Source organism: Allohoeflea poritis (assembly GCF_027889715.1).
GTDB lineage: Bacteria > Pseudomonadota > Alphaproteobacteria > Rhizobiales > Rhizobiaceae > Hoeflea_A > Hoeflea_A poritis.
On the sequence record NZ_JAPJZH010000012.1, the window covers coordinates 1 to 168,605 of the forward strand.

General features: G+C 60.9%; 161 protein-coding genes, 1 tRNA gene and 1 riboswitch. Of the genes, 75 read left to right on the forward strand and 87 right to left on the reverse strand.

Annotated elements, in window-relative coordinates; all coding sequences use genetic code 11:
• Positions 1-85 precede the first annotated feature (85 nt).
• Positions 86-162, reverse strand: a tRNA-Ile gene (locus OOZ53_RS18030).
• A gap of 132 nt (positions 163-294) precedes the next feature.
• Here OOZ53_RS18030 and OOZ53_RS18035 point away from each other — a divergent pair.
• Entirely contained in the window at positions 295-1,038 is a 744-nt protein-coding gene (locus OOZ53_RS18035) for an SIMPL domain-containing protein (protein WP_271091088.1), read from the forward strand.
• Between the two features lie 92 nt (positions 1,039-1,130).
• On the opposite strand, the gene OOZ53_RS18040 is transcribed toward OOZ53_RS18035, so the two are convergent.
• The 11 genes from OOZ53_RS18040 to OOZ53_RS18090 form a co-directional block, all read right to left on the reverse strand.
• Positions 1,131-1,475, reverse strand: a complete 345-nt coding sequence (locus OOZ53_RS18040; protein ID WP_271091089.1) for a hypothetical protein — start codon at positions 1,473-1,475, stop codon at positions 1,131-1,133.
• 245 nt (positions 1,476-1,720) lie between these two features.
• Positions 1,721-2,323 carry a GNAT family N-acetyltransferase gene (locus tag OOZ53_RS18045; RefSeq protein ID WP_271091090.1) on the reverse strand — a complete coding sequence of 201 codons (603 nt, stop codon included), beginning with the start codon at positions 2,321-2,323 and terminating at the stop codon, positions 1,721-1,723.
• Complete coding sequence (locus tag OOZ53_RS18050) at positions 2,316-2,759, reverse strand: ketosteroid isomerase-related protein (protein ID WP_271091091.1); 444 nt, start codon at positions 2,757-2,759, stop codon at positions 2,316-2,318. Before OOZ53_RS18050 ends, OOZ53_RS18045 begins: the two co-directional genes overlap by 8 nt.
• Before the next feature lie 544 nt (positions 2,760-3,303).
• Entirely contained in the window at positions 3,304-3,978 is a 675-nt protein-coding gene (locus OOZ53_RS18055; RefSeq protein ID WP_271091092.1) for a glutathione S-transferase, read from the reverse strand.
• Between the two features lie 19 nt (positions 3,979-3,997).
• Positions 3,998-6,493 carry a CoA transferase gene (locus OOZ53_RS18060; protein ID WP_271091093.1) on the reverse strand — a complete coding sequence of 832 codons (2,496 nt, stop codon included), beginning with the start codon at positions 6,491-6,493 and terminating at the stop codon, positions 3,998-4,000.
• Positions 6,494-6,647: 154 nt separating this feature from the next.
• On the reverse strand, positions 6,648-7,379 hold the full coding sequence (locus OOZ53_RS18065; RefSeq protein WP_271091094.1) for a hypothetical protein: 732 nt from the start codon (positions 7,377-7,379) through the stop codon (positions 6,648-6,650).
• 374 nt (positions 7,380-7,753) lie between these two features.
• On the reverse strand, positions 7,754-8,167 hold the full coding sequence (locus OOZ53_RS18070) for a secondary thiamine-phosphate synthase enzyme YjbQ (protein ID WP_271091095.1): 414 nt from the start codon (positions 8,165-8,167) through the stop codon (positions 7,754-7,756).
• Positions 8,168-8,199: 32 nt separating this feature from the next.
• Positions 8,200-10,233 carry an RNA polymerase sigma factor RpoD gene (gene rpoD / locus OOZ53_RS18075; protein ID WP_271091096.1) on the reverse strand — a complete coding sequence of 678 codons (2,034 nt, stop codon included), beginning with the start codon at positions 10,231-10,233 and terminating at the stop codon, positions 8,200-8,202.
• Between the two features lie 517 nt (positions 10,234-10,750).
• Positions 10,751-12,727: a DNA primase gene (dnaG, locus tag OOZ53_RS18080; RefSeq protein WP_271091097.1), complete on the reverse strand. Its 1,977-nt coding sequence runs from the start codon at positions 12,725-12,727 to the stop codon at positions 10,751-10,753.
• 195 nt (positions 12,728-12,922) lie between these two features.
• The gene (locus OOZ53_RS18085; RefSeq protein ID WP_271091098.1) at positions 12,923-13,630 is read right to left on the reverse strand and encodes a helix-turn-helix transcriptional regulator; all 708 of its coding nucleotides are present in this window, start codon (positions 13,628-13,630) and stop codon (positions 12,923-12,925) included.
• A 435-nt stretch (positions 13,631-14,065) separates the two neighbouring features.
• The gene (locus OOZ53_RS18090) at positions 14,066-14,521 is read right to left on the reverse strand and encodes a GatB/YqeY domain-containing protein (RefSeq protein ID WP_271091251.1); all 456 of its coding nucleotides are present in this window, start codon (positions 14,519-14,521) and stop codon (positions 14,066-14,068) included.
• A gap of 303 nt (positions 14,522-14,824) precedes the next feature.
• On the opposite strand from OOZ53_RS18090, the gene carA reads away from it, so the two are divergent.
• On the forward strand, positions 14,825-16,027 hold the full coding sequence (carA, locus tag OOZ53_RS18095) for a glutamine-hydrolyzing carbamoyl-phosphate synthase small subunit (RefSeq protein WP_271091099.1): 1,203 nt from the start codon (positions 14,825-14,827) through the stop codon (positions 16,025-16,027).
• Between the two features lie 3 nt (positions 16,028-16,030).
• On the opposite strand, the gene ypfJ is transcribed toward carA, so the two are convergent.
• Positions 16,031-16,942 (reverse strand): KPN_02809 family neutral zinc metallopeptidase, encoded by a 912-nt coding sequence (ypfJ, locus tag OOZ53_RS18100; protein WP_271091100.1) that lies wholly within the window; start codon positions 16,940-16,942, stop codon positions 16,031-16,033.
• Between the two features lie 157 nt (positions 16,943-17,099).
• On the opposite strand from ypfJ, the gene OOZ53_RS18105 reads away from it, so the two are divergent.
• Both OOZ53_RS18105 and carB read left to right on the forward strand, forming a co-directional pair.
• Positions 17,100-17,321, forward strand: a complete 222-nt coding sequence (locus tag OOZ53_RS18105) for a helix-turn-helix domain-containing protein (protein WP_271091101.1) — start codon at positions 17,100-17,102, stop codon at positions 17,319-17,321.
• A 181-nt stretch (positions 17,322-17,502) separates the two neighbouring features.
• Positions 17,503-20,991, forward strand: a complete 3,489-nt coding sequence (gene carB, locus OOZ53_RS18110) for a carbamoyl-phosphate synthase large subunit (protein ID WP_271091102.1) — start codon at positions 17,503-17,505, stop codon at positions 20,989-20,991.
• 13 nt (positions 20,992-21,004) lie between these two features.
• On the opposite strand, the gene OOZ53_RS18115 is transcribed toward carB, so the two are convergent.
• On the reverse strand, positions 21,005-22,048 hold the full coding sequence (locus tag OOZ53_RS18115) for a hypothetical protein (protein WP_271091103.1): 1,044 nt from the start codon (positions 22,046-22,048) through the stop codon (positions 21,005-21,007).
• 178 nt (positions 22,049-22,226) lie between these two features.
• Between OOZ53_RS18115 and OOZ53_RS18120 the strand changes: the two genes are divergently transcribed.
• From OOZ53_RS18120 to OOZ53_RS18135, 4 genes are all read left to right on the forward strand, one after another.
• Complete coding sequence (locus OOZ53_RS18120; protein WP_271091104.1) at positions 22,227-22,880, forward strand: hypothetical protein; 654 nt, start codon at positions 22,227-22,229, stop codon at positions 22,878-22,880.
• Positions 22,881-23,104: 224 nt separating this feature from the next.
• Complete coding sequence (greA, locus tag OOZ53_RS18125; RefSeq protein WP_271091105.1) at positions 23,105-23,581, forward strand: transcription elongation factor GreA; 477 nt, start codon at positions 23,105-23,107, stop codon at positions 23,579-23,581.
• A gap of 85 nt (positions 23,582-23,666) precedes the next feature.
• A complete protein-coding gene (locus OOZ53_RS18130; RefSeq protein ID WP_271091106.1) occupies positions 23,667-24,719 on the forward strand; it encodes a glycosyltransferase family 4 protein in 1,053 nt (350 codons plus the stop codon).
• 302 nt (positions 24,720-25,021) lie between these two features.
• The gene (locus OOZ53_RS18135) at positions 25,022-25,510 is read left to right on the forward strand and encodes a GFA family protein (RefSeq protein ID WP_271091252.1); all 489 of its coding nucleotides are present in this window, start codon (positions 25,022-25,024) and stop codon (positions 25,508-25,510) included.
• Between the two features lie 14 nt (positions 25,511-25,524).
• Here the strand turns inward: OOZ53_RS18135 and OOZ53_RS18140 are convergent, their stop codons facing one another.
• On the reverse strand, positions 25,525-26,016 hold the full coding sequence (locus OOZ53_RS18140; RefSeq protein ID WP_271091107.1) for an Lrp/AsnC family transcriptional regulator: 492 nt from the start codon (positions 26,014-26,016) through the stop codon (positions 25,525-25,527).
• Positions 26,017-26,256: 240 nt separating this feature from the next.
• On the opposite strand from OOZ53_RS18140, the gene trxB reads away from it, so the two are divergent.
• The 6 genes from trxB (at position 26,257) to OOZ53_RS18170 (ending at position 32,876) form a co-directional block, all read left to right on the forward strand.
• The gene (gene trxB, locus OOZ53_RS18145; RefSeq protein WP_271091108.1) at positions 26,257-27,222 is read left to right on the forward strand and encodes a thioredoxin-disulfide reductase; all 966 of its coding nucleotides are present in this window, start codon (positions 26,257-26,259) and stop codon (positions 27,220-27,222) included.
• 25 nt (positions 27,223-27,247) lie between these two features.
• Positions 27,248-28,144 (forward strand): LysR family transcriptional regulator, encoded by an 897-nt coding sequence (locus OOZ53_RS18150; protein ID WP_271091109.1) that lies wholly within the window; start codon positions 27,248-27,250, stop codon positions 28,142-28,144.
• Between the two features lie 92 nt (positions 28,145-28,236).
• A riboswitch (cobalamin riboswitch) is annotated at positions 28,237-28,449 on the forward strand.
• Positions 28,450-28,636: 187 nt separating this feature from the next.
• A complete protein-coding gene (locus tag OOZ53_RS18155; RefSeq protein ID WP_271091110.1) occupies positions 28,637-29,434 on the forward strand; it encodes an ABC transporter ATP-binding protein in 798 nt (265 codons plus the stop codon).
• Positions 29,435-29,449: 15 nt separating this feature from the next.
• A complete protein-coding gene (locus OOZ53_RS18160) occupies positions 29,450-30,397 on the forward strand; it encodes an ABC transporter substrate-binding protein (protein ID WP_271091111.1) in 948 nt (315 codons plus the stop codon).
• A 1-nt stretch (position 30,398) separates the two neighbouring features.
• Positions 30,399-31,406 carry a FecCD family ABC transporter permease gene (locus OOZ53_RS18165; protein ID WP_271091112.1) on the forward strand — a complete coding sequence of 336 codons (1,008 nt, stop codon included), beginning with the start codon at positions 30,399-30,401 and terminating at the stop codon, positions 31,404-31,406.
• 75 nt (positions 31,407-31,481) lie between these two features.
• Positions 31,482-32,876, forward strand: coding sequence for an adenylate/guanylate cyclase domain-containing protein (locus OOZ53_RS18170; protein WP_271091113.1), 1,395 nt, complete (start codon positions 31,482-31,484; stop codon positions 32,874-32,876).
• Positions 32,877-33,140: 264 nt separating this feature from the next.
• Here the strand turns inward: OOZ53_RS18170 and msrP are convergent, their stop codons facing one another.
• The 3 genes from msrP to OOZ53_RS18185 form a co-directional block, all read right to left on the reverse strand.
• On the reverse strand, positions 33,141-34,112 hold the full coding sequence (msrP, locus tag OOZ53_RS18175) for a protein-methionine-sulfoxide reductase catalytic subunit MsrP (protein ID WP_271091114.1): 972 nt from the start codon (positions 34,110-34,112) through the stop codon (positions 33,141-33,143).
• A 203-nt stretch (positions 34,113-34,315) separates the two neighbouring features.
• On the reverse strand, positions 34,316-34,627 hold the full coding sequence (locus OOZ53_RS18180) for a YciI family protein (RefSeq protein WP_271091115.1): 312 nt from the start codon (positions 34,625-34,627) through the stop codon (positions 34,316-34,318).
• Positions 34,628-34,747: 120 nt separating this feature from the next.
• Positions 34,748-35,950, reverse strand: a complete 1,203-nt coding sequence (locus OOZ53_RS18185) for a pyridoxal phosphate-dependent aminotransferase (protein WP_271091116.1) — start codon at positions 35,948-35,950, stop codon at positions 34,748-34,750.
• Positions 35,951-36,098: 148 nt separating this feature from the next.
• Here OOZ53_RS18185 and OOZ53_RS18190 point away from each other — a divergent pair, with 148 nt between their 5' ends.
• The 8 genes from OOZ53_RS18190 to OOZ53_RS18225 all read left to right on the forward strand — a co-directional run bounded on the left by OOZ53_RS18190 (position 36,099) and on the right by OOZ53_RS18225 (position 41,877).
• Complete coding sequence (locus tag OOZ53_RS18190) at positions 36,099-36,905, forward strand: EAL domain-containing protein (RefSeq protein ID WP_271091117.1); 807 nt, start codon at positions 36,099-36,101, stop codon at positions 36,903-36,905.
• 243 nt (positions 36,906-37,148) lie between these two features.
• Positions 37,149-37,406, forward strand: a complete 258-nt coding sequence (locus OOZ53_RS18195; protein WP_271091118.1) for a hypothetical protein — start codon at positions 37,149-37,151, stop codon at positions 37,404-37,406.
• A gap of 31 nt (positions 37,407-37,437) precedes the next feature.
• On the forward strand, positions 37,438-38,568 hold the full coding sequence (locus OOZ53_RS18200) for a PQQ-dependent sugar dehydrogenase (protein ID WP_271091119.1): 1,131 nt from the start codon (positions 37,438-37,440) through the stop codon (positions 38,566-38,568).
• A gap of 12 nt (positions 38,569-38,580) precedes the next feature.
• Positions 38,581-39,078 (forward strand): DUF1499 domain-containing protein, encoded by a 498-nt coding sequence (locus tag OOZ53_RS18205; RefSeq protein WP_271091120.1) that lies wholly within the window; start codon positions 38,581-38,583, stop codon positions 39,076-39,078.
• A 114-nt stretch (positions 39,079-39,192) separates the two neighbouring features.
• Positions 39,193-40,092, forward strand: coding sequence for a DMT family transporter (locus tag OOZ53_RS18210; protein ID WP_271091121.1), 900 nt, complete (start codon positions 39,193-39,195; stop codon positions 40,090-40,092).
• 421 nt (positions 40,093-40,513) lie between these two features.
• The gene (locus tag OOZ53_RS18215) at positions 40,514-40,729 is read left to right on the forward strand and encodes a cold-shock protein (RefSeq protein WP_271091122.1); all 216 of its coding nucleotides are present in this window, start codon (positions 40,514-40,516) and stop codon (positions 40,727-40,729) included.
• Between the two features lie 191 nt (positions 40,730-40,920).
• Positions 40,921-41,214 (forward strand): hypothetical protein, encoded by a 294-nt coding sequence (locus OOZ53_RS18220; protein ID WP_271091123.1) that lies wholly within the window; start codon positions 40,921-40,923, stop codon positions 41,212-41,214.
• A gap of 162 nt (positions 41,215-41,376) precedes the next feature.
• A complete protein-coding gene (locus OOZ53_RS18225) occupies positions 41,377-41,877 on the forward strand; it encodes a BA14K family protein (RefSeq protein WP_271091124.1) in 501 nt (166 codons plus the stop codon).
• 8 nt (positions 41,878-41,885) lie between these two features.
• Here the strand turns inward: OOZ53_RS18225 and OOZ53_RS18230 are convergent, their stop codons facing one another.
• From OOZ53_RS18230 to OOZ53_RS18240, 3 genes are all read right to left on the reverse strand, one after another.
• Complete coding sequence (locus OOZ53_RS18230; protein WP_271091125.1) at positions 41,886-42,416, reverse strand: hypothetical protein; 531 nt, start codon at positions 42,414-42,416, stop codon at positions 41,886-41,888.
• Between the two features lie 79 nt (positions 42,417-42,495).
• On the reverse strand, positions 42,496-43,143 hold the full coding sequence (locus tag OOZ53_RS18235) for an MBL fold metallo-hydrolase (protein WP_271091126.1): 648 nt from the start codon (positions 43,141-43,143) through the stop codon (positions 42,496-42,498).
• Between the two features lie 125 nt (positions 43,144-43,268).
• Complete coding sequence (locus tag OOZ53_RS18240; protein ID WP_271091127.1) at positions 43,269-44,156, reverse strand: branched-chain amino acid aminotransferase; 888 nt, start codon at positions 44,154-44,156, stop codon at positions 43,269-43,271.
• Positions 44,157-44,428: 272 nt separating this feature from the next.
• On the opposite strand from OOZ53_RS18240, the gene OOZ53_RS18245 reads away from it, so the two are divergent.
• The 3 genes from OOZ53_RS18245 (at position 44,429) to OOZ53_RS18255 (ending at position 47,153) form a co-directional block, all read left to right on the forward strand.
• Positions 44,429-44,857, forward strand: a complete 429-nt coding sequence (locus OOZ53_RS18245; protein WP_425499184.1) for a MarR family winged helix-turn-helix transcriptional regulator — start codon at positions 44,429-44,431, stop codon at positions 44,855-44,857.
• 37 nt (positions 44,858-44,894) lie between these two features.
• Complete coding sequence (locus OOZ53_RS18250) at positions 44,895-45,593, forward strand: response regulator (protein ID WP_271091129.1); 699 nt, start codon at positions 44,895-44,897, stop codon at positions 45,591-45,593.
• 177 nt (positions 45,594-45,770) lie between these two features.
• On the forward strand, positions 45,771-47,153 hold the full coding sequence (locus OOZ53_RS18255) for an ATP-binding protein (RefSeq protein ID WP_271091130.1): 1,383 nt from the start codon (positions 45,771-45,773) through the stop codon (positions 47,151-47,153).
• A 5-nt stretch (positions 47,154-47,158) separates the two neighbouring features.
• Here OOZ53_RS18255 and OOZ53_RS18260 read toward each other — a convergent pair whose 3' ends face one another.
• From OOZ53_RS18260 to OOZ53_RS18275, 4 genes are all read right to left on the reverse strand, one after another.
• A complete protein-coding gene (locus tag OOZ53_RS18260; protein ID WP_271091131.1) occupies positions 47,159-47,500 on the reverse strand; it encodes a tRNA-binding protein in 342 nt (113 codons plus the stop codon).
• 3 nt (positions 47,501-47,503) lie between these two features.
• Positions 47,504-48,319: a pyrroline-5-carboxylate reductase gene (proC, locus tag OOZ53_RS18265; protein WP_271091132.1), complete on the reverse strand. Its 816-nt coding sequence runs from the start codon at positions 48,317-48,319 to the stop codon at positions 47,504-47,506.
• A gap of 28 nt (positions 48,320-48,347) precedes the next feature.
• Positions 48,348-48,848: a type III secretion system chaperone family protein gene (locus tag OOZ53_RS18270; protein ID WP_271091133.1), complete on the reverse strand. Its 501-nt coding sequence runs from the start codon at positions 48,846-48,848 to the stop codon at positions 48,348-48,350.
• A 327-nt stretch (positions 48,849-49,175) separates the two neighbouring features.
• On the reverse strand, positions 49,176-49,490 hold the full coding sequence (locus OOZ53_RS18275; protein WP_271091134.1) for an accessory factor UbiK family protein: 315 nt from the start codon (positions 49,488-49,490) through the stop codon (positions 49,176-49,178).
• Between the two features lie 139 nt (positions 49,491-49,629).
• Here OOZ53_RS18275 and lgt point away from each other — a divergent pair, with 139 nt between their 5' ends.
• The 6 genes from lgt (at position 49,630) to OOZ53_RS18305 (ending at position 55,379) form a co-directional block, all read left to right on the forward strand.
• Positions 49,630-50,490, forward strand: coding sequence for a prolipoprotein diacylglyceryl transferase (gene lgt / locus OOZ53_RS18280; protein WP_271091135.1), 861 nt, complete (start codon positions 49,630-49,632; stop codon positions 50,488-50,490).
• Positions 50,487-51,599: a class I SAM-dependent methyltransferase gene (locus OOZ53_RS18285; protein WP_271091136.1), complete on the forward strand. Its 1,113-nt coding sequence runs from the start codon at positions 50,487-50,489 to the stop codon at positions 51,597-51,599. The genes lgt and OOZ53_RS18285 overlap by 4 nt, the downstream gene beginning before the upstream one ends.
• Before the next feature lie 78 nt (positions 51,600-51,677).
• Entirely contained in the window at positions 51,678-52,478 is an 801-nt protein-coding gene (gene pgeF / locus OOZ53_RS18290; protein ID WP_271091137.1) for a peptidoglycan editing factor PgeF, read from the forward strand.
• Position 52,479: 1 nt separating this feature from the next.
• Positions 52,480-53,631 carry a M24 family metallopeptidase gene (locus tag OOZ53_RS18295; RefSeq protein WP_425499180.1) on the forward strand — a complete coding sequence of 384 codons (1,152 nt, stop codon included), beginning with the start codon at positions 52,480-52,482 and terminating at the stop codon, positions 53,629-53,631.
• Between the two features lie 24 nt (positions 53,632-53,655).
• Positions 53,656-54,300, forward strand: coding sequence for a hypothetical protein (locus tag OOZ53_RS18300; RefSeq protein WP_271091138.1), 645 nt, complete (start codon positions 53,656-53,658; stop codon positions 54,298-54,300).
• 146 nt (positions 54,301-54,446) lie between these two features.
• Positions 54,447-55,379 (forward strand): ribose-phosphate pyrophosphokinase, encoded by a 933-nt coding sequence (locus OOZ53_RS18305; RefSeq protein ID WP_271091139.1) that lies wholly within the window; start codon positions 54,447-54,449, stop codon positions 55,377-55,379.
• A gap of 4 nt (positions 55,380-55,383) precedes the next feature.
• Here the strand turns inward: OOZ53_RS18305 and OOZ53_RS18310 are convergent, their stop codons facing one another.
• Positions 55,384-55,965 carry a TetR/AcrR family transcriptional regulator gene (locus OOZ53_RS18310; RefSeq protein ID WP_271091140.1) on the reverse strand — a complete coding sequence of 194 codons (582 nt, stop codon included), beginning with the start codon at positions 55,963-55,965 and terminating at the stop codon, positions 55,384-55,386.
• Between the two features lie 194 nt (positions 55,966-56,159).
• Here OOZ53_RS18310 and OOZ53_RS18315 point away from each other — a divergent pair, with 194 nt between their 5' ends.
• From OOZ53_RS18315 to OOZ53_RS18345, 7 genes are all read left to right on the forward strand, one after another.
• Complete coding sequence (locus OOZ53_RS18315) at positions 56,160-56,639, forward strand: YHS domain-containing (seleno)protein (protein ID WP_271091141.1); 480 nt, start codon at positions 56,160-56,162, stop codon at positions 56,637-56,639.
• A 236-nt stretch (positions 56,640-56,875) separates the two neighbouring features.
• A complete protein-coding gene (locus OOZ53_RS18320; protein WP_271091142.1) occupies positions 56,876-57,553 on the forward strand; it encodes a 50S ribosomal protein L25/general stress protein Ctc in 678 nt (225 codons plus the stop codon).
• A gap of 33 nt (positions 57,554-57,586) precedes the next feature.
• Positions 57,587-58,300: an aminoacyl-tRNA hydrolase gene (gene pth / locus OOZ53_RS18325; protein WP_271091143.1), complete on the forward strand. Its 714-nt coding sequence runs from the start codon at positions 57,587-57,589 to the stop codon at positions 58,298-58,300.
• Positions 58,301-58,303: 3 nt separating this feature from the next.
• A complete protein-coding gene (gene ychF / locus OOZ53_RS18330) occupies positions 58,304-59,407 on the forward strand; it encodes a redox-regulated ATPase YchF (protein WP_271091144.1) in 1,104 nt (367 codons plus the stop codon).
• A gap of 48 nt (positions 59,408-59,455) precedes the next feature.
• A complete protein-coding gene (locus OOZ53_RS18335) occupies positions 59,456-60,043 on the forward strand; it encodes a hypothetical protein (RefSeq protein WP_271091145.1) in 588 nt (195 codons plus the stop codon).
• Positions 60,044-60,081: 38 nt separating this feature from the next.
• Positions 60,082-60,564, forward strand: a complete 483-nt coding sequence (locus OOZ53_RS18340; protein WP_271091146.1) for a MaoC family dehydratase — start codon at positions 60,082-60,084, stop codon at positions 60,562-60,564.
• Positions 60,561-61,028 carry a MaoC family dehydratase gene (locus OOZ53_RS18345; RefSeq protein WP_271091147.1) on the forward strand — a complete coding sequence of 156 codons (468 nt, stop codon included), beginning with the start codon at positions 60,561-60,563 and terminating at the stop codon, positions 61,026-61,028. Before OOZ53_RS18340 ends, OOZ53_RS18345 begins: the two co-directional genes overlap by 4 nt.
• A 29-nt stretch (positions 61,029-61,057) precedes the next feature.
• On the opposite strand, the gene OOZ53_RS18350 is transcribed toward OOZ53_RS18345, so the two are convergent.
• From OOZ53_RS18350 to OOZ53_RS18405, 12 genes are all read right to left on the reverse strand, one after another.
• Positions 61,058-61,522 (reverse strand): DUF2867 domain-containing protein, encoded by a 465-nt coding sequence (locus tag OOZ53_RS18350; protein ID WP_271091148.1) that lies wholly within the window; start codon positions 61,520-61,522, stop codon positions 61,058-61,060.
• A gap of 104 nt (positions 61,523-61,626) precedes the next feature.
• Positions 61,627-62,688 carry a lipocalin-like domain-containing protein gene (locus OOZ53_RS18355; RefSeq protein ID WP_271091149.1) on the reverse strand — a complete coding sequence of 354 codons (1,062 nt, stop codon included), beginning with the start codon at positions 62,686-62,688 and terminating at the stop codon, positions 61,627-61,629.
• Positions 62,678-65,077 carry an FtsX-like permease family protein gene (locus OOZ53_RS18360; protein WP_271091150.1) on the reverse strand — a complete coding sequence of 800 codons (2,400 nt, stop codon included), beginning with the start codon at positions 65,075-65,077 and terminating at the stop codon, positions 62,678-62,680. The genes OOZ53_RS18355 and OOZ53_RS18360 overlap by 11 nt, the downstream gene beginning before the upstream one ends.
• Entirely contained in the window at positions 65,074-65,730 is a 657-nt protein-coding gene (locus OOZ53_RS18365) for an ABC transporter ATP-binding protein (RefSeq protein WP_271091151.1), read from the reverse strand. The genes OOZ53_RS18360 and OOZ53_RS18365 overlap by 4 nt, the downstream gene beginning before the upstream one ends.
• 89 nt (positions 65,731-65,819) lie before the next feature.
• Positions 65,820-66,383, reverse strand: coding sequence for an inner membrane-spanning protein YciB (locus OOZ53_RS18370; protein WP_271091152.1), 564 nt, complete (start codon positions 66,381-66,383; stop codon positions 65,820-65,822).
• A gap of 136 nt (positions 66,384-66,519) precedes the next feature.
• Positions 66,520-67,065, reverse strand: coding sequence for an adenine phosphoribosyltransferase (locus tag OOZ53_RS18375; RefSeq protein WP_271091153.1), 546 nt, complete (start codon positions 67,063-67,065; stop codon positions 66,520-66,522).
• 96 nt (positions 67,066-67,161) lie between these two features.
• Positions 67,162-67,998 carry a cytochrome c1 gene (locus OOZ53_RS18380; RefSeq protein ID WP_271091154.1) on the reverse strand — a complete coding sequence of 279 codons (837 nt, stop codon included), beginning with the start codon at positions 67,996-67,998 and terminating at the stop codon, positions 67,162-67,164.
• Between the two features lie 26 nt (positions 67,999-68,024).
• On the reverse strand, positions 68,025-69,320 hold the full coding sequence (locus tag OOZ53_RS18385) for a cytochrome b (RefSeq protein ID WP_271091155.1): 1,296 nt from the start codon (positions 69,318-69,320) through the stop codon (positions 68,025-68,027).
• Positions 69,321-69,335: 15 nt separating this feature from the next.
• A complete protein-coding gene (gene petA, locus OOZ53_RS18390) occupies positions 69,336-69,902 on the reverse strand; it encodes a ubiquinol-cytochrome c reductase iron-sulfur subunit (RefSeq protein ID WP_271091156.1) in 567 nt (188 codons plus the stop codon).
• Positions 69,903-70,096: 194 nt separating this feature from the next.
• On the reverse strand, positions 70,097-71,968 hold the full coding sequence (locus OOZ53_RS18395) for an ABC transporter ATP-binding protein (protein ID WP_271091157.1): 1,872 nt from the start codon (positions 71,966-71,968) through the stop codon (positions 70,097-70,099).
• A gap of 93 nt (positions 71,969-72,061) precedes the next feature.
• On the reverse strand, positions 72,062-74,380 hold the full coding sequence (locus tag OOZ53_RS18400) for a mechanosensitive ion channel family protein (protein ID WP_271091158.1): 2,319 nt from the start codon (positions 74,378-74,380) through the stop codon (positions 72,062-72,064).
• Positions 74,381-74,576: 196 nt separating this feature from the next.
• Positions 74,577-76,436 carry an ABC transporter ATP-binding protein gene (locus tag OOZ53_RS18405; RefSeq protein WP_271091159.1) on the reverse strand — a complete coding sequence of 620 codons (1,860 nt, stop codon included), beginning with the start codon at positions 76,434-76,436 and terminating at the stop codon, positions 74,577-74,579.
• Positions 76,437-76,905: 469 nt separating this feature from the next.
• Between OOZ53_RS18405 and OOZ53_RS18410 the strand changes: the two genes are divergently transcribed.
• Positions 76,906-77,370 (forward strand): tRNA (cytidine(34)-2'-O)-methyltransferase, encoded by a 465-nt coding sequence (locus OOZ53_RS18410; protein WP_271091160.1) that lies wholly within the window; start codon positions 76,906-76,908, stop codon positions 77,368-77,370.
• 96 nt (positions 77,371-77,466) lie between these two features.
• Here the strand turns inward: OOZ53_RS18410 and OOZ53_RS18415 are convergent, their stop codons facing one another.
• Positions 77,467-77,727, reverse strand: a complete 261-nt coding sequence (locus OOZ53_RS18415) for a hypothetical protein (protein WP_271091162.1) — start codon at positions 77,725-77,727, stop codon at positions 77,467-77,469.
• Positions 77,728-77,895: 168 nt separating this feature from the next.
• Between OOZ53_RS18415 and hemF the strand changes: the two genes are divergently transcribed.
• Complete coding sequence (gene hemF, locus OOZ53_RS18420; protein ID WP_271091164.1) at positions 77,896-78,807, forward strand: oxygen-dependent coproporphyrinogen oxidase; 912 nt, start codon at positions 77,896-77,898, stop codon at positions 78,805-78,807.
• A gap of 27 nt (positions 78,808-78,834) precedes the next feature.
• On the opposite strand, the gene OOZ53_RS18425 is transcribed toward hemF, so the two are convergent.
• The 3 genes from OOZ53_RS18425 to OOZ53_RS18435 all read right to left on the reverse strand — a co-directional run bounded on the left by OOZ53_RS18425 (position 78,835) and on the right by OOZ53_RS18435 (position 84,420).
• Positions 78,835-81,633, reverse strand: coding sequence for an EAL domain-containing protein (locus tag OOZ53_RS18425; RefSeq protein ID WP_271091165.1), 2,799 nt, complete (start codon positions 81,631-81,633; stop codon positions 78,835-78,837).
• Between the two features lie 35 nt (positions 81,634-81,668).
• Complete coding sequence (locus OOZ53_RS18430) at positions 81,669-82,514, reverse strand: FecR domain-containing protein (RefSeq protein ID WP_271091166.1); 846 nt, start codon at positions 82,512-82,514, stop codon at positions 81,669-81,671.
• Between the two features lie 100 nt (positions 82,515-82,614).
• Entirely contained in the window at positions 82,615-84,420 is a 1,806-nt protein-coding gene (locus tag OOZ53_RS18435) for an HTTM domain-containing protein (RefSeq protein ID WP_271091167.1), read from the reverse strand.
• Positions 84,421-84,631: 211 nt separating this feature from the next.
• On the opposite strand from OOZ53_RS18435, the gene OOZ53_RS18440 reads away from it, so the two are divergent.
• Positions 84,632-85,789, forward strand: coding sequence for an ABC transporter substrate-binding protein (locus tag OOZ53_RS18440; protein ID WP_271091168.1), 1,158 nt, complete (start codon positions 84,632-84,634; stop codon positions 85,787-85,789).
• Positions 85,790-85,813: 24 nt separating this feature from the next.
• Here OOZ53_RS18440 and OOZ53_RS18445 read toward each other — a convergent pair whose 3' ends face one another.
• A complete protein-coding gene (locus tag OOZ53_RS18445; RefSeq protein ID WP_271091169.1) occupies positions 85,814-86,362 on the reverse strand; it encodes a cysteine hydrolase family protein in 549 nt (182 codons plus the stop codon).
• 85 nt (positions 86,363-86,447) lie between these two features.
• On the opposite strand from OOZ53_RS18445, the gene OOZ53_RS18450 reads away from it, so the two are divergent.
• Positions 86,448-87,380 carry a GlxA family transcriptional regulator gene (locus OOZ53_RS18450; protein ID WP_271091170.1) on the forward strand — a complete coding sequence of 311 codons (933 nt, stop codon included), beginning with the start codon at positions 86,448-86,450 and terminating at the stop codon, positions 87,378-87,380.
• 192 nt (positions 87,381-87,572) lie between these two features.
• Here OOZ53_RS18450 and OOZ53_RS18455 read toward each other — a convergent pair whose 3' ends face one another.
• Entirely contained in the window at positions 87,573-90,380 is a 2,808-nt protein-coding gene (locus OOZ53_RS18455; RefSeq protein ID WP_271091171.1) for an EAL domain-containing protein, read from the reverse strand.
• Positions 90,381-90,416: 36 nt separating this feature from the next.
• Positions 90,417-91,223, reverse strand: a complete 807-nt coding sequence (locus tag OOZ53_RS18460; RefSeq protein WP_271091172.1) for a FecR domain-containing protein — start codon at positions 91,221-91,223, stop codon at positions 90,417-90,419.
• 459 nt (positions 91,224-91,682) lie between these two features.
• Here OOZ53_RS18460 and OOZ53_RS18465 point away from each other — a divergent pair, with 459 nt between their 5' ends.
• Positions 91,683-92,102, forward strand: coding sequence for a PaaI family thioesterase (locus OOZ53_RS18465; RefSeq protein WP_271091173.1), 420 nt, complete (start codon positions 91,683-91,685; stop codon positions 92,100-92,102).
• 40 nt (positions 92,103-92,142) lie between these two features.
• Here OOZ53_RS18465 and OOZ53_RS18470 read toward each other — a convergent pair whose 3' ends face one another.
• The 4 genes from OOZ53_RS18470 to OOZ53_RS18485 are packed head-to-tail and all read right to left on the reverse strand — an operon-like array spanning position 92,143 to position 95,301.
• Complete coding sequence (locus tag OOZ53_RS18470) at positions 92,143-92,805, reverse strand: DUF6348 family protein (protein ID WP_271091174.1); 663 nt, start codon at positions 92,803-92,805, stop codon at positions 92,143-92,145.
• The gene (locus OOZ53_RS18475; RefSeq protein WP_271091175.1) at positions 92,802-94,064 is read right to left on the reverse strand and encodes a CCA tRNA nucleotidyltransferase; all 1,263 of its coding nucleotides are present in this window, start codon (positions 94,062-94,064) and stop codon (positions 92,802-92,804) included. The genes OOZ53_RS18470 and OOZ53_RS18475 overlap by 4 nt, the downstream gene beginning before the upstream one ends.
• Positions 94,061-94,687 (reverse strand): CoA pyrophosphatase, encoded by a 627-nt coding sequence (locus OOZ53_RS18480; protein WP_425499185.1) that lies wholly within the window; start codon positions 94,685-94,687, stop codon positions 94,061-94,063. Before OOZ53_RS18480 ends, OOZ53_RS18475 begins: the two co-directional genes overlap by 4 nt.
• Before the next feature lie 2 nt (positions 94,688-94,689).
• Positions 94,690-95,301 carry a DUF1285 domain-containing protein gene (locus OOZ53_RS18485; protein WP_271091177.1) on the reverse strand — a complete coding sequence of 204 codons (612 nt, stop codon included), beginning with the start codon at positions 95,299-95,301 and terminating at the stop codon, positions 94,690-94,692.
• A 203-nt stretch (positions 95,302-95,504) separates the two neighbouring features.
• Here OOZ53_RS18485 and OOZ53_RS18490 point away from each other — a divergent pair, with 203 nt between their 5' ends.
• The 5 genes from OOZ53_RS18490 (at position 95,505) to OOZ53_RS18510 (ending at position 102,633) form a co-directional block, all read left to right on the forward strand.
• Positions 95,505-96,521: an AAA family ATPase gene (locus OOZ53_RS18490; RefSeq protein ID WP_271091178.1), complete on the forward strand. Its 1,017-nt coding sequence runs from the start codon at positions 95,505-95,507 to the stop codon at positions 96,519-96,521.
• 6 nt (positions 96,522-96,527) lie between these two features.
• Positions 96,528-97,448 carry a DUF58 domain-containing protein gene (locus OOZ53_RS18495; protein ID WP_271091179.1) on the forward strand — a complete coding sequence of 307 codons (921 nt, stop codon included), beginning with the start codon at positions 96,528-96,530 and terminating at the stop codon, positions 97,446-97,448.
• Complete coding sequence (locus OOZ53_RS18500; RefSeq protein ID WP_271091180.1) at positions 97,445-100,261, forward strand: DUF4159 domain-containing protein; 2,817 nt, start codon at positions 97,445-97,447, stop codon at positions 100,259-100,261. Before OOZ53_RS18495 ends, OOZ53_RS18500 begins: the two co-directional genes overlap by 4 nt.
• Positions 100,262-102,328: a hypothetical protein gene (locus OOZ53_RS18505; RefSeq protein WP_271091181.1), complete on the forward strand. Its 2,067-nt coding sequence runs from the start codon at positions 100,262-100,264 to the stop codon at positions 102,326-102,328.
• A 209-nt stretch (positions 102,329-102,537) separates the two neighbouring features.
• Complete coding sequence (locus tag OOZ53_RS18510; RefSeq protein WP_271091182.1) at positions 102,538-102,633, forward strand: SEC-C metal-binding domain-containing protein; 96 nt, start codon at positions 102,538-102,540, stop codon at positions 102,631-102,633.
• Positions 102,634-102,759: 126 nt separating this feature from the next.
• On the opposite strand, the gene OOZ53_RS18515 is transcribed toward OOZ53_RS18510, so the two are convergent.
• A complete protein-coding gene (locus tag OOZ53_RS18515) occupies positions 102,760-103,284 on the reverse strand; it encodes a GNAT family N-acetyltransferase (protein ID WP_271091183.1) in 525 nt (174 codons plus the stop codon).
• A gap of 232 nt (positions 103,285-103,516) precedes the next feature.
• Here OOZ53_RS18515 and OOZ53_RS18520 point away from each other — a divergent pair, with 232 nt between their 5' ends.
• A complete protein-coding gene (locus OOZ53_RS18520) occupies positions 103,517-104,500 on the forward strand; it encodes a glutathione S-transferase family protein (protein ID WP_271091184.1) in 984 nt (327 codons plus the stop codon).
• 6 nt (positions 104,501-104,506) lie between these two features.
• Here OOZ53_RS18520 and OOZ53_RS18525 read toward each other — a convergent pair whose 3' ends face one another.
• The gene (locus OOZ53_RS18525; protein ID WP_425499181.1) at positions 104,507-104,929 is read right to left on the reverse strand and encodes an NUDIX domain-containing protein; all 423 of its coding nucleotides are present in this window, start codon (positions 104,927-104,929) and stop codon (positions 104,507-104,509) included.
• Between the two features lie 123 nt (positions 104,930-105,052).
• Here OOZ53_RS18525 and OOZ53_RS18530 point away from each other — a divergent pair, with 123 nt between their 5' ends.
• On the forward strand, positions 105,053-105,952 hold the full coding sequence (locus tag OOZ53_RS18530) for a metallophosphoesterase family protein (protein WP_271091186.1): 900 nt from the start codon (positions 105,053-105,055) through the stop codon (positions 105,950-105,952).
• A gap of 16 nt (positions 105,953-105,968) precedes the next feature.
• Here OOZ53_RS18530 and OOZ53_RS18535 read toward each other — a convergent pair whose 3' ends face one another.
• The 7 genes from OOZ53_RS18535 to OOZ53_RS18565 all read right to left on the reverse strand — a co-directional run bounded on the left by OOZ53_RS18535 (position 105,969) and on the right by OOZ53_RS18565 (position 113,132).
• Entirely contained in the window at positions 105,969-106,583 is a 615-nt protein-coding gene (locus tag OOZ53_RS18535; RefSeq protein WP_271091187.1) for a hypothetical protein, read from the reverse strand.
• Positions 106,584-106,706: 123 nt separating this feature from the next.
• Positions 106,707-107,498, reverse strand: coding sequence for an alpha/beta fold hydrolase (locus OOZ53_RS18540; protein WP_271091188.1), 792 nt, complete (start codon positions 107,496-107,498; stop codon positions 106,707-106,709).
• Between the two features lie 38 nt (positions 107,499-107,536).
• Positions 107,537-109,255, reverse strand: a complete 1,719-nt coding sequence (gene leuA, locus OOZ53_RS18545; protein ID WP_271091189.1) for a 2-isopropylmalate synthase — start codon at positions 109,253-109,255, stop codon at positions 107,537-107,539.
• A 365-nt stretch (positions 109,256-109,620) separates the two neighbouring features.
• On the reverse strand, positions 109,621-109,911 hold the full coding sequence (locus OOZ53_RS18550; protein ID WP_271091190.1) for a type II toxin-antitoxin system RelE/ParE family toxin: 291 nt from the start codon (positions 109,909-109,911) through the stop codon (positions 109,621-109,623).
• Positions 109,904-110,164: a ribbon-helix-helix domain-containing protein gene (locus OOZ53_RS18555; protein ID WP_271091191.1), complete on the reverse strand. Its 261-nt coding sequence runs from the start codon at positions 110,162-110,164 to the stop codon at positions 109,904-109,906. Before OOZ53_RS18555 ends, OOZ53_RS18550 begins: the two co-directional genes overlap by 8 nt.
• An 89-nt stretch (positions 110,165-110,253) precedes the next feature.
• Positions 110,254-112,440, reverse strand: a complete 2,187-nt coding sequence (locus OOZ53_RS18560; protein ID WP_271091192.1) for an anthranilate synthase — start codon at positions 112,438-112,440, stop codon at positions 110,254-110,256.
• A 212-nt stretch (positions 112,441-112,652) separates the two neighbouring features.
• Positions 112,653-113,132 carry a MarR family winged helix-turn-helix transcriptional regulator gene (locus OOZ53_RS18565; protein WP_271091193.1) on the reverse strand — a complete coding sequence of 160 codons (480 nt, stop codon included), beginning with the start codon at positions 113,130-113,132 and terminating at the stop codon, positions 112,653-112,655.
• A gap of 155 nt (positions 113,133-113,287) precedes the next feature.
• On the opposite strand from OOZ53_RS18565, the gene OOZ53_RS18570 reads away from it, so the two are divergent.
• Together OOZ53_RS18570 and OOZ53_RS18575 are read left to right on the forward strand one after the other, a co-directional pair.
• A complete protein-coding gene (locus OOZ53_RS18570) occupies positions 113,288-113,605 on the forward strand; it encodes a hypothetical protein (protein ID WP_271091194.1) in 318 nt (105 codons plus the stop codon).
• Between the two features lie 134 nt (positions 113,606-113,739).
• On the forward strand, positions 113,740-114,903 hold the full coding sequence (locus OOZ53_RS18575) for an adenosylhomocysteinase (protein ID WP_271091195.1): 1,164 nt from the start codon (positions 113,740-113,742) through the stop codon (positions 114,901-114,903).
• 6 nt (positions 114,904-114,909) lie between these two features.
• Here the strand turns inward: OOZ53_RS18575 and OOZ53_RS18580 are convergent, their stop codons facing one another.
• A complete protein-coding gene (locus OOZ53_RS18580; protein ID WP_271091196.1) occupies positions 114,910-116,589 on the reverse strand; it encodes a formate--tetrahydrofolate ligase in 1,680 nt (559 codons plus the stop codon).
• A 184-nt stretch (positions 116,590-116,773) separates the two neighbouring features.
• Entirely contained in the window at positions 116,774-119,881 is a 3,108-nt protein-coding gene (putA, locus tag OOZ53_RS18585) for a bifunctional proline dehydrogenase/L-glutamate gamma-semialdehyde dehydrogenase PutA (RefSeq protein WP_271091197.1), read from the reverse strand.
• Between the two features lie 112 nt (positions 119,882-119,993).
• Between putA and OOZ53_RS18590 the strand changes: the two genes are divergently transcribed.
• Entirely contained in the window at positions 119,994-120,455 is a 462-nt protein-coding gene (locus OOZ53_RS18590) for an Lrp/AsnC ligand binding domain-containing protein (RefSeq protein WP_271091198.1), read from the forward strand.
• A gap of 9 nt (positions 120,456-120,464) precedes the next feature.
• Here OOZ53_RS18590 and OOZ53_RS18595 read toward each other — a convergent pair whose 3' ends face one another.
• The 10 genes from OOZ53_RS18595 to OOZ53_RS18640 all read right to left on the reverse strand — a co-directional run bounded on the left by OOZ53_RS18595 (position 120,465) and on the right by OOZ53_RS18640 (position 132,262).
• Positions 120,465-121,589 carry a DUF2333 family protein gene (locus OOZ53_RS18595; protein WP_271091199.1) on the reverse strand — a complete coding sequence of 375 codons (1,125 nt, stop codon included), beginning with the start codon at positions 121,587-121,589 and terminating at the stop codon, positions 120,465-120,467.
• Positions 121,582-122,883: a DUF6638 family protein gene (locus OOZ53_RS18600; protein ID WP_271091200.1), complete on the reverse strand. Its 1,302-nt coding sequence runs from the start codon at positions 122,881-122,883 to the stop codon at positions 121,582-121,584. Before OOZ53_RS18600 ends, OOZ53_RS18595 begins: the two co-directional genes overlap by 8 nt.
• Positions 122,883-124,799, reverse strand: a complete 1,917-nt coding sequence (locus OOZ53_RS18605; RefSeq protein WP_271091202.1) for an AAA family ATPase — start codon at positions 124,797-124,799, stop codon at positions 122,883-122,885. The genes OOZ53_RS18600 and OOZ53_RS18605 overlap by 1 nt, the downstream gene beginning before the upstream one ends.
• A 3-nt stretch (positions 124,800-124,802) precedes the next feature.
• Positions 124,803-125,945 carry a hypothetical protein gene (locus OOZ53_RS18610; protein ID WP_425499182.1) on the reverse strand — a complete coding sequence of 381 codons (1,143 nt, stop codon included), beginning with the start codon at positions 125,943-125,945 and terminating at the stop codon, positions 124,803-124,805.
• Entirely contained in the window at positions 125,945-127,033 is a 1,089-nt protein-coding gene (locus OOZ53_RS18615; RefSeq protein ID WP_271091205.1) for a coiled-coil domain-containing protein, read from the reverse strand. Before OOZ53_RS18615 ends, OOZ53_RS18610 begins: the two co-directional genes overlap by 1 nt.
• A 372-nt stretch (positions 127,034-127,405) precedes the next feature.
• Positions 127,406-127,795: a c-type cytochrome gene (locus OOZ53_RS18620; protein WP_271091206.1), complete on the reverse strand. Its 390-nt coding sequence runs from the start codon at positions 127,793-127,795 to the stop codon at positions 127,406-127,408.
• A 118-nt stretch (positions 127,796-127,913) separates the two neighbouring features.
• Complete coding sequence (locus OOZ53_RS18625) at positions 127,914-128,501, reverse strand: thymidine kinase (protein WP_271091207.1); 588 nt, start codon at positions 128,499-128,501, stop codon at positions 127,914-127,916.
• A 192-nt stretch (positions 128,502-128,693) separates the two neighbouring features.
• Positions 128,694-129,713 (reverse strand): TAXI family TRAP transporter solute-binding subunit, encoded by a 1,020-nt coding sequence (locus OOZ53_RS18630; RefSeq protein ID WP_271091208.1) that lies wholly within the window; start codon positions 129,711-129,713, stop codon positions 128,694-128,696.
• 34 nt (positions 129,714-129,747) lie between these two features.
• Positions 129,748-131,739 (reverse strand): TRAP transporter permease, encoded by a 1,992-nt coding sequence (locus OOZ53_RS18635; RefSeq protein ID WP_271091209.1) that lies wholly within the window; start codon positions 131,737-131,739, stop codon positions 129,748-129,750.
• 1 nt (position 131,740) lies between these two features.
• The gene (locus OOZ53_RS18640) at positions 131,741-132,262 is read right to left on the reverse strand and encodes a MarR family winged helix-turn-helix transcriptional regulator (RefSeq protein ID WP_271091210.1); all 522 of its coding nucleotides are present in this window, start codon (positions 132,260-132,262) and stop codon (positions 131,741-131,743) included.
• 127 nt (positions 132,263-132,389) lie between these two features.
• Here OOZ53_RS18640 and OOZ53_RS18645 point away from each other — a divergent pair, with 127 nt between their 5' ends.
• Complete coding sequence (locus OOZ53_RS18645; RefSeq protein ID WP_271091211.1) at positions 132,390-133,100, forward strand: alpha/beta hydrolase; 711 nt, start codon at positions 132,390-132,392, stop codon at positions 133,098-133,100.
• 258 nt (positions 133,101-133,358) lie between these two features.
• Positions 133,359-134,411 carry a hypothetical protein gene (locus OOZ53_RS18650; RefSeq protein WP_271091212.1) on the forward strand — a complete coding sequence of 351 codons (1,053 nt, stop codon included), beginning with the start codon at positions 133,359-133,361 and terminating at the stop codon, positions 134,409-134,411.
• A 66-nt stretch (positions 134,412-134,477) separates the two neighbouring features.
• Here OOZ53_RS18650 and betI read toward each other — a convergent pair whose 3' ends face one another.
• Positions 134,478-135,068: a choline-binding transcriptional repressor BetI gene (gene betI, locus OOZ53_RS18655; RefSeq protein ID WP_271091214.1), complete on the reverse strand. Its 591-nt coding sequence runs from the start codon at positions 135,066-135,068 to the stop codon at positions 134,478-134,480.
• Positions 135,069-135,257: 189 nt separating this feature from the next.
• Between betI and OOZ53_RS18660 the strand changes: the two genes are divergently transcribed.
• From OOZ53_RS18660 to OOZ53_RS18695, 8 genes are all read left to right on the forward strand, one after another.
• Entirely contained in the window at positions 135,258-136,202 is a 945-nt protein-coding gene (locus tag OOZ53_RS18660; RefSeq protein ID WP_425499183.1) for a choline ABC transporter substrate-binding protein, read from the forward strand.
• A 124-nt stretch (positions 136,203-136,326) separates the two neighbouring features.
• Positions 136,327-137,166: a choline ABC transporter permease subunit gene (gene choW / locus OOZ53_RS18665; protein ID WP_271091215.1), complete on the forward strand. Its 840-nt coding sequence runs from the start codon at positions 136,327-136,329 to the stop codon at positions 137,164-137,166.
• Positions 137,163-138,218, forward strand: coding sequence for a choline ABC transporter ATP-binding protein (gene choV / locus OOZ53_RS18670; RefSeq protein WP_271091216.1), 1,056 nt, complete (start codon positions 137,163-137,165; stop codon positions 138,216-138,218). Before choW ends, choV begins: the two co-directional genes overlap by 4 nt.
• A gap of 60 nt (positions 138,219-138,278) precedes the next feature.
• Positions 138,279-139,040, forward strand: a complete 762-nt coding sequence (locus OOZ53_RS18675; protein ID WP_271091217.1) for an SDR family NAD(P)-dependent oxidoreductase — start codon at positions 138,279-138,281, stop codon at positions 139,038-139,040.
• Between the two features lie 4 nt (positions 139,041-139,044).
• A complete protein-coding gene (locus OOZ53_RS18680) occupies positions 139,045-140,076 on the forward strand; it encodes a CaiB/BaiF CoA transferase family protein (protein WP_271091219.1) in 1,032 nt (343 codons plus the stop codon).
• 15 nt (positions 140,077-140,091) lie between these two features.
• Positions 140,092-140,853 (forward strand): HugZ family pyridoxamine 5'-phosphate oxidase, encoded by a 762-nt coding sequence (locus tag OOZ53_RS18685; RefSeq protein ID WP_271091220.1) that lies wholly within the window; start codon positions 140,092-140,094, stop codon positions 140,851-140,853.
• A 62-nt stretch (positions 140,854-140,915) separates the two neighbouring features.
• Positions 140,916-141,248, forward strand: coding sequence for an ArsR/SmtB family transcription factor (locus tag OOZ53_RS18690; protein WP_271091221.1), 333 nt, complete (start codon positions 140,916-140,918; stop codon positions 141,246-141,248).
• Positions 141,249-141,275: 27 nt separating this feature from the next.
• Complete coding sequence (locus OOZ53_RS18695) at positions 141,276-142,358, forward strand: NAD(P)/FAD-dependent oxidoreductase (protein WP_271091222.1); 1,083 nt, start codon at positions 141,276-141,278, stop codon at positions 142,356-142,358.
• Here OOZ53_RS18695 and OOZ53_RS18700 read toward each other — a convergent pair.
• Entirely contained in the window at positions 142,355-143,698 is a 1,344-nt protein-coding gene (locus OOZ53_RS18700) for an MFS transporter (protein WP_271091223.1), read from the reverse strand. The two genes, OOZ53_RS18695 and OOZ53_RS18700, sit on opposite strands and share 4 nt — an antisense overlap.
• A 116-nt stretch (positions 143,699-143,814) precedes the next feature.
• Here OOZ53_RS18700 and OOZ53_RS18705 point away from each other — a divergent pair, with 116 nt between their 5' ends.
• The gene (locus OOZ53_RS18705; protein WP_271091224.1) at positions 143,815-144,780 is read left to right on the forward strand and encodes a nucleoside hydrolase; all 966 of its coding nucleotides are present in this window, start codon (positions 143,815-143,817) and stop codon (positions 144,778-144,780) included.
• Positions 144,781-144,786: 6 nt separating this feature from the next.
• On the opposite strand, the gene OOZ53_RS18710 is transcribed toward OOZ53_RS18705, so the two are convergent.
• The 3 genes from OOZ53_RS18710 to OOZ53_RS18720 form a co-directional block, all read right to left on the reverse strand.
• Positions 144,787-145,581, reverse strand: coding sequence for an SDR family NAD(P)-dependent oxidoreductase (locus OOZ53_RS18710; RefSeq protein WP_271091225.1), 795 nt, complete (start codon positions 145,579-145,581; stop codon positions 144,787-144,789).
• 1 nt (position 145,582) lies between these two features.
• Positions 145,583-146,614: a phosphotransferase family protein gene (locus OOZ53_RS18715; RefSeq protein ID WP_271091226.1), complete on the reverse strand. Its 1,032-nt coding sequence runs from the start codon at positions 146,612-146,614 to the stop codon at positions 145,583-145,585.
• Positions 146,615-146,686: 72 nt separating this feature from the next.
• Positions 146,687-147,511 (reverse strand): SDR family oxidoreductase, encoded by an 825-nt coding sequence (locus OOZ53_RS18720; protein ID WP_271091227.1) that lies wholly within the window; start codon positions 147,509-147,511, stop codon positions 146,687-146,689.
• A gap of 193 nt (positions 147,512-147,704) precedes the next feature.
• On the opposite strand from OOZ53_RS18720, the gene OOZ53_RS18725 reads away from it, so the two are divergent.
• From OOZ53_RS18725 to OOZ53_RS18735, 3 genes are all read left to right on the forward strand, one after another.
• Positions 147,705-149,006, forward strand: a complete 1,302-nt coding sequence (locus OOZ53_RS18725) for an NAD(P)/FAD-dependent oxidoreductase (RefSeq protein ID WP_271091228.1) — start codon at positions 147,705-147,707, stop codon at positions 149,004-149,006.
• Positions 149,007-149,259: 253 nt separating this feature from the next.
• Positions 149,260-149,685 (forward strand): c-type cytochrome, encoded by a 426-nt coding sequence (locus OOZ53_RS18730; RefSeq protein WP_271091229.1) that lies wholly within the window; start codon positions 149,260-149,262, stop codon positions 149,683-149,685.
• Between the two features lie 10 nt (positions 149,686-149,695).
• Positions 149,696-150,157, forward strand: coding sequence for a c-type cytochrome (locus OOZ53_RS18735; RefSeq protein ID WP_271091230.1), 462 nt, complete (start codon positions 149,696-149,698; stop codon positions 150,155-150,157).
• 28 nt (positions 150,158-150,185) lie between these two features.
• On the opposite strand, the gene OOZ53_RS18740 is transcribed toward OOZ53_RS18735, so the two are convergent.
• Positions 150,186-150,683, reverse strand: coding sequence for a GNAT family N-acetyltransferase (locus OOZ53_RS18740; protein ID WP_271091231.1), 498 nt, complete (start codon positions 150,681-150,683; stop codon positions 150,186-150,188).
• Positions 150,684-150,938: 255 nt separating this feature from the next.
• Here OOZ53_RS18740 and OOZ53_RS18745 point away from each other — a divergent pair, with 255 nt between their 5' ends.
• Positions 150,939-151,940: an NAD(P)-dependent alcohol dehydrogenase gene (locus tag OOZ53_RS18745; protein ID WP_271091232.1), complete on the forward strand. Its 1,002-nt coding sequence runs from the start codon at positions 150,939-150,941 to the stop codon at positions 151,938-151,940.
• A gap of 33 nt (positions 151,941-151,973) precedes the next feature.
• On the opposite strand, the gene OOZ53_RS18750 is transcribed toward OOZ53_RS18745, so the two are convergent.
• The gene (locus OOZ53_RS18750; RefSeq protein WP_333780603.1) at positions 151,974-153,392 is read right to left on the reverse strand and encodes an acyltransferase family protein; all 1,419 of its coding nucleotides are present in this window, start codon (positions 153,390-153,392) and stop codon (positions 151,974-151,976) included.
• Between OOZ53_RS18750 and OOZ53_RS18755 the strand changes: the two genes are divergently transcribed.
• Positions 153,277-154,086: a LytTR family DNA-binding domain-containing protein gene (locus tag OOZ53_RS18755; protein ID WP_271091234.1), complete on the forward strand. Its 810-nt coding sequence runs from the start codon at positions 153,277-153,279 to the stop codon at positions 154,084-154,086. The genes OOZ53_RS18750 and OOZ53_RS18755 overlap by 116 nt on opposite strands.
• A gap of 123 nt (positions 154,087-154,209) precedes the next feature.
• On the opposite strand, the gene OOZ53_RS18760 is transcribed toward OOZ53_RS18755, so the two are convergent.
• Positions 154,210-154,389, reverse strand: a complete 180-nt coding sequence (locus OOZ53_RS18760) for a hypothetical protein (protein ID WP_271091235.1) — start codon at positions 154,387-154,389, stop codon at positions 154,210-154,212.
• A 260-nt stretch (positions 154,390-154,649) separates the two neighbouring features.
• On the opposite strand from OOZ53_RS18760, the gene OOZ53_RS18765 reads away from it, so the two are divergent.
• Positions 154,650-155,483, forward strand: coding sequence for an SAM-dependent methyltransferase (locus OOZ53_RS18765; protein WP_271091236.1), 834 nt, complete (start codon positions 154,650-154,652; stop codon positions 155,481-155,483).
• 144 nt (positions 155,484-155,627) lie between these two features.
• On the forward strand, positions 155,628-156,461 hold the full coding sequence (locus OOZ53_RS18770) for a class I SAM-dependent methyltransferase (RefSeq protein ID WP_271091237.1): 834 nt from the start codon (positions 155,628-155,630) through the stop codon (positions 156,459-156,461).
• 96 nt (positions 156,462-156,557) lie between these two features.
• Here OOZ53_RS18770 and OOZ53_RS18775 read toward each other — a convergent pair whose 3' ends face one another.
• The 3 genes from OOZ53_RS18775 to OOZ53_RS18785 form a co-directional block, all read right to left on the reverse strand.
• Positions 156,558-157,415, reverse strand: coding sequence for a sulfurtransferase (locus OOZ53_RS18775; RefSeq protein ID WP_271091238.1), 858 nt, complete (start codon positions 157,413-157,415; stop codon positions 156,558-156,560).
• Positions 157,416-157,436: 21 nt separating this feature from the next.
• A complete protein-coding gene (locus OOZ53_RS18780; RefSeq protein WP_271091239.1) occupies positions 157,437-157,568 on the reverse strand; it encodes a hypothetical protein in 132 nt (43 codons plus the stop codon).
• A 175-nt stretch (positions 157,569-157,743) separates the two neighbouring features.
• The gene (locus OOZ53_RS18785) at positions 157,744-158,034 is read right to left on the reverse strand and encodes a DUF1330 domain-containing protein (RefSeq protein ID WP_271091240.1); all 291 of its coding nucleotides are present in this window, start codon (positions 158,032-158,034) and stop codon (positions 157,744-157,746) included.
• Between the two features lie 109 nt (positions 158,035-158,143).
• Between OOZ53_RS18785 and OOZ53_RS18790 the strand changes: the two genes are divergently transcribed.
• Complete coding sequence (locus OOZ53_RS18790; protein ID WP_271091241.1) at positions 158,144-158,818, forward strand: winged helix-turn-helix transcriptional regulator; 675 nt, start codon at positions 158,144-158,146, stop codon at positions 158,816-158,818.
• Here OOZ53_RS18790 and OOZ53_RS18795 read toward each other — a convergent pair.
• Both OOZ53_RS18795 and OOZ53_RS18800 read right to left on the reverse strand, forming a co-directional pair.
• Positions 158,805-159,695, reverse strand: a complete 891-nt coding sequence (locus OOZ53_RS18795) for an MBL fold metallo-hydrolase (protein WP_271091242.1) — start codon at positions 159,693-159,695, stop codon at positions 158,805-158,807. The two genes, OOZ53_RS18790 and OOZ53_RS18795, sit on opposite strands and share 14 nt — an antisense overlap.
• Before the next feature lie 89 nt (positions 159,696-159,784).
• On the reverse strand, positions 159,785-160,525 hold the full coding sequence (locus OOZ53_RS18800) for a SpoIIAA family protein (protein ID WP_271091243.1): 741 nt from the start codon (positions 160,523-160,525) through the stop codon (positions 159,785-159,787).
• Between the two features lie 206 nt (positions 160,526-160,731).
• Here OOZ53_RS18800 and OOZ53_RS18805 point away from each other — a divergent pair, with 206 nt between their 5' ends.
• Positions 160,732-161,250 carry a hypothetical protein gene (locus OOZ53_RS18805; protein WP_271091244.1) on the forward strand — a complete coding sequence of 173 codons (519 nt, stop codon included), beginning with the start codon at positions 160,732-160,734 and terminating at the stop codon, positions 161,248-161,250.
• An 11-nt stretch (positions 161,251-161,261) separates the two neighbouring features.
• Here the strand turns inward: OOZ53_RS18805 and OOZ53_RS18810 are convergent, their stop codons facing one another.
• Positions 161,262-162,506 carry an MFS transporter gene (locus tag OOZ53_RS18810; protein WP_271091245.1) on the reverse strand — a complete coding sequence of 415 codons (1,245 nt, stop codon included), beginning with the start codon at positions 162,504-162,506 and terminating at the stop codon, positions 161,262-161,264.
• A 114-nt stretch (positions 162,507-162,620) separates the two neighbouring features.
• On the opposite strand from OOZ53_RS18810, the gene OOZ53_RS18815 reads away from it, so the two are divergent.
• Positions 162,621-163,874 (forward strand): ArsB/NhaD family transporter, encoded by a 1,254-nt coding sequence (locus OOZ53_RS18815; RefSeq protein WP_271091246.1) that lies wholly within the window; start codon positions 162,621-162,623, stop codon positions 163,872-163,874.
• A gap of 9 nt (positions 163,875-163,883) precedes the next feature.
• Here OOZ53_RS18815 and OOZ53_RS18820 read toward each other — a convergent pair whose 3' ends face one another.
• The gene (locus OOZ53_RS18820) at positions 163,884-164,768 is read right to left on the reverse strand and encodes a crotonase/enoyl-CoA hydratase family protein (RefSeq protein WP_271091247.1); all 885 of its coding nucleotides are present in this window, start codon (positions 164,766-164,768) and stop codon (positions 163,884-163,886) included.
• 158 nt (positions 164,769-164,926) lie between these two features.
• Between OOZ53_RS18820 and OOZ53_RS18825 the strand changes: the two genes are divergently transcribed.
• Positions 164,927-165,550 (forward strand): TetR/AcrR family transcriptional regulator, encoded by a 624-nt coding sequence (locus tag OOZ53_RS18825; RefSeq protein WP_271091248.1) that lies wholly within the window; start codon positions 164,927-164,929, stop codon positions 165,548-165,550.
• Positions 165,551-165,678: 128 nt separating this feature from the next.
• Here OOZ53_RS18825 and cydB read toward each other — a convergent pair whose 3' ends face one another.
• Both cydB and OOZ53_RS18835 read right to left on the reverse strand, forming a co-directional pair.
• Complete coding sequence (gene cydB, locus OOZ53_RS18830) at positions 165,679-166,677, reverse strand: cytochrome d ubiquinol oxidase subunit II (protein WP_271091249.1); 999 nt, start codon at positions 166,675-166,677, stop codon at positions 165,679-165,681.
• 2 nt (positions 166,678-166,679) lie between these two features.
• A complete protein-coding gene (locus OOZ53_RS18835) occupies positions 166,680-168,089 on the reverse strand; it encodes a cytochrome ubiquinol oxidase subunit I (protein ID WP_271091250.1) in 1,410 nt (469 codons plus the stop codon).
• Between the last annotated feature and the right edge of the window lie 516 nt (positions 168,090-168,605).

Consider the following 168,605-nt stretch of genomic DNA (forward strand, 5'->3'; position numbering starts at 1 on the left):
TCGACAACCCGTTCGGCACGAGGTTGTAACCCATGTCTCCGGTACAAACCGTTACCTATGTCTCCGGGTCGGACACAGCAAAAAATGGTGGGCCCGGAGGGACTCGAACCCCCAACCAAGCGGTTATGAGCCGCCGGCTCTAACCAATTGAGCTACAGGCCCCACCCGGCGCAAACCACTGGCGGGTTTGCGCGAACCGGACCCGCTTAAACCATTATCACAGCCGCGACAAGACATTGCCGCAATGGCTTCATAAGACTGAGCCGCCCGACCACTCTTATTTCGAGGTTTCCAATGATTTCGCGCCGCAGCCTTGCCTTCGCCCCTGCCCTCATCCTGGCTCTTGCCGTCCTGCCCCTGCCGGCGGCAGCCAGCGATTCCGATGCACCGAAACCCGGCATCGTCTCGGTCACCGGCGAGGGAACGGCCCGCCTCGTGCCCGACATGGCGGTGATGACGCTGACCGTCATGCGCCAGGAGAAAACCGCGCGCAGCGCGCTCGACGCCAACAATTCGGCAATGGCCGCCGTGCTTGCCGCCATGCGCGCCGACGGGATCGAGGAACGCGACCTGCAGACCTCCGGCTTTTCCATCGATCCGCAATATTTCTATCCCGACCGCAAGAACAACGAGCCGACGGAACCGGTCATCACCGGCTACCGTGTGATGAACACGCTGACCGTGCGCATCCGCGATCTCGACAAGCTCGGCGCCATTCTCGACAAGTCGGTGAGCCTCGGCGTCAACCAAGGCGGCCAGATCATGTTCACCAATGACGATCCGTCGGCGGCGATCACCGAAGCGCGCACTGCGGCCATGAAGGATGCCGTCTCCAAGGCGACCACGCTGGTCGAGGCCGGCGGCGCGGCGCTCGGCCGCATCACCGAGATCAGCGAGCAGCAGTTCCGACCGCAGCCGATGCCCGTGGCGCGCGCCGAGATGGCGCTGAAGGCAAGTTCGGACGCCGCCGTGCCGGTCGCATCGGGCGAGAACGCCTATCGCGTCAATGTGAATGTCAGTTTCGAGATCGATCAGTAGAAACAAAAAATCCCCGGCGGTGGCCTGTTCCTGCAGGCCGGTGCCGGGGATAGCCGCTGGCTGGTGGGTGGGCGACTGCCAGCGGAACAGGCTTACCGGTATGCAATCACCGGGCAGTGACGGCGGTTGGCGAAGACGATCTTGGTCTTGTAGCCGTGGCGCCAGCCGCGCACGACAACGCGCTTCGGGTTGCGGCGCACGATGCGCGGGTTCTTCACACCCATGCGCCAGGCTTTGTTGACGGCGCGGCGCGGCTTGCAGATGCCGCGGTGCGGGCGCGGTGCGGGGCCCCAGTAAGGTCCGGGTCCGTAGCCGGGCGTTCCGAAATAGATGCCGAAATCGATGTTGCCGGCTTCGGCGTTGCTCGGGGTGGCGGTGTTGGCTCCGACAGCGATCAGCGCTGTCAGCGCGGCGGCTTTGGCGATATTTGCGAACATTGTGCTCTCCATTCCATCGGTTTTGTCGATCGCTGTGTTTGCGATGATTAAACTTTAGTAATGTGAGCCTGAACGCCGCCGTAACCGGCCGTTCATCTGGCGTTCATGAGAGCAATTATTCTTAAATATTAAATATTTTCAGATACTTAAAAGAGTATTTTTCTTGAAAGGCCATTGAAAGCCGTCAATGTTCCGCCATCGCTGGAGCCGGTGCCAGTTCATGCTTGTGAGCAGATTTTCTCAACTCACGCGCCATCCGGCAGCGTGCGGGTCCAGAACTGCATGGGCTTGCGGGTCTCTTCCTCGTCGCCGATATCGCGCCAGGGGAAATCGCAGACAACGCCGTCCATCTTTTCATAGCCGCGGTTCCGCCAGAACCGGTCGAGCGGCACGTAGTCCGCCGGGCGCATCGGGTGGTCCTCGGGCCGGATCACGCCGCAAAAGACGATGCGGTTGAAGCCTTCCGCGCGCGCCGCCTTTTCGCGCTCCTCGAAAAAGCGCACGCCGATGCCGCGCCCGCGATAGTCGGGCAGCAGCACCGATTCGCCGAAATAGAAGAAATCATCCGCCCTCAGCCCCTTCTTCTCGAAGGGTTCGGCGAAATCGTCGAAATGATCGGCAAGCGGCGCCGCCGTTGCCGCCCCGACGAGACGGTCACCGTCATAGGCGCCGATGATGACAGCGCCCTTGGAGGCGGCGAACTTGGAAAGATATCTGCGCTCGTAATCGCGGTCGCCCTCATAGAGATAAGGCCATTCGTGAAAGACCGTGATGCGCAGGCCCGCCAGATCGTCAAGCGCCGCTTCCAGCGCTTCGCCCGTCAGGGTGCGGAAGGTGATCTCAGCCATCTTTTTCCACCTGTGCGATCCAGTCGCTCAGATTGTAGTATGTGGTCACGCGCGCGATCAGCCCGTCATCGACTTCGAAGAAGATGCCGGCCGGCAGGCTGTAGCGCTGGCCGTTCGCCTTCGGCAGGCCATCGGCGGTTTTCAGATATGTGCCGTGCACGGTGAATTCAGCCGCCGCGCGCGTGCCGTCCGCCGAAACCATCACGGCGATATCGCCGAGTGTCTCCGAGTAATGTTCGCTCATCATCGCGTTGAACCAGCGGAATTTCTCCCGCCCGATCTCGCGGCCGCCCTGGTTGATGTCGTGAACAACATCCTCTGAAAGCAGCGCCAGCATCGCTTCGTTGTCGCTCGCGTTGAAGGCGTCGAGATAGGATCGGATCAGCTTTTCGGTCGCTTCTTGCGGCACAGATCGCCCCTTCGATTTCGTTTGCATGCATCTGCATCTAACAGCGCGACGGGTAAATTCTAGTCGGCGTTGCGCTACTTCTCATTGACTTTGCGACAATGTTGCTTTCGGCAAAATTGAGAACAGATACGGCCAAACGGGCAGGCCTCACTATTGGCCTGCGTGAACTGGCACAAATCGAATCCAGCCAACCAAATTGGAGACGATCAGCAAACCTCCAAACATGAATACTGCTATCAGCCAATGAACAAAGGTTTTCATTCGCCGACCAGGGCCCGGAAACCATTTGAACCCTCGAAGCCAACCGAGAACAATGTCGAAAAACATCAATATGAAAAGGAAATGGCGGAAAAACAAATAGATAAACAGCACAATCAATATGATTTGTATATACGTGTTTTCCGGTATTATCTGAAACTTAGCTCCAGATGTCCTGCTCATTTTAAGGGACCTGCTCTCTTTCGTTGAACTGAAGTGATGCAGACAAGTATATGCAGCACTAATATCTGCGCACAATTTTTTATTGAAAAGTCAGCTGCAAACAACAATTATTTGGTGTTGTTCAATCGACTCAGGATGACTGCAGCGCGGCGATTTCATCCCCGAACACCGTCACCGGATCGCCCGCCTGCCATTTCGGATATTTGTCCATGATCGCGGCAAAGCGGTCCGACCGCTCGAAATCTCCCAGCCAGGCCTTCAGCGCCAGCCAGTCCTCGCCGTCGAACCAGGCGCGGTCGGCGTTGGCGAACTGGCGCACGAAGGGCAGGATCGCAAAGTCGGCGAGGCTTGGGCGGCTACCGAACAGCCAGCCCGTCTCGGCGAGACGTTCTTCGAACGCGATGAGTTCTGCCGCCGCCTTTCCACGCTCTTCCAGCCGGTCGTGGTCGGGATGGCGCGTATCGTATTTGTAGCGGTCGAGGCTCTGCTTGAACGGCCCGTCCATGTGTTCGATCAGCGCCAGCATGTCATCGAGCGATCCGGTTTCCGGGGAAAGCCAGCCTTCCGGATCGTTCCGTTCAAGCGCCCACAGCATGATGTCGAGGCTCTCATCGATAACGCCTCCATCGGGTTCCACCAGGGCCGGCACGGTCGCCGACGGCGAGGCTTCGAGGAATTCGGGCGCCTTGTCGCGCAGCACCACCTCGCGCAATTCGACCGCCGTGCCGCTGCTGCGCAGCGCCAGCCGGGCGCGCATCGCATAGGGGCAGCGGCGGAAACTGTAGAGGATCGGCAAGGACGTCATCGGAACCTGTGTGTATCTGTCATTCGGGCAGATATTTATCGCACCATTGCCGCGCAACAACACCCTCTTTGATCATCGCATCGATTTCATCGCCGCTGTAACCGAGACCGGAGAGGATCGCGTGCCCGTCGACGCCCGGCTTCGGCATCGGCCCCGGCACCGTGATCGCGGCTCTTTGCGGGCGGATCGCGTTGGGCGCGACGAGATCCACCCACCGCCCGCTCGGATGCCGGTCGTGGCGGATGAAGCCGAAAGTGCCTGATTTCAGATCGGCGGGCCCGGCGCTCTCACGGGCCAGATGCGCATCGCGCACCGCATGCATCTTGTCGAGGGCATGGCAGCCGATATCGGCCTTTCGGAGCTGACCGATCCAGTGCGCCACGGGCCGGCCCGCGAAGATCTCTTCCAACGTGGCCGCGCGCATCTGCGGCGAAGCCGAGCGGATTGCACCCAGCCCGTCGACGATTGCCAGCGCCTCGATGTCGTCCACGAACGCTGCAAGGAAAAACCAGCCATCTTCAGCAAGGTAGGCGCGGTAAAGCGGCCCCGCACCCTTGATCGTGCGACCGCTCGGCTCATCGAATGGCGGACGGCCTTCAAAATCGAACATGAAGGGCGCCTGGATAAGCTGGCCGGCGGCGCAGAGCGAGGCGCGGGCCACATCGCCCCTGCCCGTTCGCGCCCGCTGAAAGAGCGCGGCGGCGGCGGCCAGCGCACCGCAGAAACCGCCGAGTACATCGATCGTGCCGAAATGCGCATGCTCCTCCGGCGTGTCGAGCGATCCGCCGAAGCGCGCCATGACACCGGTCACCGCCTGGGCAAGATCGTCATAGCCCGGAAAATCGCTGTGCGGCCCGCGCATCGACCCGCCGTAACAGTCGAGTTGGCAAAGAATCACGCCCGGATGGGCTGCCTGCAGACGATCCGGGTCAAGGCCGAGGCGGGCGAGCTGTCTGTCCGTCGCATTGACGGTGACGATATCGGCCCAGCCGATAAGGCGGTCCAGCGCCTGCCGGCCCTTTTCGGATTTCAGATCCATCAGCAGGCTCTGTTTGCCGCGCCCGGCCTGCATGCCGAAGATGATCCCATTCCAGGGGTCCATGGTCGGCGTCACGGGATCGACGGAAATGACCTCCGCGCCGAAGCGCGCCAGTGTCGACGCAATGGTCGGCCCGGCAATGACATTGGTGAGGTCGAGGATCCTGATACCGTCCAGCCAGCCGCCACCGGCCGGTGCGGCCGCCGGCTCCGGTTTCGGCTCGGCGGCGATCTGCTCCGGCTCGGCAAGGCGGCGCGGGGCCTTTTTCGATGCTGTTTCCGCGTCGCCTGCAAGCCAGGCGAGATTGCCGAGCTGCCGCATAGGTCCATAGTCCGGATCGTCGACATCGATCAGCAGGCGCGCCTTTTGCGGATGTTCGGCGCTCAACCATTCCTGTGTCGTGCGCTGCGCGGCCGCCGGCGCACCGTTTTCGCCGAAGATCGTCTCCCATTCAAAGGACGGCCGGGCAAGGAACGCTTCCTTCATCAGCGACGAGACGCGGTCCGCCCAGGCCTGCGACAACGGATAGCTCGACAGTGAGCAGCCGTCCTCGCCCGGCCAATCGGCGACATCGTCATAGGCATAGTGACGCGGCAGGCCTTCCGCGACCAGCCGGTCCCAAAGGCCGAGAATCTTCAGGACACGCTCGGGATGCACCGAGTGGGAGGCGCTGACCACATAGATCTGCCGCCCGTCGGCGCACATATAGTTGCGGTAGAACGGGTCGAGCAGCTCCTGCAATTGCCCATAGGTCGCGTCCATTGGCAGGCCCTCGGCCCGCCGCCGCTCGATCTCTTTCTCGCGGTTCGACTTGTAGCGGTCCGGATAGTCCTCGACCTGCTGCGAATTGTAGGCAAGCCCCTCCATCAGGGCCGAAGCCAATGGCACTTCGATGACATCCCCGCCGCCGCCTTTCTCGCGCCGGCAAAGCGCCAGCACGACGGATGCCGCGCCCAGCACCGAGGCATAGGCGGAAGCGAGCGGCAGGGGCGAGAAACTGGGTTCGATCCCCATCAGGACGCGGTTGAGGCCCATGTCGGAATATTGGCCGCACGCAGCCGCGATCACCGCCTCCCAGGCGCGGATGCCGGCACGCTGCGGATCGGTGGACGCAAAACCCGGCAGCGACAGGTATATGAGATCGGAACGGTCGATCGTGTCGGCATCGAGCCCGAACCGCGCCATGACGCCCGGCCGGAAGTTCTCGATCACCACGTCAGCCGATGCGATCAGCCGCCGCGCTTCGGCAAGACCCGTTCCGGATTTCAGGTCAAGCGCGACACAGCTCTTGCCGCGATTGAGCATGGCGGCGGCCGGAGATTGCCACCGCGGCCCGCCCGGCGGGTCGACATGAATGACTTCGGCGCCGAGATCGGCGAGCATCATGGCCGCGGCGGGTCCGGCCATATATTGGCCGAAATCGATCACCCTGACACCCGCCAGCGGCCGGCCTTCGCTGTTACGCTGTTCCGTCATCGTCGCCCGATCCTCGCACGTGACGGGCAAGGATAGCGGCGAACCGCCGGCCGCGACGTTCCCATCGCGACATCCATGCGGCCTTCGTGCCGGTTCTATAAGAAAAAGACCCAACAGGACCCGTGCGAACCATCACCATCGATCTGGTGAAGATCTAATCATGGGACATGATTTTCGGATGCGTATGAACGCCTGCATAGGCTTCTTCAAGAAATTGAAGAGAAACGATCAAGAACGTGAGGCCCGCCTTGAGTCCACCTAGTGATTCGGACATGGCGGACTCATTCTCATTCATCCACATCTGCACATTGGGAACCGGAAGGCCAGCAACTTGCTCAGAATATCTATTCAGGTCGCACGTTTTCAGTGTCTTAGCATCAGACTTGACCTCGTCAAGCGCCCGATAACCAGCTCCATCCAGCATGTTCTGAACATCTTTCAGTTGACGCCTACCAACAAATTCCTCGATGTCGTTTGCGACAGACATGAGTTCTGCATTGATTTTTTTGGAACTACCGTTTGGCGACAGACCGGCGTCGATAAACCGACTAATCTCCAACGTTACAACTTCCAGCCTGACCAGAAGGGACTCTGCATCTTTCATCGAAGGATAGCAGGCTCGTTCGACTTTCAAGGCATCAGACCTAAGATTAAGATTTATAAGTTCTCGGTGCCGGTCCTCCGTCAATTCATCAGATTTTCGCATTTGCAGAATTGTTATAAATGCCACGAATATTGCCAGACTCCCGGCAAGCAGCGGTTGCCAGTTGTACAACCACCCTCCCACCTCACCAAAGGAGGTTGGAAACGAAGCACCCAAAAAAATGCCGGCGATAAGCGAAGTGGTGAAGTACGCTATCGCAAGAACGTTATTCACCTTGTTCATCGGGCCTTATCCTCACTTGCCTTGCGGTTGCAATCTACTAGCACGTATCGGGCACTCAAAAAAAAGCTCAGTTGGAGGAAAAAGCACGGACTAGCATGAACGGCGAAATGATGAAAATTCACGCCACCATTCATGTCTCCCGCAAGCAACTCGGCTTGGACGACGACACCCCACGCGATCTTCATGAGTTGAAACCGGTAAGAGGTTTCTTCTGAAAATGTCCCGGGACGATCATTTGAAAATCTTCGTAGCGACCGAACAACGCGGCTTCAAACGGTGTGCAGGCATGCACCGAGACGGAGCCGGGAAGCACATCTGCGAAATGCCGGCCGCAACGTTCCCATCGCGACATCCTTGCGGCTTTCGCGTCGGTCCTATCTAGAAATGTGGAAGACGACCTTGCGGCTGTGCGGCCTTCGCCGGTGCTCGAAGAGATAGATGCCCTGCCAGGTGCCGAGCAGCATGGCCGATCCGGCGACCGGGATCGACAGGCTCACTTGCGTGAGCGCCGCCTTGATATGCGCCGGCATGTCATCCGGCCCCTCGCTCGTGTGCCGCAGCCAGCCCATGTTCTCCGGCACGATGCGGGCGAAGAACTCATCAAGATCGCGCTGCACATCCGGATCGGCGTTCTCCTGGATGACCATCGAGCAGGATGTGTGGCGCACGAAGATGGTCAGGACACCGGTATCGATGCCGGCATCGGTGACAAAGCGCGCGGCCTCGCGCGTGAACTCGTAGAGCCCCTGCCCTTCGGTCCGGATTGTGATTTCGCTCTGCACGGTCAAACAAAAAGGCGGCCCCGCAGGCCGCCTTGTCTTTAGCTGTCGAGGAAGCTGCGCAGCTTGCGCGAGCGGCTCGGATGCTTGAGTTTGCGCAGCGCCTTGGCCTCGATCTGGCGGATACGTTCGCGGGTCACCGAGAACTGCTGGCCGACTTCCTCCAGCGTGTGGTCGGTGTTCATGCCGATGCCGAAGCGCATGCGCAGGACACGCTCCTCGCGCGGCGTGAGTGACGCGAGCACCCGTGTTGTCGTTTCACGCAGGTTTGCCTGGATCGCCGCGTCGATCGGCAGGATGGCGTTCTTGTCCTCGATGAAATCGCCGAGATGCGAATCCTCCTCGTCGCCCACCGGGGTTTCGAGGCTGATCGGCTCCTTGGCGATCTTCAGGACCTTGCGCACCTTTTCCAACGGCATGGCGAGTTTTTCAGACAGCTCTTCCGGCGTCGGCTCGCGGCCGATCTCGTGCAGCATCTGGCGTGAGGTCCGCACGATCTTGTTGATCGTCTCGATCATGTGGACCGGAATGCGGATGGTGCGGGCCTGGTCGGCGATCGAGCGGGTGATCGCCTGGCGGATCCACCAAGTGGCGTAGGTTGAGAACTTGTAGCCGCGGCGATATTCGAATTTGTCCACCGCCTTCATCAGGCCGATATTGCCTTCCTGGATGAGATCAAGGAACTGCAGGCCGCGATTGGTGTATTTCTTGGCGATCGAAATCACCAGGCGAAGGTTCGCCTCGACCATTTCCTTCTTGGCGACGCGCGCTTCGCGCTCGCCCTTCTGCACCATGTGGACGATGCGGCGGAATTCGGAGATCGAGATGCCGGTTTCGGTCGCCAGATTCTGGATCTCGCCGCGGATCGCCTTGATGGTTTCCTTCTCGACCTTCGAGAATTCCTTCCAGCCCTTGGCGGTGAGATTGGAGATCGATTTCATCCAGTTCGGATCGAGCTCGGCGCCCTGGTACTGCTGCAGGAAATCCTCGCGCTTGACGCCGTGGGATTCGGCCAGCCGCAGCAGCCGGCCCTCATTCTGCACCAACCGCTTGTTGATGTCGTAGAGCTGCTCGACAAGCGCATCGATGCGGTTCTGGTTGAGCGCCAGCGACTTGACGGCCGTGATCAGGTCTTCCTTGAGCTGCTTGTAGCGGCGCTCCTGCGCTGGCGACAGCGTGCCGGTCGCGGCAAGGCGCGCCTCGACCTGCTGGTCCTGCAGCTTGCGCAGCTTCTTGTAGGTATCGGCGATGACGTCGAAGGTCTCCATGACCTGCGGCCGCAGTTCGGCTTCCATGGCCGCCAGCGACAGGTTGGACTCGTCATCATCCTCGTCGTCATCTTCTTCGGTGCTGACGCCCTCACCACCGACATCGGTGATGTCGTCGGCAGCCCTTGCTTTCTTCGCCTTTTCCTTTTCTTCCGCCGCCTTGCGGTCGGCTTCGATCTTCTCGGGCGACTGGAATTGCGGAGCGGCCTTCGCTTCCGGACCCGAATAGGTGGTCTCCAGATCGATGATCTCGCGAAGCAGCGTCTCGCCTTCGTTCAGTTCGTCACGCCAGATGATGATGGCCTGGAAGGTTAGCGGGCTTTCGCACAGGCCCGCGATCATCGTCTCGCGGCCGGCCTCGATGCGCTTGGCGATGGCGATTTCGCCCTCGCGCGAAAGCAGTTCGACCGAACCCATCTCGCGCAGATACATGCGCACCGGATCGTCCGTGCGGTCCGTCGGCTCCTTCTTGCGCGTCGTTGCGACAGCAGTGCCGCCGGTCGTCGCGACCTCGGTCCCCGTGGATTCGCCCTCGCCGGATGCGGCGGCTTCCTCGGCTTCCTCTTCTTCCTCGACAACATTGATGCCCATGTCGGACAGCATGGCCATCGTGTCTTCGATCTGTTCGGACGTTACTTCTTCGGAGGGAAGGACGGCATTCAGCGCGTCCATCGTGACATAGCCGCGTTTCTTGGCGGCCTTGATCATTTTCTTGACAGCATTGTCCGAAAGGTCGAGGAGCGGTCCGTCGCCGGTTGTTTCGCGTTCTGCCTCGGCGTCTTCGTTTTCCTTGACTTTGGTTGCCATATATCCCGTCACTTTCCTTAGCACATCACCAATATGCGGGTTGAACCAGGCAATGCCGTCTCAACCGCCCTATCCGAATCAGTTATGAACCGAGTATAGGAGTGATGTTTAATTCCCGATTAACCATGGGTGGTGACTTCATCCTGCTCATGAGCCACGCCTGCCTCACCCGACCCGCTTTATCTGCGCCAGTGGACAACATCCCTAATTGCTTGACCAATGAAACTTCTCGCCACTCAAGGTGATTCCGTTAATTTTTCCATCCGTCAAGCTCGGAGGGGCAAAAAACCGGTTTTTTGGGGCAAATTCACCAAAAAACACGGCATTTGACCGCACACATCGCCTTGCCGGCGGAAGCAAAAACGACAGCCCGGAAAGCATGCGCACCCGCGGCTGGATCGATCGTGGCAGTTTCATCTTATTTCAGGAGCAAGCCCGTAGCGCCTGTCCGCATTCTGCCTGGCAGGATATTTAGGGGCCAAAGCAATCATTGCAAGGGCCGCCGCGACGGCCAATTCTATTTGCCGGCCGCGCCCCGCACACGTCCGGAAAGAACGCCGAATCCTTCGACGATCGCCTCCTGCCGTTCCAGCCTGTTATATTCCATCTGCACCGATTGCAGGGACTGCATCAGCTTCGGCACGGCCTCGCCGTCGCCGCTCTCGGTCGCCTCGGCGATATCGCGCTCCAACTCGTTTTTCTGCTGCTTGAGGGCGCGGCCGCGCTTGTAGAGCGCCAGCGCCTGGATGAAGCCTTCCCGCGCATCCTCGAACGCCGCTTCCTCCGAGGCGGTCCAGTCCCGCGTGTATCGGATCTGCTGCTTGAGCCGCGCGATGAAATCCTCATGACCGCCGCCGCTCAGATGCTGCAGCGCCGCCTCGCGGTCTGGACTGGCACCGCCGGCACAAAGATCAAGCAACTGCTCAAGGAGGATGGCGAGTTGCCGGTTCTCGAACTCGATAGCACTGACTTCGTCGAACTCGGCAATCAGCAGTTCCGGATGATTGATCACGGTCAGCGCCAGCATGCTTTCCCGCGGAGTCGGAAGCTCCGACTGACCGCGCACCATTGTCGAGCGCGCAAGCAGATTGGTCATCGCGATGCGGCGATCCGCCTTCGCCCCGCGGCCGGCAGCCTGCCTCCGGCGGTCGCCGCCCTGAAAACCGCCACCCTTTCCGTAAGTGCCGCCCGTTGGCCGGTTGCTGTCGAGAAACGCGGCGAGCCGGTCACGCATATCCTGCGCATAATGCCTGCGCACCGTTTCATCGCCAATCACCGCCGTCACCTTGCCAAACGCCGCCTCCAGCGCGGCTCTCTTCTCGGGCGTGTCGAAGACGCCCGATGCGGTCTCACGCATCCACACCATGTCGGCAAGCGGCCGAGCCGCCTTGAGCACCGCATCGAAGGGCGCACGGCCTTCCTCGCGCACCAGATCGTCCGGGTCCTTACCCTGTGGAAGCAGTGCAAAGCGCACGGAGCGGCCGGGGCGCAGCCCGGCAAGCGCGAGATCGACGGCGCGGTAGGCGGCGCGCGTTCCGGCATCATCGCCGTCGAAACACAGAACGGGTTCCGGGGTCGCGCGCCACAGCAGTTCGAGCTGATCTTCCGTCAGCGCCGTTCCGAGCGGCGCGACGGCATTCTCGATCCCGGCCTGGTGCAGCGCGATCACATCCATATAGCCTTCGACGGCGACGACCGTACCGGCTCCATCCGCGCCTTGCACGGCACGCCGCGCCCGGGCCAGATTGTAGAGCACCCGGCCCTTGTGAAAGAGCTCCGTCTCATTGGAATTGATGTATTTGGCCGGTATGTCCGCCGACATGGCCCGCCCGCCATAAGCGATCACCCGCTCACGCGCGCTCAGAATCGGAAACATGATCCGGTCGCGGAAACGGTCGTAGGAAACGGCGATATCGGGGCCATGGACGACCAGGCCGCAGGCTTCGATCTGCTGTTTCTCGGCGCCCTTGGAGGCCAGAAACTCCTTGAGGATGTTTCGCCCGTCCGGCGCGTAGCCGAGACGAAAGGTCTCGATGGTTCGTCCTGAAAGGCCGCGATCGCGCAGATAGGCGCGTGCCTTCGCGCCATCAGACGCCTGCAGCCGGTCCTGGAAGAAACGCGTGGCCATCTCCAGAACGTCGATCAGCGTCGCACGCTCCTTTTCCCGTTGCGCCGCCCTTGGATCGGGAGCGGGCAAAGCAACCCCGGCCATATCGGCGACATAGCGGACAGCCTCGGGAAACGAGAGCCCGTCGAGCTCCGTCAGGAAACGGAAGTGATCGCCGGATACACCGCAGCCGAAACAATGATACCGCCCCTTGCGATCCTCACAATGAAAACTCGGTGTCTTTTCGCCATGGAACGGGCAACAGGCCCACCAGTCACCGCGCGACACATTGGTTTTGCGCTTGTCCCACGCAACACGTTTGCCGATGACGTCCGATATCGGAACGCGATCGCGAAGCTCGTCAAGAAATGCACTGTCAAACCGCATCAATCTGTGCTCCGGCACCGCTCGACGAACCGTCGGCGAGCCACCTGGTCATTGCCGCAAGATATGCCCGGCACCGATCCAATCGTCGGAATCGGCGCAACCGGGTTATAGCGCGTACTCGCCGGCCGCACTATCCGCCCATCCTGCCATACCCGCTATTCACAGTCCGCAATACCCGGAACGGGAAAACCGAATCTAAATCCATCCCTTGCGGATGGATTTTGCCACCGCCTGTGTCCGGTTGACCGCGTCGAGCTTCTTCGTCGCACTGATGAGGTAGTGATTGACCGTGTGTTCAGACAGCGACAGGATCGTTGATATCTCGCTGCTGGTCTTGCCCGCCGCCGTCCAGCGCAGGCACTCCAGTTCCCGGTCGGAAAGCGGAGACGCCTCGTCTTCCCCGTGATGGGTCAGTCGGCTGAGCCGGTCGAAGATATGGATGCTGATCATGCTCAGCTCAAGCAGTTCGCGGTTTTCGAGCGGCGGCCGGTCGCCGGCAAATCCGACGGAACCGCGCAGGCTGCGGAAATCGTGCACGGGGAAATTGACGCCCCGTACGAACCCCTTTTCCCGGAACGCCTTCATGGCCGCGGCCAATGCTTCCGATATGTCATCGGTCAGCACATCGTCGATATGCCACACCACAGGGGTCACCTGGCGCCTGATTGCTGAAGCCACGGAACTCAGATTGATCACGTCAAGCCTGTCATAGGTCTTGATCATGTCCGGCGGCCAGTTGTTGATGATACTGTGGCTTGTAAAGCTTCCGGACGCATCGCCCGGAAGCGCCAGTACCGAGAAATAGCGCAGCCCGAAGCCCTCCGTCGTTTTGCGAAGAAACTTGAAAACATCAAAAGAGGTATTCAGCGCGCTGACATCCGCGTGGATATCATCGGTCAACATTTCAGAGGACATTTTTTCTAGACGTCAGCCTACCGCACAATTCTTCTTTTCAATCGCGGCCTGTGCCGCTTGTTGGCCTCACTCATCATTCGCCCAAGCCAACTTCCCACTTCACACACCATTTTCCATCATGTCGTACCGCCCGTTTTCATACGACCAACAAGCACCCACGGATCACATTCCGCATCATGGAGCAAGCGATTGTGCGTCGCAATTGCAGGAAAAATGCCCTGCGGCAGATTATTTTCAATCACGCGTGGTAATTAGCCGGAAAACACACTGAAAACGAACGGGTAATTCGTTGATCGCACGGAAGTTTCGCGACACGGTTGCAGCGAATCAATTCCGCACCGTCAGCGGTCACCGACGGTGCGGAAAGGTGGCTTTCCATATTGCAGCGCTTCCGGGGTGGACGCCCGAAAGCCGATGCCGGTCCTATTCGTGATGCAAAAGGCCCTTCACGACACCGGAGGCCTTTGAGAAATCCATTTGCCCGGCGAATCGGCTCTTGAGCGCATTCATGCATTTGCCCATGTCGCGCAGGCCGCTCGCGCCGGTTTCCTCGACCACTGCCTGACAGGCCTTGCGCACATCGTCGTCGGACAATTGCTGCGGCAGGAACGTGCGGATGATATCAACCTCCTCACGCTCCTGTTGGGCCAGTTCAAGCCGTGCCGCCTCTTCATAGATCTGCGCCGACTCCTCGCGCTGTTTGATCATCTTGCCGAGTATCTGCATGATGTCGTCGTCGCTGACAGGGTCCTTGCCGGCTCCCCTGTTTGCGATATCACGATCTTTCACGGCCGCTTGAATGAGCCTGATCGTAGACACGCGGCGTGTATCTTTCGCTTTCAGCGCTTCCCGAAGAGAGGAAGCAAACTTCTCACGCATTACAGTTGCTCCTGCATTTTTGCGGCGAACCATATTCGGTTCGCTTCGCCATTGCAAACAAAACTCAACGGTATAACTGTTTGATTTTGCTATATTTTAAAATCCGAAACCCCCGAGACCCTTTGCATTGACGCGTTAACGGGCCTCGTTTATGTTCCCACATCTGCATGGACAATCAAATACAGATTGAGCATCCGGGTCCAAATTTCTGGATGTTTTCGATCGCTAAAGTGGTGTGGGTGGGTGCTTTCGTCAAGTGCGCGTCCCATAGGCGGCCGAGGCAGGCCGGAGAAGAAGAAAACGATGACCAATACACCGGCCTGGAACAAATCCAAACCCACCGCCCTTCTGGTGCTTGCCGACGGAACCGTGATCGAGGGTCAAGGCGTCGGTGCGACGGGCGCCATCGAAGCCGAGGTGTGTTTCAACACGGCTTTGACGGGCTATCAGGAGATCCTCACCGATCCGTCCTATTCCGGTCAGATCGTGACCTTCACCTTCCCGCATATCGGCAATATCGGCGCAAATGGCGAGGATATCGAGGACCTCAATCCGGCGGCCCGCAACGGTGCCGTGGGAGCCATCTTCAAGGCGGATATCACGGACCCTTCCAATTTTCGCGCAAGCGACCATCTCGATGAATGGCTGAAATCGCGCGGCATCATCGCCATGTGCGGCATCGACACCCGCGCGCTGACGGTCTGGATCCGCGAGAACGGCATGCCCAACGCGGTGATTGCCCACGAGCCGGACGGACAATTCGACATCGAGGCCCTCAAGCAGCGCGCGAAGGCCTGGCACGGGCTGGTCGGCCTCGACCTGGCGATCGAAACCACCAGCGGCCAGTCATCGCGATGGGACGAAAAGCCCTGGGTGTGGAATGAAGGCTTCGGCCATAACGATGCCGGCGAAGGAGACATCCATATCGTCGCCGTCGACTTTGGCGTCAAGCGCAACATCCTTCGGCTGTTTTCGGGTCTCGGCTGCCGCGTCACCGTGGTTCCCGCATCGGCGACGGCCGAGGACATCCTTGCGCTCAATCCCGACGGCATCTTTCTGTCGAATGGTCCGGGCGACCCGGCGGCAACCGGAAAATACGCGGTCGGAACCATCCGCTCGCTGCTCGACAGCGGCATTCCTTTGTTCGGGATTTGCCTCGGCCATCAGATACTGGCGCTGGCGCTCGGCGCCCGCACGGTGAAAATGCACCAAGGCCATCATGGAGCCAATCACCCGGTGAAGGACCACACGACCGGCAAGGTCGAAATCGTGTCGATGAACCATGGCTTCGCCGTGGACAGCGCCTCGCTGCCGTCGGATGTCGAGGAAACCCATGTCTCCCTCTTCGACGGGTCGAATTGCGGCCTGCAGGTCAAGGGCAAGCCGGTCTTTTCGGTTCAGCATCACCCCGAGGCCTCACCCGGCCCGCAGGATTCCCACTACCTGTTCCGCCGTTTCATCAATCTCATTCGCCAGCGGCGCGGCGAGGAAGCCCTCGCCGAGTAGAGGCTACACCTCTCCGTCGAACGTGTCGCAATCGGCGGTCCGACCGCTGTCGAACCCGCGCGCGAACCAATTTGTTCGCTGCTCCGATGTGCCGTGATTGAAGCTCTCGGGCACCACGTAACCACGGGCGCGCAGCTGAATCGTATCGTCACCGACCTGATGCGCGACATTGAGCGCCTCTTCGATATCGCCCTTTTCCACCAGGCCTTTCTGCTGCGTATGGTGTGCCCAGATACCCGCGAAGCAGTCCGCCTGAAGTTCGACTCGCACAGACATCTGGTTTTCCTCGGACTTGCTCAGGCTCCTGCGTACGCGGTTGAATTCCGGCAGCACACCGATCAGGTTCTGCACGTGGTGACCCACCTCATGCGCAATGACATAGGCCTGCGCGAAATCACCGGCGGCACCGAAGCGATTGGCAAGTTCGTTGTAGAATGCAAGATCGATATAGATCTTCTGATCGCCGGGGCAGTAGAAGGGACCGGTCGCCGAGCTTGCCCGACCGCACGCTGAGCTTACCCGCCCCTCGAACAGAACAAGCGTCGGCTCGCTGTAGCGCACGCCGCTGGCGCTGAACAGCATGGCCCAGGTGTCCTCCGTCTCGGCAAGCACGGTTGCCACGAACTGGGTCATCTCGTCCTGCCGCTGCGGTGAAAGCTGTTCTCCACCAGAGGGCTCAACCCGTTCGATTGAAGGCGAGAGCCCGCCTTCACTCAAGAGGATGGCCGGATCGATGCCCAGATATTGCAGGACAAAATAGCCGACAACCAGCAATATGATGGCGGAAATTCCCCCGCCGGATTTGCCGCCAATCCGCCGCGATCCGCCGGGCAGCCGCACGTTTCCCGACCGACCGAAGGTGCGCCCGCGCCGGTCCTCGATGTTACTGCTTTGACGTCGCCCTTTCCATCGCATCGGGCTGCTCCTCGCAATTTTGAGAACGGTTGGCGGTTAACCTTTGCGGCAAGTTGCTTGCACAGCCACTAGCGTATTTGAATGTATGTCATAAATATACGATAAAACGCCGCAGGTTGCGGCAGTTTTGGCTTACAATCGTGATGGAATTACAACATTGAAACCGGAAGACTTCAGGCGTTGGCGTAAGGCACTGGGGTTAAATCAGAAAGACGCCGCCAAAGCGCTGGGACTGAAAAAGAGGGTCATCCAGTATTACGAGAAGGGCAAGCGGGACGGCCGTGCCGTCGAAATTCCCCTTTCCGTTGCCCTTGCCTGCTATGCGATTGCCAATGGCGTCCACAGCTACGATGCGTCGGATCTGACGACCGAGGCCTGACCTGCGGCGGCCGATCGGCAGCTCCTGTGAACGACTGCCGAAAAGGCATGAAAAACAACTTCGAGCGGGGTTTCCCTGCTCCGGCCTTTGTCCTATAAGCCGGCCTTAGCCTTGATCAGAATCCTGCATGGAATGCCCGCTACAGGAGCATCAGCCATGCCTGCCCGCCGGAAACGCCGCTATGCCAAAACGCACCGATATCAAGTCGATCCTCATTATCGGCGCCGGGCCGATCGTCATCGGCCAGGCCTGCGAGTTCGACTACTCCGGCACCCAGGCCTGCAAGGCGCTGAAGGAGGAAGGCTACCGGGTCATTCTGGTCAACTCCAACCCTGCCACCATCATGACCGACCCCGGCCTTGCCGACGCAACCTATGTCGAGCCGATCACGCCTGAGGTCGTCGCCAAGATCATCGCCAAGGAACGCCCGGATGCACTGTTGCCAACCATGGGCGGCCAGACCGCGCTGAACACGGCGCTGTCGCTGCGCCGCATGGGCGTACTCGAGCGCTATGACGTCGAGATGATCGGCGCCAAGCCCGAAGCGATCGACAAGGCCGAGGACCGGGCCCTGTTCCGCGAGGCCATGGCCGCCATCGGTCTCGAGACGCCGCGCTCCATGCTGGCGAATGCAACGGACGTCAAGGAGCTGGATCGCCGCGCCCATGACGCCAAACGCAACGAGATCAAGGAGAAGTTTTCAGGCGACGCGCTGGATACGGCGCTCGACGCACTGGAAACAGAGTGGCAACTCGGCGAGACCGACCGCAAGCAGCGCTACACCGCTCACGCGCTCGGCGTCGCGGCGCAGGCGCTTGACCGTGTCGGCCTGCCGGCGATCATCCGGCCGTCCTTCACGCTCGGCGGCACGGGCGGCGGCATCGCCTTCAACCGCTCCGAATATTTCGAGATCGTCGAAGCCGGCCTTGACGCCTCGCCGACCACGGAAGTGCTGGTCGAGGAATCGGTCCTTGGCTGGAAAGAGTTCGAGATGGAGGTCGTGCGCGACAAGGCCGACAACTGCATCATCATCTGCTCAATCGAGAACGTCGATCCGATGGGCGTTCATACCGGCGATTCAATCACCGTGGCGCCGGCGCTGACGCTGACCGACAAGGAATATCAGATCATGCGCAACGCCTCGATCGCGGTGTTGCGTGAGATTGGCGTCGAAACAGGCGGATCAAACGTCCAGTTCGCGGTCAATCCGGAGGACGGCCGTCTTGTCGTCATCGAGATGAACCCGCGCGTCTCGCGCTCCTCGGCATTGGCCTCGAAGGCCACCGGCTTTCCGATCGCCAAGGTCGCCGCGAAGCTTGCCGTCGGATACACGCTGGACGAGCTGGAAAACGACATCACCGGCGGCGCGACGCCGGCCTCGTTCGAGCCGTCCATCGATTATGTTGTCACCAAGATCCCGCGTTTTGCCTTCGAGAAATTTCCCGGCGCCAAGCCCCTGCTGACCACCTCGATGAAATCGGTCGGCGAAGTGATGGCGATCGGCCGGACCTTCGCCGAATCCATGCAAAAAGCACTGCGCGGCCTGGAGACCGGCTTGACCGGCCTTGACGAGATCGATATACCGGGTCTTGGCGAGGGCGACGACAAGAACGCCATCAAGGCGGCACTCGGCACACCGACACCGGACCGCCTGCGCATGGTCGCACAAGCCCTGCGACTCGGAACCAGCGCGGAATCGGTCTATGCGAGCTGCAAGATCGATCCCTGGTTCATTGCCCAGTTGAAAGCCATCGTCGACATGGAGGAGCGTGTCCGCGAACACGGGCTTCCCGATGACGCCGACAATCTGCGCATGCTCAAATCCATGGGCTTTTCCGACGCGAGGCTGGCCGGACTGACGGGCCAGCGCGAAGGCGACGTCGCGCAATTGCGGCAGACGCTGGATGTGCACCCTGTCTACAAGCGCATCGACACCTGCGCCGCGGAATTCGCCTCGCCGACCGCCTATATGTACTCGACCTATGAGGAGCCCTTCGCTGGAGCCTTGCGTTCGGAAGCCGAAGTCTCCGACAAGAAGAAAGTGGTGATCCTCGGCGGCGGGCCGAACCGGATCGGCCAGGGCATCGAGTTCGACTATTGCTGCTGTCACGCGGCATTCGCGCTCGACGATGCCGGGTACGAATCCATCATGATCAACTGCAATCCGGAGACGGTGTCGACCGACTACGACACCTCGGACCGACTCTATTTCGAGCCGCTGACCGCCGAGGACGTGCTGGAAGTCCTGCGCACGGAACAGCAGGACGGCACGCTGCACGGCGTCATCGTGCAGTTTGGCGGCCAGACCCCGCTCAAACTCGCCAATGCGCTCGGTCGTGCCGGCATACCCATTCTGGGCACGGATCCGGACGCCATCGATCTTGCCGAAGACCGCGACCGTTTCCAGAAGCTGCTGATCAAGCTGGACCTGCGCCAGCCGAAGAACGGCATCGCCCATTCGGTCGAACAGGCAAGGCTCGTCGCCACCGAGATCGGCTTTCCGCTGGTCGTGCGCCCCTCCTATGTGCTTGGCGGACGCGCCATGCAGATCATCCGTGAAGAGAACGGGCTCTCCAACTATCTGCTGGGAACCGTTCCCGAACTTGTTCCCGAGGATATCAAGGCCCGCTATCCGAACGACAAGACCGGACAGATCAATACGCTTCTCGGCACCAACCCGCTGCTTTTTGACAGCTATCTGACCAACGCCATCGAGGTCGATGTCGATTGCCTGTGCGATGGCGAGAACGTCTTCGTGTCCGGCATCATGGAGCATATCGAGGAAGCCGGCATCCACTCCGGCGACAGCGCCTGCTCGCTTCCGGTGCACTCGCTGACATCGGAGATGGTCGACGAGCTGGAACGCCAGACCAGCGAACTTGCCCGCGCGCTCAATGTCGGCGGGCTGATGAACGTGCAATTCGCCATCAAGGACGGCGACATCTACGTGCTGGAGGTCAATCCGCGCGCCTCGCGCACGGTGCCCTTCGTCGCCAAGACCATCGGCGCGCCGATCGCCAAGATCGCCGCGCGCATCATGGCCGGTGAAACGCTGGACGAAGCGATTGCCGCCTATGGCGACAAACCCGATCCGCGCCGCCTCCACCACATCGCGGTCAAGGAAGCCGTCTTCCCGTTCGCCCGCTTCCCGGGCGTCGACACGCTGCTCGGCCCAGAGATGAAATCGACCGGGGAGGTCATCGGGCTCGACACGGACTATGCGCTGGCATTCGCCAAATCGCAGCTTGGCGCGGGCGTCGAACTGCCGCGCGACGGAACCGTTTTCATCTCCGTGCGCGACGATGACAAGGAGCGCGTATTGCCAGCCGCCCGGGCATTGCGGGATAGCGGGTTCGGCATCATGGCGACCAGCGGCACCGCCCGTTTCCTGCAGGAAAACGGCATCGAGGCGAAGCGCATCAACAAGGTGCTGGAAGGCCGCCCGCATGTCGAGGACGCCATCCGCAACCGCGAAATCCAGCTGGTTATCAATACCACGGAAGGCGCCAAGGCGATGTCGGACTCCAAATCGCTGCGCCGCGCTGCCCTGATGCAGAAGATCCCCTATTACACGACAATGTCGGGCGCATTGTCAGCCTCCAAGGCCATAGCAGCGCTGACCGCCGGCAATCTCGAGGTCAAACCGCTGCAGGACTATTTCGCCGCCTAAGTCAGGCCGCCGATCACTGTTTGGGATCGTTCGGCGTCAGCACCGTTCCGACGGAGTGTTTCGCCAGTTCAGTTGCCCAGTACCAGCAGAAGCCGACCAATCCGGCGGCGCCACAGCAGAACGCCGCGAAACTCGTTACCTGACAAAACAGGTAGAGGCCCAGCAGCATGGCATATTTGAGGATCATCGCCGTTGCGCTGGCCACGACAATCGTGCCGATCGGAACGCCGATGGCCCAGCCGCCAAAGCCCTCGGGAAGATAGATGCCCCTTTGCCTGTCTCCGAACAACGGCCCGTAAAGGGCGAGGAAGCCGATCAATCCCGCGCCCAGCTGCAGGATGGCCCAGAAATAGCTGATACCGCCCGATGCCGTCAGCCGGGCCCACGTGTAGTAGATCGCAAATAGCGGTGCGCTGAGCACTTCGCCGACGCCGCGGCGGTCGTTCGACGGTGGTGAGCTGGACACCATTGGAAGCTCCGCCTGCAGCTCCAATGTCCGCTGAATTCCAGCCTCCCAGCCGGCGCATTCCCGTTCGAACTTTTCCTGGAATTCCCGTTGCGCGGCCTCGCATTGATCGTATGTCGGCGACCCGAGTTGATCGAGGCAGGACCGGCGGCTCAGACTCAGATTGCGGCAATAGTCGGCGTTGATTGCTGGCGAACTGTCGGAGACAGGCTCCGCGACACTTTGCTTCTTTGTCTGCTCGGCGACGGGCAGCAACCTGCATTGGTGCCCGCTTTTCCCGGTGGATTGACCGGGCTCGTCCTCCCTGGTGGCCGGTTGCAGCACCGGTACCTCGATGACCGGACCCCGTCCTGTCGATGCAAGCTCCAGAACATCGCTGAAATAATTTGTGGCAAGCGCAAGCGGCGCCATGGTGCTGACCGAGTTGAACCAGCCCTGCTGGAGCTCAAGCGCCGCATCATAGGTCGATTTGGTTGTCAGATATTCGAATGCGCGACCGATACCAAGCGATATGACGAACGCCGCAAGGAAAAAGAGCACCTTCCGCAGGAAGGAGCTTTTGCGCGGCGCGGCTTCTGGCTGATCCGACATCCTTTTCAGCTCCGGTTTCAACGCCATTGAACGGAACCGGACAATCCGGCTTCCCGTCACCCGGTTATGCATCGTAGTTTAGCAACAAAGACGAGAACGCGAAATCTGGTGCACAACGGCGCTGTTGGGCCCTATAAAAGGGAAACTGCGGCAGCAGCAAAGCAGCGGGACAAGATCCATGTATGAAGGGTTTCCCGGCGGCTTGAATCTATCGGCCGTCAACTGGAAGAAGAACGACGATCCGAACCTGCCGGGCGATGAGACCGTGTTCAGCCCGCAGGGTTTTCTGCTCGACGAACCAACGGTGGCATTTCCCTGGCGCGACAGCGCGCCGGACCGGTACTACGGTGCCCAGGAACCATCGGCCAATCCCATCCTGAACGCGCCCCTGCAGGAGCCGAGTGGCGGAACGATCTATTTCGAAACCACCGATGCCGGCAGGATTGAATCCGCGCTGGCTGCCATGGGGGTCAGGCTGGATTCCAAGGATTATGCCGCCTTCGCTGCAAGTTCCCCGAACCCCGTCGAGAGCCGTTATGTGGACCAGATCAAATTCGTTTGGCACGGCGCATTGCGTTCGCTGTTCAAGGTGGACGATGACAAGATTCCACCCGACCAAACGCTGACACTGAGGCAGGCGCTGACACAATTTGTCAAAGAGCAGGATGCCAAATGGAACGAGCCGGGCAGACCCTTCAGCACGCGATTGCGGGGCGCGGCTGGAGGCGACGGCGAGTGGGCAAAGGAAGCACTTGCTTTCGGCTTCCACGTCGAAAACAGCTTCTGGCAGATTTACAGGATCTGGAGCCGGGCCTGGCTGGTCACCAAGTAATTGTGCACGCAAAGCGTGCAAAACCCTCCAAACAGGCGCGCCTGCGGTTTGCATGCGCGGATTAACGGATTAACGAAAAAACTGGCAAATTCGTCACATTTGCTGCTATGTTTGCGTCATTGAGTTGTTGAGCGGTTCCGAACCCTCCGGTTCGGGAGCCGTTTTCTTTTGCGCTGTTGCACCGCCTCCCAGGTGCGAAAAGCGCCAAAAAGAAGGAGAAGGACATGGTTGAAAAAGTCCCCATGACCCAAAGTGGCTTTGGCAAGTTGACCGATGAATTGCGCTGGCGCCAGCAGGAAGAACGGCCGCGCATAATCGAGGCGATCGCGGAAGCGCGCGCCCATGGCGACCTGTCGGAAAATGCCGAATATCACGCCGCCAAGGAGGCGCAGAGCCACAATGAGGGCCGCATCGCCGAACTGGAAGACCTGACGGCCCGTGCCGAGGTCATCGATCTGACGAAGATGTCGGGCGATACCATCAAATTCGGGGCCACCGTCAAGCTCGTCGACGAGGACACGGACGAGGAAAAGACCTACCAGATCGTCGGCGACCAGGAAGCCGATGTCCGCGAAGGGCGTATTTCGCTGTCATCGCCGATTGCCCGCGCGCTCATCAGCAAACAGGTCGGCGACAGTATCGAGGTGAATGCTCCGGGCGGCGCAAAGGCCTACGAGATCCTCGAAGTGCGCTGGGGCTGAACGTAGGTTTTCCCGCTCAACGCCTGTGCTATGGGGTTTTCGCCGCAAGCGCCGTTTGCGGCGGACGCCGCGGGAGCTGCCGACCATGTCCGATCAACCGGAACTGATGGTAACCAACATGCACCGGAACTTCACCGGTGTGTCGGCGACCGCGGCTGCCGTCGCCCGCCAGCAGGCCACACGCTATGCCATGAGGATCGTCGGCCGTGCGCTCACCGGCTGCCCCGCCCCGGTGTCGGTTCGCCAGGCCTTTCGGCTTTCGCGCACGCCGGCCGACGGACGGCCCTTTGTGCTTTGGCATGTACGCCGCAACAATGAGATGCGGGCCGCAATTTGGGCACGCGACGTGCTCAAGCTGCCGGTCCGCACCGTCTTCACCTCGGCTGCCCAGCGGCGCCATTCGGCATTCCCGCGCTGGCTGATCGCACGAATGGATGCGGTGATCGCGACAACGCAGGAAGCGGCCGCCCTGGTGCCAAATGTCCATTCCGTGGTTCACCACGGTGTCGACACGGAGCGATTTCATCCGGCCGCCGACCGCGATGCGGCATGGCGCGACACGGGCTATCCGGGACGATTCGGCATTGCCACGATCGGACGCATCCGCCCCGAAAAGGGCACCGATGTCTTTGTCGATGCGATGATAAAGCTGTTGCCCGACTTCCCCGACGCCGCCGCTCTGGTCATCGGCAAGGCGACGCCGCAGCACCGTGGTTTTGCCGCCGAGCTGCGACAGCGGGTGGAAGCCGCAGGCCTTTCCCAACGCATCGTCTTCACTGGCGAACTCGCCGCCGATCACTTGCCGGCGCTGGTCAGGAGCCTGTCGCTTCTCATCGCACCGCCGCGTTACGAGGGATACGGAATGACGCCGCTGGAGGCGATGGCCAGTGCGGTTCCGATCGTCGCCAGCGACACCGGATTTTTTTCCGCCTTCATCGGTGAAGATCGCGCCGGAACGGTCGTACACGCCGCGGATGCGGACCGGGTTGCCTCAGCGGCACGCGACCTGATGCAAAATCCCATGGAACTGGCGCTCAAGGCCGGCAATGCGCGGCACCGCGCCGAAGAGCTGTTCGGAATCGGGAGCGAAGTCGAGGGCATCCACAAGGTCTATGAGGCTGTCTGGGGCGCCGGGTGAAGCAAGTCGGCCGTTGAGAATTGGGTTCAACTGTGCCTAGAGCGTGTCTGACTTAGATTGAAGCATTTGACCGTAGCGATTTTGGTCACTAGCCAGGCGGGTTGCGCGCCGTGGTGCCAACCCACCACAAGCGCGAGCCAACGACGCCAGGGGCCAAAATCGCCCGGCCCGATCATCTCTGAGTTTCAACACGATAGGCCTTTCAAGGGTGGGGAAAATCAAATGCTTTAATCTAAGCCAAACACGCTCTAATCTCCTCCTGATCGCAGTTAATTCGTTGCTGGAGATGCGGGATGTCAGGGATGCGGGGCGGATGCTTGTGCGGTGCGTTGAGGTACGAAGTTCATAACCAGCCGTCGCGGACGACCATTTGTCATTGCAAGTTTTGTCAGAGGGCAACCGGCGGCGCCTATCTGGTGGAGCCCATCTTCGATGCGTCGGAATTTTCGATGACCGAGGGCCGGCCCAAACAATACAAGCACATATCGGAAGGCAGCGGAAAGGACGTATACATACATTTTTGCGATACCTGCGGCACCAAGCTGTTCCTGACATTCGAACGTTTCGAAGGGATCGTGGGTCTCTACGGAGGCACATTGGACGATCCGAACTGGCTGGAAATCACGCCGCAGAATTCGAAACATATCTTTTTGGGCGTTGCGCAGAAGGGAACGATCATCCCGCCCCACGTAAACACCTTTGTGGAACACGCAACGAAAAACGACGGATCGCCGCTAGAACCGACAGTGTTCGATCAACCGCATGCCATTGGAAAAACTGATCCGCAATAACGGGGCTTTGGAATTCAGATATTCGGCAACCCGCCACCCAGATCGATCGGCCCCTCGTTCTTGACCTGCCTTATGGTAAGCATCGTGCGAACCGTGTCGACATTGTCGGCAGCCGTCAGTTCGTCGATGACGAAATCCTGGAAGGTCGCCAGATCCGTGGCAACGCAGTGCAGCAGGAAATCCGATTCGCCCGAGACCATCCACGACTGGCGCACGATCGGCCACTGCAGTGTCTTTTCGGCGAAGGCCCGCAGATTGACTTCCGATTGGAGTGTCAGGCCGATCATGCAGAAGGCGACCAGATCGTAACCGAGCGACGGCGCGTTCAGGGTGGCGCGATAGCCCTCGATAATGCCGGCTTCCTCCAGTTTGCGCAGCCGCCGCAGGCAGGGCGGCGCGGATATGCCGACCCGCTCGGACAGCTCGACATTGGTCATGCGCCCGTCATCTTGAAGTTCACGCAGGATCTTGAGATCGATCGCATCGAGTTCGGCGCGTATGGCCATGGCGTTGCCTCTCGTGATTCATAAAAGTGGCGAACCGCCATGATCTGATCAGTTGTTGCGCGCTGACGCAAGAATATTTCACCGCGCGGACGTGCATGACAGCTGTGTGAAAGCCGTGCCCTCCCCTTGCAACGCCCGCGCCCTACTTCGTACATTCGGCTAACATTGGTGCGGACCTTGCACATGGGGTGCCCGACCGCCTATCTAGGCCACACAATTTGAGCAACAGGGAAATCGATAATGACGATTCGCCATGCACGCGTCCTGATCATCGGCTCGGGACCCGCCGGTTACACAGCGGCCATCTATGCTTCGCGCGCCATGCTCGAGCCGGTCCTGATCGCCGGCATGGAACAGGGCGGTCAGCTCATGATCACGACGGACGTTGAGAACTATCCGGGCTATGCCGAGACCGTTCAGGGTCCCTGGATGATGGAGCAGATGCTCAAACAGGCCGAAAATGTCGGGGCCGACATCGTCAACGATCTCGTGACCGACGTGAATCTCGATGTCCGACCTTTCCATATCAAGACCGATTCCGGCCAGGAATACACGTGCGATTCATTGATCATCGCCACCGGCGCCCAGGCCAAGTGGCTAGGGATCGAATCGGAACAGACATTCATGGGCTTCGGCGTATCGGCCTGCGCCACCTGCGACGGTTTCTTCTACCGCAACAAGAAGGTTGTGGTCGTCGGCGGCGGCAACACGGCGGTCGAGGAAGCGCTGTATCTTTCGAATCTCGCCGAGCGGGTCACGCTGGTGCATCGCCGCGACGAGCTGCGCGCCGAAAAGATCCTGCAGAAGCGGCTGATGGCGAAGGACAATATCGACATCGTCTGGGACAGCCAGCTTGAGGAAATCACCGGCGAGACCACGACACCGCCATCGGTCACCGGCGTGCGCCTGAAGAACGTCAAGACCGGTGAGATCACCGCGCACGCGACGGACGGTGTTTTCATCGCCATCGGCCACGCGCCTTCCGTTGCGTTGTTTGAAGGCAAGCTCAAGCAGAAATCCAACGGTTATCTTTGGACGGCGCCCGATTCCACGGCAACGGATGTGGACGGTGTTTACGCTGCCGGCGACGTGACCGACGACATCTACCGGCAGGCGGTTACCGCCGCCGGGATGGGATGCATGGCCGCGCTCGAGGCCGAGAAGTTCCTCGCGGAGCTTGAACCGATGGCGGACGCCGCGGAATAACGGGGCGCCGAAAGGAAACAGCGACATGCCGCTCGACTGGGACAAACTGCGCATCTTCCACGCCGCGGCCGAGGCCGGATCCTTTACCCATGCGGCCGAGAAACTGCACCTGTCGCAATCGGCGATTTCCCGCCAGGTCAGTGCGCTGGAACAGGATATCGGCGTGCCGCTTTTCCACCGGCATGCCCGGGGCCTGATCCTGACGGAACAGGGCGAACTGCTTTACCGCACCGCCCATGATGTCCTGCTCAAGCTCGAGGCGGTGCGCGTGCGGCTGTCGGAAACAACCGACAAGCCGAGCGGCAAGCTGCGGGTCACGACGACGGTCGGCCTCGGCTCCGGCTGGCTCACCGACCGCATGCAGGAATTCATGGAGCTTTACCCGGACATCGAGGTGCAACTGCTTCTCGACAATGAGGAACTCGACGTGAGCATGCGGCACGCCGATTGCGCGATCCGCCTGCGCCAGCCGCAGCAGCCGGACCTGATCCAGCGCAAGCTGTTCACCGTGCACATGCATGTCTACGCCTCGCCCGCCTATCTCAACCGCTACGGCAAGCCGGAACATGTCAGCGATTTCGACGGGCACCGCATCATCACTTTCGGCGAGCCGGCGCCCAACTATCTGCTGGACGTCAACTGGCTCGAAGTGGCCGGACGCCCGGCCAGCAACCCGCGCTCGCCGCACCTGCAGATCAACAACATGCCGTCGATCAAGCGGGCCGCCCAGCTCGGCATAGGTCTTGCCATGCTGCCGGATTACATGGTCGGCCACGATGCGGGCCTCGTACAGCTCGACATCGATGCGGACGTTCCCTCCTTCTCCGGCTTTTTCTGCTATCCGGAAGAGCTGCGCGGCTCGGCAAAGCTCAAGGCTTTCCGCGATTTCCTCATCTCCAAGGCGCGCAACTGGAAATATTGAGGCCTTCGCCTGACCGCCCTGCCGGTCAGACCGCGCGGCAGCGACGTCCACATCGACCGCAGCAGATTTCAATTGCGAAGCGACCTGTCAGTTGCTAGATGAATCGCGATGGTTTCCCGAGCCGCATGCGCGGCGACGGAATGAGAAAGGGAACATGGTGCGGTGTAGCCATCAGGCGCCAACTCCATGACTGCCCCCGCAACTGTAGGCGGAGAGCGACGCTGAAAAGCCACTGGCATTTGCCGGGAAGGACAGCCGAGCATTGACCCGCAAGTCAGGAAACCTGCCATCAGAACTTCAACCGAACCGGGCGGGGTGTCCCGGAAGGAGGCTTTGATGACACGTTTCTTCGTGTTCAGGAACATTGCGATTCGCTTCCCGCTTCCCCGCTCTGACGGAGGCAGCGATGGCACGATCCGACGAAACAATTCGGCTTGTTGACGACGGACGCCCGCAAAGGTCCAGCCGGATCATTGCAGGGCTCTCAAGCTGATGCACGCTCCCGCCCCAGTGCTTGAGGTCAGCGGCCTCAGCCACCGTGCGCGCAACGGCGATGTGTTGATCGACGACATCTCCTTTGCCGTGTCGCGCGGAAGCATTCTCGCGATTGCCGGTCCGAACGGCGCCGGCAAATCGACCCTGCTGCGGCTGATCTCCGGCCTCGGTGAATTGCGGCCTGGCCAGGTTCGGCTCAACGGCAGGGACCTTTCAAGACTGCCGGCCCGCGAACGGGCAAAAGACGTTGCCTTTGTCGGTCAACTGGAAAGCCCCGATGGCAGGCTGCGGCTCGAGGACTACGTGGCCCTGGGACGGCTGCCGCTGCGCGGCGAACTTCCCGAACAGGATCACCGCGACGCCGTCGCGAATGCGCTGCGGGCAACGCAGATGGAGCGGTTTGCGGACGCACCTTTCGGCCGGCTGTCCGGCGGCGAACGGCAAAGGGCCCATATTGCGCGCGCCATCGCGCAAAACCCGAAGCTGCTGTTTCTGGATGAGCCCACCAATCACCTCGATCCCGACGCCAAGGGCAAGATCCTGTCGTTGATCGTCGGGCTCGGCATCACGGTTGTGCTGATCGTGCACGAGATCGCGCTGATTCCCGAATTCGCCACCCAGGTCGCCGTCCTCGAACAGACCCGGTTGCGGGCCTTTGGTTCGGCTGACGATGTCCTCACGCCACAGCTCATCCGCGACGTGTTCGGCGTCGAACTGATCCAGGTCCGGCATCCGAGCGAAGCAAGAACCCTGTCCGTCCTCGATATTCCGATTTCACGAAACACCAACCACTGAAAAAGAGAAAATGTCATGAAATCAGTCTTCCTTTCATTGGCTGCACTCTGCATCGCCCTTCCGGCGGCTGCGGATCCGGTGATCGTCGACAATTGCGGCGACAAGCTTACCTTCGAGACCACGCCGGGGCGGATCGTCGTGCACGACATGAACATGACCGACATGGCCTTTGCGCTGGGATTGCAGGACCGTATTGTCGGCCTGACAGGCATCACCGGCTGGTACAAGACGAGCCCGGATTTCGACAGCCTTCGCGGCGACATTCCGGAGTTGGCACCCAAATATCCGACGGTCGAGAACCTCGTCGCCGTCGATCCCGACCTGTTTTTCGCCGGCTGGTATTACGGCATGAAACCGGGCGGCGACGTGACGCCCGATACGCTGGAGCCCTTCGGGATCAAGACGCTCGTGCTTACGGAAAGCTGCATCCATCTCGACAAGAACCGCCCGGAAGCAAGCATGGAATTGCTGTTCGACGACGTGTTGCGCCTTGGCCGCATCATGGACGTTGAAGAGCGCGCCGGCAAACTGGTCGCCGATTGGCGCAAGGAGCTTTCGGATATCAAGGCGGATGTCGGCGATGCCGACAGCAAGCGGGTGTTTCTTCTTGACGGCCCGGCCGACGCGCCCTTCACGGCGGGGCGCTTTGCCATTCCCGATGCGATGATCGCCGCGGCCGGTGGCGAGAACGTCACCCATGACATGGACACGAGCTGGGGCCGCTCCTCCTGGGAGGCCGTTGCGGCGGCCGATCCGGAGTTCCTCATCCTGCTCGACTATCAGACCGGCAACGGGGCGGCCGACACATTCGCCTTCCTTCAGTCCCACCCGGTGATGTCCCAGACCAGGGCGGTGAAGAACGGCCAGTGGATCGGGCTGCGCTATGAGGAACTGACGCCGGGACCGGCCAATATCTCGGCCATCCGAAAGATCGCCGAAGCCATGCACCCGGAACGGTTCTGAAGTGTCGCGCTTCGCACTATGCATCTGCATAGGGGCGATCCTTCAGATCGCCCTGCTCCTTCTGTCGGTCGCTTACGGTTCGGCCGATATATCGTTGCAGGAGGTTACCGGGTCGATCCTTCGCGGCATCGGACTGCTCGGTGGCGAAGCCTCGCCGATGGACCGCATCGTCTTCGACCTCCGGCTGCCGCGAGCGCTGTTTTCCCTCCTGATCGGCGCGGGCCTCGGCGTCGTCGGCGTCGTGCTTCAGACGGCAACGCGCAACGATCTGGCCGATCCGTTCCTGTTCGGCCTTTCCTCGGGCGCCGCGACCGGAGCGGTGTTCGTCATAACCATTACCGGCGATGTGCTCGGTTTCTGGACCTTGCCGCTCGCCGCATTCAGCGGCGGCATGCTGGCGACGGCAATCGTGCTTGGACTGGTCGCCCGCCTGCGCACATCGGCGCCGGAGAAACTGATCCTGGCCGGGCTCGCCGTCTCGTTCCTTTTCTCGGCGCTGACCAATTTCCTGGTGTTTTCAGGCGACCACCGTGCCGCCCATTCCGTCATATTCTGGATGCTCGGCGGCCTCGGTCTCGCGCGCTGGAGCACCCTGCCCCTGGTTATTCTGGGCGCTGCGGCCATCATTGCCTTCACCATGCTTTCGCATCGCAAGCTTGACGCGCTTCTGGCCGGCGATGCGACGGCAAACAGCCTTGGCGTGCCGGTGACGGCTTTGCGCCGCTATGCATTCATAGCGGCGGCATTTGCAACGGCCATCTTTGTCTCGGTTTCCGGCGTGATCGGCTTTATCGGCCTGATGGTTCCGCATATCGCAAGGGCGCTGGTCGGTGCATTGCATCTGCGCCTGTCGATCGTCGCCGCCATCATAGGCGGTGCGCTTCTGACGGCCTCCGATCTGCTGGCGCGCGTGCTGCTCGCGCCGCAGGAACTTCCGGTCGGCGTCATCACGACATCATTGGGCGCCGTGTTCGTATTCACATTGCTGATGATGGAAAGGCCGCGTTAGGCCCAGCATCCGGTTCCTAAAGCGTCACGGCGCGGTTATCCTCGAAATCAGTTCCGTTTTTCAAGGAGTCTGATTTTGACAGACAGCCTTTCAGCATCTGCCTCCAACGGGGCAGCATCCGGCTCGGCAGACGAGACACCGGACACAAATGACGTCAGCAACAAATTCGCCGAAGCCGCGCTCGAACGCCACAAGCGCGAAGGGGTCGAACTTGCCGTCAAGGCCCGCTGGGTCGCAATGGCCGCCATCGCCATCATGCTTCCCATCGTCAATTTCGATCTTTCGGTCGTGTACTATGTCGTCTTTCTCATCGTCTTCAGCCTCATCGGATGGGTGCATCTTCGCGTCGCCCGGGTTGGCCGCTCGCGCGCGGAACTGCTTCTGATTTTCTGCGATCTGGCCCTGATGACAATTGTCGTGGTCGTTCCCAATCCGCTTTCCGACAATGACTGGCCGCAGGCGACGCAGTATCGCTTCGAGGGCTTCCTTTATTTCTACGTTCTGTTGGCCGGCGGCGCGCTCGCTTATTCCTGGCAGACCGTGCGCTGGATAGGGATGCTGACCGTTGGCCTGTGGCTCCTGGCGCTTGGTATCGCCTGGCTGTTGTCGAGCGAGAATGTCGCCATGTCCGATGCCGTGATCGCGGCATTTGCGCCGGATCTCGAACTCGCATCCTTCCTCAACCCGAACAACTATCTGGCCTATATCAGGGTGCAGGAGGTCGTCGTCTTCATGATCGTGGCCGTCACCCTGTCCATGGTGGTGCGCCGCTACGGCAATCTTCTCATGGGTCACGCGGCGCTTGAACGCGAACGGGCCAATCTCGCCCGCTACTTTTCGCCCAACGTCGTTGAGGAACTGTCCAACAATGACGAGCCGCTGAAGCAGATCCGCACGCAGGATGTCGCGGTCCTGTTCGTCGATATTGTCGGCTTCACGAATTACGCGGCCAGCAGGAGCTCCGAGGAGGTTATCGTGACGCTCAGGCAGTTCCATCAGCGCATGGAACAGGAAGTGTTCCGGCACAATGGCACGCTCGACAAATATCTCGGCGACGGGTTGATGGCGACATTCGGAACGCCCTTTGCCAGCGACAAGGACGCCTTCAATGCACTGCGTTGCGCGCGCGCCATGATCGCATCGGTCGCCGCCTGGAACAGGGAACGCGAGGCCGCCGGCGAACCGCCGGTCCGGGCAAGTTTCGGACTGCATTACGGACCCGCCGTCCTCGGAGACATCGGCGCCAACCGGCTGGAGTTCGCGGTCATCGGCAACACCGTCAATGTCGCAAGCCGTGTCGAGGCGCTGACGCGCGGACTGTCCGTCAAGCTCGCCGCCACGGACGAGTTGCTCAAGCGCGTTCAGAACGAGGTCAATGGCGAGGACAGGGCCGTCTCCGATCTGGTGCCGCACAGCGACGTGGCGATCCGGGGCCTCGACCACAAGATCACCGTCTGGACGCTTTCATGACGCGGCGGGAGATCGTGCAAGGCATCGACGTAACAAGGCCGGGATATCGGAACATCCAGCCTTGCACTGAGCGCATAGCTGCCATGCGCTGCACCATCTTGCATTTCGCACGTTAAGTAAACATATCTCCAGAAGCCGGTGAGTACGGATGGACTATTCCTCCCAGTACCATCTTCACCGGCTGTGTTCCCCTCTGGAGGTTTCGTTTTAAACCTTCTGATTCTACGGGCCTGAGAGCAATCTCGAGGCCCGTTTTTTTTTGCTCTACATAAAGAGTTTCTCGCCCTTCATGTCCTTGTAGAGATGTGCGACCTGCTCGCCATAGCCGTTGAACATCTGCGTCTGCACGTAAAGCCCCGTATGCAGCACACGCTCCTGTTTCTGGCTCCAGCGCGCATGCGGGACGCCCGGATTGACGTTTGCCCAGAATCCGTATTCGGCCGGACCGACCTCCTCCCAGAAGCTGACCGGACGGGTATCCGTAAAGCTGATGCGCTTGATCGACTTGATTGACTTGAAGCCGTATTTCCATGGCAGTGCCAGGCGGATCGGCGCCCCTAACTGCTTGGCCAGCGGCTTGCCGTAGGCACCGGTGACGAGGAATGCCAGATCGTTGCCGGCCTCCTCGATCGTTACGCCCTCCACGTAAGGCCAGGGATACCAGCGCTGCTTCTGGCCGGTCGCGACTTGAGGATCGAGAAACGTCTCGAACCGCACATATTTGGCCGAAGACAACGGCTTGGCGAGCGCGACGAGATCCGCAAGGGCAAATCCCGTCCAGGGCACCGTCATCGACCATGCCTCGACACAGCGGTGCCGGTAGAGCCGCTCCTCGAGCGGAATCTTGCGCACGAGGTCTTCGAAACCGATGGTCATGGGCTGCTCGACGAGCCCGTCGATCTCGATATCCCAGGGGCTGGTCCTGAGCGCCTGCGCTGCCTTCCAGATCTGCTTGTGCGAGCCGAATTCGTAGAAATTGTTGTAGGTCAGGTTGACATCTTCCGGCGTTATCTCCCGGTCGATCATGTAAGCTTCGTTGCGCTCGGCCGGATAAAGATCGGCGGTCGGGTCTTCCGCGGCAAAGCCCCTGCCCGGCCGCAACGCGACGGCTGTTGCCAGGCCGAGACCGGCCATGCCGAGGCCCTTGACGATCTGCCGCCGGTTGAAGAATACGTCCTCGGGCGTCGCCTGGCTTTCGCCGATCGCCCAGTCTTTTCGCTTGATGATGTGCGCCAATTCCTGTCCTCCACAAAGGCACGGAAGCATTCCCCGAAAACCGCTCCGTTCGTGCGCAGATCATATGTCCACTGCAAAGACCTACAACTCATACATATTCACAATCCAGTGTGCTCGCCCGGACACCGGCAAAGAAAAAGCCAGCGCTGCAGCCGGCTTTTTCTCTTTTCTTGGCCGCGCTGACGCCGCGGCGGCTTGTGGCCCTACATTTCCATCGCTTCGGCGACCTCGATGCTGCCGCCGCCCTCCAGGATGGGACATCCCTTGGCCATCTCCACCGCCGCATCGATATTGTCGGCGCTCACGATCGAATAGCCGGACAGCGGATTCGACCCGCCGCCATCGCTCACGCCTCCAGACGCAACCGTCTTCGATGCGCCAACCGGGGCGCCGCCATCGACAACGGCCGCACCGAGTGTCTCAAACCATGCATTCCACGCGGCCATGACCTTGGCGCCCTCTTCCGGGGACTCCGGGGGTTTGCCCCCATGATAGGCAAATACGAAATTCGGCATGCCATTTCCTCCCATCGTGCGATCATATTAACAAGGCAGTTATTTAACATAAAAGTTATATAACTGAGCTGTCAATGCGTCACAGCCTGCGCTGCCGACCGGCGACAGGGGGCCGTCCGTTTATGTGCAGGCAGCGCAGAAGCGCTGGATCCGGCGGCATGCCTCCTCAAGCAGAGCCTCGGATGTCGCATAGGAAATACGGAAGTTCGGTCCGAGCCCGAATGCCGATCCGTGCACGACGGCAACGCCTTCGGTTTCAAGCAGTTCGGTAACGAAATCCTCGTCCGTCTCGATCGTCTTTCCCGACGGAGCGGTCTTGCCGATCAGCCCGGCGCAGGAGGGATAGACATAGAACGCGCCTTCCGGCGTGGGACAGGAGATGCCGGCCGCCTGATTGAGCATCGAGACGACAAGATCGCGGCGGCCCTCGAAGATCTTCTTGTTCTTCGCAATGAAGTCCTGCGGTCCGCTCAACGCTTCGACAGCGGCCCACTGCGCGATCGAGTTCGTACCGGATGTCTGCTGTCCCTGGATCATGTCCATCGCCCTGATCAGTTCGATCGGCCCGCCCGCATAGCCGATGCGCCAGCCGGTCATGGCATAGGCCTTCGATACGCCGTTCATGGTCAGGGTACGGTCGTAGAGCTCCGGTTCGACCTGCGCCGGCGTCGTGAAGGTGAAATCGCCATAGGTGAGGTGCTCATACATGTCGTCCGTCAGCACCCACACATGTGCATGACGCAGCAGAACCTCGGTAATCGACCGCAATTCGTCTTCCGAATAGGCGGCCCCGGACGGGTTCGACGGCGAGTTGAAGATCAGCCATTTCGTCTTCGGCGTGATTGCCGCCTCCAGCGCCTCCGCTGTCAGCTTGAAGCCGTTCTCCAGCAGCGTTTCGGCATAAACCGACGTGCCGCCGCAAATGGCGACCATCTCCGGATAGCTCACCCAGTAGGGCGCGGGAATAATGACCTCGTCGCCCGCATTGAGCGTTGCCATCAGCGCGTTGAAGAGGATCTGCTTGCCGCCGGTCCCGACAATCACCTGTTCCGGCGCATAGTCGAGGCCGTTCTCGCGCTTGAACTTGTCCGAGATCGCCTGCCGCAATTGCGGTATGCCCGATACCGGCGTGTATTTCGTCTCGCCGCGGCGGATCGCATCGATCGCCGCATCCTTGATATTGTCGGGCGTATCGAAATCCGGCTCACCGGCACCCAGGCCGATGACATCGCGGCCCTTCGCTTTCAGTTCCCGGGCCTTTTGTGTGACTGCGATTGTGGCGGACGGCTTCACGCGTGACAGCGCATCGGCAAGAAATGCCATTTCGGACAACTCCGTTTGTGAAAATCGGCTGCGACCGGGACAAAATCCGGATCGTGTATAATCCTATGTCGAATCACAGCGAGAAGTTCAACCCGGCCGGCGCCGGCAATTGCGGTCCGGCGGTCCGGGGCAACGTCTGGGAGCCGGGATGGCCGGACACAACGATAGCGGCCGGATCCTGCCGGAGGCCAATGGCACGTGCACGGGATCCTTCGGACCGTTCGTGCTGAAAACGGCGCTTCAGCCGATCCTCGGCCGCGAAAGTTCGGGCATGCTCGTCTTGCGTGGCCTGGAGGGCCTCCTGCGCCTGTTCCTGAATGGCCGGCCGTTCGGCACGGCCGAGTTCCTGGCGCGTGTCGGGCAGAGCGAGCGCGTGGCGCTCGACGCGCTTTGCAGGCAGATACACCTGATCAACGCATCTGCCGAACCGAGCAGCGACGCGCTGTTGTTTCTCAATTTCGACCCCAGCATCTATGAGAGCAACCGGCAGATCGCCGCACAGGTCAGCCGCCTGCAGACCGATGTCGGCACCAACGGCTTTTCGCCCCGAAACATTGTTTGCGAAATGACCGAACAGCCCATCCTGTCCCCGGCCCGCATGCGCTATCTGACGGAAAGCCTGAGAGAAGGCGGCTTCAGGATCGCCGTCGATGATTTTGGCGCTGAATCGTCCGATTCGCGCCGGGTCGATCAGATTCGTCCGGAATTCATTAAGTTCGATGCTAAATGGGTGGCACGGCTCATGGAAAGCCCGAGCGGATTTGACACGCTGAAGGATGCAGTCGCGCGCTTCCGCCAGGGCGGCGCCGCCATCGTTATCGAAGGGCTTGAGCAGGATTTCCAGGTCGATCTCGCCTGGGGCGCGGGAGCCGATCTCGTGCAGGGCTACGCACTTGCGCGCCCGCAACTGACGCCGACGAATTTCTCCCGGCTTTTCCGCCGCGGCGCGGCCTGATATCGGGGTTCCGGGCCGACATTGCCACCTTATGGCGAACCAATGCCCGCCACACTTTAAACACGACAACTGTCCGTGTCTGCCAAATTTCCGTCGCCCTGACGTCCATTTCCCGCTGTTTCCTCGCGATACCGGCTGGACCGGCACCGGCGCGCCGCGGGCACCGCTGTCACCCCACCCCACGACCAGCGGCAACAGTTCGCGGCGCGCCACTTGACCCGAGATGCGGATCGGAGAAGGACCATGGAACTCGACGCTGATTATCTGGACCGGCGCAAGGATGCCTTGCGCGCACGCTGGAGGTTCAAACTGGCCGCACTTGCCGTCTGTGCCTGCGTCGCCATGCTGGGCGATCTTGTTGTCGAGGCCAGATCGCTCGACGACCCGGAGCCGGCCGGAAAGGCTCCGGTGACAGCCATTATCGCGCATGCTCCCGCTGACCATCAGACCGATCCGGCCTTTAAACGTACAGAATCGACCCTATCTTTTCGCCAACGATAGTCTCAAGCGAGATAGGACGAGGCAGAACGATATGCGCAAATCTGGTCTGGCCGTTTCCATGATTGCGGCATTGATATTTGCCGCACCGGCCGGCGCGGCGGATTCCTATGCGACGCAGAAGGTCGGTATCAATGTCGAGACCGTGGCAACCGGTCTGGAGCATCCCTGGGGTGTGGCGGTGCTGCCCGACGGTGCCTATCTCGTCACGGAACGGCCCGGCCGATTGCGACTGGTCGAGGACGGCAAGCTTTCCGCGCCGGTAGCCGGACTTCCGAAAATAGCCGCCGGAGGCCAGGGCGGCCTGCTCGACGTTGCATTGTCCAACGATTTCGGCAGGAGCGGCGTGATCTATTTCACCTATTCCGAACCTGGCCGGGGCGGCGCGGGCACCGCGCTGACGCGGGCAAAACTTGTGCGCGACGGATCGCAACCGCGGCTCGAGGATGTCACGGTGCTGTTTTCGATGGATCGCAAGTCACGCGGTGGCCGCCATTTCGGCTCGCGCATTGCGGTCGCCGATGACGGCAGCCTCTATTTCACGATCGGCGATCGCGGCGACGGCGACCGGGCGCAGGATCCGATGGATCATGCCGGCGCCGTGCTGCGCATCAACCCGGACGGCTCGATCCCCGCGGACAACCCTTATGCGGGCGCGGACAATGCCAAGCCCGAATTGTGGTCCAAGGGGCACCGCAATGCGCAGGGAATCGATTTCGACACCGCCACCAACACGCTCTACACCGTCGAGCACGGCGCGCGCGGCGGCGACGAGATCAACCGCCCGGAACCCGGTCTCAACTACGGCTGGCCGGTTATCTCCTACGGTCGGCACTATTCCGGCGGCAAGATCGGCATCGGCACCGAGGCCACCGGTTACCAGCAGCCGATCCACTATTGGGACCCGTCGATCGCGCCCGGCGGCATGGTCGTCTATCGCGGCGCCATGTTCCCCGAATGGGATGGCGATTTCCTGGTAACGGCCCTGAAGGACAGCATGCTGGTTCGCGTGGACCGCGACAAGGCCGGCGACATTGTGGGTGAGGAAAATCTGCTGCAGGACCGCTACGGGCGCATGCGCGACGTGATCACCGCCCCCGACGGTGCGCTTCTGGTCCTGACAGATGAGCCCGATGGCGCTATTTTGCGCATATCACGTCAGTAACCGGGGTCACCATTGAAAACACTGCTTGTTGCGGTCGCGGTTGTCGCGGCCATCATCCTGTGCGCCGCCATCGTCTTTTTTGCCTATGGGCGCGAGAAGACGTGGATGCGCCTCGCCGGTTCTCCGGACCGTGGCCGGCTCGATCTGGTTGAGATCAGGCGCAGCCCGACCGCCAATGACGCCCTCGCCTGCACGGCGCGCCTGCGTGACGATTGCGATTTCGAGGTTCCGGCGATCGACGCCGCGCCGGCGGACATTGCCGCACGGTTGGCCGGGCGCATCGAAGACGCCGACCCTCTCGCGCGGCGCGTCGATGATGGTGACGATCCCGCGCACCTGCGCTATGTCACCTACTCGCCGGCCATGCGGTTTCCGGATCTCATAAGCATTGAGCTGGTGCCCTTGGATGACGGCCGAACGGGTGTGATCGCCTATGCGCGCGCCCAACTCGGCCGCCTCGACTTCGGCGCCAACCTGGAACGGCTGAAGCTTTACCTGAAAGACCTGTAGCGCCGGCACGGCAGCGTTGCCTGACGGCCTCTTGCGACCGGAAAAATACGCTGATAGAGCAGGTCTTCGGATCCGGTCATCACACCCGGATTGCTTCTTTCAGGATTGTTTTCAATGAACCGCACAAAGGCGAATCTGCTTCTGTTGCTGGCCGGAGCCGTCTGGGGAATGGGTTTTGTGGCGCAGAGCACCGCCATGGAGGCCATCGGCCCCATGCTCTTCGTCAGCCTGCGGTTTGTGCTGGCGACACTGGCCGTCTTGCCCTTTGCGCTGCGCGAGACCCGAAAGGCTGAAAAGTCCCTTACCCGCTCCGACTGGACCGGATTTGTCTGGATCGGAATTGTGCTGTTCGCCGGCATGGCGTTTCAGCAGGTGGGCCTGTTGACGACCACCGTCACCAATGCCGGATTCCTGACCGGCCTTTATGTTGTTTTCGTCCCGCTACTGGTTGTCATCATCCTGCGCCAGCGGCCGCATCCCGTGATCTGGCCCGCCGCCCTGTTGGCCTTTGCCGGTATCTGGCTGCTCAGCGGCGGCGGCATGACCGCATTGAACCAGGGCGACATGCTGGTGATCGTCTGCGCCGTCTTCTGGGCCGCCCAGGTGATTCTTATCGGCATATACGGCACCCGGACTGGGCGGCCGCTGACAATGTCCGCGGTCCAGTTTGCCGTCTGCGCCGTCCTCGGCTTCCTCGCAGCGGTCGCATTCGAGCCGGTAAACTGGCAGGCCGTCATGGATGCAGCCCCTGAAATCGTCTATGCCGGCGTCTTTTCCAGCGGGCTCGCATTTTCGCTTCAAGCCATAGGACAGCGCTATACCACCTCCGCCCAGGCAGCGATCTTTCTGTCGTCGGAATCCCTTTTCGCTGCCCTGTTCGGTGCGCTGCTGCTGGGCGAACGCATTGCCGGCTTCGGTTATCTGGGATGCTTGTTTATATTTGCAGCAATACTTGCCGTAGAAATAATACCTGCAACCACAAGTAGGAGACGCGGCAAGGAGCGGACAACGTGACATTTAGCCGCCTATGCTCCGCCCGCGTCGTGCATGCGCATTAACCTGCGCTTTACCTTGATTTTACTTGGTTTTTTCCGCAGCAAGGGACAACGAATCGCCGCATTGCCGGTGCGCTTGTACAAGCCTGTGAGTTGCAATACGAAACCGTCACAAAACTTTTTCTTGCTTATTTGTTCCGGCTGGCTCACTGTGTGGCCCGTTCGGGCAATTTGCGAACATGGGAAAACCTACTGATAGCGATGCGGACCGGAGACGCATAAAAATCCGGGTGATCGAAACGCGTGCTGCAAAAGCATCAGGGATCACGATAAACAGGGACCTTTCCGCAATTTTCGAGAACTGCCTGCCCCACCCGCCTTGCGGGTGAAACCGAGGACGCGCGGGCGTGACGCCGGCGGACAACAGAGGACCTGACAGCATGGCCGAGACTGGCACTGTAAAGTTTTTCAATACCGACAAGGGCTTCGGCTTCATCAAGCCGGACACTGGTGAGTCGGATATTTTTGTACACATTTCGGCTCTGAAGGATTCGGGCCTTGAAACACTTCTGGAAAACCAGAAGGTCAGCTTCGAAACCGAACCGGATCGTCGCGGCAAGGGGCCCAAGGCCGTCAATCTGACGATCGTCGAATAGTCCGGCAAGGCCGGGGCGAACAGTGTTGTCCGGTCGGCGGCCGGGCGACACAATGGCAAAAGCAGTACATTAATTTTATTTAATAATTCAACGACTTCCATTCAGTTCACGTTCATCCGCCAGGCGATAGCTTCCGATCCAGACCGAGGGATTTCATGCCCTCGACCAAATCAGACACAGGATCGGATACGATGAACATCTTGACCAAAACAGCAGTGGCGACAGCGGCCGTAATCGCAACGGCCGTCGTTCCCGTGAGCAGCGCAATGGCTGCCGGAAAACCGGCACCTGTCAGCGGCAAGCACCATGTCCACAAGGGCGGCCCGGGCTACTACAAGAAAGGCCCCCGGGTGCACTATCCGCGCGGCCACTACAAGAAGCCGCCGGTGGTCGTCCACAAGGGCAAGAACAACGCGGCGGCGATGGGCCTGCTCGGCTTTGCCGCCGGTGCCATCATTGGCGGCGCACTGGCCAATGGCTCCTAAAAACAAACAGAAACTTTGCGACGGGCGCGCGGAGTAATCCGCAGCGCCCGTTTCCTTTTGCCGTCTTCGGTTCCGTTCAGCTTGCGTTCAGGCAGCGCCTCCTAGGTTGAGGCCAACATCACAACGCAACGCATTCGCAAGCCACCGAGAGGAACATGGAAGATGGGAAATCCGGTTAAAGTACTCGTCGCCACCCTTGCCGTCGCCGCCGTCGCGGCCGCTCCGCTGTCGCAGGCCTATGCGCACGACCGCGGCCGCCCGCATCATCATGGTGGCTGGAACGGCCACAAGCACAAGCACCACAAGCGCCATCGCAAACCGGTCATTGTAGAAAAGAACAATGATGACGCCCTGCTTCTCGGCGTTCTCGGCCTTGCCGCTGGTGCGATCATCGCCGGCGCAATCCTGAGCGAGCCGCCACGCCCGGCGCCGCAGCCGGACTACTACCCGCAACCGGACTATTATCCGCCGGCGCCCAACAACCATTCCTATTCGCCGAACTACTATCCGCCCGCGCCGTCTTCGGTGAACACGGCCGGAGCCATCGAACCGTGGACCGACGAATGGTACCGCTACTGCGCACGGCGCTACCGCTCATTCGATCCGACCACCGGAACGTTTCGCGGCTATGACGGCTACGACCATTTCTGCGTCGCGCGCTAGGGCCTGCCTTAGTCAATACCGAGAGCGCGAAGTTTCTTGGAAGCACGGGATGCGACGGACTTTCGCGCATCGGCACTCAAACGCTCCAGGTGCGGACGCAGCCAATTGAGCAGATCTGCGTCCGCGCCGGCCCATTTCGATAATGTTTCCATGCTGTTGTTGAGCACGATCCAGTCATCGTGATTCTCAAGATTCCGCTTCATGATCGCGAGCGCGGCGGACCGCTGCTTCTCGTCCATGTCCCCGGATAGCCGGTCGAAGAGCTGTGCCAATGTCCACTGCGCCGAGGCCTGGTCAAGCGCCCCGATCTCTTCGATGAAGCGGTCGATATAGGGAACGAGAAGGTCGTGCTTCTCCGCTTCGACCCGCTTCATGGCATTGGAGGTCCGAAGCCGAACGACTTCGTTGTTGCTCCGATAGCAACCGAAGAGCTCATCGAAACGACCTGTTTCGGAAAGCACCAGATCGACGACCTCGACGGTTCTCCCGAGTGAATTGGGATGCCCGCCGGTCAGCATGTCTTCAAAGGTCTCGGCCATTTCGTGGTTCGCCCGGTTGGCTGCAGTCCAACCGGTACCTTATGGCTCCTTGAAGGCCGCCGCTAGACCGCTTTTCGGCCTAGATCCCCTTGAGGAACGGATTGGTGAGACGCTCCTCGCCGATCCGCCCGCCCGGCCCGTGACCGCAAATGAAGCCGACATCATCGCCCAGGGGCAGGACCTTGTCGCGGATCGAGTCCAGCAATTGCTGATGATTGCCGCCCGGCAGATCCGTGCGGCCGATGGAGCCACGGAACAGAACATCGCCGACATGGGCAAACCCGGCATTCCTGTTGAAGAAGATAACATGGCCGGGTGCATGGCCGGGGCAGTGATAGACCTCGAATGCGTGCTCGCCGAAGGAGACCGTCTCGCCCTCCTCGAGCCACCGGTCAGGGGTCACATTGCGCACCGCATCTTCAACCCCGAACATCCGCGCCTGGTCTTCCAGGCCCTGCAGCAGATTAAGATCATCCTTGTGCGGCCCGACAATTTCGACACCGAGCGCGTCCTTCAGATCCATGGCGCCGCCCGCGTGGTCGATATGCCCGTGTGTCAGCCAGATCGCCTCGATCTCGATCCCGTTCTTTTCCAGGACCTCTTGAATCGCCGCCACATCACCGCCCGGGTCGACCACCACACCGCGCTTTGTGTCGCCGTCGAACAGAATCGTGCAATTTTGCTGAAATGCGGTAACCGGAACGATGCCGGCCTGGATCTGGCCCATGGTGGTTTTCCGTTGTTGGAGAAGTTGCTCAGGCTATTTGCCACGCGGCGCGCCGGAATTGCAAACAAAAGGGTGCGCGGCAAAGGCTGACGCGCACCCTGCAGAATTTCTAGAGCGTGTCTGGCTTAGGCAGCTTCGCGAACCGGCTGGACCGCCTTCGTGTAGTCGTTCACCAGATTGGTGGTGATTTCGCCGACCGTAAACGTGTAGGGGCCGATCTCGGATACCGGCGTCACCTCGGCCGCCGTTCCGGTCAGGAAGCATTCCTCGAATTCTTCCATCTCTTCCGGCATGATCGCCCGTTCGACGATCTCGTAGCCGCGTTTGCGGGCAAGATCGATGACGGTGCGCCGGGTGATGCCGTCCAGGAAGCAATCCGGCGTCGGCGTATGGATGACCCCGTCCTTGACGAAGAAGACATTCGCGCCCGTTGCCTCGGCCACGCGGCCGCGCCAGTCGAGCATCAGCGCATCGGCATAGCCCTTGCTCTCCGCCTCGTGCTTGGACAGCGTGCAGATCATGTAAAGGCCGGCCGCCTTGGATTCGCTCGGGATCGTTCTCGGGTCCGGGCGGCGATATTTGGCCATGTCGAGCCGGATACCCTTCAGCCGTTCCTCCGGCTTGAAATAGGACGGCCACTGCCAGATGGCGATGGCCAGGTTGATGCGGTTCTGCTGGGCGGATACGCCCATCATCTCGCTGCCGCGCCATGCGATCGGCCGCACATAGGCATCCTCGAAACCCTGGCGCTGCAGAAGCTCGTTGCAAGCGTCATCGATTTCCTCGACGCTGTAGGGAATCTCGAACCCCAGCAGTTCCGCCGATTTGTGCAACCGCTCGGTGTGCTCGCGCAGCTTGAAGATCTCGCCGCCATAGGCCCGTTCGCCCTCGAACACGGAACTCGCATAATGCAGGCCGTGCGACAACACGTGCAGCTTCGCATCCTTCCACGGAACGAACTCGCCATTGTACCAAATCTCGCCCTCAAGCTGATCGAAGGGGACCGATGCCATTGCGTTACCTCCAGCGCCTCGCGCTTCATTCGATATGTTATTCGCCGGGTATGAGAAAAGCCCGATAATATCCGGAATTGAGACGTTGGGCGCATATGCGCCGCGAAAACGCCAATACCGTGCCGATTAGGGGGTTTTACATCCTTGACGTGGAAAGAGGCTACCAATAGCATCAAATTATGTCAACAAGGCTGACATATTTGAAAGGGAAGAACGCAATGGCGTCCGAAAGGGCACGAAAATTACCCGATGCCGACACGATCACGGGCCCCATGTCGGAAAGCGACGGCATCGATTTCGATATCATCGAGATGCTGTATTTCGCCTATCGCGACTTCACCTCGGATCCCGATGCGATCCTGGCCCGTTTCGGCTTCGGGCGCGCGCATCACCGGGTCGTCCATTTCGTCAACCGGCAGCCTGGCATGACGGTTGCCGACCTGCTCGACACGCTCAAGATCACCAAGCAAAGTCTTGCCAGGGTTCTGAAACAACTGATCGATTCCGGCTATATCCATCAGGTCGAAGGCCCCAACGACCGCCGCCAACGGCGGCTTTACCCCACCCGCAAAGGCCGGGAACTGGCGCTGGAACTGGCACGGCCACAGTCTCGCCGCATAACCGAAGCACTAAGGGGTATTGATACACAGGGGCAAGAACTGATCAGACGGTTCCTCAAGGGAATGGTCAATCGGGATTGACGCCGATAGGCTTTGAAGAATTGCATAAGGAGGCGGCATGCAGGCTGAATTGCTTTCTGACAATGCTGCGCATCTGCTCGTCGTGGATGATGATACGCGCATTCGCGACCTGCTGAACCGGTATTTGAGCGACAAGGGTTTCCGGGTCACGACCGCCGCCGATGCCGCCGAGGCCCGGCGCAAGCTCAACGGGCTCGAATTCGACCTGCTTGTTGTCGATGTGATGATGCCGGGCGAGACCGGGGTTGCCTTGACCAAATGGCTGCGCGAACTGCGCGATGTGCCGATCCTCATGCTGACGGCGCTGGCCGAGATCAACAGCCGCCTCGAAGGGCTGGAGGCCGGTGCCGACGATTACCTCGCCAAACCCTTCGATCCGCGCGAGCTCGTGTTGCGGATCAACAATATCCTCAAGCGCGGCGGACCGCCGGAAATCCCGCAGATCGAGCAGATCGTTTTCGGCCCCTACACATTCGGTCTCGCGCGGCGCGAATTGAAGAAAGGCGCGGAAGTGGTGCGCCTGACCGACCGCGAACAGGAAATCATGGTTCAGTTCGCCCAGCGCCCGGGCGAGACGATCCCCAGGCACGAGCTGGTCGGCCAGGATATCGATATCGGCGAGCGCACCATCGACGTCCAGATCAACCGCTTGCGCCGCAAGATCGAGGAAGATCCCGCCAATCCCATGTGGCTGCAGACCGTGCGCGGCATCGGATACCGGTTGAGCGTCGAGTAGCGTCGTCGCCCTTTATTCTGCCAGGACGGATACGGGTTTTTTCCTGACCGGACGGGGATTTATCCTGCACGGATCGCTCTAAACGGGTCGAAATCCGCTTTCCCTGATATAAGATGGTTTCATCCGGACCTTCCGGCACCATTTACGGTGCGAAAGGACTGTTAACGGGAATGCCTGATGACGACCATTGACTCCATTCGGCGCGATCACGAGCGGTACCCGCCAAAGGGCTACCGGCGTTTCACACGCTGGTTCACGCGTCGCATTCCGACGGGTCTGTATGGCCGCACGCTGCTGATCATCATCCTGCCGATGGTCATCCTGCAGTCCGTGATCGCCTTCGTCTTCATGGAACGTCACTGGCAGACCGTGACCCAGAGGCTTTCGACGGCGGTCACCCGGGACATCGCCGCGATTATCGACGTCATCGAAACCTACCCCCAGGACGCGAATTACGACGAGATAACCCGGATGGCGCGGGACCGCCTTGAGCTTAACATTGCCATCGAGCCTGACGGCACTTTGCCGCCGCCGCGTTCCAAGCCTTTCTTTTCGATCCTGGATTCGATCCTCAGCGAGGAGATCACCCGTCAGGTAAAACGCCCGTTCTGGATCGACACGGTCGGCGATTCCAACCTGGTCGAGATCCGTATCCTGCTTGACGACAAGGTCTTGCGCATCTTTGCCCGCCGCAGTCAGGCCTATGCCTCCAACACGCATATTTTCCTTCTCTGGATGGTCGGAACGTCCCTGGTGCTGCTGATCATCGCGATCCTTTTCCTGCGCGGACAGATCCGCCCGATTCTCAGCCTGGCCGACGCGGCCGAAAGCTTCGGCAAGGGCCAGAAAATGCCGGAGGACTTCCGCCCGCGCGGTGCCGACGAGATCCGGCGGGCCGGCCTCGCCTTCATCCGCATGCGCGAGCGGATCGAGCGGCAGATCGAGCAGCGCACGGCGATGCTGACCGGCGTCAGCCACGACCTGCGCACCATCCTGACCCGCTTCCGGCTGCAACTCGCCCTTGTCGGTGACGAGGCCGAAACCACCCGTCTCAATGACGATATCGACGACATGCAGTCGATGCTGGAGGGCTATCTTTCATTCGCACGCGGCGAGGCCCAGGAGGATGTCGGTGAACTCGATCTAAACAGGCTTTTCGACAAGCTGAACGAGCACGCGCATGTACATGGCCGGAATCTGGCCTGCACGCTCAACGGACAACCGCTGATCAAGGTCCGGCCGAACGCCTTCTCGCGCCTTGTCATCAACCTTGTCTCGAATGCCTGCCGGCACGCACAGAACGTCACCGTCGAAGCGAATGTGCGCACCGGGTGGCTGACGGTGACGATTGACGATGACGGCCCCGGAATTCCGCCGGAACTGCGCGAGGATGTCTTCAAGCCGTTTTTCCGCCTCGACGAATCGCGCAACCAGGACAAGGGCGGCACGGGGCTCGGTCTTGCAATCGCACTCGACATCGCCCGCAGCCATGGCGGCGATATCTCACTCGCCGACAGCCCCATGGGCGGCCTGCGGGCCGTCGTACGGGTTCCCGCGTAGTAGATTCAGAAGAGTTTGCCGCCGTTCGGCACCGTCTTGTCGATGGCCGCAAGCACGACTTCGCCGTCCTCGTCGGGAAAGCCGAGCACCAGGACCTCCGACATCATCGGCCCGATCTGGCGTGGCGGGAAATTGACCACAGCAATCACCTGCCGGCCGACAAGATCCTGCGGCGCATAATGCTTCGTGATCTGTGCCGAAGACTTGCGCACGCCGATCTGCGGGCCGAAATCGACCTTCAGCCTGATCGCCGGTTTGCGGGCTTCCGGGAAAGGTTCAGCTTCGACAATGGTCCCGACCCTGATGTCGACCTTCTCGAAATCGGACCAGGCGATCTGCTCAGACATGGCTCACCCGTGTTCCGCCAGCTCATGGGCGCGTTTCTTCGCCGCCGCGATCGCCTCGTCAAACAGCGCCTGCAGCGCGTCATCGCGCATCAGCACATCGAGAGCCGCCGCCGTCGTGCCGCCCGGTGACGTCACGCTCTTTCGGAACGCGGCCGCATGGTCGGCCGACTGGTGCAGCAATTCGCCGGCGCCCGAGACGGTCGCGCGCGCCAGCCGCATCGCCATCGCGTCTTCAAGGCCCGCTTTTCGGCCGGCCTCGGCCATGCATTCGACAAGAAAAAAGACATAGGCCGGCCCGCTGCCGGAGAGCGCCGTTACCGCATCGATCTGATCTTCGGTCTCGACCCATTCAACCGGACCGGTCACCATCAGCAATTCGTTGGCAAATGAGCGCTGTTCGTCGCTGACCCTGTCATTGGCGACCGCCGCAGTAATCCCGCGGCCGATCATCGCAGCCATGTTGGGCATCGAGCGAACGATGGCGACATCGCCGAGATGACGGGCCATGGTCCCGATCGTCGTTCCCGCGGCGATGGAAATGCAAACCGTGTCCGGTCCGATCAGCGGCTTCAGGCCGGGAAGCACGGACCCCATCATTTGCGGTTTGACGGCCACAATCAAAGCGCCGGCGGTCACATCGCCCGGCACGGCAGGACAGTGGCGTATGCCCTCCGATTTCAAGAGTTCGGCCATCGCCGGAGCGGGTGACGGATCGACGACAATGATCGCGCCCGGTTCGGTGCCGGACGCGAGCCATCCGCGCATCATCGCACCACCCATGTTGCCGGCGCCCACAAGGACGACGGGACCGGATGTCATGATTTCGGACCTCGCTGGTCTGTTACTGTCAGGCCTCTCCGACGGTCTCGAAAAGGACCGTTTCGGTGGCGCTCTTGGCGTCCATACCTGACCAGATCACAAACTGAAAGGCCTGAAAATACAATTCGCAGGTTTCCAGCGCGCTCGACAACAGCACCTCGACCTGCTGGTTTGTCGGCTCGGCGCCGCCTGACAGGAGCAGCGATTGCCGGAAGATAATCACGTCCTCCTGCTGCCAGAAATCGAAGTGCCCCATCAGGATCTGCCCGTTGAGCAGATGCAGAAGCTTGACCACTTCGCTGACCCTGTTGTCAGGCACCTTGATATCGAATGCGCAGGCAAGATGGAGGGCCTCGAAATCCTCCATCCATGAAAAGGAAACGTGGTATTCCGACCAGCGCCCCTCAACGGTCATGGCGATTTCATCCTCGCCGGACCGCTCAAACGACCAGTCATTGTTGGCCGCCACGTACTCAATCATGTCAACAGGATTGAGTTCGCGCTCATATTCAAATTCCATAAGGCTCATGCCGCACCTTTTCTCCCCGAATCTCAATGTTCACAGGCGCAAAAAATCCTCGCCGCGCCCACGCTGAACCCGGAAGCAACTTACGCACACTACAAACTAGAACCGGACCGCCTGCCACTCGCCCACAAAGACAGTTAAGGCCCTCTTCGAATCATCATTTAAAATCAGTGTATAACGGCAGAGTCACAGCGCCACCCCTTAAATGCAGGGACATCGAAATCCGATGTGGATACGCGGTGAATCAATTCCCGAGCACCCGAGTCTAAGGGATTCTGGGAAAAGGTATTTTCCTCACAGAATTGTGGACGTGGCGATACGACAAAAAAATTACGAGGCCTTGCCGGCTCCGGTGCTTTTCTTCCGTGTCGCTTTCGGTTTCGCCCCGCCTTCGAGCTCCGCTACCCGTTTCTCCAGGGCGTCGATCCGTGCCGAAAGCGCATCGTTCTCGTCGCGCGCACGGGCCGCCATCTCCCGAACGGCCTCGAATTCCTCGCGCTGGACGACATCCATATTGTTGAGAACCCGTTCGGCTTGCGCGCGTAGCGCCGTCTCGACTTCGTCGCGCAGGCCCTGGGCGGCGCCCGCCGCATCCGTCATCAGCCTGGCGAAATCATCCAGAATTCGATTGGGGCCTGTGGTCATCTTGCTGCCTCGCTTTTGCTGGTAACGCACCATCCTTCGATATAGTGAGTTAAGGATTCGGACCGGACGACGCAACCCTTGACCATGGCGGCAGCCACCGGCATGGTCCGGCCCGTCCGCATAAAGATTTGGATTCGACATGGACCCCGTACTGGCCGCGCTGCCTTTCCCGAACATTGATCCGGTGCTGTTTTCCATCGGCCCACTCGCCGTGCACTGGTACGGGCTTGCCTATGTGGTGGGCATTCTCCTGGGCTGGCGCTACGCCCGCATCCTTGCCGGCACGAACCGGCTCTGGTTCGATGGCCGGCCGGCAATGCGGGTTTCGGATATTGACGATTTCCTGATCTGGGGAGCGGTCGGCATCGTGCTTGGCGGCCGGCTCGGCTACATTTTCTTCTATGATTTTGCCGCCTTCATGCACAATCCCTTGCGCATGTTCGAAATCTGGAAGGGCGGCATGTCGTTCCATGGCGGGCTTCTGGGCACCATCATCGCCATGATCTTTTTTGCCCGCAAACGCGGCATTTCAGTCTGGAGCCTGTTTGATGTCATTGCCGCCTCGGCCCCGATCGGACTTTTCCTCGGCCGTATCGCGAACTTCGTCAACGGGGAGCTGTGGGGACGCGTCAGCGACGTTCCCTGGGCGGTGATTTTCCCGACCGGAGGCCCCGAGCCGCGCCATCCCTCCCAGCTCTATGAAGCTTTGCTCGAAGGCCCGCTGCTTTTCTTCGCGCTCTATCTTCTAATTTTCCGTTTCGGCAAGCTCCAGCGGCCGCGCTATATCGGCGGCGCTTTTCTGCTCGGATACGGCGCCTGCCGCATCCTTGTCGAATTCTTCCGCGAACCGGACGCCCATATCGGCTACCTGCTCGGCGGCTGGCTGACCATGGGCATGGTCCTTTCGATTCCCATGCTGCTGATCGGCCTCGTCGCCATGGCCTATGCTAAACCGCCGACCCAGCCGGCGCCGGTCGGGGACAGCGGAAGCAGCCATTGACAACGCCGCTGGCAAAGAAACTGCGCCGCCTGATCGAAGCAACCGGGCCGATCAGCGTCGCCGACTATTTCTCGGCTTGCCTCGGCGATCCGGAATTCGGCTACTACCGCACGCGCGAGCCGTTCGGCGCCGCCGGCGATTTCATCACCGCGCCTGAGGTCAGCCAGCTTTTCGGCGAGATGATCGGCATTTTCCTGGTGTCGGCCTGGCAGGCCCACGGCAGGCCGGACACGGTCCGGCTCATTGAAATCGGGCCAGGACGCGGGACCCTGATGGCCGATGCCCAACGCGTTATCCAGAAGCTTGCGCCGGATTTCACCGAAACCGCGAGCGCGCATCTTGTCGAAACCAGCGAGAGACTGACGCAGATACAGCGGGAGACGCTTGCAAATGCGCCCATCGATTGCCGCTGGCATTCCACGCTGACGGATGTTCCGGAGGGCTTCACCCTGCTTTTCTGCAACGAACTCTTCGATGCATTGCCGATTCGCCAGTTCATCAACACGGATGCCGGCTTTCAGGAGCGGCTTGTGACTGTCGGCGATGACGGCACGCTTGCCTTTGGCGTCGGAACCGCAGCAATCGAACCCGATGCCCTGCCGGGTCCGGCCCGGCCCGGCGACATATTCGAGATCGCCCCCGCGCGCGAGGCCGTCATGGCCGAAATCGCCGCGCGGCTGCGACACTGCAGCGGAACGGCGCTTGTCGTGGATTACGGCCATCTGAAAAGCGGCTTTGGCGACACGCTGCAGGCGGTAAGGCGGCAGGCTTTCGCCGATGTCCTGGAGGCGCCGGGCGAGTGCGACCTGACCAGCCACGTGGATTTCGAGGCACTTGCCGCAGCAGCGGCGTCCGAGGGCGTCAAAATCTGGCCAGCCATGACCCAGGGCACTTTTTTGCTGGAACTCGGGTTGCTGCAGCGCGCCGGCGCCCTGGGTTCCGGCGCAAGCGCGGCAATGCAGGAAGAAATCCACAATTCGGTTGAGCGCCTGGCGGGCACCGGCCAGGGTCAGATGGGAAGCCTTTTCAAGGTCTTGTGCGTGAGCGGCAGCGACATTCCCCTTGCCCCGTTCGCACGCGGAACCGGCGCATCGGAAGGTCCGTCTTAAAAGCACTCCAATCCTGTGATTGACAGACAAGCCCAGTTTGATCACCATCCCGCCGGATGAAAAGCCGAGAGGCCAGCCATGCTCGACCGTGAGCGACCCGAACCGATCACCAGTCCGCTTCTGGACGAAAGCTGCGCCGGTACAGCCATCCGCCACGGGTTTTTCACGCGGCATGGCGGCGTATCCAGGGGCATCTATGAGGGGCTGAATGTCGGGCTGGGCTCGAACGATGAGCGCGCCCATGTGGTGGAAAACCGCACACGCGTCTGCAGTTGGTTCCCGCTGCCAGCGGAGAGGCTCGCAACGCCGCATCAGATCCATTCAACCGATGTCATCGTCGTCGATGAAAAATATGAGGGCGAACGTCCCAAAGCCGACGCGATGGTCACGGCGGCGCCCGGCATCATTGTCGGCGTCCTGACCGCCGATTGCGGTCCGATCCTGATGGCCGACCCGCAAGCGGGTGTCGTCGCCGCCGCCCATGCCGGATGGCGCGGCGCCCTTTACGGCATCATCGGCAATACGGTCGCAGCGATGGAAGCTTGCGGCGCTGCGCGCGAGCGCATCGTCGCCTCCATCGGCCCCAGCATAAGCGGCCCGAACTACGAGGTCGGCCCCGAATTCGTCGAACGGTTCGTAGCTGAGGACGCGCAGAACGTCGTGTACTTCACGCCGTCCGAACGCGACGGCCACAGCAATTTCGACCTGCAGTCCTATATACTTGCGCGCCTGGCCGAAGCCGGCGTAGCCGCGCAGTATAGCGGCCGCTGCACCTATGCCGATGAGGCGATGTTCTTTTCATACCGCCGCACCACACATCGCGGCGAGCCCGATTACGGGCGACAGATTTCAGCAATAAGCATTGTCGATGGAGGATAGGGTGACCCAGCATTTTGACATGGAAGAATTCCGCTGGCGAAAACGCCGCCTCATCGACGCCATGCAGGACAACGAGCTCGACGCCATGCTGCTCTTCGCCCAGGAGAGCATGTACTGGCTGACCGGCTACGATACGTTCGGATTCTGCTTCTTCCAGACATTGATCGTCACCTCCGACGGCTCGATGCGCCTGCTCACCCGCTCGGCTGATCTGCGACAGGCGCGCCACACCTCGATCATCGAGGACATCTCCGTGTGGACGGACCGTGCCAATGCGGATCCGACTATGGAGCTGAAGAACCTGCTCAACGACATGGACCTGCTCGGATGCCGCATCGGGGTCGAATATGATACGCACGGACTGACCGGAGCCAACTGCCGCAGGCTCGACAACCAACTGCAATCCTTCGCCGACCTGGTCGACGCATCGGGTGTTGTTTCAAGCCTGCGGCTCATCAAGAGCCCCGCCGAGATCGACTACATCAAGACTGCGGCCGGCCTTGCCGATGCGGCGCTGGACGCCGCCCTGCCGCTGATCAAGCCCGGCGCGGACGAAGCCGATATTCTTTCTGCCATGCAGGGCGCGGTCTTTTCCGGCGGCGGTGATTATCCCGGCAACGAGTTCATCATCGGTTCGGGCCGCGATGCGCTCCTGTGCCGATACAAATCCGGCCGGCGCAAGCTTGAAGAGAACGATCAGCTGACCCTGGAATGGGCCGGTGTCTTCGCCCGCTACCATGCCGCGATGATGCGCACCGTCATTGTCGGCAAGCCGAGCGAACGGCATCTCGAGCTCTACGACGTGTGCCGGGAGGCGCTTGAGGAAATCGAACAGGTTCTGCGTCCGGGTCACAATTTCGGCGATGTGTTCGCTACCCATGCAAAGGTCATGGAAGATCGCGGACTGACCCGCCACCGGCTGAATGCGTGCGGCTATTCGCTGGGCGCCCGCTTCACGCCGAGCTGGATGGAACGCGAGATGTTCTATTCCGGAAACGAACAAAACATCAGGGCGGATATGTCATTGTTTGTACATATGATTATTATGGACTCTGAATCCGGGACAGCCATGACGCTCGGACACACCTATTTGACCACCGATGACGACCCGGTTGCGCTTTCGGCCCACAACCTGGATCTGATCGTCAAATAGGCAGCCGTCGGAAGAGGTTGTAACTTGCGTAGGAAGACTGTTGTCACAATACTGGTCGCCCTGTTCGCGCTGCAGCTCGCGGGTTGCACGACGGCCCGGTTGACGGACGCCTCACTGCTGCGTCCCAATGCGGATGTCGGGACGCAGGACCCGCTGACATCGGTCAACCCCGACGACCCGGCTGAGCCCGTCGATCAGATCGGCTCCGATCAGCCGGCCATTCCGACGGAGCAGACGACAACCAACTCAACACCGGCGCGGTCCAGTTCCACGGCAAGTCTCGCGCCGCGCAACGGCGCATCGAACATCAGCTTCACACCGGTCATCGGCGCCCCGGTCAGCGCCGTGCGGCCGCTCTCGCGTCAGCTCGGTTCGGAAGCCCGCGCCCGCGGTCTGGTCATTCTCAATTCCGGTGACGGAAACAGCAATCACATCCTCAAGGGCTACTTTTCCGCCTTCACCGACGGCGACAAGACGACCGTCGCCTTTGTCTGGGACGTTCTCGATGGCGGTGGAAACCGCCTGCATCGTATTCGCGGCCAGGAAATCGCGCAGGGCACCGCCGCCGATCCCTGGAATGTCGTCCAGGATGCGACCATGGAAACGATCGCAGCCCGCACCATCGCCGAGTACATTGCCTGGCGCAGCCAGCCCGGTTCGGGTGGTTAGAGCGCAGGGCGGAAATATGGCACCTTGGCGACGGGGGAAGTGGCTGAATTCTGGGTAAAATCCACGAATGATCGGGATGAGACTTGCATTCGCGCGCGGGGCCGCTAAAACGCCGGCCATCGGGGTACCAGCATAGGCAGCGCGCCATGAAACTTTTTTCGGGCAATTCGAACAGGGTCCTCGCAGAAGCCATCTGCAATTATCTCAACATTCCGCTCGGCAATGCCACGGTCCGGCGCTTCGCCGACCAGGAGATTTTCGTCGAGATCAAGGAAAATGTACGCGGTGAGGACGTCTTCATCATCCAGTCGACCGCCTATCCGGCAAACGACCATCTGATGGAGCTTCTCATCATGACGGACGCGGCCCGGCGCGCCTCGGCAAGACGCATTACGGCGGTGCTGCCCTATTACGGCTATGCCCGTCAGGACCGCAAACCCGGCGCCCGCACGCCGATCTCGGCCAAGCTGGTGGCCAACCTGATCACCGAGGCCGGCGCCAACCGTGTGTTGACGCTTGATCTGCATGCCGGCCAGATCCAGGGTTTTTTCGACATTCCGACGGACAATCTCTTCGCGGTTCCCATCCTCGCCCGGGATATCAAGGAAACCTATGATGTCTCCAACATCATGGTCGTCTCGCCCGATACCGGCGGCGTCGTGCGTGCACGCGCTCTGGCCAAGCGGCTCGATTCCCTGCTGGCGATCGTCGACAAGCGCCGCGATCGGCCCGGCGAATCCGAAGTCATGAACGTTATCGGCGATGTGTCGGGAAAAGACTGCATTCTGATCGATGACATTGTCGATTCCGGCGGCACTTTGTGTAACGCGGCAGAAGCCCTGCTCGAAAACGGCGCGACAAGCGTCACCGCCTATATAACCCACGGTGTCCTGTCTGGCGGCGCGGTTGCCCGGGTTACCGCGTCAAAGCTCAAGGAACTGGTGATTACCGATTCCATCCAGCCCACGACTGCGGTCCAGAACGCCCACAATATCCGCGTCATCACCACGGCCAATCTGATCGGCGAGGCGATCAGCCGCACCGCATCGGAAGAATCGGTCTCCAGCCTGTTCGATTGATTGTTTAGAGTATCCGCCGGTTCAGCAACTCGCCCAGCAGGTTTTTCCAGTCGGCGTTTTGATCGCCCGTCTTGCTCATTGCCTGCGCACCGAGATAAAGCCGCGTGATAATGGCCGCCTTGCGATCCCGGGATTCCGTGTCGAACGGGTTTATGCCCGGAACATCGCCAAGTGCATTGTAGATCGCGGACTGAAGCCTGTTGGACATGGCGGCGGTCTTTTCCGCGACGGCGGAATCGTGCGGTCCCAGTTCCACCATCGCATTGCAGACGAAACAGCCGCGCGGAGCAACGCCTTCTCCGCACCCGGTCTGCTCGAAGAGCCGCAGGATCCGGGATGTACCGTCCCCTATGGAGCGGTCGCTCAACAGCGCGACCGCGGAACCGATGCAGGTGCGGTCATAGTGATCCAGCGCCGCCAGATAGGCCGAGTGCTTGTCTCCGAACGCCTTATAGAAGGATCCCCTGGAAACGCCCATCGCATGCAGCAGTTCCGGCAGGTTCGTTGCCGTATATCCCAGGCGCCAGAAAATCTGCATAGCGCCGTCGACAGCGGTGTCCATGTCGAATTCTCTTGGGCGGGCCATGGTTGCGCAGCTCTGCTCCTGCCAGTCGAAACAAGACGTTTCTATCAGTCATAAGAGCGCAGCACGATTTTTCAATCAAGTTTCGCTCACATTCATTTGTTTTGTACCAATTGGTTCCAAACTATACAACACATCTCAACCGGAGCTTTTCAGATCCGTTCCGGCCCTGAACCCGATGAACCGAGGAGACCGATATGTTCAAAGTCCTGAAGACAACCCTTGCAGGTGTCGCACTTTCCGCCGCACTTCTGACATCCGCACTGGCCGCAGGCGTAGATGTCAACGCAACGACCACCGGCCTTGCCTTGCGCGGCTATGACCCGGTCGCCTATTTCACCGCGGGCGCACCGACACCGGGCGATTTCCAGATCACCGCCGAGCACAACGGTGCCACCTACCGTTTCGCAAATGAAGAAAACAAGGCGCTCTTTGTCGCCAATCCGGATGCATACGCACCGGCCTATGGCGGCTATTGCGCCTTCGGCACCGCAATGGGCTTCAAGTTCGACGGCGATCCGCATCTGTGGCGCATTGTCGACAACAAGCTCTATCTGAACCTGGCGCCGGGCATCCAGGAACGCTGGGAAGCAGACCGCGCCAACCTGATCACCGCTGCCGATGAGCAGTGGGTTTCGATCTCGGAAAAAACTCCGGAAGAACTGCAGGCCGAATAAACCGGTCTGACCCGACCCCGTCCGCGGCGTTCCTCCCTCCGCCCGGACCCCTGCGAGCGGCGCCCTCCCCGGCGCCGCTTTGCGCTTGCATCGCACAAATCCCTCCGCTATATAGCGCGCGTCCGCGTAGACACCCTTGGAGGCAACGCGGCGGGGCGGCCACTGGCCGCTCGATGTTTTTACGGGCTTTGAACCGTCCGGGAAACACTCCAGATAGTACCTCGAAAGGACAAGCCATGAGCAATTATGAGCTCGTTGCCGAGGCGCGCGAACGGGTTGGTAAGGGGTCCGCCCGCGAACTTCGCCGCAACGGTAAGATTCCCGCCGTCATCTACGGTGGCAAGGAACCCCCTGTTTCCATCGCCCTTCCCTACAAGGAAGTGACGATGAAGATCCACGGCGGTGGATTTTTGACGACCATCGCGACCATCGATGTCGACGGCAAGAAGATCCAGGTTCTGCCCAAGGACTACCAGCTCGACCCGGTTCGCGATTTCACCATGCATGTGGATTTCCTGCGCATTTCCAAGGACACCGTGGTGACCGTTGAAGTGCCTGTTCAGTTCATCAACGAGGAAGAGTCGCCCGGCCTCAAGCGCGGCGGCGTTCTCAATGTCGTCCGTCACGCGGTCGAAGTTGTTTGCCCGGCCAACAACATTCCGGAGAACTTCATCGGCGACCTGACGGGTCTCGATCTCGGCGACGGTATCCACATATCCAACATCACCCTGCCGGATGATGTCGAGCTGACGATCACCGACCGCGACTTCACCATCGCGACGATTGCCGCGCCTGCCGGCCTCAAGAGCGAGGAAGAGGAGCAGGAAGGCGAAGAAGCCGTCGATGCAGCCGGCGAAGAGGCGGCCGAAGGCGGCGACGAAGACGCAGCCGAAGGAGGCGACGGGGAGGAATAGTCCCCGCCCGCCGCATTACGGAGACCGGTGCACATGCTGCTCGTTGCAGGCCTTGGCAATCCCGGCTCCCGCCATGCGGGCAATCGCCACAATATCGGATACATGGCGGCGGACGCGATTGCCCGCCGCCATTCCTTTTCGAACTGGTCGAAAAAGTTCCGCGGCGAGATCGCCGAGGGCCACATGGCCGGCGAGAAAGTGCTGCTGATCAAGCCGCAGACCTACATGAACCTTTCCGGCGAGAGCATCGGCGAGGCCATGCGGTTCTACAAGCTGGCACCCTCCGATCTCATCGTCATCTACGACGAACTGGACCTCGCGCCGGGCAAGGTGCGGATCAAGACCGGCGGCGGCCATGGCGGCCACAACGGCATCAGGTCCATCGACTCCCATTGCGGCAAGGACTATCGGCGCCTGCGTCTTGGCATCGGCCATCCCGGTCACAAGGAACGGGTCAACAGCCATGTGCTCGGCGACTTCGCCAAGGCCGACCGCGAGTGGGTCGAGACGCTGCTGGAGGCGGTTGCCGATAATTTCCCGATGCTGATCGAGGGCGATGATTCGGGCTTCCTCAACAAGATCGCTGTGGCGCTGGGCAACAGCGCCCCGGGCAACGGCAAGAAAAACGCAGACCCGCAAAAGGGCCAGTCGCATATTCGCGCCGCGCGGCCAAAAACAGCTCCCGAGCCACCGAAATCGGGACCCATGGCGGATATGCTGAAAAAACTGTTTGGAAACAAGGATTAAGCAATGGGTTTCAAGTGCGGCATCGTCGGCCTGCCCAATGTGGGCAAGTCCACCCTCTTCAACGCCCTGACCAAGACCGCTGCCGCGCAGGCCGCCAATTATCCGTTCTGCACGATCGAGCCCAACACGGGCGAAGTCGCCGTGCCCGACGCCCGGCTCGGCAAGATAGCCGAGATCGCCAAGTCAAAAGAGATCATTCCGACCCGTATATCCTTCGTCGACATCGCCGGCCTCGTGCGCGGCGCGTCGAAGGGCGAAGGTCTGGGCAACCAGTTTCTCGCCAATATCCGCGAAGTGGATGCGATCGTCCATGTGCTGCGTTGTTTCGAAGACGACGACATTACCCATGTCGAAGGCAAGATCGATCCGGTTGCCGACGCCGACACGATCGAGACGGAACTGATGCTGGCCGATCTTGAAAGCCTTGAGCGGCGAACCGAACAGACGCGCAAGCGCGCCACCGGCAGGGAAAAGGAAGCGCTGCTCATCCTTCCGATGATGGAAAAGGCCCTTGAACTGCTGCAGAACGGCAAGCCGGCGCGTCTGCTGCTTGACGGCATCGCGGCCGAGGACCTGCGTCTGCTCCAGTCGCTCAACCTTCTGACATCCAAGCCTGTCCTCTACGTCTGCAATGTCGACGAGGCGCATGCCGCAAGCGGCAATGAACAGACCGGGGCCGTCGCCGCGATGGCGGCCGGACAGAATGCGCAGACGGTCATCATCTCGGCGGAAATCGAGTCCCAGCTCGCGCAGTTGGAGGCCGAGGAAGCGGTCGAATTCCTGTCCGAGCTCGGACTTGAAGAAGCCGGTCTCGACCGGCTGATCCGCGCCGGCTATAAGCTCCTCGACCTGATCACCTTCTTTACCGCCGGCCCGAAGGAATCGCGCGCTTGGACCGTCAAGCGCGGTGCCAAGGCACCCCAGGCGGCCGGCGTGATCCACACCGACTTCGAGCGCGGCTTCATCCGCGCCCAGACCATTGCCTATGACGATTTCGTCGCCTTCAGCGGTGAGGTGGGCGCACGCGACGCCGGCAAGGCCCGCGACGAAGGCAAGGAATATGTCGTCCAGGACGGCGACGTCATGCTCTTCAAGTTCAACACCTAGAGCAGAGGCTGTTGCAACGGCACTCCCGCCATTGCACAGTTGCGCTCCATGAACACACAGACCCATGTGCTGCTGGCCGCCGCGATCCTGGCAAAGCCCGGCAAGCCGGCCCGCAACACGGCGGTCATTGTCGGCGCGCTCGTTCCGGACCTTGCCATATACACGCTGTTCATCTGGTCCAAAATCGCCGGCATACCCGAGCGCAGGGTCTGGTCGGAGCTTTATTACAATCCGCCCTGGTCGGACGCCGTAACCGTCGGCAATTCGGCGCCGCTCTACATCCTGATCCTGTTGATCGGTCTGCTCGCCTCGAAATGGTATCGTCCTGCGATTTTGCTGGCCGTATTCGCCATTGCCGCATTGCTTCACCTGGCCGCCGACCTGCCGGTGCATGTCGATGACGCCCATGCCCATCTGTGGCCGCTTTCGGACTGGCGCTTCCGCTCTCCGGTGTCCTATTGGAACCCGAACCATAACGGCGATATCTTCACGATCGTCGAGGCAGGCATCGGCATCGTGCTCAGCATTATCCTCTGGCGGCGCTTCCATGCCCTTTGGGTCCGCGCGCTTCTGGTGCTCGCCATTGTCGCCTATCTTGGCCCGCCGCTCTATTTCGGCCTGTTCGCGCAACTTTGAGGCTGACATTCGGGGCAGATCGCGGCATAAGGTCAACCATGAACAATCAGCAAGACCAAGAAAAGAAACTGGCCTTTGAGGACTTCAAGCCCGGAAGCCGGTTCGAACTCGGCCCCTACCCGGTCAGCGCCGAGGAGATCATAGCCTTTGCCAGCGAGTTCGACCCGCAACCCATGCATCTCGACGAGGCCGCCGGAAAGGCAAGCATCCTCGGCGGGCTCTCCGCCTCCGGCTGGCACACCTGCTCGATGATCATGCGCATGTTCATCGACGGCTATATCGGCAACTCGACCTCGCAGGGCGCACCGGGAGTCGATTCCTGCGAATGGAAACGGCCCGTGCTTGCCGGCGACACGCTTAGCGGAACCTCGACCGTCAAATCGGCGCGGCGCCTGCAGTCGCGTCCCGGCATCGGCGCCGTCGAATTTCGCCATGAGATCTGCAACCAGCGCGGCGAGCTTGTCTGCGCGTCGGAAAACACCGGGTTTTTTGCCTGCCGAAACGAGGGAGACCCCCAATGAGCGGTCTCGACGCCTTCGAGATCGGCCATCGCGCGGATCTCGGCACCTACACATTCACGCCCGAGGCCATCATCGCATTCGCCCGAAAATTCGATCCGCAGCCCTTCCATCTGGACGAGGAGGCCGCCCGGCACACGATGCTCGGCGCCCTTTGTGCTTCCGGCTGGCACACGACGGCGGTCTGGATGAAAAAGAACATCGAATACCGCGACCGCTGGCTGGCCGAGCTCGAAGCGAGCGGCAAACAGGCACCGGTCATGGGACCGTCGCCCGGTTTCCGGAACCTGAAATGGCTGAGACCCGTCTATGCCGGCGACACGATCCGCTATTTCAACACCTTCCTGTCGGCAAGGCAGCGCAAGACGAAGCCGGAATGGGGCATCGTCGAACTGAATTCCGAGGGTTTCAACCAGAATGGCGAACAGGTGATCGCCTTCGACAGCGCCGTGCTGGTGCGCATCTGAAAACAGGCCCCGGCAAAACCACCCTGCAGCTATGGCCTTGACGCAACGCGCGCCAGGGCATTGCGGGCAATCAGGATGTGAAACGGCATGATAACGGCCAGATAAAGCCGTCCGCCGATATTGTGCGGATGCGCCCAGGTTGCGAGCGACACCCGTCCGTTTTCGGAAAAGACCGAAACGCGGAAGTCGAGATGCTTGTCGTTGAACCCGGCAATCAGTTCCGATGCCGTTTCCGCCTCCACCGGGAACGGCCCGATCTTGTCGACCGCCGCCGGCCCGTCATTGGACAACCCGAAGGGCGCGGTCAACACGCGCCGCAAAAGAACCAGAAACCGCGCCCAACCCGGAAATGCCGTGATGATCTCAGCCGCCGGGCGCGGCGGCATCGGGGATTCGACGCTGTAACAGTCAAGAAAATCGCCATGCGCCATGCGGCCATGCAGGATGCTGCCGACCGGCAGGGCGGAAGCCGTGACCCTTGGTCTGTGTTCCATGGTTCCGGTTACCCTTGATCGCTTCAGGTGAGCAAACGGCTCGCCCTTTATCGAAATGGGATCGGACCCTTGACCGACAACGTGTCAAAACGACCCATCGCCCGTCATTCGTAGCCCGTCATTTCCAGATAACCTTGGCCGCGCCGGCTGCCCTCGGCGGTAACGGGGCCTTCCCAATAGGGAACAAGCGTCTCCATCCAGCTTTGCGGATTGATGGCCCTGACCGTGATATCGAGGTCACGCTCTGCGAGCTGCAATCGCCATTCGACCGGCACATCCCGGCCCGCGACCCGCCGCACACGCCCCGGCGTCATCTTCAAAACACCGTCGCCATAGGCTGTCGTTTTGCCGCCCGGTTCGATCCAGGTGGCCGATGTGTAGGCGTCCGTGCTGCGGCTGCGCAGCCGGAAGCCCATGAGCTTCGCGCCGTCGTCGAAATGCAGCGACAGCCAGTCCCAGCCGGTCTGGTCCGGATCGAGTGGTTGCGACGACCACTCGCGGTCGAGCCAGGCCCGGCCACTGACTGTGAACCGGCCGGACGGCAGGGTGATCGTGCCGGTGACCGTGTAGAAGGGCTGCGAATAATAATAGCTTGCCTGTCCGGAAGCCGATTTGACCGACAGGCCGTTGTCGCCGTGCAGCACCAGCGGTCCGGACGCGGTAAGCGCGATATCGTAAGAAAAATCCGGGCCACGGGCGAATACCCGAAGCGCCGAGAGCGAATCGTTACCCGGCGCTGCCAGGCTGGTCATCCGCCAGTCGTCGATCCAGGCCGAGAACGGAACAGCGGTCACCCCGGCCTGGCCGATTCCGCCGCGGGAAAAGCGCTCGGTTGAAAAATGATCCTCTCCGGTCGTTACGCCGGCATGCGCCATCCATGTCTGGGATGCGGACCAGCCCTTCCCTGCGGTGGGACGTAGCGCGGACCGGAAAAGGGTCCATTGCAGCCCGAAATCAGCGCCGTTTTCGTCTTTCAGATTGGCCGTCAGGTACCACCACTCGATGCGGAAGTCGGGATGCGGTCCGTGATCCTGCGGAAACACAAGTTCCCGCCCGGGTTCTGGCACCGAAAATCCCTCGGCATCCGTACCGAGGCCCGCAAAACCCTGCGCCCTCACGCCGCATGTCATGAGGAGAAACAGCAAGAGGAGAATTCTAACGCTCATGAACGAAGACCTTGAGAAAATTCGCCGGCTGGGTCCGCGCCAGTCGCCAGACCGGTATGGCGGCGGCAACGCCGGCCGCCAACACGGCCATTGCCAGAAGCTGGAACCACGCGGCGGGAAAGATATGCATCGGAAGACGCCAGCCGAACGCCTCGACATTGACAATGGCAAGAAGCACCCAGGCGAGAAGCAGCCCGACCGGCAACGCCAGGAGCCAGGTCAGAACCGCAAGCGCCAGCGTTCGCAGCATCTCAAGCCGTGCAAGCTCCGCGCGGGTCGTTCCGACGGCCCACACCGGAGCAAGCTGCATCAGACGCATCGAAGACAGCGTCAGCAGATTGGCAAAGATGGCGAAGGCGGCAATGCCAAGCGTGAATATGTTGAGCGCTCCCGTGACCAGGAAGGTGCGGTCGAAAATCTGGAGCGAGAACCGTTTCAGATCGGCCTGATTGAGTATATTGCCCGGCGGAAGACCGAACTCGTCGACAAGCGCCTCGGCCAGCGCCTGCGCGTCCCGCGGCGGCACACGCACGGCATGGCGCAGTTTCGCGATGTCGGGAAAGGACGCCATGAGCCGGTCATGCTGCACGATCATCTGCCCGGTCGGATTGCCGTAATCGGAATAGACCCCGACAATCTCCTCCGCCCAATCCGGCGTTATGGCAATGCGGTCGCCCAGCCGGTGGCCACCGCGCCTGTACATCTGCTCGTTGATCAATGCGCCCTCGCCCGCCGCCACCCTGTCCCAGACATCCTCAAGGCTTTCCAGCAGCGGCCAGTGGTCCCGGTAGGTCGCATGGTCGACGATGCCGTAGACGAAGACAGGTGCCCCGCCGATGTCGACCTCAAGACTTCGCATCGGCAACACCGCATCCGCCCGGCCGGCGAGGAACGACCGCAATTCCTCCGCCTGCGCCTCATTGTCTGCCGATACGTAGAGTTCCGAGGCAAGGCGCTGGTCCAGCCAGCCGGTGAACGTATACCGGAATGACGAGACCATGGTGCCGACGCCGATATTGGCGGCCAGCGCGAGCATCAGCGCCATGAGCGCCAGCGAAAGGTTGGGCACCTGCTGGCGCATATCGGCCCACACCCACTCGGCCATGACGGATCGGGATGCGCGCGCGCCCAGCGCGAGGACAAGGGACAGGAAAGCCGGCAGAAGCAGCGCGGCGCCGAGAAGCAGCGCACCCAGCGTCAAGAAGCCTGCCGTCAGACCGCGTCCGAACCAGGCCAGCAAAAGCGCGGCCAGCAAAAGCACCAGGCCGCCCAATGTGGTCCAGACCGTGTTCTTCCGGCTCGCCATTGCCCAGGCGCGCGGCTGGGCCGGGGCCAGGAGCGGCAGGCGCGCGATGCGCCACAGGCCCTGCCACACGGCGAGCAAAGCGCCGCCCAGCGCGATGGCCAGGCCGGTGAGAACCCAATCCGGCCGCAAGGTGAGTGTACCGGGGACGTTCGCGCCGTAGAGACCGGCGAGCGTCGCCGCGACGTCCGGCAGCAGCAGTGCGGCGATGCCATAGCCGAGCATGACGCCAAGCAGACCGGCAATCAGCGCCAGCAAAACGATCTCGGTGAGCAGAAGCAGAACGACCGCACGGTTGGGCATGCCGAGCGCACGCAATGTGCGGATGACCGCACGGCGCTGCTCGAAGGCAAGCCCGATTGTCGCGTGGACAATGAACAGGCCGACGGCGAAGGACAGGAAAGCAAAGGCCGTCAGGTTGAGGTGAAAACTGTCTGTCAGCCGGGCGATGTCGCCTTGCGCATCGGGCTGAACGCGCCTGAGGTCGGGCACGATTTGCGAAAGCGGCTCGAGCCCGCCAGGCTGTTCGGCCGCCAACAGCAGATAATCGAAATCGCGCCGCTCGAGCAGCGACCATGCGGTCGCGATGTCCGCCATCAGATCCCCCGGTGCGACCCGCAGCGATGTGCGCAGGTTAAGATCTGTATCACCGAGCGCCGCCACGGTATCGGGATGCGCAAGGACAAGGCCATCGCCGATGAAGGCAGCGATATCTTCATTGCCGGATAAGCCGATCGGCGCCGCGCCCCGCGGCAGCGTAAAGACATCGAAGCCCATCACCCGCACGCGGTTTTGCCCCAGCCTCAAATCTCCGGTGACAACCGGCGAGACCAGCCAGCCGGCGCGCCTGAGAGAAACGAAACGGTCAGCGGCAATCGGCCCGCCGCTGTCCGATTGCAGCTGTTCCAGCGTATCCTGCCCGAGAACGGCCGCGGCCCGGCTGTAACTCGACCGTGCCTCGCTGTTGATTGCCTGAACGCCCGTCCACAGGCCCGTCGCCAGCGCCAGGCCGCCGATCAGGGTCAGCAACTGCAGCGGCCGGTAGCGCCAGTGGGAAAGGAGAGCAGCGAAGCCGGCGGCAATCATTGCAACAGGCCGTGCGTCAGATGCAGCCGGCGGTGCAGAAGACCGGCCAGCTTGGTCGAATGCGTGACCAGGATGAAGCCGGCCTTCACATCGGATACAAGCTGCAGCATCAGCTCGATCACCACGTCGCCCGTATCCTCATCGAGATTGCCGGTCGGCTCGTCGGCGAGGATCAGATCGGGCTTGGCGGCAAGCGTGCGGCCGATCGCCACCCGCTGCTGCTGGCCGCCCGACAGTTGCTCCGGATAGCGGTTGAGACACGCGGCAAGGCCGAGCCGCTCGGTCAGTTCCGCATTCCAGTCCTCATCGAGCTTTCCGGCCAGCCGCGCGTGAAAGGCAAGGTTCTGGGCAACCGTCATCGAGGGAATGAGATTGAACTGCTGAAAAACCAGGCCGATCTTTCCGCGCCGCACGGCAGCGAGCTGCGCATCCGTCATGCCGGCCAGATCGGCGCCCGAAACCCTGATTTGACCGCCATCGGGCATGTCCAGTCCGGCGATCAGGTGCAGCAGCGTGCTTTTGCCGGAACCCGATTCGCCCGTCAGCGCCAGGTGCTGACCCGCATCCAGTTCGAAAGAAACGCCCTTGAGAACGCCGACCCTGCTTCCCTCGGTGTTGTAGGATTTTCTGACATCGCGCAGCGTGAGCAGCATGGCGGTTCCGGTGTTGATTCTGGATGTAAATATAAGGTCTTCGGCCCGGATGGAAATGCCCGGCAAGCCCGATCCGAATACACCGCCCTTCAGACCCGCAGCCCCAGCCGGTTGGATTCCGCCCGGATCCTCATCCGCGCCGAAAGCGTGAACTGATAACAGCCGAAAACAAGGATGCCGATCGTGGAGACAAGCTTGTATTGGGCCCAGACATCAACGGAAAAGCCCTGCCGGAAGATCTCGTTGAGAACCGCCAGCAGAACAAACAGAAGGCCCCATCGCAGCGAAAGGATCTGCCAGGCCTCATCGGTGATGGCAAAGACGCGTTCAAAGAGGAATTTCAGCACAGGAAACCCGAGCACGCGGCTTCCAAGGAGCAGGACCGCAAAAACGCCGTCGAGGATCGTATCGGAGACCTGAAAATAGGTGCTGTTGCCGGTCAGGATGCTCGGAACGGAAAAGAACAGGAAGAAGATCGTGCTGATAACCGCGAAGCGCGGCACCGCCCGTCCCAGCCCGTACGACAATGCAAGCAGGACAACCACCAGCAGGGTCATCGCCATCAGCCCGGCGGTAAAGCTGTAATAGTGCTGCACCACAAAAAACGCCAGAACCGGCGCCAGTTCTTCAATGGCGCTGAACAACCAGAGCATGCGCCTCCCACCGGTCAATCATTCACGCAGGACAATCCTGGAACGTCCGCCCGCAAGGCAGGCAGATAGGAACAATCGACTGGGCGGCAAGGGTGGTCGGAAACGACTTTATGGTGCCGACATCGGCGCCAGGCGGTTAATGCCCCTCGAACTCGACCAGCGTGCGCACCGTCACGCCGAGGTCCTCAAGCTTCTTGCGACCGCCGAGATCCGGCAGATCAATGACGAAACAGGCGGCGATAATGTCCGCTCCCATGCCACGCAGCAGCTTGACGGCGCCTTCGGCCGTACCGCCGGTGGCGATGAGATCGTCGACAAGGATCACCTTCTGGCCGCTGGTGATGGCATCCTTGTGCATTTCCATCTCGTCGACACCATATTCCAGGCTGTAGGTGACGTGAACCGTGTCATAGGGAAGCTTGCCCTTCTTGCGGATCGGCACGAAGCCGGCGGAGAGCTGATGGGCAACGGCGCCGCCGAGGATGAAACCGCGCGCCTCGATGCCGGCGATCTGATCGACTTTCATGCCCGCATAGGGATGCACCAGTTCGTCGACGGCCCGGCGAAACGCTTTTGCATTGCCGAGCAAAGTGGTGATATCGCGGAACAGGATGCCCGGTTTCGGATAGTCGGGAATCGTGCGGATGGAACCGAGCAGGGTTTCCTTCAATGTCTGGTCCATCGCCATCGTCCCGTCCCCCAACCCTCCGGTAGCGTCACACATGCAAAAGGCGGCTCAAGGCCGCCTTGGCAATTTCTATCCCTTATGGCGCTCAGGTCAATGCTCGACGCGAGACCAGACCGCTTTCTTGCTGAGGTAAAGCAGGCAGCTGAAGATCAGGATGAAGATCATGACCTTGAAGCCAAGCGACTTGCGCTCTTCCAGCTTCGGTTCGGCCGCCCACATAAGGAAGGCCGAAACGTCCTTGGCGTATTGGTCGACCGTTTCCGGCGCTCCATCGTCATAGGTGACGATTTCGTCGGAAAGCGGCGGCGCCATGGCCAGCGAAACGCCGTTGATGAAATACGGGTTGTAGTAGGTACCTTCCGTGATCTCCACGCCCTGCGGCGGATCCTGATAACCGGTCAGGAGCGAATAGAGATAGTCCGGTCCGCCCTCGGTATACATGGTGAAGATGTCGAAGACGAACTGCGGAAATCCGCGGGTCGCCGCGCGGGCTTTCGCCATCAGCGACAGGTCCGGCGGCGCGGCACCGTTATTGGCGTAGGCGGCGGCCTCGACATTGGGGAACGGGTTGGGGAAATAGTCCGCCAGAATGGCCGCCCGCTCGAACATTTCGCCCTCTTCGTTCGGCCCGTCCGTGACCTCGTATTCAGAAGCCAGCGTCTTCACCTGATCCTCGCTGTAGCCGAGTTCCGTGAAGTTGCGGAAGGCAATGCGGTCCAGCCCGTGGCAGGCGGCGCAGACCTCGATATAGACCTTCAGGCCGCGCTGCAGTTGGCCCTTGTCATAGAGGCCGAAAGGGCCGGAGAACGACCAGTCCTGTTCCCGCGGCGCCTTGGCGTATTCGCTGTCGCCAGCGGCCATGGCAACACCTGTGCCGAGGCCGGCGGCCATGGCGAGCGACAGAAGTGTCGAGACGAGTTTTTTCATCTTATCTGTACCTTTCTGACGCTTCATCAACCGCGGTCTTCCGGAGCGGCGGTTGCCGCTTCAGGCTTGCCGCCGCCGCTCTTTTCAAGCACCGAATCGGTGATCGAATTCGGCACCGGCCTTGTTTTCTCGACCAGGCCGAGCAACGGCAGGATCGGGAAGAAGAACAGGAAGTAATAGGCCGTGCCGATCTGTGCCATGACGACGTAGGTCCCTTCAGCAGGCTTGGATCCAAGCCATCCGAGGAAGACGCAGTTGGCGACAAACAGCCAGAAGAACATCTTGTACCACGGCCGGTAGACGGCCGAGCGCACCTTGGACGTATCGAGCCACGGCAACAGGAAGAGGATCAGGATCGACGCGAACATGGCAAGCACGCCGCCGAGTTTCGAATCGATCGGCCCGATGTTGAATGTGATGGCGCGCAGGATCGCGTAGAACGGCAGGTAATACCATTCTGGCACGATGTGGGCAGGCGTCACCAGCGGATTGGCCTCGACATAGTTGTCGGGGTGGCCGAGATAATTCGGCATGTAGAAGATGAAATAGGCAAAGACCAGCAGGAACACCATCGTGGCAAAGGCGTCCTTGATCGTCGCAAAGGGCGTGAACGGCACCGTATCCGTCTTCGATTTGACCTCGACGCCCGTGGGGTTCGTCTGCCCCGTTACGTGCAGCGCCCAGACATGCAGCACCACGACGCCGGCAATCATGAACGGCAGCAGATAGTGCAGCGAGAAGAACCGGTTGAGCGTCGGATTGTCCACCGCGAAGCCGCCGAGCAGCCACTGCTGGATCGGCTCGCCGACCAGCGGGAATGCGCTGAAGAAGCCGGTGATCACGGTCGCGCCCCAGAAGGACATCTGGCCCCAGGGAAGCACGTAGCCCATGAAGCCGGTCGCCATCATCAGCAGGTAGATGGTCACGCCGAGGATCCAAAGGATCTCGCGCGGCGCCTTGTAGGAGCCGTAATACATGCCGCGGAACATGTGGATGTAGACGGCAATGAAGAAGAACGACGCGCCGTTCTGGTGCATGTAGCGCAGCAGCCAGCCCGAATTCACGTCGCGCATGATGTTCTCGACGGAGCTGAAGGCACCAGCCGTCGACGATGCGTAATGCATTGCCAGAACAATGCCGGTAAGGATCTGCGCGACCAGCATCACCGACAGGATCGCGCCGAACGTATAGGCGTAGTTCAGGTTGCGCGGCGTCGGATAGGCGACGAAGGAATCATACACAAGCCGCGGCAGCGGCAACCGTGAATCGACCCATTTCTCAAAACCGGTTTTCGGTTCGTATGTTGAATGTCCACCACTCATGGATCAGTCCCCTGCTTAGCCGATCTTGATTCTTGTATCGGAGATGAATTCGAACGGCGGAATCGGAAGATTCTCCGGTGCGGGACCGCTGCGAATCCGGCCGGCGGTATCGTAGTGCGAACCGTGGCACGGGCAGAACCAGCCGCCAAAATCGCCGGCCTGGCCGAGCGGCACGCAGCCCAGATGGGTGCAGGAACCGATCATGACGATCCAGTTTTCGCGACCCTCTCCGGCCGACCGGTCGACATCGAGCGCCGGCGTATCGGGCGCGAGATTGGCGTTGCGCGCGGCCTGATCCTTGAGATCCTCAAGCGGCACGGCATTCGCTTCCTCGATTTCCTTTTGGGTGCGGTAGCGGATGAACACCGGCTTTCCGCGCCATTTGACCGTGATCGACATGCCTTCTTCGATGGCCGAGACGTCAACTTCGATGGTGGAAAGCGCCAGCGTTGTGGCGTCGGGCCGCATCTGGTCGATGAAAGGCCATGCCAGCGCGCCGGCTCCGATGACGCCGGTCATGCCGGTCGTCAGATAGAGAAAGTCGCGGCGTGTCGGCTCGGCAGTTGTATCGTGTTCGCTCACGGTAGTAACCATCCTCTGCGCATACTCATTGGCATGGGAAAGCCCGCCGCGTTTCCGCTACCCCTTACGCACGGCAGAGTCCCCTTATTTGGCCGGTTTCTAGGCTGCTTCTTAGAATATGTCCAGCCTGCTTGACCGACCAGAGGCACATTGCCGCAAGTTTTTGCCACAAGAGAGCAAGGGCGCGACCTGATTCACCGCTCCGCGACCATCGAATTGCTGATGAACCCGCCCGATTGGCGCGCCCACAGCCGGGCATAAAGGCCGTTGCGCATCAACAGCTCTTCATGGCTGCCATCTTCCACGATACGCCCCTCATGCATGACGATGAGGCGGTCCATCCGGGCGATTGTCGACAGCCTGTGGGCAATCGCGATGACCGTCTTGCCCTCCATCAGTTTGGTCAGGTTTTCCTGTATCGCCGCCTCGATTTCGGAATCGAGCGCCGATGTTGCCTCGTCGAGCACGAGAATCGGCGCGTTCTTGAGCATGACACGGGCAATGGCGATGCGCTGGCGCTGGCCGCCGGAGAGCTTGACGCCGCGTTCGCCAACATGCGCCTCGAGGCTGGCCCGGCCATTCTGGTCGCGCAGATCCTTGATGAAATGCCAGGCTTCCGCCCGCTCGGCTGCCTGTATGATCTCGTCCTCCTGTGCGCCGATGCGGCCGAGCATGATATTGTCGCGCACGGAACGGTGCATCAGCGAGGTGTCCTGCGTAACCACGCTGATATGGGCGCGCAGCGAGCTTTGCGTGACCGCCGCAATGTCCTGCCCGTCGATGGTGATCCGCCCCGATTCCAGATCGAAGAAACGCAGCAGCAGATTGACCAGCGTCGATTTCCCTGCCCCTGAAAGCCCGACGAGGCCGACTTTCTGGCCGGGTTCGACGGTCAGTGAAACATCGTCGATCACCGCGCTGCGGCCGCTATACCGGAAACTCACATTTTCAAAACATATGCGGCTTTGCGCCACATTGAGTTCGCCGGCGTCTGGCTTGTCCTGAAGCGTGATCGGCCTGTTGAGCATCTCCATCGAATTCTGGATCGTGCCGTAATTGCGCATCAGCCCGTTGAGCTGCGTCATCATGCGCCCCAGCAGCAGGCTCAGGCGCAGCACCAGCGAAAGGGTGAAGGCCACCGCGCCGACGCTGATCTGACCGCGCAGCCAAAGATCGATGGAGATATAGGCGATGGCGCAGATCATGATGCCCGAAAGCGCCGCCAGCGACACCCGCACACCGGTCAGATTGCGGGTGAACGGGATGACGGCAGCGATAAACTGGTCGAAACCTTCCTTGATGTAGCGGTCGTTTTCGTCGTCGCGCCCGAAGAGCTTCAGCGTCTGGATGTTCGAATAGCTGTCCACCAGCCGGCCGTTCAGCATCGAGGCCGCTTCCGCCGTGGTCTTGGACATATGCCTGATGCGCGGAACGAAATGGCGTGCGACCAGGGCGAAAGCCGCGATCCACAGGGCCACCACCGCGGCGAGCCGCCAGTCGAGCTGCGCCACCAGCAACAATGTCGTCACCGCATAAATGGCGATAAACCAGACAACCTGCAGCAGCGAGACCATGAAATCGCCCACCGCCTGGCCCGATTGCCAGACCTTGGTCACCACCCGGCCGGCAAAATCGTTCTGGAAGAAGGAAAGGCTCTGGCGCGCGATGCGGCTATAGGCCTGCCAGCGCACGAGATTGAAGAAGCCCGGCACCACTGTCTGCTCTTCGACGATGGTCACCAGCGGCGCAACGACGAACCGTCCGACAAGCACCACCGACAGCATGAAGAGGAGTTCCGGGCCGTGCTGCTCGCTCAGCCCTTCCCAGCCGGCTTGCGGATCGGCGCTCTCGAGAAGATCCACCAGCCGCCCGACAAAATAGAACAGCGCCACTTCCAGGAGCGCGACGGCGCCGCCCAGCGCCAGCATCACGACGAACGGCCATTTTGCCTGGCGAACGAACTGCCAGAGGAATCCGACCGCACCGCCGGACGGCTGCACCCAGCGCCGGTCGGCAAACGGATTGATCCAGCCCTCGAACAGTTGGAAGAGTCTGCGAACGATCATGGCCGGGAAAATAGTCCCGCGCCGGTTCGTCCACAATGGTTCAGTTTACCGAAGCAGGCCGGAGCCGGCGGGCAAAGGCCGGCTTGCGCGCAATCACGCCGGTTTTGCGCCGGCCTCGACCATCTCCTGTTCGACCTGTTCCTGGATTGCAGCCTGTGCCGCGGCGGCCGCGCCGCTTGCGCCGGCATTGTCCTGGCTCTCTTCCGCCTCCGGCATCTTGACGCGTACCTCGCGCCGCGCGAACTCGATACCGTTTTCGGCAAAGATCTTCTGCACACGTGCGTAGACATCCTTGCGGATCATCCATTGTTTGCCGGGCTTGGCCATGAACTTGCCGCGAACGATGATGCCGACATCGTTGACATCATAGACGCCCTGCGACTTGAAGGTCTGGATGATGTCCTCGGCATAGGGGGCCTCCATGATGTCCTTGCCGATCTGCTTGAACAGCTTCTTGACCTTGTTGACATCCGTATCGAACGGCACGGTGAACTTCAGCTTGACGATCACCCAGTCGCGCGAATTGTTCGTCACCTTGGGGATCTCGCCATAGGGAATGGTGTGAACCGGTCCCTGGTGGTGACGCAACTGCAGCGAACGGATCGAAATGCGCTCGACGGTGCCCACCGTTCCGTCGATCTCCAGATATTCGCCGACGCGGAAAGCGTCATCGAACAGGAAGAACAGGCCCGATACGATGTCGCGCACCAGCGTCTGCGCGCCGAAGCCGATCGCCAGGCCGACGATGCCGGCACCGGCCAGCAGCGGCGTGATGTCGATACCCATATTGCCGAGCGCAATCAGCACGGTGATGGTGATAATCGATACCTGCGCCGCAATCTTGACCAGCGGCAGCACCGTCGAAAGACGCGTACCGCCGACACCACCGCCCTCGCCGCCGCCCGGCTCCTCGGCCTCAAGGTCGAGGCCGGCCGCCGTTTGCTCGTCGGCCAGCTTGCGGTTGATCCAAAGCGTCACCACTTCCCAGACCAGGTAGCCGGCCGCCACGATGAACAGGATTTCGAACATGTTGGCGGCGATGCGCACGCCCAGCCCGGCGGTCGCCAGGTTTGAATAGTCGATGTGCCAGACATTGGCGATGGCAACAACGATGAAGGTCGCCAACAGAGCCCGTCCGATGCGCACATAGCTGCGTTTTGTCGATCTGTAGGCCGCCTCCGCCAGCGCCCCCTCGCCGCGCATCGGCGGCACGAGATGTTTGACCAGGCCGCGCACCATCGTGTCGAACACCGGGGCAAACAGCAAAATGCCGACCGTATAATAGCCCTGCCCGTCATCGATCAGATCGAAACGGCCGGCGGCAAGGATCATTTCCACCACCAGCCAGGTCAGCAGGACGGAAACAATAGCGAACCAGGGGTAAGCGAGGGCGACACCCCGTTCGAGCATGGTGGCTTCGTCATCACCGCCCAGGACGATGGACGAGAGGCCATGCCGCGCCCGGTAGAGCGTATAGCAAAGCCAGAGGATGGAAATGAGGAGCAACCAGAAGCCGAGGGCGGAATCGGTAAACGGAATTCCCTGCAATTCCTGAAATCCGATGATTACATTGGCCAAACCGATCAGCAGGATGATGCCCAATTGCTGCCGGAAGATGAATTTTGCCGTCCAGTCATCTGTCGTGACCAGCCGCAGATCGGGCCGTGTGGGCGCAAACAGAAACCGGGTGATGGCGATCGACAGGCGCGGCATGACGATAAGATTGGTCATCAGCAGCGGCAGCAACGGCCGGTCATTGACCGGTGCGAGCAATTCGATGACGGCGCGCGTGACGGCAAAAAAGACCAGCAGGCCCCCAAGCTCCAGAAGCAGTCGCTTTCCAAGCACTTCAAGCGTCTGAAGCAGGCCGTCGGGGGCCTGCATATCTTCGATCTGCCGGCGCCATTTCGAGGCCAGGCGCGTGACCACGTTTTCGGCAAGCAGGCCGATGACGATTGCAACCGCGAAATAGGCGGTCACCTTGAGCAAGCCGCTGCCGCCGCGTTCGTCCACATATTGCGTTCCGGCCTCGTGCAGGCGCGAAAGGATTTGCGGAATGCCGAACACGGCATCTTCCACCAGGCCAACGACGCCGAGCAGGGAGGAGCCGAGAAACTCCAGCGTTCCGGGCCCCTGCGCGCCACTCGCGCCTTCCTGCGCAGCAACCGCGTCCAGACGTTCAAGCAGCAATTGCCGCACCTGCTGATCGCTCAGAGTCGAGACAAGCTGGCGGATGGTTTCCGGGGTCAGATCCTTCGGAAGTGCGACCGGCACCGCACTGTCCGCCGCCTCGTCGGAGCTGCCGGACACGCCGGACAGGCTCACCTGGGCAGAGCCCGGCACAGAAATGGCGCCCAGCATGACAGCCATGGCAAGCAGCAAGGCCGTGAAATGATAAATCTTTGATTTCATACCGTTTGCGACAGCCGAGCCGCCGGCTCCAATCCGTTTCACCGGTCGCAAACATACCTGCAATCGGCACCCCGGCAAACCGCCAATGTCGTGTGAAAGGCCAAAGCCGCGGCCTGCAGCCGGATTTGCGTCATGATATCAGCCATCCCGGACAAAGATCCGGGATGGCTGGTTTTTTGGGCGCGAAACGGGCGTCCTATTCGGCGGCAGCGGCGTCTTTGTCTTGCGGATCGCTGTCGATGAACCCGCCCGACTGCCGCGACCACAGATCCGCGTAGAGACCCTTGGCGCGGACGAGTTCGGTATGGGTGCCGGTCTCGACGATATCGCCGGCATCGAGCACCACCAGCCGGTCCATCTCGGCGATGGTCGACAGGCGGTGTGCGATGGCGATCACTGTCTTGCCCTCCATCAGCGCGAACAGGTTCTCCTGGATGGCCGCCTCGACCTCCGAATCGAGCGCCGAGGTGGCTTCGTCCAGCACCAGGATCGGCGCGTCCTTGAGGAACACGCGCGCGATGGCGATGCGCTGGCGCTGGCCGCCGGACAGCTTGACCCCGCGCTCGCCCACATGGGCATCGAGGCCGGTTCGTCCCTTCTGGTCGACGAGCTCGGGAATGAAGTCCCAGGCATTGGCGCGTTTCGCCGCGTCAATGATCTCCTCGTCCGTCGCGTCCGGCTTGCTGTAACCGATATTGTCGCGGATCGACCGGTGCAGCAGCGAGGTATCCTGCGTGACGACGCCGATCTTGGCGCGCAGGCTGTCCTGCGTGACCTCCGAGACATCCTGGCCGTCGATCAGGATCTGCCCGGCCTCCAGATCGTAGAACCGCAACAGGACATTGGTCAGCGTCGTCTTGCCCGCGCCGGACCGGCCGACAAGACCGATCTTCTCGCCCGGCTCGATGGTCAGCGACAGATCGTTGATCACGCCGCCATCCTTGCCGTAATGGAAACGGATGTGCTCGAACGCGATCTTGCCCTTCGACGCCTGCAGATGCGTATCGGGCCGGGCATCGTTCACCTGGTGCGGCTTGGAAAGCATCGACATGCCATCGATGACAACGCCGATATTCTCGAACAACGCCGAGACTTCCCACATGATCCAGTGCGACATGCTCGACACCCGGAGCGCCAGCGCCATCGAGGCGGCGATGGCGCCGACCGAAACGCTGTCAGCCAACCAGAAATTGATCGACATCGTGGCCATGACGAACAGCAGCAACGCATTGTTGGTGTAGACGATGCCGTGGAACAGCGTCACAAGCCGCATCTGGCGGTGGACCGTGTCCAGAAAATCGGACATCGCCGCCCGCGCATAGCCTTCTTCGCGGCCCGCATGGGAGAACAGCTTGACGGTCGCGATGTTGGTGTAGCTGTCGACCACGCGGCCGGTCATCATCGAGCGGGCATCGGCCTGTTCGCGCGAGATGCGCTTCATGCGCGGCACGAAATACATCACCATGCCGATATAGATGGCGCTCCAAACGACCAGCGGAACGGCCAGCCGGATGTCCGTTGCCGCGACCATGATCAGCATGGTGATGAAGAACACCACCACGAAGACCAGCACGTCGAGCACCTTCATCACCGCTTCGCGCACCGCCAGCGAGGTCTGCATGACCCGTGTGGCGACCCGGCCGGCAAACTCGTCGGCGAAGAACGACAGGCTGTGACGCAGCAGGTAGCGGTGCATCTGCCAGCGCCCGATCATCGGATAGTTGCCGATCAACGTCTGGTGCATCACCAGCGACTGGGCCCACACGACCAGCGGCAGGCCGATCAGCACGAGGGCACCCATCCAGAACAGCCGGTTTCCCTCTTCGGCCAGGAAGGTTTCCCGTGACGAATGCGACAGCCAGTTGACGATATCGCCGAGGAACGCGAACAGGAACACCTCGCCCACCGCGATCAACGCGGTCAGGAACGACATCAGTGCGAGCCACGGCGCCGCTTCCTTGGAATAGTGCCAGCAAAAGGCCAGCATCTTCTGCGGCGGCTGCCCGGAAGGCGCTGAGGGATAGGGATTCAATTGTCTTTCAAACCAGCCAAACATGAGTCAGCCTCTTTGAAACTTGGGCAGTGAACGCTTTACGCAAGGGGTCTTTGGATTGACCCGAAAGCCTGGGCTTTCATATGGCGCGATTAAATTTCAAAGCGAACAGTCGCTGCCGAATGGGAATTGACCTGGCGGGGCGCAAGGGTGCACCTCGGATAGCTGGGTCAGCGATTGTTTGGGATTCGGTGTGCTTCTAAATCATGGAAGCACGCAACCGGACCGCAACATTGCCATCGCGCGGCATTCGCGCCGATGGAAGGAGATGTCGAAACTGATCTGTCAATGACCCCTCCTTGGTTGGAATTCGGTCCACGGTGCAACCCTTTATATCGATTCGACTCCGATTTCCACCGTCGATCTGGCGGCAAGGCATCCTGGGCGCTCCAACATCGACCGGTGTTGCAGATTGGCCACGCCGCCACAAAGCGCGTTTGCGTTTCCGGATCAGTCGCTTAAGAGATACGCGATGAAATACGATCTGCGAATAGCGCTGTTCCAGCCGGACATTCCCGGCAACACCGGAACCATACTGCGCATGGCGGCATGCCTGGGCCTTGCCGTCGATGTAATCGAGCCGGCCGGCTTTGACATGTCCGACCGCGCCCTGCGCCGCGCCGGCATGGACTACCTCGAACAGGCGGCGCTGACCCGCCACCGCGGCTGGAAGAGCTTTCTCGAGTGGCGGCAATCCGGGAACCGCCGGCTGATCCTGGCCTCCACCAAGGCGGATTTGTCCTACAGGCGTTTTTCATTCTCGCCCGGAGACATATTGTTGTTCGGGCGCGAGAGTTCCGGCGTACCGGATCATGTTCATGCTGAAGCCGACGCGCGGCTTCTCATTCCGATGGTCAAGGATCGCCGCTCCCTCAATCTCGCCGTGTCGGCCGCGCTCATTGCCGGCGAAGCGATCCGGCAGGTCGAAGGGCCCTAGATTTGGTCGTTCAACGGCTAGGCTGTGGAGACCATTTAACTTATGCGCCGGTTTGCCCGGATTTGCCCATGAGCGGCCCATTCGTCGTCGAATATGCTAGTCGGCGCTGGGCAGCCTGCGCATGGTGAATTCGATTTCATCATCCGGCAATTGGCGCCAGCTTTCCACCTCGGTCCAGTAAGCCGCCTTGGGCCAGGACCGGAACCATTCCTGCGCCTTGGCGCGCGCGTCGCGGCGCGGCAGTCGGAATGTTTCGCGAATGAACGAATCGCCGCCGGACGCGCCCCGTTCTCTCCGGCTTTTGCGGATTTGCCGGCGCAGCCCTTCCATGGGCGGGACTTTAGGAACCTGCTTCATAATCAGCACCCTATGCCCGATAATAAGGGGGAACCGGCCGCTTGGCGAGTCCATGCGTATGCAGAAATACACACGCTACACTAACTGTGTAATTTAGCCGCCACATCTATGGTGTCGGATGGTTGGACCTGCTAAGGAGAGCCGGGGACGAACTGGGGACATTTGTTGATGGAAAGGCCGAACCTTCCGCTCGGGCATCCGGCTGGGCTGGAAGAAAAAAAAGCGAAGGCACGTATCTGGTTCGAGACGCTTCGCGACGCCATATGTTCGACTTTCGAGCAGCTTGAGGACGAGGTGAGCGGGCCCTTGGCGGACGATCCGCCCGGCCGGTTTGTTCGCACGGACTGGCTGCGCGATGAGGGCCAGGGCGGCGGCGGCACCATGTCCATGATGAGCGGCCGCGTCTTCGAGAAAGTCGGCGTTCACACATCGACGGTTCACGGCGAATTTTCCTCCGAATTCCGCCAGCAGATCCCCGGCGCGGAGATCGATCCGCGTTTCTGGGCCTCCGGCATCTCGCTGATCGCCCATCCGGTCAATCCGAACGTGCCCGCGGTGCACATGAATACGCGCATGGTGGTCACATCGACGCAATGGTTCGGCGGCGGCGCCGATCTGACACCGGTGCTCGATCGCCGCCGCGTACAGGACGATCCGGACAGCCAGCTGTTCCACAAGGCCATGGAGGTCGCCTGCGCGCGCCACGAGGTGGCCGACTATCCGCGCTACAAGAAATGGTGCGACGACTATTTCTACCTCAAGCACCGGGACGAGCCGCGCGGCATCGGCGGCATCTTCTTCGACTGGTTGCGCACCCGCGACGCCAAGGGCGGCTGGGACGCCGATTTCGCCTTCGTCCAGGATGTCGGACGCGCCTTCGCGGTGGCCTATCCGAAGCTCGTGCGGCGCAATTTCAACATTCATTGGGACGAGGACGACCGCAACGAACAGCTGATCCGGCGCGGCCGGTATGTCGAGTTCAACCTGCTCTACGACCGCGGCACGATCTTCGGCCTCAAGACGGGCGGCAATGTCGAGTCGATCCTGTCATCCATGCCACCGGCCGTGCGCTGGCCTTAGGCTGAAAAATCGCATTGATGGAAAAGCTTATACGGCCGTCTTGAGGACGGAAGAGCCCTTTTCCACGAACCAGCTACGGATTTCGGCTGCTGTCTGCGGCTTGCCGAACAGATAGCCCTGGATCTTGTGGCACCCGATGCTGCGCACCAGTTGATACTGGTCTTCCGTCTCGACGCCTTCGCACAGGACTTCCATACCCAGCCCCTCGCCCAGCACCTGCGCCGCAAAGATCACCGATTGATCGCGCGACGACTGCGGCAGGCCGCGCATGAAGGTCTGGTCGACCTTGATCTTGTCGACCGGAAAGCTGGCGATATAGCCGAGCGACGAATAGCCGGTTCCGAAATCATCGAGGGCCAGCGACACCCCGAGCGCCTTCAGAGCCTCCAATTGGGAAAGCAGGTCCTCGGTCGCGGTAAGGAAACTCGACTCGGTCAGTTCAAGTTCAAGCCGGTGCGGCGGCAGGCCGCTCGCGGCCAGTGCTTCCCGGACGTCCTTGACAACCCCGCCGCGCAACAGCTGGGTCGGCGAAACATTGACCGATACGGTAACATCCTCGGGCCAGGCACAAGCATCCCTGCAAGCCTGGTTGAGGATCCAGCGCCCGAGCTGGACGATGATGCCGTTCGCCTCGGCGATCTCGATAAATTCGCCGGGAGAAATCGTCCCCAGCTCCGGATGCGTCCAGCGAAGCAGCGCCTCGGCGCCGGCCGGGCTGCCGTCTTTCGTGTGCACCTGCGGCTGGTAGGCGACCCAGAACTGTTTGCTGCCGTCCTTGACCGCGCTCTGCATTTCACGCTCGACGAGGCGTGCACGCTGTAGCTGCTGGGCGTGGTTCGGATCATAGTAGGCGATCCCGCCGCCGCCCTGTTTACGCGCCTTGTCCAGTGCCAGTTCGGCGTTGCTGATGAGGTCGTCAGCCGTCTGGGACGGCAGGTCCACCGCTTCCGACAGACCCGCGTAGAAATCGGCCGAGACCTGCATTCCGTTCAGATTGTAGGGTTTGCTCAGTTCCTGTATCACCGCGCCCGCGATATACCGCCCACCGGACTTGCTGAGTTCGGAAGCGTTGTGAAAGGCAAATGTATCGGCATCCAGGCGCGCCGCTTGCGACACCGGCAGGCCGATCTTGGTCAGCCGGTCCGCCACCGCCTTTAATAGCCCGTCCCCCGTCGAACGGCCGAGCGTGCTGTTGAGCGATTTGAATCGGTGAATATTGATCACCACGACGGTTACTTTGCGGCCGTCTTCGGCGACTGTTTCCAGGAACCGGTCGAGATATTCGACATATTCACGCCGGCGCATCGCGCCGGTCAGGTCGTCATATTTCGAAAGATATTCGAGTTTGTCGCGCTGCGCACGCTCGACGCTGACATCGCGGGCGGCGACCGACGCGATGATCGGACCGTTATCTTCCCCGTGCCCGGTTCCCGAAAGTTTCGACAGCGTGATCGTGTATTCAACGACCCGTCGACCCGTCTCCGCCCTGGCCGCGTGGAATTCCGCTTCGCCGGTCACGTGCCTGTCGCCGGTGTGGCCAAGCGTCATCCGCAGGTCGCGCGCCAGCGCTTGCGGAAGCGCGTCGATCACGTCCACCGCAGCGTTCTGTTCACCGTCGATATCGAACAATGCGCGGAAATTGTCGTTGATCTCCAGGATACGCCCATCACAATCCACGACGAGGAAGCCGTCGGCACTGTCCGCAAAGACCTGTCTGAGCACCCGCCGGGTGTTGAGGCTTTCAAGGCGCGAGATGCGCAGCAGGAGCGATATGATATTGAACTCACTCGCAACCGCGAGCAGGGAAAGCCCGACAATGGCGATATGCACCTGAACCGTCGCCAGCACTATAGCGGAATTCGTCTGAAGATAGACACCGACCGCTTCCGTCAGCAGGGAAAGCACCGCAAGTATGGTCAGCCGCACAACGATCCCGAACCGCGCCGTCAGAAGCGCTACGGCCAGGACAAGAAGAACCAGCGCCGCGTTCAGCCATTTGCCCGACGGCAACATAATGCGGTTCTGGAGCAGGGTTTCCGCCGCCAGCACCTGCAACAGCGGGCCTGAAATCAGCGTGTGAACCGGGACGGCGAATGTGTCCCTGAGTTCGATAGCATGCGCACCAACGATAATCGATTTATCGCGTAGCGCTCCTTCCGGCAAATTGCCGGACAGGAGGTCGGTCACGGAATAGGTCGGAACGCTTTGCGGATCGATCGAGAAATCGATCCCGAAATATCCGGTCTTCATCTCCGGAATGCCGGCCAGGATCGCCGCCGCCGACGGAATGATCTCGCCCTCTACGCTCGTTCCGTAAGCATACTGACGCACTGCACCGTCGGCATCCGGGCTGACCTGAACACTGGCAAGCCACGCATCGTTGCGGAACATTTCGTGAGGCAGCGAGCGGACAAGCCGGGCTGCACCGCTATCGGTAGCTGTACCGGGCTGGGCGAATGTCGGGAATACGACCGATCCGCCAGCTTCCTGCAAAGCCGAAAGCAGCCTTCTGTCTTCCACCGCCGTGGAGCGGCTGCTGAAGTCAATGTCGAAAAGGATATCGGCGACATCGTTCTCGACCAGCCTGCCGATCAGGTCGGCATGGACCGAGCGCGGCCAGGGCCATATGCCGATCCGGTTGAGGCTCTCGTGGTCGATGGCAATGAACGCAATGTCTCCGGATGCGTCTCGAGGTGCAAGCTCGGCACGCTTTGCGTCGACGCCATGCTGCAGACCGTCAAAGACGCCCAGTGTCTGGAGCCAGATCACGCCCAGACAAAGGATCGCCTGCGCGGCGATGCGCGCTATGTTCGGCGGGAGCTTCATTGCGACCGTCTACCGTTTGTCCCCGACACCCGCGATCAGCGGCCGTTGCCGTTTCCGTTGCCGTTTCCGTTGCCGTTCCCGTTCCCGTTTCCGTTTCCGTTTCCGTTTCCGTTTCCGTTGCCGTTCCCGTTTCCGTTCCCGTTGCCGTTGCCGTTGCCGTTCCCGTTGCCGTTGCCGTTCCCGTTGCCGTTGCCGTTACCGTTTCCGTTGCCGTTGCCGTTGCCGTTTGCATTGCCATTGGAATTGCCGTTTGCGTTCCCGACGGATGTCAAGCTGCCGAAAATAGCGGCCAGCACGGACTCATTGGTCTTTCCAACCGAAACTTCGGCGGTGGCCGCACTACCGACATTGGCGCTTTGGCCGGCGCCGACATCGACGGATTTACCGCCACTATTGGCCGTAACGCCGACAACGCCACGCTGAACCGAGACTTTTGCCGCCCGTTGATTGACATCCACCGTGAACCTTGTGCCCTTCACGACGGCGGCAAGAAAAGGCGTTTTGATCCGCACATGTTTTTCTTTGCGCGTCTCGACATCCAGCAGCAGGCTGCCGAACTGCTGACGCAGCAGGGTCTTTTGTCCGCCCTTGCCATGGCTGACCAGCGCGGCCAACGTATTCGGCTTGTAAAGGATCATCTCTTCGCCACGGCTGAGTTGCAGCCGGCCGCGACGGCCCGTGTGAATCCAGCTTGCTTCCGGAATACGCATGCCGCGTGTGATCGGATGCCAGTTTTTGCTGTCGACCGTATAGTAAGCCGGCTTGCTGACCCGCGAAGCGATCCAGTCTCCTGCAATGGCGTTCACAGCCAGGCCAAATATTAGCACGGCTGACAACAGCACAATCTTGCACAACTGGCGCATGCTCAGCGTATATGTCATGAAACTACCCCCTAAACTGGGGTGGATTATGCAATATCATTGCTAATAATGGATTGAATTTATTGATTTACATAATATTGCCGACTACCCATCTAGAGTATTAGCCGAGACAATCATGCAACCACACGTCCCGTTGCTCGACAACTCGGGGCACATCCGGCGGCGGCGTGAACTCTACATTGAACACAATGGAGAATGTCGCCAGTTGCGCGGTATCCGGATGGGCCGCTTTCCATGTCCGGCACAAATAGCGCGCATAGTTCAGTGCGAGGAATTGGTCGACCGGGTTGTAGGACTGGTCCTCGAGGTTGGACAGGAACTTGCGCCAGCGGTAATTACGGTAGACCGAAGAAACCACATCCGGTCTCGAAGTGTCCGCGTCACCCTCCAATTGGCGATAGACATCCACGACGGTCCCATCCGTCAATTTACCCTCGATGACAGGCCATGGACTTGTCAGCTCCGGATGCGGCGCGAACATTGTCCAGTACTGAAACAGCCCGAGGGCCTGCCGAACGATCACGAACCGGTCCGGCAAGGTCCAGTTCACGGCCGGCAGGGTTGCCACATTCTGGACCGTTATGAAGATAAGGAACACACCGGCGAGACCATTTGTCATCCAGCCGGCGCGTCGCGGGATCGTCCGCCAGGGCAGCAGGCGCTCCGAGATACGGGCCAGCCGCGCGCGGTTGGCCGCGATGCGATCATAGGATCGCTCACCCAGCCACACGACGGGCCGCACGCCCGTCGCGAAGGCAAGCGGCCGCAAGACCGGCGAGCCGCGCACGAGCTGCCGCATGGCGTTCCACTTCAGGAAACTGCCCTGGTCGCTGGTAACGACCCAGGAATTGTTTTTCTCGAGCAGCGGGCCGGCTGTCGGATCGTCCTGTGCCGGCCTGATGGGCGCATCGCCGAGGAACAGGAAGATGCGCAGGACCCTGCACGCCTTCAGGCAGAACGTGCAGTCCCGGTCGTACCAGATCGCCAGTGCCTGCATACGCCGCCGCGCCGCCCATTTTGCCAGTCCATCCCAGACCCAGCCGGGCAGGAAGGTCAGGTTCATGATGATCGAGATGACCGGGAAAAGCCCGATCTCCAGGCACATCATGAAACCCAGATGCATGGTGATGAAGGCGCACATGAGCACTATGCGCAGGCTTCGGTGAAAGAATGGCGAGAACATCAGGATCGGACCGATCAGTTCCAGCCAGTAGACATAATAGGTCAGCGCTTGCAGCAGCGGCTCGAACTGGCGAAACCACAGCCCGAAGGGCGTTACCATGTAGTCAAGGTTCAGCGCATAGTAGACGGCGGTGCCGTCCGGCATCCAGCGTGCATCCGACTTCAGGAGCGCGCTGAACAAATACATCGACATGCCCTGCACGAGCAGTGCCAGCGTTGCGGTCGAGAAATAGCGGTTGTTGACCTTGTCCGATGCCGGATCGAGTGCCGCATCCACCGAATAACGCGCGCCGAGTGGCAGAAACATCGCCCAGAAGGTCAGAAGCACCGCAAGATTGTCTTCGCCCGAAAGGATGAAAGTATTGCGGTTCTGCACCGAGATCAGCAGGATCCAGCTCGCTATGACGGCGAACCGCGTCTTCCATCCGATGATCATCATAAGCGCGGCGGCAGCGGCGACGGCGAAGAGAAAACCCTGGTAGAAGCTCGATCCGTTTGCCAGGTGCAGCGAATAGGAGCCGAGCGAAAGGTAATCCATCTGCACGGCGCGCGGCATGACGCCCAGATCGGAATAATGCGCCGTCAGATCCCGCAGTCTCAGGCAGATATCCGCCAGCAGATAGAAACCCAGCAATATGCGGAACAGGGCCAGGGTCCTGAGGTCAATGCCAAAAATCTGCCGAAAGCCGGCGGGCCGGGACCAGCCGCTTGTCGCATTACCCATCTGTCAAGTTGCCCCGTCCTGTCGGCCTGCGGAAACCGCCCCGTTTCGCATATGGTCTTTTGCGACAATGGCACATGGCCTTTGACCATTTGTTAACGCTGTTTGCCGGCTGGGAAAGCCAATGACGCCGTGGTCACAAGACTGACAAAGTGTCGCTGGACAACGCTGCGTTGTGATTTAGACTCCGGGTTGAAACCACGGAGGTTTGCCGATGCGCATTGCAGCTCTCACAGGCTTGTTCGTCGCCGCCGGTCTTTTGATCGCGGCGACATCCTCCGCAATGCAGGGACCGATCCGCTTCGGCGCCGTCTACAATCTGTCCGGCGACTGGGGCGCCTACGGCATTCCTTCCTCGCGCGGCGCGAAACTGCATGTCGAGCAGGTCAACGGCAAAGGCGGCGTTTTGAGCCGGCCGATCGAGCTGATCGTCAAGGATGCGGGCGGCACGCCGGAGGGCGCTGCCGCGGCCGCCACGGAAATCCTGGCTGAGGCACCGGATGTGCCTGCCCTTTTCGGCCTTTCGGGCAGCGACCAGGCACGCACGGCGGGCGAGGTCTCCGCACAGTCCAAACGTGTCTTCCTCACATCGGGCGCGACATCCCCGCAATTGCCGTTCCAGGTGCCGGGCTTTCTTTTTCTTGCCTGTTTCGGCGACAACGTACAGGCGGCTGCCGCTGCACAATATGCCTATGAGACGCTTGGCGCCCGCTCGGCCACGATACTATACGACGCCAGCCACACCTACACGCGTCTGTTGCAGGACTATTTCAGCAGCAGTTTCAAGGCGCATGGCGGGCAGATCGTCTCGGCCGTCAAATTCCAGGGCGCCGACAAATTCGCCAGCGCGATCACCCGCGCATCTGCGGCCGACATCATCTTTGTTGCGGCAGAGACTCCGGCCGACGCCTTCGCCTTCGCCAGGGCCGTGCGCGAGAACGGATTTGATCAGCCGATTTTCGGCGGCGACGGCTATGACGGTGATTCGGTCTGGAGCGCCGATCCTGCCCTCAAGGACATCTATTTCACCACCCACGCCTATTTTGCCGACGACAATCCGTCCCCCCGCGCCCAGGCATTCGCCAAGGCCTACGCCACCGCCCATGACGGCGCCGTTCCGGACAGTTTTGCCGGTCTGGGTTACGACGCGGCCGGTCTGCTGGTGGCGGCAATCGAGAAGGCCGGCTCTTCCGAGCCGGACAAATTGCTGGACGCGCTGGCGACGATCGAGAATTACCGGGGCGTGACCGGCACCATCAGCTATGTGGACGGCAGCCATGTGCCGCGAAAATCGGTGACGATCCTCAAGATTGCAGACGGCAGGCGCAACTTCATCGCCGCGTTCACGCCGACCGAGATCCCTGCCCCCTGAGACGTCCGGCAGGCCGGGATATTTCTAGTCGCCGAGAAAATCCCCAGTGGTGACGACCTTGGCATAGCTCATGGCAAGGGGTGCCATGAAGGCGGCATGCACCTGGCCGGCGTCCAGCGTAACGCCGCCGAAGGAGGCCTCCTTCGCGCCGCACGCATCCTCGACAACGGTCACGGCATAACCGAAGTCCGAGGCCGCGCGCGTCGTGGCGTCGATGCACATCTGGCTCATGGCGCCGCAAATGACGACGTCGGTGACACCCGCAGCATCCAGATCCTGTTTCAGGGACGTGTCCTGGAAGCTGTTGGCCTTGTGCTTAAGGATGACAGGCTCGCCAGGCTGCGGCGCGACGGAGCTGTGATGCTGTGCGCCTTCCGATCCCGGGCGGAAGAACGGTGCCTCATCGGACGGAATTTCGTGGCGGATATGGACGATCGTATCGCCATTGGCGCGGGCATCTTCCAGAAGCCGCGCCGCATTTTCCGCCGCCCGTTCCATCTTGTGGACCGGCCAGGCGCCGTCTTCGAAATAGTCGTTCTGAATGTCGACGAGGATGAGTGCTTTCTTGGACATCGGATTCTCCTTTGCAGCCTTTGTGCCGCAACGGGCGGCAAATGAACACTGGCGTAAATGACATTTGATATGCCATATTCGCCAAATGACCCAATTCTCTGACGATGCTTCCGTCGCTATCCTCGCCTATCCGGGCGTTCAGATGTCCGCGGTTCTCGGACTCGCCGACCTATTCATGATCGCCAGCGGCAACAGCAACCGCGCAGACGGGCCGGAACTGACGGTCACGCAACTGACCTTGCCGGCCAGTGCAAAAAGCAACGATTATGACGCGGTGATCCTGCCGCCAAATCTCACGGGCGCCCGGGGAGAGGACGCCACTGACATTCTCCGATGGCTGAGAAATCAGCATGCGACCGGCACCATCATGTGCTCCGTGTGTGCCGGCGCTTTCTGGCTCGGCCATGCCGGATTGCTTTCCGGACGTCCCGCAACCACCCACTGGGCCCTGGAGGGCGAATTCCGCGCAGCCTTCCCCGACGTTGAGCTCGCTGCCGAACATCTGCTCGTCGACGACAACGATATCGTCACGGCCGGCGGGCTGATGGCCTGGGTGGATCTTGGCCTTTTCGTCGTCAACCGGTTTCTTGGACCTCAGACCGTCTCGCAGACCGCGCGGCACCTGCTTGTCGATCCGGGCGGACGCGAACAGCGCAACTACCGCAGCTTCCGCCCGCCGCTCGGCCATGGCGATGCGCCGGTCCTGAAGGTGCAGCACTGGCTGGAGGCCCATTGCGAGACGGAGATTTCGGTCAAGGACATGGCCGCCCGCTCGCATCTGTCGCCACGCACCTTTCTGCGCCGTTTCAAGGCAGCCACCGGATACACGCCGATCGCCTATCTCCAGAACCTGCGGATCGAGAAAGCACGCGGTTTGCTCGAACGCACCCGCATCCCCGTCAATGAGATCGGCTGGCGCAGCGGCTATGCCGATCCGTCCGCCTTCGGCCGTCTCTTCCTCAAGGCAACCGGCCTGACACCGGGAGAGTATCGCGGCCGATTCGGAGTACAGAGTTAATAATTAACTGATTTATTGTTTATAATTAATAGAAAAAAGAGTAACTAGAGAGTCGACAGAACGCCAACCACGGCTACAGATGCAGAGTTGATATCCCTTGATGCATGCAGCGAGCCATGCCTGGCGCAGCCCGCCACATGCAACAGTGCACCAGGCCAGTCGCAAATCGTTCGTCTTATCTTGTCTTATGATTTAACCGGCATCCTTCAGAGCTGAGGCGCGCCGATCCGCGAACCATTGAAGAATGTCCACCGCAGTCATTGGCTCTCCGAACAGATATCCCTGCATCTTGTGACAGCCGATGCTGCGCACAAGCTGATACTGCTCTTCGGTCTCGACGCCCTCGCAAAGGACTTCTATGCCCAGCCCCTCACCCAGCACCTGCGCGGCGAAAATGACTGATTGGTCGCGGACCGATTGCGGCAGCCCCCGCATGAAGGTCTGGTCGACCTTGATCTTGTCGACCGGGAAGTTGGCGATATAGCCAAGCGATGAATAGCCGGTGCCGAAATCATCGAGCGCCAGCGACACGCCGAGGGCCTTCAGTTCCTCAAGCTGGGACAGAAGTTCATTCGTCACCGTAAGGAAGTTGGATTCGGTTATCTCCAATTCCAGCCGATGCGGCAGGAGGCCGCTGGAGGCAAGCGCGGCGCGGACATCGTCGACAACGCCGCCGCGCAACAGCTGTGTCGGCGAAACATTAACCGCCACCGTAACCTCTTCAGGCCAGGCCCGCGCATCCTGGCAAGCGCGGTTGAGCACCCAGCGCCCGAGTTGGACAATAAGGCCGGTGGCCTCGGCGACATCGACGAACTCTCCGGGCGAGATAAGCCCCATTTCCGGATGCATCCAGCGCAGAAGCGCCTCCGCGCCGGCGGGGCTGCGGTCTCTCGTGTACACCTGCGGCTGGTAAGCTAAATGGAACTGATCGATCCCGCCTTTGACGGCGATCTGCATTTCCCGCTCAATGAGCCGCGCGCGCTGCAGTTGCTGCGCATGGTTCGAGTCGTAATAGGCAACGCCGCCGCCGCCCTGGATGCGGGCCGCATCCAGCGCGAGTTCCGCGTTGCAGACGAGGTTCTCGATCGGTCGGGACTGCGGGCCCACCGCCTCAGCGAGGCCCACATAGAAATCAGCCGAAACCTGCATACCGTCCAGGTCGTATGGCTTGCTCAAGCGACGGATAATAGCGGCGGCGAGATGACGACCATCGCATTTGCCCGATTCCGAATGACTGTAGACGGAAAACGTATCGGCATCCAGCCGCGCCGGTTCGGAGACAGGCAGGTTCAGCTCCTTCAACCGTCGCGCCACGGCCGACAGCAAAGCGTCGCCGATGGAGCGCCCAAGCGTGCTGTTAAGCGCCTTGAAGCGGTGAATATTGATCACCATAACGGTTATTCTGCTGTCCTCGCCAGCGGGCGATGCGAAGCTGCGGCCCAACCGCACGACATATTCGCGCCGCCGCAACGCGCCGGTCAGATCGTCGAATTTCGACAGATATTCCAGCTTGCTGCGCTGCGTGCGTTCGATGCTTACATCACGCGCCGTGACCGAAGCCACGACAGGGCCCTTTTCGCCGCCGTCCGGGCGATCGGACCTTACCATTTGTGAAAGGGTAATGGTGTAGTCGATAATACAGCGGTTGCTTTCGGCTTCGCCGGTCTCGAACGCCAGTTCACCCCTGATATGCCGGTCGCCGGCATTTTCGAGTATCGATTTCAGGTCGCGTGCCAGAATTTCGGGCAATGCGGCAAAAATGGTTTCCTGCGAGTCTCGGTCCCGGGCAATATCGAACAGGCTGCGGAAATTATCGTTGATCTCCAACACCCGGCCTGCCTGGTCCACAATCAGGAATCCGTCGGCGCTGTCCGCGAAGACCTGGCCGAGCACCCGCTTCGTATTGAGGTTTTCAATGCGCGAGAGGTGCAGCAGCAGAGACTTGAGGTTGAATTCACTGGCAACCGCAATCAACATCAATACGGCGATGGCGGCATGAGCCGGCGCGGTCGAAACAACAATGGCAAGATCCTTTTGCAGGAAAAATCCGGCGGCTTCCAGGAACACGGCCAGCGTCGCGAGCGCAATCAGCCGGTAGGCAAGGCCGATACGCGCCGATACAAGCATCACGGCCAGCGCCAAGAGCACCAGCGCACCGTCCAGCCAGATGCTCGACGGCATCAAGATGCGGTCCTGAAGCAACGTCTCAGCAGCCAGCACCTGCAAAAGCGGGCCCGAAATCAGTGCGTGCACCGGAACAGCGAAGGTGTCTCTCAACTCCAGCGCGTGCGCCCCGACAATGATGGATTTGTCGCGCAGCGCTCCATCGGGAACCTTGCCGGCAAGCAGATCGGTCACGGAGTAGGTCGGCACAGAACCCGGATCGATGGAGAAGTCGATCCGGAACCGGTCGGTCTTCATCTCCGGAACACCTGCCAGGATCGCGGCGACGGAAGGAATGATCTCATCGCCTACTCGCACGCCAAAGTCATGATTGTGGACTTGCCCGTTCGCGTCGGGCACGACCTGAACGCTTGCCAGCCAGATGTCATCGCGAAACATTTCATGCGGCAGTGTGCGGGCAAGGCGCGCCATGCCGGACGCGTCGACGCGGTCCGGCTGTGCGAATGTGGGGAACACCACCGACCCACCAGCCGCTTGCAATGATTCGAGCAGCCTTTCGTCCTCGCCGGCGGTGGAGCGGCTGCTGAAATCGATGTCGAAAACGATATCCGCTGCTTCGTTCGCGACAAGCGCATCGATCAAACGGGCATGCACCGATCGTGGCCATGGCCAGACGCCGATTTGCCGCAAACTCTCCTGATCGATGGCGACAAAGGCTATTTCACCCGTGGCAGCCCGCGCTGCGAACTGTGCCCGCCTTTCCTCGATGCCATTTCGCAGGCCATCAAAAGCACCGATTGCATGCAACCAGATCACGCCAAGACAAAGGATCACCGGCGCGATGACGCGCACCATATTGGGCGTGAAGGTCGTCACCGCTTTCCGCAGCCGTCGACGGGCGGACAAAGAAGATCAGTCGCCATCATCATCATCATCATCATCACCATCTCCGCCACCGCCTGTGCCCCCGGTACCACCAGTTCCGCCGGTTCCCCCGGTGCCGCCGGTTCCTCCGGTGCCGCCGGTTCCTCCGGTACCGCTTGTGCCGCCAGTATCACCTGTGCCACCGTCCCCGGTCCGACCTCCACTGTATTCCCGGCCGCCATCGCCATCTTCATTGCCAACCCGGCCTGAACTGGCAGCGAAAGACTTCGCGTCTGTCCTCACGACGGAAACTTCGGCCATATTGGCACCTGAGACGGTAGCCGTGTGACCGGAACGCACATTTACGGCCTTGCCGCCACTGGACGGCGAGACTTCAACCAGACCGCGCTTTACGGAAACCTGGGCGGATCGCGAATCCACGTGGACCGAAAACCGCGTGCCCTTGACCACCGCGGCCAGGAACGGCGTGTCGACTCTGACATGCTGATGATTGCGGGTTTCAACATCGAGAATCAGCGTGCCGAAGCGCTGGCGAAGTTCCGTTTTGCCCGCGACCCGGCCACGATTGATCAACGCGGCCAGCGTATTCGGCTTGTACATGATCATTTCGTCGCCACGTCTGAGCTGAAGCCGCCCACGTCGCCCGGTGTGGATCCATGCTGCGTCGGGCAGCCGCATGCCACGGCGGATGGCGAACCAGTTTTTGCTATCGACCGTAAAATAGGCAGGTTTGCTGACCCGGTGCGCGGTCCAATCCTGTGCAATGGCTGTTATAGGTGCCCAGAACAGAACAACCAATGCGAAAAGCACTCTTTGGGTACTGCGCGTCAACATATGTCGCCCCTCTACATACGAATATCACCTTAAGGTTGTACATTCGTCACCTTAAAGTGATATTAATGCAGAGATAAGATATTGTTATAATTGAGAAAAATATAAAGACAATATATTAATTACATAACAAATAACATGTCTTTGGATCCAAAATATTAGTTATGCGGGTAAATTTTCGTCGAAATTATTGCAGCCAATGGCTGAACAGGCCCGGTCAAGACAGTGCTTCATCAAGTTCCAGACAGTATAAGGCCAAAAGTCCGCCGAAACACGCACGCGGGCGTGCTCTGCCATCTGCCTCTTTGACCTGACTGTGCCCTGTCGGATCAAACCATCCGATTTCTCCCGGCGTCGTCGAAATTCCTGCTCCACCGTGCTATCGGTTCGGAATCAAACAACCGCATTGTCCGGCACGGTCATGCAACCCGGCTGATGGACCGGACTTTCTGGGAGGACACCGTGACAGCAGATGACGATGCAATCGTTCGGATGAAGGCCTTTTTGTCCGAGGCCTTCGCGCCCTGGGTGCAGCAACTGAGCATCGAGCCGGTGGCGGTTACCGAAACTGGCGCCGTCTTCAAAATACCGGCCAGCGACACGCTGGCCCGCACGGGCGGTATCGTCTGCGGCCAGGCGCTGTCGGCGATTGCCGATACGATCGGCGTCCTTGCCCTGATCGGCCACAACAATGACGAGCGCATCATGACCACGGTCGACATGACCACCCATTTCATGCGGCCGGTCATGACCGGCGATGTGGAAGCAACCGTCACGCTTTTGTCAAACGGCCGGCGCATGGCCACTGCCAGGATCGACATCCGTCAGGCGGGCAATCCCAAGATCTGCGCCGGCGCGACATGCGCCTACGCCTATGTCTGAGGATGGTTGCCGAAGCTGCAATTGAGCGATCGCCGCGCTTTCAGGCCTGCGGCACCAGGACAATGAAATTGCGCAGGCTGTAATAATACTCGCTGGCAGGCCACATCGCCTCCGAAACGGCCTTCTTGCCGGCGGCCCAGTCCTCGTTGTCGAGCAGGACCTCGACAACCGTGTCGCCACCGCCGGGCTTGCAGTAAAAGGTGCGAAGCCAGTGCACTTCGGGCGCAAGTTCGGTGCGCATCAGCGTGTTTCTGATCACATGCAGCAGATCGGGCGGAAAACTGACTTCCTCCGGGCCGAGACAGCGCGAGACGAATTCGCCGACATGCGCGGTCCACCTGCCATGCGGTGATTGCCATTCCTGAATCACGACGCTCTCATGCGGCCTCGACCACAAGGCCGAGAGCAACACGTGCAGCGACCCGAGTTGGAAATTCTGCAGCGCGTCCGTGTAGCGCTCGCCATCGGCACCCATTCCGGCGAAGGATTCCTCGATCACCCGCTCTGCGTCCGACAGCACCTGTATATCCAGCCGGCCGATCTCCTGATTGCCGATCTGGTGGGTCCAGTTGCCACGGATCGCCGGCAATGCCTGATCCGTCACGAGCCAGTCCTTGTAATCGGAAAGTTCAACCCCCTGCGCGCCGATAAGGGCTTTCAGATGTTGCCGGACCTCGTCCGCCGAGGGCACCGGACCGCTCATGGCGCAACCTTCTCCAGAAGCTGCGCGCGCGTGAGGGAAAAGTCGCTGTCGATCCACGCCTCCTCCAGCGCATTCATCGCCGCGCCGACATCCGGCCCGGCAGAAAGGCCCGCCTCGAGCAGATCCGTACCGGAAACCGGGAAATCCGGCCGTGCCCAATCGTCCGCGACCTTGAGCAGACGCGACAGCGCCGCCGCGCCCTTGAGCGCTTCATCATCCTGTTCGGCAGCCTTGCGCCGGGCGCAGAATTGCAGGCGGATCTTGTCGGTGACCGCCTGCTTGTCGCCGCGATAAAGCAACCGTCGCAAAGCCGTATCGGCAAGCGCCTCCGGAACCGGGGGTTGCCCGGCCCACTCGACCAGCCGCTTGCGCTCACTGTTCGACATGCGCAGCCGGCTCGCCATGGCGTCCAGGCGCTCCCCATGATGCGGCACGATCGCCATCAGCCGCAACAAGGGATCGCTTGGCCACTTCAGGGCCGCACCCGTCTCAACGACACCGAAGATCGCGTCGATGCCCCATTTTTCCGATTCCGGCAGGATCTCGCTCAAGACACCGCTCTGGCGCATCCACAGGAGCGCCCGCGATGGATCGGGCGCCGCCAGCAGGCGTTTGAGTTCCGACCAGACGCGCTCGGCGGAAAGGCCGTCAAGTCCCGATTTCAGTCGTGCGCAGGCCTTGAGACCTTCTGCATCGGGGCGACCGCCGCCATACCAGGCAAAGAACCGGAAGAACCTTAAGATACGCAGATAGTCTTCCTCGATGCGCGTTGCCGCATCGCCGATGAAACGCACCGTGTGCGTTTCTATATCGGCAAGGCCGCCGACCAGATCGATTACGTTTCCGTCCCGGTCGGCATAAAGCCCGTTGATTGTCAGGTCCCTGCGGTGCGCATCAACGCTCCAGTCGGCGCCATAGGCGACCGTGGCATGCCGGCCATGCGATTCGATATCGGCCCGCAGCGTCGTTACCTCATAGGGCACACTTTCGACAACCAGCGTGACCGTCCCGTGGTCGATCCCCGTCGGAACCGCCTTGATGCGTGCTTCTTTGGCCCGTTCAACAACCTCATCCGGGCGCAGCGTCGTGGCGATATCGATATCGCCGACATCGAGACCCATCAGCGTGTTGCGCACCGCGCCACCGACAATACGCGCCTCGCCGCCATCCGCGTTCAACACATCCAGGACCCGGCGCAGGCGTCGCGCCCGGAACCAGTCCGCGTCGGCGATGGTTCTCTGCCCATGACTGCCGCTCATGCATAGAGCCTTTCATAAAGTGTGCGCAGAATACCGGCGGTCACGCCCCAGATGTAGCGCTGCCCATAGGGCATTGTATAAAAATGCCGCTCCTTGCCTTCCCAGACACGGCTCTCGCGGATGTGGTTCGACGGGTCCATCAAAAAGGAAAATGGCACCTCGAAGGCATCCTCGACCTCGTGCCGGTTGATCTGCATGGGGTAGTTCTCGCGCACCACCGCCAGCACCGGCGTGATGCGAAAGCCGGACACTGTCAGATATTGCGGCAACCGTCCGACCGGCTCGACAAAATCGCGCGGCAGGCCGATCTCCTCTTCCGCCTCGCGCATCGCGGCAACCTCGGCCGATCCGTCCTCCGGATCGATGGCACCGCCCGGAAAGGCGACCTGACCCGAATGGGTCCGCAGATTGGCGGTCCGCTGGGTCAGCAGAATATCGGTGTGCGAGCCATGGTCGACCAGCGGTACGAGCACGGCTGCCTCGCGGAGCGGCTCGCTCGCCAGCCGCTGTATGATATCGGCGTTCAGTACATGGTCGCCATAGCCGCGCAGGTCGTCCTCGCCGCTTTCGCGCGCCGCCCTTTCGCGAAAACTCGCGGCGCTGAACACCTCGCCGGTCGTCATTTTCATTGCAGCATGGCCTCAAGGCGATCCATCGGCATGATCGGGAAGTGAGCGCCGCCCGAACTGATGCTGAACATTTCGATGCCACCCACCGGCTGGCTTTGCCCGAGTTCGACGATATCGTACATCAGCGGGCGGCTGACCAGCGCTTCGAGCCTGCCGCGCACATGCAGATAGGGCTTGAGCTGCTGGTTCTCGCCGGCGACCTCGAAGCGCAGCGGATGATCGGGGCCGGCCTCGACGACGTCGCCCACATTGGTGCGAAACGTCAGCACCTGCTCCCCGTCGCGGTCATCGGCGCTCATTTCGACGGCAATGAACGGCACGTCCTCGACGGTGATGCGCAGCTTTTCGACCGGCGTGACAAGATAGGTCTCGCCGTCCTCATCCTTGCGCAAGACGGTTGAGAACAGCCGCACCAGCGGCGCCCGCGCGATCGGCGTTCCGAGATAGAACCAGGTACCGTCCGCACGGATTTCCATGTCCAGATCGCCGCAGAATTCCGGGTTCCACAGATCGACGGGCGGACGCCCCCTGTCGGTCGGCGCCGCCCGGGAAATCAGCGATTCGAGATAGGTCGCATCGCAGGCCGCGGCGATTTCACCTTCTGCCATTGTCTGGTCCAGCTTCCTGACTAGGGTTTGTTACGTAACAGACCCGCTCACAACAATATCACTTAAGATGCTAGGCTAATCATGCGATTCATAGGGATAAAGCTCAGTATTTTCCATTGATGGTTATCCGATGCGCACCAAATAGTGGATAATGAGTGATATATGGGAAGTGAGTCCGGAAACAAAGAGACGGAGATTGCCATATGGGCGTCGTTGAGAATACCGATCCCGCGCTGGACGAAAAAGCGGTGATCGAGACCGCCGAGGCGGCTCTTGAGGACATTGCATCGATCAGGCGTGAAATCGGCACGGTCATTTTCGGCCAGCAGAACGTTGTCGAACAGACCATTTTGGCGGTGCTTTCGGGCGGCCATGCGCTGCTTGTCGGCGTTCCGGGTCTGGCAAAGACCAAGCTCGTCGGCACCCTCGGTACGGTTCTCGGCCTCACCGACAACCGCATCCAGTTCACACCGGACCTGATGCCGTCAGACATCCTCGGATCGGAGGTCATGGACCAGGATGCCGACGGCAAGCGCTCCTTCCGTTTTGTTGCCGGCCCGATCTTCACCCAGCTTCTGATGGCCGACGAGATCAACCGCGCCTCACCGCGTACACAATCGGCGCTGCTGCAGGCCATGCAGGAATACCATGTGACCGTCGCGGGCACGCATCACGACCTGCCCGAACCGTTTCATGTCCTGGCGACACAGAATCCGCTCGAGCAGGAAGGGACCTATCCGCTGCCGGAAGCCCAGCTCGACCGCTTCCTGATGCAGGTTGACGTGCTTTACCCCGAAATCGAGGCCGAAAGGCGTATCCTGCTGGAAACGACCGGACTTGCCGAAAAACAGGCGGCGCCCGTCATTTCCGCGGCGCGCCTCCAGGAAATCCAGGCACTGGTACGCCGCATGCCGGTCAGCGAAAACGTCATCGACGCCATCCTCAAACTTGTCCGCTCGGCCCGGCCCGGCAACGGCAATGAGGAAACCGACCGCCACGTCGCATGGGGCCCCGGTCCGCGCGCCGGCCAGGCAATGATGCTGTGCGTGCGCGCAAGAGCCCTCTATGACGGCAGGCTTGCCCCCTCGGTCGACGATGTGCGGGCCCTCGCCGAACCGGTCCTGCAGCACCGCATGGCGCTGACATTCGCCGCCCGCGCCGAAGGTATGCATGTCCGCGATGTCATCGCAGGCCTGGTCAGCAATATGAGCGGAGACTGATCGACTTTGGCCGCGATCGGACAAGCGACGGAAGCCGTCGGGACGACACCCGCGCTGGCCCGGGCGCGGCAGCGCGCCGCCTACGTCCCCGATCTGCTGGTGGAGGCCCACCGGGTCGCCAACACGGTAATCGCCGGCTGGCACGGCCGGCGCAAGCGCGGCATCGGCGAAAATTTCTGGCAGTTCCGGCCTTATGTGGAAGGCGAGAGCCTTTCACGCATTGATTGGCGCCGCTCGGCCCGCGACGACAACACCTATGTGCGCGACCGGGAATGGGAAGCGGCCCACACGGTCTGGCTATGGTGCGACTCATCGGCATCGATGCTCTTCAAATCATCGCTTGCACCGGTTTCCAAGCAAAGCCGGGCCATGGTCATCCTTCTGGCCGTTGCCGAGATTCTGGCGCGTTCCGGCGAGCGGATCGCCTCCCCCGGCGTTCTGGAGCCCGTTGCCGCGCGCAACGCGGCGGAACGGCTGGCGGCAGCCATCGAGTTGCACCGGGACAAGGCGCATTTCCCCGATGTTTCCCAGATCAACCGCCACAGCGACCTGGTTCTGATCTCGGATTTCCTCGATCCGGCGGAAGCCGTCATCGAGAGGCTCGCGCCCATTGCGAAACGCGGTATTCGCGGCCATATCCTCGAGATATGCGATCCGGTCGAGGAGGTGTTCCCCTATCGCGGCCGCACCGAATTCATTGATCCCGAAACCGGCGGCAAGTTGACGGCGGGCCGTGCCGAAACGCTGAACGAAGAATACCGCCGGACCTATCTCGCGCGCCGTGAGGGCATTGCCGAGAGCCTGAGGCGTCTGGGCTGGAATTTCATCACCCACCACACCGACCAGCCGGCATCGACAGCGCTGGTCGCGCTGCACACGCACCTGTCAGGCGTGCCCGGCGGCGGCGTTCGCGAGGTCGCGTCGTGAGCGCGCTGCCCATCGTCTTCGGGGCTCCCGCGCTGCTGTTCGGCCTCGCCCTGCTGCCGGTCATCTGGTGGCTGCTGCGCCTGACGCCGCCTCGGCCGAAGACCGAACTGTTCCCGCCGCTGCGCATCCTTGCCAAGGTCCTCAAGAAAGAGGAAACGCCGGCCAAGAGCCCCTGGTGGCTGACCGCCCTGCGGCTGCTGATCGCCGCTCTCATCGTCTTCGCACTCGCGCAGCCGGTCATGAACCCGCGCGAAATCCAGATCAGCGCGGAAGGACCGCTTGTTCTTGTCATGGACAATGGCTGGTCGACCGCCACCGACTGGCAGGAGCGCATTTCGGTTGCCGGCGAACTCATCGACGATGCCGAAGCGCGGAACCTGCCCGTCTCCATCGTCTTTACCGCCGAAGATACGCACAACGCCACGCCGGATACGCCGGCCCGTGCACGCGAACGCCTTCAGGCGGCCGTCGCCCGCCCGTTGCACGGGAGCCAGCAAGATGCCTTGGCCGCGCTCCAGACGGCGCTGGAAAACAGCTCTGTCGGAACGCTCGCCATCCTGTCGTCCGGCCTGACGAGCGAAGCCGCCACCGACCAGTGGCAGGCGCTCTTGGAACGCGCGCCGCAGCAGGATGTGTTGCTCTTCCAGAACATGACCGACGGAACCCTGGCGCTTGTTTCCGCCAGCAACGAGGCCAACGGATTTGCGGTGACGGCCGAACGCACGGATACCGACCACCCGGAGAGCCGCGCGGTCACCGCGAATGACAGTCAGGGCCGGCCGATTGCCAACGGGCAGCTCGTCTTCGAATCTGGCGCCTCGCTGGGCACGGCGCTTTTGACCGTGCCCTTCGAACTGCGCAACGACTTTGCCAACATCTCGGTCGATGGCCTGTCCAATGCAGGGGCACGTTACCTGCTCGATGAGAGTGCCAGGCGGCGGCGCGTCGGACTGTTATCCGCCGAACCGCTCGATCTGTCGCAGCCGCTTCTATCGCCGCTCTATTATCTGACCCGTGCGCTGGAGCCCTTTGCCGATCTGATCGTGCCGGAAGATTCCGAACTCGGCGGCGCGATCGCGGAACTGGTCGAACAGCGCCCATCGGTGATCGTCATGGCCGATGTGGGCACCGTTCCCGATGAGGTCGAGGACCTGTTGCTGGAGTGGATCACCGATGGCGGCCTGCTGCTGCGCTTTGCCGGCCCGCGACTGGCCGGCGGCGACAGCAGCGATCCTTTCGTGCCGGTCGATCTGCGCCGCGGCGAACGGGCGCTTGGCGGAGCGCTTTCCTGGAGCGAGCCGCAGCCGCTTGCAGCGTTTTCCGAACAGGGCGCGTTTGCCGGCATGAGTCGGCCGGACGACGTGACGGTCAACCGGCAAGTGCTTGCCGAACCGTCACCCGATCTGGGTGCCCGGACCTGGGCAAGTCTTGCCGACGGTACCCCGCTCGTCACCAGCCGGGCCTTCGGAGACGGCCGCATCATCCTGTTTCACGTCACTGCGGAGGCAACCTGGTCCAACCTTCCCATCTCCGGTCATTTCGTGGAAATGCTGCGCCGGTCCATCCTTCTTTCGCGCTCCACCATCGGTGCGCAGGGCGTTGTCGAGGAAGTGATCCTGCCGCCCTACCGGCTGCTGGCGGCAAACGGGTCCATAACCACGCCGTCCGGCGCGGTGCAGCCGCTCAAGGTCCGCTCCGGAACGCTGCCGCCGGTCAGTTTCGACAATCCGCCCGGCCTTTACGGAACGGAAAGCGGCTTCGTCGCGCTCAATCTCATGCGCGACGGCGATGCGCTGATGGCTTTCGATCTGCCGGACTATTCCGGACCGCTGGTGCGCTCGGAGTATATGCGCAGCGCCAGCATCGATCTCGCGCCCTATCTGCTGACCGCCGCGCTTCTGCTGCTCATGGCCGACACGATCATCGTCCTGTTTATGTCCGGCGCCTTCTCCAGGCTGAACATGCGCCGGGCACAGACAGCGGCCGGTGCGGGCCTCTTGGTCCTGTCCGTCGGCTTCATGACCGCCGCCGAGCCGGCAAACGCCGCCGATGAAAAGCCGGGCGATGCCGAGATCCTGGCTTCGCTCGACCGCACCCATCTTGCCTATGTCGTAACGGGCGACCGCCGCACCGACCGGACCAGCCGCCTCGGTCTCAACGGCATGACGCGCTTTTTGACCTACCGCACCTCGCTGGAGCCGGGCGAGCCCGTCGGCGTCGACATCGAGAACGATCCGCTGGAACTCTATTCGATGCTGTACTGGCCGATCACCGTCGATACGGACCCGCCCAGCCGCGAAGCGATTGCCCGTGTCGACACCTTCATGAAGAACGGCGGAACGGTGCTTTTCGACACGCGCGATGCGCTGGCCGGTCTGAGCGCAGCCGGTGTCGTATCGCCGGAAACGGCGCGCCTTCGCGCCATTCTGGCCGAACTCGACATCCCGGCACTGGAGCCGGTGCCGCAGGACCATGTGCTCACCAAGGCATTCTATATTCTGAACGAGTTTCCGGGCCGCTACCGCGGCAGCCCGCTCTGGGTGGAAGCGCTTCTCGATACCGATAATCCCGACAACAGGCCGGCCAGAGGCGGCGACGGCGTGTCCTCGATCATCATCACCGGCAACGACCTTGCCGGCGCCTGGGCGGTCGATGAGAACAACATCCCGGTCTATCCGACCGTCCCGCCGGATCCGGTGCAGCGCGAACACGCCTACCGTTCCGGCGTCAACATCATGATGTATATGCTGACCGGCAACTACAAGGCCGACCAGGTCCACGTTCCGGCCCTGCTCGAGCGATTGGGGCAGTAGATGACGATCGAGTTTGCTCCGCTCCTACCTGTCTTTTACATAGCAGTGCTGGCTGCTCTGGCAGCAGCGCTCGCTGCTTTCAGCATCTGGCAGAAGGTCCGCGGCGCGCTCTTCCGCATCTGCGCCCTGGCGGCTTTGTGCCTGGCACTGCTGAATCCGGTGATACTCCAGACCGAGCGCGAGCCGCTCGACAGCATCGTCGCAATCATTGTCGACCGCAGCCAGAGCCAGGCGTCCGACGAGCGCACCGCGGCGACGGATGCCACGCTTGAACGGCTGCAGGACCAGTTGTCGCGCTTTCAGCGGCTGGATGTGCGCACGGTGGAGGTCGGCAATGACAGTTTCACCGAAACACCGTCGACGCGCCTTTTCGATGCGCTTTCCTCGGCAATGGAGGATGTTCCGACATCGCGTGTCGCCGGTGCCATCATGATCACCGACGGGCAGGTGCACGACATCCCGGAATCGGCTTCCGAACTGGGTTTTGACGCACCCCTTCACGGCCTCATCACCGGCTCGGCCGGCGAGGTCGACCGCCGCATCGAACTGGTCAATGCGCCGCGCTTCGGCATTGTCGGCGAACCCCAGGAAATCAGCTACCGGGTCCTCGATGAGGGCGCGGCGACACGGCAGGTCACCGAGGTCACCGTCCGCGTCAATGGCGAGGTCTACAGCACCGAACTCGCACCGGTCGGCGAAGCGCTGCCGCTTTTCATCGAGGTGGAAAGGGCCGGCGACAACATCATTGAGCTTGAGGTCGAGCCGCTGGCGGGCGAGATCACCCTTGCCAACAACCGGGCCGTCGCCGTGCTGGACGGCATTCGCGAGAATCTGCGCGTCCTGCTGGTTTCGGGCGAGCCCCACAGCGGCGAGCGCGCCTGGCGCAATCTGCTGAAATCCGATACCGCCGTCGATCTCGTGCATTTCACCATCCTGAGACCGCCGGAGAAACAGGACGGCACGCCGATCGACGAGCTGTCGCTGATCGCCTTTCCGACCCGTGAACTCTTCGTCGAAAAGATCAATGAATTCGACCTGATCGTTTTCGACCGCTACCAGCGGCGCGGCGTGCTGCCGGTCCTCTATTACGATTATATCTCGCAATATGTCGACGGCGGCGGCGCGCTGCTGATAGCGGCGGGCCCCGAACATGCCGGCCGCGATTCCATCGCGACGACGCCGCTCGCGCCGGTCCTGCCGGCCGTGCCGACCGGCGATATCGCCGAAGTCGGCTTTTACCCGCGCCTCAGCGATGCCGGCAAGCGGCATCCGGTGACCCGCGATCTGCCCGGCTCGGCCGAAGAGCCGCCGCAATGGGGCCGCTGGTTCCGGGCCATTTCGGTGGATGCGCCGGAAGACGATACGATCCTTGAGGGGCCGGACGGCGCACCGCTCCTGATCCTCAACCGGGTCGGTGAGGGCCGCGTTGCAATGCTGATGTCCGATCACGGATGGCTCTGGGCGCGCGGCTTCGAGGGCGGCGGACCCCATGTGGCGCTTTACCGGCGCATTGCCCACTGGCTCATGAAGGAACCGACGCTCGAAGAGGAATCGCTGCGCGCGGCCGCACGCGGCAACCTCCTGACGATCACCCGCCAGACCATGGCCGAGGAAGTCCCGCCCGCAACCGTGACGACACCCACCGGCGACACGCTGACAGTGCCGCTCTCTGAAGCCGCCGACGGTCTGTTCGAGGCCGAACTGCCGGTCGATGAAAGCGGTCTCTTCGACATCGCAAACGGCGAAATGCGCGCGCTCGTCCATGTCGGCGCGGTCAACGCGCCGGAATTCACCGCAACAGTTTCGACGACCGAGCTGCTGCGCCCGCTGGCGGAAGCCACCGGCGGCACCGTTCGGCGCGTCTCCGCCGACGGCTCCAGCGTATCGCTTCCGTCCGTTCTACCCATCAAGGGCAACGTGCGTGCGTCCGGAGACCGCATGGTGCTGAAAATGACCGGCGAGACCGAGTTGAAGGGCGTCAATCGCCTGCAGCTCTTCGCCGGCTTCTTCGGCCTTGCCCTGCTTTTCCTCGCGCTCGGCAGCACCTGGTTCCGCGAGGGGCGTTAGAACAAATTCGCTTTTCATTCCGTTGCAACTGTGCGAGAAGCGCGGCTCCGGGTGGTCCGGAATTTTCGCCAATCAAAAACGGGAGGCTCAAATGGCCCGTTATCGCGACCTCGACCGCTTGCCGTCCTTTTGAGGTCACCAGCAAGCGCCGCAAATCATACCCCTCAGAGACCAACGTCAAACGCGGTGAGCGATTTGTACACGGCGACGTGGAACTTGTTGAAAAACTTGGCCGCAACGACCCCTGCCCCTGCGGATCAGGACGAAGATTTCAAGCGGTGCTGTATGAAATCGGGCCTGTTTGATGGCGCGCACCGACAATATTACTTCCGCGAACGGGAATGAACGCTAGTCAGGGTGTCGCGAACACCCTGATTATCAAGGCTCACTGGGCGATATCTTCCATTGGCGCAGCATAGGTGTCTGCAGGATCAACGCTGTTGAGCCGTGACCGCCGGTTCCGACCGCCAGTTCAGGGCACCTTCGAGCCGGTCATGGATTTCCGTGCCTTTCGGGGCAACGAGGATCCGGTTCGGATCGACCGGGCCCGGGAAGCTCAGCCGCACGCGTACCGGTTCAAAGCCGAGCGGGCTGTAATAGGGTGGATCGCCCACAAGGATGACACCCTCGCTGCCGGCTTCCAGGGCGGCGGCCACGGCGATCCTGACAAGCTGTTTGCCGATACCGAGATTCTTGAAGCTCGGACGCACCGCGAGCGGGCCGAGCAGGTGCCCCGCAACATCTCCGGCGGTTACCGGCGTCATGCGCACCGACCCGACAATTTCTTCGCCGACCGCCGCGACAAAGGACAGGTTCGCGTCATGCGGCCCCTGTTCGCGCACTCGCTCCGCAGCCCGCACGAAGCGTCCCGGCCCGAAAGCCTCATCATTGATGGCATCGATGATCGGATGGTGCGAGAGGGTCTCGTTCAGATAGACAGGCTTGATCGCAGACATGGTTGAACCCGGTTTTCTTGCAGCTGGACACGACAAAACACGCCCGTGGGGCGTACAAAAATCAGCGTCGTCGCAGCTGTCCGGTATGGTTCATGGTCATGCCTTTTCGTCCGTTCAGCGCGGATAGCACAAAGCTCAAGGCAATTGCAATGCAAAACACACTGTTCAATCAATCCGCCTTCGCTTGCGCCAGCCGGCACCCTATCTTGCGTCGGAACAAGGGAGAACCACCATGGGCATGCTCGTTGACGGCGTCTGGCACGATGTTTGGTACGACACCAGGAAGAGCCAGGGGCGTTTCAAACGCGCCGATTCGCAGTTCCGCAACTGGGTAACGGAAGACGGCAGCGCCGGCGCCGCCGGACGGGATGGTTTCAAGGCCGAGTCGGGCCGCTACCACCTCTATATCTCCTATGCCTGTCCCTGGGCTCATCGCACGCTGATCGTGCGCAACCTCAAGGGTCTCGACAAACATATCTCGCTCTCCGTCGTCCACTACTTCATGGGCGATGGCGGCTGGGAATTCAGCGAAAGCGACGGTGCGACGGCCGATGCGATCCACGGATCAAGCAATATGTGGCAGGTCTATACCGCCGCCGATCCGGTCTATACGGGCCGCGTCACGGTACCTGTCCTGTGGGACAAGAAGCAAAACACGATCGTTTCCAACGAATCCTCCGAAATCATCCGCATGTTCAACAGCGCCTTCAACGGGCTTGATGGTGTCGACGCGGCACTTGATCTTTACCCGCAGGACCTGCGCGCCGAGATCGACGCGATCAACGAGCCGATCTACCACAACATCAACAACGGCGTTTACAAATGCGGTTTCGCCACCAGGCAGGAAGCCTATGAAGAGGCCTTCGACGCCCTGTTCGAAACGCTCGACATGGTCGAGGAGCGTCTTTCGCAAAAGCGCTACCTCATGGGCGACCGGGTAACCGAGGCTGACTGGCGGCTGTTCACCACGCTGGTGCGGTTCGATCCCGTCTATGTCGGCCACTTCAAGTGCAACAAGCGCCGCATCCAGGACTATCCGGCCCTGTCGGGCTATCTGCGCGAGCTTTACCAGATGCCCGGTATCGCCGATACCGTGAACATGACGCACATCAAGAACCACTACTATATGAGCCACGAGACGGTGAACCCGACCCGCATCGTACCCAAGGGTCCGGAACTCGACCTGTCGACGCCGCACGGCCGCGACGCGCTGTAGAGCATGTTACCAGCGGCTGTCGGGCGGGACGTCACCGGACAGTTCCGCAAGCCGCCTTTGCGTCGCGCCGGTCACGCCCTCCGGCAGCGCATCGAGCGCGAAAAAGCCGGAATCGGCGATTTCCAGGTCCGGCCGTCGGATCTCGCTCTGGGAAACATTCTTGCAGGTGAAAAACACCACATGGTCGCGCCGGCTGCTGCGGTTGTTGTGATAGACCGCGAAGAGCTGCGGCGGCTCAGCCATGGCGAGGTTTCCTTCCTCGGCCAATTCACGCTCAAGCGCATCATAGACCGTTTCGCCGACCTCGACGCCGCCGCCGGGCATGTACCAGCCACGGACATAGGTGTGGCGGACCAGGAAGATCCTGCCGGCGCGATCGAACGCCGCCGCGCGAACCCCGAGCGTCAGGGGCCGCTGCGCGGCGAACAACCGGTTGAGCAGCCACTGATATGTCTTTTGGGCAAGGTTGCGTCGGCCGGGCGCGGGGTACGGTGGCGGCGATCCATGCGCCGTTCCTTGCCCAATCGTTGCCGGGCGGCTATGTCCAGCCCCATGTTCCGACTTGCCCATATCTCCGACATCCATCTCGGCCCGTTGCCGCGCTTGACACCGCGTGAGCTCGCGTCAAAACGCATCACGGGATACATCAACTGGCACCGGAACCGGCGCAAGCGCCTGTTCGGCAACATACTCGAATCGCTGGTGGACGATATCAAGTCGGCGGCCCCGGATCACCTGGCCATCACCGGCGATCTGGTCAATCTCGGTGCAAGGGCGGAAATGGATGCTGTCGCCGGCTGGCTTGCAAATGTCGGCGAACCGGACTTCGTTTCGGTCGTGCCCGGCAATCACGACGCCTATGTGCCGGGTTCCTTTAAGCTCGCCTGCCGCGCCTGGCGGCCCTACATGCTCGGCGACGACAAACCTGCATCCTCCGCCGGCGAAAACCTGTTTCCTTATTTGCGCGTAAGGGACAATGTGGCGCTCATCGGCGTTTCCACGGCCCATGCGACACCGCCCTTCATGGCAAGCGGCGTATTCGATCGGCGCCAGGCGCGCCTGCTGCGCACGATCCTTCGACAGGCGGCCGATGACGGGCTCTTCCGTGTCATCATGATCCACCATCCGCCGGTGCGCGGCGCTACGCAATCCTACAAGCGAATGCTCGGCATCGGGCGTTTCTCGAAAGTCCTCAAGGAAGCCGGCGCGGAACTGGTCCTTCATGGCCATACACATCTGGAAACACTCTACCGCCTGCCCGGCAGAAGCGGTGACGTGCCCGTTGTCTGCGTTCCGTCCGCCAGCGAGGCGCCGGGCGGCCACAGACCGGCGTCGGGCTACAATATGCTCACCATCAGCGGCGGTCCCGGCGAATGGAACTGCCGGCTCGAGCGGCACGGGCTGGACGCCCAAAGCAGCAAATTCGAACTGTTCCACTCGGAAGATCTTTAGTCAGTGTCGATTTTCGCTAATCGGCGCCCAAAACGGGTGCCAGTTGTTCCCAGAACACCGCCATGATGAGCAAAGCGGCAACAACAAGCCCAAGGGCGAACCAGGACAACGCCTGCAAAGCCCCAGTTTTCGATATCGTGTTGACACCTTGCTGTCGGGCCGGACTGGTCTCATTCTGATCGCCGCCGCTCTTGTCCGCCTGGCTTCCCGGCGCACCCGTCGAATAGACCGTGTCACTGGCCAGGAAACGCTGTCGCTGAACCATGCGTTCCGCCACATAATGGGTGATGCTGTCGGCGACGCTCATCAGGTCGGCGCTTTCGGCGATGACGACCCGGCCATAGCGCGTATCGCGCACGAAACGATAGGTGCGACGGTCCGGCCCCATCTGCACATGGGCAATGGCATCGATCCACAAGCGCGGTTGTTCGCCGGAGGACAGGAAAAAATCGAACTGATCGTCCTCGGCGGGGACTTCCTTGAAAACCGGCTCCAGCTCATCGGCCAGCAATTCCAGGCGCGCGCGGTCCGCGTCACGCATCTCGACCACGACGTCCTCGCGCTCCGCCGCCGCGATCCTGGCCTTGCGCACGACGTCGGAAAGGCGTCTGCTTTCCGTGGCCTTGTCCATTCGAAATTCCGCCGTCAACTATGGTTAACCGTGCCTTAACATAGTGTATCTGCGTGGGAAATTAAATCGCGCTTTGCGCCCGGGCATTCGCGTCGGTCACCGGAATTGCCCGGAGCGACCGGCTCAGGCCGCCCGCATATTCTGGCGGATCAGCGAGATCACCGCATCCGGGCGCTCTTCGATCAGCATGTGCCCGGTGTTCTCGAACACATGGGCCGCGAACATCGGCGGCAGCCGGTGGGCCTGACGCGTCGGCAGAACGCGATCCTGCGTGCCCCAAAGTACCTTCACCGGCATCTGCAATTCAGCGAGATCAGCCCGGCGGAACGTGCCCTGATACAGATCGTCGCCGTCGCGCTGAAGCATGTTTTCGAGAATGACACCAAGCCCTTCGGCCGCGCCCGGTTCGCCGCGCGCCGCGACAAGATCGTCCAGCAGCTTGTCAGGCACCGCATTGTTCCAGCCGAACATGTTTTCAAGCGCCGCCAGCATCTCGGACCGTGTGCCCGCCGAAGCATAGCGCCGCAGCAGCCGGTGATTGATCTCCGGCCCGTATCCGCCGGGCGCAAGCAGCGTCATGGACGCGATCCTGCCCGGCGCGCGCAGAGCGATCAGCGTGGCGACGGAACCGCCCATGGAATGGCCGACAAGATGCACGCGACCGTGACCGCGTTGTTCGAGATCCCGCGCAATCGCACCCGCCATCTTGCCGGTCCGTTCGAGACCGGATGCAAGCATCGAACGTCCGTGTCCGGGAAGGTCATAGGCAATGGTCGCGTGGTCGCCGGCGAATGCCCGCTGAATGTCCGACCACATGCCCGCACTGGCACCGAATCCATGCAGAAAGACGAGCGGTACGCCTTCGCCCCGCCCGTCCTCAACGGCATGAAGTTGCGCGTCCGCTGCTGGCTTCAAATGAATGTTCCTTCTTCAGACCCGCAGCCTTGCGGCACCTAACTTTTCTTTTCGAGCAGACGGTTGGCCGCCGATACGACAGCCTCCAGCGAAGCCGCCACGATATTGGTGCTGATGCCGACCCCGAACAGCTTGCCGCCCGGATGCTCCATTTCCATGTAGCAGATCGCCGCGGCATTGGCGCCGTGCTGAAGCGAGTGCTCCGAATAGTCGGCGACGGTGATGTCGATGCCGATATGCTGCGAGAGCGCATGGACGAACCCGTCGATCGGTCCGGTGCCCTGTCCGATGATCTTGATCTCCTCGCCATTGTCGCGGATCACCGCTTCCACCTCGCGCACGCCCTTGTGCTCCAGCGATGGGAATGTGTGGTGATCCACATAGGAAAGCCGCGCGCCGGGCTGCTCGACATAACGTTCCAGGAACCGGTCGTAGATTTCCTTCGACGGCAGTTCCCGCCCGACATCGTCAGTAATGCGCTGGATATCGCCCTGGAACTCGACCTGCAGGCCGCGCGGCAGGTTCAGCCCGTAATCCTCGTGCAAGACATAGGCGATACCGCCCTTTCCCGATTGGGAATTGATGCGGATGATCGCCTCGTAGGTCCGGCCCACATCCTGCGGATCGATGGGCAGATAGGGCACTTCCCAGATTTCCGTGTTGGCGGCGCGGATCGCCTTCATGCCCTTGTTGATGGCGTCCTGGTGGGAGCCGGAAAAGGCCGTGTAGACCAGTTCGCCGACATAGGGGTGGCGCTCGGGAATCACCATCTGGTTTGAATATTCATAGACCGCCTTGATCCGCTCGATATCGGTGCAGTCCATCTTCGGATCGACGCCTTGCGTGTACATGTTCAGCGCCAGCGTCACCACGTCGACATTGCCGGTGCGCTCACCATTGCCGAACAGGGTGCCTTCGACGCGGTCGGCGCCGGCCATCAGGCCGAGTTCCGTCGCGGCAATGCCGGTCCCGCGGTCATTGTGCGGATGCAGCGAGATGATCAGGTTCTCGCGGTTGTCGAGATTGCGGCACATCCATTCGATCTGGTCCGCATAGATGTTCGGCGTCGACATTTCGACGGTCGACGGCAGGTTGATGATCAGCTTGTTTTCGGCGGTCGGCTGAACGATTTCGGTGACCGCGTTACAGATTTCCAAAGCCACTTCCAGCTCGGTGCCGGTAAAGCTTTCCGGCGAATACTGGAACCGGTAGCCCCCACCGGCCTTTTCGGCCATGTCGGTGACCATCTTGGCGGCATCGACGGCGATCTGCTTGATCCCGGCGACATCCTTGGCGAACACCACGCGGCGCTGCAATTCGCTGGTCGAATTGTAGAAATGCACGATCGGCCTGTGCGCACCTTCCAGCGCCTCGAAGGTCCGGGTGATCAGTTCCGGCCGGCACTGCACCAGCACCTGCAGGGAGACATCTTGTGGCACGTCATGGTCTTCGATGCACCAGCGCGCGAAATCGAAATCCGTCTGCGAGGCGGAGGGGAAACCGATCTCGATTTCCTTGAAGCCCATGTCGAGCAGCAACTGGAACATACGTGACTTGCGGTCGTGCCCCATCGGATTGACCAGCGACTGGTTGCCGTCGCGCAGATCGACGGAGCACCAGATCGGCGCCTTCTCGATGCGCTTGGACGGCCAGGTGCGGTCGTCCAGGCCGGTCAGCAGATAGGGCTGGTATTTGCGCGCGGCATGCGCCATGCCGGCTTCTTTTCGCGACTCGGAAATCGGGTCAGTGGTTGTCATTGTTTCTCTCGTTCGTCTCTGAGCCGTGCCGTTCGCCTTCACGCGAAACGGGCCGGCTTTGCCATAGGGCCATTGGTCTTGATCTGTAAAGAAGAAAGGAGCGCATGCCAGCGGCGAACCGATCGCCGGACGCTCCTCTAACGGGCCCGACGATCGCCAGTAAGACCGAGAAGAAGAAGCGAAAGGTCAAGCGCGGGCACGGTCCGCGCACCGGCGCGTACCTGCTCGAAGTCGATCACTGCTTTGACCGTTTCCATCATCATGGGCGCCGTTATACCCGCGACTTCGGTCGACGGCAACAGTCTTGATACCCGTCCTGCCGGCGATTGAGATTGGATTGAGCTATCGGGTGCGAGCCGTTTCAATCACAAGTGTCTTGCAGGATCTTGATCCACACCCAGAATTCGCAGGATCAGGATGCCGTTTGCTTCGATACGATAGTAGATGCTGTGGCGCGCGTGTACATGCCGCCGCAGGCCGGCGCGAATTTTCTGAAAGCTTCGGCCCATCTTCGGGTTTTCGGCCAAGAGCGACAGCGCTTTTGCCAAACCTTCCATGTAGTTCTCTGCCTGGGCAAAGCCGAATTGTTCTAGGGAGTAAAAGTAGATATTCCGCAAATCGGCTTCTGCAGCCAGGGAAAGCGCATAGCTACTCATCAAGCAGCCCTTGCGCGCGCGCTGCCTCTCGCGCCTCCGCAAGGACTTGACCAGCCGTTTTCGAACTTACGCCGCTTGCCTCGGCAAGCTCCATCATGTCGTTGAGTTCGCGTGCGGCATCGAGTTGTCTCTCCTGATCCTTGCGCACGAGATCGCGGAAAAACTCGCTGACATTGCCGTATTGGCCGGATTCAACACGTGTTCTGACATATTCGTTCATCGTGTCCGGCACCGAGATCGTTATCTTGCCCATTGCGCGCAATCCTCCACCGTTTGACGAGTTACGAAATAATAAGAATAGTTCCTACCTATTCCGACTGCAAGCGCGTTCGCCGGATCTTATCAGCCTCGGTGGCCGTCTTTTCTGACCAGATGCGCAACAACATTCTCGATCATCCGCATGCCGGCATCCTGGCCGAGCGACATGATGGATTCGGGATGGAACTGGACGGCGGCAACGGGTTCCTTGCCATGCTCGATGCCCATGATCGTGCCGTCCTCGCTCTCGGCGGTGACCGTGAATTCCTTTGCCAGCGTCGCCGGATCGGCGAAGATCGAATGGTAGCGTCCGACCGTCACCTCGTTGCCGAGGCCGGAGAACACGATGCCCGGATCATTGATCCTGATCCGCGAGGGCTTGCCGTGCATTGGGACCGCCAGCGTGCGCAATTCACCGCCATAGGCTTCGGTGATCGCCTGCAGCCCGAGACACACGCCGAATAGCGGGATCCCGCGCTTGCGCACCTTCTTGATCGTCGCCTTGGTGTCGAAATCCTTCGGACTGCCCGGCCCCGGCGACAGAACCACCAGGTCGGGCGCGACGTCGTCAAACACGGCATCGGCAACCGGCGTCCTCACCGTTGTCACCTCGGCGCCGGTCTGGCGGAAATAATTGGCGAGCGTGTGGACGAAGGAATCCTCGTGGTCGACAAGCAGGATCTTCACGCCCGCGCCGACCTTGGCCGCGCTGCGCGAAGCAGCTGCTTCGTTGCTTTGCCCGGCATCGCGGATGGCGGCCAGCATGGCCGAGGCCTTCAGTTCCGTCTCCGCTTCCTCTTCCTCGGGAACGGAATCGAAAAGCAGCGTCGCTCCGGCCCTGACCTCGGCGATCCCGTCTTTGACGCGGATGGTGCGCAACGTCAGTCCGGTATTCATGTCGCCGTTGAAATTGACCATGCCGATGGCCCCGCCATACCAGGCGCGCGGGCTCTTCTCGTGCTCCTCGATGAAGCGCATGGCCCACAGTTTCGGCGCGCCCGTAACCGTGACCGCCCAGGCATGACTCAAGAACGCGTCGAAAGCGTCCATGCCGTCGCGCAAACGGCCCTCCACATGGTCGACGGTGTGAATGAGACGCGAATACATCTCGATCTGGCGGCGTCCGATCACCCGCACGGAACCCGGCACACAGACCCGGCTCTTGTCGTTGCGGTCGACATCCGAACACATGGTCAGTTCCGATTCATCCTTCTTGGAATTGAGCAGTTTGAGGATCTGCTCGGAATCGGAAATCGCGTCGTCGCCGCGTTTGATCGTACCCGAGATCGGGCAGGTCTCGACACGCCGTCCGCTGACCCGTACGAACATCTCAGGCGAGGCGCCGACAAGATATTCGCCCTGCCCCAGATTGATGAAAAAGGAATAGGGCGACGGGTTGGTCGCCTTCAGCCGCCGCGAGATCGCCGAGGGCGGGCTGACGCAGCGCTCGAAGAACATCTGTCCCGGCACCACCTCGAACAGGTCGCCCTTCTTGAAGCTCTCCTTGGCCTTGCGCACGAGCTCGGCATATTCACCCGGCCTGTGGTCGGCGCGCGGCGGTGCCTGGTCAGACGCGGCAAACTGTTCGGCTTCGCTCTCGCGTGACTTGCCCTGCGTCGTGAATCCGCGGCGCGAATAATCGTATCGGTCGACCCATGCGCGCGCCGAATAGTGGTCAACCACCAGGATCTCGTCGGGCAGAAACAGTACAAGATCGCGCTGGTCATCCGGCCGTTCCAGATGTTGCGGCACATTGTCGAACTGAAAAGCGAGATCGTAACCGAACGCCCCATAGAGGCCGAGATTGCTGTCGTCCTCGGTGTGGAAGAGATCCATGATCTGGCGCAGTACCGTGAAGACAGTCGGGATGCGCGATCGCTCCTCCTCGGTGAATGCGCGTTTGGGTCCGGAAACCGTCAGGGGAATGGCGCGGCGCGTGCGTTTGCCGACCGACGCCTCGGAGATGCGCCCCAGCCGCCGTTCCACCATGTCGAGCAGTGCTTCACCGCGCTCATTGTGCGCCTCGAAACGCATGTTGCGGCCGCTCGCTGTGATCGAAAGCGGCGGATCGATGATCGCCGTGTCCCAGCGCGTATAGCGGCCCGGATATTCGTAATTGGATGAAAAGACCGCGCCACGGCGGCTGTCGAGACCGTCAACATAGGCCTCGATGGCGTCCGCATAGGGTGTGTCCTCCCGCGTCCGGCTGATCTCGACGCCGCCGCGCGTGACAATGATCTCGGTGTTTTCGTCAGTTTTTGTCGCCGTCATTTCTTCCGATCCTCAAATTCCGAAACCCGGCACAAAAAAACCGCCGGGATGGTCCTCAGCGGCTTTGCAGGTTCTGCGCACAACTGTCTGCGGCCGCTAATTGCGAGCCCGCCACCAGATGATGTTGATGTTGTGTGCGTCAGTCATGTCTACCTGTTAACGCCGTACCGGATCGAGCGCAAGAAGCGATTTCAATTCCGGGTGGTTGACCGTCACTCGTCCGGGTCCTCGGCAATGCGTTTGAGCAGATCGCGGAACCGGGTAAATTCCTCTGCCGTGTAACGCCGGGCGAACGCTCGCTCGACCGCTTCCTTGACCACGTCCGCGTCTTGCATGGCACTACGGCCCGCCGCGGTCAGACGCACGATTCTTGCCCGCGCGTCAGACGGATCATGCTGGCGTTCCAGGATCCCCTCGTCTACGAGACCATCCACGAATTGCTGGACAGCCTGCTTGGTCAGGCCCGTCCGGGCGGCAAGGTCCGACTGTTTCAGACCCTTGCGCGGCAGCTGGCCCAGTATGTTGGCTCTGGCTTCGGTAAACCATCCGTGGCCCCTGTCCTGCATACCACTGACGAAACGCTGTTTCCAGCGGTCGCGCGCCCGCCAAAGGTCCCATCCGATGTGATCGGGATGCGGGTCTTCCTGGCTCTGGCTGCGGTTGTTTCCCACCTTGTCATGCTCTTTAGTCAAGCAACTTGACCTTTTCATTTTCCGTGCATATAGTCAAGCTGCTTGACTATCCATATCGAAGCCAGTCCACCATGCCCCCCCGGGGCACGCATGGCGTAGCCATGTCTGGTTTCATAGCGAAGCGGTCGGCATATGAAAACCAAAGGGAGCTGTTGATGGCCATACTCGAAAAAGCGGTACTCGCAATTCTGACAATCGGATCCACACATTATGTCGATATCGGACAGGATACGGACGCCGTCATCTACTACGCAAACGATAGCCGAATGCACATGGTGTTGCCGGGCGGGCCGCAGATGAACGGCGACTGGCATCTCCTGCCGAACGGCTATCACGTCAAATGGGAAAACGGCCCGGAAGGCGATTGGAAGATCTCCCATGAGCCTGGTGTCCTGACCTATATCGATGGCGATGGAAAGTCGGTCGGCACCGTCACGCGCCTGGTGCCCGGAAATCCGGAAAACTTCCGCTAGATACCCCGCGGAAGCCCGTCCTGCGGGCTTCCCCCGCCGCCTGTGGCGGCCAGCCGAATGGACCGATTTTCCGCCATCAAATGCTTCAATCCAAGCCAGATACGCTCTAGACTTGGCGTTTTGAGGTGCGTGGGATGACGGATCTGCAAACACGGACACGGATCGATTGGGTTTCGGAAGGCTGCAGGCTGCTCGCACAGATCGAACAGGAATTCAGCAGCACCAAGCCCTTCCAGGACCTGACCATCGGGACCGGCATTCACCTCGAGCCCAAGACGGCCGTCTTGCTGCGCACATTGCATTCCGGCGGCGCGCGCGTGGTCGCCACGGGCAATCTGAACAGCACGCAGCCCGAGACCGTACGGTATCTTCTTGAGCACGGCATCGAGGTGATGGCCGAACAGACCATCGATCAGGAAGTGCACGACCTGTCGCTCAACCAGATCGTCGCGGAAAAGCCGGATCTGCTTCTGGACAATGGCGGGGATCTGTTCGCCGTCTACGCGGAGACCCCCTATCCGGGTCTCCTCGGCGGCACCGAGGAAACGACATCGGGCCGCATGCGGCTGGAGCCGATGCGCACGGAGTTGCAGCGCCCGATCCTGGTCATCAATGACAGCCCCATCAAGCAGTTCGCCGAAAACAGGCATGCCGTCGGGCAGAGCATGTTCGAGAGTTACATGCGCTTCACCAACCGTTCGACCAATGGAAAACGCGTCACCGTTTTCGGCTATGGCGCCTGCGGACGCGGTGTCGCCGCCTGTTTCCGCAACGCCCACAGCGTTGTCAGTGTCGTCGAGGCCGATCCGGTCAAGGCGCTTGAGGCGCATCTCGACGGGTTCATCACGCCGCACCGGTCCGAAGCGATCCGGAACGCCGATGTCATCGTCACCGAAACCGGTGCGGTCAATGTGATCTCCGCTGAAGATCTGGACCGTTTCAAGGACGGCGCCATCCTGATGAATGGCGGGCATTTTCCGACGGAAATCGCCGTGGGCGATCTGACGGACAGCGCGTTGGTGGCCTGCCGCGACCGGTTCGACGACCTGGAAATCGAGACGCTGCGCCTCGACGACGGCCGCGCCGTGCACATCATCAGCGGCGGTCACATGGCCAATCTCGCCGGCCCTCGCCCGCTGGGCAATTCCATCGAGTCGATGGATCTCGGCTTTGCGCTTCAGGCGCGTTGCCTTGAATATGTGGCGCAGGGCAACGCGACAAGCGCCGATTGTGTCGTGCCGGTCCCGGCGGAAATCGATGCGCGGATCGCCAGGGAATATCTGGCGATCCACCGCTGATAGGGGTCAGAAAAGGCCCTCGATATCGCCCTGTTCGTTGAGGTGGATCTTTTCCGATGACGGGACTTTCGGCAGACCCGGCATGGTCATGATCTGGCCGCAGATGACGACAATGAAGCCCGCGCCGGCCGAAAGCCGCACCTCGCGGATCGGCACTGCATGGTCGGTCGGTGCGCCGCGCAGGTTCGGATCGGTCGAGAAGGAATACTGCGTCTTGGCCATGCACACCGGCAGGTTTCCGTAGCCCTGCTCCTCCCACTGGCGCAACTGGTCCCGGACCGACTTGTCAGCAATGACTTCCGAGGCGTGATAGATGCTCTTGGCGACCGTTTCGATCTTCTCGAAGAGCGGCATGTCATCGGCATAGAGCGGCGCGAATTGCGAAGCACCGGATTCGGCCAGTTCCACCACCTTTTGCGACAGCGCCTCGATCCCGGCAGACCCTTCCGCCCAGTGCTTGCAAAGGATCGCCTCGGTGCCCAGCGTTTCCACATAATCCTGCACCGCGCGGATTTCAGCATCGGTGTCGGAAATGAAGTGGTTGACGGCTACGACCACCGGCACGCCGAATTTCTTGACGTTCTGGATGTGCCGCCCGAGATTGGCGCAGCCCTGCACCACCGCCTCGACATTCTCCGCGCCGAGGTCTTCCTTCTTCACCCCGCCATTCATCTTCATGGCGCGCACCGTGGCGACGATCACCGCGACATCGGGTTTGAGATCCGCCTTGCGGCACTTGATGTCGAAGAATTTTTCCGCGCCAAGGTCCGCACCGAAGCCGGCTTCCGTCACGACATAATCACCGAGCTTCAGCGCCGTGGTGGTGGCGACGACGGAGTTGCAGCCATGGGCGATATTGGCGAAGGGGCCGCCATGCACGAAGGCCGGGTTATTCTCCAGCGTCTGAACGAGGTTGGGCTGCATCGCGTCCTTCAAAAGCACCGCCATGGCGCCATCGGCCTTGATGTCGCGGCAGAAGACCGGTGTCTTGTCGCGGCGATAGCCGATGATGATGTTGCCGAGCCGCTTCTCAAGGTCCTCGAGATCCGTTGCCAGGCAAAGGATTGCCATGACTTCGGAGGCAACGGTGATATCGAAGCCGGCCTCGCGCGGGAAGCCGTTGGCGACACCACCCAGCGAGCAGACGATCTCGCGCAGCGCCCGGTCGTTCATGTCCATCACCCGCCGCCAGGCGACCCGGCGGATATCGATATTGAGCGCATTGCCCCAGTAGATGTGGTTGTCGATCATTGCCGACAGAAGATTGTGTGCCGATGTGATCGCGTGGAAGTCGCCGGTGAAGTGCAGGTTCATGTCTTCCATGGGCACGACCTGTGCATAGCCTCCGCCGGCGGCGCCGCCCTTGACCCCGAAACACGGCCCGAGCGAGGCTTCGCGGATGCAGATGACAGCCTTCTTTCCGATGCGGTTGAGGCCGTCGCCGAGACCGACAGTGGTCGTCGTCTTGCCTTCACCGGCGGGTGTCGGATTGATTGCCGTGACGAGGATCAGCTTGCCGTCATTCTTGCCCTTCTGGGCGGCGATGAAATCGGCGGAAATCTTCGCCTTGTCGTGGCCGTAGGGCAGCAGGCTTTCATTCGGGATGCCGAGCTTCCCGCCGATCTCCTGGATCGGCTCCTTTTGTGCTGCGCGCGCAATCTCAATGTCACTTTTGACGTCGGCCATCGTTCACAATCCTCCACTTGATCTTGCGCACCATAAACGCATCAAGCGCCCCGCCAGTCGGCTTAAAACTGCCGAAAATTGCGTCAAATACGACACGGCCGGACACTGTGCCAAAGCGGAGCGGTGGCAGAGAATTGTCATGGCTTCGTGAAAATTTCAAGGAATTTTTCACGAAGCGTTATTGTCAGCCGTCGTCGATCGCCATCAGACTTGCATTGCCGCCGGCAGCCGCCGTGTTGATCGAAACAACCTGTTCCTGTGCAAAGCGGCACAGATAGGTCGGGCCGCCAGCCTTGAAACCGGTGCCCGAAAGACCCGAACCGCCGAAGGGCTGGGTTCCCACAACGGCACCGATCGTGTTGCGGTTGACATAGATATTGCCGGTGTCGAGACGGCTGAGCACCTTGGCGATGCGCGATTCAATGCGCGTGTGCAGCCCCAGCGTCAGGCCGTAACCGCTGGTATCGATATCGTTGAGCACCCGATCGAGTGTGCCGGCCTTCCACCGCACCACATGCAGGATCGGTCCGAACACCTCTTCCTTGAGCGCCGACGGCTTGTCGAGTTCGACAATATGGGGTGCAAAGAAACTGCCTTCCCTGGGCGCTTCGCCAGCGAAACGCACGGTCTGCGACTTCCTCATTTCAGCGACATGCGCCGCCAGCATCGAGCGCTGCCCCTCGTCGATGATCGGTCCGACATCGGTATCGGCCCGTTGCGGCTGTCCGAGATGCAGCTCGCGCGTCGCACCCTCGATCATCTCGAGCATGCGATCGGCGACATCGTCCTGCAGGAACAGGATGCGCAGCGCCGAACAGCGCTGGCCGGCGGAGCGGAAGGCAGACATGATGACATCATCGGCGACCTGCTCCGGCAGCGCCGTCGCATCGACAATCATGGCGTTGAGACCGCCTGTTTCGGCGATCAGCGGCACGATCGGGCCATCCTTGGCCGCAAGCGTCCGGTTGATCGCCCGTGCCGTGCCGGTCGATCCCGTGAAGGCCACACCGTCGATCTCAGGATGCGCCACGAGCGCAGCCCCCGTCTCGCCATCGCCCGGAAGATAGATAAGTACGTCTTCCGGCACGCCGGCCTTGTGCAGCAGACGCACCGCTTCGAAAGCGATCAGCGGCGTCTGCTCGGCCGGTTTCGCGATCACCGCGTTGCCGGCCGCCAGAGCCGCGGTCACCTGGCCGAGGAAAATCGCCAGCGGGAAGTTCCACGGGCTCACGCAGGCAAAGACGCCGCGCCCGCGCCAGCCATAGCGGTTTTCTTCTCCCGTCGGCCCCGGCATCGATTTCGGTTCGTCGAAAAGCTTCTCGGCCTGGAGCCCGTAATAGCGGCAGAAATCAACCGCCTCGCGGATCTCGGCGATCCCGTCATCCAGCGTCTTGCCGGCCTCAAGCGACAGCAGCGACATGAAACGGTCCCGCTCGGCCTCGAGCAGGTCGGCGGCGCGCGCCAGTGCCGCGGCCCGTTTCGCCGCCGGAAGCCGGGACCAGCGGCCAAAACCGCCCCGCGCGGCTTTCATGGCGATGTCGATGTCATCCCTGGCGGCTTGCGCGATGGTGCCGACCACGCGACCGGGTTCGGCAGGCGAGCGCACATCGACGCCGCCCCTGTGCGCCTTGACGCCCGGAATCAGCGGATGCGCCTTCACGGTGGCAATGGCGTCCTCCATGCCGTCCATCAGTTCCTTCAACGCATCGCGGTCGCCGAATTCGACACCGGCACTGTTTTGCCGGTCGCCATAGATTCGCAATGGCAGTGGAATGCCGCTGTGCCGTGCGCTCCTGCCTTCGCCGAAGCCGAGCTGATCGAGCGGGCGCTCCAGAAGTTCGCTGACCGGCACGTTGCTGTCGCCGGCAACGGCGACAAAGGAGGAATTGGCGCCGTTTTCAAGCAGCCGGCGCACCAGATAGGCAAGCAGGTCGCGATAGCCGCCGACGGGCGCATAGATGCGGCACGGCACCGGCACATTGTTTTCCGACACGGCATCGTACAGCGACTCGCCCATGCCATGCAGGCGCTGGAACTCGAAGCCGCTGCGGTCGTCGCCCGCCATTTCGAGGATCATGGCGACGGTCAGCGCGTTGTGCGTGGCGAACTGCCCGTAAATGCGTTCGCGCATGTCGAGCATCTTGCGGGCGCAGGCGAGATAGGACACATCCGTCGCCGCCTTGCGCGTATAGACGGGATAGTCGGCCAAACCGCGCTCCTGCGCCAGCTTGACTTCCGTGTCCCAATAGGCGCCCTTGACGAGCCGCACCATCATGCGCCGTCCTGCATGGCGGCACAGCGTGTCGACATAGTCGAGCACCTGCGGCGCGCGCTTCTGATAGGCCTGGACCGCGAGGCCGAAACCGTCCCAGTCCTCCAGGGACGGATCGCAGAACACGGCGGCCATGACCTCCAGCGACAGTTCCAGCCGGTCGGCCTCCTCGGCATCGATGGTAAAGTTCAGATCAGACGTCTTGGCCCGCTGCGCCAGCTTGAGAACGCTCGGAACCAGCTCGTCCATGACCCGGTCCCTGTGGGTCGCGTGATAGCGCGGATGCAAGGCCGAGAGCTTGACCGAAATGCCCATCCGGTCCGGCAGTTTCGATTTGCCCGCCGCCTTGCCGATCGCATCGATGGCGTCGGCATAGGATTGCCAGTAGCGCTGCGCATCGGCCGCCGTCCGCGCGCCTTCGCCCAGCATGTCGAAAGAATGGCGGTACCCCCGCTCCTCGCTCTTCGCCGCGCGTGTCAGCGCCGCCGAAATGGTCTCGCCGAGCACGAAATGGTGGCCGAGAAAACGCATCGCCTGCCTGGTCGCCGTGCGCACGGTCGGCAGACCAAGCCGTTTGACCAGCCCCTGCAGGAGCGATTCCGGCGTTTCACCCGGTTTGATCACCCGTGCCGTAAGGCCGAGCGCCCAAGCCGATGCGGCAACGAACCACGTATCGCCCTGGCCGTCCTGAGCGCTCCAATTGCCCTCCTTGAGCTTGTCTTCGATGAGCTTGTCCTGCGTTCCGGCATCCGGCACCCGCAGCAGCGCTTCCGCCAGCACCATCATGGCAAGCCCCTCGGGCGTCGAAAGGCCGTATTCGCGCAGGAAATCCTCAACGCCGCCGATCGATCCCGACCGGTTTCGGATCACGTTGATATAGCGTGTCGCCCGTTCATCGATAGCAGCATTCTGCCGATCGTCGAGCTTTAGCTGCCTGGCGAATTCTGCGATCAGCGCATCGTCGTCGGCGGCATAGGGCGCTGCGAACTGCGGTACGACCGAGGAAAGCGGAGCGTTCATTCAATCTCTCCCGTGTTTTCCCCATTGTATCGCGAATAGAATAGTGTTTTTCACTATATTTCAGACAAAATTTTTGCTAATTGACGATCAATTCGAGATTTTATGGTGAAACATGAAAGATATCGACCAGACGGACCGGAAGATCCTCCGGCTGCTTCAACGGGACGGAAGGCTGACGAATACCGAACTTGCAGATCGCATCAACCTGTCCGCAACGGCGACGGCCGAACGGGTCAAGCGCCTGTCGCGCGAGGGTTTTGTCGAAGGATATTCAGCCAGGCTTTCGCCGGCAAAGCTGGGCCGCGACATGCTGGTCTTCGTCGAAGTCAAGCTGGACCGCACGACAGCCGATGTGTTCGAGGCCTTTGCCGACGCCGTGCGCCGCTCGGACGACGTCATGGAATGCCATATGGTGGCCGGCGGTTTCGACTACCTCGTCAAGGCACGGGTGCAGGGCATGGCGGCCTACCGGGCCTTCCTGTCCGATGTCATCCTGCCCCTGCCCGGCGTGCGCGAAACTCACACCTATGCGGTGATGGAGGAAGTCAAGAGCACCTCCTACCTTCCCGTCTGAGCACCATCGTCAACGATCGAGGATCGAGCGCACCTCGACGAGATTCGAACGCACGCGCAGCAGGTAGAAGCCGACGGTCGCCAGATGTGAGGGCATGATCCAGCCGTCCTCCCTGCCGTTGGAGACGATCACCGGATTGAGATCGAGCGTCGCGCGCAATTGCTCTTCCATCGTGCTCCAGACATCCTCCAGCTGACGGCGCTCGATGATCTCCGCGAAATCGGCATGGGCGGCCTTGAGGATGCCGTAATAGGCATAGAGCTGGCCGTAGGTGAACCAGAACTGGTTGTCGGCGCGCGTGTCGAACCAGCCCGCATTGCTCTTGTCCGACCGGTCGCGCAGCGCCGCCGAGGTCGAGCCGATATCGGCGGCGATTCGGTCGACAAATCGGATCAGATTGTCGGCGCGCGCGTCGAAAACGGCGTCGCAGTTCTCCAGCCGGTCATTGAAGGCGCGCAGCTTGTCCCGGCCCTCCCGGTAGGCGGCCGGCGACGGCGCGATGGGACCGAAAGGCGACAGGCTGAAATACCATGTATACTGATCGTACTGGATGCGCCCGCGCGCCCGGTCGAGATCGGCATCGACCGCCGAGGTGCCGCGCACACGGCCCAGCGCATCGACAAGCTCGATGGCCGTGCGCTGCACCGCCTGGTGCACGCCGCGCTGGAACGAAGCCTTGTTGTCGAGGAACGGCGTTGCATCCCACGGAATGCCGAAAAAGCCGGCCTTGTAGAGAATGGTCGAGGAGATCCAGGCATTCTGATCGACGGTGAAATCGATCAGGTCGGCGGTCACCTCGACAATTGCCGAGCGGCTGCAGGTCCGCGTCGTCGCGCCGCTATTCTCGATCGAGGGCTGGTCGCCGGCTTTGACACCATGATCTTCGAGACTGTAGGCAACCGCATAGTCCGGATCGAAGTTGCGGATCCACAGCGCCCGCCAGATGAAGATGGCGTAAAGAACGACAAGCGCCAGAACGAGACCGCCAACAACCGATTTCAGGATAAAACCCTTGCTGCGGTACCACCGCCCGGCGGCCAGGAAGGGCCATAAAAGCCAGGCAATCACCACGCCGATACCGTGGCCGATCCAGTGGAAGACACGCTCGAAGAACGCGATGATCGGATCAAGCATTGATTCTATCCTCCTGAAAGCCGTATAGGCGGTACCGGAATGCGCGCTTGTCGCGCAGATAGGTTTCCACAAGCGTCTTGACCGCATGAGCCCGGAAATCCGTGCCGTAGGTCTCATAGGCCGCGTAAAAACCCTGCTTGTCGAAGACGAAGCGCGAAACGAAGTCCTCCGGTACGAGAGTGCTGATCAGGCGACTCACCAGCCAGCAATCTTCGTGATCGGGCTTTGCGCGCACCAGCAGGAACCGGTGTTCGGCATCGGCCTCGTCGAGCGGAAATTCACCATCCGCCGCGATGCGACGGGCCGCGGACTGCAGAAACGGATAAACGCCGTGCTCCGCAACGGCCCTGGCGTTGCGGTGGATCCAGGTCTGCAGCCAGATGGCGTCGAGCCTGTCGAACGGCGCGTCCGGATCGAACCGGCGGATCAAGTCAGACAGCACCATGTCGATGCGGTGATCGAGATAGCCGGACCGCTCGATCCAGGAGGCGCGCGGCATGTCGATCCGACCCGTCCTTTGCAGGAATTCCAGAATGCGGGCGTGATCGTCAAGCGCGATGTAGCTCACCTGCCAGGGGCGCGAGCGGCGAAAACCCGGCGCCTTGGGATCGCAGATGACGGTCGTCGTCCTGTCGTCGATAAAGACGAAAATGCCGCCGAAATGACCCGACCAGAAGGCGTCATGGCGAAACACGACCTGGTCGGGAACCAGCGCGTTCTTGCGGATGTCGCCGGTCTGCTGGACGAGTTCCACCATCCGCTCGATCATCGCATCGTCGCGCCAGGCGCCCGGAACGCCGATCAGCCGGTCCGACAGCTTGCGCAGTTCCTCCGCCTTGCCGAGCATGTCGTCGGCCGAAAGCACATTGAAGGTGACTTCCTGGATCGACAGCAGGTCCTCTATATCGGCGACCCGGACGACATCTTCCTCGATCTCGCCATAGAGCACGTCGCGGATCGTGACCGCATGGATGGCCCGCCGGTTGGCGTCGAAAAACGCATGCATCAGGGAACCGGTATTGGAGAAACTCGTATGGACGACCGGCAACCCTTCCTGCGCGGGCGAGAGGATGATGAACCGGCGATTGACCGCATTGGGATCCAGATATTGCGGGTCGTCCAGTTCCTCCGCGATCTCTGGCGAGAATCCCGTCATGTCGATGCGAAAACGATCCAGGGCCGTTCGCGGCAGCCCGAACGCTTCCAGCGCCCGGTTGTAGCGCTCGATCAGATGCGGCTCGGTGACATCCAGCAACTGTCCGAAGATCAGATCGTGTTCGGCAAGCAGTTCCATTAGCTATTCCAGCGGCCATCCCGCTTCATCGTCTCGATTTCCCGCACGGCCTTTTCCCGCTGTCGCTCGCGCCGGATGATGTCTTCGACGGCGGCGTCGTCCGACTTGTCCGTATAGCGGAATTCGGAATCGCCATAGCGGTTGATTTCCTGAAGCACCATGTCGATGGTGAACGGTCCACGCAGCTCCTCGATCATCGCTTTCTTGTCGTCATAGGGCTTGTGCATGAAGGCCTCCGGCGTCTCGAACCACTCATCCGGCAGCTCGATATCCATCGCCCGCATCTTGATGGCGTCGGTGATGTTCTTGATCGCCCGGCCGGTAAAGCGCGGCTCCGCCTCCTTGATCCGGTGAAGATATTCGCCGACATCCGCCATGGTGCTGATGTCGCCCCGCTCCTTCCGGAACCGTTCCCATACGGCCAGAAGCCCGTCCTCCTTCGGCCGGTCGTGCCCGGCATAAGAGGCAGCGACGGCTTTCTTGATCTGCTGTCCGGCATAAAGGTCGTGTTTGCCGAGCGGAATATCGTGGTTGCCGCCCGCCAGAAGCACGAAGATGTCGATATAGTCCTCGCGGCTTTGCGGCCCGTCCACCAGCCAGCGCGCGCCGGCTCTCTGGCGCAGCGCATCGTCGACATTTTCCGGATAGTTGGAAAACATGCCGAAGGCGCAATTGCCGCGCACCACGGTCGATGCGCCGGCGAAGCTCTCCATCAGCACCGCCGTCACCTCGTGCTGACCCGCCGAAGCGCGGTCATCCGAGCGGCGCGCCGCGACCTGGTCGATATCGTCCACCGTGCCGAAACCGATGGCCCGCGGATTGACGACATTGTCGACAAAGGCCTTGCAGTTCTGGCCGGATTTGCCCTGATAGGACGAGATCTGGTCGACGCCGAAGTTCTCGTAATGGAACGGATAGCCGGCGATCTGGCAGTAGTCGTTGATCATGCCGGCGATCATCTGGATCAGGATCGTCTTGCCCGTGCCCGGCATGCCGTCGCCAATGAAGGTGAAGAGGAAGCCGCCCAGCTCTACGAATGGATTGAGCTGGCGGTCGAAATCATAGGCGACCAGCATCTTTGCGAGTTTCATCGCCTGGTATTTTGCGATGTGGTTGCCGATGATCTCTTCGGGCTGTTTGAAAGCCATCGCCAACGGCTTGCGCCGCTCGCCCGGCGCCACCTCGAAACCGTCGAGCGTGAAATCGTCCTGCTCGATGCGGATATGCGTGTCGGCGAAAGCGGCAAGACCGGTAAAGCGCGAGCGCCGCTGAAGCAGCCCCTCCAGCGCCGTACGGGCAAAGGCCTTCGAACGGGCGATCAGCGCCGTATCGTCCGCAACGCCTTGAAGTGCCTCGTCCAGGCCCGCCAGCATGGATTTCAGCGCATCCTGCGGCGTGTCGAACAGGAAATCGGGTTCTTCGACATCGTTGACCGGCTCGCCTTCCGTGCCAAGAAGCTGCAGAAGATAGGCGGCGAAGGAAAAGGCCGCGACATAGGCGCTGGCCGAGAGCAGCGCCTTGAACTGCAGGGCCGCATCGCCGGAAAGCGGTGCACTGACATTCTCGGCCTGCAGCGCTTCCAGATCGGTCTGCCGGGCAAAGGCGTCCGACAGAGCCAGGGCGACCGCCAATCCGCGCCGGGCGCGATAAAGCACATTGTGCTGCGCGATGGACAGCATCGGGTCGTCCGGGCGCACCGCCGCCACCGTCTTGGCCAGCTCGACTTCCCGCGTGCGCCGCACAGACCCGGTCGAAACCGTCGATACGAACCGTCTACCGGTGCCGGCAAGACCCGTTTTCGATCGCCCGTCGCCGCGTTCCAGGATCACCAGCCGGGTAACCATGCTTTGCGCCGTGCCGAGATGCTTGGCGATATCATCCTCAGACACCGTTGTCAGACCGGTGTTTTGACTCATTGGTTAGACCCCGCTCGTGATCTGGTTGCCCGAGATGACATGCACCTTGTAGCCGCCGAAAACGGAATCGGCATCGCCACTGGCAAAAAGCGCCTGATAGGCATCATGCGGGACAAGTGCGTGTTTCTCGTAGAAGCTGACGCCCTGACGTGCCGCCTCCAGGTCGCTCGTGTCGATATGGAACTCCTGGCGCGCCGGTGTCGAACGCCACAGACCGCGTTCGGCCGCACGCTCTCCCGTCGCCGCGATTTCCTGGACCGTCCAGGTCAGCATCCAGGCGTTCTGCGGATTGCGCACCTTGGCAAGGATCTCGGTCACCGTGTTGTTATGCTCCGTCACGCCGGCCGAATAGAACGGCCCGAGCACGAAACGCTGCAGCCGCTTCGGATGCAGGGTCTCGAAGTCCTGATCGAGATTGCCGGCAATTGTCGCCGGCGTCAGCGAATAGGCGCTGTTCTTCTCGGCAAAGTCGTCAAAGCGATGCGCGAGGTCCGGATTGAGCAGACCCTCGACGGGCAGCGGAACGGTGATCTTCGGATTCATCTTGCCGCTCGGCAGCACCAGCATGTCGCACAGTTCCTGGCTGCTGTCCTCGATCGTCGCCATATAGACCATCGGCAGCGCCTGGCTGCCGTCAAAGGCGCCCCAGTGCACGACATAATAGGGCCGGCGCGTCTTGGGATTGACCGAGACCCTGACCGTCTGCGGCAGGATGAAGGGTGAGAAGACCTCGCCCTTTTCGATCGTCTCAAGGTAGGAGCGTTCCGCCATGCGTGTCTGCAGGGCCTTCGGAAACGCCTTTTGCCGCAGGATGAAATCCACCATCTCGCGCCGCAATTCATCGCCGGACGGCAGCGAATCCAGACGGCTTTTCGCCTTCTTGCGGTCCCTGTCCAGTTCAAGCACGTTCTGGAAGGCCGGAAATCCGCTCTCGGCGCGCAGGATGCGGAAGGACTCGACAAAGCCGATGCGGTTGCGCCAGCAGGCGAAGGTCTGCATCAGCCTGTCGACATAGGGCGTTACCACCTGGCCGACGAGCTGGTGCTGATAAAGCGGTGAATCTTCGTCTGTGAGGAAGGAATCGAGCCCCCTCAGCGCATCCTCGAACGCGCCGAAGTAGCGCTCTACCTGCCCGTTCATCGCCATCAGGCCTGGACGTAGTCGGCCGCGTTGTGTTTTTCCATCACGTCTGCAAAGCGGCGCGCGAAGGCGTCATCGGCCAGCTTCTTGCGGCGCTGGATGTCCTGCGTGGCGAGCATGTTTTTCTCATGCATCTCAAGAAGATCGGCGATGTGACGCTGGGACGCGGAGCCGATGCCGGCCATGGTTTCCTCGGCCGCCGTGTCGACCTGGCTGCCGAGCGTGTTGATCTTGTGCGCGACATCCTGCTGGGCGGCGGTTTTCAGCGAGTCTTCCAGCGCCTTGTAGAGAACGATGCGCTGCTCGGTGTCGATATTGAGCTTGTTGATCAGCGTGTTCTGCGCCGCTATCTGGTTGTTGAGCGAGTCCACAAAGGTCTGGAACATCGACGTGTAGCGTTCGAGTGTCTGGCTCTCGGCGAGCAGTTCCTGCTCCTTGGCCTGCGCCGCATTGTACTCGTTGGCCAGCGCCGAGCGCTCGCCCTCGAGCTGGGTCCGCTCCTGCTGGTCGGTCGAGGCGGCGATGCGGTTTTCCATATCCATGAGCTGCGGATTGAGCTCGTCGATACGCTTTTGCACCTCCTCGATCGCCGACACGGTGCCCTTGCGTCGTTCGATAACGCTGACAAGGCTTTCCTCGGAGGTCTTGTAACGCTCGTCGAGGATACTCTTTTGCTCCTTGAGGATACCCACAATCGCGTCCGATTTTGCAAGCAGCTCCTGCAGATTGCCGGCAAGGGACATGTTGCGGACGCGATCCGTGCGCATGCGCTGCATGCGCTGTTTGGAAAAGACGCCGACGAACTTCTCCCAGCCGGAGAAGTTCTTCATGCTTTCGAATTCGGCGCCGAAGACATTGGTGGCATCCTCAAGGCCGATGATCAGGTCGGCGATATTGGCTTCCATGGTCTTCTGCTGGCGCAGCACGTCCTCGATGCGGGCGTTCTCGATATCGAATTCGGCATCCCCGAGCTTGGTCTCCGCCTTGGAGAATTTTTCCAGCACTTCACCGGACTGCGCGATCTTGGACCGCATCTCCTCGACGATGCCCCTGGTCTTTTCGATTTCCGAATCGAGATTTTGCAAGGTCGCCATAAAATTCCCCCGTTCTGGTCAGCCTGTTGCGGCCGCGATGGATCAACGCACGCACTGGTCGGTCAATTCCGCATTTGACAGCAATTCCGGTTTCACGGCAACGGCTGTCGCAACCGTCCATCACATGGAATTTGTCTGGTTTTATGTTGGTATCGGACCACGCAACTGCAAGTCTGCGGCGTCCTTGTCACAGATTTACGAAGCACGTTCAACAACCGGCACACGAAGATCGCCTGGCCATTGTGGAATACCGTAAGGCACTGTAAATATTAAGTAAAAAAGAACACTCGCCGGATCCGAACCAGACCGGCGAAATCCGGGCACAAAAAAACGCGCCCAGTGGCGCGTTTTACGCGTTCGAACCGCAACAACCTACTCCGCTGCGGACGGATCCTGCAGATAGGTAATCAGGTTTTCCATGTCGGCATCCTTCCTGACGCCGGCGAACGCCATATTGGTTCCCTTCACGAGATCCTTCGGCTTCTTCAGGTAAAGCGTCAGCGTCTCGACATCCCAGACCTTGCCGTCGGAACCGAATTCGACCATGGCTTTCGAATATTTGAACCCGTCGACCGAGGCGACCGGACGATCGATGATTGCGACAAGGTGCGGGCCGACCTTGTTCTTTTCCTCATCCACCACATGGCAGGCCTTGCATTTCCTGAAGACCTTGGCACCCTTTTTCGCGTCGCCCTCGGCAAGGGCGGGTGCGGCGAGAACGGCAAAACCCACAGTAACAGCCGCAATTGCTCCAAATCGCATTGATCCCTCCATCGTCGTGATCGGGCAACTCAATAGCCCCGAAGCCGATCCCATGGCAATGGCCGGCTCCCTTAAATTATTCTAATTGGCAATATGCCGCACCCACGCTGACGGGCGATCAGGGCTCCATCCGGCCCATGGCTTCTTCCCAGTGCTTTCGGCACAATGACACATAGGTCTCGTTGCCGCCGACAACGATCTGCTCGCCGTCCTTGAGCGGCTTGCCGTCTTCGCCGAGCCGCACCACCATTGTCGCCTTGCGGCCGCATTCGCAAATCGTGCGGATTTCACGCAGCGCGTCGGCAATGGCAAGCAGCGCTTTCGAGCCTGGAAAGAGCTGTCCCTGGAAGTCGGTGCGAAGGCCATAGGTCATGACTGGGATGTTCAACCGGTCTGCCGTGCGGGCCAGTTGCCAGACCTGCTCCTCGGTCATGAACTGAGCCTCGTCGACAAAGACACAGGCAATCTCGCCCTTCTGCCGCTCCTCGGCGATCCGGGCGTAAAGGTCGTCAATGGTCGAAAACGGGATGGCCTCGCATTCGAGACCGATGCGCGAGCCGATCTTGCCGTGACCGGCGCGCTCATCGAGCGCGGCGATGAACAAGAGGGTGTGCATACCCCGTTCACGGTAGTTGTAGGATGCCTGCAGAAGCAGCGTCGACTTGCCGGCATTCATCGCCGAGTAGTTGAAGTAGAGTTTCGCCACGGCCGGCCCGTTTCTTGCTGGTCTTGCCGGACCTTAGCGCCCCATGCCGGCTTTCAAAACACGGACGCCCCTTTATCCCCGGACTTCTGGGATGTGGAATGACGGGTTCGAGTTTTTTTGAGACAGTCAGCCGCCGCACAGGCGCCGGACAGGCCGGCGCAACTGTGTTACGCCGGCACGCAACCGCGATATCTACTTGGCTTCAGGCGGAACGAGCCTTTCGGGAATATCGAAACCGGCCTCCTTGAGGTAGCGATAGGTTCCGGCATGGAGCGGCAGGTTCATGCCTTCCAGCAGCGTGTCCTTGTTGACCGAGGCAAGCCACGGGGCAGTGGCATGCAGGTCGTCCAGATTCTCAAGCACTGCCTTGGTCATCGCATAGACGGTTTCCTCGGAGACGCCGACATGGCTAGTCAGAGCCGCTTCCATGGCAATCGTCTCAACCATGCCGTCATTGACGACCTTCCCGTCATAGGGCGCGACATCGACAACTTGCCGGATGAAGCCCGGAAGCGACACCAGCCCTTTTGCAGGCTGTTTTTCGAAAGCTTCGTCAGTCATTGTCAGGAAACGCAGATCTCCGCCAAGGGCAAATTGCTCCACCAGCGGATTGGGGATGGTTCCGGTGCCCAGATAGGCATCGACATTGCCGTCCTGGAACGCTTGCGAACCGGAACTCCAGTCGAGTTTGGCCACTTCGAAATCCTCGCCGGCCTTCAATCCGCTGGAGGAGACGATCATGGCATTGGCGATGTTGTAGGCGCCGCCGCCGGGCGGCCCCATGAAGACGCGCTTTCCTGCAAGGTCGGCAAAGGTCTCAATGCCGCTATCGGCCCGAACGACCACGTAAATCGTGCCCAGCGGGAATGAGATGATGTTTCTCAGCTTTCCGGCCAGTTCCGGAGCATCTTCGATCTTGGCGAACATAGCCTTCTGGTTTTCCATCCAGAAGACGGCAAACGGCGTGGACATCATGATGTCCAACTGTCCGCGCGCACCCTGAAGCATCGCCTTGGTCTGGGTTTCACCGGCGGCAAGCTGTATTTTGATGTCGGTGTTCTTTTGGACGATATTTATGAACGCGGTCGAGATGGTATAGCCCGGCGATCCCGCCTGCAGGCTGGACATCTTCAGAAATTCATCCGCCATCGCACCGGTCGCGCCGAGTGCGACCAGGCTGAGGCCGGCGATCAGGTTTCTTGTGTATCTCAATAGGCTCCACATGGAGTTCCTCCCTGTTGATTTGTTAGCGAACGGATTTTTCGGTGAAGGGCTTAAGCAGCGAAACGACTGCCGGCAGCAGGAGCGCCAGGCTGACGCCGAGCGCCGCCAGTTGATATTCCGGAGCGGGAAACAAAATGGCCGCACCGGCACCGGCGCGTAACACGCGCTGCCACGGGGCAAGCTTGCCTGCCTCGAAGCCGATCAGTGCCGTGGTAAGCAGCCAGACCGACAGTGCGAGGCGGCCACAGACCAGCACCAGCGAAAGCGGGTCGACGCCGCCGACGAACAGGATCGAGGGCTCGTAGACCGCCACAAACGGGACCACGAAGCCGACGATCGACAACTTCATTGCAGCCAGTCCGGTTTCAATCGGGCCGGCCCCCGCGATGGGTGCGGCGGCAAAGGCGGCAAGGGCCACCGGCGGCGTGACCGCGGACAGGACGCCGAAATAAAACACGAAGAAATGCATCGCCAGCACCGGAACGTCGAATTCCCTGAAAGAGGGGCTCATGACAAGAACGATGATGAGATAGGCGGGAAGTGTCGGCATGCCCATGCCGAGGACAAGGCAGGCGAGTGCGGCGACCACCAGCGCGACAAACAGGCTGTCTCCGGCAAAACCCGACAAAAGAATGGCGATTTGCAAGCCGACCCCCGACAGGTTGATCAGCCCGAAAACAATGCCGATGACGGCGACGCCGACCATCAGTTCGGCACCCGAAACGCCGCCTTTGACCAGCGCTTCAACGATACGGATCGGCCGACGTCTGATCTCGGGATTTATGAAGCTGAAGATGATTGCCAGGACCGTTCCCCAGAAGCCGGCAAAGGCCGGGGAATAGCCCATGACCAATGTGACGACGATGCCCACTATCGGCGCGATGAACATGATCGCGTTGACCCAGTCGGCGCGCGTCAACTCCTGGTCTTCAGAACCGTCACGCGTCTTCATATCCAGACGGCGCGCTTCAAGAGCCGCAAATACGAACAGGGAGAAATAGAAGAACAGGCCGGGAATGAGCGCGGCCGTGACAACGGTCAGATAGGACACGCCGGCAAGTTCAGCCATCAGGAACGCCGCCGCCCCCATTACCGGCGGCAGGATCTGCCCACCCGTCGACGCCGCTGCCTCCAGCCCACCCGCAAAGGGCGCCGGAAATCCGCGTTTACGGACCATGGGAATGGTGATTGTGCCCGTTCCCACGACATTGGCGGTCACACTGCCGGACATGGAGCCGAATACCGCGCTGGAAACGATAGCCGCATGGGCGGGTCCGGCCCGCGAGCGGCGCGAGACATGCAGGGAAAGACGCATCATGGCATCGCCCGCGCCCGTGTGTTGCAGCACTGCGCCGAACACGATGAAAATGAAGATGATCTGAAGGACGATTCCGGTGGGCATGCCGAATATGCCCTGCGTCGAATACCACAGCGCCTCGGTAACCTGGCTCAAGCCGGACCCGGCGTGCCGCAGGAATGATGGAAGGTCCTGCCCGAAAAACACATAAACCAGGCAAAGAACGGCAAAGAGGGAAAGCGGGAGACCGAAGAACCGTTGGGACAGGATGATGAGTGCCAGCATGGCACCCAAAGCCAGCACCTGGTCCGTGAAGGTATAGTCGATGATGCTCTCGTTGATGTCTTCATAGTAGGAAAGAAGACTTGCGATGCCCGCAATGATGATGGCCACAAGAACGAGATCAAAAAGCCCCGCAAGCGTGCCGAGCCGGCCTGAGAATCGTGGCCGCCGGTTCAGATGAATGTTTGCAAAGACAGCGATGACTGCGCAGATTCCCAGCGACACGCCTCTATGAAGAGTTGGCTCGAAGGCGCCGAAATAGGCGGTGTAGATGGACTGGACGGCCATCCCGAAAGCGAGCAGGCTGCCGATGAATGCGAGGACGATCGAAATTCCCGGCGGCCGGTCATGCCCGGAAATGCCGTCTCCATTTGCCGGCCCGGGCCGCAGGACGCCCGAAGCATATTGTCGCCATGTTTGTCGCGGGGATGACATATCAGCCGCTTGCAGCTCTTGCCGGCTCTTTAAATGCCGCATCATCCTCGAGCAGACGGTCCGCTTGTTCGATGACCCGGTCAACCAGCCGCATGAGCTGCGCGTGCTCGTCCGTTTCAAGCACCGAAAGCAACGCCTGCTGCCTCTGAAGCGCCAGGGGCGCAACTTCGTTGTAAAGCGCCTCGCCGGCCTCTGTCAGTTTGAGGATCGAGCGGCGCCTGTCATGCTCCGACAAGGATTTGCTCACCAGTCCCTTGGCGACCAGTTGCTCGATGGCCCGGCTGAGGGAGCCTTTGTCCAGATTGCCCTTTTCGGAAATTTCGCTGGCCGTGACCGGGCCGAAATGCCGGATCGCGACGATCGCCCGCCAGTCAATGATCGCAATGCCGTAGGAGTTCGAATAGGCGCCGGAAACCACCCGCGAGAGGCGGTTTGAAAGCAGATTGATCTTGAAGTTGAACCATGCTTCGAGCTCCGTTTCCCCCTTCGGGCCGTCTATTATTTTGGCGGAGTTGCGGCTCAATTTTCCAAATCCCCTCAAATTCGAGAAATTAGTTGGCGGACCAACCAATCTCAGCTATTAACACAAATTAGTTGGCGCGCCAACTAATTTGATTATTTTGGACAGGCAGATCATTGGAGCCTTGCGGATGGCGGCAATCGTATTGGTGCATGGGGGTTGGCACGGGGGCTGGTGCTGGCACCTGGTCTCGGACCGCCTGAAAGAGGGCGGGCATACGGTCTACGCGCCCACCCTGACGGGGCTCGGTGAACGCGCGCATCTGCTGACGCCGGACATTGGCCTTGAGACCCATATCGCCGACATCACGGGACTGATCGAGCATGAAGACCTGAATGATGTGGTGCTGGTTGGACACAGCTATGGCGGGTTCGTCATTTCCTGCGCGGCGGACAGGTTGCCGCAAAGAATTCAATCGCTGGTCTATATCGACGCATTCGTGCCGGAGGCCGGCACCTGCACATCGGACTATGCCGACAAGGTTCGACTGGATGAACTCAATGCCATGGCTGACCGGCATGGAGATGGCTGGCGCGTGCCGCCACCGGATGCGAGTTTCTGGGTCAGCGATCCGGAGCTGATCGAATGGGTCAACGCCCGCACGACCGATCACCCCAAGCGGTGCTTTTCCGAAAGGATAAACCTGCAAGGCAGGCTGAACGACATTGCGTCACGCACCTATGTCCAGGCAGAGCAGCACACCAACCCGCAATTTCTGGAGTTCTATACAAGGTTTTCAAAGGATCCGTCTTGGCGAACCTTCCAACTGCCCACGCAGCATGACGTCATGCTGACCATGCCGGACGAAACGGCGGAAATCATCGCCGGCGCCCTCGGCTGACCGGACCGTTTTCGACGGTCGCGCATTGGCACGAACGCGGAGTCGAGTGCAGATGCGAAGCGGCAAGTAACTTATGATCTGCCATTCATCGGTTTGGCTGTCGGAACGACAATCGGGCAGCACATTTCCGCTTGGTCAGCGACCTTCCTACGCGGTACGAAACGAAAGCCACAGCAATGCCATGCATTTGACAGGCGTCGACAAAGACGGCTAGCGTTCCCGCAATTTTCAGTCGCGCCGTTTTTGGGGGAAAACACCGTGCGAACTCAGCCCACCTTGCCTCTATTGCTCTTTGCCGGAATTTTCTGTCTCAAACCTGCTTCCGACGTCAAGGCGATAGAGCCGCAGGTTGGTGGTGTGGATACGCACGTGGATAGCACAATTGATGCCGAAGGCCGGTCCGTTTCTCGACTAAACGGGGAGGTTTTGTTCGCGACCGGATCGTTGACTGGAGAAGATGGCGTCGGTGAGATTGCACTCTTCGCCAATACCACGCGATTTTACGGTTCGTCCTTGAGACTCGGATCCCACCACGACAGCTTCGACAATGACTTTTCCGCTCCCGGGTTTTCACTCATCCTGGCCCCGGAAGTGCCCGAAAACGGCTTGTTCCCGGTATTCAGGATTTTTGGAGCTGCACGATCCGGCCATATGGAACGCATCGGAGACACGACTCAAAACGGATTTATTACAGTTATTGACGGTAGCAACCCGGCTCTGACTCCGATTACAGACTCTCGAAACATTGCGCTGGAACTGGACTATTTCAGCATAGGTGGTGAGGTCAGCTTCACGGGGCAACTGAACGGATTTGACGTTTGGGCCGGGCCGATCGTTGAACACAGCGATTTTGACTACAGTCTGAGGGAACAGGTCTCCGGCGGCGGTCCGTTCTTCTCTCATAATCTTGATCTGGACCTGAGCTCCACATTTTTTGGCCCGAAGTTTGGGATTGGCAAGGTCCAGCCATACAAAGACGTTATCGTCTATGGAAGCGTTTGGGGAGCGGCGGGTGTTAACCGCACGAAGATGACCGTCAACCAGTTCGGCACGGCGCTACCCGCGGCCAGTGCCAGTGACACCGAAAACGAAATCGCCTTTCGCGCCGGCGTTAACGCCGGCGTTGGCGTTCCGCTTGGCCGTGCACTATTGAATTTCAACGTCTTTGCCGATCTGAATTCGGCTGCGCCGAACGTGGACTATCCAAGTCGCGGCGGCACAGCCATTCAGGCTGCATCCGACATGGCTTATGGCGTTGGAGCAAAAGTCGGTGTCACGATTCCCCTTGGTGGCTCTGATCGCCTGAACTAGACCAGTCTGGATCAAAGCACTTGAGAAAACCGATCGGCCGCACCCGTAGCCGGCAGCAAACATGCACTATTCAGTCTTCCCGAACGCATCCCCCAGCTGCCGCTCCACGTAGTCCTCCACCAGCCGTTCCGCCACGACGTCCCTTTCAAGGCTTCCGAGCGCTTTGCGGATATAAAGCCCGTCAATCAGTGACGCGATGCCTTCGGCGACCGTTCGCGCCCGCGGCCCGACCAGCGGCCGCAGGCTGTAGACGAGGTTGGAGGAGAGCCGGCGCGCATAGATCGACAGCAGCGCGTGTGCATCCTTCGATTCCTGCGCATGCACATAAAACACCAGCCAGACGGAGACAGTCTCCGGCCTGAACTGTTCGGGCCCGAGGCTCGCATGGATGATCGCCGAAATCCGCGCCCGCGCACTGTCCGCCTTCTTCAGCTCCCGCCGTACCTGCAGGCCATATTCGGTCAGCAGATGGCGCATGGCCGAGACGATGAGCGCATCCTTGCTGCCGAAATAGTGGTGGGCGAGCCCCTGCGACACTCCGGCGCGAAGCGCGATGTCGCGGATGGTGATATCGAGCGATCCGCGGTCGTGAATGGCCGATATCGCCGCTTCCACCAGTGACCGGCGCCGGATCGGCTCCATTCCTACCTTGGGCATTCAGCTCCCCTCGCCCGGATTTGTTCTGATGCAGATCGCCGGTATTATGGGCAAGTCGCCGGCAAAAACCAGTTTATCTTGAACAATCATTCAATAAAAGCTTGCAAAACGCCGGACTTTGTGGCGCGATGCGCCGGAAAAATCGAAACGACAACTGGCACATCCGAAACAACAAAAGGGGGGTCCGACATGACAACCATCAAAACCTCTATGCTGGCGCTGGCTTTTACCGCCGCCGTCTCGGCGCAGGCAATGGCAGCCGAACCCGAAAGCTGCAAGACCGTGCGCTTTTCCGATGTTGGCTGGACCGACATAACCGCGACCACCGCCGCGACCACCGCCGTTCTCGATGCGCTCGGCTATGAGACCGATATCAAGGTGCTGTCCGTACCGGTGACCTACACATCGCTCAAGAACGGCGACATTGACATCTTCCTCGGCAACTGGATGCCGACGATGGAGGCAGACCTGGCGCCCTATCGCGAGGACGGATCGGTCGAGACCGTGCGCGAGAACCTGGAAGGCGCGAAATACACGTTGGCGACAAATGCCGCGGGCGCCAAGCTCGGCATTGACGATTTCAGCAAGATCGCCGCGCAGAAGGATGCCCTCGACGGCAAGATCTACGGGATCGAGCCCGGCAATGACGGCAACCGCATCATTCTCGACATGATCTCCTCGGACGCCTTCGGCCTCAACGACTTCGAGCTGGCCGAATCCTCCGAACAGGGCATGCTGGCGCAGGTCGCCCGCAAGGACAAGCGCGACGAACCGATCGTCTTCCTCGGCTGGGCGCCGCATCCGATGAACGCCAATTTCGAACTCACCTATCTTGCCGGCGGCGATGACTATTTCGGCCCCGATTTCGGCGGCGCGACGGTCTACACCAATGTCCGCAAGGGCTATGTCGACGAATGCGCCAATGTCGGCGCCATGCTCAAGAACCTCAAATTCTCCCTCGCGATGGAAAACGAGATCATGGGCGCCATCCTCGACGATGGCGAGGACCCTTCCGACGCCGCCAAGGCGTGGCTGAAGGAGAACCCGGCCATGGTTGAAGCCTGGCTTGCCGGCGTGACCACGACGGATGGCGGCGACGGCCTCGCGGCCGTGAAATCCAGCCTCGGCATGTAAGCACGCAAAGACATGAAGCCGCCCCGACCTGAGCGGGGCGGTTTTTTGTTGTCGGCAACAGGGTTGCGGAGAGGCCGCACGGCATTCCAAACTGGGTGACGAAGACTGGACGGGGGGAGCCGGGATGGAATGGCTGACGAAATACAAGATACCGGTTGGCGACTGGTCGGAGGCGGTCGTTGACTGGCTGATCGACTATGGCAGCTGGTTTTTCGACGGTCTCGCCAATGTGCTCGAAGCCGCCATCGACGCCATTTTATGGCTGTTGCAGACGCCGCCTCCGCTTCTCGTCATTGCCGCCTTCGTGGCGCTCGCCTACAGCCTGCGCCGTTCCATATCGACAGCCGCGTTCGTCGCTGCCGGCTTCCTGTTCATCGTCAACCAGGGCTATTGGGAAGAAACCACCGAGACCCTGACGCTCGTCCTCTCGGCCTGCCTCGTATGCATGGCGGTGGGCGTTCCGGTCGGCATCGCCGCAGCGCACCGGCCGCGCCTCTTCACGACGATCCGCCCCATTCTCGACCTGATGCAGACCCTGCCGACCTTCGTCTATCTCATTCCGGCGATCGTCTTTTTCGGCATCGGCATGGTGCCGGGCCTGATCGCGACGGCGATCTTCGTGGTGCCGGCGCCGATCCGCCTCACCCATCTCGGCATTTCCTCGACGCCCAAGGCGCTGCTCGAGGCCGGCCAGGCCTTCGGCGCGACGAAGCGCCAGCTCCTTTGGAAGGTGGAACTGCCCTATGCCATGCCGCAGATCATGGCCGGGCTTACGCAGACCATCATGCTGTCGCTGTCGATGGTGGTGATTGCCGCGCTGGTCGGCGCCGACGGGCTTGGCGTTCCGGTGGTGCGCGCGCTCAATTCGGTCAACACCGCGCTTGGCTTCGAGGCCGGCTTCGTCATCGTCGTGGTCGCCATCATCCTCGACCGCATGTTCCGCGCCGGGGAGGAACAGAAATGAGCAAGCCGGTCGTTCGTTTCAGGGATGTGGACATTATCTTCGGCGACGATCCGCAATCGGCCCTGCCGCTGGTCGACCGGGGCGAAAGCCGCGAGACCATCCAGAAGGAAACCGGGCAGGTTCTCGGCGTCGCCGGCGCGAACCTCGATGTCGAAGAGGGCGAGATCATCGTCCTGATGGGGCTTTCCGGCTCCGGCAAATCGACACTCTTGCGGGCCGTCAATGGTCTCAATCCGGTGATCCGCGGCGAAGCGCTGGTCGACAATGGCGACGACTATGTCGATCCGCAACGCTGCCCCTCCGGCGAGTTGCGCCATCTGCGCATGGAGCGCGTCGCCATGGTCTTCCAGCAGTTCGGACTGTTGCCCTGGCGCACGGTCGCCGACAATGTCGGCTTCGGGCTGGAACTGTCGGGCATGCCGGCACCCGAGCGCCGCGCCAAGGTTGCGGAACAGCTCGAACTGGTCGGCCTCTCCGAATGGGCAGGCCGCAGGGTCAACGAACTGTCCGGCGGCATGCAGCAGCGCGTCGGCCTGGCCCGCGCCTTTGCGACCGGCGCGCCCATCCTTCTCATGGACGAACCATTCTCGGCGCTCGATCCGCTGATCCGCACCCGGCTTCAGGACGAATTGCTGCAACTGCAGGAGCAATTGCGCAAGACGATCATATTCGTCAGCCACGATCTCGACGAGGCCTTCAAGATCGGCAATCGCATCGCCATCATGGAAGGCGGCCGCATTGTCCAGTGCGGCACCCCGCAGGAAATTGTCCAGAACCCGGCGAACGAATATGTCGCCGATTTCGTCGCCAATATGAACCCGCTCTCCATGCTGGTCGCCGGCGATGTCATGACCGGCGCGACGACAGAGGCCGCCGCGCCCGAATACATCGCCAATGCGAGGCCGGATACGCCGCTGACCGAGATTCTGGACACGCTTGCAAAATCCACGGGCACGATCGGTGTTACCGAAGACGGCACACTGGTCGGCACAATCACCGCACAGGACATCGTCAGGGGCTTGACCAGCCACAAACAGTCTGCCACCCAGTGATCAAACTGCCGCGCCGAACGGGCGTTAGGCAAAAGCGATCATTCAGTATGGGAGGTATCCATGAAGGTAAACGGACACGCTGCAATCGTCACCGGCGGCGGATCGGGACTGGGCGCCGGCACGGCGCGGGCGCTCGCTGCGGCGGGAGCCAAGGTCGCGGTCCTCGATATCAACGAGGAGCAGGCGAGATCCGTAGCCGATGAGATCGGCGGCGTGGCGTTCGGATGCGACGTGGCCAGTGCATCGGCGGCCGAAGCGGCCGTCGCGGCCGCTGCGGACGCCCATGGCGAGGCCCGCATCCTCATCAACTGCGCCGGCATTGCCAATGCAAGCCGCATTGTCGGCCGCGAAGGCCCGCATGATCTCGAGCTTTTTTCACGCGTCATCAATGTCAACCTCATCGGCTCCTTCAATCTTTTGAGGCTCGTTGCCGATCGCGCCGCCAAGCTCGATCCGATGGAAGACAATGAGCGCGCGGTCGTCATCTCCACGGCATCGGTCGCCGCCTTTGACGGCCAGATCGGCCAGGCGGCCTATGCGGCCTCGAAGGGCGGCATTCATTCCATGGCTCTGCCGGCGGCCCGCGAGCTGGCCCGTTTCGGCATCCGCGTCATGACCATCGCACCCGGCATCTTCGGTACACCCATGCTGATGGGCATGCCGCAGGAGGTCCAGGACAGCCTTGCGGCTTCGGTGCCCTACCCCTCCCGGCTCGGAACGCCCGAGGATTTCGCGGCGCTCGTCATGCACATTATCGACAACACCATGCTGAACGGCGAGACCATCCGCCTCGACGGCGCAATCCGGCTGGCCCCGAAATAAGGCCATGAGCAAACCGCTCAACGGACTGAAAATCGTTGAAATGGCGGGGCTCGGCCCCGCCCCCTTTGCCTGCTACATCCTTGCCAGCCTTGGCGCCGTCGTCACCCGCATCGAGGCGAAAGGACGGTCCGCCGTTTTCCTGCCGCTGGACTCCCAGACCAATCCGGATGTGCTTTACCGGCAGATCGTTCAACTCGATCTCAAATCCGAGGAAGACCGCCTGGAGGCGCTGGAACTGATCGGCGGCGCCGATGTTCTGGTCGAAGGCTTCCGCCCCGGCGTGATGGAACGGCTGGGCCTTTCCCCGGATGCCATGCTTGCCCACAATCCGGGGCTGATCTTCGCGCGCATGACCGGATACGGTCAGGACGGCCCGATGGCCGACCGGGCGGGCCATGATCTAAATTACATTGCGATGTCCGGTGTTCTGTCGATGATCGGCCGCCGCGACGGCGCGCCCGTTCCACCGCTCAACCTGGTCGGCGATTATGGCGGCGGCACCATGGTCCTGATCATGGGCATCCTGTCGGCGCTCTATGCGCGCGCGCAAACCGGCAAAGGCCAGGTCGTGGACGCTGCGATGGTGGAAGGATCGGCCATGCTGGCAACGCCCATCTTCTCATTCATGGCCTCCGGCCTGTGGGACGGCGACAAACGCGGCTCCAACCTTCTCGATTCCGGCTGTCCGTTCTACGACACCTATGAGACGGCGGATGGGAGCTTTGTCGCGGTGGCGCCGCTCGAACCGCAATTCTTTGCCGCGCTGGTCGAAGGTCTCGGCCTCGATCCCGTCTGGCTCGAAAGACAATACAACAGGTCCCACTGGGATGCGTTGAGGACGCTGCTTTCCGACACGTTTCGGACCCGCAGCCGCGATGAATGGGCGGCGCTTTTTGCCGATAGCGACGCCTGCGTCACGCCCGTCCTGACGCCGCGCGAAGCCGCCGATCATCCCCACAACAAGGCCCGTCAGAGCTTTGACACAGTTGCCGGCCATATCATGCCGGCCGTCGCACCCAGATTTTCGTCGAAGTGAGCCGGACGGCGTCCCATGCCCGAGAAGAAAGAGACAATACGCCAGACCGACGATGAGGCACGCGCCCTGGCGCGTCGTCTCGTCAGCAGCTCGCGCTACGGATCGCTGGCCGTCCTGCTTCCGGACGGCGGCCATCCGTTTGCCAGCCGCGCGGCGGTTGCCAACGACATTGACCGCACGCCCGTCATTCTGGTTTCCGACCTGTCGGGGCATACGTCCGGCCTGAAGAACGATCCGCGGGTCTCATTGCTGCTCGGCGCGCCCGGCAAGGGCGATCCGCTGGCCCATCCGCGCATCACGCTGCAATGCACGGCGGAACGAATCGGACGCGACGAGGAGCGGCATGCGAGAATTCGCGCGCGCTTCCTGCGCCGTCATCCCAAATCGGCTCTCTATGCCGATTTCGGCGATTTCGCCTTCTATCGCCTCGATCCCATATCCGCGAGCCTCAATGGCGGTTTCGGCAAGGCCTACCAGCTTGCCCCGAAGGACTTCCTGATCGCTTCGCGTGCGATGGAGGCGCTCGCCGCGATGGAAGAAAGCGCAATCGAGCATATGAATGACGACCATGCGGACGCGGTCGAGGTCTATGCGCGTGTGCTTGCTGGCGAAAAAACCGGTAAATGGCAGATCAGCGGCATCGACCCCGCCGGCTTCGAAATCGTCAGCGGCGACCGGCTGGCCCGCATCGAGTTCGACCGGGTCCTGGAGGATTCCGCACGCCTTGCGCCGACCCTTGCCGACATGGCCAAATCGGCGCGCGAAGGCCGGGGATAGAATTATTTTCGAATTTGCTTATATAAGAATGTGAGGATCGACCAAGAAGGACTGGAATATCCATGGCGCAGACAGTGCAGGAAAGAACAGGCCAGGCGGACTTGTCCGGCAACGCCGAACAGGCGGCGCAGCTGCTTGCCGCGATGGCCAATCCGAAGCGCCTTCTCATCCTGTGCAATCTCGTCGGCGGTGAGATGGCGGTCGGCGCGCTGGCGACCACCGTGGATCTCAGCCAATCCGCGCTCTCCCAGCACCTCGCCAAGCTGCGCGCCCTGAAACTCGTCAAGACGCGCCGCGATGCGCAGACGATCTATTATTCCCTTGCCTCAAGGGAAGTGCAGGCGATCCTCGAAACGCTTTACGGGCTCTATTGCCAGACGCCGGAGAAGCCTTAAGGCCGAAGAACCGCGCGGGATCGCTGGATGACGGATTCCGGACCCAAGACAATCGTAATCGGCGGCGGCATCGTCGGCGCATCGATCGCCTATCATCTGGCGCGCCGGGGCGCCGCCGTAACCCTGATCGACGGCAATGATCCGCAGCAGGGCGCCACGGCCAGATCATTTGCCTGGATCAACGCCTGGAGCGGCAGGACGATGCCCTATATGCGGCTTCGTCACCATGCGATTGGCGAATATCACAGGCTGCAGCAGGAATTGAACGGTGCGCTGCCGCTCAAATGGAACGGCACGCTCATCTGGAAGGCAGGCCCGGCCGAAACGGAAAAACGTGCCCGCAGGCTCGCAAAGGCCGGCTATGACGTACGCCTCGTGGATGGCGGCGAAATCGCCAGGATGGAACCGAATCTGAAGAACCCGCCGGCTGTGGCGGCCTATGCGGCAAACGAGGGCGCGGCCGAACCCGTCGAGACGACCCGTATTCTCCTGCGCGCGGCACGGCAGGCCGGCGCGGAAATCCTCGCCCCACAGACGGTCGAGGCGCTTGTGGCGACCAATGGCCGGATCAGCGCCGTGCGGGTCGCCGGCGCCCTCCTTGAGGCCGACGTGGTTGTCGCCGCCGCCGGAACCGGTACCAACACGCTAACGCGCGAACTCGGATTGTCAGTGCCGGTGGAGGCATCGCCGGCGATCATTGCACGCTTCCGCACCGACACGCCCCTCGCCCGCTCCGTCATCATCCACCCGTCGATGGAAATTCGTCAGGTCTCCGAACACGAATTGCTGGCCGCTGCAGCCTATATTGACGATTCCGGCCAGAACGGACCGAACGCGGTCGCCAATCGGATTCTTGCGGCCATCGAAAACGACTTTCTGCGCGCGCGTGACGTCCGGTTCGACAATGTCGAGGTCGGCTGGCGCCCCATCCCTTCTGACGGCCTGCCGATCGTCGGGTTTGCCGGCCAGATCGAGGGCCTTTACCTGGCGGTCATGCATTCCGGCATTACGCTGGCGCCGGCGATCGGCCGGTTTGCCGCCGTCGAAATCCTCGACAGGATCGAGGTCGGACTGTTGGATATCTGCCGGCCCGGGCGGTTTGACGATTAGTCGCGTTCAACCATGGACCAGATCACGAAGACGGTCGCCAGAACAAGACATCCGGTGATCATGAAGACCAACTGATAACTGCCCGTTGCGGCCAGGATGGATCCGCACAGCGCCATGCCGATCGTGCCGCCGAACATCTGGATGGTCAGGTTGATGCCGCTTGCCTGCCCGTGCTTCGGTTTCGGGACAGCGCCCATCAGCGCGCGCCTGGCCGGGATCGATGCGAAAGGCAACGACGCGCCCCACAAGATCAGCGGCAGCACGACCAGCCAGTAGTTCTCCAGCGTACTGAGCAGACCGATCAGCAAAACGGCCGCTCCGTTGACGGCAAAGCCGAGCATCAGCGGCGGCCGGGCGCCCAGCCGATCGGTCAGCCGGCCGGTGATCAGCGAGGTGAGCAGCGTCGGCAGGATGGCGATCATCACCGCAAGGCCGGATGCGACCGGCGTGCGCCCCAGCTTCTCCTGAAGGAACATCGCCACGAAGACGAAGATGACGATCTTGTTGAACTGGAAGACGAAGAACGACAGCGTGCCGCCGGTAAAGGTACGTATTGCCAGAAGATCAAGCTCGATCAGCGGATCGGGGCGCCGCAACTCGATGAAAACGAAGGCGATCATCAGCAACAGGCCGATAACCAGCAGCATCAGGACCGACGGGTTGGTCCAGCCCCACTCCGGCCCCTGCATGAGGAAGACGACAAGCGCGACAAGGCCGACAAGAAGCGTTGCAAAGCCGGCGGTATCGAACCGTTCCCCTGCTTTTGAGTTGTTCTCGTCGGTGCTTTGCCAGGTGGCAAGGACTACGCAAGCGATGACGAGGACGATCGGCAGGTTGATCAGGAATATCCAGCGCCAGGACAGCTCTTGCGAAAACAGGCCGCCGATCAGCGGCCCGCTCGACATGAAGATACCGCCGACAGTCGTCTGCAGACCAAATGCCGTACCGCGCTTCTCGGGCGGAAAACTGACGGTCACCATCGCCATCGACACGGGGAAGATCACGGCGGCGCCGATGCCCTGCAATGCCCTTGCGGCAATCAGGTAGCCGCCCGTCGGCGCAAGGCCGGCGGCAAGCGAGGCCAGGGCGAACAGTGCGGCGCCGGCCTGGAAAACGCGGCCATGGCCGAGCGCGTCGCCAAGACGGCCGCCAAAAGCCACGAAACAGGTGAAGGTCAGCAAATAGGCATTGACCACCCAGTGGGATGCCAACTGCCCCATGGCGAGATCGCTGCGAATGGTCGGAAGCGCCACACCCACGACGGTCTCGTCGAGAACCGTCAGGCCGAGCACGCCGCTGAGCGCGCCGAGCAGCCACCAGGGCCTGTTTTCGCCGAACATGAACGCCACTCCCTCTTGCATCGCAAGGCTGTCAGGCAAATTCGCTTGACTTCGCATCGGCAATATACGCACGGTCTGCGTCTCTTCGCACAATCAAAAACAAGAAACGGACGGATATGAAACACAAGATCATCATCGACACGGATCCCGGCATCGACGACACGATGGCCATCGCCTATGCCATCGCCCACCCTGATATCGACCTCGTCGCCCTGACCACCATCTTCGGCAATGTGTCGGTCGACGAGGCAACCGACAACGCGCTCGCCCTGCTCGACTATTTCGGCTACGAGGCCGATGTGGCGCGCGGTGAAAGCCGTCCGCTGGTCATGGAGCCCAAGCCCCACAGCTATTTCGTTCATGGTCAGAACGGACTTGGCGAGATCGAGATTCCCAAATCGTCCAAGACCGCAACCGATCGCGACGCGGCGGATTACCTGATTGAAAAAACGAAGGAAATGCCAGGCGAGATCGATATCTGCGCCGTCGGGCCGCTCACCAATCTGGCCCGTGCGCTGGAGCGCGATCCGATGATCGCGGACCGCGTCAAATCCGTGTGCGTCATGGGCGGCGCGGTCTACAGACCGGGCAATGTCTCGCCTGTCGCGGAAGCCAATATCTGGAACGATCCGCATGCGGCCGAAGAGGTCTTCGCCGCACGTTGGCCGGTCGTTCTTGCACCGCTCGACGTCACGACGAAGGTGGTGCTGTCACCGCATTTCTTCGCGGACCTCGAAGAGGCCGATCCAAGGGTCGGCAAGCTGCTGTCGGACATGGCACGCTTTTATGCCCGCTTCTACCGCAGCCACTCAGGGATCAATGGCTGTATTCCGCACGACGTGATGGCGCTTGCTTATCTGACGATCCCCGGCGTCTACATGCAAAAGCGCGGCGCGCTGGCAACGGTCACCGACGGTCTCGGCATCGGCCAGACGATTTTCAATCCGGCCGGAAAGCCGACTGTCGATCCGGTCTGGGGCGAACGTCCGCAGCACACGGCGCTGCTCGATATCGACGCCGGTTTCTTTGCCGCGCACTATTTCGACACCATCGCCAAGCGGCCCACGGAGATCGGCGACTGAGCGACTTCAATACCCGGTCAGGCCGCCGTCGACATGGATGGTCTGGCCGGTCATGAACGAGTTTTTGGGCGACGAGGCGAAGATGAACGCCTCGACTACTTCCTCGACTTCGGCAAGGCGGCCCATCGGGATGCCGCGCACAAGCTGTTCTTCGGTGACCATCCTGCCGCGCACCTCGACGCCGAGCATCTCGGTCGCCATGGGCGTGCGGGCAAATGAGGGGCACACCGCGTTGATGCGCACGCCAAGCCGCGCATATTCCTGCGCGACCGAACGGGTCAGCCCGACCACCCCGTGCTTGGCGGCCGCGTAAACGGCCAGACCGGAAGCACCGGTAACACCGGCGACCGAGGCGACATTGACGATCGCGCCGCCCATTCCGCTGCTGCGGAATTGTCTCTCCATAATCGGAAGCTGATGCTTGAGGGCATAGAACATGCCGACAAGATCGATATCGAAAATGCGGCGCGCTTCCGCCGAATCCGTTTTCGGCAGCTTGGCGAACGCATCCTGCGCGATACCGGCATTGTTGAGCGCCACGTCGAGCCGGCCGAAACGGTCGACGGCAAGCGCGGCCAGCCGTTCCGACAGGCTTTCGTCGGCTATATCGCCGGCAAGCGACGCGATGTCACAGCCATGGTCATTGCTGATCGCGCCGGCAATAGCGTCAAGCGCCTTCTCGTCATAGTCCGAAAGCACAAGACGGGCGCCCTCGGCGGCATAGCGCCGGGCCGCCGCGCTGCCGAAACCACCCGACGCACCGGTGATCAGGACGGTCGCCCCATCAAAAAGACCAGCCATTTCAACGGCCTCCTCTTACGATTTCCATCGCCATATGCGCCATGATCGGAACGGCTGTACCCATTTCCTTCGCCCGCTGCGGATTGGACGCGTTCCCATCCAGCGCGCGCTTCAAGACACCCTGCAGGATCGCCGCGAGCCGGAAGAACGAGAAGGCCAGGTAGAACGGCCAGTGCTCGATCGCTTCGATGTTCCGCCGCCGGCAATAGGTGGCCACATAGTCCTCTTCGCTCGGCAGACCGAGGGCGGCGCGATCCAGGCCGCCGAGACCGCGAAAACCGGAATCATGCGGCAACCGCCATTGCATACACTGGTAGGCAAGATCCGCCAGCGGATGGCCGAGCGTGGACAGCTCCCAGTCGAGCACAGCGAGGATTTCGGGCCCGTCAGGCGCGAAGATCATATTGTCGAGCCGATAGTCGCCATGCACCAGCGAGACCGCCCCGTCATCGGGCGGCATATTGGCCTCCAGCCAGGAAATCAGCGCATCCATATCACTGATGGTCTGCGTCTCGCTCGCCCGGTACTGCTTCGTCCAGCGGCTGAGTTGGCGCTCGAAATAATTGCCGGGCTTGCCGAAATCCGCCAGCCCCACCGCCGCCGGGTCGACATCGTGCAGGCAAGCCAACGCCGCGTTCATGGCGTCGTAAATCGGCCCGCGCTCGGCCTGATCGCATTCAGACAATTCCGCCTGCCAGAATATCCGCCCCTCGAGATAGTTCATGACGAAGAACATCCGACCGATGGAAGAATCCTCCTGCGAAAGGTAGAGCACGTCCGGCACCGGCACGCCGCTGCCCTTCAGCGCTCCCATCACGCGGAACTCGCGGTCGACCTGATGCGCAGATTTCAGCAGTTCTCCAGGCGGTTTCGCCCGCAGCACATACTTGCCGCTGTCCGCGGCAAGCAGATAGGTCGGGTTTGACTGACCGGTGTTGAATTTCGTCACATCGCGAAGGCCCGCGAAACCGGAAACGCCGCTTTCCAGTTCGGCACCGAGCGATCCGATATCGAGGTCGTTGCTGTTGTTCATGTCGGCAGATCCTCCCGCTGAATGGGAACACGGCCCATGCCTTTGTGACAAGCGGTCGTTTTCAGCCCTTGCCTACTCCAGCGCATGGGCGAAAAGGCCCATGGAGCTATAGACGGAAAGCCCGCCATCAAGCGGCAGTATGGCGCCGGAGATGTAGGAGCCGCCCTTACCGCAAAGATAAAGGGTGGCGCCGGCAATATCGTCCGGCGAGCCGATGCGGCCGAGCGGTACGCCCTTGCCTACCTTGGCGGCCTGCTCGTCCGAAGCCGTCGCGAAGGCCGTCATCTTGCTCTGGAAAGGGCCGGGCGCAAAGGCATTGACCGTGATGCGGCGCCTCGCGAACTCGTTGGCGAGGATCCTTGTCAGGTGATGCACCGCCGCCTTGGAGGCGGAATAGGAATAGGCGCCTTCGGCGACCGGCTGCGTGCCCATGACGGAGCCCAGATTGATGATCCTTGCCGGATCGGCATCGGTGGAGACGGCATCGAGCAGCGGAAGCAATTCCCGGGTCAGCGTGAAAAGGCCGCCGACATTGATGTTCATTACCTTGTGCCAGGCCATGTGCGGAAATGTGTCGAGCGGCTCGCCCCAGGTCACGCCGGCATTGTTGACGAGTATGTGCAGTGCGTCCGTATGCGCCTTCACTTCGGCGACCAGCGCCGCGATCCCCTCCTCGGTTCCGACATCCCCGGCAAAGCCGACAGCCGAGCCCGGCGCGTCCAGCGAATTGAGTTCCTCTGCAACCGCCACGCAGGCATCGCCCTTGCGCGATGCGATGAGCACCGTTGCACCGCCATTGACCAGCGCGGTCGCAACCATCCTGCCGATGCCGGTCGCGCCGCCCGTGACCAGCGCAATCTTTCCCTTCACGGAAAACAGGTTTTCCAGATAATCCAACGCATCCTCCCCGCAGCGCCTTGTCCGTGGCGCTTATTCCAAAACGTACAACATACCGAGTAGTATGTGCCGTCACCGAGGCGCTTGTAAAGCCCTGCGGACAACAATTCGCGTAACGCACCGGGCAAATTCTGTGTTAATCGGCAGGCTGCTCGGGCAATGAGTGCCGCGAACGGAAACCAAAGGAGCGGTGTTGGATCTTCTGCATGCCAATGACAGGCCGGGACAATATCCCGACAGCTACTATGCGGCAACGGCAAACACTGTGGCCGCCCATCCGGCGCTCGACACGGATACCGATTGCGATGTCTGCATTGTCGGCGCCGGATATACCGGCCTGTCCGCCGCCCTGCATTGCGCCGAGCAGGGCCTCGATACCCTGTTGCTCGACGCCCACCGCATCGGCTGGGGCGCATCGGGCCGCAATGGCGGGCAACTCGGCTCCGGGCAGCGGCGCGATCAGGAAGATCTTGAAGAAATGCTGGGCATCGACAAGGCGCGCCGACTTTGGGAACTCGCCGAGGAATCCAAGCAACTGGTGCACGATCTGGTCGAGCGACACCGGATCGAATGCGATTTCCGGCCCGGCATTCTTTACGCCGATCATCGCCAGCGTTTCGTCAAGGGGACAAGAGACTACGTTGAAAAGCTAAGGAACGGTTACGGATACGAGAAGGTGCGTTTCGTCGATCGGGAGGAGATCGGGTCGATCCTTGCGACCAATGCCTATTTCGGCGGCATGCTCGACGAAGGCGCCGGCCATCTGCATCCGCTGAACCTTGCGCTCGGCCTCGGCCGCGCAGCATCCGCTGCAGGTGCCCGCATATTCGAAAAAACCGAGGTCACCGGCATCACGCCCGCAGACCGGGTCAGGATCACCACCGCAAAGGGCACGATCCGGGCGGGCTTTGTCCTGCTCGCGTGCAACGGCTATATCGGCGCGCTCAGCGCCGGCGTCCGCGGCCGCGTCATGCCCATCAACAATTTCATCATCGCCACGCAACCGCTTGACGGCAACGAAGCACGATCACTGATTTCCAACAATGCGGCGGTCGCCGATTCCCGCAATGTCATCAACTATTTCCGCCTCTCGGCCGACAACCGGCTCCTGTTCGGCGGCGGCGAGAATTACGGCTACCGTTTTCCGTCGGACATCCGCGCCTTCGTGCGCCGCTACATGCTGCAGATTTATCCGCAGCTATCGGGCACCGCGATCGACTATGGCTGGGGCGGAACGCTCGGCATCACCGTCAACCGGATGCCGCATCTGGCGCGCCTCGCGCCCAACATTCTGTCGGCATCGGGCTATTCCGGCCACGGCGTCGGCATGGCCACCCTGTGCGGCAAGCTGGCGGCCGAGGCGATCAGCGGAACCGCCGCCCGTTTCGACCTGATGGCCTCCGTGCCGACCCCGCGCTTTCCCGGCGGCGGCGCCCTGCGCACCCCGCTTCTTGCCCTGGCGATGGCCTATTTCGCGCTGAAAGACCGATTGTAGGGGCAGCCAACCGCGAGGAGAATTATTCGCTTGAGTTTCCAGCCACTGGAACCTTTATGGTTCCGGCATGGAGTTTGAAAAATGATGCACGATGTATGGAGCGGCGGTGCCTTCGGAATGGGCATTGGTATGCTGGCGTTGATGGTTCTGATTTTCCTTGCAGGTGTCGCCGTTGGATTTGTGCTCTGCAATTCAAGATGACCGGATTCAAGCGCAGTTCGCCTGTTGAAACGGTGACCTCGGGAGATCGGAATTGAACAGAAACCGACTGATCCTTGTCGCGATCGCAGCCCTCATTATCGGCGGTGTCGCATGGCGACTGTTCGACAAAGCACCTACGAGCGACATTCGGACCGCCGGTGCGCCGATCGTAAGGATCACAGTGCCGGAGTTATCGGCTGAGGCGAAAACCGGCAAAGCGGCATTTGATACATACTGCGCAACCTGCCACGGCAGGGATGCCGCCGGGCAGCAGGGTATCGCCCCGCCGCTGATCCACAAGATCTATGAGCCGGGCCACCACTCGGACGCCTCATTCTTTTTTGCTGCGCAGCAGGGTGTACGTGCGCACCATTGGCCGTTCGGTGACATGCCGGCCGTAGACGGCATATCGGATCAGGAGATCGGCCGGATAATCGTCTATGTCCGCACCCTGCAACGCGCGAACGGAATAAACTGAGGAAATTCGCATGCACCCGATACGAAGCCTTGCCATCGCATTGGCTGTTGTCTCCGTGACCTGCGGCGGTCTTGCTCTGGCGCATTCCGGCGCGACCGGCATCGTCAAGCAGCGCATGGACGCCATGAAGGATATCGCCGCCCAGATGAAGCTGATCGGCGCCATGGTCAAGGCGGAACGGGCCTATGACGCCGCGGCGGCAGCCGCGGCGGCCGACATCATCGTGCAGCACGCCGACGCCATGTTGTCGCTGTTTCCGGAAGGCTCGAACGAACATCCGAGTGAAGCCCTGACGATAATCTGGTCCGACTGGGACGGTTTTTCCCGGTCCGCCCGGGAACTCTCGGCCAGCGCGACGGTGCTTAGCGAAACCGCAGTCGGCACGGCCAGCGCCGCAGACATCACGGCGCCCTTCGCAGCGGTTGGCAAGACCTGCGCCTCCTGCCATGAGGATTACCGCAAACCCAGATGAACGCTTCCCCGGCCTGCCGGAAAACCGGTTACAGCTTCTTGAAATAACGGGCGACGGGCCAGCGATCGTACCCGGCCGCTTCATAGGTGCTGCGCGCCGGCCGGTGTCCTGAATCCCCGCCGGTCTCTACCATCACCATTTCCATGCCCGCGTCACGGATCTGCCGCTCGGCAAAAGCCACGAGCGCTGCGCCGACACCCTGACGCTGGTGGTCGGGATCAACGGCGAGGATGAAGATCTCGCCCATTCTGTCCTCGGGATGAAGACGCAGCCCGACATATCCAAGGACCTTGTCCGCGCCGACCGCAACCCAGGTCTGAACGTCGTCAATATCGAGATAGGCCTCGACATCGGCCTTCTGCCGCGTGTGCCACCCATCCGGATAGAAAGCCTCGTACACATAGGCTTGCACATCGGCCTTCATGTCACGGAAAACCGGCTCCCATGCCCTCATGGACAACGCCAGGAGGGCCGGTTTCATGTCCGCGCTATAGGGTTCGATCTCGATTTCGGATTCGGCATTCATGGCGCAGACGGTCTTCGGACGTGGGTCGGTCGGCCCCGGTCATACCAGCACGGAACGGTTGGCCGCAACAAACCGGTGGTAGTCGAAACCGCCGCCTGATCGCGCCAGACAGGACCGGGCAAACCGCTTGATCCGTACGCGACCCATACGGGCACATGACGCTTGCCGGCTCCCGTCGGCAGGGTATAACGGCCTGACCGAATCCGATCGGCCGCACGGGGAATCATCCACGCCTACCGCAGGAGCAGCACGCCATTGAAAGCCATCACCTATGCGAAATATGGACCGCCGGAGGTTCTGCAACTGGCGGATGTCGAAAAGCCGGCACCGGGCGACGACGAGTTGCTGATCCGCGTTCGCGCCGCCGAAGCGACCAAGGCCGATTGCGAATTGCGCGGCTTCAAATTCTCGGTCAACTGGTTCTGGCTTCCCTTGCGGATTGCCGTTGGCATCACACGGCCGAGGCGGAAGATCCTCGGCGGCTATTTCGCCGGGGAAATTGCAGCCGTCGGAAAGGACGTGACGGGCTTCACCGTCGGCGACGCGGTCTTCGGCTCCGCCGGGTTGCGCATGGGCGCCTATGGCGAATTTGCCGCCCTTCCGTCTAAGTGCACCATTGCAGCAAAGCCGCACAATATGAGCTTCGCCGAAGCCGCCGCCGTTCCGCTGGGCGGCCTTAACGCGCTGCATTTCATGCGCCTGGCAAAGATCAAGGACGGCGACACGGTGCTGATCAACGGGGCCGGCGGCAGCATCGGCGCGCACGCCGTGCAGATCGCCAGGAGCATGGGCGCAGAGGTTACAGCCGTCGACAAGGCGCAAAAGGCAGAGATGCTGGAACGCCTCGGCATCGACCATTTCATCGACTACACGCGGGAGAATTTTGCCCGCATGGGCAAGACCTACGATGTCGTCTTCGACATGGTTCCCCGCAGCTCCTACCGGGCCTGCATGGCGGTTCTCAAGCCAGGCGGGCGCTATTTCACCGGCAATCCGCGCCTTTCGGTCATGCTGCGCACGGTGCTCACCAACCGCTTCACCGACAAGCACGCCAGCTTTGCATTCGCTGGTGAAACGATCGAAGAGCTGGACACACTGAGGCAGATGATCGAGGACGGCAAAATCGTATCGATCGTCGACCGGGTGCTTCCGATGGGCGAAGCGGCAACCGCCCACCGTCTTGTCGAGACCGAGCAGCGCAATGGCGCGATCGTGCTGTCGATTGGCGAACCCGAGGAAACGGAAAACGAGATGTGATGAGGATCGGCTTCGTATGACAAGATACGATGCCTAACGCGGCGCGGGCTTCGAAGGCGTGCCGCCGGCGTCAGCCCTGCCGGAACGCAACTTTGCAAGCACACTGCGCATTGCGGTGGTGAACCTGCTTTTGGAGTACCCGCTCAACACCCAGTCCACCGGGGTCCAGCGCAGGAAAAGCAGATAGATTGCCGCGCATAGCGCAAAGCAGAGCACAATCCCGCCCAGGATTGCCAGGCCCTGTGATGCTCCCAAGGAAACCAACAAGCCGGTCAGGATCACAATCGGATAAAAATGCAGCACATAGACCGGATAGGACAGCAACACCATCCAATCGACGAACGCTGACCGGACTGTCAGAGCATAAAGCGCGAACCCGATCGCGCAAAAACTCCAGCTCAGACTCAAGCAGGCGGTCAGGAAGCTCATCGCCAGTTTCGTGCCGTCCGGGCCAAGCGGCCTTGCCACCCAGATTGCACTGGCGCAGCCTAACAACACCAGGCCTGTAATAAGAAGTGGGATCCAGAGGTTCCGGTCCTTGAACCGGCTCAGCAGACCTTGGTGATGAAACAGACACTGACCCAGCCAGAAGAACACCACATAGGTTGCAAGGGCGGTAAAAGGTTCATCCCAAACCCGGTAAGGAATGATGCTGATCAGTCCCTCGCTGCGGCCGACATAATTGGCGAGCGTGATCGGAAGAACCAGCCAGATCAGCCGGGCTGGATGCGCAGAAAACCACCTGAAGCAATGAAAAATGCCGGTCAGGCGCAGCCAGTGCGCCACAGCCGCCATCAAACTGAACAGAAAGAGAATCCACAGGAACCACAAATAGTCCAGGACACCCCAATCCAGTTTCATAACGAGCGAGAAAAACATTGAAAACAAAGCCATGCCGCTAAGGACACGTAGAAGTCGGTCCCGCAGAAAGGCTCCCGGCCCGCGCTTTTGAAGTACCAGCTCGGTAAAGAACCCACCCAAAAGCATAAAGACGGGCATGCGCCAGACATGAATCCACATGGTGGTTAGCCATATGATCCAATGCGCCTCGGGCACATCATAGGGCGGAGCCGGCACCCAGTCATTTACCCCTGGATTGGTGAAGGGCAAACACGCGTGGATCACCAGTCCCAGAAGCATGGCAACCGCGCGAAGCAGATCCAGCCCGTGCCATCTCGGTGTATTCCGCATTGATAATCTCTCAGTCGGGTCACTGTGTCGGCGAAGAACAGCAATGGTTCTGGCGTCATTCTTATGCTTTGCGCTATAGAAACCGATGACGGATGATTTTCTGGCGGTCCCACCTTCCAGAGGCGACAACAAATACGTGAACCGAATGATTAGAAGCCTGGACGGCAACTCCGTGCAATTCGCGAAGCGTGAACTGCATTCAATTGTGCTTAGCCCCGTTTTCTGGGCACTCACCGTGGCGATCGGGCTGGTTTTGGGCATTGCGGGACCGTTTGAAACCGATGAAGTCATGCGGTTTCTGCCGCGGGTCGTCTATTGGACATTTCTTTCGGGCGTCAGCTTTCTGACATTCGCCAGTCTTTCCGCCCTGACGCAACCGGCACTCACCCGCTTTCTTCCGGTGCCGCTATCCGTTCTGGTCGCCGGGATCATCAGCAGCGTGGCGATCTTTGCCGAAGTCGTCATTTTCAACATGGCGATGTTCAGTTACGACCCCGACTGCGCTTGGTGCTATGGGCGGCTTCTGACCCAGATTATCGCAATCACCGTGATAATATCGTTCACTATCAGAGTGGTTGAGGCACAGATTGAAAATCGAACATCCAGAGTGGGCACGGCGGAGCGCAGCCCTGATATCCTGAAGCGGCTACCGCTCGAAAAACGCGGCAAGCTGATTTCGATCTCGGTTCGCGACCACTATGTCGAAGTCGTCACCGCCGGCGGCACGGAACTGCTTTTCATGCGGCTTAGCGATGCCATCGCCGAGACCGCGCCCATTGAAGGACTGCAGGTACACAGGTCCCACTGGGTGGCCCTAGCTGAAGTGCGCAAGTCGCGCCGACAGCAATCCAGAGGATTTCTGACAATGTCCGATGGCCGCGAGATACCGGTGAGCCGAACCTGTCTGGATGCCGCAATGCAGGCAGGCCTCCTGCCCGATACGCGAAAACGCTGATATCGGCGCGCCGCGCGGTAAAACCGCCTCGTTCGGGTCCAGCCAAGATCAACGCCTCAATGCCAAAAGAGGCAGCGGTACACCACGCCATGGTAGAGCCGCCGCCAAAGATATTGGCAATCCCTATTCGTTCGGTGGAAACGGCGCCGCCTGAATGGTCTTGCAGTCGAAGTCGCCCTTTGCGCCATGGGCCAGCGCTGTTTCCGGATAACGGGACGACAGGCTTTCGTCGGGGCAGCCGGCACGGAAACTGGCCAACATGTCCTTGGCGATACCTGAATGGAGCGGGCCATGATTGTGCATCGGCGGGCGATGATCCGCTGTCCCCGGGCTGCGGAAGATCGAACACACGCAGGCAAATCAAATGAATATGCTGGAGCACCAACGCCGGGCCGGTGAGCAATCAGCGCGTGAACGGTTTCGTTCGTTCGACAATACAAGGGTACGGATTCAAATTTCACGCCCGGTTCGCATCACGGGCGCTGGCTGAATTGCCTCGGCGCATTTGTCTCGCCCGGACGACATCATGGAAACCTGGCGGCAAGAGTGATACTGATGTCTGCATGGACAGATCGGACATCGAAGGCAAAGTCGCCTCGCACTACACGCGTGGTGACGTTACCAAACGGATCCTGACCACTTTGGGGCTGCAAGACGCAGCCGCCGGGTCGGTCCCCATTGAGGCGCTGTTACCGGTCGACCAGTTGCACCATGGCGGTGTCGGTCTGACGGAAAGAATGGCCAGTGTCGCCGGCATCAAATCCGGCATGAGGCTGCTGGACGCCGGCAGCGGAATTGGCGGATCAGCGCGCTTTCTTGCCGGCAGATTTGACTGCGAGGTGGAGGCCATAGACCTCAGCGACGAGTTCGTGCGAACAGCTCAGGACCTTGACAGGATCGTCGGGCTATCGGGCAAAATCCACCATCGCGTCGGTTCGGTTCTCGATATGCCCTACGAAACCGCGTCATTCGATGTGGTCTGGAGCCAGAACGTCACAATGAACGTGGCGGACAAGAAAACGATGTTCGCGGAGGCCTTCCGCGTGCTGCGACCGGGCGGGGTCTATGTGCTGACGCATTTCGGCAGCGGAAACGGTCAAGCAATTGACTATCCGGTGCCATGGGCAATGACCGAGGCCACGAGCTTCGTCACGCCTCCGTCCCAATTGACCCAGTTGCTTTCCGATGCGGGGTTTGGGGACATCGTGGATCATGCAAAGGATGCGCCGCCACCGCCCCCACCGCCGCAGTCGGACGGTCAGCCCGACGACTCACTGGCCATGGGCGACGACATGCCCCAAAGGCGGGCAAACTCGGGTCGCGCGGTGGCCGATGGACGGCTGGTGCCGATGCTTGTGACGGCGGTTCGCCGCGAACGTGGCGGACCGAGCGCCTGAGAAGCAAACGCTGCCGAAAAGAGCGCTGGTCATGCATTCGCGCAAGCAAGCCCGTCAGACGTCCGCCTGACATGGTTTCCGCACGGTGACACGCGTAGCGGCATTCCCGCTGAGCGGCACCATATCGAAAGGAATCGAAGCCAAGTGTATTCAGAGCTGGATGAATTCAATCGTAAGCCCGAACCGTTTTCCCGCTATACGACCGATACGCTTTGGACCGACCCCTGGATCGCGCAACAAATGCTGAAGACGCATCTGGATCAGGGCACTGACCTCGCCTCGCGCAAGAACGCGACCATTGACAGCACGGTGGACTGGTTCGACCGCAAGATCGGCCTGTCGGGCAAGAAGGTCTGCGATCTGGGCTGTGGCCCGGGCCTTTATGCGACCCGAATGGCGGAACGGGGCGCCACGGTCACCGGCGTCGACTTCTCGGCCGTCTCCCTCGCCCATGCGCGATCCGAAGCCGCCGCCGGCAAGCTGGAGATCGAATACCGCCAGGCCGATTACCTGGTCGATGATCTTCCCGGTGAACAGGATCTCGTAAGCCTGATCTATTGCGATTTCTGCACGCTTTCATCCGAGTGGCGAAGCACGCTTCTGAACCGGGTACGGGGAATGCTGAAGCCTGGCGGGACATTCGTTTTCGACGTATTCACCACGCGGCAATTTGCAACGCGGAACGAAGTCATGACCTATGGCCGCCGTCCCATGGGAGACTTCTGGTCCCCGGATGACCATTTCTGTTTCCAGACCACCTTTCTCTACGATTTCGAGAAGATCGCTCTCGACCGGTATCTGATCGTCGGTCCCGAGGGCTGTTTCGAGATCTTCAACTGGCTGCAGTATTTCGATCTCGGGAGCATCTCGAAGGAAGTGCTTGATGCGGGGTTTGAAGTGGAGGAAGCCGTCGATGTCAGGACCGGCGAGCCCTCAACTGCGGAGACGAAAGAACTTGCCATAATTGCCCGCTCGTGAAGCCTGTGCCCACCTCAATTCGGAAGATAAGGTGCAGAGAGCCCCGATTGCCGCATCGAAGGAGGCCTTGCCGGAACAGGCGGGGCACTTGAATTGTTATCGCTCGATAGGCATGCCCACCATGCTTCCCCACTCGGTCCAGGAACCGTCATAGACGCGGACATTTTTGAAGCCGAGCAGTTCGGTCATCGCAAAGCTCGCCAAAGTGGCCCGATGCGCCAGTCGGCAATACGAGATGATCCGCGCTGAGGCATCGCCCACGTGAGCGCCGATCAGTTCTCCGATCTCATTGGCAGATTTGAAAGTCGTATCGGCGTTGAGCAGGGTATCGAAAGGAATATGTATCGCCCCGGGTATCCGCCCGTAACGCTCGGCGCCGACATCGGGTTTGCCCGGAAGGCCGACACGTTGTCCGGAGTACTCCTCGTATGACCGGTGATCGAGGATGAAGCAATTCGGATTGCCGATATTGTCGCGAACGTCCTGGCGGCTGGCGCGGATAGCCTTGTTTCGGCCGGGTGCCGTATACCGTGAAGGGGTCACATCCGGTTCCGCGACGGTGACTGGTCGACCCTCCCTTTGCCACTTCTCCTTGCCGCCGTTCAGGATACGGACATCAGCATGACCGAAAAGTTTGAAGACCCACCACGCGTAGGTCCCGAACTGAACGGGCGCACCGTAAAACACCACCGTTGTGTCATTTCGAATTCCGGCGGCGCCAAGGCGCGTGCAAAATTCCTTGTCGGTCGGAAACTGCCTTTCAAAAGGGTCCCAAAGGGCAGATTTCCAATTCCAGCCGATAGCGCCAGGAATATGGCCCGCTTCATAGTCCTCAAGACCGTCCCAGTCGATTTCGATCAGGCGGACATCGGGATCCGAAATCCTTTCCGCCAGCCATTCTGTTTCGACAAGTGATTGCAAATTCCGAGCTCCGGTGGTCTGTTTGCGGAACAATTGCAGCAGGCTCCACCTTTGTCACGACCTGATTTCGGCGAATGTCTCCTCGTCAATCCAGTCGCGTGCCTTGCTCGCATTGCCCTTCCACTCCGGGATGATTTCCCTCAGCCTTTCCCGATCGAGAACTGGATCAGACAATTCAAGAGGCATCGGGGGCTCCTTCGGCAATGCAAACGGTGTCTTGGTGCACGCCATCGTGCCACACTTCGCGGCTCCCCGCCAATTAGTCGGCTTGGCAATATCGCGGAAAGAATATTTTTTTGCTTACTCCGGCCTATCACCGCCGTTCCCGAAAATTGCGGCCACGCTGATGCGGTGGCTGCCGCTACAACCCCAGATACAGTTGGGCCTGCAAGGTCGAGCCGGCCTGCCGAAGTCGCACCAAAGGCGCGAACCGGTCGGAGTTCCAGAAACCCAGGGCGGCTTCTCGGCTCGGGAATTTCAGCATGAACGCTGCATCCGGCGCAATCTCGTCCCCCTCCAGGGTTTGAGGCGCGCCGCCCTTTACCAGAAACGTTCCGCCATGCGCCTCGATCACCGCCGGAACCTTCGAGAAATATTCATCCATCCAGTCCCGCTTATGGATCGTCATGCGGCCAACGATATATGCGGTCATCCTTTGTCTCCCCATCCTTGTTTGCCCGACAAGAAATAGACCCGCACCACCCCGGCTGATAACATCCGGGATGAAGTAAACCGCTTCAGAAAGTGAAGCATGAGGGTTCATGAGATACGGTCAGTTCTGCCCAATCGCCAAATCACTGGAACTCATCGGCGATCGCTGGACGATCCTCGTTCTGCGCGAGGTGCTGATGGGAGGGCGCCGCTACAACGAGATTCAGCGCGGTCTGGGAGGCATATCCTCCGCGCTTTTGTCCAAGCGTCTCAAATGGCTGGTCGAGTGCGGGCTTTTGGACAGGATGACGAAGCCGGGCACGAATGTGCGCTATTTCCCGACAAAATCCGCGCTTGAATTGCAACCCGTATTGATGGCCCTCGGAAACTGGGGAATGAAATGGACGCAAAGCAATCTGAGCGCCGATGACTATGACGTCGAGTTGCTCATGCTTTACCTGGAACGCAGCATCGACCTTGAAGGACTTCTTGTTCCACGCATTGTCGTCCGCTTTGAATTTGTGGATTTGGCCGAGCAGCGCCTCTGGTGGGTGATCGCCGAACCGGCCTCGGTTGAGATCTGTACGACCAATCCGGAATTCGATGTGGACGTGTTTTTGACAGTGCCGCTGGGTCTCATGACAAACATTTGGCTCGGACATGACAGCTACAGGCGCGCTGAATCGGCCGGGGAGCTGATCCTGCACGGGAACGCGGCCCTGGTTCGGAATATCGAATCCTGGCTTCGGTGCAGTGAATTCAGCCCGCAACCTAAAGTTTGTTGATCGGCACCTTCAGGAAAACATCGCCCTCGGCATCCTTCGGCGGCAGTTTGCCGGCCCGCATATTGACCTGCAGCGACGGGATGATCAGTTTCGGCATGGCGAGCGTCGCATCACGCGCTTCGCGCATTTCAACGAATGTGTTCTCGTCGATCCCGTCGCGTACATGGATATTGTGGGCCCGCTCATCGGCGACGCTTGTTTCCCAGCGGATCTCGCGGCCGTTCGGCCCGTAATCGTGGCACATGAAAAGCCGCGTCTGCGGCGGCAGCTCCAGCACGCGCCGAACCGATCGATAGAGCGTGCGCGCATCCCCGCCCGGAAAATCGGCCCGCGCCGAACCGCCATCGGGCATGAACAGCGTATCGCCGACAAAAGCCGCATCGCCGATCACATGGGTCATGCAGGCCGGCGTGTGGCCGGGCGTGTGCATGACATGAGCCGTCATGGAACCGATCCGGTAGCTGTCGCCTTCGGAAAACAGCCGGTCGAACTGCGAGCCGTCCCGCTCGAACCCGGTGCCTTCGTTGAAGATCTTGCCGAACGTGTCCTGCACGACGGTGACCTGGTCGCCGATGCCGATCTTGCCGCCGAGCCTTTCCTGGATATAAGGCGCCCCGGACAGGTGATCGGCATGGATATGGGTCTCGATCAGCCATTCGAGCACCCAGCCCTCGGCCTTGATCCGTTCGATGATGGCATCCGCGCCATCGAAGGAAAGCCGGCCCGCCGCGTAGTCGATCTCCATCACCGCATCGATCACGGCACAGGCATTCGACGCCGGATCGCGCACGATGTAGGAAATCGTGTTCGAACCTTCGTCGAAGAAGGCAACCACCTGCGGTTCCACGGAAAGGTCGGGCTTGAATGCAAACGTCATGGTGCGATCCTCCCACGCGGCGCAATCGGGCATGAGGCCGGGGCCGCTCTCGTCAATATATTCGATTTTTCCGCTTTTTCGAGCCGCCCTTACGACTTGATCCATTCCTTCGCGCCGTCAAGCGCGCTCATGTCGAAAACGTGCAGCTGCGCCGGGATCAGCGGCCCGAAAATCCTGCAGCCATGACGGATCCAGTCGATATCGGAGACGACGGCCAGCTTCGAGAACGCAGCGATGTGGCCGAGGCCCAGCCAGGCGTCATCCCACAAGGCAGAAGCCGTGGCGCCGTCGAATTCATCGCCGAAGACGGCCAGGATCTTGATCTTGTCATGCGTCTTGAGCTTTTCCTCGACCAGCGGGGTCAGCACATCCTTGTAATCGTGCGACGACAGGGTGCCGGTGACTTCATAGGCGATGACGTCGGCCGGCAGCCCGCCGATCATCTTGATCGCCGAGGCGTCGTCATCAACCGTTTCCGCCCATTCGACCGCCTTGCTCATGTCCTCCTGCGCAAAGTGCCGGACCTTGGCCTTGACGAAATGATCGACCAGCGACGGCATGACCGACAGCGCAGTGCTGTCGCTGACCAGGGCCACCTTCGGCAGGACATTCTGGTGATCGCGAACCAGCTTGAGATGGGCAAAGAGGGCCGCCGCGTTCTTCCAGTGCGGAAGCCCTTCCGCGTTGAGCACGATGCCGGGCGCCCGGTCCGTGCTGTTGATATAGTCGTTGATCGTGCCGGACAGATTTTCGAAATCGGCTTCCGAGAGCATATCGCGGGCTGTCGCGATAATCAGATTGTTTTCCCGGTCGATGCTTGTTTCGATCATGAAATGCCCTCCTGAAGCGCCAATAAAATGTGGCCGCCCCGCCTGGTGCGGCAGCGGCGGGCCATCGAAAAATGGTCGCCTTGACTTCGGCCGGCCGGGTTGATGACCGCCGATACGCTAGCAGAAAAACTGGGACAAAGCATGTTGCCCGTTGTAATTTCCGTCCTGACACGCCCACCGGGAATGGCCAGAAACAGGATGGATCGGTGAACATGAAACCAGGATTTCTACGGCAATACGGGGCGGCAATCCTGTTTGCCGCCGGCTTGACGACCGGCGCGCACGGCGCGGATCTGGACGATCTCGCCGGCTGCTGGGTCACGAAGGAGCCAAGCCCCGTCTCGCGCCTGACGAATGCAGAGGATCCGGCGAGCGCTGCCACCGCGAACACGATGTCCCTGCTGCTCTTCAACCGGATCAGGGACACACGGTATCTGGTCTTCGGCTCGATCTTCGAATGGAGCGAGGAAACCCGGACCGTCAGCGGTCCGGTCTTCAAGAACGGCGCATTCGATCCGCTGACCGGCACGCTGACTTTCGGCTCGCCGGGCGGCGGCCTGGCGCGCGCGCATCTCAGCGAAGACGGAAAGCTGATCTATACCTGGACCGTGTCCTCCCCCGACGCATCGATCATGTCGGTCCGCGAGATGGAACGCATCCCCTGCGAGGACGCCAGACAGCTTTCAGAGGCCCTGATCGAGCGCCGGCGCGTCAATGCCGAATAGTTCACAGACAATCATGTCGGTGCCTGCTCCATGGGAAGCTTCGCATGTCGCCGCACCGCATGCGGTGCGGTTTCCGGCATAAAGATCGCGAATACAAGCGATCCGACAACAGCAACGAAGGCCAGGAACAGGAACCCGGCCGAATAACCGGCCAGTTGCACCACCCATTCCGCGATAAGGTTGCTGCATGACGCACCGATGCCGACGAGCGTTGCAAGCGCGCCCTGCGCGAGATTGAAACGCCCGGTACCAGCCGTAATATCGGCGATAATCAAGAGAAACAGCATTGCAAATATCCCGTTGGCAACGCCGTCGAGTGCTTGCACGGCAACAAGATAGGCCGAGTTGTCCCAGAGCGTGAAAAGGACTCCGCGGATCGGCAATACTGAAAATGCAATCAGGAACAGCGGCTTGCGGCCCCAACTGTCAGCCTTCCAGCCGCAAAACAATGCCATGGCGGTCATCATGACTTGCGCGGCGACGATGCAGGCGGATGTAAAGGCGATTCCATGCGCCGCATCGCCGTTCAAAGCAAGTTTTTGTCCGACCAGCGGAAGCATCGCCGCATTGGCGAAATGAAACAGTACGACGCATATGGCAAACACCAGCAACCGTCTGTCCTCGATCAATGTTGCGAAGCCTGAAGGCTTTGTACGGTCCGGCCTATTGTCACCTTCCTCGTCCAGCCCGCGCGCCACATCGTGATCGATCTCGTCCGGCCGCAACATCGCGACGCAAACAAGCATGCCCGTGGCCATCGCGGCCACCAGCCAGAATACGCCGAGACTGGAGACCCAAAGCGCCAGCCCGGCCGCCACAACAGCGGCGACGACGTTGCCGGCATGGTTTACCGCCTGGTTGGCGCTCGTCTGTGCTGTGAAATTCTCCCGGCCAACAATGCCCAGCGTCAGGGCGGCGATGCTCGGCCCCATGAAAGCCATCGCGGCGCCGAGGGCGATTTGCGCCGCGTAAATCGCGATGGCGGAATTGAAAAAGATGATGGAAACCGTGCCCGCCGCGATCGTGACGATGCACACGGCCAGAATGCCGCGTTTGGCACGCGTGACGTCAATAATCGCGCCTGCGGGTGTCTGCGCCAGGACCGTGGCGATCCCGCCGAGCGCCAGAGCAACGCCGATTTGCCCGGGAGACCAGTGCAACGTCGTCAGCAGGTAGATGGCAAGATAAGGGCCGAGCCCGGCCGACACGTCGCCGGCAAAAAAATTGATCCCAAGAAGTGGCCGGTGCAATCTCACGCGAAAATCCCGATGCCCGACGTCGCCCGCATCAGAAAACACGCCCGGAATTAACAAACAATTATCGGATTGAACGCTACAGGTAAGAGGGGCGCAATTTTCGGGTATTTCCTTATGACCGTGAGCCTTGCGGTTGCGATTGCGATCTTCTTCCTCATTTCAATTCGCCAATGGCTGCCGCCTGCGGTCCGTATCTGGCAGATCATGCTGGTGGGCGCCGTTGTTCTGTTGCTGACCGGCCGGATTGCACCTTCTGATGCCCTCGAGGCCATAGACTGGAACGTCATCGGCTATCTTTTCGGTGTGTTCTCCATTGCATCCGCGCTTTACGATTCCGGCTTTCCGCACACTGTCAGCGAAAAAATCGCCGGCTCCGGCGCATCGCTCGCGCGTGCGCTGTTCCTGTTTATGCTGATAGTCAGCATCGTTTCGGTTGTCCTCACAAACGACGCCGGCGCGGTGATCGGCACGCCGATCGCCCTTGCGCTGGCAATCGCATACCGCATCCGCCCGGCCGTGCCGCTGGTCGCACTGTGCGTTATCGTCACGGTTGCCAGCATGATGTCCCCGGTGGGCAATCCACAGAACATCCTCATCGTCGCCGACGGACACTTCGCCAATCCAATCGGGACCTTCGCGCTTTGGCTGACCGTACCAACCATTTTGTCCCTTGCATTTGCCTATTTCTGGCTGCTGCGGTGCCTGAAACGCGAGAACGAGACCGAAGAGGGCAATGGAGATCTGCCGGCCCCGACGAGACGCCTGGCATGGCCCGCCTATCTGAGCGCCGGCCTTCTGGCGGTGCTTGTCATCGGCGACAGCCTCCTGCAGGGGCGCATTCCCGCACTGGACATCCCGCTCGGCTATCTCAGTCTGATCGCCTGCCTGCCGGTCTACATGTTTTCGCCGCATCGCATCAGCCTGTTGCGCGCACTGGACTGGCCCACGCTGATTTTCTTTCTCGCCATGTTTGTCGTCACCGGCGCGGTCCTGCAGTCGGGAGCCCTTCAGACGCTGCTCGGGTCATGGCGCGCGCGTCTTGACGATCCGGTGGTGATCACAGCGATCGGTTTCTGGGCCAGCCAGCTGTTCTCAAACGTGCCGGTGGTCGAGATCTATCTCAATCTGCTGTCCGCGAGCGAACAGCGAACGCTGATGCTCCTGTCCGCAATGAGCACGCTGGCAGGCAATTTGTTCATCATCAGCGCCGCGAGCAATGTGATCGTCGTCCAGCAGGCCGAGCGATATGGAGCGACGCCGTTCAGCTTCTGGCAATTCACGGGCCTCGTCATTCCGGTCACGGTCGTGTCCATTGCGGTCAGCTATGCCTGGGTCGTCTGGATCATGCCTGCACCCGGCACGGGTTGAGGGGCCGATTTACACAGGTAGGGTGCTGCGCCTGCGCGGCTGCTCTTCGACCGGTGCCTGGCTGTAGTCGCCGAACGGCCGGTCGCGCATGGTTACGGCACGCTTGACGCCTTCGGCCTTCGCGACCCGCACGAAGTCCCGGCCCTCCGGTGTATTGCGCATGATGCCGTCGAGAATCGGACCCAGCGTCTGCGTGCTCTGCAGACCCATATTGTCGTAGGCCTGGTTGACGATGAGCTTCATCGAGATCAGCTGGGTAAGCGGAATATGGGCGAGTTTCTCGGCAAGCTTCCGGACCCGATCGTCAAGTTCCTCGAGCGGGCAGGAAAAATTGATCAGCTCGATCTCGGCCGCTTCCTTGCCGCTGATCCAGTCGCCGGTCAGCGCATAATATTTCGCCTTGGCCAGGCCCAGCCGGTAAACCCACATGCCGGAAAGGTGGCAGCCCCAGACCCGCGAATAGGGCGTACCGATGCGCGCATCGTCCGAGGCGACGACAAGGTCGGCGCACAGCGCCATTTCCGAACCGCCGCCGACACAGTAACCGTGGATCTTGGCGATAACCGGTTTCAGCCCGCGCCACAGCCCCATGAACTGGTTGAGATAGGTCTTGTATTGATTGACGACGAGATTGACGTCGAGGCCCGGATCATAGTCCTCCTCGACGATCTCGTCATAGTGCTGCAGCCCGTCGGAGAAATCGAAACCGCCGCAAAAACTGTCGCCCGCGCCTTCGAGGATGATGACCTTGACGGCGTTGTCCGTATTGGCTTCGCGCAATGCCGCATCCAGTTCCTCAAGCAGTTCCGGGCGGATGGTGTTGTATTTTTCGGGCCGGTTGAGCGTGATCGTGGCGATGGCGCCGTTCTTCGCATATTTCACCGTGTCTGGCATTTCGATATCTCCTTACCGATTGGTAAGTAAATGTTAATCCGAACTCTGAAGGCAAGTCAATATCTTTGAAAGATCGGCCATAATAGGCTGATATTGTGTAAGAATGTGTACGATCTGACCTGTATTGTGGTAATGTGATGACTTACCAATCGTCATAGATGAGCGACAAAGCTATGCAGGAAAACACGCGGGACAAATTGCTCGATGCAGCCGGACGGCACTTTGCCGAACGCGGATTCTACGGTGCCAGCATCGCTCAGATCGCCGATGAGCTGGGAATCACCAAACAGGCGCTGCTTTATCATTTCAAGAGAAAGGAAGACCTCTACGCGGAAGTCCTCAGCGGGATTTCGGAAAGGCTGCTGCGGTACGTGAAGATGGCGAACTACGCCAATGACGACCCGCAGCAGCAGCTCGAGCACATTGTTCTCAACCTCTACTATTCAGCCGTCGACAATCCGCGCGACAGCCGCATTCTCATGCGCGAACTCCTCGACAACCAGGCGCGGGCCGACACGGCAAGAAACTGGTATCTCGTGCCCTTCCTCGACGGGCTCGGCTCCATCGTCAGGAACATTCCGGGCATGGCGACCGTCGGCGATTCACGGATCTTCTGCTTCGTCTACCAACTGCTCGGCAGCATCGAATATTTCGTTGTTTCAAGGACAACCCTGGAGCGCATGTACGGAACCGAGCGCTACGAAATGGTTCGCGATTATTTTCCCCTGGAACTGCAGAATAGCATCCGCCGGTTCGTCGCAACGGACCGGCAAGCCGGCTGACTACCCAGCAAAAAACAACGACCGCAGCATGTAGCCGATGACCGCAATGGCCAGCACACCGCCGCACCAAAGCAGGACAAACCACGTCAGCCGGCTCCAGATCGGCCGTTTCGGTTCAGGCGTGTGCATCAATGATGATAGCCGCCGTGCCGGACCTTGCCGCGAAAGATCCAGTAGGCCGCCGCCGTATAGGCAAGGATCAGCGGCACGAGGACGACCGCGCCGACCAGCAAAAAGCCGAGGCTCTTGTCCGGGGCGGCGGCCTGCTGAAGGGTGATGGCCGTGGGTACGATGTCCGGCCAGACCGAGATGCCGAGGCCGATATAGCAGAGCAGGAACAGGACCTCCGTCGCCAGGAACGCGCGCAGCGCCCAGCCCTGCTTCAACGCCTGCCAGATGGTCAGAACGGTCAGCGCGACCAGAACCGGAACCGGGACCGCGTAGATCATGGTCGGGAAGGTGAACCAGCGCACCCAATACCGCTCGTTTAGCAGAGGGGTCCACAGGCTGACGACAACGATGAACGCCACGGTCGCGGCGGCCAACGGAATGATGAAACTCTGCGCCCGTTCATGCAGCGCGCCTTCCGTCTTGAGGTTGATCCAGCCGGCGCCGAGCATCGCATAGCCGAAGACGAGCGCCAGGCCCGTGGTGACGGAAAACGGGCTGAGCCAGTCCCACCAGCCGCCGGCATAGGCGCGCCCTTCGACCTCGATGCCCTGCAACCAGGCGCCGAGCGCAATGCCCTGCATGAAGGCAGCGACGAGCGAACCGCCGAAAAAGGCACGTTCCCAGAACCATTTGTGACCGCCGGAATGCACCCGGAATTCGAACGCGACGCCCCTGAATATGAGCGCCAGGAGCATGACGATCAGCGGCACGTAAAGCGCCGGGAAAATCACCGCGTAGGCAAGCGGGAACACGGCGAAAAGGCCGCCGCCGCCAAGGATCAGCCAAGTTTCGTTGCCGTCCCACACGGGCGCGATCGCCCCGATCGCCGTATCGCGCTCCGCTTCGTCGCGCAGCAGCGGAAAAAGGATGCCGACGCCAAGATCGAAACCGTCCAGCGCCACATAGACGAAGACGGCGATGGCGATGACGAAGCCCCAAATCAATGCGAGATCCATCTCTACGCCCCCCTGCCCGGTATCAGCAGCCGAAGGATCTGCACCGCACGCGCGCCGCCCTGGTCGAGCAACCCGCGGGTCTGCGGTTCGGGACTGTCGGGCGGCACTTTCGCCAAGAGGCGTACCGTGTAGTAGGTGCCGAGGCCGAATATGAAGAGATAGACGACGACAATCACCGCCAGCGATGTGGCAACGGCCGGCGCGGCGACGGGCGAAGCCGATTCCGCTGTCCGTAGCAGCCCGTAGACCGTATAAGGCTGGCGACCGACCTCGGTCGTCACCCAGCCGCTGAGGACGGCGATATAGCCGGTCGGTCCGAGCAGCAGCGCGAACCGCGCCAGCCAGGGGCTGTCATAAAGGCGTCCGCGATAGCGCTGCACCAGGCTCCACACGCCCAGGCCCAGGAACAGAAGCCCGAGGCCGACCATGATGCGAAACGACCAGAAGACAATATGCACATTGGGCCAGTCCTCGCGCGGGAATGCGTCGAGACCGGTAATTTCCGCGGTGAAATCATGCGTCAGGATGAACGAGCCGAGATAGGGAATGGAAATGGCATAGTCCATTTTTCCGGCTTCGACATCCGGCCAGCCCACCACGTAGAACGGCGCCGCCGCCTGCGTTTCGAAATGGCCTTCCAGCGCGGCGATCTTGGCGGGCTGGTGCTTGTAGGTGTTCAGCCCGTGCTGGTCGCCCGCCAGGATTTGAAGCGGCGCGAAAATGGCGATGAACCACATGGCCATGGAGAACATCACCCGGGCCGTCTGGTTCTGGCGCTCACGCAAGAGGTGATAGGCGCCGGCGGCGCCGACCACCAGCGCGGTCGTCAGATATGCGGCGAACACCATATGGACGAAGCGGTAGGGAAACGAGGGATTGAAGACAACCTTCAGCCAGTCCTCCGGAACGAACTGCCCGGCCTCGTTCATGCCATAGCCGGCCGGTGTCTGCATCCAACTGTTGACGCTGAGGATCCAGAAGGCCGACATCAGCGTACCGGCCGCCACCAGGAAGGTGGCGATGAAGTGCAGCGTGGGGCCGACCTTGTCGCGTCCGAACAGCATGACGCCCAGAAACCCCGCCTCGATGAAAAAGGCCGTCATGACCTCGTAGCCGATCAGCGGTCCCAGCACCGGTCCGGTCTTGTCGCTGAAAACGCTCCAGTTGGTGCCGAATTCGTAGCTCATCATCAGGCCGGACACGACGCCCATGCCGAAGATCACGGCGAAAGGTTTGATCCAGTAGTCGAAGAGCGTCAGGTAAACCTCTTCGCGCGTTCTCAGCCAGCGCCACTGCACGAAGGCCAGAAAACTGGCGAGCCCGATCGAAGTGGCGGGAAAGATGATGTGGAAGGACACCGTGAAGGCGAATTGAATGCGGGCAAGAAGGACCGGATCCATCGATTCAAGCATCGCAGACACTCCGCATTATCCAAAGCACATTGCCGGTCATTATCGCCAATCCCCGGCCCGATTCAATCGCCAAGCGTGTATTGTGATCGGACGTGCAATTTTGCCGCACGCGCTTCGGTAGGCCCGGTTCGGGAATTGTTCTAGAGCGAGTTATGATTAGGTTGACGCATTTGACCGCGGCGATTTTGGTCTCTGGCGAGGCGGGTTGCGCGCCGTGGTGTCACCCCACCACAAGCGCGAGCCAACAACGCCAGGGGGCAAAATCGCCCGGCCCATTTACCGTTGTTATCCAATGGCTTCTTCCTTTCCAGGGTGGGGGAAATCGGCCCATCGGCGTTATTGCGCCGCTTGCCCGATGCGCTGCATCGCGCTGCACGACGCGCCTAGCCGAATGAACCGATTTTCCACCATCAAATGCATCAACCTAATCATAACTCGCTCTAGGTCTAATCGACATTCAGGATTCATTTTTGGTTTGATGTGTGATTCATGGGTATCCAGATTCGATTGTCTGGA

Coding starts and splice junctions, on each gene's coding strand:
- OOZ53_RS18035 (WP_271091088.1), top strand. CDS start 295: ATGATTTCGCGCCGCAGCCTTGCCTTCGCCCCTGCCCTCATCCTGGCT.
- OOZ53_RS18040 (WP_271091089.1), bottom strand. CDS start 1,475: ATGTTCGCAAATATCGCCAAAGCCGCCGCGCTGACAGCGCTGATCGCT.
- OOZ53_RS18045 (WP_271091090.1), bottom strand. CDS start 2,323: ATGGCTGAGATCACCTTCCGCACCCTGACGGGCGAAGCGCTGGAAGCG.
- OOZ53_RS18050 (WP_271091091.1), bottom strand. CDS start 2,759: ATGCAAACGAAATCGAAGGGGCGATCTGTGCCGCAAGAAGCGACCGAA.
- OOZ53_RS18055 (WP_271091092.1), bottom strand. CDS start 3,978: ATGACGTCCTTGCCGATCCTCTACAGTTTCCGCCGCTGCCCCTATGCG.
- OOZ53_RS18060 (WP_271091093.1), bottom strand. CDS start 6,493: ATGACGGAACAGCGTAACAGCGAAGGCCGGCCGCTGGCGGGTGTCAGG.
- OOZ53_RS18065 (WP_271091094.1), bottom strand. CDS start 7,379: ATGAACAAGGTGAATAACGTTCTTGCGATAGCGTACTTCACCACTTCG.
- rpoD (WP_271091096.1), bottom strand. CDS start 10,233: ATGGCAACCAAAGTCAAGGAAAACGAAGACGCCGAGGCAGAACGCGAA.
- dnaG (WP_271091097.1), bottom strand. CDS start 12,727: ATGCGGTTTGACAGTGCATTTCTTGACGAGCTTCGCGATCGCGTTCCG.
- OOZ53_RS18085 (WP_271091098.1), bottom strand. CDS start 13,630: ATGTTGACCGATGATATCCACGCGGATGTCAGCGCGCTGAATACCTCT.
- OOZ53_RS18090 (WP_271091251.1), bottom strand. CDS start 14,521: ATGCGTGAGAAGTTTGCTTCCTCTCTTCGGGAAGCGCTGAAAGCGAAA.
- carA (WP_271091099.1), top strand. CDS start 14,825: ATGACCAATACACCGGCCTGGAACAAATCCAAACCCACCGCCCTTCTG.
- ypfJ (WP_271091100.1), bottom strand. CDS start 16,942: ATGCGATGGAAAGGGCGACGTCAAAGCAGTAACATCGAGGACCGGCGC.
- carB (WP_271091102.1), top strand. CDS start 17,503: ATGCCAAAACGCACCGATATCAAGTCGATCCTCATTATCGGCGCCGGG.
- OOZ53_RS18115 (WP_271091103.1), bottom strand. CDS start 22,048: ATGTCGGATCAGCCAGAAGCCGCGCCGCGCAAAAGCTCCTTCCTGCGG.
- OOZ53_RS18120 (WP_271091104.1), top strand. CDS start 22,227: ATGTATGAAGGGTTTCCCGGCGGCTTGAATCTATCGGCCGTCAACTGG.
- greA (WP_271091105.1), top strand. CDS start 23,105: ATGGTTGAAAAAGTCCCCATGACCCAAAGTGGCTTTGGCAAGTTGACC.
- OOZ53_RS18130 (WP_271091106.1), top strand. CDS start 23,667: ATGTCCGATCAACCGGAACTGATGGTAACCAACATGCACCGGAACTTC.
- OOZ53_RS18135 (WP_271091252.1), top strand. CDS start 25,022: ATGCGGGGCGGATGCTTGTGCGGTGCGTTGAGGTACGAAGTTCATAAC.
- OOZ53_RS18140 (WP_271091107.1), bottom strand. CDS start 26,016: ATGGCCATACGCGCCGAACTCGATGCGATCGATCTCAAGATCCTGCGT.
- trxB (WP_271091108.1), top strand. CDS start 26,257: ATGACGATTCGCCATGCACGCGTCCTGATCATCGGCTCGGGACCCGCC.
- OOZ53_RS18150 (WP_271091109.1), top strand. CDS start 27,248: ATGCCGCTCGACTGGGACAAACTGCGCATCTTCCACGCCGCGGCCGAG.
- OOZ53_RS18155 (WP_271091110.1), top strand. CDS start 28,637: ATGCACGCTCCCGCCCCAGTGCTTGAGGTCAGCGGCCTCAGCCACCGT.
- OOZ53_RS18160 (WP_271091111.1), top strand. CDS start 29,450: ATGAAATCAGTCTTCCTTTCATTGGCTGCACTCTGCATCGCCCTTCCG.
- OOZ53_RS18180 (WP_271091115.1), bottom strand. CDS start 34,627: ATGCCGAATTTCGTATTTGCCTATCATGGGGGCAAACCCCCGGAGTCC.
- OOZ53_RS18185 (WP_271091116.1), bottom strand. CDS start 35,950: ATGGCATTTCTTGCCGATGCGCTGTCACGCGTGAAGCCGTCCGCCACA.
- OOZ53_RS18190 (WP_271091117.1), top strand. CDS start 36,099: ATGGCCGGACACAACGATAGCGGCCGGATCCTGCCGGAGGCCAATGGC.
- OOZ53_RS18195 (WP_271091118.1), top strand. CDS start 37,149: ATGGAACTCGACGCTGATTATCTGGACCGGCGCAAGGATGCCTTGCGC.
- OOZ53_RS18200 (WP_271091119.1), top strand. CDS start 37,438: ATGCGCAAATCTGGTCTGGCCGTTTCCATGATTGCGGCATTGATATTT.
- OOZ53_RS18210 (WP_271091121.1), top strand. CDS start 39,193: ATGAACCGCACAAAGGCGAATCTGCTTCTGTTGCTGGCCGGAGCCGTC.
- OOZ53_RS18215 (WP_271091122.1), top strand. CDS start 40,514: ATGGCCGAGACTGGCACTGTAAAGTTTTTCAATACCGACAAGGGCTTC.
- OOZ53_RS18220 (WP_271091123.1), top strand. CDS start 40,921: ATGAACATCTTGACCAAAACAGCAGTGGCGACAGCGGCCGTAATCGCA.
- OOZ53_RS18225 (WP_271091124.1), top strand. CDS start 41,377: ATGGGAAATCCGGTTAAAGTACTCGTCGCCACCCTTGCCGTCGCCGCC.
- OOZ53_RS18230 (WP_271091125.1), bottom strand. CDS start 42,416: ATGGCCGAGACCTTTGAAGACATGCTGACCGGCGGGCATCCCAATTCA.
- OOZ53_RS18235 (WP_271091126.1), bottom strand. CDS start 43,143: ATGGGCCAGATCCAGGCCGGCATCGTTCCGGTTACCGCATTTCAGCAA.
- OOZ53_RS18240 (WP_271091127.1), bottom strand. CDS start 44,156: ATGGCATCGGTCCCCTTCGATCAGCTTGAGGGCGAGATTTGGTACAAT.
- OOZ53_RS18245 (WP_425499184.1), top strand. CDS start 44,429: ATGTCGGAAAGCGACGGCATCGATTTCGATATCATCGAGATGCTGTAT.
- OOZ53_RS18250 (WP_271091129.1), top strand. CDS start 44,895: ATGCAGGCTGAATTGCTTTCTGACAATGCTGCGCATCTGCTCGTCGTG.
- OOZ53_RS18255 (WP_271091130.1), top strand. CDS start 45,771: ATGACGACCATTGACTCCATTCGGCGCGATCACGAGCGGTACCCGCCA.
- OOZ53_RS18260 (WP_271091131.1), bottom strand. CDS start 47,500: ATGTCTGAGCAGATCGCCTGGTCCGATTTCGAGAAGGTCGACATCAGG.
- proC (WP_271091132.1), bottom strand. CDS start 48,319: ATGACATCCGGTCCCGTCGTCCTTGTGGGCGCCGGCAACATGGGTGGT.
- OOZ53_RS18270 (WP_271091133.1), bottom strand. CDS start 48,848: ATGAGCCTTATGGAATTTGAATATGAGCGCGAACTCAATCCTGTTGAC.
- OOZ53_RS18275 (WP_271091134.1), bottom strand. CDS start 49,490: ATGACCACAGGCCCCAATCGAATTCTGGATGATTTCGCCAGGCTGATG.
- lgt (WP_271091135.1), top strand. CDS start 49,630: ATGGACCCCGTACTGGCCGCGCTGCCTTTCCCGAACATTGATCCGGTG.
- pgeF (WP_271091137.1), top strand. CDS start 51,678: ATGCTCGACCGTGAGCGACCCGAACCGATCACCAGTCCGCTTCTGGAC.
- OOZ53_RS18305 (WP_271091139.1), top strand. CDS start 54,447: ATGAAACTTTTTTCGGGCAATTCGAACAGGGTCCTCGCAGAAGCCATC.
- OOZ53_RS18310 (WP_271091140.1), bottom strand. CDS start 55,965: ATGGCCCGCCCAAGAGAATTCGACATGGACACCGCTGTCGACGGCGCT.
- OOZ53_RS18315 (WP_271091141.1), top strand. CDS start 56,160: ATGTTCAAAGTCCTGAAGACAACCCTTGCAGGTGTCGCACTTTCCGCC.
- OOZ53_RS18320 (WP_271091142.1), top strand. CDS start 56,876: ATGAGCAATTATGAGCTCGTTGCCGAGGCGCGCGAACGGGTTGGTAAG.
- pth (WP_271091143.1), top strand. CDS start 57,587: ATGCTGCTCGTTGCAGGCCTTGGCAATCCCGGCTCCCGCCATGCGGGC.
- ychF (WP_271091144.1), top strand. CDS start 58,304: ATGGGTTTCAAGTGCGGCATCGTCGGCCTGCCCAATGTGGGCAAGTCC.
- OOZ53_RS18335 (WP_271091145.1), top strand. CDS start 59,456: ATGAACACACAGACCCATGTGCTGCTGGCCGCCGCGATCCTGGCAAAG.
- OOZ53_RS18340 (WP_271091146.1), top strand. CDS start 60,082: ATGAACAATCAGCAAGACCAAGAAAAGAAACTGGCCTTTGAGGACTTC.
- OOZ53_RS18345 (WP_271091147.1), top strand. CDS start 60,561: ATGAGCGGTCTCGACGCCTTCGAGATCGGCCATCGCGCGGATCTCGGC.
- OOZ53_RS18350 (WP_271091148.1), bottom strand. CDS start 61,522: ATGGAACACAGACCAAGGGTCACGGCTTCCGCCCTGCCGGTCGGCAGC.
- OOZ53_RS18355 (WP_271091149.1), bottom strand. CDS start 62,688: ATGAGCGTTAGAATTCTCCTCTTGCTGTTTCTCCTCATGACATGCGGC.
- OOZ53_RS18360 (WP_271091150.1), bottom strand. CDS start 65,077: ATGATTGCCGCCGGCTTCGCTGCTCTCCTTTCCCACTGGCGCTACCGG.
- OOZ53_RS18365 (WP_271091151.1), bottom strand. CDS start 65,730: ATGCTGCTCACGCTGCGCGATGTCAGAAAATCCTACAACACCGAGGGA.
- OOZ53_RS18370 (WP_271091152.1), bottom strand. CDS start 66,383: ATGCTCTGGTTGTTCAGCGCCATTGAAGAACTGGCGCCGGTTCTGGCG.
- OOZ53_RS18375 (WP_271091153.1), bottom strand. CDS start 67,065: ATGGACCAGACATTGAAGGAAACCCTGCTCGGTTCCATCCGCACGATT.
- OOZ53_RS18380 (WP_271091154.1), bottom strand. CDS start 67,998: ATGAAAAAACTCGTCTCGACACTTCTGTCGCTCGCCATGGCCGCCGGC.
- OOZ53_RS18385 (WP_271091155.1), bottom strand. CDS start 69,320: ATGAGTGGTGGACATTCAACATACGAACCGAAAACCGGTTTTGAGAAA.
- OOZ53_RS18395 (WP_271091157.1), bottom strand. CDS start 71,968: ATGATCGTTCGCAGACTCTTCCAACTGTTCGAGGGCTGGATCAATCCG.
- OOZ53_RS18400 (WP_271091158.1), bottom strand. CDS start 74,380: ATGAAATCAAAGATTTATCATTTCACGGCCTTGCTGCTTGCCATGGCT.
- OOZ53_RS18405 (WP_271091159.1), bottom strand. CDS start 76,436: ATGTTTGGCTGGTTTGAAAGACAATTGAATCCCTATCCCTCAGCGCCT.
- OOZ53_RS18410 (WP_271091160.1), top strand. CDS start 76,906: ATGAAATACGATCTGCGAATAGCGCTGTTCCAGCCGGACATTCCCGGC.
- OOZ53_RS18415 (WP_271091162.1), bottom strand. CDS start 77,727: ATGAAGCAGGTTCCTAAAGTCCCGCCCATGGAAGGGCTGCGCCGGCAA.
- hemF (WP_271091164.1), top strand. CDS start 77,896: ATGGAAAGGCCGAACCTTCCGCTCGGGCATCCGGCTGGGCTGGAAGAA.
- OOZ53_RS18425 (WP_271091165.1), bottom strand. CDS start 81,633: ATGAAGCTCCCGCCGAACATAGCGCGCATCGCCGCGCAGGCGATCCTT.
- OOZ53_RS18430 (WP_271091166.1), bottom strand. CDS start 82,514: ATGACATATACGCTGAGCATGCGCCAGTTGTGCAAGATTGTGCTGTTG.
- OOZ53_RS18435 (WP_271091167.1), bottom strand. CDS start 84,420: ATGGGTAATGCGACAAGCGGCTGGTCCCGGCCCGCCGGCTTTCGGCAG.
- OOZ53_RS18440 (WP_271091168.1), top strand. CDS start 84,632: ATGCGCATTGCAGCTCTCACAGGCTTGTTCGTCGCCGCCGGTCTTTTG.
- OOZ53_RS18445 (WP_271091169.1), bottom strand. CDS start 86,362: ATGTCCAAGAAAGCACTCATCCTCGTCGACATTCAGAACGACTATTTC.
- OOZ53_RS18450 (WP_271091170.1), top strand. CDS start 86,448: ATGACCCAATTCTCTGACGATGCTTCCGTCGCTATCCTCGCCTATCCG.
- OOZ53_RS18460 (WP_271091172.1), bottom strand. CDS start 91,223: ATGTTGACGCGCAGTACCCAAAGAGTGCTTTTCGCATTGGTTGTTCTG.
- OOZ53_RS18470 (WP_271091174.1), bottom strand. CDS start 92,805: ATGAGCGGTCCGGTGCCCTCGGCGGACGAGGTCCGGCAACATCTGAAA.
- OOZ53_RS18475 (WP_271091175.1), bottom strand. CDS start 94,064: ATGAGCGGCAGTCATGGGCAGAGAACCATCGCCGACGCGGACTGGTTC.
- OOZ53_RS18480 (WP_425499185.1), bottom strand. CDS start 94,687: ATGACGACCGGCGAGGTGTTCAGCGCCGCGAGTTTTCGCGAAAGGGCG.
- OOZ53_RS18485 (WP_271091177.1), bottom strand. CDS start 95,301: ATGGCAGAAGGTGAAATCGCCGCGGCCTGCGATGCGACCTATCTCGAA.
- OOZ53_RS18490 (WP_271091178.1), top strand. CDS start 95,505: ATGGGCGTCGTTGAGAATACCGATCCCGCGCTGGACGAAAAAGCGGTG.
- OOZ53_RS18505 (WP_271091181.1), top strand. CDS start 100,262: ATGACGATCGAGTTTGCTCCGCTCCTACCTGTCTTTTACATAGCAGTG.
- OOZ53_RS18515 (WP_271091183.1), bottom strand. CDS start 103,284: ATGTCTGCGATCAAGCCTGTCTATCTGAACGAGACCCTCTCGCACCAT.
- OOZ53_RS18520 (WP_271091184.1), top strand. CDS start 103,517: ATGGGCATGCTCGTTGACGGCGTCTGGCACGATGTTTGGTACGACACC.
- OOZ53_RS18530 (WP_271091186.1), top strand. CDS start 105,053: ATGTTCCGACTTGCCCATATCTCCGACATCCATCTCGGCCCGTTGCCG.
- OOZ53_RS18535 (WP_271091187.1), bottom strand. CDS start 106,583: ATGGACAAGGCCACGGAAAGCAGACGCCTTTCCGACGTCGTGCGCAAG.
- leuA (WP_271091189.1), bottom strand. CDS start 109,255: ATGACAACCACTGACCCGATTTCCGAGTCGCGAAAAGAAGCCGGCATG.
- OOZ53_RS18550 (WP_271091190.1), bottom strand. CDS start 109,911: ATGAGTAGCTATGCGCTTTCCCTGGCTGCAGAAGCCGATTTGCGGAAT.
- OOZ53_RS18555 (WP_271091191.1), bottom strand. CDS start 110,164: ATGGGCAAGATAACGATCTCGGTGCCGGACACGATGAACGAATATGTC.
- OOZ53_RS18560 (WP_271091192.1), bottom strand. CDS start 112,440: ATGACGGCGACAAAAACTGACGAAAACACCGAGATCATTGTCACGCGC.
- OOZ53_RS18570 (WP_271091194.1), top strand. CDS start 113,288: ATGGCCATACTCGAAAAAGCGGTACTCGCAATTCTGACAATCGGATCC.
- OOZ53_RS18575 (WP_271091195.1), top strand. CDS start 113,740: ATGACGGATCTGCAAACACGGACACGGATCGATTGGGTTTCGGAAGGC.
- OOZ53_RS18580 (WP_271091196.1), bottom strand. CDS start 116,589: ATGGCCGACGTCAAAAGTGACATTGAGATTGCGCGCGCAGCACAAAAG.
- putA (WP_271091197.1), bottom strand. CDS start 119,881: ATGAACGCTCCGCTTTCCTCGGTCGTACCGCAGTTCGCAGCGCCCTAT.
- OOZ53_RS18590 (WP_271091198.1), top strand. CDS start 119,994: ATGAAAGATATCGACCAGACGGACCGGAAGATCCTCCGGCTGCTTCAA.
- OOZ53_RS18595 (WP_271091199.1), bottom strand. CDS start 121,589: ATGCTTGATCCGATCATCGCGTTCTTCGAGCGTGTCTTCCACTGGATC.
- OOZ53_RS18600 (WP_271091200.1), bottom strand. CDS start 122,883: ATGGAACTGCTTGCCGAACACGATCTGATCTTCGGACAGTTGCTGGAT.
- OOZ53_RS18605 (WP_271091202.1), bottom strand. CDS start 124,799: ATGAGTCAAAACACCGGTCTGACAACGGTGTCTGAGGATGATATCGCC.
- OOZ53_RS18610 (WP_425499182.1), bottom strand. CDS start 125,945: ATGGCGATGAACGGGCAGGTAGAGCGCTACTTCGGCGCGTTCGAGGAT.
- OOZ53_RS18615 (WP_271091205.1), bottom strand. CDS start 127,033: ATGGCGACCTTGCAAAATCTCGATTCGGAAATCGAAAAGACCAGGGGC.
- OOZ53_RS18620 (WP_271091206.1), bottom strand. CDS start 127,795: ATGCGATTTGGAGCAATTGCGGCTGTTACTGTGGGTTTTGCCGTTCTC.
- OOZ53_RS18635 (WP_271091209.1), bottom strand. CDS start 131,739: ATGTCATCCCCGCGACAAACATGGCGACAATATGCTTCGGGCGTCCTG.
- OOZ53_RS18645 (WP_271091211.1), top strand. CDS start 132,390: ATGGCGGCAATCGTATTGGTGCATGGGGGTTGGCACGGGGGCTGGTGC.
- betI (WP_271091214.1), bottom strand. CDS start 135,068: ATGCCCAAGGTAGGAATGGAGCCGATCCGGCGCCGGTCACTGGTGGAA.
- OOZ53_RS18660 (WP_425499183.1), top strand. CDS start 135,258: ATGACAACCATCAAAACCTCTATGCTGGCGCTGGCTTTTACCGCCGCC.
- choW (WP_271091215.1), top strand. CDS start 136,327: ATGGAATGGCTGACGAAATACAAGATACCGGTTGGCGACTGGTCGGAG.
- choV (WP_271091216.1), top strand. CDS start 137,163: ATGAGCAAGCCGGTCGTTCGTTTCAGGGATGTGGACATTATCTTCGGC.
- OOZ53_RS18675 (WP_271091217.1), top strand. CDS start 138,279: ATGAAGGTAAACGGACACGCTGCAATCGTCACCGGCGGCGGATCGGGA.
- OOZ53_RS18680 (WP_271091219.1), top strand. CDS start 139,045: ATGAGCAAACCGCTCAACGGACTGAAAATCGTTGAAATGGCGGGGCTC.
- OOZ53_RS18685 (WP_271091220.1), top strand. CDS start 140,092: ATGCCCGAGAAGAAAGAGACAATACGCCAGACCGACGATGAGGCACGC.
- OOZ53_RS18690 (WP_271091221.1), top strand. CDS start 140,916: ATGGCGCAGACAGTGCAGGAAAGAACAGGCCAGGCGGACTTGTCCGGC.
- OOZ53_RS18695 (WP_271091222.1), top strand. CDS start 141,276: ATGACGGATTCCGGACCCAAGACAATCGTAATCGGCGGCGGCATCGTC.
- OOZ53_RS18700 (WP_271091223.1), bottom strand. CDS start 143,698: ATGTTCGGCGAAAACAGGCCCTGGTGGCTGCTCGGCGCGCTCAGCGGC.
- OOZ53_RS18705 (WP_271091224.1), top strand. CDS start 143,815: ATGAAACACAAGATCATCATCGACACGGATCCCGGCATCGACGACACG.
- OOZ53_RS18710 (WP_271091225.1), bottom strand. CDS start 145,581: ATGGCTGGTCTTTTTGATGGGGCGACCGTCCTGATCACCGGTGCGTCG.
- OOZ53_RS18715 (WP_271091226.1), bottom strand. CDS start 146,614: ATGAACAACAGCAACGACCTCGATATCGGATCGCTCGGTGCCGAACTG.
- OOZ53_RS18735 (WP_271091230.1), top strand. CDS start 149,696: ATGCACCCGATACGAAGCCTTGCCATCGCATTGGCTGTTGTCTCCGTG.
- OOZ53_RS18740 (WP_271091231.1), bottom strand. CDS start 150,683: ATGAATGCCGAATCCGAAATCGAGATCGAACCCTATAGCGCGGACATG.
- OOZ53_RS18755 (WP_271091234.1), top strand. CDS start 153,277: ATGATTAGAAGCCTGGACGGCAACTCCGTGCAATTCGCGAAGCGTGAA.
- OOZ53_RS18750 (WP_333780603.1), bottom strand. CDS start 153,392: ATGCCCAAAACCAGCCCGATCGCCACGGTGAGTGCCCAGAAAACGGGG.
- OOZ53_RS18760 (WP_271091235.1), bottom strand. CDS start 154,389: ATGCACAATCATGGCCCGCTCCATTCAGGTATCGCCAAGGACATGTTG.
- OOZ53_RS18765 (WP_271091236.1), top strand. CDS start 154,650: ATGGACAGATCGGACATCGAAGGCAAAGTCGCCTCGCACTACACGCGT.
- OOZ53_RS18780 (WP_271091239.1), bottom strand. CDS start 157,568: ATGCCTCTTGAATTGTCTGATCCAGTTCTCGATCGGGAAAGGCTGAGG.
- OOZ53_RS18785 (WP_271091240.1), bottom strand. CDS start 158,034: ATGACCGCATATATCGTTGGCCGCATGACGATCCATAAGCGGGACTGG.
- OOZ53_RS18790 (WP_271091241.1), top strand. CDS start 158,144: ATGAGATACGGTCAGTTCTGCCCAATCGCCAAATCACTGGAACTCATC.
- OOZ53_RS18795 (WP_271091242.1), bottom strand. CDS start 159,695: ATGACGTTTGCATTCAAGCCCGACCTTTCCGTGGAACCGCAGGTGGTT.
- OOZ53_RS18800 (WP_271091243.1), bottom strand. CDS start 160,525: ATGATCGAAACAAGCATCGACCGGGAAAACAATCTGATTATCGCGACA.
- OOZ53_RS18815 (WP_271091246.1), top strand. CDS start 162,621: ATGACCGTGAGCCTTGCGGTTGCGATTGCGATCTTCTTCCTCATTTCA.
- OOZ53_RS18820 (WP_271091247.1), bottom strand. CDS start 164,768: ATGCCAGACACGGTGAAATATGCGAAGAACGGCGCCATCGCCACGATC.
- OOZ53_RS18825 (WP_271091248.1), top strand. CDS start 164,927: ATGAGCGACAAAGCTATGCAGGAAAACACGCGGGACAAATTGCTCGAT.
- cydB (WP_271091249.1), bottom strand. CDS start 166,677: ATGGATCTCGCATTGATTTGGGGCTTCGTCATCGCCATCGCCGTCTTC.
- OOZ53_RS18835 (WP_271091250.1), bottom strand. CDS start 168,089: ATGCTTGAATCGATGGATCCGGTCCTTCTTGCCCGCATTCAATTCGCC.